Consider the following 179,108-nt stretch of genomic DNA (forward strand, 5'->3'; position numbering starts at 1 on the left):
GGCGCTGTACGAGACCACAATCTTGCGCCAGTTTGCCGGGCTGAACCTAGAGCGTATTCCCGACGAAACCACCATCCTCAATTTCCGTCGCCTGCTGGAGAAGCACGAGTTGGCGGCCGGGATTCTGGCGGTGATCAATGGTTACCTGGGCGATCGGGGCCTGTCGCTGCGCCAGGGCACCATCGTCGATGCCACGCTGATCCATGCGCCGAGTTCGACCAAGAACAAGGACGGTAAGCGTGACCCGGAAATGCACCAGACCAAGAAGGGCAATCAGTATTACTTCGGCATGAAGGCCCACATCGGCGCGGATGCCGAGTCTGGCCTGGTGCACAGCGTGGTGGGGACGGCAGCCAACGTTGCTGACGTTACCCAGGTCGACAAACTGCTGCATGGAAAGGAAAACATGGTCGCGCGCGACGCGGGTTACACCGGCGTAGAGAAACGCCCGGAACATGAAGGCCGGGAGGTGATCTGGCAGATTGCGGCCCGCCGCAGTACGTACAAGAAGCTGAGTAAGCGCAGTGCGCTGTACAAAGCCAAGCGCAAGATCGAGAAATCCAAGGCCCAGATGCGCGCCAAAGTCGAGCACCCGTTCCGGGTGATCAAGCGCCAATTCGGCTACGTGAAGACACGCTTCCGTGGCCTGGCGAAGAACACCGCGCAGTTGGTGACACTGTTCGCGCTGTCGAACCTGTGGATGGCGCGCCGACATTTGCTGACGAATGCAGGAGAGGTGCGTCTGTAATGCGGGAAATGGCCGGCGCGAGGTGCTCGCGCCGGCTATAAATCCGGAAAGAGGGGATGATTTGATCGTTTTTTAGCCGAATCACCGTTTTGAAATCGGCAAGGGCTGGAGTCAGCCAGAAATACCTGGCTACTTCAGACCATCCTTAGAAAGTTGGCAATGCAGGAACTTCCCTTCGCCCACATTTCCCTGGCTATTATCTTATGCGCTTCGGTATCAACGCTACGGAAAATAGTATCCACGGTGTACCCCGATTTCAGATATTTGCAGAGGCGGTCATTAGGGGTTGTATAAGCGCGAAAGGAGTAATGCTCGCTCACTTATTCTGGGTTTAATTATCCACTATATAGTTGCCAGGTGATGCAGGCCTGATTATTTGAAGAACCCTTTCGTTAGGCAATGCTACCGCCACTGGCCAGTCCTGGCGCCAACCCTGGCAACTTCGTGAAGAACTTGTTCCGGCTAAATCTCGAATGTTCATCGCCTTTAGGCAAAGCTACCGCACTCGGCTGTAATACGAGATAAGCATAAAAAGTTGGGATTGGCACTTAACTGCAATACAAACGTGCATCCCTGCTTACGGCTCGGCTGCAAAACCCGATGTCTATTGGCTGCGGCTCAGGAAACGTCCTGTCTGAATTTTCTGAGACGTAGTTATCATTCAGAACGTGATGCTCGTCAAGATGGAGGGACACATTTTTTTACGCGTTTTTTGTTTGCGTTCCGTAATCCGCTGATAGTCAACGGAAATGAAAGGTTAGTTCGGATCGCCCAGGCTGGTAATGCTTTTATAATCTATCCATCTCATGTACTAAGCCGTTAGATCTAGCAAAAGCCTATATGAAAGGGAACGTATATTTGCGACTGGCGCGAACCGTTAACTACTTTGAGCGATGGGGTGAAGAAGCGACGCAGAATGCTTTTGAGAGAGCACCTAGGGAAACGAAAAAAGGCCACTCCTGAGAGTGGCCTTTTCCGTATTTGGTTGCGGGAGCCGGATTTGAACCGACGACCTTCGGGTTATGAGCCCGACGAGCTACCAGACTGCTCCATCCCGCGTCTGTGAGGCGGCATTCTACAGCCTGAGCTGCGTCTGTCAACCGCAGGCTGCCAAGAAAGCTTTTTTATTCAGATGCTTAGCGGGGCGACTCATCAATGGTGTCGTGGCGTATCGCATTGCCAGGGGCGCTGAAACGAAAAAAGGCCACTCCTGAGAGTGGCCTTTTCCGTATTTGGTTGCGGGAGCCGGATTTGAACCGACGACCTTCGGGTTATGAGCCCGACGAGCTACCAGACTGCTCCATCCCGCGTCTGTGAGGCGGCATTCTACAGCTTTCGGCCGTCCTGTCACGGCTTAATTGCGCAAAGCTTCTTTTTCTTCAAGCGCTTAGCGAAACGCTGATGCCTGGGGTCGTCTTCGCGGTTGGCCGCTGCCGGCAGTGAGGGGCTTCCGGGGTGGGCTTGTGATGATAACGCGCGATCCGCAACATTCCCCACAACATCGCGAAGGCTGCGGCGCCCCAGCCGATAACGATCAAGAGAATTACCAGTGCCGGTGTGATCATTGTTGGATTCCTTTCTAACCTGACAATCAACTGCTCTCTGCCAAGATGGGACCCCGGCCTTTGGTCAAGGGTTCCGCTTGCCATTGGTCGGCGACCAGGATCGACAGTGCACGGCTGGAGCGTCCAGCTGCCTAAAGACTGTCGCGACCCTGTAAAGGAGGAGGTATGCGGACTTATCTACTGATCGCGCTTGGATCCGTGGCCGGGCTCTTCGCGGTGACAGGCGTAGCTGCCGAGCCCATTGATCCTGCAGTTTCCAATGGCACTCAGTTGGCGCAGAACACTGGCGCCGCCGATCGCACCCTGGGCAATAGCTCCATGGGCCTGGGTGAAGGGATCAAACGGCTGCCCGAACGGCCCGACACGGATCGCGAGGAAGGCGAGGACCGGCGAACGCATAAGACCTATGACGAATCGGGTCACGGCGACAACGACACGGATATGGAGCATCGCCCGCGTCGGACCCTGAATGATCGAAACGACGATTGATCGACTCGATAAGAGCGGAGGAACGTGATGAACAGAATCCTGTTGTTGGGTGCTGGGCTGGTGTTCGTATCTGGTATCGCTGTGGCGGACGCTGATGGTGACCTGACCAATCCATCTACCACCGGTACCGAGGCAATGGAACAGCCAGCACCGCCGATTGAGGATGCGGGGCTGGACGAGCGAGACGATATGAACGACCGACCCGGCGAGGCGGGTGATGAGTCCGGGCTCGGTACGATGGGCACCGGAGCCACCGGCACCACAGGCGGCATGGGCGCAACGACCGGAACCGACACCATCGGAGACCGCGACGCCGAGACGGACCAGTAGCCCGCCAGGTGGCATGAACCGGGGCGTTCCTAAGCGCCCCTCGGCTCCGTACAATGCGGTCCTTTTTCGCTTGGGCCGTTCATATGCAGATTGCTTTGGCGCCGATGGAAGGGCTTGTGGATGAGATCCTTCGCGACGTCCTGACCGGAGTCGGTGGAGTCGATTGGTGCGTGACCGAGTTCATTCGCGTCTCGGATCGATTGCTGCCAGCGTCCAGCTTCCATAAGCTCGCGCCGGAACTCGATAGCGGCGCCGTGACTCGTGCCGGCACGCCGTTGCGTGTGCAGTTGTTGGGTTCTGATCCGCTTTGCCTGGCCGATAATGCCGCTTTCGCCTGTACGCTCGGTGCGCCCGCCATTGACCTCAACTTCGGTTGTCCGGCGAAAACCGTCAACAAGTCGCGTGGTGGTGCTGTGCTGCTCCGGGAACCCGAGCTGCTGCATTCGATTCTGCGGGAAGTGCGCAAGGCGGTACCCGCGCATATTCCGGTTACGGCCAAAATGCGGTTGGGTTTTGACAGTCCAGATGGCGCGCTCGACTGTGCCCGCGCACTGGTCGACGGTGGTGCCGAGCAGCTGGTGGTGCACGCGCGGACCAAGGTGGATGGCTACAAGCCCCCCGCGCATTGGGAATGGATCGCCAAGGTCCAGGACGTGGTCACGGTACCCGTGTTTGCCAACGGCGATATCTGGTCGCTGGAAGACTGGCGTCGGTGCCGCGAAATCAGTGGTGTCGAGGACATCATGTTAGGTCGCGGATTGGTCTGCCGGCCGGATCTGGCCCGTCAGATCAGTGCAGCGAAAAGCGGTGCAGCCGTCGAGCCGATGAGCTGGGAAGAGTTGCAGCCGTTGCTGGCCGACTTCTGGCTACAGGCGCGCCGCAAGATTTCTCCGCGCTATGCTCCGGGCCGTCTCAAACAGTGGCTGTCCATGCTCACCCGCAGCTACCCGCAAGCGGTTTCGCTGTTCGCCCTGTTACGGCGGGAGAACAATTGCGAGCGACTCGACGCACTGTTGGGCATCGACAGCAAGACGCCGGGTTTCGACGCGGCCATCTAGCGCCCGCCACTGACATCCAACAGAGCGCCGCTGATGTAACTGGCCTTTTCGCTGGCGAGCCAGAGAATCGCTTCAGCCACTTCTTCGGCCTCACCACCACGGCCCATGGGGACGCTGGCCTTGACGCGTTCAACGCGCCCGGGCTCACCCCCGCTGGCATGGATCTCGGTGCGGATCACCCCAGGCCGCACGGCGTTGACCCGAATACTTTCGGCAGCCACCTCCTTGGCCAGGCCAAGGGTCATGCTGTCGATCGCGCCTTTGGCGGCTGCGTAATCGATGTATTCGTTGGGTGCGCCGAGTTTCGCTGCGATCGACGAGACGTTGATGATAGCCCCGCCGTCTCCGCCGTAGCGGGTCGACATGCGTTTCACTGCCTCACGCGCACAGAGAAAACTGCCGGTCACGTTGACTGCGAACACCCGCGCCAGCCGCGCCGCATCCATTTCGTCCAGACGCATCTGGCGCTCCAGCATGCCGGCATTGTTGACCAGCACGTCGAGCCTGCCGAACTCGCCATCGATCGCGGCGAATAGGCTCGCGACTTGCGCCTCGTCAGCAACGTCGGCGGCGATCGCGATGGCTCGGGTGCCGTTACGTTGAAGCTCTTCGAGCAGTTGCTGTGCGGCGTCCTGGCGGTGGTGGTAATTCAGACACAGCGCATAGCCTTCGCTCGCTGCAAGCCTGGCAGTGGCGGCGCCTATTCCTCGGCTGGCACCCGTGATCAGCATGACTCTGGACATAGAAAACTCCGACGAACGGTCTTGAAAATCAACGGGCGGTTCCTATTTAGGGCATCACAGGATGCCGAATTCGGGTCCTGGATGAACCACTCGCTGAATATCAGGAGATAGCAAGATGACTAGTTTTTCGATGGCTCCGCTGTTTCGCCAGTCCATTGGCTTCGATCGTTTCAATGATCTGTTCGAGTCGGCTCTGCGCAACGATGCGAGCAGCTCGTTTCCACCTTACAACGTGGAAAAGCACGGCGATGATCAGTACCGCATCATCGTAGCAGCCGCCGGCTTCCAGGAATCCGATCTGGACTTACAGGTTGAACGTGGCGTACTGACCATCAGTGGCGGCAAGCGCGAGAACGGTAGTGACAATGTCACCTACCTGCACCAGGGCATTGCCCAGCGTGCCTTCAAGCTGTCGTTCCGCCTCGCCGACCATATAGAGGTCAAAGGCGCGGCGCTCAACAACGGCCTGTTGAGTATCGCACTCGAACGCGTCGTGCCGGAGGAGGCCAAGCCCAAGCGCATCCCGATCAACGGTGAGCAGCTGGCGCTGGAAAAGGCCTGATCTGCCTAGTGGGGCGTCGTAAGGCGCCCTCCGCTGATGACGAACCCCGCTACCCGGCGGGGTTTCGTTTTTCAGGTTCAGTCATTGCTGAGCGGTCGTCTGTATGGCGTCTCAGGAGGTGAGTGAACTCGGTCAACGGCAGCGGACGGCTGAATAGATAGCCCTGATACAAATGGCATCCCTGCAGCTTCAGTAGTTCGAGCTGCGCCTGTTGCTCGACACCTTCGGCGATCACCTCCAGCCCGAGGCTCCGGGCCATCGCAACGATTGCACGAATGATCTCGACGTCATTGGGGTCATCCAGCGCGTCTCGAACGAAAGACTGGTCGATCTTCAGCAGATTGATCGGCAGGCGCTTCAGATAGGTGAGTGAGGAGTAGCCAGTGCCGAAATCGTCCATCGCAAAGCTCACCCCGTGTCGGCAGAGGCGGCGCATTTTGGCGATGGTGTCGTCCAGGTTCTGAATCACGATGCCTTCGGTGATTTCCAGCTTGATCATCTTGTATGGAAGCCCGGCGGACTTCAGCGCCTCCAGGATGCGTTCGACAAATTCGTTCTGACGGAACTGGCGCGGGCTGATGTTGACGCAGAGGCTGAAGGTGTCGGGATGTACAAGCCCGCCGGCTAATAGCGAAGCCCCGATTCGGCAGGCTTCCTTTATCACCCAGTCGCCGACTTCGACGATGAGGCCGCTTTCTTCCAGTACATCGATGAACTGGGCAGGCGAACGCATGCCATGTTCCGGGTGCTGCCAACGCAGGAGGGCCTCGGCCCCAATCACTGCACCCGAACGCGCGTCTACCTGGGGTTGAAGATGCAGTTCCAACTCGTTGCGCTGCAGCGCCAGGCGTAGTTCGCTCTCCAGCATCAGGCGCGCACTAGCGGCCTCCTGCATCGTCGTACGAAACAGCTGGATGGCGTTGCGTCCGGCATCCTTGGCCCGGTACAGCGCAATGTCGGCCCGCTTCAACAGGTCGGCCGGGGTGTCGCCGTGGTCCGGCATCAAGGCAATGCCGATGCTTGGGGTGACCTGCAGTCGGTTGCCCTCGAAGACCATGGGCTCGGCGAGCAGGGTACGCAACTTTTCAGCGACCTGACGAACATGGCGTGTCACCTCCGAGCGCTTGCCGGTCAGCCCGGTCAACAGCACGACGAACTCATCGCCACCGAGGCGGGCGACGGTGTCCTCTTGGCGGGTGCTGGCTTCGAGGCGGGCGGTGATCATCTTCAGCACGGCATCGCCGACAGGGTGTCCGAGCGAGTCGTTGATGTGCTTGAAGTGGTCAAGATCGAGAAACAGCAAGGCGCCACGCAAATCGTGACGTTTGTGTAGCGCAGTCTGCTGGGTCAAACGATCCATCAGCAGTGCACGGTTGGGTAGGTTGGTCAGTGGGTCGTGATAGGCCAAGTGTTGAATCTGCGCGTGAGCGGCCTTCAGCTGGCTGATATCTCGTGCTGACAACAGCAGGCAATCAACGTTGTTGAGCTCAATCGGCTCGACCGACACTTCTATGTGCTTGGGTCTGCCATATCGATCCTGGCCAACCATCTCCCAGTTGACTACGCGACCATCGCGCTCCAACAGTGCGAGCAGCTCCTCGCGTTGCGCGCCGGGCCAGACGCCCAGTTCGGCGGAAGTCCGACCGATGGCCTCCTCTGGACGGTAGCCGGAGAGGCGGTGGAAGCCCTCGTTGACCTCGATGAAACGCCCCGTGCTGCGCTCGCTGATGATGATGGCGTCGGGGCTGGAGTGAAATGCTGTCGCGAACTTGGCTTCGCTGACTCGCAGCGCCGCCTCGGCCTGCTGCCGCTGGGTGATGTCGCGAAAGGTCGTGACGATGCACAGTTGCCGATCGATTCGGATGAAACGGCTTGAGATCACGCAGCTGACGCACTGACCGCTCTTGGTGCGAAACTGCGCCTCAGCGTTTTCCAGGCGTTGATCGCGAGTCAGCTGCTGATAGAGCGCCTGTCGCTGTGCCTCGTCGCGCCAGATTCCCACTTCGGGGGCTGAGCGACCTGCAATTTCACTGCCCTGCCAGCCGAACACGGCGCTGAAGCTCGGGTTGATGTCGATGAAAACGCCATCGCGAATGCGCGACAGCGAGATGGGATCGGGGCTGCCCTGGAACAACGCCGAGAATTTGGCTTCGGATGCGGCAAGGTGTTGTTCGCGAACAACCCGCTCGGTGGCGTCGATGATGATGCCGGCCATCCGCAGCGGCTCGCCGTGTTCATCACGGTACAGTTTGGCGGTGCTTTCGAGATGCCGTGCCGTGCCGTTTGGATGCGCCGCCTGGTAAGTAGCCTGGTAGCTCTGGCGTCGCCCCGCGAGCAGGTCGCTGTAGGCGTCGCGCATGGTCTGCCGGTTGTCGGCCGCGACACTGCGGAAAAACTCGCGAAACGATCCGTCGAAAGGTCCGTCGACCATGCCATGCAGTTCAGAAGCCCGAGCCGAGGCATAGAGTCGATCGTCGGGGATATGCCACTCCCAGTGGCCCAGTTCGGCCGAAGCCAGCGCCAGTTCCAGACGCTCCTGGCTGTCCTCAAGGGCTTGGGCCTGGACGCATTGCTCGGTGATGTCGCGAACGATGCCTACCCATATCGAGGGTTCGATGTCGCTGTTCTGCTGCTGGCCTTCAACCTCTAGCCAGCGCTCGCTCGAGTCCGGCCAGCGTACGCGGTGGCGAAAGCGTAAACGAGGCTCGCCGCCCTTGGTCGTGGAGCGGACGATGGCCTCGATCAAGGGGCGGTCTTCCGCCGCGATGAGGCTCAGGTAAAAATCCTCGGTAACTTCGACGAGTGGCTCGGTGAGTCCGAAAAGCCGGCCGGTGCCGAGGGACCAATGCACGACGCCGCATTGAGGATTCCAGGACCAGACGCCGAGTCCGGCATCGTCGAGTACCGACAGCAGGCGGGCGGCATCCTGCCAGGGCGTCGCTGCTTCGTAGGCACTGGCGTCGTGTGGCGGCTCAGGAGGTAGCATGAGCGGCCTCGATCAGGTAGATCAACAAAGCGCGGATTGATCGCATGGGATTTTGGATGACCTTATTGTTATATCCCGAACTTATCCGTTGCTAATGGCGAAGTGCAAGTGCGGTTAGTCGGCGTCCAGCAGGGACATGAAAGCCTTGGCCGCATTCGATAGGGTGCGTTCGGTATGCGTGATGTAACCGAGCTCCCTTGACAGTTGGATTCCCGGCAGGGGTAGGCGCACCACCTGTTCGTCGAGCATGGTGCGGGGCAGCACGCTCCAGGCGATGCCGATGGATACCATCATTTTGATCGTCTCCATGTAATTGGTGCTCATCGTGATATTCGGCGTAAGGCCCTCGCGCTCGAACAGCCGATGAGCGATGTGGTGGGTGAAGGTGTTACCGCCGGGGAATACCGCAGGATAGCCGGCAATGTCCGCCAGACTGATACCGGCCTTTTGCGCCAATGGATGTTCAGGCGCCACGACGAAATCCAGCGGATCGTCCCATACCTTGCTGGCACGCACCGGCGCCGCCGTTTGCGGTGCCAAGGTGATCACTGCGAGTTCGGCGCGGCCATGCAGAATTTCTTCGTAGGCGATTTCCGAATCAAGAAAGCGGATATCTAGATTCACGCCCGGGTAGGCGCGGGTGAACGCTCTCAGTAATGGCGGCAGGCGATGCAAGCCGATGTGGTGGCTGGTCGCCAGGCACAACCGCCCGCTGACGTCACCGTTGAGGTTGGTCAGCGCGCGACGAGTGTCGTCCAGTACATTGAGTATCTGGTAAGCGCGGGGTAGCAGCGCTCTGCCAGCTTCCGTCAAGCTGATCTCGCGCCCCAGGCGGTCGAATAGCCGAACATTCAGCTGTGATTCCAGCGTCGCCAGCCGTTTGCTTACAGCAGGCTGAGTCAGGTGAAGCCGCTCGGCAGCGAGAGAGAAGCTGCCCATCTCGGCGATGGCGATAAAGGCGTTGAGGCTGGCGAGGTCCATCGGCTTGGCTCCGGGCGGGTCGGTTTGGCGCAGGTTTGCGATCAAGCCTGAACAGAATAAATCCATTCCATTATGGAATGCATCGAATGAAAAATATGAATTTGAGTAATTCGACGCGAGCCCATAGGATCAACCTCATAAGCAAAAGGGCTATTGCCCAACGTACTGATGAGGAAACGTCCGATGGCCGGCAAAACGCTCTACGACAAGCTTTGGGAAATGCATGAGGTCAAACGTCGCGATGATGGCTCATCGCTGATCTATATCGATCGTCATATTCTCCACGAAGTGACCTCACCCCAGGCGTTCGAGGGGCTGCGGCTGGCGGGTCGGAAGCCATGGCGCGTCGATGCAAACATCGCGACCCCGGATCACAACGTGCCGACTACCAAGGGCGAGCGTCAAGGTGGCCTGGAAGCCATCGCCGACGAGGTCTCGCGTATCCAGGTGCAGACACTGGACGAGAACTGCGATGACTTCGGCATTCTCGAATTCAAGATGAACGACGTTCGCCAAGGCATCGTTCATGTCATTGGGCCGGAGCAGGGCGCGACCTTGCCGGGAATGACGGTGGTCTGTGGTGACTCGCATACCTCGACCCACGGCGCATTCGCCGCGCTGGCCCACGGCATCGGTACCTCCGAAGTCGAGCATGTGCTCGCCACCCAGTGCCTGGTCGCCAAGAAAATGAAGAACATGCAGGTGCGCGTCGAGGGCAAGCTGCCGTTCGGCGTCACCGCCAAGGACATCGTGCTGGCTGTGATCGGCAAGATCGGCACCGCCGGTGGTAACGGCCATGCGCTGGAGTTCGCCGGCAGCGCTATTCGCGATCTGTCCATGGAAGGGCGCATGACCATCTGCAACATGTCCATCGAGGCCGGCGCACGCGTGGGTATGGTGGCGGCCGACGAGAAGACCATCGCCTATGTCGAGGGACGCCCCTATGCACCCAAGGGGGCCGACTGGGAGCATGCGGCGGCGGTCTGGAAGGACCTGGTTTCCGATGAGGATGCGGTATTCGATACCGTTGTCGAACTGAAGGCCGAAGAGATCAAGCCGCAAGTGAGCTGGGGCACCTCTCCAGAGATGGTCCTGGCAGTCGATCAGAGCGTGCCGGATCCGGCCGTCGAGGCTGACCCGGTCAAGCGCGACTCCATCACCCGTGCGCTGAAGTACATGGGCCTGAGCGCCAACCAGCCGATCACCGACATTCAGCTCGATCGCGTTTTCATCGGCTCCTGCACCAATTCGCGCATCGAAGATCTACGCGCTGCCGCCGAGGTGGCCAAGGGGCGCAAGGTCGCCGCTACAGTCAAACAGGCGATGGTCGTACCGGGCTCGGGGCTGGTAAAACAGCAGGCGGAGGCGGAAGGGCTGGACAAGATATTCCTCGAAGCCGGTTTCGAATGGCGCGAGCCGGGTTGCTCCATGTGTTTGGCGATGAATCCGGACAAGCTGGGCAGTGGCGAGCATTGCGCCTCCACCTCCAACCGCAACTTCGAAGGCCGCCAGGGAGCTGGTGGCAGAACGCATCTGGTGAGCCCTGCGATGGCTGCCGCCGCTGCCGTAACCGGCCGTTTCATCGACGTACGTGAACTGATCCAGGCCTGAGGAGACCGACATGAAAGCATTCACCCAGCACACCGGTCTCGTCGCGCCGCTCGATCGCGCCAACGTCGATACCGATCAAATCATTCCGAAGCAGTTTCTCAAGTCGATCAAGCGCACCGGCTTTGGTCAGAACCTGTTCGATGAATGGCGTTATCTGGACGTCGGGCAGCCCAATCAGGACTGCTCGAACCGTCCTCTGAACCAAGAGTTTGTGTTGAATTTCCCGCGCTACCAGGGCGCCAGCGTGCTGCTTGCCCGCGAAAACTTCGGTTGTGGTTCGTCCCGCGAACACGCGCCCTGGGCTCTCGAGGAGTACGGCTTTCGTACGATCATCGCGCCGAGTTTTGCCGATATCTTCTATAACAACAGCTTCAAGAATGGCTTGCTGCCGATCGTGCTGAAGGAGGACGAGGTCGACGAGCTGTTCGAGCAGGCCGAGGTGAGCGAGGGTTATCAGCTCACCGTGGATCTGGCAGCGCAGACCGTTACCCGTCCGGACGGCAAACGGTACGGCTTCGAGGTCGATGCGTTCCGCAAACACTGCTTGCTCAACGGCTTGGATGATATCGGCCTTACGCTGCAGGACGCCGACGCGATCAAAGCGTTCGAGACCCGTCACCAGCAGAGCCAGCCGTGGCTGTTCGGCGCGATCAAGTAGGCTGAAATTACCAAGTAGGGTGGGCTTCAGCCCACCGGCATGGCTCGGAGCTACTGGTGGGTTGAAGCCCATCCTACGAAACGCCCCGGCCGCGATGTGATTCCCCTATAAGGAATAAGAGATGTCCAAACAGATTCTAATTCTCCCCGGTGACGGTATCGGCCCGGAGATCATGGCCGAAGCGGTCAAGGTACTGCAGCTGGCCAATGACAAGTTCCAGCTGGACTTCGAACTAAGCTACGACGAGCTGGGCGGGGCGGCGATCGATAAGTACGGCGTGCCGCTGGCCGATGAAACGCTGGAGCGCGCCCGCGCCGCGGATGCCATCCTGTTAGGCGCGGTCGGCGGGCCGAAGTGGGACACCATAGACCCGGCCATCCGCCCAGAGCGCGGTCTGCTGAAGATCCGTTCGCAGCTGGGGTTGTTCGGCAACCTGCGCCCGGCGCTGCTGTATCCGCAGCTGGCTGACGCCTCCAGCCTGAAGCCGGAAATCGTGTCGGGTCTGGATATCCTTATTGTTCGTGAGCTGACCGGCGGCATCTATTTCGGCCAGCCGCGCGAAAGCAAGGTGCTGGAGAACGGCGAGCGGATGGCGTACGACACGCTGCCATACAGTGAAAGCGAGATCCGCCGGATTGCCAAAGTCGGTTTCGATATGGCCCGCGTCCGTAACAGGAAGCTTTGTTCGGTGGACAAGGCCAACGTACTGGCGTCCAGCCAATTGTGGCGCGCAGTGGTGGAGGAGGTCGGCAAGGACTATCCGGATGTCGAACTCAGCCACATGTACGTCGACAATGCGGCGATGCAGCTGGTGCGCGCACCGAAACAGTTCGACGTGATTGTTACCGACAACATGTTTGGCGACATCCTGTCGGATGAGGCTTCCATGTTGACCGGTTCCATCGGCATGCTGCCGTCCGCGTCCCTCGATTCCAACAGCAAGGGTATGTACGAGCCTTGCCATGGGTCGGCTCCGGACATCGCGGGCAAGGGCATCGCCAATCCACTGGCGACGATCCTCTCGGTTTCGATGATGCTTCGCTACAGCTTCAACCAGATCGCTGCCGCCAATGCGATCGAGCAGGCGGTCAGCAACGTGCTCGACCAAGGGCTGCGCACCGGTGATATCTGGTCCGAAGGCTGCCAGAAGGCCAATACCCAGGCGATGGGCGACGCAGTAGTCGCGGCGCTCTCGAAGTTGTAATCTCTCTGGCCCCGGTGCACCGGCCGTTGATAGAGCTTGCGGGGCGACGGCTAGGCGGAAACGTCGAGTGAGGCGAGGCGTAGCTGGCTAAGCAGCATGCTCTCGCTCTCGAACCCGAAAGCGTATCTTGTTATCGACGGCCTGCCAGGCGGGCCACATATATAGGTGTAGTTGCGATGAAACGTGTAGGTCTGATCGGATGGCGCGGCATGGTTGGTTCCGTGCTCATGCAGCGGATGCTGGAAGAGCGGGATTTCGACCTGATCGAGCCGGTATTCTTTACCACTTCCAACGTCGGCGGTCAGGGCCCTTCCATCGGCAAGGACATTGCTCCGCTGAAGGATGCTTACAGCGTCGATGAACTGAAAGCCCTGGACGTGATTCTCACCTGCCAGGGTGGCGATTACACCAGTGAGGTCTTCCCCAAGCTGCGTGAAGCGGGCTGGAAAGGCTACTGGATCGATGCGGCATCAACGCTACGCATGGCCGACGATGCCGTCATCGTGCTCGACCCGGTCAATCGCAAGGTCATCGACCATCAGCTGGACGCGGGTATCCGCAACTATATCGGCGGTAACTGCACTGTCAGCCTGATGCTTATGGGCTTGGGCGGTCTATTCGAGAACGGCTTGGTCGATTGGATGAGCGCCATGACCTACCAGGCTGCCTCCGGTGCCGGCGCGCAGAATATGCGCGAGCTGATCAAGCAGATGGGTAGCATTAATGCGTCGGTTGCCGATGAGCTTGCAGACCCGGCCAGCGCTATTCTGGAAATCGATCGCAAGGTCGCTGAATGCCAGCGCTCCGAAACCTTCCCGGCCGATAATTTCGGTGTTCCGCTGGCTGGCAGCCTGATCCCTTACATCGACAAGGAGCTGCCGAACGGGCAGAGCCGTGAAGAGTGGAAAGCTCAGGCGGAGACCAACAAGATTCTCGGCCGATTCAAGAGCCCAATTCCGGTCGATGGGATCTGCGTGCGCGTCGGCGCGATGCGCTGCCATAGCCAGGCACTAACCATCAAGCTGAACAAGGATGTGCCCATTTCGGATATCGAAGGCATGATCAGTCAGCACAACCCCTGGGTGAAACTCGTCCCGAATCATCGTGACGTGAGCATGCAGGAGCTGAGTCCGACCTCGGTAACAGGTACCTTGAGTGTTCCGGTGGGCCGACTGCGCAAGCTGAACATGGGCTCGCATTACCTCGGTGCGTTCACGGTGGGCGACCAGTTGCTCTGGGGTGCTGCCGAACCGTTGCGTCGTATGCTGCGCATCCTTCTGGAACGATAAATCCGCAGGACACTTGGAAAGCGCCCCGGCAACGCCGCGGCGCTTTTTTTACGGCCGTCGGAAAGCTCTCGGCTGGCAAAGTCACGATGCGGCGAAAGGAGGCTCTTGTGTCGCGCGCCTCGTCGGGTTAAGCCTTAATTGCTCTTCCGGGCGAACGGTTTCGGCTACAGTGTCAGCCTTTCGGTTGCCGGCGATCCATCCAGCGTTCGATTGTTTATAGGCTCGCGTTTGTTGTGCTGCTATGGCGTCGTCCAGTTGCTCGCGAGTGGCGGGATTTCGTTCGCTGCCGACAGCGCGCTGGCTTGGCGGAAGGGTTTCGACTTGGGTGCTGGCTTCGTCCAGCGAGCCTTTTTGACAACAATCTTGCATCAGGCTGCTCGACGACCGCGCTACGCCTTGCCCGGAGCGGGGCGAACGTAATTTGTGGATTGTGTCTGATAACTGCGAAAAGGCGCGGTGGGCAATGCCGCGCGGTCGGGTGAGTTGTTGATAAAACACTATCTGTAAAAGATACTTACTGGAAATTCGAAGAACTATTCTAGCTGACAACGCTGTTTAGGCTTATCGCTGACGGGGGACCGCCATCTGGCGGGCGCAGGCAGTGACTATAAGACCCTCTCGAAGATCCGAGAAAAGTTAAACAAGGGATTACATAATGGTTCGGGTTCGCAATCTGGTGCTGGCAATCGCGGCTGCTACCGCGCTGACTTCCGAAATGGCTTACGCGCTGGGGCTGGGAGAGGTCACGCTGAAATCCGCATTGAATCAACCATTGGTGGCGGAAATCGAATTGCTGGACGCGAAGACACTGGCGCCCGGTGAAGTGGTCCCGGTCCTGGCATCCGCGGAAGACTTCAATCGGGCGGGGGTAGATCGCCAGTACTTTCTGACGGATCTCACCTTTACCCCTGTTTTGCGACCTGACGGAAAAAGCGTCATTCGGGTGTCATCGACCAAGCCGGTTCGAGAGCCCTATCTGAATTTCCTCATCGAGGTGCTCTGGCCCAGCGGGCGCCTCCTGCGCGAATACACGTTGCTGCTCGATCCGCCGCTTTATTCTCCGCAGATCGCGGCATCTGTTGCGCCTCAACTTCCAGTCTCAGCCCCAGTTTCTCGTCCTGCCTCGGCGCCTCGTCAGGCGGCCCGGCCGGCATCGGTGTCGCCTGGCGCCTCTGCACAACAAGGCGAGCAATACAAAGTCACACCCAATGACACGCTCTGGGAGATTGCCGAGCGAGCGCGTCAGGGCGGAACCGTGCATCAGGCCATGCTGGCGATCCAGGACCTGAATCCGGACGCGTTCATCGGCGGCAATATCAACCGCATGATGAACGGCCAAGTGCTTCGCTTGCCGAACGCCGAACAGATTGGCCGTCGATCCCAGGCGGAAGCGATTCAGCAGGTCGCACAGCAGAACGCTAGTTGGCGCAAAGCTACTGGCTCTGCGGCGACAGGTGTCCGTCAGCTCGACGCCACCCAGCGTGGTTCGGCCGGGGCGGCACCTTCCCGTAGCGAATCGGGTGACAGTCTCCGCTTGGTTGCGCCCGAAACTGGAGAGTCCACCACTGGTAGCGACACCGGGACGGTGAATGACGCGAACGCGTTGCGTGACAAGCTAGCGGTTACGGAGGAAAGCCTCGACTCCAGCCGTCGTGAGAACCTCGATCTCAAGGATCGTCTAAATGACCTGCAGGGCCAGTTGGACAAGCTGCAGCGCATCATGCAACTCAAAGATGACCAGCTTGCCAAGTTGCAAGCTCAGCTTGCGGCAGGGGCAGAAGCGAGTGCAGACACTGGCGCGCCGGTAAGTCCCTCGGGCGAAGGGGTTGGCTCAAGCACATCGGCGGCACCGGAGGTCACCGAAACCGCACCGGAAACAAACGTTGATACGGAAGCAACTGCGGCAGAAACCGCGGCTGCGCCGGAGGAAGCGGTAGAAGCCCCCAAGCCAGCCGCCCAAGCGCCCGCAGCTCCCCCAGCCGTAGCGCCAGCCGCTGCTGCGCAAGAACCGGAGAGCGATAGCTACGTCGACGAAGTCCTGGCCAATCCCGTACTGCTTGGTGTCCTGGGTGGCAGTGCGCTGCTGCTGTTGTTGGTCGGGTTGATGGCGTTGTCTCGCCGCAATGCCATAAAAGAGGCCGAACTACAGGAAAGTCTGTTGGCTGACAGTACGCCGGACACCTTCTACGTGGCGCAACAGGACCTTGATCCATCCGTTGATCAAGGCGTTGGGCTGGGTGCCGATGAGCATTCCCCCGAGCTGCCTGCCGGGACTGGCAACGATCCGCTTGCCGAGGCGGACATTTATATCGCGTACGGTCGTTTCAATCAGGCCGCTGACTTGCTGCAGAACGCGTTGAATGATGAGCCGCAGCGCAGTGACTTGCGTCTGAAACTCATGGAGGTTTACGCCGAGCTCGGTGATCGTGATGGGTTCGCTCGGCAGGAAGCTGAGCTACGTGAAATTGGTGGTTCCTCGGCTGCCATCGAGCAGACGAAGGCTAGATATCCCGCGATGGCCATCGCGGCAGGTGCTGGTGCTGCCGCGGCAGCTTCGACAGGCGATGATGATTTCGAGAGCTTTAACCTGGACGATTTGAAGCTTGACGAGCCTGCCCCTGCTGCGGTGCAAGATAGCAACGATTCCTTTGATCTGAGTCTGGACGATCTGGATCTGGATGAGGCGCTGGCTGACAATGCCCAATCGCCGGCTGGCGAGGCCGAATCGAATGAGTTCAACTTCGATGAGTTCAATCTCGACGCCGCAGCCCAGGAGCAGGCCAGCGATGACTTCTCTTTCGATCTGGATGAGTCATCCAAGGCGAATGAAGTCTCTCTTGAGGACGAACTGGCTGGCTTCTCGCTAGACCTGGACGATCAGCCGGCTAGCTCTACCCCGGATGACGAATTGCTTCTGAGTCTTGAAGACGGGCCGGCGAGGCCTGCCGCCATTGAGCCGGCCGATGATTTCGATTTCGATCTCTCCGAGCCCGTGCAGCCGGCTAGCATGCCGGATGAATTCGACCTGTCGTTGGAAGGCGAAACGAGTGAGGTAGAGGCCCCGGCAAGCCTCGCCTCGGAACTGGATGAAGTCGAAGCTGAACTTGACGATTTGGTGCGAGACCTGGAAGAGCCTGCCAGTCAGCCGGAAGCGGCGCCAGTGGCTGCTATCGATCCTGTAGATTCCTCCTCCGAGGCGCTGGATGATGACTTCGATTTCTTCTCGGATACTGATGAAACCACTACCAAGCTGGATCTCGCTCGCGCCTATATCGATATGGGCGATGCGGAAGGTGCTCGCGATATCCTCGATGAAGTGATGAGCGAGGGTAGCGATACTCAACAGCAAGAGGCGCGCGAGATGATCGCCAAACTAGCCTAACCATGACTGATGCAATACCTGAAGCGGCAGCCCCATCGGCTGCCGCTGACGTTTTTAGAATCGCCCTCGGGGTTGAATACAAGGGCTCTCGCTATCGTGGGTTCCAGCGGCAGCGCGATGGAGTGCCGTCTATTCAGCTCTCACTGGAACGCGCATTAAGCACTGTGGCCGGTGGCCATCCAGTCGTGCTGAGTTGTGCAGGTCGCACCGATGCGCTCGTGCACGCGTGCGCTCAGGTCGTGCACTTCGATACGCCGGTAGCTCGTTCGATGCATGCGTGGGTCATGGGAGCGAATATGAATCTACCCGGTGATATCAGCGTGACTTGGGCGAAGGAGATGCCGAAGACCTTCGATGCCCGCTTCAGCGCTATGGCGCGTCGTTATCGCTACGTTATCTACAACGACCAGATTCGTCCCGCGCACCTCGCCGAGGAGGTGACTTGGAATCATCGCCCGCTGGATATCGCCCGCATGCGCGAAGCGGCCAGGGCCTTCGTTGGTACGCACGATTTCAGTGCTTTCCGGGCGCGCCAGTGCCAGGCGAAATCGCCGATCAAAACCATCCATCACCTTGAGCTGCTCGAGCATGGGCGGCTTATTGTGATCGATGTTCGAGCAAATGCCTTTCTGCATCATATGGTGCGTAACTTTGCCGGGGTGCTGATGACCATCGGCGCGGGAGAGCGTCCGGTGGAGTGGGCGCAGGAGGTGCTGGAGTCACGCATAAGGAGAACTGGCGGAGTAACGGCGCATCCTTACGGGCTGTATCTCGTCCAGGTGGACTACCCGGACCAGTTCGCGCTACCTGAACGCTATCTCGGGCCGCACTTTCTATCTGGCCTGCCGGATGTGCGAAACCCCTAGGGCCGACCCCGTGCTCATGGCATGTCAATGGGAGTGCAGCTGGCTCATTCGGCTTGCCAGCTGACAGAACGATGCTAGTTGCAGCCTGTGGCGCTTTTGTTACCATCCGGGATCTTTCATCGCAGGTACCTGCCGTTGCCTATCGTTCGTAGCAAGATATGTGGGATCACCCGCGTTGAGGACGCACTCGTTGCGGCTGAAGCCGGAGCGGACGCGATCGGCTTGGTCTTTTATGCCAAAAGCCCGCGCGCGGTAAATGTGCAACAGGCGCGCGCCATTATCGCTGCGCTCCCGCCTTTCGTGACTACCGTTGGCTTGTTCGTCAACGCTTCGCGTTGTGAAATCAATGAAACGCTCGATGCCGTGCCGCTGGATGTGCTGCAGTTTCATGGCGATGAAACACCTGCCGATTGCGAAGGTTTTCATCGCCCTTGGTACAAGGCACTCAGAGTCAAGGCTGATGAGGATATTCAGGTGCAGGCCGCCCGCTATGCTGGGGCCAGCGCGATTCTTCTCGATGCGTTCGTCGCCGGCGTTCCCGGTGGGACGGGCGAGGTATTCGACTGGTCGTTGATACCGGCGGATCTGCCCAAGCCGTTGATTTTGGCAGGCGGGCTTAACGCGCAGAACATCCAGCAGGCTCTGGCGGAAGTGCGACCCTTCGCCGTCGATGTAAGCGGTGGAGTTGAGGTGAGCAAGGGCATCAAGAATGCCGCAGACATTCGTGAGTTCGTTCGGTTGGTAAGAGCGGCGATGTGACGAACCGAGGGCAGTTGCCGTCCAGTTACCATTCGCTGGATTGGCGGGGCCCGCCATTGATGTCGTTCAAGACGGGGCGGTAGGTCTAGTTTCAGCGATGGCGCCCTTTGGGCTATCGCATGCGCGACGCAGTGAGCTCCGACTGGAGACCGGTCGCAACAATGATTTTTGCCGGTGCGTGCAGGTGTTACGCGCGGGACTGACAAGCTGTGGAGAATAAAAGCATGAGCAACTGGCTGGTAGACAAGCTGATCCCTTCGATCATGCGCTCGGAAACGCAGAAAAGCTCAGTGCCCGAAGGCCTGTGGCACAAGTGTCCGTCATGCGAGGCGGTGCTGTATCGTCCGGAGCTGGAGAAAACGCTGGATGTCTGCCCGAAATGCCAGCACCACATGCGTATCGATGCGCGCGCGCGTCTGGATATCTTTCTCGACAAGGAAGGGCGCGAAGAAATTGGCGCCGACCTCGAGCCTGTCGACCGTCTGAAGTTTCGTGATAGTAAAAAGTACAAGGATCGCCTCTCCGCGGCACAAAAGCAGACCGGTGAAAAGGATGCGCTGATCGCGATGCGCGGGACCCTGATGCACATGCCCGTCGTGGCCTGTGCGTTCGAGTTCTCCTTCATGGGCGGCTCCATGGGCGCGATCGTCGGCGAGCGCTTCGTTCGTGCTGCCAATGCTGCGCTTGAGCAGCGCTGCCCGCTGGTCTGTTTCGCCGCTTCCGGCGGTGCCCGGATGCAGGAAGCTTTGATCTCTCTCATGCAGATGGCGAAAACGTCCGCTGTGCTGGCGAGGATGCGTGAAGAAGGGTTGCCCTTCATCTCTGTGCTAACCGACCCGGTATACGGCGGCGTGTCGGCCAGTCTGGCCATGCTTGGCGATGTCATCGTCGCGGAGCCCAAGGCACTGATCGGCTTTGCTGGGCCTCGGGTAATCGAGCAGACCGTGCGTGAGAAGCTTCCGGAAGGGTTCCAGCGCAGTGAGTTCCTGCTTGATCATGGTGCTATCGATCTGATAATTCCGCGCGCCGAGCTGCGCGCTCGTCTATCTCGTCTTCTGGCGCAGATGCAGCAGCTGCCGACCCCTGCGGAACCTGCTCGGGTGACGGCTGACGCATGATCCGGCGGAGCCTGCAGGATTGGCTTGATTACCTCGAGCAGCTGCATCCTACCGCGATCGATATGGGCCTTGATCGCTGCCGTATGGTGGCGACGAGGCTCGGGCTTACCCGTCCGGCTCCTCAGGTCGTAACCGTCACTGGAACCAACGGCAAGGGCTCAACCTGCGCTTTTATCGCGCAGATGCTGGCCGGGCAGGGCAAAACCGTGGGCGTTTACAGCTCACCGCATCTGCTGCGCTACAACGAACGCGTGCGTCTCAACGGGACCGATGCCAGCGACGATGCGCTGTGCGAGGCGTTCGATGCGGTTGAACGCGCCCGCGGCTCCATTTCCCTGACCTATTTCGAAATGGGTACGCTGGCCGCCTTCTGGCTCTTCGAGCGTGAGGCGCTGGACGCCGTGGTGCTGGAGGTCGGCCTCGGCGGGCGTCTCGATGCGGTAAACCTGGTCGATGCGGATGTGGCGGTGGTCACCAATATCGGTCTGGATCACGCCGAATGGCTTGGCACCACGCGCGAGAGCGTGGCGTTCGAAAAAGCCGGAATATTTCGTTCAGCAAAGCCTGCCGTATGCGGTGACCCCGCCCCGCCGGCTACCATGTTGGACTATGCAACGCAGTCGGCTGCCCCCTTGCTCGTGCGTGGGCGCGATTTCGATCTTGAGAAAGACGCCGGCTGTTGGCACTGGCACGGAAAGAACGGGGCCGGTGATCCGTTGGCGCTCAGTAATCTGCCGATGCTCGCGTTGCCGCTGGAAAACGCGGCGCTGGCGTTGCAGGCATTTGCACTACTCGAATCATTCTGGCAGCCGGATCGATTAATCGATGCGTTGCAGAATACTCGGGTTACGGGGCGGCTGGACCGCCGAGCGATCCGTTGGAGGGGCCATGATCTGTCGATACTGCTCGACGTCGGGCACAATCCGCACGCCGCCGCCTATCTGGCCCGGCAACTCCAGTTGCAGGCGAAGCCTGGACGCAGGCTCGCGGTGTTCGGTCTACTGGCAGACAAGGATCTGACTGGCGTGCTCGATGAAATGCTGCCGGTTGTGGACGCCTGGGCGGTTGCCCCACTGCAAACGCCTCGCTCGCGCACTGCGGGTGAGCTGAGTTCGGTATTGATGGAGAGGGGCGCGGAGGTCACTATCTATCCGGGGATAGCTCGGGCGCTTGAGCAGCAGTGCGATCAGGCTGTTGAGGGCGACGAGATAGTTCTGTTCGGATCTTTTTATTGCGTGGCTGAAGCGCTGGCCTGGCTTGATCTGCACGCAGCGAATGGAGGGCATGGTCTTGGTGGATAAGGGATTGATGCAGCGTATCGTCGGCGCGCTTGTGCTTGTTGCGCTGGCCGTAATATTCGTTCCGATGCTTTTCAACCGTGAAGATGCTAGCCCGCGGGTTGCTGTGGATGCACCGGCCATGCCCGAAACGCCGGCTGCGCCGGCGATCGAGCTGCAGCCTGTCGAAGTGCCCGAGCCTGAGGTTGAGCCTGTCCCCGAAGAGTTCGAGATCGTGGAGGAGGGACCGGTAGCCGAGCCTGATGCGGCCCCTGCACCCATCGATCCTGCTCCGGTCCTCGTCGAGCCAGAGTCCGGTGCTAAACCGGCTACTGCCCAGGCGCAGCCGGTCACTCCGGAAGCGACGGAAGAAAAACGACTGGACACGGCGAACCTACCAGTCAGCTGGTCGGTTCAGCTGGCAAGTCTGTCCAATCGCGAGAACGCCGAAAAGCTGCAGAAGACGCTGCGCTCTCAGGGCTATAACGCTTATATCCGCACTGCAGACGGGATGAATCGTGTCTTCGTTGGGCCGTTGGTGGAGCGGGCGGAAGCCAATCGCCTTCGTGATCAGTTGCAGCGACAGCAGAAACTGGACGGCTTCGTCGTGCGCTTTAAACCTGAGTCGGGCTGAGTCTTTCCTAGCCGTCCAGGCTGGTTTCAGTCTCATCGCGCCCACCTGCCAGCAAGAGCAAGTTCGCGATGCTTACGCCCTGGCAGGTGCTCTGCTAAAATGCCCCGCCTTTCTCATGTGCAGGAAACCCTGTGACATTCACCTGGGTCGATTGGGCGTTTATCGCCGTTGTGGTCATTTCCAGCCTGATCAGTCTGAAGCGCGGTTTCGTCAAAGAGGCGCTTTCCCTGCTTACCTGGATCATTGCGGGCGTCGTCGCCTGGATGTTCGGTGGCGCGCTGTCTCACCATCTTGCCGAGTTCATCAGTACGCCTTCGTTTCAAGTCATCGCGGCATGCGCAATTCTTTTCATCGTGACGTTGCTGGTCGGCGCGCTGGTCAACTTTCTCATCGGAGAGCTGGTTCGGGTAACCGGTCTGTCTGGCACGGATCGCTTTCTCGGAATGGTGTTTGGTGCGGCTCGAGGTGGGTTGCTGATCGTGGTGTTGGTTGGTCTGCTTAGCCTCGCTCCTGTCCAGCAGGACCCCTGGTGGCGTGAATCGACACTGCTGCCGCATTTTTTGTTGGTTGCCGATTGGTCAAAGAACCTGATCCTCGGGTTTGGAAGCCAATGGGTCGCCGGCTCGCTCGACGCTTCCAGCTGAGACGAGCTTTCTTACAACGGACGTGCCGAGGGCCTTCCAGCCTGTCCCATGTCCGGATCAGCCTGTAACAACTGAGAGGTTCCTTGCATGTGTGGCATTGTCGGCATCGTCGGTAAGTCGAACGTCAATCAGGCGTTGTATGACGCGCTTACCGTACTGCAACACCGTGGGCAGGATGCAGCCGGAATCGTGACCAGCGACGGCGGCAAGCTGTTCCTGCGCAAGGATAACGGGCTGGTCCGCGACGTTTTTCAGCAGCGTCACATGCAGCGTCTGGTCGGCAACATGGGGATTGGTCATGTGCGCTATCCCACCGCGGGCAGCTCCAGCTCGGCGGAGGCGCAGCCGTTCTATGTGAACTCCCCGTATGGCATCACCCTGGCGCATAACGGCAACCTGACCAACGTTGATCAACTGACCAAAGAGATCTACGAATCCGACCTGCGCCATGTGAACACCAATTCCGATTCGGAGGTGCTGCTCAACGTATTCGCGCACGAGCTGGCGGTGCGCGGCAAGCTGCAGCCCACCGAGGAAGATGTATTCGCGGCGGTGGCAAAGGTGCATGAGCGGTGTGTGGGTGGCTACGCGGTTGTCGCCATGGTGACCGGTTATGGCATTGTTGGCTTCCGCGATCCGCATGCAATTCGCCCGATCGTGTTCGGCCAGCGCCATACTGAACAGGGCGTCGAATATATGATTGCGTCCGAGAGCGTTGCCCTGGACGTGCTGGGCTTCTCGCTGATCCGCGATCTGGCGCCGGGCGAAGCGGTCTACATCACTTCGGACGGCAAGTTGCACACCCGCCAGTGCGCATCCAGCCCTCATTACGCGCCCTGCATCTTCGAGCATGTCTATCTGGCGCGTTCCGACTCCCTGATGGACGGCGTTTCGGTGTACAAGGCGCGTCTGCGGATGGGCGAGAAGCTGGCGGACAAGATTCTCCGTGAGCGCCCTGATCACGATATCGATGTCGTCATCCCGATCCCCGACACAAGCCGCACGGCAGCGCTGGAACTGGCCAACCGCTTAGGCGTGAAGTTCCGTGAAGGCTTCGTCAAGAACCGCTATATCGGTCGGACCTTCATCATGCCGGGTCAGGCGGCACGCAAGAAATCGGTTCGGCAGAAGCTCAACGCCATCGATCTCGAATTCCGCGGCAAGAACGTCATGCTGGTGGACGACTCTATCGTGCGCGGTACCACCTGTAAGCAGATCATTCAGATGGCCCGCGAGGCGGGTGCGAAGAATGTCTATTTCTGTTCCGCTGCGCCGGCAGTCCGTTACCCGAACGTCTATGGTATCGACATGCCCAGCGCGCATGAGCTCATTGCCCATGACCGCAGCACTGAAGAAGTCGCCGAGTTGATCGGCGCCGACTGGCTGGTCTATCAGGATCTTCCAGACCTTATCGATGCGGTCGGTGGCGGTAAGGTGAAGATCGAGAACTTCGATTGCGCGGTATTCGATGGCAAATATGTGACCGGCGATATCGATGATGCCTACCTGCATAAAATCGAGCAGGCACGTAACGATCTGAGTAAGAACCAGGGCGTTGCGAGCAACGCCATTATCGACCTGTACAACAACTGATCGACAACCCGGCGGCGTTGCCGCCCTGGCTCAGGATGCGAACGACTATGACAACCGACTGGGACGCTGGCCGGCTGGACAGTGATTTGTCCGGCGTAGGCATGGATACATTGGCTGTGCGTGCGGGCCAGCATCGCTCACCCGAGGCTGAGCACGGCGAACCGCTTTTCTTCACGTCTAGCTATGTGTTTCGTAGCGCCGCCGATGCCGCAGCACGTTTTGCCGGCGAAGTGCCGGGAAATGTCTACTCGCGCTATACCAACCCCACCGTGCGCGCATTCGAAGAACGTATCGCTGCCATGGAGGGCGCCGAGCAGGCCGTGGCGACTGCCTCTGGCATGGCCGCGATCCTGGCAACGGTGATGAGTCTGTGCTCGGCCGGTGATCATGTGTTGGTTTCGCGGAGCGTCTTCGGTGCAACAGTTTCGCTGTTCGAAAAATACCTGAAGCGCTTCGGTCTGGAAGTCGACTACGTTCCGCTCACCGAGGTCGGCGTTTGGGAGCCCGCATTCAAGCCCAACACCCGCCTGGTCTTTGTCGAATCTCCGTCCAATCCGCTCGCTGAGTTGGTTGACATCGAGGCCTTGGCATCGCTCTGTCACGCCAAAGGCGCCATGCTGGCGGTGGACAACTGCTTTTGTACGCCGGTGTTGCAACAGCCGCTGGCGCTCGGGGCCGATATTGTCATCCACTCGGCGACCAAATACATCGACGGTCAGGGTCGTTGCCTGGGTGGCGTGGTTGCCGGCCGAGCCGAGCAGATGAAGGAGGTCGTGGGTTTCCTGCGCACAGCGGGTCCTACGCTGAGTCCGTTCAACGCCTGGGTATTTCTCAAAGGGCTGGAAACGCTGCGGCTGCGCATACAAGCCCATTGCGCCAGTGCGCAGGCATTGGCCGAGTGGCTTGAGCAGCAACCGGGTGTGGAGAAGGTCTACTACGCCGGGCTGCCCAGCCACCCGCAACATGAGCTGGCCAAGCGGCAACAGAAAGGCTTCGGTGCGGTGCTGAGCTTCGAAGTGGCGGGGGGCAAGGAGGGGGCCTGGCGTTTCATCGATGCGACTCGATTGATTTCCATCACCGCCAATCTGGGTGACAGCAAGTCCACTATCACCCATCCGGGCTCGACCACTCATGGACGGCTCTCGCCGGAAGACCGTGCGAACGCGGGTATTCGTGACAGCCTGATCCGCGTGGCGGTGGGCCTGGAGGACGTAGCCGATCTGAAGGCTGATCTTGCTCGAGGGCTGGCGGCGCTCTGATGCTGGTTCGAGTGGCCCGCGAAGGGCCACCGTGAATTAGCGGCACCCAGCTATCCCACGGGGTGGTGCTCTTACCCTCAGCTCAGGTTCTTGAGCTGCCTGCCTCGCAGAGCCATCAATTATCCGCGCCTTCGAAGTTCACTACGAAGCCGTCCAGGCGTTGTTCTTCGGAAAGCTGCTCGCGGAGTCGGTTGGCTTCCTGTCGCTGGTCAGTGGGCCCTACGAAAACGCGGTGAGTACGGCCCGTGGTTCTGATATAGGCATCGAAGCCTTCAGCGCCGAGTTTCTCCTGCAACGCCTCGGCGCTATTGCGGTCCTGCAGACTGGCGACCTGTACTGCCCAGCCCGAACGTAACGATGTCTGCTCGCGGGATTGTTGCGCCTGTGGCGCGTAAGTGTCCGGTGCGCGTCGAGTTGCCGGAGCGTCGGGGACGGCACGTCGCTGAGCCGGTTCGTTGGAGCGGAGATCAATGGCCGGCGCCGGTTGACCCTGACCGTCGAACAAACGTTCGGGCGTGGCGGGGAGGATACTCGGGCTATTCGACCCGGTTTCGATAACCCGGATGTCGCTGTATTTCTTGCCGGAAAGCGCCGCCAGGCCCGCCCGATCCCGGATGACGGTCGGGCGGAGGAACACCATGAGGTTGCGTTTGACATGGGTTTCCTGGGTGGAGCGGAACAGCGCGCCGAGCCAGGGTATGTCTCCCAGCAGCGGTACCTTCGAGTCGGTCCGGGTCACGTCATCCTGAATGAGGCCGCCCAGCACGATTACCTGGCCATCCTCCGCAAGAATGGTGCTCTTGATCGAACGCTTGTTGGTCACCAGGTCGACGGCCTGCGCCGACAGGCTTGCCGATGGAGCGATCGATGAGATTTCCTGCTCGATTTCCAGGCGCAGCGTTGCGCCATCGTTGATATGCGGCACCACTTTGAGCGTTACGCCGATATCCTCCCGCTCGATAGTCGTGAACGGGTTGTTGGCCCCGGACGAATCGGTCGTGTAGCTGCCAGTCTGAAACGGAACGTTCTGCCCGACGAGAATTTCTGCTTCTTGGTTGTCCAGTGTCAGCAGGCTTGGGGTCGATAGCAGGTTGCTCTTGCTGTTAGCGGAAAGGGCGGTGATCAACGCGCCGAAGCTACGTGTGCCCAGACCAATGATGGCGCCGTCGGGCAGTTCGTTGGGAATATCATCCTCTCTGATTGCATTGAGCACGCTACCGACGGAAATACCGGTATTGCCGAAGCTGACCCCGCCAGCACCACCGGTGCTGCCACGAGCGTCTACCGCCCATTGCACGCCGAGCGCGTCAGTGATATCGCCGGAGACTTCGACAATGGCAGCCTCCACCATCACCTGCGCGCGGGGAATATCGAGCTGGCGCACTATGGATTCAAGCGTGCCGATCAGCTCGGGTTCGGCGAGCATGACCAGCGCATTGAGGCTCTCGTCTGCGCGAATGAGTATGTCCTGCTGCCGCCCCCCCTGAGTTTCGCCATCGGCAGGTGCTGCGAGGCCCTCGGAAATGTCGCCAAGGGTCTCAGCCAGCGACTTGGCGTCGTTGTGGCGCAGGCGAATGACTCGCGTGTTGGCCGAGCGTGTGCTCGGCGTATCGAGTGTTTTTGCCAGGCTGGCGAGCTTCTGCCGCGCCTGTTCCGGACCAGTGAAAATAAGCCGGTTGGTGCGCGAATCGGCGATGATCTGTGCACCTGCCGTGTCTCGCGCTTCGCCACGAGCCAGGGTGTTGCGCAGCACCTCAGCAATGTCCACGGCCCAGCCATATTGCAGGTTGACCACGCTGTGGTCGTCGGTCTGGGCTTGGTCCAGCTGGCGAACCAGATCCTCGATGCGAGCGATGTTGGCGCTGCGGTCGCTGATGATCAATGCATTGGCTGAGCCGACGGCGGCGAGATGGCCATATTGCGGCACGAGTGGGCGAATCAGTGGAATCAGCTCGGTGGCCGAGGTGTGCTGAACCTGGATCACCCGGGTTTCCAGCAGGTCACCGCCCGTTGGCCCGCCACCGGCCTCCGATTTCGCTTCGGCGTTAGGCACGATTCGCGCAACTTCCCCTTGCGTCAGCACGCTGTAGCCGTGGGTCGCCATGACGGACAGGAACAGCTGATATACCTCGGATAGCGAAAGGGTCGTCGACGACACGACGCTGACCTGCCCTTTCACGCGCGGGTCGACGATGAAGGTCTGCCCGGTCAGCTGGCTGATCTGATCGACGAAGGCCCGAATATCGGCGTCCTTGAGATTGATCGTCCAACCGTCCTGTTGGGTTTCGCTCGGCTCAATTCCGGGATCCGCCGCCAACAGGGGCAGGGGAGCGGCAAGCAGACCGGCGGTGAGCAACGCAATGAGCGGGCGGGAGGAAAAAGGCAGCATCAGTCAGTTGTCTTCCGTGGGCTGTTCGTCGGTGGGCATGGATTCTGGCGGGCTGGCTGCCCCTTCCATCTGTTGGCGGAGGGCTTCCATCTGTTGTTGAAGCATCTCCGCTTGCGGATCGAGTGGCCCCGTTTCCGCTGGTTCACTGTAGTCCGGGAGGTTGTCGGGTACAGCCGTCGCGGAGCGAACACTCGGAAAATACAGGCTTTCGAGGCGACCGCCGCGCATTACTTCGACTCGGTCCGGATGGACACTGTGCAAGCTCACACCCGGTTCCAGTTCCTCTTCGACCCGATAGAGCTGTGGAGGTTGGCCGCTCAGCTGGATGATCGCCGTTGACCGAGATGGATCGGCATGAACGAAGCTGCCCAACAAGGTTAGATCAGAACTCGACGCATCGGGTGCATAGCTTTGGCCGGACGAGGCAGCTGTACCGAACAGACTCTCCATGCGCTGCAGATCAGGAGCGACGCCAGCGGGTTGGCCGCTGTCCGTGACGGCCGCAGGGGGTGTCCGGGTAAGCTGCAACCAATCGCTGATCTGGCCGGCAAGATAGAGCCCGAAGAGCACGACGATGGCGACGCTTGCAATCAATGGCGCATGCTGGCGAACTTTCTGCACTGCTGCGGGTGAAGCCAAGCGAGGCACTCCGTGAAACTGATGATGATGGCCGTGATCGCAAGCGCGGCATCAGCCGCCTGCGAACCATTGTGCGTCCCGGCAGTCTAGACCGGGTCCATGACAAAGAAGCACCTGAGTATGCCAGTGCAACTGACTGTTTTTCAGGCAAAAGGTGCCCGGCATGTCGTCATTTCCAAGCGTGATTGCAATTGGCCGTTTTTTTTTTGACAAAAAAAACGTAGCGTGCGGTTGACTTGATCCCTGGGGGTGCGTAAATTGCGCGCCTCGCAAGGTGATCAGCCAGCTGGCTTCTCGGTAGAGAGCTACGATGCAGGCTTTGCGAATCGGACGAAAGTCCGGCCGACGCGCAGCGGTAGTTCAGTCGGTTAGAATACCGGCCTGTCACGCCGGGGGTCGCGGGTTCGAGTCCCGTCCGCTGCGCCACATATTTCTTCCAGGCAACTGAACGCCAGGAAGTCTCGCTGAAAGCGGCCTTAGGGCCGCTTTTTTCGTTTCTATATCTCCGTTTGCCACCGCTCAATTTTCCAGGCTGTGCTGACGACCTTGCCTGATTTTCTTTTCCCGTCCGGAAGGTGGCTCAGCCGCCTGCATCGCTTCGAATCTCGAAAAATTTACCCGCGATCAATCGCCTCTTCGTTCTCGAATCGCTACGGCAGCACACCCGCCAACGCTGCCCCGCCTATGTTTCATGGGGGCTTCTTCGCATTCGCGAAAGCATGGCTGACTCTCTTCGTTTAGCAGGTTGCGGCGAGCGGTCACGGTGATCAGAGCGCACCCTTGTGCTTTCCTGCTGTCCTTAATGCGTGACGACATCAATACGCCAGGGGCACGCGGCTAACTGACGAGGGGTCTTTAATGTTCGGTTTGGAAGCTCTCGAGCTTGCGCGGATCCAATTCGCTTTCACTATTTCTTTCCACATCATCTTTCCGGCGATCACCATCGGACTGGCCAGTTTTCTAGCCGTACTGGAAGGGTTGTGGCTGAAGACCAAACGTCAGGTCTATCGCGACCTCTACCATTTCTGGATGAAGATCTTCGCCGTCAACTTCGGGATGGGCGTGGTTTCCGGCATCGTCATGGCCTACCAGTTTGGTACCAATTGGAGCGCTTTTTCGGAGTTTGCCGGCAGCGTCACTGGGCCTTTGCTGGCTTATGAGGTGCTCACCGCGTTTTTCCTTGAGGCTGGATTTCTCGGCGTCATGCTGTTTGGCTGGAACCGCGTCGGTCCTGGGCTGCACTTCTTTTCAACGCTTATGGTGGCCGTCGGCACGCTAATTTCCACATTCTGGATTCTCGCTTCGAACAGCTGGATGCACACCCCTCAGGGCCACGAGATTATCGATGGCATTGTGGTGCCGGTGGACTGGTTCGCTATCGTGTTCAACCCGTCGTTCCCTTATCGGTTGACGCATATGGCGATTGCGGCGTTCCTGGCTACGGCATTCATGGTTGGTGCTTCGGCGGCCTGGCATTTACTGCGTGGGCGAGACAATCCCGCGGTCCGCAAGATGTTTTCCATGGCGATGTGGATGGCACTGATAGTCGCGCCGATCCAGGCCGTGGTTGGCGATTTTCATGGTCTGAATACGCTTGAACACCAACCCGCAAAAATCGCCGCGATGGAAGGGCACTGGGACAATTCCTCCGGCGAGCCGACGCCGCTGTTGCTGTTTGGCTGGCCGGACATGGAGCGTGAGGAAACTCGCTTCAAGGTTGAAATTCCCTACCTGGGCAGCCTGATTCTCAAGCACAGCCTGACCGAGCCGATTCCGGCGCTAAAGGATTTCCCTCCGGAGGACCGGCCCAACTCGACAATCGTGTTCTGGACCTTCCGTGTGATGGTCGCGCTGGGCTTTTTGATGATTTTTACCGGGCTGTGGAGTCTGTGGCTTCGCCGCAGCGGCAGGCTTTACCTGTCTCGCCCATTCCTGCGTCTGACGCTGTGTATGGGACCCTCCGGGCTAATCGCCATTCTGGCGGGCTGGTTCACCACCGAGATTGGCCGTCAGCCCTGGGTGGTCTACGGCGTGATGCGCACCGCAGACGCGGTCTCCAACCATGGCGCTGAACAGCTCGGCCTGACCCTGGCGATGTTCGTGTTGATCTACTTTGCAGTGTTCGGCATCGGCTTCGTCTATGTGCTGCGGCTGATTGCGAAGGGACCGGTGATAAACGAGGGCAACGAGAAGGGCGCCGGCGGGCCCGGTGAAAAGCGCACGCCGATGCGGCCACTATCCGCCGCTGACGAGGCGATTCCCCACGAACATGGCGATCAACTGGGCGAGAGGAATTGAATATGGGTGTCGATCTTTCGCTGATCTGGGCCGTCATCATCATCTTCGGCATCATGATGTACGTGGTGATGGATGGCTTCGATCTGGGTATTGGAATTCTTTTCCCGTTTCTTGCCGACAGTTCCGAACGCGACGTGGCGATGAATACGGTGGCGCCGATCTGGGACGGCAACGAAACCTGGTTGGTGCTGGGTGGAGCCGGATTGTTCGCCGCCTTTCCGCTGGCCTACTCGGTGGTGCTTTCCGCGTTGTATCTACCGATCATCTTCATGTTGATGGGGCTGATTTTTCGTGGAGTCGCCTTCGAGTTCCGCTTCAAGGCCAGCGCCGCGCGCCAGCACATCTGGGACAAGGCGTTTATCGGTGGCTCACTGGCGGCGACCTTTTTTCAAGGTGTCGCGCTAGGCGCTTTCATCCACGGGTTCCCGGTGGTTGACCGCGCCTATGCTGGCGGCCCACTGGATTGGTTGACACCCTTTTCAGTGTTTTGCGGCGTAGCCCTGATCGCCGCCTACGCCCTGTTGGGCTGCACCTGGCTAATCATGAAAACGGGCGGTGCATTGCAGAGACGTATGCATGATATTGGCGTCCCGTTGGTCTGGGCGGTGCTGGCGGTGACCGGGATCGTAAGTATCTGGACCCCGTTGACGCATCCGGACATCGCCGAGCGCTGGTTCAGCACGCCGAATCTGTTCCTCTTCATGCCAGTACCAATTCTGGTGTTGCTGTGCACCTTCGGGCTGCTACGGTCGATCGCACGCTACGCTCACTATTCGCCGTTCCTGTTCACACTCGCCCTCATTTTCCTGGGCTACAGCGGCCTGGGTATCAGCCTCTGGCCAAACATCATTCCGCCATCGGTCAGCATTTGGGACGCCGCCTCGCCACCGCAGAGTCAGGGTTTCACCCTCGTCGGGGCACTGCTGATCATCCCGCTGATCCTCATGTACACCGCATGGAGCTACTACGTGTTCCGCGGCAAGGTCAGCGCTGAAGATGGCTACCACTGAGCCGGTCTCGTTATGGAGCGTTTTATGCGGAAGAAGCACGAAAGTGGTGCGTCAGCGCAAAAGCCACTATGGAAGCGCATGACCTGGCTCGTGCTGATCTGGTCCGCTAGCGTGCTGGCGCTTGGCATCGTAGCCTGGCTGCTGCGTCAGTTCATGACGGCTGCCGGTTTGGCGGCGCCGTGAGCCGGGCTGGAGGCCCTAGAACACAGGTTGCAGCACATGCGGCGATTGGGCGCGTTGAGGTGGTCAAGGGTTCGGGTTATTCAGTCCCCGACGCCAGCGTAACTCGGTTCATGGTTTCGTAATGAACCCGCGTTAGCTTGGCTGGCATGGACTTTGTTAGCCCCTGTAGACCCCAGCAAGAGGAGCCTTCCCTATGGATGACTACCAGGACGAGATACTTGAATGGCATGCCGCGGAGCAGGACGGTCCCGAGCCGGCCGAAGACGCCTTCGAGCTCTAGGCGATCATTCGGCGTGCCGCTGGGCGCGTCGGTATTCCCCTGGCGTTTGCCCGCTCCAGCGCTTGAAGGCGCGCTGAAACGCCTCCGCCGAAGAGAAACCCAGCAGCCAGGCGATCTCACCGAAAGCCGATTCGGTATCACGAATGTAGGCCATGGCCAGATCACGTCGTGTGTCGTTGAGGATGGCGCGGTAGCTGGTGCGCTCTTCTTCCAACTTGCGGCGCAATGTCCAGGGCGGCAGTTGCAGACGGCTGGCGATCTGCTGCAAGTCCGGCTCCTGCCCTTTGAGCATCGGCCCCAGCAGTTGTGTGACCCGCTCGCGAAGGCTTCGCGTGCGAGTGCGCTGTTCCAGTTCTGCCTCGCAGAGCTCCAACAGCTGGCGCCAGGTGCTGGGACAATGTTCTGGGTTGCGCAGTGCCAGTGCAGCCTTGTCCAGTCGCAACTGATTGTGTTCGGCTAAAAATTCAACTGGCTTCGCTAGCAACGTCTCGTAGCGCGCTGCGTACTCGGGTCGATCGAACTCGATGTGAACCGCGACGGGCACCAGTGGACATGCTGCAACCGCGCTCAGCTGCGTTATCCAGCTGGCCAGTACGGTATCCACGACGAACCGGTTGTAGCTGTTGTAGGGGCTGATCGAATAGAACCGCAACCAGGCGCCACCAGCATCCTCATGAAACGTTGATGCGCCACGGTAGTTGGACGCATACAGCGGCTCGTAGCGAATCAACGCACGTGCCGCTTCGCGTACCGTCGGTGCCTGAGCGGATGTCACACCCACTAGCCCAAGGTGGCCGGCCTTGCGCAGTCGTCCCATCTCCAAGCCTAGGCTTGGGTCACCGGTCAGCTGAATGGCTGCATGACCCAGGCGCATGTAACGTGGAATCGAAAGGCGCGCGCGTGGTTCGGACAGGCGTGCCAGGTCCAGCCCGTAGGCATCCAGCAGCGGCTGCGGATCGATCTGTTTTTCCTGCAAGGCACTGCTCAGGCTGTGCACGAAGCCGACCGAGAGATCACCGAGTCGCACCCGTTGACGGTTCATGGGCGCTCCGGCAGCCAGAGGTTATTCAGTTGTACCGGCTCGCTGTGATGTGGCGCAGGTCTGCGGGGTGATCCGACGAGATTCCAGGGCAACCCAAAGGTGCGTACCTCCATGCGCGGCAGTGCCGTTTCCGGCTGGGTATCAACCGCGCAGCTTGTGGGCGGATCGTGCCGTGCCCCCGGTATGGCGAGAAGTTCGGCATCGGCTGGTGGCGATTGGACATACGCATCGCAGCCGATCAGTACGGCGAGGCGTCCGGCGGGGGTCGGCAGCGTGGCTGCAGACGCGTCTGAGGCCTCGCTGTAGCGGCGCTCATAGCGGCTGAGCGTGTTCTTGTACTGTAAGGGGCCGATCGGCTGCCCGTTCGAGGCGAAGCTCAAACTGACCTGCCGGAGTGGGCCATTGCCGGTTAGCAGGCGACCGTTCTCGAGCCGCGGTTCGGGCAGCACGATAGACCCGGCCACCATGGTCACCCCATACGTCTTCGCCAGGCCACCGAAGATGAGCTGATAGTCATCGGCCATCTGCCTTCCCTTGATCCTTAGAACGGCCTCGGTACGACGGTCGTCGCTCTCATTGCTCAGCAGTGCCCGCAAGTAATCCCAGGGATTGCTCAGGGCCATCCACTGCATGGCGTCGCGCAGCGTGCGTGCCTGTTGAACCTCGGGTTTCTCGCCGAGAGCAAATAGTCCGGTGCCGACATGCTCTGGCAGCACCACAACCGTGCGTGAGCCCAACAGACCGGCAGTGCGCGCCTGGTTCAGGTAGGTGGTGAATTTCAACTGCAGCCGTTCCCGGCTCTGGTAGTCGGCCGGCATCAATCGGGCTTCCATGCCGAGCAGGTTGCCGGCTGTTCCCGGTTGCCCCTGGCTGTTGATTGGCAGCGTTCGTAGATCGGACAGAAGGGGACCGCTACGCCGGTCAACGGCCCAATTCAGGTAGATGATGAGTGCGGCGACGGCGAGCGCTGTCAGACTGAGCAATTTGCTGTAAGTACGCATGGATGAAGTTGCCGGCAAGTGTGCGAAGAGACTAGGCGCAGAGTCATTGGTTGCCAAGCTTTTTTGAGCGATAAGGTCAGGCAGTTGTAAGTTTCGATCATTGAGCGAGCCTCTGCGCCTGTTTATCTTCGCTGCATAGCGACCACGGCCCCATGAGCGCGTGGCGATCCTACCGCTGACTACAGGGCACCGCGTGCCATCTGATAGAGGAACGAAGATGACTGCTTTTCCGCACCTGCTGGCCCCGCTGGACCTAGGCTTCACCACGTTGCGTAACCGCACCCTGATGGGCTCGATGCACACCGGCCTTGAGGAAATGCCCAACGGTTTCGAGCGCATGGCCGCATTCTTCGCCGAGCGTGCGCGTGGCGGTGTCGGCCTGATCGTCACCGGTGGTGTGGGCCCCAACGAGGAAGGCTCGGTACGTGCGGGCGCTGCCAAACTGTCGACCGTCGAGGAAGCCGAGGAGCATAAGGTTGTTACCCAGGCCGTTCACGAGGCGGGCGGCAAGATCTGCATGCAGATCCTTCATGCTGGCCGTTATGCCTATAGTCCGCAGTTGGTGGCGCCGAGTGCCATCCAGGCGCCGATCAACCCCTTCACGCCGCGCGAGCTGGACGAAGCGGGCATCGAGAAGCAGATTCGCGACTTCGTCAATTGCGCCAGCCTGGCACAGAGGGCCGGCTACGACGGTGTCGAGATAATGGGATCGGAAGGCTACTTCATCAACCAGTTCCTGGTCGCCCACACCAATCATCGCAGCGATCGCTGGGGTGGCAGTTACGAAAACCGCATGCGTCTGCCGGTGGAAATCGTGCGCCGCGTGAGAGAGGCGGTGGGGCCGGAGTTCATCATCGTCTACCGCTTGTCCATGCTTGATCTTATGGAAGGCGGCAGCACCTGGGACGAAGTCGTGGTACTGGCCAAAGCCATCGAGAAAGCCGGCGCGACGCTGATTAATACCGGCATCGGCTGGCACGAGGCGCGTATTCCGACCATCGCGACCAAGGTGCCGCGTGCGGCTTTCACTAAGGTGACAGCCAAGCTGCGTGGCGAAGTCAGCATCCCGTTGGTGACCACCAACCGCATCAACACACCGGAAGTCGCCGAGCAGGTGCTGGCCGAAGGCGATGCCGACATGGTCTCGATGGCGCGCCCGTTCCTTGCTGACCCGGATTTCGTCAACAAGGCGGCCGCTGATCGCAGCGACACCATCAATACCTGTATCGGCTGCAACCAGGCCTGTCTCGACCATACGTTCAGCGGCAAGCTGACCACCTGTCTGGTCAATCCGCGTGCCTGCTACGAGACCGAGCTGAACTATATTCCTACCGCGGCGGTGAAGAAGATCGCTGTGGTAGGGGCCGGTCCTGCAGGATTATCCGCGGCAACGGTGGCTGCGGAACGTGGCCATCAGGTGACCCTGTTCGACTCGGCCAGCGAAATCGGCGGCCAGTTCAACGTCGCCAAACGCGTGCCGGGCAAGGAAGAGTTCTACGAGACTCTGCGCTACTTCGACAGCAAGCTCGAGAGCACCGGCGTCGACGTCCGCCTGAACACTCGCGTCAGTGCGTCTGATCTGTCGGCGGGCGGTTTCGACGAGATCATTCTCGCCACCGGTATTGCGCCGCGCACCCCGGAAATTCCGGGAATCGAGCATCCTATGGTGATTGGCTACCTCGATGCGATCCTGCAACGCAAACCCGTGGGGCAGCGCGTCGCGGTTATTGGTGCTGGTGGCATCGGCTTCGATGTTTCGGAGTTCATCGCCCATCAGGGTCAGTCGACCAGCCTGGACCGGGAGGCATTCTGGAAGGAGTGGGGAATCGACCTCGGGCTCGAAGCGCGCGGTGGCGTGGCTGGAATTCAGCCGGCACCCCATGCGCCGACACGTCAGGTCTACCTGCTGCAGCGCAAAAAATCCAAGGTCGGCAATGGTCTGGGCAAGACGACCGGCTGGATTCACCGTACCGGTCTGAAAAACAAGCAGGTGCAGATGATCAGCGCGGTGGATTATCTCAAGGTGAATGACCAGGGTTTGCATATCCGTGTCGGAGAAGGCGAGCCGCAAGTGCTTCCGGTGGATACCGTGATTGTCTGCGCCGGCCAGGATCCACTGCGTGAACTGCAGGCCGAGCTTGAAGCCGCAGGTGCGAACGTGCACCTGATCGGCGGAGCGGATGTCGCCGCCGAGCTGGATGCCAAGCGCGCGATCAACCAGGGCTCCCGCCTCGCTGCGGAACTCTGAGCACCCAAGCCCCGCTTCGAGCGGGGCTTTTTCCTGTTGCAATGGAGTTCCGCATGAATGTTTCTCTCTCGCTGCAGCCGGCGGCTGCCTCCACGCTGCAGCGTTGGCATCGAATGATTGAATCCGAGGATCTCAACCAGCTGCCGGAACTGCTGCACCCGCAGGCAGTATTTCGCTCGCCGATGGCCTTCAAGCCCTACGAGGGAGCGGCTGCCGTCAATCTGATCCTCAACACCGTGGTGACGGTGTTCGAAGACTTTGCTTACCACCGGGAATTGGCCAGCGCCGACGGCTCCAACGTCGTGCTGGAGTTCAGTGCACGCGTGGGGGATCGGCAGCTCAAAGGCATCGATTTGATTTGCTTCGACGAAGCTGGCCTGATCACCGATTTCGAAGTCATGGTGCGCCCGATGAGCGGACTGCAGGCACTCGGTGAGGAGATGGGTAAGCGCCTTGCACCTCAGCTTGCCGCGCTGAAGCCTTCATAGGTTTTCCAACTCCGTCACAGTTTTTCGGCTGTGCGTCTGTGCGGTAATCAATGCCGAACTCGCTGCCAACCCAGTCACATCGCCGGTTTCGGTTTTTCCCCTAAACTTGAGTCGACCAATGGGATAGCGGCCTCGGCGCGGTCGCTGTTCAGAAACATTCGCTGGCCGATCAAGCCGTTGAGGGTGCGAGCATGCAGATCAAACCGCAGACGGTCGAAGCCGTGCTGTTCTTCAATGATGGCGGCGTCTGCAAGGAAATGCTCTATCCGGAATTCGAGGCCGTGCTCGATGGCATGGTGAGCATGCCGGAGTTCGCCGACCAGCAGATGCGCGTTGCTTATGTATTGATCAATACCCGCCTGCAGATTCGTGCGGCGGTGTTCTTCTACCTCGATTTCAACGAAGACGGTTCAGCTGACAGTGGCTGGAACATTCCGCTCCGGAGCCTGGCCGAACGCACCGGACGCGGCCCGGATCTAGGCGCCGGACCGATTCGCCTGGCCTGTCGCAGCCAGTGCCCGGTGTCCTGGCATCAGATGCACCTCTGGGATCCGGAACTGACGCAGGGCACGAATCACCTGGTCATGTTGCGCGACCGGATCAAACGCAACCAGCTCGGCCTGCTGGTTGAAGAGGATGTTCCTCAGGCAGTACCGGCCGAGCGGCTGCAGATGGTGGCTGAGGACACCTGGTACGCGGCCGATCCTGCCAAGCAGATCGCTACCCGGCGCGCTGAGAAGCTTGAGCAAGAGCAGCGACTCAAAGCCGCGCAACTGATCAAACAGCAGCGTCTGCGCATCGCCAGTCTTGAGCAGCAGCGCGAAACCGATATCAACAGACTCCGCGAGTTGGCGGCGCAGCAGCAGTCGAAATTGCAGGACGAGATCGCTCAGCTGCGTCACGAACTGCTTCAAAAGGAGCAGCTCACTGCAGAGCTGCGCTCGCAGCTCAACGCTCAGGCCGAGGGATTCCAGAAAACGCGCGAGGAAATGAGCCGGCAGCTGAGGGCGCTGGAGCAGAACAGCCGCGCCGAAGCGCAAGCCTCGCGCGCGCAGTTCGATGAAGAACTGAAGATACAGATTGCAGCGGCGGTGGCGGAGTACAAGGAACAGGTATCCATCCGTGACGTAGAGCTGGCGTACCGCAACGAGCTGGATAGCCAGCTGCAGGAGGAAATCGAGCAGCTCCAGAAGCAGCGTGACACACTTGCCGAGCACAGTGGTGACCGCGTGCTTGAGCGTCTTTCAGCGCTTGGCGTTACATTCATGGCCTATCATCCTGGCGCAGGTCATCTGACCATCCCGCTATCGGACATGGCACGCTATCAACAAAACCCACTTGCCTATGCCGCAGCCAAATGCGCCGTCTCCGAAGAGCAGTACGGTCAATGGGTCCTGCATTACCAGCAGCCCACCTGCATCGCCACGCTGACCAGTGGAGAACGCTGCAATATGCCGCTGGACAAGGTGGACGCACCCGGACGCTTCCTTATCGGTGAATCCAATTGCTGCGCAAGGCATAGATCGCAGGAACGGCTGCGCACGGGTAGCTGACAACTTGCCTGGATTTCCACCCTTTCGGCTTGGGCTACAAGCAGCTCCGTTGCAGCTCCTCGACCTGGCCTGGCTGCAACAGGCGCGCGTGCAACTCGCGGTACTGCGTCTGGATCTGGTCGACCCCGAGTTATCCGGAAACAAATGGTTCAAGCTCACCCACCATCTGCAAGCCGCACAGAACGCCGGCGCGGCAGGCCTCATCAGTCTCGGTGGTCCGCATTCCAATCATCTTCACGCGCTGGCGGCTGCGGCCAAGCGGCTCGGCCTCGCTAGTGTCGGCTTGCTGCGAGGTCATCCACAGCAGACCGCGACTGTGGAGGATCTGCAGCGCTTCGGCATGCGCCTGCACTGGTTGGGTTACGGCGGTTACCGGGAGCGGCATCAGCCGGATTTTTTCGACGCTTGGCGCAAGCGCTATCCAGACCACTACTGCATACCTGAAGGCGGTGGCGGCCTTGCCGGTGCAATGGGTTGTGTACCTTTGGTCGCACAGGTACGGAAACAGCTTGGTGCGCTTGGTTGGGACGATCATGACGGTTGGTGGCTGGCGGCCGGTACCGGTACGACGCTCGCCGGGTTGGTGATCGGTGAAGCGGAGCAGGGCGGCCGACGGGTCTATGGGGCCTTGGCTGGGCCACCGTCCCATGGCGTAGCGCAACAAGTCGACAGATTGCTGGGCGAGTCCGGAATCGACAGTACTAACTACCAGCTGATCGATGCGAGTCGGGGCGGTTTCGGCCGGTTTGACGAGCGGCTTGCCCGTTTTATGTTCGAAACCGAGCGAGAGGCCGAACTACCGCTGGATCCGATCTATACAGCGAAAGCGATGATGGCCTTATGTCATCTGGTCGGCGGCGGTTATTTTAGTAAGGGCACGCGGCTCATATTCGTCCACACCGGTGGCCTGCAAGGTCGGCGGGATGCCCAGGCACAGCTGGACAAGCTGTTGCGCTGACCTACGTATTGGAATTCATGGATGAACAAGCCGTTGCTTCCCTACCAGCTAAGCAGTCTGATTCCGCTCAACGCGCTTTCGCCTCGTCGTCTCCAGATGCTCCGTGAGCAGCTGGTCCCTCGACACTTGCTCGCTGGTCAGCTTCTGTTCGAGGGCAGGGCCGGCGCCAGCTCGAGCTATTTTCTGCTCACCGGCACGTTGTCCATGCAAGGGGCGGATGGCGCGCAATGGCAAATGACCGGCGGTTCCTCTGAAAGCTGCTATGCATTCAGCGCCAGTGGCCGACTGGATCGGGTGTGGGCGCTGGAAGATTCCAGTGTGTTGGTGCTCGACAGCGTCTTGCTGGATGGATTGCTGTCCTGGCAACAGGCTCATGCTGATCTGCTATTGGAGCTGGTTACCGCTGGCGAACTGACCGATTGGCTTGAGGAACTGCTGGAAAACCCGTTGTTCGCCAAGGTGCCGCCGGAAAATGTGCGGAACATGTTGCGCAAGCTCGAACCGCTCGAGCTGCCCGCCGGGCACGTACTGCTGCGTGAAGGTGAAGCCGGTGACTGCTGCTATTTTCTCAAGAGCGGTCGCGCGGAGGTCATGATCGGCTTGGGTCGAGACGAGCAGGTGGTCGCCGAGTTGGGCGTCGGTAGCTGCTTTGGTGAAGAAGCCCTGCTGACCGAGCATGCGCGCAACGCCACCGTGACAACGCTCGAAGACGCCTGCGTATTGCGTCTGGCGCGGCAGGACTTCATCACCTTGCTGAGTGCGCCGGTGATCGACGAGCTAGACCTTGCGCAGGCGAATGGGTTGCTCGCCCAAGGCGCGCAATGGCTGGATGTCCGCTTGATCGACGAATACCAGCGTGGCCATGCGTTGCAGGCGCTGAACATGCCATTGCATTTGTTGCGGCTGAAGACGCGGCTGCTAAAACAGGATCGGGTCTATCTGTGTTACTGCGACAGCGGCAAGCGTAGCGCCAGCGCAGTCTTTCTGTTGACCCAGCTGGGCTTCACTGCCTACCCGCTACGCGGTGGCCTCGATGCCCTGTCGGCCGAGGAATACGCGACCCTGCTCTGTGAGCAGGGCAGCGGCTACCTTGCCCGCTCCGGTGGCCGTACCGAGCGTAGCGGCTGATCGTACCCTGGCACGACGCAGTCAATAGAGCGCAGCGAGTGCCCAGCCTGCAATGCCCCCTGCCAACACCACCAGCCAAGGCGACAGCTTCCAGACCAACAATGCGACCAGCGCGATCAGCGCCAGAGCAAAATCGCCGCTGCTGAAGATGGCGCTGGTCCAGACCGGATCGTAAAGCGCCGCCAGCAGCAGGCCGACCACCCCTGCATTCACGCCCGCCAGCGCCGCCTGTACATGACGGTTGGCACGTAGCCGATCCCAGAACGGCATGACGCCGAACACCAGCAGAAACGAAGGGGTGAATATCGCGACGAGACATACCGCTGCACTTATCAGACTGGTGATCCCGCTGTTCATCGATCCGCCGAGAAACGCGGAAAAGGTAAACAGTGGCCCCGGCACCGCTTGGGCGGCGCCGTAGCCAGCGAGAAAGGTGTCGTTGCTGACCCAGCCATTGGGTACGACCTCGGCTTGCAGCAATGGCAACACCACATGACCACCACCGAAGACCAGCGCGCCGGCTCGATAGAACGAATCGAGCAACGCCAGCAGCTGGTTCGTCGAGGTGGCGGCCAGTGCTGGCAACACCACCAGCAGAACGAAGAACAGCAGCAGAAACAGGCTGGCAGCCGATTGGCCTCCGGGCGGCTGACCGGGCGCGGTTGAAGTGTTAGTAGTCGGGCGAAACAACATCAGCCCGATCAAGCCTGCCAGTGCAATGATCCCAAGCTGTGCCCAGGCGCTGGGTAGAACCAGTACCCCACAAGCGGCAAGCAACGCGATGGTTGTGCGCATTCCGTCGGTACATAGGTTTCGCGCCATGCCCCATACGGCCTGGGCCACGACCGCCACCGCGACGATCTTCAGACCATGCAGGAACCCCTCCGGAACGGCGTCTCCCCAACTGGCGATGCCCAGGGCGAACAGTGTCAGCGCGATTGCTGAGGGCAAGGTAAAACCGGCCCAGGCGGCTAGCGAGCCGCGGTAACCGCCACGCAGCAATCCAACGGCGATTCCGACCTGGCTGCTGGCCGGCCCCGGCAGGAACTGGCAGAGCGCAACCAGATCGGCATAGCGCGTTTCATCCAACCAGCGGCGGCGGCTGACGAATTCTTCGCGAAAATAACCGAGATGGGCGACCGGGCCGCCAAAGGAGGTCAATCCCAGGCGCAGGAATACCAGGAAGATGGACCATGTGCTCGAACGCTGTGGGGGGGCAGAATCGGAGGGTGTAGAGGACATCTGTAGGCCGTTTCGGTTGCCGTAGGATCAGTTCAGCTGACACGATAGTGTGCATCAGGAAGATGACAGTTCAATGAGCCAAGGCGGCGCTGCTCACTTTGGCCAGCTGTCAGGTACCACGAATAAGCGTGCGCTCTCGACCCAGCGACCCTTGGTATCGGGTTCGAGGCGCGCCAAAAGCCTTGCCTGCTTGCCGTCGGCTCCGGCAACCCAACGCTCGACGTCCTCGGCTGGCCAGATCTGGCTATCGTTCAGGTGCGCCGGGGCCAGCCAGGCTTGGCGAGGTAGAGGCTGCCAGCGCACAGCGCCACCGGCGATAGCCGAGTGTGCCCAATCACGTTGCCGCAGCCAGCGCCCGCAAAGGTGCAGCGGATTGGCGCCGGCGGGAGGCTCGCAACCGGTCTGCTCGGGCTGAAACAGGTAGCCGCCGAGCCAGAGCGCGCTGTTTATTTCACCGCAGGTCAGCTCGGCAAGGAGCGCCTTCGCGTGTGCGCTTGATGAAAGCTGGAGCTGATGTTCACAGAGGCGTCGTAGTTTTATATCCAGCCGATCATGGCTGCCCGGTCCCAGCCAGTGATCGTGCCGGCTGCGATCGCCGGTCTCGAGGCCCAAGTAGAATTTCACTGCCAACTCAAGGTGATGCACGCCTTCGGCGTCGTGCAGAATCAGATCCAGCTCGCCGAGAGTATGACCCTCGTGACGGATCGGTAGATTGGACACCAGCAGCTCGACATCCGGAGCCTGGCCCAGCGCGAACTGCCACAGACGTTCGTAATACAGGCCTAACCGGCGAACGCTGTGTTGTGCCAGCCAGGCCTGGAGCACGGTCGGCTGGCCATCATGCGACAGCAGCCAGTCGGCCAGTTCGCCGGGTTGAGAAGCCCAGCGGCTGGCCGCGAGTGGGTGACGCTGGGGCGCGAGCGCATCGCTCAATAGCGGCGGCGACAGTAACGCCCAAGCGAGATCCCGCACCTGAGGGTGCACTAACCTGGGCATCAGTTCGGCAAGGCAGGGAAGGTTCATGCATCAAGCATAGACGGGTTGGTTTGCTGCCACTTCCCGGTTTCGCCCATAATCGCTGCGCCGCACGGCAACGGTACTCCGGGCCAAGCGCGGCGTTGAACTCAAACATGCCCGCGCGACACCAACCTAGTGCCTGTTACGCTCCGGCCGGCCCGCGACCCCTCGACGCTTGTCTGCCCGTTACCAGTCACGCCTATCAGGGAGCTTCAATGGATCAGTTCCGCAATATCGGCATCATCGGTCGCCTGGGCAGTTCCCAGGTGCTGGATACCATCCGCCGGTTGAAAAGATTCCTCGTAGCGCGTCATTTGCATGTCATTCTCGAAGAGAACATCGCCGAGGTGCTGCCGGGCCATGGCATGCAGACCTCGTCACGGCAAAGGCTGGGCGAGTCTTGCGATCTGGTGATCGTAGTGGGCGGTGATGGCAGTCTGCTCGGTGCTGCGCGGGCGATGGCCAGGCATCGTGTGCCGGTGCTGGGGATCAACCGTGGCAGCCTGGGCTTCCTCACCGACATCCGCCCGGATGAGCTGGAGGAGAAGGTCGCCGAGGTACTCAGTGGCCAGTACACGCTGGAGAATCGCTTCCTGCTCGAAGCGCAGGTACGGCGTTTCGAGGAGTCCATCGGGGAAGGCGATGCGCTCAACGACGTAGTGCTGCATCCGGGGAAGTCGACGCGGATGATCGAGTTCGAGCTGTATATCGACGGCCAGTTCGTCTGCAGTCAGAAAGCCGACGGGCTGATCGTGGCGACGCCGACAGGCTCCACGGCCTACTCGCTTTCCGCCGGCGGGCCGATCATGCATCCGCGTCTGGATGCCCTCGTCATCGTGCCAATGTATCCCCATACCTTGTCCAGCCGGCCGATCGTGGTGGATGGCAATAGCGAACTGAAAATCGTGGTCTCGCCGAACATGCAGATCTATCCGCAAGTCTCGTGTGACGGCCAGAATCATTTCACCTGTGCGCCGGGCGATACCGTCACGGTGCGCAAGAAGCCACAGAAGCTGCACCTGATCCACCCACTCGACCACAATTATTACGAGGTCTGCCGTACCAAGCTTGGCTGGGGTAGTCGCCTCGGTGGAGGGGAATAGTGATCGTTGATCCGGAGCGCAGCTACGATCTCATCGGAGACGTGCACGGTTGCGCCCTTACCCTGGTACGCCTGCTCGACCAGCTCGGCTATCGCCAGCGAAACGGCGTCTGGCAGCACGCTCGGCGGCAGGTGATCTTTCTCGGCGACATCATCGACCGCGGTCCGCGCATCCGCGAAGCGCTGCATCTGGTGCACGACATGGTCGAGGCGAACCAGGCCTACTGCATCATGGGCAATCATGAATTCAATGCGCTGGGCTGGTACACGCCAGCCCCACCAGAGAGCGGCAAGACCTTTGTCCGCGAACACACACCGCGCTATGAAATGCTGCTGCAGCAGACCTTCCAACAGTTCGAGCACTATCCGGCTGAATGGCAGGCGTTCCGCGAGTGGTTCATGGAGCTGCCGCTGTTTCTGCAGAATGAGCGTTTCCGCGTGGTGCATGCCTGTTGGGACAACGCCGTGATTGACCAGCTGCGCCAGCGCTTGAACCAGGGGCGGGTTGATCCGGAATTTCTTTGTGACGCGGCGTTTTCCGAAGGGTTTGCTGCCAAGGCGCTGGATCGTCTCCTGCGTGGCACAGACATGCCGCTGCCGGAGGGCCTGACACTGACGAGCGCCGAGGGATTTACCCGCAGCTTCTTCCGCACCAAGTTCTGGGAAGAGAACCCCAAGACTTACGGCGATATCGTGTTTCAGCCCGACGGTCTGCCAGAAAAAGCGGCGCGTCTGCCGCTCAGCGATAGTCAGAAGAGTCGCCTGTTCCTCTATGGCCCTGACGACCCGTTGTTGTTCGTCGGGCATTACTGGCGTAGCGGTGAACCCGCACCGATACGCCACAACCTGGCCTGCCTGGATTACAGTGCGGTGAAGTTCGGCAAGCTGGTTGCTTACCGGCTCGACCAGGAAACCCGACTCGACCCGGCGAAGTTCGTCTGGGTGAATGTGGAGCGTTAGATGGCCGTAGTAGAGGCGTTGCGCCTGCCATTGTCAGAGGATCTGAGCGGTTTCATCGCGTTGCTGCAGCGCCTGCGGGTGCCTTGTCGGGTATCCGAGGAGGCGGGTCAGCAGGTGCTGCGTGTGCCAGAGGAGACGGCCGAGCAGGTGCGCGAGCTCTATCAGCGCTACCCGCAAGGGGACGGGGCGGTGATAGCCGAGCAACCAGCACGTCGCGGCGCGGGGTTCGTAGCGAGCCTGCGCCGCAGTCCGCTGACCGCGGCGGTATTGCTGCTGACGCTGGTAGCCGCTGCGATCACCATGCTTGGCGAGAATTTCGACACCATCCGCTGGTTCAGCTTCAGCGACTTCCGCATCGACGGCGAGTATGCCTATTTCGCGACCCTCGAACAGACCCTGGCAGAAGGGCAGTGGTGGCGGTTGATCACACCGATCTTCGTCCACTTCGGTTTTCTTCATCTGGCAATGAATTCAATGTGGTACTGGGAGCTTGGTCGGCGCATCGAGTATCGCCAGGGCGCCTTGATGCTGCTCGGATTCACATTGCTTTTCGGCGCGGTCTCCAACCTGTCGCAATACATCTTCGGTGGGCCTGGCATCTTCGGTGGCCTGTCCGGCGTACTCTATGGGCTGCTGGGTCATTGCTGGTTGTTTCAGAAGCTGTCGCCGGACGAGGCTTACCGCCTCCCGCCCGGAGTGGTGGTGCTGATGCTGATCTGGTTGGTGGTGTGTCTGACTGGCGTGATCGAGGTGCTCAGTTTCGGCGCTCTTGCTATCGCCAACGCCGCCCATGTCGGTGGACTGATCGCTGGCTGCGTCACTGGCATCATCGGTGGGCTACTGGCGAGAAGGGGCTAGAGCCAGGCGTCGAACCGCAAGCGACAGCACGCCGCCTTTACGGAAGACCTCAGGGCTTTTCTTGCAATTGAAGCTTGCGGCTTATAGCGGCGTCTTCCGTTAGAATGCGCGCTTGTTCACCGGGAGCCGGCCATGTCGTCCTTTATCGAAGCCATCGAAAACATCACCCCCGAAATCTACGAAAACCTGAAAACCGCCGTCGAACTGGGCAAGTGGAGCGACGGTCGCAAGCTGACCCCCGAGCAGAAGGAAATCTGCCTCGGTGCGATGATCGCCTGGGAAATCCAGAACCTGCCGGAAGAGGAGCGCACCGGCTACATGGGCGGTCAGGAATGCGCCTCCAAAAGCAAAAACAAGGCGCCTATCGATACCAGCCTGTTCGCACCGGCTTCCGGAACGCGGCACTAAGGGTCTGCTCCCGTTTCGTTCGCGGCCGCGCCGGAGCCAGTTTTTGCGCGGGGCAAGGCATGAGGAGAGAAGTTTGGTTATTTCAAATAAACGACGAATAACGCAGCACCACGCAAAAACTGGCCCGGCCCTGCGGGTTGCGCGTCAAATCGCGCCATGCGGCGTTGCGGGACTTGGCAAGGGAGTGACCATTACCTGCGTCCCGCGCCTTGCCTGGCGCAATTTGACGCTGCAACGCGGCTCGCGACGAAGCGGGAGCAGACCCTAATGCTTGAACTAGGACGCGGCGCCCTGAGCAAAATGTCGATTCAGCTAGGCGAGCAGGCACAGTATTCATTCCGTCTGAATGACCAGCTGGTGCCGGTCAATCCACTGATCGGCAAGACGCTGCGGCTGGAATACCTTGGCGCCATCCATTGCAGCCACTGCGGTCGCAAGACCAACAAGAGCTTCAGTCAGGGCTATTGCTACCCCTGCTTCAAGAAGCTGCCGCAATGCGACATCTGCATCATGAGTCCCGAGAAGTGCCACCACGATTTCGGCACCTGTCGGGACCCGCAGTGGGGTATGGACTTCTGCATGACCGATCATGTGGTCTACCTGGCCAACTCGTCGGGCATCAAAGTGGGCATCACCCGCGCGACGCAATTGCCGACTCGCTGGCTCGATCAGGGCGCGAGCCAGGCGTTGCCTATCATGCGCGTCGCCACCCGCCAGCAGTCGGGTATGGTCGAAGACCTGTTGCGCAGCCAGGTGGCCGACCGGACCAATTGGCGCGCTTTGCTGAAGGGCGATGCCGAACCGCTTGATCTGATCGAGATACGCGAGAAAATCTTCGATGCCTGTGCCGATGGGCTGCATGCCTTGCAACACCGCTACGGGTTGCAAGCAATTCAGCCAGTGGCGGACACCGAAGTGCTGGAGATTCGTTATCCGGTCGATGCCTATCCAACCAAGATCGTCAGCCTCGATCTGGAAAAGACGCCGGTGGTCGAAGGCACCCTGCGCGGCATCAAGGGTCAATACCTGATCCTCGATACGGGCGTGATCAACATCCGCAAGTTCACGTCTTACCAAATTGCCGCAAGCAGCACGCCATAAGCTTCAGGCGTGTCGCCATTGGGGGTAGGGTGGATCACGCTTAATGATCATTCCCACGCTCCGCGCGGTAACGCAGCGCGAGACGCTCAGCGTCTCAAGGACGCAGAGTGTCCAGTAATGGGTTCCCACGCGGGAGCGTAGGAACCATCGGAATTCACCTGCAGCTTCAAGCTCGCTGCTTGAGCTGCCGCGAAGAGGCCTACCAGATGCGTACAGAACAACCGAAAGTCATTCATCTCAAGGACTACCAGGCGCCTGAGTACCTGATCGATGAAACCCATCTGACCTTCGAACTCTACGAGGACCGCACGCTGGTCCATGCGCAACTGGTGATGCGCCGCAACCCGGACGCTGGCGCCGGGCTGCCACCGCTCGAATTGCATGGTCAGGATCTGGAGCTGCTGTCGCTGTCGCTCAATGACCGGCAGCTCGGCCTTGGCGATTATGCCGTTGCGGAGGAAAGCCTGACGCTGCAGCCCGACAGCCCCAGCTTTACCCTTGACAGCACCGTGGTCATCCACCCCGAGAGCAATACCGCACTGGAGGGCCTGTACAAGTCCGGCAGTATGTTCTGTACCCAGTGCGAGGCCGAGGGCTTCCGCAAGATCACCTATTACCTCGACCGCCCGGACGTGATGAGCAAGTTCACCACCACGGTCAGCGCCGACAAGCAGGCCTATCCGATCCTGCTGTCCAACGGCAACCCGCTAGCCAGTGGCGAAGAAGACGACGGCCGTCACTGGGTGACCTGGGAAGATCCGTTCAAGAAGCCGGCCTATCTTTTCGCGCTGGTGGCGGGCGACCTCTGGTGCGTCGAGGACAGCTTCACCACCATGAGCGGTCGCGACGTGGCGCTGCGCATTTACGTCGAGCCGGAGAATATCGACAAATGCCAGCACGCCATGGACAGCTTGAAGAAGTCGATGAAGTGGGACGAGCAAGCCTATGGTCGCGAGTACGACCTGGACATCTTCATGATCGTTGCGGTGAACGACTTCAACATGGGCGCCATGGAGAACAAGGGCCTCAATATTTTCAACTCCAGCGCCGTGCTGGCGCGCGCCGAGACCGCAACTGATGCGGCTCATCAGCGCGTCGAGGCGATCGTCGCCCACGAGTATTTTCACAACTGGTCGGGCAATCGGGTTACCTGCCGCGACTGGTTTCAGCTGTCGTTGAAGGAAGGCTTCACCGTGTTCCGCGACTCGCAGTTCAGCGCCGATATGAACTCGCCGACGGTCAAACGCATCGAGGACGTATCCTATCTGCGCACCCACCAATTTGCCGAGGATGCCGGCCCGATGGCTCACTCGGTGCGCCCGGAATCCTTTATCGAAATCTCCAACTTTTACACCCTGACCGTGTATGAGAAGGGGGCCGAAGTGGTGCGCATGATCCAGACGCTGCTGGGTGAGGAGGGCTTCCGCAAGGGCAGCGACCTCTATTTCGAACGGCATGATGGGCAGGCGGTGACCGTCGACGATTTCGTCAAGGCCATGGAAGACGCCAACGGCGCTGACCTGACCCAGTTCAAACGCTGGTATAGCCAGGCGGGCACGCCGCGCTTGGCTGTCAGTGAGCAGTACGACGCCGCCGCAAAGACCTACAACCTGACATTCCGCCAGAGCTGCCCGCCAACGCCGGGGCAAAGCGAGAAGCTGGCGTTCGTCATCCCGGTTTCGCTAGGCCTGCTGGATGGGCAGGGCAACGAAATTGCACTACGCCTGCAGGGTGAGGACGCTGCGGTTGGCTCCACGCGCGTGCTGGCCGTTGACCAGCCTGAGCAGACCTTCACCTTTGTCGATGTGCCGGAGCAACCATTGCCTTCGCTGCTGCGTGGTTTCTCCGCGCCGGTGAAGCTGGACTTCCCCTACAGCCGTGATCAGCTGATGTTCCTGATGCAGCACGATTCCGACGGGTTCAACCGCTGGGAGGCGGGGCAGCAGCTGTCGGTCCAGGTGTTGCAGGAGATGATTGGCCAGCATCAGCGCGGCGAAGCATTGCAGTTGGATCAACGTCTGCTAGAGGCGCTGCGCAGCCTGTTGCAGGATGAGTCCCTTGATCCGGCCATGGTTTCGGAGATGCTCGCGCTGCCCAGTGAAGCCTACCTCACTGAAATCAGCAATGTGGCTGATGTCGATGCCATCCACGCGGCACGCGATTTTGCCCGAGAGCGCATCGCCACGGAGCTGTTCGATCTGCTCTGGAAGCGTTATCAGGCCAATCGCGACGTTTCCCGGCAGACGCCTTACGTCGCCGAGGCCGGGCACTTCGCCCGCCGTGCGCTGCAAAATATCGCGCTGTCCTACCTGATGCTCAGCGGCAAGCCGGACGTGGTCACCGCCTGCGTCGAACAGTTCGAGCAGGCTGACAACATGACCGAGCGTCTGACGGCGCTGGCCGTGCTGGTTAACTCCGGTTTCGAAGCCGAGCGCGACAAGGCACTCGAAGCCTTTGCCGAGCATTTCAAGGACAACCCACTGGTGATGGATCAGTGGTTCAGCGTGCAGGCTGGCAATACACAACCGGGCGGGCTGGAGCGTGTCCAGCACCTGATGCAGCATCCGGCATTCACGCTGAAGAACCCGAACAAGGTGCGCGCATTGATTGGCGCCTTTGCCAACCAGAACCTGATCAACTTCCATCGCGCGGACGGTGCTGGCTATCACTTCCTGGCTGATCAGGTGATCGTGCTGAATACCCTCAATCCGCAGATCGCCTCGCGCCTGCTGGCACCGCTGACCCGCTGGCGAAAGTACGATGCCAGCCGCCAAGGCCTGATGAAGGCTGAGCTGGAGCGGATTCTGGCCTCGGGTGAGCTGTCCAGCGATGTTTACGAAGTGGTTAGCAAAAGCCTGGCCTAACCTTCGATTCGCTTTTCAACCCGGCCAATCGGCCCCAAACAATTCCCGCGCCCAGCCGCGGGAACTGTTTTTTTGGCGTACTGGCCGATGACGGGCTTTTCAGGGCTACCAACGGTGCTCCGAAGTGCTATGCCATAAGGCCTGTTTATGGCCTGACATCAGTCGACGCGGCTTAACAAAACATAACGTCCCGCTAATTGCGGCCGCTTTCGAAAGCCCTATAGCATGGCCCAGCCTGGTACCAAACGCAGGCCTTACCTAATAAGAATAAAGGGGGTATGTATGAGTGAGCCCGTCATGTGGCGCACCCGATTCGGCTGTGCGGTCAAAACGCTCCGCAAGCCGAGATTCAGCCATTCGCCACTGGCCAGAACGCTCTCGCTCTGCAGTGTTCTCTCCATCCTGTTGCTCGCTGTTGCTCCCGCTCATGCCCAAAGCGCTGGCGAGCCAGCTATCCGCTATTCGATTGAATCGAACAAGGCCGCATCCACGCTCATGCTCGACGTCGCGCATGCTGGCAAGCGCCTGGTCGTGGTTGGGGATCGCGGACATATCCTTTACTCCGATGATGACGGCAATACCTGGGTTCAGGCCAAGGTACCGACTCGCCAGTTGCTTACTGCCGTGTATTTCGTCGATGACAAACATGGCTGGGCGGTTGGTCACGACGCACTGATCCTGGCCACGGACGACGGCGGCGAGACCTGGACACGGCAGTACGAAAATCGCGAAGGCGAAGTACCGTTGCTCGACGTCTGGTTCGAGAATCCGCAGCATGGCTTCGCCACCGGCGCCTACGGGGTGCTGTTGGAAACCACTGACGGGCAGAACTGGGAAGACGTTGCTGATCGACTCGACAACGAAGACGGCTCCCACCTGAACGCCATCGCCGAGATCAAAGGCTCCGGCCTGTTTGTCGTCGGCGAGATGGGCGGCATGTTCCGTTCCGCCGACATGGGCGAAACCTGGGAGCGAGTCGAATCGCCCTATCAAGGATCGTTCTTCGGCGTTGTGGGTGGCAGCGAACCCGGCGTCGTGGTGGCGTTCGGCCTGCGTGGCAACCTGTTCCGCTCCACCGATTTCGGCGACAGCTGGCAGCCGATCGAGCTGCTCGACGATGGCGACGCCCTCGAAACGGGTCTGGCTGATGGCAGCCTGCTACCGGATGGTCGCATCGTCGTGGTCGGCCATGGCGGTACCGTGCTCAGCAGCGACGACAAGGGGCGGAGTTTCAAACTGTTCAGCCGCCCGGATCGGCGCTCGCTTTCCGGCGTCGTCGCCAACCAGGACGGCAATCTGGTACTGGTCGGACAGAGCGGCGTCAGGGTCGTTTCGCCGAGCGGCGCGAACCTGCCTGTAAAACAACAATAAGCCGGAGCCAACATGAGCAAGCATCAACAGAAACCGGCGTCCTTCCTTGAGCGCCTGATATTCAATAATCGACCGGCAGTGATCCTCCTCTGCCTGTTGATCAGCGTATTTCTCTTCTACCAGGCTGCCCAGGTTCGTCCTTCGACCAGTTTCGAAAAGATGATCCCGCTGGGGCACCCTTACATTCAGAACATGCTCGAGCACCGTGACGACCTTGCCAACCTGGGCAACACGGTGCGGATCTCCGTGGCGGCGAAGGATGGCGACATCTTCTCCAAGGAGTACATGGAAACGCTGCGTCAGATCCATGACGAGGTGTTCTACATCCAGGGCGTCGACCGCTCCAACATGAAGTCGCTGTGGAGCCCAAGCGTCCGCTGGACCGAGGTGACGGAGCAGGGCTTCGCCGGCGGTGAGGTGATTCCGCAGACCTATGACGGGTCGCCAGAAAGCCTCGACGATCTGCGTAGCAATATCCTCAAGTCCGGCCAGATCGGGCGTCTGGTCGCGAACGATTTCAAGTCGAGCATCATCGATGTGCCGCTGATGGAGTCCTATTCGGACCCGGACGATCGCAGCAAGCAGGTCAAGCTCGACTACCAGCAGTTCTCCCACGAGCTGGAAGAAAAGATTCGCGACAAGTACGAGGCCCAGAACCCGAATGTGGAGATCCACATCATCGGCTTCGCCAAGAAAGTCGGTGACCTGATCGATGGCCTGGTCGGGGTTGCGCTGTTCTTCTTCGTCGCCATTGGCATCACCCTGGCGCTGCTGCTGTGGTTCACACGCTGCTTCAAAAGCACCATCGCGGTGGTGGTCACCACGCTAATCGCCGTTGCCTGGCAGCTCGGTCTGTTGCATACCCTGGGCTTCGGCCTCGACCCTTATTCGATGCTGGTGCCGTTCCTGGTGTTCGCCATCGGCATTTCCCACGGCGTGCAGAAGATCAATGGCATCGCCATGGCCTCGGGCGAAACCGATGATCCGCTGGCGGCGGCGCGCATGGCGTTCCGTCAGCTGTTCATCCCCGGCATGGTGGCGCTGGCCTCTGACGCGGTCGGTTTCGTGACCCTGCTGCTGATCGATATCGGGGTGATCCGTGAGCTGGCCATCGGCGCGTCGTTGGGCGTGGCGGTGATCATCCTGACCAACCTGATTCTGCTGCCGGTGGCGATTTCCTATATGGGTATCAGCCAGCGCGCGATCAAGCAGGCCCGCGAAGAAGCGGCTCGCAACCATCCGTTCTGGCGCCTGCTGTCTAACTTCGCCAATCCGGTGGTCGCACCGATCTCCATCGTCATCGCGTTGCTGGCGGTGGGTGGTGGCCTCTGGTACGGCCAGAATCTGAAGATCGGCGATCTCGATCAGGGCGCTCCAGAACTCCATCCGGACTCGCGCTACAACCTCGACAACGATTTCGTGATCCGCAACTACTCAACCAGCTCCGACGTGCTGGTGGTGATGGTCAAGACCGCGCCTGAAGGTTGTGCCCACTACGACACGCTCGCCGCCATGGACGAGCTGATGTGGAAGATGGAAAACACCGAGGGCGTGCAATCGGCGGTTTCGATGGTCACCGTCGCCCGCCAGAGCATCAAGGGCATGAACGAGGGCAGTCTGAAGTGGGAAACGCTGTCGCGTAACCAGTTCGTGCTCAACAGCTCCATTGCCCGTGCCGAAGGCATGTACAACAGTGATTGCTCGCTGGCACCTGTGCTCGTGTTCCTTAACGATCACAAGGCCGAGACGCTGGAGCATGTCGTTTCCGCGGCGCGTGAGTTCGCCGAGGAAAATAACCGCGAAGGGCTGGAATTCGTATTGGCCGCCGGTAATGCTGGTATCGAAGCGGCGACCAACGAAGTCATCGGTGCGTCCGAAACCACCATGCTGATTGCGGTCTATGCCGCGGTGAGTTTCATGTGCCTGCTGACCTTCCGCTCCGTCGCGGCGACGCTCTGCGTGATCCTGCCGCTGGTACTGACGTCCATCCTTGGCAACGCGTTGATGGCCTTCATGGGCATCGGCGTGAAAGTGGCGACGCTGCCGGTGATCGCATTGGGAGTGGGCATCGGTGTCGATTACGGCATCTACATCTATAGCCGTCTGGAATCCTTCCTGCGCCAGGGGCTGACGCTGCAGGAAGCCTATTACCAGACCCTGAAGACGACCGGCAAGGCCGTGATCTTCACCGGTGTCTGCCTGGCGATCGGCGTGTTCACCTGGGTGTTCTCGGCGATCAAGTTCCAAGCCGACATGGGCCTTATGCTGACCTTCATGTTCCTCTGGAACATGGTGGGCGCGATCTGGCTGCTGCCGGCTCTGGCTCGCTTCCTGATCAAGCCGGAGAAGCTGCGGCAGAAGGCGTGACACAGCCAAGCGCTAAACTAAAACCCTGCAAAGCGGGGTTTTAGTAGCTAGCGCTGGGGCGGAGTCTGCTATCACGTCGTCACCTCGGGCTGTCTGGTGGGCTGAAGCCCACCCTACCTTTGGGTCACGCCTGCTGGGCATTCGCGACTGGAACCTCAGAGTAGGGTGGGCTTCAGCCCACCGTTCCCCGGTAGGACTGTTCGGTGATATGAGCCCCTACGTGCTGAATGTCAGCGTCAGCTTCGACTATCTGGCTAACGTATCAGCTCCTACCTATCACGCAATCTGGCTCAGCACCTGCGTAACGGTTTGCGCCGCCACTTCACCAATCACCAGAATCGCCGGGCTCTTGAGCTTGAATGTAACGGCGGCTTCGCGCATGACGCCCAGGGCCGAGCGGCATTCGCGCTGTTGCGGCAGCGAGGCGTTCTCGATCATCGCCACCGGAGTGCTCGCCGACAGGCCACCCTCGATCAGCCCGGTCTGAACCTGCTGCAGGCTGCTAACCCCCATGTAAACGACCAGCGTGGTGCCGGTTTTAGCCAACGAGCGCCACTCGGGGCCGCTACCATCGAGCGTATGCGCGGTAACCAGGGTCACGCCGCGGGCGACGCCGCGCTGGGTCAGTGAAATACCGCACTGGGTGGCGCCGGCCAGGCCTGCGGTGATGCCGTTGACCATTTCCACCTCGATACCGCGATCGGTGAGCCATTCAGCCTCTTCGCCGCCGCGGCCGAAGATGCATGGGTCGCCTCCCTTCAGGCGTACCACGCACTTGCGCTGACGCGCGTAGCGCAGCATCAGGCGGTGGATGAAGGCTTGCGGGGTGGAACGGCAGCCGCCGCGCTTGCCCACCGGAATCACCCGCGCGTTTGGGCAGTGTTCGAGCACGGCGGGATTGACCAGATCGTCGATCAGCACCACCTGTGCCTCGCCCAGGGCGCGCACGGCCTTGAGCGTAAGCAACTCCGGGTCGCCAGGGCCCGCGCCTACCAGCCAGACTTTTGCGCTCATGTTTCTACCCCTCGTACTGCGATGATCAGGCGGCAATGCGTCGTGCATCGCCTGTCGAATAATTCTTCAAGCGACAGCAGGTTGCTTGACCAACAACCGCGTGATTTCCGGCACGCAGGATCCGCAACTGGTACCGCAGCTCAGCTCCCGCTTCAGTCCAGCCAGGTCGAGACCCCGCTCGATGCCAGCGCAGATCGCGTCCTGGCTAACGTTCATGCAGTTGCACAGGGTCTTGGCCGCACGCACCTCGCCACCGGGCGGTGTGCTCAGCGGTGCCAGCAACCAGGGGCGCAGTGCCTGATCGGCCTTGCCGTCCTGCCAGAGCTGCTTGAGCCAGTCACGTGCAGCGGTTTCGCCGGACAGGCTGAGGGCGACGATGCGGCCATCCTCGATCCGCACCCGCTTGCCAACCGCGCGGCGTGGATCGTCATAGACCAGAACCGGCCCCTCATCCAGGCCGAGCAGCGCTTCGAGCTGCGCCAGTTGCACCGCATTCGGCGCCTCGTGACAGGCGGCGCGGATAACCAGGGCAGGGCGATCGCGTCCGGTCAGGCTGAAGCTGGCGTAGGCGAAGCCTTCGAACAGCGGGCGCAGGGCCTCGAAGCGCTTCTGCACCGAGCCTTCGACGAGCGCGAAAAACTGCCAGGGCAGATCAACTTTTTCCACTTCGACGCCAGCATGCTTGAGCTCGGGTTGTTTGGAGATCGGGTCGACGGCGGGCAGCGTAAGGCTGTTCACACCGAGGCCCTTGAGGAACCGATCGCCCCAGTGCATCGGCAGGAAGGCCTGACCCGGCCGCAGGCTGTCATCCTTCTGCACCGGCAGCAGCAGCTCGCTGCGCCGGCTGCGGACCTTGACCAACTGCCCGTCGAGCAGCCGCCGACGGCGCATGTCGTCGGCGCTCATGCCGAGCAGCGCTTCCTCGACGTGGCCGAACAGGCGGGCGGCGGTACCGGTGCGGCTCATGCCGTGCCAGTGATCACGCAGGCGACCGGTGTTCAGCGTCAACGGGAAGCGCGCCTCGCGTTGCTCCTTTGGCGTCTGGTACTGCTCGGCGAGAAAGCGTGCGCGGCCATTGTCGGTGGGGAACACGCCATCGCCGTAGAGCCGCGGCGTGCCTTGCTGGCTGCCGGCCGGGAAGGGCCATTGCTGCGGGCCGAGGCGGTCGATCAGCGCATGGCTGAGTCCGGACAGGTCCAGGTCGCGCCCCTGGGTCAGCTGCTTGTATTCCTCGAACAAGTTGGCCGGCGCGTCGAAAGCGAACAGGCTGGGCTGACCCGGGCGCAGACGCTTTTCCAGCCGGCGCGCGAAATCGCAGGTAATCGACCAGTCGGCGCGCGCTTCGCCCGGCGCAGCAATGGCCGGGCGCACGTGACTGAGGCGGCGCTCGGAGTTGGTCACGGTACCTTCCTTCTCGCCCCAGCTGGCGGCTGGCAGCAGTAGGTCGGCGTAGCGACAGGTCTCGGTGGTCGAGAAGGCTTCCTGCACCACCACGAAAGGGCAGGCGGCTAGGGCTTCGTGAACCTTTTGCTGATCCGGCATGGACTGCGCAGGATTCGTGCAGGCGATCCACAGCGCCTTGACCTTGCCGTTGCGTACGGCATCGAACAGTTCGATGGCTGACAGCCCCGGTGCGTCCGGCAGGGCAGGCACGCCCCAGTAGTCGGCGACTTCGGCGCGGTGGGCTGGGTTGGCCGCCTCGCGGTGGCCAGGCAGCAGGTTGGACAGGCTGCCGGTTTCGCGCCCACCCATGGCGTTGGGCTGGCCGGTCAGCGAGAAGGGGCCGGCACCAGGCTTGCCGATCTGGCCGGTCGCTAGGTGCAGGTTGATCAGGGCACTGTTCTTGGCGCTGCCGGCGGTGGACTGGTTGACGCCCATGCACCAGAGCGAGAGGAAACTGTTCGACGTGCCGATGAGGCGGGCCGTGGTCTGCAATTCATCGACGCCGATGCCGCAGAGGCCCCCCACCATGGCCGGGTTGTAGTCGCGCACCAAGCGCTTGAGCTCGTCGAATCCATCGGTATGCGCGTCGATGAAGGCGCGGTCGATCCAGCCTTCCCACAGCAGGATGTGCAGGACGCCGTGGAACAGTGCAACGTCGGTCCCCGGCAGGATCGCCAGGTGCAGGTCCGCCAGGTCGCAGGTGTCGGTGCGCCGAGGGTCGACAACGATGACCTTCATTTCCGGGCGTTTCGCCTTGGCCTCTTCCAGGCGGCGGAACAGCACCGGATGGGCGTAGGCCATGTTGCTGCCGACGATCAGCAGGCAGTCGCTCTGCTCGATGTCCTCGTAGCTGCAGGGTGGGGCGTCGGCGCCGAGGCTGCGCTTGTAACCGACCACGGCGGACGACATGCACAGGCGCGAATTCGAATCGATGTTGTTGGTGCCGACTAGTGCGCGAGCCAGCTTGTTGAATGCGTAGTAGTCCTCTGTCAGCAACTGGCCGGAAATGTAGAAGGCGACGCTGTCCGGGCCGTGCTCGGCAATGGTGTCGGCGAACACATGGGCGGCATGATCCAGGGCGCTGTCCCAGTCTGCGCGTGTACGGGCCAACCTTTTGCCTAGGCGCAGCTCGGGATAGAGTGCGCGGGCGTCGAGGTCGCCGGTCAGGTGCAGCGTCGAGCCCTTGCTGCACAGCTTGCCGAAGTTGGCGGGGTGGTTCGGGTCGCCGGTGACATTGAAGATTCGCTCTCCGTTGTGTTCGATCAGCACGCCGCAGCCGACGCCGCAATAACAGCAGATCGAGGCGGTTGTCTGGGTCGCCTGGGTCATGCGGTCGCTCCAGGTTGTGACGTGAATGACGGCCTTCCCATCCAGCTCGCCGGAGTTGGCAAACGTTGCGCGCTCTTGCCTCGGTGCTGCGGGCCGGCATCGTCGATGGCTGGTTCGCCGTAACTTGCAGGGCCGAACATTAGGTAGTCGCGAATTCGCGCCACCTCGCGATGCGCGCAAATCTGACGGAAGTACCAGCCGGCGTCGGCCGTGTCGCCGTAGAGGCAGGCGCCGACGAGAATGTCGTCCTTGATCACCAGTTTCTTGTACACACTGCCGATGGGGTCGGAGAAGGTGATGGTTTCGGTGCCTTCGCCACCCATGAAATCGCCGGCGGAAAACAGATCGATACCCGTGACCTTGAGCTTGGTTGAAGTGACCGAACCGAGGTAACGCGAGAAACCGAGCATTGCCAGATGGTTGGCGCAAACCTCGGCCTGTTCGAACAGGGGGGGCACCAAGCCGTAGGCCGTTCCGCGATGGTTGGCGCACTCACCGACGGCGTAGATGCGCGGGTCGTAGGTCTGCAGCGTATCGTTGACCAGAATGCCGCGATCACAGGGAATTCCGGCGTTCGCCGCCAGCTCGCTTTTGGGACGAATACCGGCGGCCATAACTACCAGATCGGCGTCGATCGCCTCGTTATCGGCGAAGCGCACCGCCTGGACCCGGCCCTGATCGTTGCCGATTAGCTCGGCGGTCTGCTTCTGCATTCTGAAGGCGAGCCCGCGCGCTTCCAGCGCCTGCTGCAGCAAGGTGCCTGCGGTCTTGTCGAGTTGGCGCTCCATCGGCCAATCGCCGATATGCACCACGGTGACCTCCATGCCGCGCAGCTTCAAACCATTGGCCGCTTCCAGCCCCAACAAGCCGCCACCGATGACCACGGCGTGCTTGTGGGTTCTGGCCGCGTCCATCATCGCCGTGGTGTCGGCGATGTCACGGTAGCCGATCACGCCGTCGAGCTGATTGCCCGGTATCGGCAGGATGAACGGATTCGAACCGGTAGCGATGAGCAGGCGGTCGTACTCGGCCTCGCTGCCGTCGGCTGCGATCACGCGGCGCTTGGCGCGGTCGATCTCGACGACCTTGCGATTGAGCATCAGGCGGATGTTGTGTTCGGCGTACCAGTCGAGATCGTTCAGCACGATCTCTTCGAATGTCTGTTCGCCAGCCAACACGGGTGAGAGCAGGATGCGGTTGTAGTTCGGATGGGGTTCGGCGCCGAACACCGTGATGTCGTAAAGCTCGGGGGCGAGCTTGAGCAGCTCTTCCAGGGTGCGTACCCCGGCCATGCCGTTGCCAATCATCACCAGTTTGAGTTTCTTCATGCCGTTCTCCGCGCCGGGCCGGCTTGCTGAACGCTGCCTGGCCATGCCCTTGAAAGATCCAACAACGAAAAAGGCGTCCCACTGATCTCCCAGTGAGGACGCCTTTGTCCTTGCCTTCCGTATTCGGAGCCCGGCCCTCCACGTTGAAGGCCCGGCTTGATGTAAGCCTGACAATGCAGAGGCTGTGCCAAACACGAAGCCCTTTGTTTTCAGTCGTTTACAAGAGGCAGCAGCGTCTGATGAGACTGTTTATGCACCCATATGAAGCGCGCCGCGCTGCGCTGGTGCAATTGAGGGCATGAGTCGCTCGAATTGGGCGTTGACAGGTCCTGTGCCGCTTTTCTATTGTTTCGCCCATGCGCCGATTTAGTCAGCTACTTGCGGGGCGCCTGGAGCCGAAGGCTTCGAAATACCGCTAAAGCGCTGGTTCGGTGCCGCCTCCCACCGCTGCCCAGCGGAATCCTCGAGGCGGGACTTTTCCCAATGAATGCACTGCAACGCGCTCCTTTACGCCTGGCCCCGATCACCAGTGGCCTGGTTCGCAGCAATCCGAAAATCCTCCTTGGCGGCAGCCATCAACCGTCCCTGTTGCGCTATCTGGACGGTTGGCCGAAGCGCTGGGGCAAGCCGCGGGCGTTTCTCGTTCAGTTCACCGGTGCCGATGAATCGCTGGCGCATTTCGCAGCGGACAGTTTCGACCTGGCGGTGATCCAGGCGCCCAGCCGCGAACGCCTCGATGACTGCGTGCGCGAGCTGACACGGGTCGCGCGCCAGGGGCTGATCGTTCGGCCCTGATGGTTGCCATCCGCTAGCTGCCTCTGGCCAGCCAAACCAGCAGCACGAGATTCAGTAGCAGCGACAGCAGCGCGAGGCCGCGCCAGACCTTCAGCGGCTCGCGTTCAAGCAGCGGCAGCCGGGGCGCGCTGCTGGCCAGACGCTCGCCCTGTTCCAAGGTCAGCAGCCATTCTTCCGCAGTTTCGAAGCGCTGCGCCGGATCGCCCGCGACGACGCGCTTGAGCATTTCATCCAGCCACGGGGGCAGGTCTGGCCGATAACGGCTGGCCGGCACCGGTGTGCCGAAACGGGGCCGCTGAAAGGCCTCGACCTCGCCGTAGGGGTAGTGGCCAGTGAGCAGGTAGTACAGCGTGACGCCCGCTGCGTAGAGATCCTGCTCACGGCTCGGCGCTGCACCGCTAAAGGCTTCGGGTGCGATATAGCTGGGCGTACCTGGAAGATGGTGCGGCAGATCTCTGGACAAGCCCGGGCAGTAGGCGAGACCGAAATCCAGCAGGCGCAGCTCGCCGTCATCGCCCTGATGGAGATTCTCCGGCTTGATGTCGCGGTGCAGGATGTTGCGCCGATGCAGCATGCCCAGCGCCCGGATCAGGCATGGGGCCAGCTGCAGCCAGTCGGTCAGTGCCATCGGGCCCTGCTGGCTGTATTGCTGCGCAAGGGTTTGGCCGTGGTATTCCCGCTGGACGTAATACAGGTGCTGTCGCTGCGGCAGGCCATGGGTCTCGGGAAAATGGCGACCGGCGACGCGGCGCAGAAACCATTCTTCTTGCAACAAGGCCGGCCCGGCTTCAGGTTCATCGTCGCGGCTGGCGGACAATGTTTTGAGCAGCCAGGGCTGATCCGATTGGTCACGCACGCGGTAGACCAGTGATTGGCGCGACTCGGCCAGCAGCGCTTCAACGGTCCAGCCTTCGAATACCTGGCCGGGGCGCAACTTGGGTGGTAACGGCCAATCCGCCAGTTGCGCGAGGGAGTCGGCCAGCGCCGTTTCCGGTAGTTCCTCGACCCGCAGCAGGAGGGCGCTGGCATTGTCCTGGCTGCCGGTCTGATGCGCGAGGTGGACCAACGCACGGGCGGCGTTGGACAGATAGGGCTCGGCACGCAGGATGTTCTGAATGTCGCCTTCGGTAATGCTGGTCCAGACGCCGTCGCTGAGCAGCAGGAAGCTTTCGCCGAGGCGCAGCTCGCCGTCGAGGTAGTCCACCACCAGATGCTGGTCCAGGCCCATGGCACGTTTGAGCACGTGCTGCATGTTCGGTTGTTCCCAGACGTGGTCTTCGCTGAGCCGCTGCAGCTCGCCGTCGAACCAGCGGTAGGCACGACAGTCGCCGACATGGGCAAGCGTGAAGCGGCGGCCGCGCAGCACCAGCGCCGTAAGGGTGGTCAGCAGCGGCTGCCCGCCACCATTGGCCTGCAGCCAGCGATTGTGCGCCACCAGCAGCCGATCCAGTGATTGCGCGACGGTCCAGGTCTCAGGCGTGGCGTAGTAGTCGGTGGCCAAAGCCTGCAGGGTCGCCCGTGCCGCGAGGCCGCCATCGGCGCACTGGCTGACGCCGTCGGCAATGGCAAACAATGCGCCCTTGCTCGCCGCAAGCCCCGGTGTCGGGGTGACGATCCGCAGCGCGTCCTGATTTTCTTCCCGGGGGCCGGTTGCGGTGGCTTCGCCAAACGACAGCTGCAGAGGCATGAAGGCAACACTCCGGATAGCGCGATAGGGTGATTGAACGGCAAAGGCAGGCCTGATGGCCTGCTTTCCTGGCTAACGTATTCGAACTCAGACGCGTGCGGCGGTCATCGCCGCGGAGCCCCAGGTGGTTCTCCAGCGACGCTTGACACCATAGAGGCCGAACCAGGCCAGCGCACCCAGGCTGGCGAACAGCCAGAGGCCCATCTGGTAATCGCCGGTGGCTTGCTTGACGGCACCCAGGCCTGCGGTCAGCAGGAAACCGCCAATGCCGCCGGCCATGCCGACCAGCCCAGTCATCACGCCGATCTCCTTGCTGAAGCGTTGTGGCACCAGCTGGAAGACCGCGCCGTTGCCCGCACCCAGGCTGAGCATGGCGACGACGAACAGCGCCAGTGCGGCCGTCGAGCTCGACAGGTTGAAGCCAACCACGAACAGGCAGGCGGCCGCGACCGTATACATCACCAGCAGTGAACGGATTCCACCGATGCGGTCGGCCAGCGCGCCGCCGAGCGGCCGTAGCAGACTGCCGGCGAACACGCACGCGGCGGTGTAATAGCCGGCCTTGACCGGGTCGAAGGCGTACTGGTCGTGGAAGTAGCCGGGCAGGGTGCTGGCCAGCCCGAGGAAACCGCCGAAGGTCACGCTGTAGAAGAACATGAACCACCAGCTGTCACGATCACCTAGGGCTTTCATGTAGTCGGCGAAGGATTTCGGGGCAGGGCGGTTGGGGGCGTTCTTGGCGAAGGTGGCGAAGATGATCAGCGTCAGCATCAGCGGGATCAGCGCCAGGCCGAACACATTGCTCCAGCCGAACATGGTGGCCAGCACCGGTGCGAAGAGTGCCGCGAACACGGTGCCCGAGTTGCCCGCGCCGGCGATCCCCATGGCCTTGCCCTGATGCTGCGGCGGATACCACTGCGAAGCCAGCGGCAGCGCCACGGCGAAGGAGGCGCCGGCCATGCCGAGGAACAGGCCGAGCAGCAGCGCCTGCTCATAGCTGTGCACGCCGTGCAGCCAGGCGACGAACAACGCGGCGATCACCACGATCTGGCCGAGCAGCCCAGCCGTTTTCGGCGAGGTGCGATCGGCGAGCATGCCCAGCACCAGGCGCAGCACTGCGCCGGACAGAATGGGTGTGGCGACCATGAAGGCACGCTGTTGTGTGGTCAGACCCAGGTCTGCGGCGATCTGAACGCCCATGGGGCCGAGCACATACCAGACCATGAAACTCAGATCGAAATAGAGAAAGGCGGAGAACAGCGTCGGCGTATGGCCGGATTTCCAGAAACTCGTATGCATGGACACCTCACTGACAGCGCATCCGGCGCACGAGGTTGAGCGACGGAGCATGCGGTGACCGCCAACCGGTTCGGTGTGGCGGGGCAAAAAAAAAGCGCCGCGAAGCCACCGCCATTTCGAGCGGGGCAACGCGACGCCTTTGTCATGTCTATGAGTAACCGCCTTTGGCTACCTGTTGTGCACTAAGCAGAAGCTGTGCCAAGAGAAGCAACCACGCTGTTCTGCGGCCTTGGCTGATTACCTGACGTGTTCTGAAGGTAAAAAAGGTGCAGGTCTGGTGCACGGTGCGTCGAATCGGGGCGCCTTAAGCGATGCGGTTGACCTTAGGGAACTTCGCGTCGAATTCGCCGGGCATCGGCACGACGCGTTTGTCCAGATAGTTGTAGAAAACGAAGCCAGACTTGGCCATGGCTATGAGCGTGTCGTCGGCGGGACGGGTAATGCGGAACGTAATGTCGCCACCGTAGCGGTTGAAATCCATTACGCCGACTTCTAACAGCAGCACATCGCGCGCATGGGCTTCGGCTTTGTAGGTGGTCGCCAGATCAGTGACGATGATCCCCCTGCCGTCCTTACTGGTCTCGGCGATGCCGTAGGCAAACAGAAAGCGCGCGCGGGCTTCGGAAATCATCGAGATCATCGAGTCGTTGGCCAGATGATTGCCGGCGTTGATATCGGTAATGCGCACGGTGAGCTGGGTGGTGAAGCAGAACTGGTTTTCGGGAAACTGCAGGGTCAGGCGGGCCATGGTGCTCTCGTTACTGGGCGTGTACTGGGCGCTGGTTGCGGCGCGATGGGCGGGCGCGGATTCTACGTGCCCACCGGCCAGGCCCAAACAAGATTCAGCCCGCTGATGACTACCGCATGTCGCGTATCGCACCTGTGTCAGGCGATGCTATGGCGGATGCCCCGCAGGCGCTCGGCGATGATCGGCGTGATCAGTGCGTAGCATTCGGCTGGCGCCAGGCTGATACGCGGAGCATCGATCAGGTTGCGCTCCAAATGCTCGATGAGGTTGCCCAGTGTCTTTCCACCAATCGGGTCGGCCAGCCGCTCGCAGAGGTAGCGCATCTGGATCTGCATATCCAGCGGACAGCCCTCGTTCGGTGCGTAGTAGCCGGGATGAATGCGCGCCGGCGGCAAGCCAGTAGCGCAGCTCGTAGTTGTGCGTTGAAACCGGGAACACCATGCCCTGGTTGAACGACTTCCCGCTGGCATTGAGCCGCTCGATCACTGGTTTGAGCGCATCGGCCTTGACCGGATGCTGCGGTTTGCCATCGACCATCGTCACATGGGGCTTCATCTGTTTTCAGATCGCGTTGGACATCGTGATGGCATTGCTATTGAGTCCATGGTGAAGGCGGTGATGATCTCGCTCTTGGTACCAAAACCGATGGTTGCGCCGATCGGCTGGCCGGACAGCATGTGCGCGCCGTCCAGTTCGCCATCGATGAGCCGGTCCAGCAGAACCTTGGTTCGGTTGCGGGGCAGGGCAGTACCAGCGGGCGCTGTTTTGGTTCGCCAGGAGTACGGGTGGCGTGCCTACGGTGCCGTTGCGGCAACTTATGCGCAGGCGGAACCATCAAGCTCGTGGTTGCCTTGAACATGGCGAAGAGGGCTGATGAAGGGGCGATGCGCGCCGGGCCGCAATCGCCCCACCTCGATATGTGGGGCGGGGTTAGGCGCTGCGGATTACTGACCCAGCAAGTCGTTCATGGCGATGATCTGCTCGGCGACCTGGATCAGCTTCTGCTGGCGGCTCATGGCCTGGCGACGCATGAGGGTGTAGGCCTCTTCCTCATTGCAGCTGCGCATCTTCATCAACATGCCCTTGGCCAGTTCGATGCGCTTGCGTTCCGCCAGTTGTTGGTCGCGTGCGTGCAGTTGCGCACGAATCGCCTGGTCGCTTTCGAAGCGGGCCATGGCCACGTCGAGGATGGGCTTCAGGCGTTGGGCCTGGATACCTTCGACGATGTAGGCGCTGACACCGGCGCGGATCGCCTGACGCATGGCGCTGGGGTTGTTGTCGTCGGTAAACATGACGATGGGACGCGGCTGATCGCGGCTGACCATCACCACCTGTTCCATCACGTCTCGGCCGGGGGAGTCGGTGTCGATCAGCACCACATCGGGGCGTATGGACTCGACGCGCTCAGGCAGGTCGATAGTCAGGCCGGATTCTTCTATCACCTCGAAACCAACTTCGATCAGGGCAGCGCGCAGGCGGCCGACTTTGCGTGGGGTATCGTCGATCAGGAGAACGCGAAGCATGGCTGTCTCCCTTGTCAAAGAATGCCGAACGTGGCGGTATCAGTCAGAGCATGCAAGGCGAAGCTGCGTGCATATCCAGCCGGGTCGCTGCCGTCCCAATGGCTTCCATCCATCAACACGGTGCTGCGCATGGACGAGTCGGGCACGGGGATGTTCAAGGCCGTTGCCGCGTCGCGATAAAGGCTGCTCTGTTGCACGGTCTGCGCTACGGCGAGGTAATCCGGATCCTCACGCAGCATGCCCCAGCGGCGCAGCTGCGTCATGAACCAGACACCGTCGGAATGGTAGGGCACGTTGGCCTCGCCATTACCGAAAAAGCGTAGTGGGTGGTCGTCCTGCCAAGCATGGCCCAGTCCATCTTCATACTGGCCGAGGAAACGCGGCTCGATGGCCGCCATCGGCGCGTCGACATAGTCGCTGCCGGCGATCAGGCGCGCAGTGCTGCGGCGGTTTTCCTGGCTTTCATCGATGAAGCGGCTTGCCTCGAGGATGGCCATGACCAGCGCGCGGGCGGTGTTGGGATACTCCTCGACAAAGGCCCGAGTACAACCCAGCACCTTTTCCGGGTGGTCGGGCCAGATCGACTGGCTGGTGGCGAGTGTGAATGCCTTGTCCTCCTGGATCGCCTGGGCGCCCCAAGGTTCGCCGGCACAAAAGCCGTCGATGCGTCGTGCCCGCAGATGCCCGACCATTTGCGAGGGTGGCACTACAAGCGTACGCACGTCGCTCAGCGGGTGGATACCATGGGCCGCCAGCCAGTAGTAGAGCCAGAGCGCATGCGTACCTGTGGGAAACGTCTGCGCCAGAACCAACTTCGCACCGCTTTGGCGCACACAGCTGCTGAGTGCCTCCGGATCGGTCACCCCAGCAGCCTTGAGCGAGCAGGACAGGCTGATGCTCTGACCGTTCTGGGCCAGCCCCATAAGCACCGCCATGTCTACCGGTGCACCGCCGCCGATACCCAGATGCACCGCATAAACCAATCCGTACAACGCGTGGGCTGCATCCAGCTCACCTTCGATCAGCTTGTCACGCAGGCTGGACCAGGACGTCTGCCGCTGCAGATTGAGTGTCAGGCCATAGGGCTGAGCAAAGCCCTGGGTGGCGGCGACGATCAGTGAAGCGGCATCGGTCAGGGCCATGAAGCCAAGGTTGACCACGTGTTTTTCCGGTGCATCGCTGCCTGCGACCCAGGCCAGCGAGTCGGAACGTAGTAGGGTACTGGGATGAATCATGCGGACTAGAGCCTTTGGCGGGGGCGCTACCACTGCCGGGAGCGGCGGCGAGCGCACTGGGAAATCATATGGTCTGCAAAGCAAGCCATATGCCAAAGGCGAGCGTGCTAGCCCATCAGCATCCAGGTGCTGGCCGTGATTCACTCAAGTCGGCCGGCGAGGTTCTTGTCGCCTGCGAGATAGCCTGTGCGCTTCAGCGCGGGTACAGCGGCGGCAGGGCGCCTGTTTCCTGTTCGGTGGTTGCTGCGTGTGCGGTCGGCAGGTTCTGGATGGCCTGCCATAGCGCTTCGCCTTGCCAACGCTGGCCGGTCTCGCTGTAGAGCGCACCATTCAGGCCGTCGAGGGCGTCGGACAGCGGGATGAAGCGTGCGGCCATGTCCGCCAACGTTTCCGGTTGCTGACGTGCCCAGGCATCGAGCGCGTGGCGGGTCGCCTGGGTGTCGTTGGCCAGGCAGGCGCGTTTCAGGTCATCGAGCAGGCTGCGCGGGGTGGGGCCGCTCTGTACCGTGCGGATTACCGCCGGCTGGCTGCGTGCGCGTAGCCACAGGCCGAAGCCGAGCAGTGTGGTCAGAGCCAGTACAGCGCTGCTTAGCTGCCATGCCCACAACGTTTGTGCCTGGAGCTGCGGCTGAGCGGCAGCGGAATTTTCGATTGAGGGTTGCTGCAGTTCGGGGTTTTCCGCCACTTGAAGTGGTCGTTCGGGCAGCGTGGTGCGCTCCAGCCGGTCCTCGGTTGTGTTCCACCAGACCAGTTCCACGGCAGGAAGCACGAAGTCGCCGGCTCGCGTCGCCACCAGTGCCGCGCGTTGCTCACGGCTGCCGCTGACCCCGTCGTCGGTGACCGCATCGTTCAGACTCGGTTGATCAGGATAGCGACGCAGGCCGGGCACAGACGGCGTCTCGATCGGTGGCAATTGGGCGCTGGACAGACCGTCGGCCTTCACCAGCAGGCTGCGTGTCAGCGCCTCACCCAGCTGCGCCTCTTGCGGCTGCGGGCTCCAGGCTTCGACCAATGTCAGGCTGGTCGCCGGAAGCCAGGGGGCATCAGCGGGGTAATCGGCCGGCTTCGGTTTGACTTGCAGCGGGATCTCGGGAGATTTGACCTGGGTGGATTTACCGAAGCGAGAGCCATAGTAGTCACCGGTGGCGGCAACCGTGGTCGCGCTGAATAGCTGCGCGGGAATGGTCAGCGCTCCGCTCTGCTGGGGAAACAGCGCATAGCGGATCTCGATCACACCATGGCGAATGCCGTTGATGTCTTTTTCATAGGTGCGCGGTTCTCCGAGGCGTTCGACCAGCGCGTCGCTCATCTGTAACGGCGAGAGCGTGCTGTCATCGTAGAGCGAAACGGAATGGTAGATGCGCAGGGTCAGGACCACTTGTGCCTGAACATAGACGTTGTCCTGATCGAGGCTGGAGTCGATGAATATCGGGGCCAGCTTGTCGCCGTCCTCGGCGCTGGATTCACTGACGTTGAGGGTGATGGGTTCGCTACGCCAGTCGCCCAGCTGCAGCGGTGGGATGATCACGTAACCGGTCTGTCGAGGCTGAAGGGTGATCAGCCATTTGGTAATAGCCCGCGCCTCGCCATTGCTGCCCGAGAGCTGGCTGAGCTGGCGGGTGCCGAATACCTTGAAGAGGCTATCGAGCGGCTGCAGGTCCGGTTTGCCGAACACCGTGGTGCCACCGACCTCAAGCGTCAGCTCGACGGTTTCGTCCAGGCTCAGTTGGGTGCGGTCGACCCTGGCGATAAGTGGCGCGGCGCTCGTCTGGTAAGCGAGCATGAGCAGGAACACCAGTGTTGTTAGCCGCGTCATCGATTCATTCCTGGCGCTTGCGTTGTTCATAGAGAAACTTTCGGCGCAGCAGCTCGCCGGGATTGTCGGGAATCTTGCGTAGCCACTGATTCATTGCCTGGTCCTGCTCGGGATCGGACGCCGCTTCGCCCGCCTGGGCAAGGGTCTCGCCGGTCTCGTTCTGCTCACCCGAATCGGGCGGCGTTTCGGCCGTTGCCTTGCTGGTGCCTTCATTGCTCTGGCCGGGCTCATCGTGCTCGGATGGCTCGGCTGTTTGTGGCTGGGTAATCGCTGAGCCTCCGGTGGGGGGGCTCTGCCCGGTTCGCCCGGCATCGGGTGGCGAGTCCTGCGAGGGCTGGTTGTCCGTGCTCTGCTCATGCTGCGCCTTTTGCTGGCGCAGGATATCCTCGACGATGGCCTTGTTGCGACGGGCCGACTCCAGCTCCGGGTCTATCTCCAGGGCCTGATCATAGGCTTCGATGGCCGCTTCCAATTCCTGCTTGCGGGCCAGTGCGTTGCCGCGATTGTAATGGTCCGCCGCGGTATCACCTTTGGCGAACTCCTCAGCGGCGCCAGCATAATCACCGGCTTGGTAACGGGCGTAGCCTTGCCACTGCGGATTGTCGAAACGTGCCGCCGCTTCGGCCGGGCGCTGGGATTCCAGCAGGCGCATGCCCTGTTGATCCGGACGTAACCATAGATCCTGCATGCTCAGCGCGCTGGCTGGCTGCGGCATGAGGACAATGAGCGGCAGGCAGAATAGCCAGCCACGGCGCCCGGCGCACGCGGCGAGCACCAGCAGCGGTAACAACAGCCAGTGCCCCTGATCCAGCCAGGCGTTGAGTCGGGTAATGTCGTCCTTGGATACCAATTCGCCGTTGCGTGCCAACAGCCCCAGCGCATCGAAATCCGCGTCATCGAGTCGCGCCTGCTGATAGCGCCCGCCAACCTCGGTGGCAAAACGACGCAAAGCGCCGTCATCCAATCTCGGTATCAAGATGGCGCCCTTATCGTCCTTCAGAAAGCGGCCATCCTCCTGGGCGATTGGCGCGCCTTGTTCGGTGCCTATGCCGAGTATCAGTAATTGCATGGGGCTATCGTCGAAAAGCGTGCGAATCGCGGTGCGCTCCTGTTCGCTCAGGCTGCTGCCGATCAGGAGTAACCGGCCGCGTCCGTTCGCGCCTCGTTCAAGCAGCTCGATGCCGTGCGCCACAGCCAGGTCCGCTCGGTGTCCCGGTTCGGGCATCAGGTCAGGCTGAAGCACGTCCAGCAGGTTCTGCGTCGTGGCGATATCGTTTGATAGCGGCACCAGGGTATGAGCGCTACCGGCGAACGCCACGACTGCCGTTTGGGCGTCCTGACGGGCTTGCAGCAGATCGAGAACCTTGTGTTTGGCCTGCTCCAGGCGATTGGGGCGGACATCGGTGGCCAGCATGCTGGTCGTTGTGTCCAGCAGTACCACCAGCGGGTCGGCACGTGACAGGCTCGGTTGTTCGGCGTGCTGCCAGCTCGGTCCCAGCAGCGCCAGGCAGGCGAGCAGCCAGGCTGAGCCAAGTACCAGCCAGGGGCGTCTACTGTTGCGCAATTTGCCGCGGGTCAGCAATGCAGCATGGAAAGCCTCGGGTAACAGGCGCTGCCAGCGGCCGATCTGCCGCTGCCGCTGCCAGAGCCGCCACAACAGCCAGATCGGCAGCGGCATGATCAGCAGCCAGTACGGCCTGAGCAGGTGAGGCAGCAGCTCGATCATGGCTGTTTCCGGCGCCATACGAGGCGTTGCAGCGCGGAATGCCAGAGACTGTTTGCGACCAGCATCAGGCTGATCAGCAATGCGGCCGATAGCGGCCAGACATAAAGCGCATCGGCAACACGGGCCTGCGTCGGTTGCTGTGCAGCGGGCTCGAGTTGATCGAGCGTGGCGCCAATGGCCTTCAGCTCGTTGCTCGAGCGGGCTCTGAAATACTCACCGCCGGTTTGCTCGGCGATCGCTCGCAGGGTTGGCTCGTCCAGCTCCGCGGCGGCGTTAAAGCCAAAGCGCTGGAGAATGCCGCCCGCTTCGGCATCGGCGCCAATGCCGATCGTATGTATCTTTATGCGTTCTCTCGCCGCCAGGCGCGCGGCCAGCAGCGGATCGATCTCACCGCCATTGTTGGCGCCGTCAGTGATCAGCACCAGCACCCGGCTTTCTGCGGGTCTTTCGCGCAGACGCTTCACTGCCAATCCGATGGCGTCGCCGATAGCCGTATTGCCGCCAGCGATGCCGATGACAGCCTCGTCGAGCCAGGTGCGCACGGACTGCCGATCGAACGTCAGCGGTGCCTGCAGGTAGGCCTTGCTGCCAAACAGGATCAACCCGACGCGGTCGCCTCGGCGCTCCAGGATGAAGTCTCCAAGCAGATGCTTGACCAGCTCCAGGCGACTGACTTCGCTGCCCTGCCATTGCATGTCCGGGTAGTCCATCGATCCGGACACATCCACCGCCAACAGCAGGTCGCGACCACTGGTGGGCAGCGGCAGGGGCTCGCCGAGCCATTGTGGCCGGGCGGCAGCGAATAGCAGCAGAAGCCAGACCACCAGATACGGAAGCTGCTGGCGCCACGCGGGCAGGGCAACAGCGGCGCGGCGCCCGGCTAGTGACTCCAGTTCGGCAAGAAAGCTGATCTTCAAGGCCGCGTCACCGCTGTCCGCAGCCGGCAATAGCCAGCGCAATACCCAGGGCAGCGGCAACAGCAGGAAGATCCACGGCCAGGCCAGCTCAAACATGCTTGCGAATCCAGATCTGGACGGCTTGTTCGAGGCCCTGGATGGCCTTGTCATCCAGCCGGCATTCGGCGCGGTAGCCCCCTTCGACAAGCACCATCCAGCGCGTCAGGCCGGCTGCTGGACAGCGGTTGTCGAGAAACGCCAGCCAGGCACGGCCGCTGAGCGTGTGCGGATGATCGTCTGGATAGCGGGTGCGGCAGAGGCGCTTGAGCACCGCATTGAGTTGCTGCAGCCACTGGTTGGCCGGTTGCCCCCCGTAGGGTTTGTTCAGTTGAGCGAGTTCGTCCAGCGCGGTCTGTCGTTGAGGATCGACCGCCACTTCGGTTTCGATTCTGGGGCGCTGCCGCTGCCAGGGACGCAAGCGTAACAGTAGGAAAACGCTGAGAATCAACGCAGCCAGGAACCACCAGCCGGGCGCTGGCGGCCATCCGCTTATGGGGGCGGGAGCGATCAGGGGGTCGAGCTGATCGAGGGCGCTCAACGGTGTGCTCCGGGATGCTGCACGCTGAGGTGCTCACGAAGCTGATCGACCAGATCCCGCTGGGTGTCCAGTGGCATCAACGGCAATCGCAGGCGATCGGCCAACCGCCGCCACCGAGCGGTGCGGGCTTCTCCCTGGAGACGGTAGGCCTGGCGGATGACCGCATCGTGGCTGTCCAGCTCCAATCGCGCGCCGAACTGAGCAAAGCGCAGCAGACCGGCGGCAGGCAAGGCGTGATCGAGGGGGTCGAAAACCGGGACCAGTAACAGGTCGACATGACGGGCGAGCAGCGTCAGCTGCTGTTCGGCCGCGTCGCCCAGCGCGCGTTCGTCGCATACGACTATTGCCAGGCTGCCGGGACGCAGCACTTCGCGGGCGCGTCTCAATGCCAGGCCGAAGGTGTCCGGATCGTCGTTCTGATCGGCGTTCAGCCCGGCGTTGGCGCGCGCCAGGCGATCGAGCAGCTGCAGCAGGCTCTGCTTGCTGCGGCGGGGTTTGACCTCGTGATGTTCACCATGGCCGAAGACCAGGCCGCCGACCCGGTCGTTGTGACTCAGCGCGGCCCAACCGACCAGGCTGGCAGCCTGTGCGGCGAGTACTGATTTGAACGCCCGCCCGCTGCCGAAGAACAACCGCGGGCTCTGCTCCACGAGGATATAAATAGGCCGCTCACGCTCCTCGTGGAATAGCTTGGTATGGGGTTCCTGGGTACGCGCCGTCACCCGCCAGTCGATGGTACGGACGTCATCGCCCGCCTGATAGATACGCACCTGATCGAAGTCCACTCCGCGCCCGCGAAGTTTGGAGTGATGCAGGCCGACCAGCGGACTGCGACGGTGCGGAGTTGAAAACAAGGGCACCTCTCTGACTCGATGACGAATGTCGATCAGTTCGGCCAGACTGATGCGGACCCCCGTGCCCGGCAAGGGGGGGGCATGGCCGCCGGCCGTTGGGGAGGATTGCATCAGGCCACCGCCACCACGTCGAGAATGCGTTGCAGCACGCGGTCTTGGTCGATGCCAGCGGCTTCCGCTTCGAACGAAAGAATCAGGCGATGACGCAGCACGTCGAACAGCATGGCCTGAATGTCCTCCGGACTCACGAAATCTCGCCCCGCCAGCCAGGCGTGGGCGCGGGCGCAGCGGTCCAGCGAGATCGAACCACGAGGACTGGCGCCGTAGGCGATCCAGCCGGCCAGCTCGGCATCAAACTTGGCCGGTGCGCGGGTTGCCATGACCAGCTGCACCAGGTACTCCTCGACCGCATCGGCCATGTACAGACCGAGGATTTCCTTGCGCGCAGCGAAGATGGCTTGCTGTGATACGCGATGGTCGGGCGGGGTCTCGCCGTGGATGGCCTCGCCTCGAGCTTGCTGAAGGATGCGCCGCTCCACGGAGGCATCGGGGAATCCCAACTTCACGTGCAGCAGGAAGCGATCGAGCTGCGCTTCGGGCAGGGGATAGGTGCCTTCTTGCTCGATAGGGTTCTGGGTGGCCATCACCAGAAACAGCGGTGACAGCTCGTAGGTGCTACGGCCAACGCTGACTTGGCGCTCGGCCATGGCTTCGAGCAACGCCGACTGTACCTTCGCCGGCGCGCGGTTGATCTCGTCGGCTAACACCAGGTTATGAAAGATGGGGCCCTGTTGAAAGACGAAGCTGCCGGTTTCCGGGCGATAGATCTCCGTACCGGTAATGTCGGCCGGCAGCAGGTCCGGGGTGAACTGGATACGGTGGAACTCGGCCTCGAGGCCACCGGCCAGCTCCTTGATCGCTCGGGTCTTGGCCAGACCAGGGGCGCCCTCAACGAGCAAATGACCATCGGCCAGCAGCGCAATCAGCAGTCGCTCGATCAGCCGTTCCTGGCCAAGAATCTGGGTTGAAAGAAACTGTCGCAAGGCGACTATTGCTTCACGGTGGTCCATCGCTGAGCTCTTCTGAGGGGCGTGTCTGGGCGGGTGCTCGACGGTCACGACTTTAATTCATTTGCCGAGCGACAGGCTATGCGCGGCTCGGCAACTTCATCACGCCGAAGGGATGCTGACGACTCTTTTGAGAAGGTGAATTGCATTGTCGTCACCCTGCAAGAATTTAAATGTGACGGCTCAGTCGCTGGTGTCGCCAGACAAGGTAGGGGCGCGTTGATGCAATCCCTGCCTGCTGAACTAACGTTGAACTTAAACGTTGCGGGGCCGGTCAGGTCCCCCGACTGCCCTAGTCGAATCCCAAGCCAGAATGGAGCGAACAAATGGCGTTCTTTACAGCTGCCAGCAAAGCCGACTTTCAGCAACAACTGCAAGTGGCCCTGGCGCAGCATGTCGACGAAAAACTTCTGCCACAAGTGGGACTTTTCGCCGAGCAATTCTTCGGAATTGTCGCGCTACCCGAGCTTACCCAGCGACGCATGACCGACCTGGTCGGCTCGACATTGGCCAGTTGGCGCCTGCTGGAGCGTTTCGATCCGGGCAGTCCGGAAGTTCATGTGTTCAACCCTGACTATGAAAAGCATGGCTGGCAATCGACCCATAGCGTGGTCGAAGTGCTGCATCCGGATATGCCGTTCCTGGTCGATTCGGTACGTATGGAGCTGACCCGTCGCGGCTATGCGATTCACACCTTGCAGAACAGCGTGCTGCAGGTTCGCCGGGATGCTGATGGCAGCCTGATTGAGCTCCTGCCGAAAGGAAACGCTGCAGGGGGTAGCAGCGCCGAGTCCCTGATTTTCGTCGAGATAGACCGCTGCGCCAACGCCGCCGCCTTGCGCGAAGTGGAACAGTCGCTGCTGGGCGTGCTCGCCGATGTACGCATCACCGTGAACGATTTCGCCGCCATGAGAGCCAAGGCCGAGGAGCATCATGCCCGGCTGAGCGCTTCGCAGCCGCACGCCCAAGCCAGTGATGGACAGCTGGCTGAAATCATGGATTTCGTGCGCTGGCTTGCCGATGATCACTTCACGTTCCTTGGCTATGAGGAATTCACGGTGGTAGATCGGGGCGAGGGCGGCCGCATCGTCTATGACGAGTCGTCGCTGCTGGGATTGTCACGCACGCTGCGCACAGGTCTGGAGGACAGTGATCAGCTGATCATGCCCCCGGCCCTGGCTTATCTGCGCCAGCCACTGCTGCTGTCGTTCGCCAAGGCGGCGACACCCAGTAGGGTCCATCGGCCGGCCTATCCCGATTTCGTCTCTATCCGGGAGTTCGACGAACAGGGGCATGTGGTCAAGGAGTGCCGCTTCCTCGGTCTGTTCACATCCTCGGTCTACACCCAGAGCGTGCGTCGAATCCCGTACATCCGCAGCAAGGTAGCGGAGGTTGTGGAGCGCTCCCATTTCGAAGACTCGGCGCACCTGGCCAAGGAACTGATTCAAGTACTCGAAGTGCTGCCGCGCGACGAGCTGTTCCAGATGACAATCGATCAGCTTTTCGATACCGCGATCGCCATTGTGCAAATCCAGGAGCGCAACAAGCTGCGGCTGTTTCTGCGTATCGATCCTTATGGCCGCTTCTGCTATTGCCTGGCCTACGTCCCGCGCGACAGCTATTCGACCGAGACGCGGCTGCGCATCCAGCAGGTCCTGGTCGATCGCCTGGAAGCCAGCGATTGCGAGTTTTCCACTTACTTCTCTGAATCCGTGTTGATCCGCGTGCAATTCCTGCTGCGCCTGGATCCGAACAAGCAGGTGCAATTCGATCCCGTGCAGCTGGAGCGTGAAGTCGTACAGGCCTGCCGTACCTGGCAGGACGACTACTCCAGCGTTGTGATCGAACGTTTCGGTGAAGCCCAGGGCACCGGCATCCTTGCCGATTTCCCGCGCGGTTCCCGGCCGGCTACCGCGAGCGCTTCGCCCCGCATTCGGCGGCAGTGGACATGCAGCACGTGCTCAGCCTGAGCGAAGAGCGGCCGCTGGTGATGAGTTTCTATCAGCCGATCACCGCGGCGGAAAATCGCCTGCATTGCAAGCTGTATCACTTGAATACACCGCTGCCCTTGTCGGACATGCTGCCCATCCTGGAGAACCTGGGCCTGCGCGTGCTAGGGGAGTTCCCATTCCATCTGCGGCGCAAGGACGGGCGCGAATACTGGATTCACGATTTCGCCTTCACCTATGCAGAAGGCCTCGAAATCGATCTGATGGAAATCAACGAGCCGTTGCAGGATGCGTTTATTCACATCCATAACGGTCAGGCAGAAAACGACGGCTTCAACCGATTGGTACTGACCGCCGGCCTGACCTGGCGCGAAGTGGCACTGCTGCGGGCCTACGGCCGCTATCTCAAGCAGATTCGCGTGGGCTTCGATCTCGGCTACATCGCCAGCGCACTGCTCAACCACACCGATATCGCTCGCGAGCTGGTGCGTCTGTTCAAGACGCGCTTCTATCTGGCACGCAAGCTCGGCGAAGAGGATCTGGCGGACAAGCAGGCCCGGCTCGAACAGGCGATCATTGCGGCTCTGGATGATGTCGCGGTGCTCAACGAGGACCGCATCCTGCGGCGCTATCTGGCGCTGATCAAGGCGACCCTGCGGACCAACTTCTACCAGGCCGACGCCAGCGGCAAACCGAAGAGTTATTTCAGCTTCAAGCTCGACCCGCGCTCGATTCCGGAAATGCCGCGCCCGGCACCGAAGTTCGAGATTTTCGTCTACTCACCTCGGGTCGAAGGCGTGCATTTGCGTGGCGGGAAGGTGGCCCGCGGCGGGCTGCGCTGGTCTGATCGTGAAGAGGATTACCGCACCGAAGTGCTGGGCCTGGTAAAGGCTCAGCAAGTCAAAAACGCCATCATCGTACCCGGCGGTGCCAAGGGCGGCTTCGTACCGCGTCGGCTCCCGACCAGCGGTTCGCGTGATGAGGTATTGGCCGAGGGCATCGCCTGCTACCGGATCTTCATCAGCGGGTTGCTGGATATCACCGATAACCTGAAGGATGGCCAGGTGGTTCCACCGGTCAACGTGCTGCGCTACGACGAAGACGATCCCTACCTCGTGGTGGCGGCCGACAAGGGCACCGCGACCTTCTCCGACATCGCCAACGGCATCGCTGCCGAGTACGACTTCTGGTTGGGTGATGCGTTTGCCTCCGGTGGCTCTGCGGGTTACGACCATAAGAAGATGGGCATTACCGCCAAGGGTGCCTGGGTCTCGGTACAGCGCCACTTTCGCGAGCGCGGCATGAACGTTCAGCGTGATCCTGTCAGCGTGATCGGCATCGGTGACATGGCTGGTGATGTCTTCGGTAATGGCTTGCTGATGTCCGAAACCCTTCAGCTGGTGGCCGCGTTCAACCACCTGCACATTTTCATCGACCCTGATCCGGATGCTGCGCGCAGCTTCATCGAGCGCAAACGTTTATTCGATCTGCCGCGTTCGTCCTGGGCCGATTACGATGCCTCGTTGATTTCGGCCGGTGGCGGGGTCTTCTCGCGCTCGGCCAAGCGCATCGAAATCACGCCGCAGATGAAGGCCAGGTTCGATATCGAAGCGGATCAGCTGACCCCAGCCGAACTGATTCATGCGTTGCTCAAGGCCCCGGTAGATCTGCTCTGGAACGGCGGCATCGGTACCTACGTCAAGAGCAGCCTGGAGAGCCATGCGGACGTGGGGGACAAAGCCAACGACGTGTTGCGCGTCAATGGCAACGAAGTGCGGGCGAAGGTAATCGGCGAGGGCGGCAACCTCGGGATCACTCAGCTGGGCCGGGTCGAATACTGCCTGCATGGTGGCGCGGCAAACACCGACTTCATCGATAACGCCGGTGGGGTCAACTGCTCCGATCATGAAGTGAACATCAAGATCCTGCTCAACGAGATAGTGGCTGCCGGCGACATGACGAGCAAGCAGCGCAATCAGCTGCTGTTCGAGATGACCGACGCGGTCGCCGAGCTGGTGCTACATGACAACTACAAGCAGACCCAGGCGCTGTCGCAGGCGGAGCACCGAGCCCGCGAGGGCGGGGGTGAGTACAAGCGCCTGATCAATGCCCTTGAGTCCGATGGGCTGCTGGATCGTGCCCTGGAGTTCCTGCCCAGCGACGATGCCTTGGCCGAACGCGCGAATCTGGGCAAAGGCCTGACGCGCGCAGAGCTATCGGTTCTGATCTCGTACAGCAAGATCGAATTGAAGGAAGCGCTGTTGCAATCCCGTGTGCCGGATGATGCCTACCTTGCACGGGACATGGAGAGTGCCTTCCCACAATTGCTGGCCGAGCAATATCGCGAGGCAATGTTGCAGCATCGCCTTAAGCGCGAGATCGTCAGCACTCAGATCGCAAACGACCTGATCAACAATATGGGCCTGACCTTCGTTCAACGGCTCCGAGAAGCTACCGGCGTGAGCGCTGCGAACGTTGCCGGCGCCTATGTGATCGTTCGCGACGTGTTCCATCTGCCACATTGGTTCCGTCAGATTGAGGCGCTGGATTACAAGGTGCCAGCCGAACTTCAGCTCAGCCTCATGGAGGAACTCATGCGACTGGGTCGTCGCGCGACCCGCTGGTTCCTGCGCAACCGTCGCAACGAGCTGGACGCGGCGCGTGACGTCGGGCACTTCGGACCGCGTGTTGCGGCACTGGGTCTGAAGCTCGATGCATTGTTGCAAGGAGGTACGCGGGACCTCTGGCAGGCCCGTTACGAACGTTACACCGAAGCAGGCGTTCCGGAGCTGCTGGCGCGAATGGTGGCGGGCACCAATCACCTGTACACGCTGTTGCCGATTCTCGAAGCGGCCGATGAAACCGGCCAGCCACCGGCTGACGTGGCCGCGGCCTATTTCGCCGTCGGCGGGGCGCTGGAGTTGCCGTGGTATCTGCAACTGATCACTGGACTTCCGGTCGAGAATAACTGGCAGGCCCTGGCGCGGGAGAGTTTCCGTGACGACCTCGACAGTCAGCAACGTGCCATCACGGTGTCGGTGCTGCAGATGAGCGACGCACCTGAAGATCTGGATGCTCGAGTTCAGCTTTGGCTGGAACAACGGGAATATCAGGTCGAGCGGTGGCGTCGGATGCTGGTCGAGTTGCGCGGTGCCAGCAGCGTCGACTATGCGATGTATGCTGTTGCCGGGCGTGAACTCCAGGACCTGGCGCTGGATAGTGCACGACGTTAGTGCGGGATCGGCCGCCGGATTACTCCGGCGGCTGCGGAGTGAAAAACGCCGGTGCTTTTGCACCGGCGTTTTTTATTCAGCTGTCGGTTATGCCGTAGGCAAAGCACATGCATGCGTACCGTTGGCTGTTGGTATGCGAGCTGGCAGGTCAAATCAATCGGCGCAGGCCATCCGGTTGCCGAGGCGGAATCGGGTGATCTGTGGCAGGTCGTGCAGGTAGCGGACCATGTCCGGTGCACCGGCGAACTTGAGCCCTTCGCCGAGGGCGTTGGCAGCGGGCTGCCGCTTGTCCAGCAGGAGCAGTTCGGAGTTGTTGGTGTTGCGCAATAGCGTCAGACGCGCGTAAGGAATCTTCGCATCGAGCAATAAGCTCATAAATTCACGATCATCCCAGGCCTGCGCTGGCATGGTTACGGCGTGGTATTCATTATCGAGCGCATGCAACCCGCCTGCGTCGAGACGATAGTCGATTAGCTCGCAGGGCAGGTTGACTTCAAGCCCGCGCAGTCGGGCATAAGCGATGGCGCAGGCAAAGGCTTCCGCATGGTGCTCGCCCGACCAGTAAATGCGCTCGCCGAGCCAACTGGCTTGGCGAAGCTCGATGGGCGCCTGGCTCTGGAAATCAGGCAGGGCTGCAGTGATGGTCCGCACGAAGTCGTTGTAGCTGATCACGCGTAGCTGACGGCAGGCTTGGGTGGCGGCAAAGGCTTCGAATGTCGGATAGGTAGTACCATCGGTGCTCTGGCCTCCGAGGCCGTCGATTTGCCGCAGATCGATCGCTGAATGAATGCTCTGCTCCTGGCGCACCAGCCGGGTCAGGGCGACGCGAGCTCTGGCTTTGTCTTCCTGGATCGGACCGGAAAGTGCGCTTCTGGGCAGGTCGACGAATCGCTGCAGGCAGGGCCCGTCGTGCCAGAAGATGCTTGGCGTCGACTCGGAGAGCGGAGCGAAGGGCAATCGGATCTGACTGGCGCGCTCAAGAATCTGGCGCGGCGATCTGCCGCCCAATCCAAGGCGTTGGGCAAATCTGGCGATTCGGGAGGTCACGGGCGGCATCGGCTCGGGCAAGCTCATCATTGTGGATGAACGCGTAGGGCAACGATTGAAGTGTGGCAGAGCTGACGACGCTGTGCACCGTGTTTGCCGAGCTTTTGTTCATAGGTGACAGTTTTTGACACCTTCGGCGTGCCATAGGAAGGGTGTCGGTATGGCAAAATCGCTGTGCTGATCATTGAGGAGCCTCCATGCCAAGCCTCGTGCTGGATATCGTGCTGCCCGCCGAAAAACTACTGGCGGTTTATCAAGGGCGCGCCAATCGTATCCTGATCAAGAGCCGGGAAGGGACGAGCGTCAGCTTGCCGGCACATCATCTGCGACCGTTTCTGACAACGGCCGGCGTGTTTGGTTCATTCGAAATGGAATTTTCTCCAGAGGGCAAACTGATTCGCCTGCGCCGGCTCGATTAGGGTTTCGATCCGTAGTGATTCCACGACAAGGTGTGTGCTCCGCCCTCTGAGCATACCGCCTGCCTGCTATACTCTCGCGCCACACTTTCCAGGATTTAGGCTGCGTATGTATAACCTGGCCCGCCAGTTGCTGTTCAAGTTCACGCCCGAGACTTCCCATGAGCTGTCGCTCGATCTGATCGGCGCTGGTGGCCGTTTGGGGCTTAACGCCATGTTGAATAAGGCCCCAGCCAGTTTGCCGGTGCGGGTGATGGGGCTGGATTTTGCCAACCCGGTGGGCTTGGCGGCCGGACTGGATAAGAACGGCGAGGCGATCTGCGGCATGTCTCAGTTGGGTTTCGGCTTTGTCGAAGTGGGTACCGTGACCCCGAGGCCGCAGCCAGGGAATCCGAAACCGCGCATCTTCCGCCTTCCCGAAGCTCAAGCCATCATCAACCGCATGGGATTCAACAACCATGGCGTCGATGCGCTGCTGGAGCGGGTCGATGCGGCTCGTTTCAAAGGCATTCTGGGCATCAATATCGGTAAGAACTTCGATACGCCAGTCGAGCGTGCCCAAGACGATTATTTATTGTGCCTGGACAAGGTCTATCACCAAGCGAGCTATGTCACCGTGAACGTCAGCTCGCCAAATACCCCGGGGCTGCGCAGTCTGCAATTCGGCGACTCGCTCAAGCAGTTGCTCGATGCGCTCGGTCAGCGCCGTGAAGATCTGGAAGTGCTGCATGGCAAGCGGGTGCCGTTGGCAATCAAGATCGCGCCGGACATGACTGACGAGGAAATCGTATTAGTTGCTGAGGCGGTGTTCCAGGCCGGGATGGACGCCATCATTGCGACCAACACGACGCTTGGACGGGAAGGCGTAGCGGGGCTTGCTCACGCGGACGAAGCCGGAGGGCTTTCAGGTGCTCCGGTACGCGAGAAAAGTACCCATACCGTCAGGGTTCTGGCTGAAACGCTGTCCGGTCGCCTGCCGATTATCGCCGTTGGCGGCATCACGCAAGGACGACATGCGGCGGAAAAGATCGAGGCAGGGGCGAGTCTGGTGCAGCTGTATACCGGTTTCATTTACAAGGGGCCCGCATTGATCCGCGAGGCGGTGGATGCCATCGCTGCGTTGCAGTCTCGGAAGGATATGAATCGCTGATTTGTTTCCCGGTGGGGCTCCCTGAGGGAGCCCCGGGCTTCAAGCCCGCCGCCCGGGTGGGGCGTGCCAGTTGAAGTCGGTGTGATCGTGTCAGCCGACCGCGTGAAGTTCGTTCAGTCGATGAAGACCGGCCGCGCCGGTCAGACCGTCCCAGTTGTCGCCGCGACCCTCCCGCCAGCCGTTAATCCAGGCTTGGCGCACCTCCGGATGGGAAAAGGGACATAGATCGCGAGATTTACCGTGTATGCCATGCTGATAACCGCGTAGAAATGCTCGTTCCATCGGATCACGCTTGAGTCTTCTCATTGGGTATTGCCCTCAGTGGTTGACTGGTGTTCCTGTTGACCTCATGGCGAGATCGGCAGATAGACTGCCAGCGAAGCCCGCTGCCGGCGTGGCGGGGTTCTACCAGCATCGTTGCGATGCCGGACTGAGTCGAGTTCTAACCCAATGGCTCCGAGGCGGGAATGATCGTTTTGTCATAAGCAAGTAATCAAACCGTAGTGCTGCCCATAAGGCACGCGAGACGCGCGCTCGCGGTGTCTACCACCCGCTCTGTTGCGTCTGTTTCTCGATAAGAACAGTCGAGCCGCGCAAATATCGAAACGAGATCCGAAAGTGGCACGCCCAAACGGATCGAACAATATCTGGACATGCCATGACTGATCGCCACGAACTTATCCTCACCTGCCCCAAGGGGCTCGAAGGCCTGTTGCTAGAGGAAGCCGTCGGGCTTGGACTCGACGAGGCCCGCGAGCAAACCGCCGCCATCCGCGGGTTCGCCGGCATGGAGGTCGCCTATCGGCTGTGCCTGTGGTCGCGTCTGGCCAATCGGGTGCTTCTGGTGATCAATCGTTTCGCCACGGTAAATGCCGAAACGCTATATGAGGGGGTTCAGCAGGTCGATTGGTCGGAACACCTCGAGGCGACTGGCAGTCTGGCAGTCGAATTCAGCGGTCACGGATCGGGTATCGACAATACTCACTTCGGCGCGCTCAAGGTCAAGGATGCGATCGTCGATCGCCTCCGCACGGCCACAGGCGAGCGGCCCAGTGTCGACAAGCTTAATCCGGACCTTCGTGTTCACCTGCGTCTGGACCGCGGGCAGGCGGTCCTGTCCCTGGATCTCTCGGGTCACAGCCTGCACCAACGCGGCTACCGTCTTCAACAGGGCGCGGCGCCGTTGAAGGAGAACCTCGCAGCGGCCGTGCTGATTCGTGCTGGCTGGCCTCGCATCGCTGCTGCGGGTGGCGCGCTGACGGACCCTATGTGCGGCGTGGGCACCTTCCTCGTCGAAGGCGCCATGATCGCGGCCGACATCGCACCCAATTTGCGCCGTGAGCGCTGGGGCTTCAGCGCCTGGCTCGGACACGTTCCGGCATTGTGGAATCGACTACATGCTGAAGCGCAGGCGCGTGCCGAGGCGGGGCTAGCCCGGCAGCCCCTATGGATACGGGGTTACGAGGCGGACCCGCGATTGATCCAGCCGGCCAAGAACAATATCGAACGTGCCGGCTTGGCGAGCTGGATCCGTGTGTATCAGGGCGACGTTGCGACCTTCGAGCCGCGGCCCGACCAGAACCAGAAGGGACTGGTGATTTGCAACCCACCTTACGGCGAGCGTCTGGGCGATGAGGCGAGCCTGGTCTATCTATACCAGAACCTGGGTGAGCGCCTGCGGCAGGCCTGCCTCGGTTGGGAGGCGGCGGTTCTAACCTCCGCACCCGACCTCGGCAAGCGCATGGGCATCCGCAGCCACAAGCAATACGCCTTCTGGAACGGCGCGCTGCCGTGCAAGCTGCTGCTGATCAAGGTCGAGCTGGATCAGTTCGTCACAGGTCAGCGCACGGCGCCCGCTGAGCGCCAGTCCGAAGAGAAGCCCGCCGTAGAGCTGGCGCGCCTCAGTGAAGGCGGACAAATGTTTGCCAACCGGCTGCGGAAGAATCTGAAGCTGCTCGGCAAATGGGCTCGCAAGGAAGATATCCAGTGCTATCGGCTATACGACGCCGACATGCCTGAATATGCCTTGGCCATCGACCTGTATGGCGACTGGGTGCATGTTCAGGAGTACGCTCCGCCACGCTCAATCGATCCGGAAAAGGCCCAGGCGCGCCTGTACGATGCCTTGGGTGCGATTCCCCAGGCGTTGGGCATCTCGCGCGAGCGCGTGGTAGTCAAGCGGCGCGAGCGCCAGAGCGGAACGCGCCAGTATGAGCGCCAGGCCAGTCAGGGCGAGTTTCTTGAGGTCAGGGAGGGTGACGTCAAGCTTCTGGTAAACCTCACCGATTATCTCGACACCGGGCTGTTTCTCGACCATCGCGCGATGCGCCTGCGCATCGCGCGGGAAGCGGCCGGCAAGCGCTTTCTGAACCTGTACTGCTACACCGCGACCGCCACGGTGCATGCGGCCAAGGGCGGAGCGCGCAGCACAACCAGCGTTGACCTATCGAAAACCTATCTGGACTGGGCACGGCGAAATCTGGCGCTGAATGGCCTGTCCGATCGGCAACGTCTGGAGCAGGCCGATGTGATGACCTGGCTGGAAGAGGACCGGGACGAATACGACCTGATTTTCATCGACCCGCCGACGTTCTCGAACTCGAAGCGCATGGAGGGCGTTTTCGATGTCCAGCGTGATCATGTTGCCTTGCTCGACTTGGCAATGGCGCGATTGGCCGCGGGCGGTACGCTGTATTTTTCCAACAACTTCCGCAAGTTCGTGCTGGACGCTGGCATCGCCGAACGCTATGCCGTCGAGGAAATCACCGGTGCCACGCTGGACGAGGACTTCCGCCGCAACAGCAAGATTCATCGCGCCTGGAAGCTGCAGGCGCGATGATGGAGGCCCGGCGGAGGGTGCGGAGGGCGCGGTTGATACGTCGTGCTGTGGCGATAAGCAGCGGGGCGGCGCGCTCCCGGTAGAGGAGCGGCTGGCTAACCGGTGCCGACGCCTCCCAGTCATCGGCACCTTTAAAAGCTAGCGTTGTGCCGTGCTTTCGTTCCCTGGGCGGTTGTAGAGGCTGACCAACACCTGATCCAGCACCGAGGAAGCGCCCCACGGACGCGGATGGTTGAGAATTGCGACGACTGCCCAGGTATTGCCGTCGTTGTCGCGGCTATAGCCAGCAATTGCCCGCACCGTATTCAGGGTCCCGGTCTTGATGTGCGCCTTGCCGGCGACCCCGGTATTGCGCAGCCGTTTGCGCATGGTGCCATCCACCGCGGCGAGCGGCATCGATGAAATGAACTCCGCCGCGTAGGGGCTCTGCCAGGCCGCCTGCAGCAAGCTCGCCAGCTCACGCGCACTGACGCGTTCGGCGCGCGAAAGGCCCGAACCGTTCTCGATAACAAGATGCGGTGAAATCAATCCCTTCTTCGCCAGCCATTGGCGAATCACTCGCTGCGCGGCCATGGAGTCGTCGACATCCGCTTCGTTGCGAAATTCTGCCCCCAGACTCAGGAAGAGCTGCCGCGCCATGGTGTTGTTGCTGTACTTGTTAATATCGCGAATGATCTCGACCAGGTCAGGCGAATAGGCGCGAGCGATCATTCGCGCATCCTCGGGCACGGGGGCGACTCGATCATGGCCGAGAATACTGCCGCCCAGCTCTTTCCAGATCGCGCGGACGGCGCCAGCGGCGTAGCGCTGATGGTCGAGAAGGGACAGGTAAGTTTGGCCGCTGCATCCAGCCGCAAGCTTGCCGGTCACTACAACGGTGACGCCTTCGGCATCCTCGATCGGGTTGTAGCGTATGTCAGGCCAACCCGGACATTTGGCTTTTGGCAGGGCCTGGATGCGATTGTCGACGCGAACCGTGGCGATTGGTGGCTCGACCACTACGTTCACCTTGCCGTTATCGTTGCGAGCGACGAAGCGAAGCGCCTTGAGGTTGACCAACAGCGAATCCGGGCCGACCAGGAAGGGCTTGTTTTTATCATTGCCGTCATCATCGAATATTGGCAGCGACGGTTGCACGAAGTGGCTGCGGTCGAGAATCAGGTCACCGGTTACGGTCTGAACGCCATTGGCGCGCAGATCGCGCAGCAACAGCCAGAGCTTTTCCATGTTGAGCTTGGGATCACCGCCCCCTTTAAGGTAGAGGTTGCCATTCAGCGTGCCATTCTCGATGGGTCCGTCAGCATGGAATTCCGTTTTCCATTGATGATTAGGGCCAAGCAACTCCAGCGCCGCATAGGTGGTAACCAGCTTCATGGTCGAGGCAGGATTCACCGACACGTCGGCGTTCACGAAGGTCGGCGACGCGCTGCTGTTGAGTGGCAACATGACGACCGACAATGCGCTGCTCTCAATCTTGTTCGCCTTGAGCGCCTGCGCAACGCGGGGCGGCAGGGTCTGATTGACCGTTTCAGCAAAGGTCGAAAATGCCAGCGGCAATGTCAGCGTGGCGATGGCGACACGGCCAATGAATGTGCGGATGACTCTGCCCTGATCGGTTGCGGCAGACAGGTTGGAAATCAATGACATTAAAGTTCCCTACAGCGTTCAGGGAAGAAAGGCGGGCCATTATGCCCACGTCCGAGAAGTGACGTACTTCTCATCCGACAAGCGTAGTCGGCGAATCCTATGCCCTGCAAAAGAACCCGACAGTTGCCATTGTTTTCAACGGATAGGCCAACAGACCGATGCCTGTAATCGCACAAGCGCGGCGTTGCTGTTAGAGTGCGCGCCGTCATCATGTTAGAAAAAGGACCGATTCAATGGCTACCAATCGCTCGCGTCGCTTGCGCAAGAAACTCTGTGTCGACGAATTCCAGGAATTGGGTTTCGAAGTCAACCTGACCTACCGTGACGGTCTGGATGCCAAGGCAGTGGACGAGTTCCTCGAGGCCTTTCTGAACGAGGCCATCGAAGCCAACGGTTTGGGCTACATCGGTGGTGAGGATTACGGTTTCGTATGCCTGGCCAGCCGTGGTTCGGTCAACGAGGAGCAGCGCGGTCAGGTCGAGGCGTGGCTCAAGGGGCGCAACGAGCTTGCTGAGTTCAACGTAAGCCCGTTGATGGACGTCTGGTATCCGGAAAACGAGATCAACGCTAAGGCGTGATCGAGTCGTTCCTGTCCTGATCGGTTGCGGCTGTTTGTCCGGATTTGCGCGATGCAATCCGGGCGATCAGCCGACGTAGCAAATGCATGAGCAACGTGACGGTCAGTGCCACGCCTACGCCGATAGCCGCGTTGATCAGGCGTAATTGAGGCAGCTCCCAATCTTGCGCCAAGGTTTCGGCCAGCAGCACGAAGCTCAGCGTTGTCTGCAGGACGAAAAGCCCGTAGTGATGTGCCTGGAATGCCCGACTGAGCATCACTAGCGGCAGCATGATCATCACCATCACCGGCGGATCGGCCAGGCTATGGCCCATGTAGATCAACACCGCCGCTGCACAGAAAATACCGATGCCGGCTTGCAGGGCGCGGACGAGGCTAAGTTGTAGGTCCATCTGCAACGTGGTGAATACCGCTAATGTCAGCCAATAACCTCGTGGGAGCCCGGCCAGGTTTACGATCAGGCCGCCGGCCGCAGCGGCCAACATGTAAGCCAATGCGTGCAGACGCCATTGACGGATTGGCGTACGCCGCGCGCGACGACGCAATACTTTGACCAGGCTGAGCACTCGAGGCATGTATGGCCACATGCGCAAGCCATGCATGCCGCGTAACCCGAAGGCCAGCAAGGTGACCCACAGGCCCCCCAGCGCAAACAGCGCGGCAATCGCCTGCGGATTATTGAAGTCGCCTATACCATGCTGACCCTGGCCAAGGCACAAGCAAATGGCCAGGCCGATTCCGAGCTTGCCGGCCTCGCTGCCATAGCGTTGCAGCCACGCCAGTAACAGGCCATAGAAAGCGAATAGGCCTAGGCTGATCAAAGGGTGGGTCGCTGACCAGAAGCCGAGGCCGGCGCTACCGGCACCAAGACCTATCAGCAACAACATTCGCAGCATGCCGAGGCGGTGAAGCGGGTTGGCCTTGGCCGCCTGGAATGCGCCGACCGTCGCCCAGAGAAAGCCGGCATGGCCGCTGAAAAGCCCGAGCAGAAGCGGTAACGCACAGCCCAGGCCGGCGACGGTCGCCGCGCCCCAAGCCGGGCGGCCAGGTTGCCAACCGATGAGCTTCCACAACGGCTTCTTCATCTGGATCACGTCGGGCTCGAGCGTCCGGTCATTTCACCAGCCATCTCGGTCGCGTAGCTGTCGGTCATGCCGGCGATGAAGTCGATCATTCGCACAAAGGATTGATACAGTGGCCAGTCGGGATTCGGCGCATTGCTGCCGAGCAGGTCGAGTATGCGGCGGTTCTTGAATGACGGTGTACGTCCGCCGTGTTGCTCCAGCGCAGCACCACAGAAAGCGTTGAGCAATATCTCAAGTGTGGTGTAGGCGCCGATTTCGTGCAGCGTCTTGCGTTTGTCCTGAAAGATTTTCTCCCGCGCCATAGCCTTGGCTTGCACCACGCATTGTTTGGCTGGGCCATGCATATGCTCGACCAGATCTCCGGCCAAGTTGCCCGCCAATAATGCCTGCTGCTGCTCAACGAAGGCGCGCGCAGCGGCATTGGTGAGATGCTCGATGGCCTTTCCTCTGAGAATCGCCAGTTTGCGTCGGCGCGAATCCCGGGGGCCGAGCTGCCGATAGGTTTCTGGTAGGTCGTCGCCCACGAGGTTCAGCAGGAGGGCCTCGACTTCCGAATAATCGAGCAGATCCATCTCAAGACCGTCCTCAAGATCGATGAGGCCGTAGCAGATATCGTCAGCTGCTTCCATCAGATAGACCAAGGGATGGCGCGCCCAGCGTTGCTCGTCCAGCTTTGGCAGTCCGAGTTTGGAGGCGATCTGTTCAAGCAGCGATAGCTCGCTCTGGTAACAGCCGAACTTGTGCTTCTTGTAGCCGAGCGCCTCGGCATGACGGGACGTCCACGGATATTTCAGGTAGGTGCCAAGCGTTGCATAGGTAAGCCGGGTGCCGCCGTCGAACTGATGGTATTCGAGCTGTGTAAGCACCCTGAATCCTTGAGCGTTACCCTCGAAATTCAGAAAGTCGGCTCGCTCGGCATCGCTCATGTCATCTAGCCAGCCACGCCCGGCAGCCTGTTGAAACCAATGGCGAATGGCGTCCTCACCCGAATGCCCGAACGGCGGATTGCCGATGTCATGGGCGAGGCAGGCGGACTGAATGATCATTCCAAGGTCGGCCGGATTGCACCATTCCGGCATATCGTCGCGCAGCACTTCGCCCACGCGCATGCCGAGCGAGCGCCCGACGCAACTGACCTCTAATGAGTGGGTGAGACGCGTGTGAATGTGGTCGTTGCTGGAAACCGGATGTACCTGGGTCTTGCGTCCAAGTCGGCGAAAAGCACCGGAAAAGATGATTCTGTCGTGGTCCTTGTGGAAAGGACTTCGACCGAGTTCTTCATTGCTGTGAACAGATTTTCCGAGCCGTTCGCGGTTTAGCAGGGTATGCCAATCCAAGAGCAACCTCCTAATGTCGCCAGTATCGGCCGGTTTGTCGGTTCAGTAGCGTGGCCGACAGCGGACGCGGCGGCGAGTCCTTTTTTACGCATCGTGCGCATAATGTCAGCCTACAGCACCTGCTGATCATTAGGCATGCACAATGTCGCATGGACTGACCGTCAGCTGCGTCCGTTGCATGTCGGCTTATCGTAGGTTAGTGGCGAAGCCTGCGAACAACCGGGTACAGCAGGAGGCCTAGCCGGGCGAGTTTGCCTACCTTGCCGAGGCGACGACCGAAGAAGGTCAGTGCCAGGGTTGTCGCGATCATCACCGGTCCCTTCGGCACATGATGCTCGGAAGCCGCACTGCGGTTCGCGACCATCCCCTTGATCCGCTGGAATGGATGGGCGAGCGGCTGCGAATGATAGAGCAGTTGTTGGCGATTCATCTCCATGCGCAACCGGACCAGGTCCTTGCGCATGGCTAGATCGCTGGAGCTGCTGAGGGGAAGGCTCATGGCAATAAACGCTCCCTATTGCGGGCCAGTTCTTCTACTGTCGCCTGGAAAGGCGAAGCACTCTCCTTGGCGAGGCGGATTGCGCGGCTGATGCATACCGCAAGGACAGCGCCGTATAGCACACAGAGCACCAGGATTGCCGCGATAGGGTTGCTGTCCCAGAAGGCAATCACAATCGCAGCTGAGAGCCCTACCAGAATCAACAGCCCGAGTATCAGGCTAATACTCGCGAGCAGAAAGAGCTTGAACACTCGCGCTCGCTCTTCCTGAATTTCGATTCCGACCAACTCCAAATGCCCTTGTACGAGACCGGCAAGCGCACTACCCATCTTTTTGATGGAGGGCGCTGGGGCTTCGTCGGCGTGCTTGGTTTCCATTGGATCCATTCCCCACATCAGCGGCGGGTGATCAAGCCGAAGAGAAAGCCGACGCCTGCTGCGATACCGATCGATTGCCATGGATGGGTATGAACGTACTCTTCGGTGCATTGAATAGCCGCCTGGCTCTGCTCGCGCAAAGAGCCTTCCTGCTCCTTGAGCATTTGACGAGCGCGGCTCAGGTTGGCATTGATCTTGCCGCGCAGCTCTTCAGTCTGAGAGCCTGCGGTGTCCTGCGTATGTTTGAGCAGCGCTCGGTATCGCCGATCAGGGTATGGAACTCTTCGATGAGTGCATTCTGCGCGGCCTGAAGGTTGCGGCGATGTGCTGATTTATCGAACAGGGGTGCGGTGGTTCCCGTCGTTCCCGTGGTTGCGTCGGGAATCGGGGTGTTGTCGCTGGTGCCGAAAGTCGATTCGGTAGACATCTGCAGCTCCTCTTGAATCTCCAGGACGATAGGTCCCAGTGCCTAGAGTTTCGAGCATGCTGTTAGCACAAGGTTCCCGCTTCGTTTGAGTCGATTTGCTGACCCTGGCGTTTAGCTCGTGCCCCAGCCTTCGTATGGCTTCGCGAAATGGTAATGCGCAAAAAAGAAAACCCGCCGAAGCGGGTTTTCTATCTACTGCATTTGCATGCGGTAGCCGCTATTACATCAGCGGGATGGTGTAGCTAACGATCAAGCGATTCTCGTTGATGTCGGTAGCGTTGCTGCGGTAGGTGGCATTACGCCATTTAATGCCCAGGTTTTTAAGCGCCCCCCCTTGGAATACGTAAGCGATATCGGTATCGCGCTCCCATTCGTAGCCTTTGCCGTCCGCACCGAAATCATCGCCGGTGAGGTAACGGGCCATTAAGCTCAGTCCAGGAATGCCCATAGCCGCAAAGTTGTAATCGTAACGGGCCTGCCAGGACTTCTCGTTAGGCTCAGCAAAGTCAGCGGAAACCATTACGTAGTTCACGAGGTACGGGTCCGTAGCTCCGCCTACGTAGGCATAGCCGGTATCACCGTTCATTTCCTGGTAGCCCAGGCCGAAGCTATGACCGCTCACCGAGTAAGTCATCATTGCGCCGAAGGCTCTGTTGTCGACGGTGGATGCTCCGTCGTCTTTAGAGCGAGTATAACGAAGGTCGGTCTTGAGCGACTGATCTCCGCCGAGCGGCTGGATATGGACCAGGTTGAAAGTGTGCTGTTTGTAAGCTTCTTCCAGGTTGCTATAGAAATAACTGCCGGTCAGATTCTTCAGCAGTTTGTAGCTAGCGCCAGCGAACATGAAGTCACCGATTTCTTCGCCGCCAGTATTGGCGCCGTTGAGGATGGCGGTTAGATCTTCATAGTTAGAACTGTCGCGGTTGTTTTGTTCGGTCAAGTAGCCGGCGTCGATTGTAAGCCCGTCGATTTCATTCGAGACAACCTGGGCGCCTTTGAATGTCTGTGGAAGGAGGCGCGAATCGCTTCTTGAAATCGCTATGTTTTTAGGTTCGATCGCGCCCACTTTCAATACGGTTTTGGAGACTTTCGCTTTGGCAGCCAGGCCGAGCGACGAGTAATCGTCCGGTGCTCCGGACGCACCCTTTGGCAGGAGGCTGCTACCTGTACGTCCAGGGCCTGAGTCCAGCTTCACACCCAGCAGGCCTATTGCGTCGACGCCGAAGCCCACCGTACCCTCGGTATATCCGGACTCGGCTCTTAAAATAAAGCCCTGCGCCCATTCTTCAGCCTTGGACTGAGGTGCGTTTTCCTGGCGGAAGTCCCTGTTGAAATAGAAGTTACGAAGTTCCAGGCCTGCTTTGCTGTCCTCGATAAAGGCAGCTTGAGCCATGGTAGGAATGGCCAGTGTTGCTCCCAGAGTGGCTAGGGCCACGCCCCGGGCGATTGGGGTCTTGAGCATTTCTTATTTCTCCTCGTTGGATGATGCTCTGAAGTCGCTCTTACGGCGCCATGCAATTAAGCATTACATAAATATATAAGCCCTTAGACTTTAGTCTTTAAGGCTTACAGGGAAGCGTCAGCTGAATCACTCGGCAGTTGTATTTACTTCAATCCGATGCAGGCATCAAGTGTTGCTGCCGATGCGCGCGTACACATCCGGCCCGGCGGCTCTGTGACCGCTTGGGTTGCCGCATCCTAGCCGTTTGCCAGCGCCGCGTCGATTCCCTAAATCAAACTGTCGTTTGAGTGAGTTGAAGGTCACATTTTTTCTTTTTACTGCGCCGGAACGGAATGATCGGTGAGTGACAGCCGCATCATGACGAGCCTGCTAGAATTGTACGGCCAGTTTCGATGAGCCGTATTTATGCATCTTCCCGAATGCCAGCTGTTTGGAACGCTGGGCTGCCACCTATGTGAGCAGGCCGAGGCGGTGGTTCTGCCATTGGTGGAGCGTGGGTTGTTGGTAGAGCTGCTGGATATAGCTGATAGGCCAGAATGGGTCGATGATTATGGCTTGCGTATACCTGTACTGCGGCGAGCCGACACGGGCGCGGAGCTGGACTGGCCGTTTGAAATAGAACAGGTCGTATGGTTTTTGCGGCGCTAGGTGCGGTTGCCTGTTGCAGAATCGCCGCTGGCGATGGCTTAACCGACATCGCTAGCGCACGATAGAGATTGCGCGGTATTTGCGTATAGAAAGGTAGGCCTGGCTGTTCGGGCGCCGGATACTGTTGGGCCAGAAATAAAAAACCGGCCAGTGGCCGGTTTTTTTGCATCAGACTTCTAGTCCAATGTCGGGAGTTTGGTCGGAGCGACTGGATTCGAACCAGCGACCTTCTCGTCCCGAACGAGACGCGCTACCAAGCTGCGCTACGCTCCGAAGATGGCGCGCATTCTACATAAAAACTTTTGCTCCACAAGAGCTTAGAGAGCGCTTTTCACGGCGCCGGGCGAGGTGCCTGGAGCCGTTAGTGCGGGTTATCATAGTTCCTGAACGGTACGAACCTGATCCTTGTTGACCCTCCCTGGCTTGCCGTCGATGCCTTCGAACTCGTAGAAGCCGGCTTCATCGTCGTACTCGGGGTGGTCAAGCGTCTGAATTTCGCGACCATCGTTGAGCGTGATCACGCTGGGGTTCGAGCAGCCTGCAAGGAGGGCTAGGCCGGCCAGTAATGCAAGGGCGGGTCCGGTTGCTGCGCGCATGGTGATTCTCCTCTGATGGTTGCGTTTGTGACGGTGGCCAGCAGCCCTAAGTTCCCGAGGGTGGCGCTTGCTGAGCAAGCAGTTCAGGGGAGTTCAGATTGGCTAGGCGGGGATCATTCGTGGCGAGCTCGAGGGCGCGCGCTTGAAGCGTGAGCAGTACCTTGCGATTGCTTCGCTCCCCAGATTGCCAAGCATTCTCGATAGCGTCCGCGAGTTTCACTGGAATACTGCAGAAAAGCGGTTCCCATTGGGTGCCTCGTCGGGCCATTACCGGAATGTCCGGTTCCGCTCGAGCCTTCTCGTACAAGTCTGTTACCAATGCCTCGTCGATCAAAGGTGCGTCGCACGGCAATACTATGAGCCACCGATGACGCGCCACTGCCAGGCCGGCGCGTATACCGGCAAGTGGGCCCGGAAAGTCCGCTTCATCATCGGCAACCAACCGATCCGCGAAGGCTGCGTAAGACGACTGGTTGCGGTTGCAGGAAACGAGCAGATCATCCGTCAGTTGCCGTGCAATACGGTGTGGCCACGCCACGAGCGGCTTGCCGTGCCACTCGACCAAACCCTTGTCCTGTCCGCCCATCCGCTGCCCGCGCCCGCCGGCCAATAGCAAAATCGAGCAATCCTTAAGCCTGGCCTGCTGCATCAAGTGCCCCATCAAAAGCCTGTGATATAACATTCGTCAACCAAGTCCAACAACCGGGAAGCCCGAATGAGCCACCTCGCAGATCAATCCTTTGTTCCGTTGAATATCGCTGTTCTGACAGTCAGCGACACTCGCTCCGAGGAAACCGATACCTCGGGGCAACTGCTCGTCGATCGCGCGCTGGCGGCTGGACATCGGCTCGCGGCGAGGGTGCTGCTCAAGGATGATCTATATCGGATCCGCGCGCAGGTCGCGAGCTGGATCGCTGAGGACACGGTGCAGGTGGTGTTGATTACCGGGGGGACGGGGTTCACCGCGCGGGACAGCACACCGGAAGCGGTTGGTTGTCTGCTGGACAAGCAGGTCGACGGCTTCGGTGAGCTGTTTCGCCAGATCTCGGTAAGCGATATCGGCAGTTCCACCGTCCAGTCGCGAGCACTGGCCGGGTTATCGAACTCAACACTGGTGTTCTGCCTGCCTGGCTCGACCAATGCCTGTCGCACCGCATGGGATGGCATTCTTGCCGAGCAGCTCGACGCGCGCCATCGCCCCTGCAACTTCGTGCCTCATCTCAAGCAGGCCGCGCCCTGCGAGAGCCGTTCATGATGGCGGGGGAGTCGACGGTGCTGATGCCGATGGAGCAGGCGCTCGAGGCATTGCTCCGGCAAGCGGAAGCTGCACCGATCGAGGACGTCGAAAGCGTTTCGATAGACGATGCTGTTGGCCGAATACTGGCTGAGCCGTTGGTCGCGCCGCTGGACCTGCCGCCATGGCCGAACAGCGCCATGGATGGTTATGCCATCCGTGAAGCTGATCTGCATGCGCAACCGCTACGCGTCAGCCAGAAGATCTTCGCCGGGACACAGCCGGAGCCCCTGGAGCCTGGTAGCTGTGCACGCATATTCACCGGCGCGCCGATGCCGGAGGGTGCCGATAGCGTGGAGATGCAGGAAAACGCCGAGGTGCTCGACGATGGCCGAGTGCGCTTTGTCGAGTCGGTACGAAAGGGGCAGCATGTCAGACCTCAGGCTGGCGAGGCGCGGGCGGGGGAGCAGGTTTTAGCCGCCGGCGTGCGCCTGGGACCAATTGAATTAGGGCTCGCCGCTTCACTGGGAATGCCGCGATTGAAGGTGAGCCGCAAGCTCAGGGTCGCTCTGCTTTCGACCGGTGACGAGCTGGTCGAGCCGGGTGAAACGCTACAGCCAGGACAAATCTATAACAGCAATCGCGTGCTGTTGCGTCATTGGCTACAGCGCCTGGGGTGCGATGTGACGGACGTCGGAATCGTACCCGATGATCTTTCTCAGGTTCGCCAATGCCTGACGGACCTGCATCAGGTTGACCTGATTCTATCGACAGGGGGGGTGTCGGTTGGTGAGGCCGATTATCTCGGTCAGGTGCTTCGGGAAGAGGGCGAGTTGAGGCTGTGGAAGTTGGCGATAAAGCCGGGCAAGCCGCTAACCTGCGGCAATTATCGTGGTGTTGCGGTCATCGGATTGCCTGGAAATCCTGCGTCTACGCTGGTCACCTTTGGTCTGCTGGCACGGCCTTATCTGCTGCGGCGAATGGGTGCTTCAGAGATCGAACCGTTGAGCTTCCTGGTCCCGGCTGGCTTCAGCTGGGCTAAGCCAGGCAAGCGCCGCGAATATCTGAGGGCGCGTCTCGAAGCCGGCAGGGCTGTTCTGTATGCCAACCAAAGTTCTTCCATTCTTCGCAGTGCCGCCTGGGCGGATGGGGTGGTTGAAGTGCGCGAGCATAGCCAGCTCGAAGAAGGCGAATCCGTGCGCTTTATTTCATTTGCCGAATTGCTCGGCTGAGCGCTCGCATCGTTCGCGTTTGAATCAGGCGCCGATGCATTACGTCGGTCAATACCGGCGGCTCGGCGTCGACAATAAACTGATCGCATTTTCCATTGTCTACCTTTCCCATCTGCGCCAGCTCTGGCTGCGGTGTGTCTGGTATTGCCCATAACAAGGAGAATGTGATGCAGGAGAGAAACGCCTGGGTCGATTACGCCAAAGCCATTGGGATCATTCTGGTGGTCTACGGACATGTCGCGCGCGGGGTATTCAATGCCGGCTTACCGATGGATGAGGGTACCTACCTTCTCGTCGACAGCATCATTTACAGTTTTCATATGCCGCTGTTTTTCTTTCTGTCGGGGTTGTTTTTCTACGACTCTTTGATGAAACGAGGAAAAGCCGGGCTAATCGTCAACAAGGTAGACACAGTCGTTTACCCCTTTATCGTATGGTCTTTGCTGCAGGGCCTAATCGAAGTGGCGCTATCGAATTACACGAATGGAGAGGTCACGTTAGGACAGGTGTTCTCACTGCTCTGGTCACCGCGTGCGCAGTTCTGGTTTCTCTATGCGTTGTTTCTGGTCTTTGTCGTCTGTTCTTTTGTCTACGCCAAGGCCGACCGCCGCTACTTCTTGCCGATATTGTTAGCGTTCGGTGCGCTTTATGTGTTCAAGCAGGACCTGGCGATGGGCGATTTCGGCAGGTTCATTTTCGGTAACGCCGTGTTTTTTGCGCTCGGAATCTGGTTTAACGAGATCAGGACATTTTTTCTCGCCCGTTATGTTCCGCTCACCTTGCTGTTCGGCGCTTTGTTCGTGGCTGGCCAGTATCTGTTCCACATTACCTTTGGCTTGAACTGGGAAGTCGGAGGCTTGCCGGTGCTTGCGCTGGCGACCGCTTCGATCTTTTTCATGATCGCGCTATCAATGTGGCTGGGCAGGATCCGCATGCAATGGCTGCTATTCATCGGAGCCTCTTCGATGACTATTTACCTGATGCATATTCTCGCAGGGAGCGGAGTGCGGGTAATTCTCAGCAAATTCATGGGTATTGATTCGATTCCGGTCCATCTGCTGCTTGGGACGCTGATCGGGCTCGTTGCACCCCTGGTGGCCCAGGTCATCATCAAACGCTACGACCTGTACTTCTTGCTGTCCCCACCTAAGTGGTTCTCTGCGACGAGTCTGCGAACACGGAGGGCAGTGGCGCCCTGAGCCGTTTGTGGCCCATGCCAGCGAAGGAATGCTCCGCAGCTTCGACAGTCACAAGATGAGCTTGGCATCGGTGAAAACCGCCCGCCAGCAGATCAGGAGGTTTCTTCTTTGGGATGCTCGCTTTCGACACGGCGGCGCCGCCGCTTACTGGACGATTTACGGCGCCGCTTCGACGGCTCCGGCTTCTGCCGCCTTAACTGGGTGGCGCCGAGCCCAGTCAGGATCCCGACTATATTGACAGTCATGTCAGCCAGCGAGGGGGTGCGAGATGGGGCAAGCGCCTGCAGTAACTCTATCGATGTGGCGCCGACGAATATCCAAATGAATAAGGAGCCAAGCCGGGCGCGTGGGAACGCCAGGTGGGCGGCGTACGTCAGAACGCTAAAGCCAATCCAGTGATAGAGCTTATCCGCGCCCAGGTAGAGCTGTGAGGTTGGTGAGTCTTTCAAAGCCATGACGGCGAGAAACAGCAGGGCTAACCCAAATAGCGCCATGTTGCGTGCGTGTTGGTACTTCAATGCGGGCTCGCTCGTCATTCGGTCGTATGAGCTCGACACGACCTTCGCGAAAAGGGCTGCCATGGCTTCTGTCATGGCAATAGGCTTTCATTAGCCTACTAGCCGTTTCGCTTGAACTTCAACCTTAAACCGACTTTTCTGATTGTTTATGCGACCAATGGCTGAGTGAATTACCCACAGTTAACTCGTTGAATTTCCAATGCTTCATTCGTCGTCAGTGTTAATCGTTGAGCGTTGTACTCAAGCGTGACGATGTCTCCGGGGCGAAGAATGCGAGCGACGGCAGCCCCACTTTGGCGACGTGCCTGGTCGAGAAGCGCAGGGCTTGCCCGCTCCCCGATAAGCTTCTGCAGATCAGAGGCGCTGCATTGTCCTGCTGACTCTCCTGGTGTTTGCACCGGTTCCGATGGGGAAGATTGACAGCCGAACAGAATGGCGCTGTACAGCATCAACGCGGTTGAGCGAATGGCTTGCATATGGCTTTCCTTTGGCTAGGTGTATCGGGTACGAAATAGCTGTTGTCGGTAGGTGAACGGATTGATGACTTAAACCATAGCGCGCAAGGGAACTGGCGGAACAGCGGCACCGTCTTACTTCTGACGGCCCGTCGCAAATTGCGCTGGGCTACCGAACAAAAAGATAAGGAGTCCCGCCATGTTCAATTCGCCCATGATGAAGCGTGTGGCCAGCCTGTTGGCCGTGATGCATTTCATGCTGTTTGCACAGATCCCATTGGCCCAGGCGGCAATGATCGGCACCCCGGAAGTTATCGCCGAGCAACAGCAACAGGTAGATCGCCAGCAATTGCTGACAATGCTTGATGATGAAGATGTACAGAAGAAGCTGGTGGCGATGGGAGTCGAGCGTGATCAGGTCGAGCAGCGAATCAACAGCCTGACGCCGGCGGAGCTCGCTCAATTCAACCAGCAGTTGGATCAGGCGCCGGCTGGTGCGGGTGTGGTCGGTATCATCGTTCTGTTTTTGGTGATTTTCATCATCACCGACCTGCTTTGCGCCACTAACATCTTCAACTTCGTCAACTGTATCAACCGTTGATTCGGCGACTGGCCCTGCTGCTCGCGGTAATCCTCCTCGGGGCGTGCGCGCGGGCTCCGATCGTTCCGGTTGGGTCTGCGGGGCTCCCGGGGAGCGTTGAGCTGGATGCGGTTCCTTTCTTCCCTCAGGAAGACTATCAATGCGGGCCCGCTGCGCTTGCAACGATGCTGACCCAGCGGGGCGTCGACACCAGGCCGGAGCAGCTCGTCAAGCGCGTCTATCTTCCGCAGCGTAAGGGCAGTCTGCAGGTTGAGATGGTCGCGGCCGCCCGGGCCCACGATCTGCTGGTTTATCAATTGGAGCCGCGGCTAGGAGCTGTGCTGTCTGAAGTGGCGGCCGGGAACCCGGTGCTAGTACTGCAGAACCTTGCCTTCGATCGCTGGCCTCAGTGGCATTTCGCGGTTGTGGTGGGATACGACCTGACGGCTCAGACCCTGGTGTTGCGATCCGGAACCACAAGACGCTGGACCGGGAGTTTTCGTCAGTTCGAGCTAAGCTGGGCCAAGGGAAATCGCTGGGCTGTAGTAACGGTTGCGCCCGATCAACTGCCCCGTACCGCCAAGGAAACGGTGTGGCTGAAAGCTGCAAATGATCTTGAACAAACCGGCCACGACGATGCTGCTCTGAAGGCCTATGAAAAGGCTGCGGAACATTGGTCCAGCGGTTTGTCCTGGTTCGTGCTTGCCAATGCTCGGTACGCGCAAGGCGACAAGGAGGCAGCAGAGCGAGCATTGCGAACCAGCGTTCAGCATGACAGTTCCTTCGCGGCAGGCTGGTTCAATCTATCCCAGGTGTTGGCGGAACGGGGTTGCCAAGCCCAGTCAGCTACAGCGCTCGCGTGTGCAGCGCGACTCGCACCAGACGACAAGCGATTCAAGGCGGAACTGCCCTCGGGGCGTGACGGCGCCAGCACGTGTGAGGCGCTTCCGGCGTGCCCGGTTCAGTGAGGCATTAGAACCCGACTTTGTCCCGCAGGCTGTAGTAGAGCGCGCCGAGGGCGCTCAGCGGCGCGCTGAGCTTCTGCCCGCCGGGAAACGGGTAATGCGGCAAGCTGGCAAAGGCGTCGAAGCGCTCGGCCTGTCCCCGCAACGCCTCAGCGATAACCTTCCCGGCGATATGGGTATAGGTAACGCCGTGGCCGCTGCACCCTTGCGAGTAGTAGAGGTTGTCATCAAGCCGGCCGACCTGCGGTAAGCGAGACAGTGTCATCAGGAAATTACCGGTCCAGGCGAACTCTGTCTTGATGCCCTGCAACTGTGGAAATGTCTTGAGCATCTTCGGGCGGATGATCGACTCGATATCGGCCGGATCTCGCGCGCCGTAGACCACTCCGCCGCCATAGATCAAGCGCTTGTCTGCGGACAGGCGGAAGTAATCCAGCAAATAGTTGCAGTCCTCAACGCAGTAATCCTGCGGCAGCAACGTCGCCGCGAGCTCCGAGTCGAGGGGTTCCGTAGCGATCACCTGGGTGCCGCAGGGCATGGATTTGGCGGCCAGCTCCGGAACCAGGCCTCCGAGATAGGCATTTCCGGCAACAACCACAAACTTCGTGGTCACCTGGCCATGCTGGGTATGTACTCGCGGGATGTTTCCTCGGTCAATGCGGGTTGCCGCGCTTTGTTCGTAGATGACGCCGCCGAGCGATTCGACCGCGGCCGCTTCGCCTAGCGCAAGGTTGAGCGGGTGGATGTGACCGCCCCCGTGATCTAGCATTCCACCTATGTATCGCTCGCTCGCCACGACGTTTCGAATGCCGTCGTGATCGAGTATTTCCAACTGACCGTAGCCGTAACGCTCCCAAAGGGCCTTCTGCGCCTCAAGGTGGTGCATCTGCTTGGAATTGAAAGCGGCGAATACGCCTCCGTCTTTCAGGTCACAGTCGATGCCGTAACGCGCGACTCGCTCACGAATGATTTGCCCGCCCTCGAATGCCATCGCCCCAATCAGGCGTGCTTCATTGCTTCCGGTGCTGCGCTCGACCGTATCGATATCGCGGCTGTAGCTGTTGACGATTTGTCCGCCGTTGCGCCCGGAAGCGCCGAAGCCGACCTTGGCAGCTTCCAATATGACGACGCGAAAACCCTGTTCAAGAAGAAACAGTGCGGTGGATAGCCCGGTGTAGCCGGCGCCGATCACGCAGACGTCCGTCTCGACACTATCGCTCAGAGCGTCGCGAGTAGGTGCCGGGTTCGCTGACGCTGCGTAATAGGACGAGGGGTAGGGAGTGTGCGACATTCTGATTGCCCTGTTCCGAATATTTGACGAGATGCTATCTCGACAAGCCCCTACGATGCTATAGCGACGCCTAGGGCGTTCTCTCATCCAAAAATTACGAATATCAGTGGCTTAGCAAAAAAAGCGCTTGACTCTCTCAGGCGTATCTCTACAATGCGCGTCCATCGGAGGCACATAGCTCAGTTGGTTAGAGCACCACCTTGACATGGTGGGGGTCGTTGGTTCGAATCCAATTGTGCCTACCAATTCCGAAAAAGGGTCGCGCCAGCGACCCTTTTTTTATGCCTTGCTTGTCAGTGCGGCGGCTTTCTGAAAGCATCCGTGCTCCATATTTCCAGTGACTTCGGTCCATCTCGATAGCCTTTGGGCTCCTGCCACTGTGCGGCAGGTCATTCGATGGATCGCTTTCCTGGCTCATCCCAACCCATGTGGCCTTTGGTGCGGGTCACCACTAGGAGAGGAGGCGCCATGCCCATCATTACTCTTCCTGACGGCAGTCAGCGTTCATTCGATCATTCCGTTTCAGTCGCTGAGGTTGCTCAGTCAATCGGCGCAGGCCTGGCGAAGGCTACCCTTGCTGGTAAGGTCGATGGGCGACTGGTCGATGCCTGTGATCTGATCGAAAGCGACGCGAGCCTGCAGATCATCACGCCGAAGGATGAAGAGGGGCTGGAGATCATTCGTCACTCCTGTGCGCACCTGGTTGGGCATGCGGTCAAGCAGCTCTACCCGTCCGCGAAGATGGTCATCGGGCCGGTGATCGCCGAAGGTTTCTACTACGATATCGCCTTCGAGCGGCCGTTCACGCCGGACGATATGGCTGCAATCGAGCAGCGCATGAAGCAGCTGATCGACACCGAATACGACGTGATCAAGAAGGTGACACCGCGGGCTGAAGTCATTGAGCTGTTCCAGTCGCGTGGTGAGGATTACAAGCTGCGTCTGGTCGAGGATATGCCTGACGAGCAGGCGATGGGGCTGTATTATCACGAAGAATACGTCGACATGTGTCGTGGTCCACATGTGCCCAATACACGCTTTCTCAAATCGTTCAAGTTGACCAAGTTGTCCGGCGCTTACTGGCGCGGCGATGCGAAGAACGAGCAGCTACAGCGTGTGTATGGCACTGCTTGGGCGGACAAGAAGCAGCTCGCAGCCTACATTCAGCGCATCGAAGAAGCTGAAAAGCGTGATCACCGCAAGATCGGTAAGCGCTTGGATCTTTTTCATACGCAGGAAGAAGCACCTGGTATGGTGTTCTGGCACCCGAATGGCTGGACCCTGTATCAGGTGCTTGAGCAGTACATGCGCGTGATACAGCGTGAGAACGGCTACCAGGAAATTCGGACCCCGCAGGTCGTCGATCGCAGCCTGTGGGAGAAGTCCGGTCACTGGGCGAATTACGCTGAGAATATGTTCACTACGGAATCGGAAAGTCGCGATTATGCGATCAAGCCGATGAACTGCCCTTGCCACGTGCAAGTGTACAACCAGGGTTTGAAAAGCTATCGCGAGCTGCCGTTGCGTCTCGCCGAGTTCGGTGCCTGCCATCGCAACGAGCCGTCGGGTGCGCTGCACGGCATCATGCGAGTGCGCGGTTTCACGCAGGACGATGCGCATATCTTCTGTACCGAAGAGCAGATGCAGTCCGAGTCAGCGGCGTTCATCAAGCTGACCCAGGCGGTTTATGCAGATTTCGGCTTCGATAACATTGAGCTGAAGCTGTCGACTCGACCTGAGAAGCGAGTCGGTTCCGATGAGTTGTGGGGTCGTGCCGAGGCGGCCCTGGCCGCCGCGCTGGATAGTGCGGGACTACCTTACGATTTGCAGCCTGGTGAAGGCGCCTTCTACGGTCCGAAGATAGAATTCTCGCTGAAGGACTGCCTGGGTCGCGTATGGCAGTGCGGCACGCTTCAGCTTGACTTCAATCTTCCGATTCGCTTGGGAGCTGAATACGTCAGCGAGAACAACGATCGTCAGCATCCGGTTATGTTGCACCGCGCCATCCTTGGCTCGTTCGAGCGTTTCATCGGTATTCTTATCGAACACTACGAAGGTGCTTTCCCGGCTTGGTTGGCGCCGACTCAAGCGGTGGTGATGAATATCACCGATAAACAGGCTGATTTCGCCCAGGAAGTGGAGAAAACACTCAACCAAAGCGGCTTCCGTGCCAAGTCCGACTTGAGAAACGAAAAGATCGGCTTTAAAATCCGCGAGCATACCTTGCTCAAGGTTCCCTATCTCTTGGTTATCGGAGACAGGGAAGTAGAGACACGAGCCGTTGCTGTGCGCACCCGTGAAGGCGTCGATCTGGGCTCCATGCCCCTGGACGACTTCGCGCAGTTGCTGACACAAGCGGTTTCCCGGCGTGGTCGCCAAGAATTGGAGTAATGACTATTAAGCGTGAAATGAGACAGGATAAACGAGCTGCACCCAAGGCCCCGATCAACGAGAATATCTCGGCTCGTGAGGTCCGTTTGATTGGTGCTGATGGCGAGCAGGTTGGCATCGTCTCGATTGATGAAGCGCTTCGTATAGCTGAAGAAGCCAAGTTGGATCTGGTGGAAATTTCCGCCGATGCGGTTCCTCCTGTATGCCGGATCATGGATTACGGCAAGCACCTGTTCGAAAAGAAGAAGCAGGTCGCTGCAGCGAAGAAGAACCAGAAGCAGATCCAGGTTAAAGAAGTAAAGTTTCGTCCAGGGACGGAAGAGGGCGACTACCAGGTCAAGCTACGCAACCTGGTACGTTTCCTGAGTGACGGGGACAGGGCCAAGGTTTCGTTGAGATTCCGCGGTCGTGAGATGGCCCATCAGGAGCTGGGGATGGAGTTGTTGAAGCGGGTCGAAGGTGACCTGGCTGAATACGGTTCGGTCGAACAGCATCCAAAGATGGAAGGACGCCAGCTGATCATGGTCATCGCTCCCAAGAAGAAAAAGTAACCACCAGGGCACTGGCAGGCCTTGCGGTTATTTGAAATCACCCACACTGTGGAGTACCGAACATGCCAAAGATGAAGACTAAAAGTGGCGCTGCGAAGCGCTTCAAAAAGACGGCGAATGGCTACAAGCACAAGCACGCTTTCAAGAGCCACATCCTGACCAAAATGTCTACCAAGCGTAAGCGTCAGCTACGTGGTACATCTCTGATGCACCCGTCTGATAACGCAAAAGTAGAGCGCATGCTGCGCGTTCGTTAATTCGGTCAAGACTCAGAGGAATAACTCATGGCTCGTGTTAAGCGTGGCGTCGTCGCTCGTCGCCGTCACAAGAAAATTCTGAAACTCGCTAAAGGCTATTACGGCGCTCGTTCGCGCGTGTTCCGTGTTGCCAAGCAGGCGGTGATCAAGGCTGGCCAGTATGCCTACCGTGACCGTCGTCAGCGGAAGCGTCAGTTCCGCGCTCTTTGGATCGCTCGTATCAACGCCGGTGCTCGTGTAAATGGTCTGTCCTACAGCCGTTTCATCGCTGGCCTGAAAAAAGCAGCCATCGAGATCGACCGTAAGGTTCTGGCCGAGTTGGCAGTAAACGAAAAAGCAGCTTTCGCTGCGATTGTCGAAAAAGCCAAAGCTTCTCTGGCCTAAGCCCATCGACAATCGAATCTTCGGATTCGTAGCGTCACCGATAGGGGAAGAGCCTTGTGCTCTTCCCCTATTTCGTATCTGAAGGGGCATTTGCAAAAATGCACCTGGCCAAAGCCAATGCGCTGATCGCCTGGTGCGGTTCTGCAAGAACCTCTGGAGGTTGTACATGGAAAACCTGGATGCACTGGTCTCGCAAGCGCTTGAGGCGGTGCAACATAGTCAAGACATCACCGCCCTGGAGCAGATCCGGGTTCAGTACCTTGGTAAGAAAGGCGAGTTGACCCAGGTCATGCAGACCTTGGGCAAGCTATCCGCTGAGGAGCGTCCGAAGGCGGGTGCGCTGATCAATGCAGCGAAGAGTCGGGTTCAAGATGAACTGAATGCCCGAAAGGCCGATCTTGAGCAGGCTGCGCTTAGTGCCAGACTGGCTGCGGAGCGAATCGATGTAACCCTGCCAGGCAGAGGGGAGGCCTCCGGTGGTCTGCATCCGGTGACCCGTACGCTGGAGCGGATCGAGCAGTTCTTTAGCCACATTGGCTATCGTGTCGCCGAAGGGCCGGAAGTCGAAGATGACTACCACAACTTCGAAGCGCTCAATATTCCGGGGCATCATCCCGCTCGGGCGATGCACGACACATTCTATTTCAACGCCAACATGCTGTTGCGCACCCATACCTCGCCAGTTCAGGTGCGTACCATGGAGTCGCAGCAGCCGCCCATCCGCATCGTCTGCCCTGGCCGGGTCTACCGCTGTGATTCGGATATCACCCACTCGCCAATGTTTCATCAGGTCGAAGGTCTGCTGATCGACGAGGGCATCAGCTTCGCCGACCTGAAGGGAACGATCGAGCAGTTCTTGCGCGTGTTCTTCGAAAAACCGCTAGGTGTTCGATTCCGCCCGTCGTTCTTCCCATTCACCGAGCCATCGGCCGAAGTGGACATGCAATGTGTCATGTGCAGCGGGAAGGGCTGTCGCGTGTGCAAGCAGACCGGCTGGCTCGAGGTGATGGGCTGCGGCATGGTGCATCCGAACGTATTGCGCATGTCTGGTATCGATCCAGAAAAATATCAAGGCTTCGCTTTCGGTATGGGAGCTGAACGGCTCGCCATGCTGCGTTATGGCGTCAACGACTTACGCCTGTTCTTCGATAACGACCTGAGGTTCCTGGCGCAATTTCGCTAGGGCATGTCCAGTCAAAGAATTCTTAGGAGAGCAGGATGAAATTCAGCGAACAGTGGTTGCGCACCTGGGTCAATCCACAAGTTTCCCGCGAGGAGCTGGTGGCGCGTCTATCGATGGTGGGCCTCGAAGTGGACGCGGTGGCTCCGGTCGCCGGCGAGTTCAATGGTGTAGTTGTGGGCGAGGTGCTGAGCGCCGAACAGCATCCTGATGCAGACAAGTTGCGCGTCTGTCAGGTCAGCAACGGCAGCGAGACGTTTCAGGTGGTCTGTGGTGCGCCAAACGCACGGCAAGGCCTGAAGATTCCCTTCGCCATGATCGGCGCCAAGCTGCCGGGCGATTTCAAGATCAAGAAAGCGAAGCTTCGTGGCGTCGAATCCAACGGCATGCTCTGTTCTGAAACCGAGCTGCAGATTGGCACTGATGACAGCGGGCTGATGGAGTTGGCGAGCGATGCTCCGGTTGGCGGTGATTTGCGAGCCTATCTTGGGCTGGACGATGCGAGCATCGAGATCGGTCTGACGCCGAATCGCGGCGATTGCCTTTCTATTGCTGGTCTAGCACGTGAGGTAGGTGCGATCTATGGCGCGACGGTCGCTTCAGTCGATATCGCTTCGGTTGCCGCGAGTCATGATGAGGTGCGCCCCGTCGAGGTGTTTGCGCCGAAAGCCTGTCCACGCTACCTCGGGCGCGTGATCCGCAATGTTGATCTGTCGCGACCCACACCGCTGTGGATGATCGAGCGGCTACGTCGTTCCGATATCCGCAGCATCGATGCTGTGGTGGACGTAACCAACTATGTGATGCTCGAGCTGGGGCAGCCGCTGCACGCCTTCGATCTTGCCGAGATCAATGGCGGGATCAAGGTTCGGATGGCAGAGGAGCAGGAGAAGCTCGTCTTGCTCGACGGCCAGGAGGTGACCCTGCGTACCGATACGCTGGTGATTGCCGACCATCAGCGTGCCCTCGCTATCGCGGGTGTGATGGGCGGTGAGCACAGCGGTGTCAACGCTTCTACCCAGGATCTGTTCTTGGAAAGCGCCTTCTTCGACACCATCGCGCTCGCCGGCAAGGCGCGCTCCTATGGTTTGCACACCGATGCATCGCATCGTTATGAGCGTGGCGTGGATTTCCAGCTGACCCATCGAGCCATGGAGCGTGCCACTGCGCTGCTGCTGGATATTGTCGGAGGCAATGCAGGCCCTGTGATCGATGCTACCAGCAACGCCGATCTTCCAGCCGTTGCGCCGATCTCGCTACGTAAGGGGCGCATCGAGCAGATGCTCGGATTGAGCATGGCCGACGATCAGGTTGTCTCGCTGCTTTCTGCCCTGGGCCTGGGTGTAGTCGAGCAGGGCGCTGGAGTCTGGGAAGTCAGCGTTCCCAGTCATCGGTTCGATATCAGCCTCGAGGTTGATCTCATCGAAGAGTTGGGGCGTCTCTATGGTTACGATCGCTTGCCGGTGCGTTATCCGCAGGCGCGCTTGGCGCCGGAGGCTAAGCCCGAGTCTCGCGCCGAATTGCCGGCTTTGCGTCGGTTGCTGGTGGCTCGTGGTTACCAGGAGGCGATTACTTACAGCTTCATCGATCCTAAGTTATTCGAGCTGTTCAGCCCTGGCGTTGAACCGCTGCAGCTGGCCAATCCGATTTCCTCGGATATGGCGGCGATGCGCGCGACGCTCTGGCCAGGATTGGTCAAGGCGTTGCAGTACAACCTTAATCGTCAGCAAACACGCGTGCGTCTGTTCGAAAGCGGTCTGCGCTTCGTGGGCCAACTGGGTGAACTGAAGCAGGAGCCCATGTTGGCCGGCGTCATCACGGGAAGTCGCCTGCCAGAAGCCTGGAGCAACGAAAGAGCAGCGGCTGACTTCTATGACATCAAGGCCGACGTTGAAGCCTTGCTTGGATATGCCGGCGATGCCGTAGCGTATAGCTTTTTCGCCGGTGAGCATCCTGCTCTACATCCTGGGCAGACCGCGCGAATCGAGCGGGAAGGGCGCCTGGTCGGCTACATCGGGAGCCTTCATCCCGAACTGGCCGCCACGCTGGGCATCGATCAACCGATCTATCTTTTCGAGTTGCTGGTTGCCGAGATCAGCGAAGGGCGACTGCCACGCTTCAGCGAGCTGTCCCGCTTCCCTGAGGTGCGGCGCGACTTGGCTATCCTGGTGGCGCACGAGGTGTCGGCTGACGCTGTGCTGCGATGCATCCGAGATGCTGCCGGTGAGAACCTGAAAGACCTCAAGCTATTTGATGTCTATCAGGGTAAAGGTATTGATCCGCTTAGCAAAAGTATGGCAGTCGGCTTGACCTGGCAACACCCTTCGCGCACTCTAAACGACGACGAGGTAAGTGGTGCGATGCAGCAAATCCTTACCTCCCTGGAAGAAAGGTTCAACGCCACGTTAAGGAAATAGCGTATGGGGGCTCTGACGAAAGCTGAAATGGCCGAACGTCTATATGAAGAGCTAGGCTTGAATAAGCGCGAGGCCAAGGAGCTGGTCGAGCTGTTTTTCGAGGAGATTCGCCAAGCGCTCGAGCATAACGAACAGGTGAAGTTGTCCGGTTTCGGCAACTTCGACCTGCGCGACAAGCGACAGCGCCCGGGGCGCAACCCGAAGACCGGTGAGGAAATCCCGATTACGGCGCGTCGTGTCGTGACATTCCGGCCAGGCCAAAAACTAAAAGCCAGAGTCGAAGCGTATGCTGGAACCAAGTCATAACGACGAACTGCCAACGATACCCGGCAAACGCTATTTCACTATTGGTGAGGTGAGCGAGCTATGCGCGGTCAAGCCGCACGTGCTGCGATATTGGGAGCAGGAGTTTCCACAACTGAACCCTGTTAAGCGTCGCGGTAATCGGCGCTATTACCAGCGGCAAGACGTGCTGATGATCCGACAGATCAGGTCGCTGTTGTACGAGCAAGGCTTCACTATCGGCGGGGCTCGGCAGCGGATGTCCGGCGAAGAGGCCCGTGATGACACCACGCAATACAAGCAATTGATCAGACAGATGATTACCGAGCTTGAGGATGTCCTGCAGGTGTTGAAGAATTAGTCGCCGCTGTGCAAAAAACTTTCACATATTCAGTCGCTTAATGTATAGTTCGATCCGTTTTCAGCAGAGCTGAATACATCGTCGGGGCGTAGCGCAGCCTGGTAGCGCACTTGCATGGGGTGCAAGGGGTCGAGTGTTCGAATCACTCCGTCCCGACCAAAAAACCTAAAAAATCCAGTTGCTTAACGGTGACTGGATTTTTTTATGGGCGCTTCACACTCATGGACGGCGGTCGGGCGTTTTAGTGCACTTGCTGATCGCCGATGAACTTACTGAGGAACTGTCGTGTGCGTTCCTGCTGCGGCGCGCTAAGCAATTGCCTGGCGTCGCCTTGTTCGACAATCACCCCGTCATCAATGAATATCGCCCTGTCGGCGACGTCGCGGGCGAAGCCCATCTCGTGGGTGACAATGATCATGGTGCGCTTTTCCTCCGCCAGGCCGCGGATAGTGGCGAGCACTTCGCCGACCAATTCCGGATCGAGCGCCGAGGTCGGTTCGTCGAACAGGATCACATCCGGCTGCATGGCCAGCGCGCGGGCAATCGCCACGCGCTGTTGCTGGCCGCCGGAGAGACGCTTGGGATAAGCGTCTTCTTTGCCGCCCAGACCGACCTTGGCCAGCAATGCTCGGCCGCGTTCGAGGGCCTGGGTGCGAGACTCCTTCTTCACTTGCACCGGGCCTTCGATGACATTTTCAAGGGCGGTGCGATGGGGGAACAGGTTGAAGTTCTGGAACACGAACCCGACGTGCTGGCGCAGCTGACGGATAAGCCCTTGCTGCGCCTTGAGCGGTTTATCGGCGTCGATGCGGATCGCACCGACGCTTATCTGCCCGCCGTTGGGTTGCTCCAGCAGATTGAGGCAGCGCAGCAGGGTGGTCTTACCCGAACCGCTGGGGCCGATGATCGCCAGCACTTCGCCGGGAGCAATGTCGAGGTCGATGCCCTTGAGCACGTCCTGGCCGTTAAAAGACTTTTTCAGGTTGCGCACGGAAATCATCAGGCGTCCTGCTCGTGGCGGTTGACCCGGTCTTCCAGGCGACCCTGGAAGTACGCCAGCACGCTGGCCAGCAACCAGTAGATCAGCGCGGCGGCCAGGTACATGGTGAAAATCTCGAAAGTGCGAGCGGTGATCAGCTGCGCCTGGCGGAACAGTTCCGGCACCTGGATGGTGGCGGCCAGGGCGGTGTCTTTGACCAGCGAGATGAAGCTGTTGCCCAGAGGCGGCAGGGCGGTGCGTGCGGCCTGCGGCAGGATGGCCCGATACAGAGTCTGTGCGCGGCTCATGCCGATACTGGCGGCCGCTTCCCACTGGCCACGGTCGATGGAGGCGATGGCGGCGCGCAGAATCTCGGCAGTATAGGCCGCCATGTTCAGCGAGAATCCGATCAGCGCGGCTGGCAGTGGATCGAGCTGGATGCCCAGTTGCGGCATGCCGTAATAGATCATGAACAGCTGCACCAACAGCGGCGTGCCACGGAAGAACGACACGTAGATCCGAGCCAGCCACTGCAGCGGCCAGTAACCGTACAATCGCAGCAGGGCCAGGCCGAAGCCCAGCAGCAGGCCGAAGAACATTCCGCCCAGGCTCAGCACCACGGTCCACCACGCGCCCTTCAGTAGGAAGGGCAGCGAGTCCAGCACCAGCTGCAGGCTATCGTCGATCATTGCGTGACGTCAGTCTTGAACCACCTTTCGGATAGCTGTTGCAAGGTGCCGTCGGCGCGCAGCCTGGCGATGGCCGCGTTAATGGCGGCGAGCAGTTGCGGATTGCCCTTGCGCAGGGCAATGCCGGACTCCTGGCGGGAGAAGGCGTCACCGGCGACGGCCAGGCGATCGCCGGTTTTCTCTACCATCTCGAAGGCGGCCAGGCGGTCGACCAGGATCACGTCGATGCGGCCGACGTTGAGATCCTGGAACTTGGTCGGGTCATCGTCGTAGGTGCGGATGTCGGCTTGCGGCACGTTCTCTTTCAGCCACTGCTCGTAGTTGGTGCCCAGGCCAACACCGACCTTTCTATCAGCCAGGTCGGCCGGGGTCTTTATGCTGTCGGCATCGGCCTTGCGGGTCAGTGCCTGGATGCCCGAGACGGTGTAAGGCGTGGAGAAGTCGTACTTCTGTTTGCGTTCCTCCGAGATGGTCACCTGGTTGATCACCACATCCAGGCGGCCCGATTCCAAGGCGGCGAGGATACCGTCCCACTTGGTCGGCTGAAACTCGGCCTTGACCCCCAGCTGCTTGGCCAGGGCGTTGGCGAAGTCGACCTCGAAACCGGTCAGCTGCCCGGTTTCGTCCTGATAGTTGAAGGGAGGGTAGGTACCTTCGATACCGACCTTGAGGGTGACGTTGGCCTTGACCTCATCCAGCAGATCGGCGGCGAACACCGGAGTGAAAAGGCTGGAACCAAGTAGCAGGCTCAGGCTGCCCAGCAGGAAACGACGACGCAGAGTAGTGAATTTCATGGCAGGCCTCTAGATGGGCGGGGGAAAGTCGTACAACTCTAAGGGCGGAGATATTCCATGAATAACTAGAATCATCATCACCACCCAACTGTGTGGAGTTTCTGATACGCGCTCACAGTACCCATGGATGATAGGCGAATAGCGCCGGAGCACCGCCGGTATGCAGGAACAGCAGCGGACCCCGGCCGGGAAAGGCACCTCGGGCAATGCCGTCGAGCAGGCCGGCGAAAGCTTTGCCGGTGTACACCGGGTCGAGCAACAGGCCTTCCTGCTCGGCGAGCAGGCGGATTGCGGCTAGGGTACCGGCATTCGGCTCGCCATAGCGCGGGGCGAAGTACTGATCCCACAGTTCGACCTGCAACCCCTTCGGTACATCAACATCGAGCAGCTCGGCGGTGCGTTGCAGCAGGCCTTGGACCTTGGGACGCTGGGTCGCATCCGGGCGCGATACGGTGACACCGATCACCCGGCTGCCTGGTCGTGTGTATTCCAGCGCCAAGGCCAGGCCACTGTGGGTTCCGGCGCTGCCGGAGGCGAGCAGTACTGCGGCGAAATCCTCGCCAGTGCTGTGCATCTGTTCGGCCAGCTCCAGGCCAGCACGCACATAACCCATAGCGCCGAGCGCGTTGGAGCCGCCGATGGGCACCACGTAGGGTTTACGTCCGGCGGTGCGCAGGCGCTCGGCGGCGGTCTCTAGCAGCTCGTCGGCGGCGTCCAGATTGGCGACAGCTTCGATCTCGCAGCTGAACAGGTCGAGCAGCAGGCGGTTGCCGTTGCTCAGGTAATTGCCCTCGGCAGTACCCAGCGGATTCTCCAGCAGCGCCAGGCAGCCTAGGCCGAGCCTGGCCGCCAGCGCCGCGGTCTGGCGTACATGGTTGGATTGGATGGCGCCAGCAGTGACCAGAACCTCGGCGCCCTGGGCCAGGGCATCGGCGCCGAGGTATTCGAGCTTACGTGCCTTGTTGCCACCAAGGGCGAGAGGGGTGAGGTCGTCGCGCTTGATCCAGATATCCCGACCCAGGTGACGTGACAGACGCGATAGATGTTCGAGCGGTGTGGCGGCGGGAATCAATTCAAGGCGAGGGAAGCGGGAGAGGGCGTCGGTGAGCATGGGAGCAGGCTTCTGCGCAGAGATGAATAATCACTGTAGAAGGCGTTCCAGAACCGCGGCAAGCCGATGAGCCAGCGGAGTAAGGCGCTGCCGACGATCCTGTGTCGGCTACGGCGTCCTTAGCGAAGCGATTCGCTTACCTACGCATCGAGCTCCATCACGCTATTCATCGGCTAACGAACCGCCATTCCCGGCCAATGACCGCCTGTTCTAGACGGCTTGAAGGCGACCCAACGCTGCCAGTCCTCACAGGCAGAAACTGGCGCGAAGCAATCATTTGTGCTGCCGAATTTCACCCTTTGCCGCGAGGCTGAAGGCCCGGCGAAGTCATAGCCGTCTTTGGCGTCGCGCTGGGCTCAGCCAGATCAGACGTTGCTGATGGCTGCAAAGATACTCTGGAGCTACCCGCTGCGATTAGCATGGCGACGAGGTTCGCGCAGACACTCGCCAGGATCGGCGTCGTGTAGCTTTGGTTCAGATCGAAGACATATCCCGCCGCGCTGGGGCCTACCAACGTGCCGAACGCTACGCTGGTGTACAGAATACCGATGAGGCTGCCGACCTTGGCTTCGCCGAAATAGTCCATGACGAGCGCTGGGAGAACAGCAACCCAGCCACCATAGAAGACGCCATACGCCAGAGCGAAAATGAATAACGACCAGAACTCGGTCGCGATCAGCCAGATCATCATGGCGAATGCCATCCCGGCGAACATGACCAGAAGGGAAAAGCGCCGGCCGTATCGGTCGGCAAACCCGCCGAGCAAAAACCGTCCAGCAGTGCTTCCAAACCCTATCATGGCCAGAAGATAGACGGCCTGCGCGGGCGCGACGCCGAGATCCACCGCATAGGGTACGACGTGGGCGAACGGGACGAAGACGCCGAATGAACAAAGCAAGCACGCAACATAAAGCCCGATGAAACGTGGTGACTTGACGGCCGTGGCTACAGCGAAGCCTTTTGGTGTTTCGAATTGTGCGCCGGCCTGTATGGGGGCGCCGTCAGGGGCAACACCCCGATCCCTGGGGTTGTTGACGATCAGCAGCGCCATTCCGGCGCCAATGACCACCGCGAGCCCGCCGAGCACGAAGTAGGCGTCGCGCCACCCGATGGATTCGACCAGCAGGGCCGAAAATGGCGGCATCACCAGCGTGCCCACGCCAATCCCGCTGACCGCCACTCCCGATGCGAAGCCGCGGCGGCGAACGAACCACCGCTGTATGGTGCTCAGCACAGGCACGTAAGAGAGCCCTACACCGAGCCCCACCCCAAGCGCATAGGCGATATACACTTCAGTCAGGCTGCGGGCCATACCGGCCAAAGCCAGGCCGAGCCCCACCAGAGTCATTCCGGCGACCGTCAATGCGCGAGAACCCCAGCGATCCGAGAGCGGTCCGCTCAGAACGCCCAGGCCGAAATACAGAAAACCTGCGAGCGAGAACACCAAGGAAACCGAGCCCCGCGAGGCGGAGAATTCGGTCTGCAGAGAAGGGACGAAAGCGCCGAACGTATAAGCGCTTCCAAATCCTACGAACGTAACGGCGAACGCGGCCGCGACCACGAACCAGCCGTAGAAAATGCGAGCGTGCATTGAGTCGTTTGTCATCGGAACCCCCTTTAGGCCAGCGGGTGGCGGCAATGCCAGGATGTAGCGTTCTGAAAGGCGGCGCCGGCTCGCAGGAGCATTGCCTCACCGAGATGGGCAGAGACGAGTTGGAGCCCGATGGGTAAGCCCGAGTCGGTAAAGCCACCGGGTAGGGTGACGGTGGGGTTTCCGGTCAGGTTGAATGGGCAGGTATAGCGCTGCAGTCTGGCGATCAGTTCGGGTTGTTCGCCCAATGTCTGTATCGCATCGAGGCTCAGTGGTGCGAAGGGATGTACCGGCGTGAGCAGCAAATCAACGGCGCCGAAGAAGGTGGCGACGCTTCCACGGAAATTCAGCCGGCGCAGCAGTGCCTTTTGATAATCGATGCCGGACAGACCGCGGCCTGCTTCGATAACGGACGCTAGCACCGGGCCGTATTCGCTCTTGCGCGCAGGGTAAGTGGCCTGGTGCGCGACGGCCGTCTCCACCGAACAAATGGGATACCAGTCTGCAACCGCCTGCTCGACATCGGGAAAGGTGACTTCAACGATATGCGCGCCGAGCGCGCGGAATACCTCCAGCGCTTCCGATAGTGCCTGTTGAACAGTGGGGTGGACATCGCTGCTGTTCCACACGGTGTCCATGCCTATGCGTACGCCCCGGATGCCTTGGCCGACAGCAGCCATGTAATCGGGGACCGGTTCGGGTATGGCGGTAGGGTCCTGCGGATCGTGACCGGCGATGACGGCTAACAGCGCGGCGATGTCTTCGGCACTCCGTGCCATGGGGCCTACATGGTCGAGGCTTGCGGCAAGCTCGAACACGCCGTAACGGCTGACGCGCCCCCAGGTGGGTTTCAGCCCTGTCACACCATTAGCGGCCGAGGGCCAACGGATCGAGCCACCCGTATCGGAAGCAAGCGCTCCGTAGCACAGCCCCGCAGCCGTAGCCGAGCCTGGACCGCTGGACGAGATGCCAGGCCAGAAATCGGCATTCCATGGGTTCTTGGGCGATGCGATCAAAGGGTGGTGATCGGAGTAAGCACCTTCGGTTAGTTGAAGCTTGCCCAGCAAGACGGCGCCGGCCTCCTTGAGGCGTCGCACCACAGTTGCATCCTCGGTTGGCCGATTTTGTTGGTGTATCGGCATGCCTGCTGCCGTCGGGATGCCCTTGGTCCAGAACAAGTCTTTCACTGCGATCGGAATGCCATGTAGTGGCCCGCGGTATCGGCCCGCCGCGATCTCTGTTTCAGCTGCCTCAGCTTGGGACAGGGCTAGATCCGCCGTTACAAGTGCATAGCTGCAGAGATTCCCGTCCATGGTTGCAATTCGGTCCAGCTGCGCCTGCACGACCGTGACCGGCGATATCTGGCGCGATCTGATGCGAGCCGCCAGCTGGGTCAGTTCAAGGTAATGCAGCTCTGTCGATTGGATAGTCATGTATTCATCTCCACCAAAGGCAAAAATATGCTTGATCACGTGCTGTCTGGATCGCATCAGGATGACTAAGCTGAGAAAATAGTGACCTCGCGCGAAATCACGCGCAAACGAGTATTTCTGTCGATTTCGATTTAGGTGAGCTAAATGATCGAGCGTAAGATGCCACCACTGAACGCGCTCCGTGCGTTCGAAGCCACGGCACGGCACCTGTCCGTGAAGAACGCCGCCGAAGAACTCTGCGTGACACCAGGCGCCGTGAGCCAGTTGGTCAAGGCGCTCGAACTCAACCTGGGCGTCAAGTTGTTCAATCGAGTAAATCGGGGCATCTTCCTGACCGATATCGGGCAGGCTTACCTGCCGCCGGTACGCAACGCCTTCAGGCAAATAACCGAAGCCTCCAATCGCATCTCGAGCGCTGTGGAGACGGGAATACTGACGGTGAGCGTGACTTCATTTTTCGCGTCCGCCTGGCTCGTGCCGCGTCTGATGCAGTTTCAAGACGACAATCCGGAGATCGATCTGCGGGTGGTTACCAACAATCAGCTGGTCGATTTTTCCCGTGATAGCGTGGATGTCGCTATCCGTCACGGGCTTGGCGTCTATCCGGGCCTGGCGAGCCACCACGTGCTAGCAGTGGAGGTCGTTCCGGTGGCGGCCCCGCAACTCGTGGGCCGAATGGGTCAGCCGGCATCGCCAGCCGACCTGACACGTTGGCCACAGGTGCATGATGCGGAGCGCAGGGCCTGGCATCGCTGGTTCCAATCGCAAGGTGTAGAGGAGATCGGTGCGCTCCGAGGACCGTCCTTCGACGACTCAGGCTTGCTGGTCAAGGCCGTGCTGGCAGGTCAGGGAGTCGGGTTGTTGCCCGCAGCCATGGTGGCTTCTGAACTCGCGCAGGGGCAGCTCGTTAAGGTTGCGCAGGTCTCGTTGCTGGAGGATTTCGCCTACTACCTGGTCTACCCCGAAGCCCGACACGATCGGCCAAAGGTCGCCGCGTTCCGCCGCTGGATACTAGACGCGGCTGCCCGCCAGTGCACAGGTAGATCAGGCCAGTAATCCATTTGCCTGATACATACGGTGCACGCCGAACACACCGAGAAAGGTCAGCAGGAGCCGGTCGAGTCGTTCCATGATCGTGATGCGAACTGGAAGCCGATCGCCTGGCCAGCCTCAAGCTGCCGCTGCGGAAGCCGAGCATGCAGAGAGAGAGCTCGTCGCTCCCCCAGGGTGCCGGGGCGTTGGCTTTATGCTGATTGGCTGGAAGAAGAATGCGGCGATGGATACTGTCGAAAACTGCGGCAGAAGTAACACGTGCTGGCCATGAACAACCAAATCAATGCCGCACGCCATGTGATTCGTGAATGGTGCCGAATAGTGCAGTGCGCATAGTTGGGCCTGAATTGAAACGCCCTCGACACCAAAAGGCGCGAGGGCGTTCGATGCTAAGGCTAGGACCGGTGATTGTACTTGCCCAGATCCATGTGACGGTTCACGTCCTTATAGAGAAGATAACGGAACTTGCCGGGGCCGCCCGAGTAGCAAGCCTGCGGGCAGAAAGCGCGCAGCCACATGTAGTCGCCAGCTTCCACTTCAACCCAATCCTGGTTCAAGCGATAAACGGCTTTTCCTTCGAGTACATACAGGCCGTGTTCCATGACGTGAGTTTCAGCAAAGGGGATCACTGCACCGGGCTCGAAGGTCACGATGTTTACGTGCATGTCATGACGCATGTCGCTCATGTCGACGAATCGGGTGGTGACCCACTTGCCGTCGGTGCCCGGCATCGCTATCGGCTCGATATCCTGCTCGTTGGTCACAAAGGCTTCGGGGTGAGGTAGCCCTTTGACCGCCTGGTAGTACTTGCGGATCCAGTGGAAGCGCGCAGGGGAGGCGTTGTTGTTGCGCAGACTCCATTCGGAGGCTGGCGGGATGAAGGCATAGCTACCCGGACGCATGGTGTGCTTGGTGCCTTCGAGGGTCAGAGTGAATTCACCATCGACTACGAACAGCACGCCTTCGGCGTTAGGGTCTTGCTCGGGCTGGTCACTGCCGCCTCCTTCTGCCAGTTCCACGATGTACTGGGAGAAGGTCTCCGCGAAGCCGGACAGCGGGCGGGACAGAACCCACATGCGCATGTTGTCCCAGAAGGGCAGGTGGCTTGTGACGATGTCGCGCATCACACCTTTAGGGATGATGGCGTAGGCCTCGGTGAACATCGCACGGTCGGTCAGCAGCTCGGTCTGCGCTGGGTGGCCCCCGGTGGGTGCGTAGTACTTGGTGTTTGCCATATAACTCCCATCTTGGTTGTTGGTGCTCGCTGGCGTGCTGCCGCGAGCTGTAAGGGGCGTTTTCATATTGTATACATAAATTGGTAAAAATTATATCTGAATGTATACAACATCTACCGCGTTGCCGAAAGTCATTTCAGCATTATTGAGAGAACGGGCAGCTAAAAAGGAGGCTTGTCGGCAGCCTCTTGCCCTGAAGAACCGACTAACCAGCCTGTTCTTGGTGGTACCTCAGGGGAGCGTCGTAACGGAAACCGGCTGGTTACGTTCAGTCTGATCGGCATGACCTTGCGCGTGTTTGGGCTCGTTCTGGTATTCCAGCAAGCTTTGGGTCGTCGCCAGTCGTTTCGGGGACCGGCGTCGCCACCGTCGCGGTCGGCGCCTGCTTGAGCACAAGCCAGAGCGCAACGGCGATCAGTGCGCCGCCGTACACATAGGCCCAATCCAACGGCTCACCTAGAAACAGTGCGCCCCAAAGCACACCGAACGGTGGAATGATAAAGGTCACCGTCAGGGTACGAACCGGGCCGATATCAGCGAGCAGTCGAAAGTAAAGAATATAGGCGAACGCCGTACAGCCGATACCGAGCCCGAGCAGGCTAAGCCAGACCGTGCCATCGCCCCAGGAAACCGGTGGCGATGTCAGCAGCGATATGGCAAACAGAGGCAGCAGACACAGCACCGCTCCCGCCTGACTGCCGAAAGCCACCAATTCGCTGCTCAGTCCGCCGTGCTGGTTGATCCAGCGCCGGGTCAGGAACCCCCCGAACCCATAACATGCCGTTGCGCCGAGACACGCAAGTGCGCCAATCAGCAGCTGTGCATCGAACGCCACGGGGCCGGTACGGGTCAACAGCGCCACGCCGCCCAGCCCGAACAGCACGCCGATTATTTTCTCGACCGTTAGCGCTTCGGCAAAAAACAATGCACCGATGAGCACACCCATCATCGGTGTAGTCGCGTTGAAAATCGCGGAATAGCCGGTTGGCAGAAATTGCGCTGCCAGTGCGTAGAGCGCGAAAGGGACGCCGGAATTGATCATTCCCAGGACCAGACACAGCTTCAACCTGCCGCGAAAATCCCAGCGAATCCGCATCAGCATCAGGATCGCTAAAAGGCCAACGCACGCGAACAACACACGGAAAAATGCGGTGGGGAACGTTCCGAGTTCGGGAGCGATGATCCTCATGAATAGAAAGCTGGCGCCCCAAATGGCAGCGAGACCGAGAAGGCGCAGGAGGTCTGAAGGGCGCATGGGGAGAGCTCCGGATATTGACATCGGAGTGTTGGCGAGTGCTGCCTATCTGGCAAGTCGGACCACGCTCTTAAACAGCGTCCCATCGCCTTGTGACATCTTTCATTGCGATCAGCCACTGGCTAAGCTCGGGCTTCCGCCGTAGCGAGGCCAATCAAAATGGATGATATGTCAGAGGATATCGAGATTGCCCGGCAGATCCTTCAGGGTTTCGATGACTACCGTGAGCACTTTCGCTTGATTACCGAGGGGGCAAGGTCTCGCTTCGAGCAGGCACAGTGGCTGGAAGCCCAGCGGGCATCGGCGGCCCGCATCAATCTGTATGAGCAAAAGGTCGGTGAAACGGCGACTGCCCTGCGCTCGGCGTTTGACGAGGAAGTGCTGTTGGATGTGCAGCGCTGGCCTCGGGTGAAAAGTGCCTATATCGATCAGATCAATCCGCGCTTCGACGATGAGTTGTCCGAGACCTGGTACAACTCGATTTTCTGCACGCTGTTCAGCCATGACTGTATCAGCGACAGCACCATGTTCATCCATAGCACTCGGCCTGTGAACCGTGCCCATGAGCGGATGACGCAGACGCGCCGGTATCAGCCCGGCGGTGACTTGCACGGCATGCTCGCGCAGATCTTCGATGACTTTGCTTTCGCTGTGCCATACGCCGACCTGAGTGGGGATCTGCAAAGGCTCGAGGCGCAGCTGCAGACGTCCTTGCCGGACTGGGTATGCAAGGATCCAGAGCTCACGACGGAACTGTTCTGTTCGGTACTGTATCGCAACAAAGGTGCCTACCTGATCGGGCGTATCTTCACCTGCGATGAACAGTGGCCACTCGTTATACCGCTGCTGAACCATGACGGCGCGGGTATTGTGGCCGATGTGCTGATTACTGACGAGGCGGAAGTCTCGATCATCTTTTCCTTTACGCGCTCCTATTTCATGGTTGATGTGCCGATTCCGGCGGATTTCATCAGTTTCCTCAAGCGCATCATGCCGGGTAAGCACATCGCCGAGCTCTATACGTCCATCGGTTTCTACAAGCATGGCAAATCGGAGTTTTACCGCGCATTGATCAACCACCTGGCAACCACGGATGACCGCTTCATCATGGCGCCGGGAGTGCGCGGTATGGTGATGAGCGTATTCACGCTGCCGGGCTTCAATACGGTGTTCAAGATCATCAAGGATCGGTTTTCCCACGCCAAGAACGTCAGTCGCGCAACGGTGATCGAGAAGTACCGGCTGGTTAAGAGCGTCGATCGGGTAGGGCGCATGGCCGATACGCAGGAGTTTGCCGATTTCCGCTTTCCCAAATCGAAGTTCGAGCCCGACTGCCTGGCAGAACTGCTGGAGGTTGCGCCCTCAACGGTCGAGGTTCAAGGCGATACGGTGCTGGTACGGCACTGCTGGACCGAGCGGCGGATGACTCCCCTGAATATCTACGTGGAGAACGCCAGCGGGCAGCAAATCCACGAAGCGCTGGATGATTACGGCCTGGCGATCAAGCAGCTCGCTGCGGCCAATATCTTTCCCGGGGACATGCTGTTGAAGAACTTCGGCGTGACCCGTCATGGCCGCGTGGTGTTTTATGACTACGATGAGATCTGCTTTCTAACCGAGGTCAACTTTCGCTACATCCCCGAGGCGCGTTACCCCGAAGACGAAATGTCATCCGAGCCTTGGTATTCGGTCGGTCCGAACGACGTATTTCCAGAGGAATTTCCGCGCTTTCTGTTCGCCGATATCCATCAGCGCCGGCTATTCGCCAAGCTGCACGGCGAACTGTATGACGCCAATTACTGGAAAGGTTTGCAGCAAGCGATAAGCGACGGCAAGGTGATCGATGTCTTCCCGTACAGACGTAGGCTGAAAGCCACCCAGTGAGTCGCGCGGTGCGGTGAACGCCTGTAGATAGTCCGGGTCGCATTTTATAGAGCCGAAAGAAGGGCACGGCGGCCACAACCTGCAACATCTGCCGCAAGCGACAGTGCAACTCTTGGGGTATGCTGACTACGAAGCCCATGGCTCCACCAAGACCCGTTACAAGCAGGAGGGTTCATCATGAAAGCGTGGCTCAGCAGTGTGTACTGGAATCTGGCAGTGGCGCTTGGCTTCATCGATCCGCCTCGGCTGCAACCGATTCCGGTCCGCGCCCAGCGAAGCGATTCAGCGACGCCAAGACGCTGAATCGTTGAGACGCCGGGCCCTGATTGCTCAGTGCCCGGGCATTACCGGACCACCCCGTTCTACGGCTCGCTGATAAGCGGGGCGGTCACGTATCCGGTGTAAAAACGCGTTCAGCCTCGGGCGGCTGACATCAAGTCCGGCGCGGGCTTTGGCAGCTTCCAGCGGGAAGCTCATCTGAATATCCGCAACAGTGAATTCTTCCCCTGCGAACCATTGGCTTCTCTCCAGTTCGCCCTCCATATAATCCAGATGGAGCTTTAGCTGCGGGCCGATAAAGGCCTTGTCGGCGCCTTTGGCGATAGCTCGGGCCACCGGCCGTATGACAATTGGCATAGGCCCGTTGGCAATGCGATCGAATACCAGCTTGAGCAGTAGTGGAGGCATCGCCGAACCCTCGGCGTAGTGCATCCAGTAACGAAAGCGAAGATTTTCCGGCGAGTCTGCAGGTGGGGCCAATCGCCCCTGGCCATAGCGCTCGACGAGGTATTCGAGGATGACCGCCGACTCGGCTAGCGTCAGCTCGCCGTCCGTGATGACCGGCGACTTACCCAAGGGATGCACCTTCTTCAATTCGGCCGGAGCCAGCATGGTCTGCGGGTCCCTGGCGTAGCGCTTGATTTCATAAGGCAGCTGCAATTCTTCCAGCAGCCAGAGCACGCGCTGCGAGCGGGAATTATCCAGATGGTGCAGGGTAATCATCGGTGGAGCCTCTCGGTGTCGACAGTCGCGACTAGCTTAGTCGACCGTTGTACTCCTGCCGGATATGGCAGACTTCGCTCTCTGTCCAGGAGAAACCATGCCCCGTCCGCAATGCTCGCGTTGTCAGCGTCCTCTGAGTCACTGTCTCTGCGCCTCGATCCCATCGCTTGTCAGCAGAACCAACGTTCTGATTCTGCAACACCCGAGCGAAGCCGGACATGCGCTGAATACGGCGCGGCTCGCAGCGCTTGGTTTGGTCAATGCCGAACTGCGAATCGGAGAGATATTCGATGGGCTGCCGCTCAATGATGGCGTTGAAAACTATCTGCTGTTTCCAGACGAGCATGCCGTGCCACTTGCAGAATTGGCGCAAGAATCGAAGCCGTTACGGCTGATCGTTCCGGATGGAACCTGGCGCAAGGCCCGCAAGCTGCTGCATCTCAATCATCTGCTGGCCGACCTGCCTCGGGTGGCGCTTCCAGAGGGGCTGACATCGCGTTACCGGTTGCGCAAGGCTCCGATGCCTGGTGCGTTGTCCACGCTTGAAGCGATAGTGGCTGCGTTGAACACGCTGGAAGGCGCGGGGCGATACGACGCATTGCTAAGACCCTTCGAGGTCATGATCAACGCTCAGATCGAGGCCATGGGCGACGAGGTTTTTCAGCGCAATCACGGCGGTGGCCACGAATGCTGAGTGTACAAAGTAGTGAATTAGCGCGGCGGAAGGGTTTTTAGGCGAAGGATGTACAAGGTCACCAGAGTCGCGGTGAACAGCATGGCGATGCGGGCCCAGAGCAAGGGCACCAGCCAGCAGGACAGGCTGATGCTCAGCCACATCGTCACGATTGCATAGACCTTGCCCTTGAGCGGGACGCCATTGCCTTCCAGATAATCTCGGAACCACGGGCCAAGCCGTGGATGCGTCACCAGCCAGTCGTAGAAACGCTGTGAGCTGCGCACGAAGCAGGCGGCGGCGAGCAGAAGGAAGGGCGTGGTGGGCAGAATCGGCAGGAAGATGCCGATGACGCCGAGCGCGACGCTTAGCCAGCCGACCACCAGCAGCGCATAACGCACTACCGGATTGCGATACGTCGGGATATCGCGGTGGGCCAAGAGAGAATCCGTGTGTCAGTGCTTGCGCGGTTTGAGAAGCGCCGGCTTCTCTTCGGGTGCGTGACAGATCAGATACAGCGCAGTGAGGATTTCCGGAATCTGCGCAACCATTTCGTCAACCAGGTCGCGGTCTGCTGCGATGTCGCTGAACTCCGGTTGCTCATCGAACAACCCGGAACCGACCATAATCGGCAACAGAAGCTCGCTGACCTCTTCTTCGGAATCCTCGAACCACACCGATTCGCGCATGAACACGCCTTCCATGAATCCAATACACCAGCCGCGCATATCGGATTCATCCGGCTCGTCACCCAGGTCCAAGTCACATGGTAGCTCCATGTCTTCGTCGCTGGCCAACTGGCGGGCGATGTGCGCCTTGAGCTGGATCAGCGTGGCCTCGATCGCTTCGCGTTCGGTGTCGTCGGCGTATTTGGGCGGCTCGGCGAACAGCGCGTCGATCCACTCACGCTCGGGTACCTGCTCCGAACAAATGCACAACGCGGTCAGGTAGCCGTGCGCGGCGATGTAATCCAGCGCCTCTTCGTGCAGATCATCTGCATCCAGAAACACTTGCAGGCGGGCGAGTTGCTCGGCGAATGACATCGATGACTACCTTGGATAGAAGACAGCGGTGATTCTAGACGAGCTGGGAGTCCCCGGCTACCGCGCGCTCGAACGCTGCGGTGACTGTGTCAGTTTTTCAGCCCGTTCGTCTTCGACAGATAGAAAAATCCGTACGGAGTTCCGCGGTAATGACGCTGGCCGTCCGGCTATCGCGTCGTCGCAGTGTTCCGCCTGAACCCGGCGCTCGGGTCGCGTATACTCGCGCGTCTTGTTTCGGAGACCGGCATGCTCGATCAGGCACAGCGCATTCTAAAAGACGTTTTCGGCTATGACGCATTCCGCGGTAACCAAGGTGCGGTCATCCAGCGCGTAGCCGGCGGCGGCGACGCGCTGGTTCTGATGCCCACGGGTGGCGGCAAGTCGCTCTGCTATCAGGTACCAGCATTGCTGCGTGATGGGCTGGCTGTCGTGGTGTCGCCGCTGATTGCGCTGATGGATGATCAGGTGGCCACGCTCGAGGAGCTTGGCGTTGCGGCGGCTGCGCTCAATTCGACACTGACGGCCGAACAGCAGCGCGACATTGCCGATCGTCTGCGGCGCAACGAAATAAAGATGCTCTATCTCGCGCCTGAACGGCTGGTTCAGCCGCGCATGCTGGCTTTTCTGGAGCGCCTGCAGATCGGTCTGTTTGCCATCGATGAGGCCCATTGCGTCTCGCAGTGGGGGCATGATTTCCGTCCCGAGTATCTACAGCTCGGGCAGCTTGCCGAGTTTTTCCCCAGCGTCCCGCGCATCGCGCTTACCGCCACGGCTGACAAGCGGACGCGCGAAGAGATCGTCCAGCGGCTGCATCTGGAGAGCGCCGAACGTTTCCTTTCCAGTTTCGATCGTCCCAACATTTTCTATCGCATCGTGCCAAAGGAGCAGCCGCGTAAGCAGTTGATGGCGTTCCTGGCTGAGCGTCGCGGTGATGCCGGCATTATCTATTGCATGTCGCGCAAGAAGGTCGATGACATCGCTGCTTTCCTGACCGAGCAGGGTTTTCCGGCGCTGCCCTACCACGCGGGGCTGCCGAATGATCTGCGGGCTTTTCATCAAAAGCGCTTCTTGAACGAAGAAGGCCTGATCATGGTGGCGACCATCGCCTTCGGCATGGGCATCGACAAGCCCAACGTGCGTTTCGTCACCCACCTGGACTTGCCCAAGTCGCTGGAAGCCTATTACCAGGAAACCGGACGCGCGGGTCGCGATGGTCTGCCCGCCGATGCCTGGATGGCGTACGGCCTGCAGGACGTCATCTTCCTCAAACAGATGCTTAACAACTCTGAAGGTGACGAGCGGCACAAGCGGATCGAGCAGCATAAGCTCGACGCCATGCTCTCGCTGTGCGAGGAAACCCGCTGCCGTCGCCAGGTTCTGCTGGCCTATTTCGACGAGCAGATGCCGGAGCCTTGCGGCCATTGCGACAACTGTGTCGACGGGGTACAGACCTGGGATGCTACCGAACCGGCGCGCCAGGCGCTGTCGGCCATCTACCGCAGCGGACAGCGCTACGGCGTAGGTCATCTGGTCGATATTCTGCTGGGCCGCGACAACGAGAAAGTTCGCAGTCTCGGGCATCAGCATCTGTCGGTGTTCGGCGTTGGCAAAGCGTTATCGGAGGGGGAGTGGCGCTCGCTTTATCGCCAGTTGGTTGCCCGCGGTTTGGCGGATGTCGATCTGGAGGGTTTCGGAGGGCTGCGGCTCAGCGATAGCTGCCGAGCCTTACTGCGCGGCGAGGTGACCTTGGAGCTGCGCCGCGAGCTGGCTACCAAAGCGCCGAAATCAGCCGTCAGCGCCGCGAGTCAGCTGGTGCGTAGCGAGGAGCGTGAAACCTGGGAGGCGTTGCGCATGCTGCGCCGTAAACTGGCTGAAGAACATGGCGTACCGCCCTATGTGATTTTCCCGGACGCAACCCTGTTGGAAATGCTCCGCAGCCAGCCGGGTTCCCTTAGCGATATGGCGCGCATCAGCGGCGTCGGTGCGCGCAAGCTGGAACGCTACGGCCAGGCGTTCCTGGAAGTTCTGCAAGGCAGGGTGACTGTCGCCAGGTCGCCTGCCGATATTCGCCACGAGCTGATCACACTGGCTCGCGCCGGCATGACGCCGGCGCAGATCGCGCGTCAGCTCGATTGCAGCGAGAAGAATGTGTACGCCATGCTCGCCGAAGCGATTGGGCAGCAGCAGCTCAGCCTGGAACAGGCCCTGGATCTGCCAGAGCAACTGCTTGGAGAGATTCAGGAAGCCTTCCTCGATGGTGAAGGCGAGCTACCGCCCGTTGCGGCAATCTCCGAGCACTTTGCCGGACGTGTTCCCGAAGCCGTTCTGTTCTGTGTCCGGGCATCGCTGCAAGCCGAATTCGAGCTCTGAACCGCGCTTCACGTCTTGTCCCTCGGCGGGCGGCGTTTACTTACGCTCGCCCTTGCTATGCACCCGGAGCGGGGTGGTGCAATTCTCGGTTACGTTCTTGCGCCGATAGTAGCCTTGCCAGCATTCTGGAGCTGTGATTAGCTCGCTAATAATTAGTAATTGCGGGAAAACCTTTCCATGTACCCAGACCAACACCGCTTCGCCATGCAGTTGGCGCAACTTTCGCGTGGCTGGCGCGCCGAGCTGGATCGTCGGCTCGCAGATCTCGGCTTATCGCAGGCTCGGTGGTTGGTTCTGCTGCATCTGGCCCGATTCGACCATGACCCGACCCAGCGCGAGTTGGCACAAAGCGTAGCGGTCGAGGGGCCGACGCTCGCAAGGCTGCTGGATGGCCTCGAGGCCCAAGGCTTGGTGCACCGCAAGCCGGCTCCCGGAGATCGACGGGCCAAGCTCATCACCCTGGGCACACCGGCCCGCCCACTGATCCAGAAAATCGAGGCGATCTCCACCCAGGTTCGGGAGGAGCTGTTCGCCGGGATCGCTGAAGAGGATCTACGCAAGTGCCAACAGGTGCATGAGCGCATTCTTGCCAATCTGGTTAAACGATAGCCAGCGGCGCGCCTGCGCCATGAAGCCACGACAGCTGCTTAGAAGCTGCGCCCAAGGTTCATGTACAGCGCACGTTCGGATTCATCGTTCAGGCCATAACTGAAGTTCAGAGGGCCAAGCGGCGTTTCATAGCCGACGAAGATGCTGCCGGCATTGATGTAGCCACTGTCGAACTCGTTGTCGTTGTTCCAGGCACGACCGCGTTCCAGCGATGCCCCCAGGTACAGCGGAAAATCCAGCGGCAGAAACGAGCGCGGCGTCATCCGGCGGAAATAGATCATGCGCGCCAGGCTGACGTTTTGACCAGAAAGGGCGTCTTGGCGAAAGCCCGAAAGCTGCCGCGCGCCGCCAAGCAGAAAGCTTGAAGAGATGATTTCCGCATCATCCAGGGTGCGTCCGTAACGCCCCCCAACGACCAGTGTATTCAGGCCAAAGCTGAAGGCTTTGTCCAGATTGAATTCCCATTGCCGATAGCGTTGATCGGAACCAAGGCTGGGGTCGTATTGGCGCAGGTTAAGCCCGATATTCTCGCCTTCATGAGGGAAGTCGACATTGTCCACCGTGTCGAACGAGTACTGCAGCTGGTAGTACCCTTCTTCAAAGGTGAAATCTGGAAGTTGCTGGTCGCCGACGCGTACATCCGCTTCGCCCCACGCCTGGCCCACGCCGAAGCGAATTTCGCCGTTATTGGCAATCTGGCGGCCGATATTAAGCCCGTAGCCGTAGCGCTGAAGACGGTATTCGGCAATTGGGTCGTTATCCAGGATCGCCTCGACATTCTGCGTCTCGGCGAACAAATTAGGCGCGACGAACCAACGCGAGCCGGCATCCAGCGGTTGGTAGAACTCGCTGAACAGCTCCTGGCGATCGCCTACCTGCAGGCGCGTCAGCCACTCGGCGCCCAACGCGTTGATGCCGTTCTTGCGATAGCTGGCACCGATGTTGAATGCGCTGTCGCCGCGAAAATCATCCGAGAGGTTGATGCCCAGGCGCAGGTAGTCGGTGCCGGAGCGCTTTTCACGGGTCGTGATGACCAGCGTATTGCCTGAGTCGCCATGCACGACGCGGTATTCGACCTGTTCGAAGTAGTCCAGTCCGTACAGCGTACCCATGTCTTTCTGCAGGTCCTGAAGGTCCAGCCGCTTGCCTGGCTGCTGGCGGATATGCCGGCGAATCACGGCGTCACCGACTTTCGAGTCATTCTCGATCCGCACAGCGGTAATCAGCGGCGTGCGGGGCTCGGCCGAGCGGGCAAGGCTCAGCGCAAGGCTGCCGCCGCTCTCGCTGCGCATGGCGTTCAGCCGAGCGTCCAACGCGGTGGCCGCACGATATCCGGCGTCGATAAGCGCTTCCGTGCGACCGAAATCGGTCGAACCGAACCCCGCCAGCATCGGTTGCACCAGCAGGTCTTCCGGGCGGAGTGTCGCCAGCTGCGCTTCGGAGTTACGTCGGGTCATCATGGTGATCGATTGGTTGAGCACATCGACAACAGTGAGCAGTTGCTCACGAGGCTGCAGTGGCGTGCCGATGTCCACCACGATCAGCCGATCCACGCCCATGTCGCGGGCGACATCCATGGGAATGTTGTCGACCATGCCGCCGTCGACGAGCAGACGGCCTTCGATTTCGACCGGGGCGAACACCGCGGGGATCGACATGCTGGCGCGAATGGCCTGAGGCAGATGGCCGCTGCGGAAGATAACTTTCTTGTCGTTGGCGATATCGGTTGCCACAGCGCGAAAGGGTATCGGCAAGCGATCGAAATCACGGGTGTCGCTGGTGTGCACGAGCAGGCGTTCGAGCAGTAGGGCAAGGTTCTGCCCTTGGATGACACCCAAAGGCAGCCCTAGGCTGCCATCGTCGCGGAAGCTGAGCTTGCGCTTGACCAGGAAATCGCGGTCGTCCTGTTTTCGCCGAAAAGGCACATCCTGTCGTGGCGGATCGTCCGACAGGACTTGTTGCCAGTCGAGACCGAGTGCCAGCTTTTCCAGCTCCTCGACGCTATAGCCTGCCGCGTAGAGTCCGCCGATCACCGCACCCATGCTGGTGCCGGCAATCGCGTCGATTCGCACGCCGTGCTCCTCCAGTGCTTTCAAGACGCCAATATGCGCCAATCCTCTTGCAGCGCCTCCGGAAAGCACCAGACCGGTGCGGGGCTGAGAATCGGCGAATCCTGTCAGCGGCATCAGGAGGATCAGCAGAAAGAGTAGGCGGGACATGGCAACACCGGCGGAGGATCGCGAAATGGCGGCTATTATAGGCGTCCGTCAGCCCACGAGCGCCCTGTCATGGCCGATAGCAAACCGGAAATCGTCATTACCTACTGCACTCAGTGTCAGTGGCTGCTGCGTGCGGCCTGGCTGGCTCAGGAACTGTTGTCCACTTTCGCCGAGGACTTGGGCAAGGTCTCGTTGGTCCCGGCCAGTGGCGGTACATTCCATATTGCCTGTGACGGCGTGCAGATATGGGAGCGCAAGCGCGACGGTGGCTTTCCGGACGCCAAGGAGCTGAAACAGCGCGTGCGCGACCAGATCGATCCGCAACGGGATCTCGGGCATAACGACAGATAGATCAGACAATAGGGGTGTTCCGGCCGGCCGGCAGCTAGCGGTGCTGTGCTTTCACGGGCGAGAATCTTGTAGTCGACGATCGAAACTTCCCGCGGCTTCGGCATGCCCGCACGCTGCGCGGCCGCGCTGGCCAGCAGCATGTTTCCTTCCTGCGCCATCGGGCCCTTCATCCGGCTATTCGATGCAAGCTTCGCCATCGACGATGTGCGCCGCAGCGTGGTGGAGCTGCGGGTCGAGGGGGAGGACGGCTACGTACTCAACGGCAGCAGTTCGATGGACCAGATCAGTCGTGACCCGCTGGATCTGGTAGCCCAGGCGATCAATCGCAATCACCAGTATCCCGATGGGTTCCTTACTCTTTCTCGGCACCTTGTTCGCACCTACCGAGGACCGCGATACGGCGGGTTCCGGCTTCACCCACAAGCTAGGCGACCGGGTCAGCATACGCAGCGCTCAGCTGGGCGCTCTGCACAACCGGGTCAATCACAGCGACTCGGTGCCGCCGTAAGAATTCGGCATGCTGGCTCTGTTTAAACCTCGCAGTGCGCGGCCTGCTTTAGCCCGCGCACGGCTCGGCTGCCGCCGCCGAGCCGCTTTCATCCTGCAATTCCTCGAGCAATAGCCGCGCCGCAGGGGACAGGCTGCTCCCGTGCCGGGCAATGACGCCGTAGGGCTCGCTGCGTGAGTGCAGCGCCAGCGGCAATCGACGGATCATGCCAAAGCGTTCGCTGAAGCGGGCCACCGACAGCGGCATGACGGCGACCAGCTCGGGGTCTTCCTGCAGCAGACTGAGGGTAGTGAAGGTGGAAGCGGTTTCGACCGGGTAACGCGGAAATTCCAAGCCGGCTTCGCTGAACTCGCGTTCGAGCAACTGACGCATCGGCATGTTAGCCGGGTAGATGACCCAGCGATAACCGCTCAGATCAGCCAACTTCAGCGGCGCGGCGCCGGCCATTGGGTGGTCTGGATGGGCGGCCACGGCCAGCTGCTCCTCGTGCAGGGTCAGGCAGTCATAGGCGTCCGGACGCCGGCTGACGCTGCTCCGGCAGATCGCCAGATCCAGCCGGCCCTCATCGAGCAGGCCGAGCAGGCGCGCGCTGGTGTCCTCGACGATTTCAACCGATAGCTCCGGCTGCTTGCGCCGCAGTCGGCCCAGCGCACGCATCAAGAGGGGCACGGCACCCATGATTACGCCCACCGAGAGGCGCCCACCATGCCCTTGCAGGATGCCGACCATCTCTTCGCGCAGGTGCGCCAGATCGCTGTGGATCAGCCGCGCATAACGAATCACGCAGCGCCCCAGATCGTTGGGTTGCAACCCCTGGCTGCTGCGCGTGAACAGCTCGGCGGCAAAGGTCGATTCGATTTCATGCAGCGCCTTGGTGGCGCCGGGTTGGCTGATCGATACCTGCTCGGCGGCACGGTGCAGCGAGCCCTGTTCATCGAGCGCGATGAGAAGGCGCAGCTGTTTGAGGCGCAGGCGGGAAACGATGGAGGGCAGGGCAGCGATCATGGGGATGACTGGAAGTTATCACTCAATCAGAAGCTTTCATTAGGCACCACCCACGGTGGTTTTTAAAGTGATTGCAGCACATGCCCGCGATTGCGCGGCCCTTACAAGAAGAGGAAACCTCATGCGGTTGATTCAATTTGAAAACGAACAGGGCGAGCGTCAGGTCGGCGTGGTGGGCGGCGAGCGTATCGAGGTATTGCGCGGCGTGAGCAGTACCCGCGAGCTGGCACTGGCTGCAATTCGTAACGGTCATAGCCTGGCGGCACAGATCGACGCGCAAGGCTGGGACGCCGGTTCGTCGTATCGCCAACTGCTGGACGCCGGCCGTGTGCTGCCGCCGCTGGACCATGAGGACCCTGCTCATTGCCTGGTCAGCGGTACCGGCCTGACTCACCTGGGTAGCGCTTCGACCCGAGACAAGATGCATCAGCAGGTCGAGCAGGGCGAGGAAAAGCTCACCGACTCGATGCAGATGTTCCGTTGGGGCATGCAGGGTGGCAAGCCACAACCGGGAACCGTCGGCGCGCAGCCCGAGTGGTTCTACAAGGGCGATGGCAGCATCGTGGTTCGCCCCGGGGCGGATTTCGAGGCGCCTGATTTCGCCGAAGACTTCGGTGAAGAGCCTGAGCTGACCGGTCTCTACGTCGTGGGCGACGACGGCCAGCCATACCGGCTCGGTTTCGCCCTGGGCAACGAATTCTCCGATCATGTGACCGAACGCAAGAACTACCTGTATCTAGCCCACTCCAAACTCAGGTTCTGTTCATTCGGGCCGGAGCTGCTCATTGGCGAGTTGCCCGCAAACCTGGCAGGCGTTAGCCGAATCCGCAGGGCCGGACAGCTACTTTGGGAAAAGGAGTTTCTGTCCGGCGAAGAGAACATGTGCCATAGCTTGGAAAATCTTGAGTACCATCATTTCAAGTATTCGCAGTTCCTCCGTCCCGGCGACGTGCATGTGCATTTTTTCGGGACGGCGACGCTGTCGTTCGCTGACGGTATCAAGGCGCAGCCGGGCGACCAGTTCGAGATCAGTCTCGATGCGTTCGGTGAACCCTTGCGCAACGGCATCTCCATCCGGCAGCCCGGCATCGAGGCTGGAGGGGTAAAAGCGCTCTGATTCGCAACTCAAAGAGCGATACTGTCGTACGTGACGAGCCGCTGGCCTTGTCATCAAGGGCGGCGGTGCATTCGTTAACGGGCCGTCGGTCATCTCCGCTTGCCATGCGGAGCCCCCCGAACCTACAGGTAGAGGAGAGATTCCATGTCCGCCATTCTCGGCCACAACTACATAGCAGGTACGCGCAGCGCCGCCGGCACTCAAAAGCTGCAGAGCCATGACGCCAACAGCGGCCAGGCGCTGCCATTCGAATTCGTACAGGCTACCCAAGACGAAGTGAACGCCGCGGCCGAAGCTGCTGCCGCTGCCTACCCAACCTACCGTGTCCTTCCGGCCGAAAAGCGCGCCGAGTTCCTCGACGCCATTGCTGATGAGCTCGACGCGCTGGGTGATGACTTCGTCGCACTGGTCTGCCAGGAGACCGCACTACCGGCCGGGCGCATCCAGGGTGAGCGCGGACGTACCAGCGGTCAGATGCGGCTGTTCGCCAAAGTGCTGCGCCGCGGCGATTTCTACGGCGCGCGTATCGATCGCGCCTTGCCGGAGCGCAAGCCGTTGCCGCGGCCCGGTCTGCGCCAATGCCGGATGGGCCTGGGCCCGGTCGCGGTGTTCGGTGCCAGTAACTTTCCGCTGGCATTCTCCACTGCCGGCGGCGATACCGCCTCGGCGCTGGCCGCCGGCTGCCCAGTGGTGTTCAAAGCGCACAGCGGGCATATGGCAACGGCCGAGCAGGTCGCCGATGCGATCCTGCGTGCCGCTGAGAAAACCGGCATGCCCAAGGGCGTGTTCAACATGATCTACGGCGGCGGTGTCGGCGAGTGGCTGGTCAAGCATCCGGCGATCCAGGCGGTCGGCTTCACCGGCTCGCTACGCGGTGGACGTGCGCTATGCGATATGGCGGCGGCGCGCCCGCAGCCCATTCCGGTCTTCGCCGAGATGTCCAGCATCAATCCGGTATTGGTACTGCCCGAAGCACTGAAAGCGCGCGGTGACGCCATTGCCAATGAGCTGACGGCCTCTGTGGTGCTGGGCTGTGGCCAGTTCTGCACCAATCCGGGCATGGTCATCGGTATTCGTTCGCCAGAGTTTTCCGACTTCCTCGAGCGACTCACAGGTTTCATGTCCGAGCAGCCGGCGCAAACCATGCTCAACGCCGGAACACTGACGAGCTATGCCAAAGGCCTGGAGCATCTGCAGGCGCATCCGGGTATCACCCATCTGGCCGGTGCCGCGCAGGACGGCAATCAGGCGCGACCACAGCTGTTCAAGGCCGATGCGCAATTGCTCATCGACGGTGATGAGTTATTGCAGGAGGAGGTCTTCGGGCCCACCACGATCGTTGTCGAGGTCGCCGACAAAGCGGAATTGCTGCGCGCGCTACATGGCTTGCGTGGGCAGCTCACTGCTACCTTGATTGCCGATGAGGCGGACCTCAGCGCTTTCACCGATCTCACTCCGGTGCTGGAGCAGAAGGCCGGACGCTTGTTGCTCAACGGCTATCCGACCGGCGTTGAGGTTTGCGACTCGATGGTTCACGGCGGGCCGTACCCGGCGACCTCCGATCCGCGAGGCACTTCGGTGGGTACCTTGGCGATCGACCGCTTCGTGCGACCGGTTTGCTATCAGAACTTCCCCGAGGCACTGCTGCCGGAGGCGCTGAAGAACGCCAACCCGCTGGGCATCAACCGCCTCGTGGATGGCGAGATGACACGGAACGCGATCTAGCGCTACCTGACGGGCCGTTTTTCTGCCCGTCAGGTCAATCAATCAACACGCGGGGCGCGATACCCGTGGCGTCCTCTCTCCCCGCCGGGGCTTACCCGGCGGGGATTTTTTGCAATTGAACCGGTGACAATCTGCGATGAAGCGCGTGGTCTGCCTTAGCGGTGACCATTTCGCGGGGCCATCTCGCTTGATGGCGATCCACAACCAAGCCGATTACCAGCGGAGCTTATCAACGCTCGTTCAATCGATGCACTCGAAGCTACCGCTAACGAGCTCTGTGCGTTGAATGCTCAGGTAGAGATTCGCACCGTTCCGAGCGACATCACTTCAGCAGGAAGTGCGAACAGCAGGGCTGGCGGCACGCCCACAGGTGGATATCCTGATCAATAATGCGAGTGGTCCGCCGCCCGGCGATTTTCGCCAGTGGAGCCGCGAGACCTGGTTGGCGGTGGTGGATGCGAACATGCTGACTCCGATCGAACTCATCAAAAGCTGCGTCGATGAATGGCCGCGGGGTCTATTAAGGGCGGCGGGTAGGTCCGTCAGCCCAAGCCCAGTCGTAGCTGACGCGCCGTGTCACGGAGCAGTTCCAGCACGCTGTTGGCTGCAGGGGAGAGTAGTCGTTGGTCTTTGGTAATGATGCCGAAGGCCATCAGGCCCTGGTTCAGATCGCGGTCGATGTCGGCGTCGACCTCGATCTCGCCGAGCATGCCATAGCGTGCGTAATGCGCCAGGACGTCGCGCGGCAGCACAGTAAGCATGTCGTTCTTTTCCGCTAACGTCGTCACCATCAGCAGGTTCTCCGCATTTACGACCTTCCTCGGCGGGCGCATGCCGACGCGCTGAAACAGCGCATCGAACTCCTGACGCAACACGCTTCCGGCCGGCGGTAGCACCCAGTCCGCGGCGTTCAATTCGGCGCGCGACAGAAGGCCTTCGACCAGCCCGGCGCGCGCGCAGATCTTCAGCGGCTCTTTGGCCAGTGGCTCGAAATGCAGGTCCTCCTGCTGACTGCCGGCATAAAACCGCGCCACCAGAAAATCCAGCTCCCCATCGTCCAGGATCGCCAACAAGTCCCGGCTCGAGCCCGTACGAATGGTCACCTCCAGGCCCGGGAAGCGCTGCTTCGCGCGGCGGACGGTCTCCGGCAGGAGTTCCGCACAAGGCGTCAGGATGGTGCCGATGCGCACATGTCCCTGTTGCCCAAGACGCAATGCGTCGACCTCGCTGTATGCGCTGTCCAGCGTGTTCAGCAGGCGCCTGGCGTGACGAATCATCGCTTCGCCATACAGCGTCGGGACGACGCCGCGCGCGTGGCGTTCGAACAGTTCGACACCGAGTCCGTCTTCCAGCTCCTTGAGCAACTTCGAAATCGCCGGCTGGGAAATACCCAGTCCTATGGCGGCGCGATTGAGATTTCCGGTGTCGCCGAGCGCGGCCAACAGCGGGATGTGGCGGTTCTTCAGGCGCGCTCGGACAAACCAGTTGCTGTTGATCGGCTTCATTCAGCTATATCCATTCGAGTATCGGTGAGGCTGAAATATATATTTGTTGATGATGTCTTGTCTCTTTACGCTCTGGATTAACGAAGGGGTGTTGCCGGCGGCTGGTAGCCGCCGGCACCTCGATCGAGACCGTGCCTTATAACAATAATCGGAGAGGCAACTATGCAATCGAACATCAAACGTTTCGGGTTGGGCCTCGCGGCGACCCTGGTCCTCATGTCCGGCAGTGCGTTCGCCCAGCAGGAATGGAAGTTCCAGATCAACGTCAACGCTGGTGACGACGAATACCGCATCGCCCAGCAATGGGCGAAAAGCGTCGGCGAAAAAACCGACGGCGAGATCACCATCGAAGTCCTGCCGACCGGCACCATCGTCGGCAACAACGAGACATTGGATGCCGTCGGCGCGGGCATCATTCAGGGCCACATTACCGACCCCGGTTATTTCTCTGGCAAGAATCCAGCCTTCGCGGTTTACGGCAACATGGTCGGCGCTTGGGGCGGCCCGGCGCCGTTTCTCGACTACATGCGCAACGCCGGCGGGGAAGCCGGTTACAACCGCCTGGTCGAGCCGTACAACGTTCACCTCATCCGCGCCGGCGCCGTGGGTGCCGAATCCTTGATAAGCAAGCGCAAGATCGAGACGCTCGACGACCTGAAAGGCCTCAAGGTCCGGGCGCCGGAAGGCATGGTGTCGAACATCTTCAAGCTGGCCGGAGCCGCGCCGGTGAATCTGCCGACCTCGGAGGTGTATACGGGGCTTGAGAAAGGCGTAATCGACGCGGCCGATTACACGGTGTTCTCAACCAACTACCAGCAGGGCTATCACAAGTACGCGCCGTTCGCCGTCTATCCCGGCTTTCACTCAATGCCGATGAAAGACATTTCGGTCAACAAGGCGCTGTGGGACGAGCTATCTCCCGAGCAGCAGAAAATTCTCGAAGACTCGGTCGATGCGTTCACCGAACAGCTAGTCAGCGACCTGCAGAAAAAGGACGAAGAGCAAGTGGCGCTTGCCAAGCAGAAAGGCGACGTGACCCTGGCCTCGCTGCCCGAGGAAGAGCTGAAGAAATTCCGTCAGTCCGCTCGGGACGAGTGGTCGCACTGGCGTGATCGCAGCCCTCAGGCCAAGGAGGCGGTTGATTCGATCCAGGCCTATCTGCAGGACAAGGGCATGCTTTGAGCCGCGCCCCGCGGTTCCTCTCTTCGCTGACGGACGGCTCCCTGGCTTCGGCCGGGTAGTCCGAGGAGTTTCGCTGTGAAAAACCCTCAACCTTCATCTGACGATCACCTCGACGCCTGCGCGCCCGAGCCCGGCCACGGGCTGCTCGATCGTGGCATTCGGCGTGCTGGCCAGCTGATCGCCTGGCTGGTGTTCATCGCCATGCTGGTCAGCGTGTTCGAAGTCATCATGCGCTACGGATTCGGCGCACCCACCGACTGGGCGCATGAGACCACCACTTTTTTGGTCGCCAGCATCTTTGCCTTGGGTGGACCCTATGCGCTGGCAACCAACCGGCATATCCAGATTCGTATCCTGCTCGATCGCCTTTCGCCGCGTAAGAGGAGTTGGCTGGAATTGCTGAACCTGTTGCTGGGCATCCTGTTCTGCCTGGCCATCGGCTATGCCGCCTGGGTGCTGGCCTACAACGCGACGCATGCACCCGACGGCAGCTGGCGCCTTGAAACCTCCGGTTCGTCGTGGAACCAGCCGCTGCCGGCCTTCACCAAGATCGTCATTCTCGCGTCTATTGCGCTGATGTGCGTGCAGCAGGTGGTACGGATCGCGACTCATCGTCGTGCACGTCATGATTCGGATGCCGCGCAATGAGCATCGAGATCGCAACCTACCTGATGATCTTCGCGATCTTCGCTTTGTTGGTGTTGGGCCTACCACTGGCCTTCGTCACCGGCCTGGTGGCCGCCGGCTTCACCCTTGGCTGGTTTGGACCTGTGGCGGTGCCGTTGGTGGCGAGCCGGATGTTCGGCTTTATCACCGAATACTCGTTGGTGGCCGTACCGATGTTCGTCTTCATGGCGGGCTTGCTGGACCGATCGGGTCTGGCGCGGGATCTGTTCAATTCCATGCGCTTTTTCGCCGGTCGGCTGCCGGGCGGGGTCGCGGTACAGACCATCGTCGTGGCGTTCTTTCTCGCTGCGATTTCGGGAATCATCGGTGGCGAAATCGTCCTGCTCGGCGTGCTGGCCCTGCCGCAGATGCTTCGCCTGGGCTACGACAAGCGCATCGCCATAGGCGTGGTCTGCGCGGGTGGCTCGCTGGGCACCATGGTGCCGCCGTCGATCGTGCTGATCATCTACGGGCTGATCGCCAGCGTCTCCATTGCCGACCTGTTCAAGGCGGCGATTATGCCCGCGGCGCTGTTGATGGGCAGCTACATGCTCTACGTGGTGGTGATGTGCATGCGGTATCCGCATATGGGTGGTGCGCATCTGGAGAAGGACATCAATCAGCCACAACTTACGTTGGCCGAAGCCTTCAAGGGCATGTTCTTCCCGATCGCCATCGCCGGGTTGGTGCTCGGCAGCATCTACGGCGGTATCGCCTCGGTCACCGAGGCCGCGGCCATGGGCGCGCTGGGTGTGTTGCTGGCCGTGCTGGTGCGCGGCGAATTCAGCGTCAAGCTGCTTCAGGAAAGCCTGACCCAGACGCTGGAAACCTGCGGAATGATTGTCTGGATCGGTATCGGTGCGGCCTGTCTGGTCGGGGTCTACAACCTGATGGGCGGCAACCGCTTCGTCTCATCCGCGATTACCGGGCTGGAGGTGGCGCCCTTCGTCATCGTGCTGGTGATGATGCTGATCTTCCTGCTGCTGGGCATGTTTCTGGACTGGATCGGCATCGCCATGCTCTGCCTGCCGATCTTCGTGCCCATAGTCGTCGAGCTCGGCTACGACCCGGTGTGGTTCGGCATTTTGTTCGCGGTGAGCATGCAGGTGTCCTACATCTCGCCACCCTTCGGGCCGGCCGCCTTCTATCTCAAGAGCGTGGCACCGCCAGATATCACCCTGACCGACATCTATCGCTCGATGGTGCCCTTCATCGTTATTCAGATCGCTGTGCTCGGCCTACTCCTTTACGTCCCGGCAATCTCGACCTGGCTGCTCTAACCAACCCGAACGTTAAATCTGGCGGGCCCTGTGGCCCATCGACGAAAAACAGGTGCATGCAATGACTGAAAAACGCCCCCTGCGCTCCGCTCAATGGTTCGGTACGACCGACAAGAACGGCTTCATGTACCGCAGCTGGATGAAGAACCAGGGCATCCCCGACCATGAGTTTCAGGGCAAGCCAATCATTGGTATTTGCAACACCTGGTCAGAGCTGACGCCCTGCAATGCGCACTTTCGCAAGATAGCCGAGCACGTGAAGAAAGGCGTGCTGGAAGCAGGCGGCTTTCCCGTCGAATTCCCGGTGTTCTCCAATGGTGAGTCGAACCTCAGGCCAACCGCCATGCTCACGCGCAATCTCGCCAGCATGGATGTGGAGGAGTCGATTCGCGGTAACCCCATCGATGCGGTGGTACTGCTCACCGGCTGTGACAAAACCACGCCAGCGCTGCTCATGGGCGCCGCGAGCTGCGACGTGCCAACGATTGTGGTGACCGGCGGGCCGATGCTGAACGGCAAGCACAACGGCCGCGACATCGGCGCCGGGACCATCGTTTGGCAGATGCACGAGGCGTACAAGGGCGGGCTGATCAGCCTCGACGAGTTCCTTTCGGCCGAAGCTGGTATGTCGCGCTCGGCCGGCACCTGCAACACCATGGGCACGGCCTCGACCATGGCCTGCATGGCCGAAGCGCTGGGTACCTCGTTGCCGCACAACGCGGCGATTCCCGCGGTGGATTCGCGCCGCTACGTGCTGGCGCATCTGTCCGGCATGCGCATCGTCGATATGGTCGAGGAAGACCTGCGGCTGTCGAAGGTGCTGACCAAAGCGGCATTTGAAAACGCCATTCGCGTTAACGCCGCGATCGGTGGATCGACCAATGCGGTGATCCATCTCAAGGCGATCGCCGGGCGCATCGGCGTGGAGCTCGACCTGGACGACTGGACGCGCATCGGCCGGGGCATGCCCACCATCGTCGACCTGCAGCCCTCGGGACGCTTTCTGATGGAAGAGTTCTACTACGCCGGCGGCCTCCCGGCGGTGATTCGTCGGCTGGGGGAAAACCAGCTGTTGCCCAATCCCGATGCGCTGACCGTCAACGGCAAGTCGCTGTGGGACAACTGCGCCCAAGCGCCGATCTATGGGCAGGACGAAGTCATCCGTGCATTGGACAATCCACTGCGCGAGGACGGCGGTATCTGCGTGTTGCGCGGCAACCTGGCACCCAGCGGGGCAGTGCTTAAACCTTCCGCGGCGACACCTGAGCTGATGAAGCACCGGGGGCGCGCGGTGGTGTTCGAGGACTTCGACGACTACAAGGCGCGCATCGCCGATCCGGAGCTGGACGTCGATGAAACCTGCGTGTTGGTGATGAAGAATTGCGGGCCCAAGGGTTATCCCGGCATGGCCGAGGTCGGCAACATGGGGCTGCCGCCGAAGGTACTGGCGAAGGGGATCACCGACATGGTGCGAATCTCCGATGCGCGGATGAGCGGGACTGCCTACGGCACCGTGGTGTTGCACGTCGCCCCTGAAGCAGCCGCTGGTGGACCGCTGGCAGTGGTGCGTAACGGCGACTTCATCGAACTGGATTGCCTGGCGGGTCGCCTGCATCTGGACGTTCCCGATGCAGAGTTGAAAGAGCGGTTGGCTGCCTGGCAAGCGCCGCAGGGCTTGTTGTGGGACGGCGGTTATCGGCGCCTGTTCGTCGATCACGTTCTACAGGCCGATGAAGGCTGCGATTTCGACTTCCTCGTCGGTTGTCGGGGTGCGGACGTACCCCGTCATTCCCACTGAGACGCTACCACTGCTCGGAGACTGAGCGGAGGCGTCGCCGGTGGTGCCAACTAACGAGGCGCTTCGGGCACTTCCGCCAGCGGTGTAGCGGCGTTCGGCGTGGCCTGTGTCTTCAGGCGGCTGGCGATCACCGTGGCAAGGATGATCAGTGTGCCGCCCATCAGCATGCGCAGGGTGGGTTGCTCGTTGAACAGCCACCACGCGAAGGCGATGCCGTAGACCGGCTCGAGGGCGAAGATCACCGCGGTTGTTCGGGCCTTCAGTACCTTGAGGCTCGCTACGAACAGGCTGTGCGCCAGGCCCGTGCAGAACACGCCGAGCAATACCAGCCATAGCCAATCCAGCGCCGGTACTGCTGGCAACGAACGCCAAGTGAACGGCAGCAGGCAGAGCAGGATCGTGCCGTTCTGCCAGAGAGCGGCTTGTACCGGATCGACGCCGCGTGTAACGGCGCGGTTGAGCAGTGATAGCAGCGCAAACATCAGCCCCGACAGAACGCCATAGAGCAGACCCACCGTGCTTTGATTGGCGAGGTCGAAATGCGGCGTGACCAGTAGGAGGCCCGCGCACACCAACCCCACCATTGCGAACTCGACAGGGCGGGTTCGTTCGCGGAACAGCAGACCTTCAAACAGCACAGTGAAGGCCGGGAAACTGGCGAAGCCCAATGTGGCAATGCCGACGCCGGCGACTTTCACCGCCATGAAGAAGGTGAGCCAATGCCCGCCCAACAGCAGGCCGCCAAACAACAGGCCGCCGCGCTGACGCCAGCTGGGCCGGCTGCCGCCTGTACGCAGGAAATGCGCCGCGAGTACCAGCGCGGCGACGGCAAACAGTGCGCGGCCGAAGGTGATGAGTAGCGGCGGGCTTTCGGCCAACTTGCCGAACACGCCGGAGAGGCCAAACATCAGCGCGCCAAAGTGGATCGCCAGTAGCGCGTTGCGATGGGTCATGGGGCCTCACGATAGATGCGTTTGAGACTGTCAGCTGGCGTTCATGGTAGAGCGCCAGGGGCGCCCCGTCTGTCGCGTCAACGTTGTGATTTGTCGAGCGCCTCGCGCCGGATTGCGCGCGGCGTCGTGCCGTACTGACGGTTGAGGGCGGCGGTGAAAGCGCTTTGCGAGGCGTACCCGACGCGCGCGGCGATTTCGCCGACCGCTAGCGGGGTGCTGATCAGCAGCTGTCTGCCCTGTTGCAGACGGCGTAAGCGGATGAACTCCTGGGGAGTCAGGCCCGTTTCGCTGACGAAGCGCGCATGGAAGCGCGGCACGGAAAGGCCGGCCAGCCGTGCGAGGTCACTGACTTCAAGCGGATGCGCCAAATGCCGATCGACGTGGGCGTAGAGGCCGGCCAGCGGGAGCGGATGCTGCCGGCCGGCCGGCTCGCAGCCCGACGCAAGACTGGCCAATAGTAGCGTGGCGCCTTGCTCATTGATGATCGGGTCGTTAATCGGGCTGGCTGAAAGCCAGTTGACGAGCTGGCTCTGGGTGGGACTCAGGCGCAGCGCTGCGGGCCGCTCCAGCAAGCGCTGCGCAGGGTCGGCATGGTGTCCGAGACGCTGCTGCAGCCAACCGTGATCAGGTATATCCACGACCAGACACAAGCTGCCATCGACGCTACCGCAGGCATGGTGCGCATCGCTGGGGACTACCGCCAGGAGCTGTTGCTGGATGCGGCTGCCGTGGCCGTCGATCTCGAAGTCTAGCTGCCCGCGCAGGCCGAACACCAATTGCGTGTGTTGGTGACTATGGATGATCTGGTCGTGGCTGTAGTGGCGCAGCGACAGGATGGGCGACATGGGTGATTCTCGACTTTGAGCTAGTGCCGGTAGCCTAGGCTGTGATTGCTGTGGACCGTTGCCGGCATCCGGCGGTGCTACATGATGACCTTGTCACGAAGTTTGTCGGCAGCTTGGTTGAGGGCCTGGATAACTCGCTCCTTGTCGAAGTTCTGCACGCCGTTGGTGTCCAGGTACATCGAGAATCCCGGCAATTCATGTTCGACAAAGCTGCTGGTCGCACCCAGATCGCGGCGGAAATCCACTACCTGATAGATCTGCACCGGCCGCGAGAAGCCCTTGACGCTGATCTGGCCCTTGTCGCGGCACATGATCACGTCTTTGACCAGCGAGTAGGTCTCGTGGGAAATCAGGATCTCCCCGGCTTCGGCGGAACTCTCCAGTCGGCTGGCGAGGTTCACTTCGCGGCCGATGATGGTGTAATCCATGCGGGTATCGGCACCGAAGTTGCCGACTGTGCAGTAGCCGGTGTTGATCCCCATGCGGATTTCCATCGGCTTCGTGATGCCTTGCGCGCGCCATTGCTGGCGCAGCACCTTCATGTGTTTGCGCATGGCGATGGCCATCGATACCGCGGCCACCGCATCCTTTTTGGCACCTTGGCTGGCGGGGTCGCCGAAGAAAACCATTACGCAATCGCCAACAAACTTGTCGATGGTTCCGCCGTACTTGAGGGTGATCTTCGACATCTCGTTGAGGTAGGTGTTGAGCAGATCGGTCAGGGCTTCGGCTTCCAGCTCCTCTGAGAGTTCGGTGAAGCCCTTGATGTCGGAAAAGAACACCGTGAGTTTCTTGCGCTGGGTTTCCAAGCGTACGCTGCGTTTGCCGGAGAAGATCGACTCCCACACCTGGGGCGACAGGTATTTGGCCAGATTCCTTGCCAGCCGTGCCGCCTTGGCTTGTTGGGCCTCGACCTCGCTGCGAGCCTGCGCCAGCCGTATCCCTTGCTGATGGACGTAGTAGGCCGTGACGCACACATACAGCATGGTGAAGAGAATGCTGACGGCGGATACCAGGACCGGGGTAGAGTCGTCGAAGCGCAAAGGCACCAGCAAGCTGGTCAGCCCGACGCCGATCGTGACCATCAACACGGTCATCAGGAAATGGCGCAGGCTGCCGATGACCAGCGCACTGAAGCCGAGGGTCAGAAGGAACATCAGGCTTGGCACCAGGGCGCAGCCGAGCAGCACGATTCCCGCTCCCGCATTCAAGGCGTCGAGGCACAGCAGTGTTTGCGAAGTTTGCTCGGGGTATCGGCGCTTGAAGCGATAGCTCAGGTGATAGGCGAAATGTGGATAGAGGAGGGTGTAGGGCACCATCCACAACAGGTGGATTGCGAATTGTTGGGTATAGACACCAGCGGCGAGTGTGGCGGCGCAGGTCAGATAGGCGAAAACCCGGGCGTAATACTCGCGTAGGGGGCGCGTCGCGAGGCCGTTACGCCGTTCACCGGTCACGGTTGACATTATGATTGCTATCCCTGAAAGGTTCCGGCGCTCTGGCATGCGCCGTTGGAGGCAACAGCGCATCGACCGGCGCTGGCCCGGGGATCATAACCAAGTCGCCACCATTGCGCCAAACCGCCCGTCCAATCCGTGACGGGCCGCGGCTACCAACCGGGTATGGTCGGCCCTGGTGATTCAGAAGCGGATCTTTCCGGTAAGCATGTCCTTGAGCATCACCCAGTCGCCGAGAAAGCTGTAGAGCGGGTATTGGAACGTCGCCGGCCGATTCTTCTCGAAAATGAAATGCCCGATCCAGGCGAACCCGTAGCCAGCCAACGGCATCGCTAGCAGCCATAACCACTGCTGGCTGATCAGCGCGTAGGCGAGTATGGCCAATACGAGGAAGCTGCCTATGTAGTGCAGTCGACGGCAGGTGGGGTTGCTGTGCTCGGCCAGATAGAACGGGTAGAACTCGGCAAAGCGGGTAAAGCGTTCGGCGGTTTGCGTGCTCATGCCACACCTCCTGTCATTGTGGTCAGCGCAGTCTAGAGTCGCTGGTATTTTTTGGCCACTGGCCAGGATACCTGGCCTGGCCGCGTTGCAAGCTCACGGCTAGAACCCACAGGTGACATCATGCTGGCTTGCGAGGCGTGCCGGCCCCGGTGTTGCCGTGCCGGAACTTGTTTCGCAGCCGGAGGGCCTTAATTTCCATATCCTCTTTCTTGCGGCGTGCTGAAATGCCGTTCCCGTGAATACATCACCAAAGGACACCCAGCTTTGGCCAGTAGCCTGCTCGCCCTGATTGACGATATCGCGACGATTCTGGATGACGTTTCGGTCATGACCAAAATCGCCGCGAAGAAAACCGCCGGAGTGCTGGGTGACGATTTAGCGCTCAACGCCCAACAGGTCACCGGCGTCAAAGCCGACCGGGAGTTGCCCGTCGTCTGGGCCGTGGCTAAAGGGTCGATGCGCAACAAGTTGATCCTGGTACCGGCTGCGCTGTTGATCAGCGCATTCATCCCATGGGCGATAACGCCTTTGCTGATGCTCGGTGGGGCGTTCCTGTGTTTCGAAGGCTTCGAAAAGCTTGCGCACCGCTTCCTGCACCGGGACGACGACCATCACGCGCAGCAACTGAAGGCGCTGGCCGATCCCAGTGTCGACATGGTCGCCTTCGAGCGAGACAAAATCAGTGGCGCGGTGCGCACCGATTTCATCCTCTCGGCCGAAATCATCGCCATTACCCTTGGCACCGTGGCCGCTGCAACTTTCACCGAGCAAGTGGCGGTGCTCGCGGGCATTGCGATCATCATGACGGTAGGCGTGTACGGGCTGGTCGCTGGGATCGTGAAGCTGGACGATGCCGGTCTAGCACTGAGCAAAAGCAGCAGTGGTGCCGTGCAAGCGATCGGGCGGGGCATCCTTACGGTTGCGCCGTGGCTGATGAAATCGCTGTCGGTGATCGGTACTGCGGCCATGTTCATGGTCGGTGGGGGCATCCTCACCCACGGTATCCAGGCGATTCACCATTTCATCGAGAACAGCGCAGAGAATACGGTTGCGCTGCCTTATGTCGGCTCGGTATTGGCTGGGTTGCTGCCGACGATCCTGGACGCGGCATTCGGCATCCTGGTCGGTGGCCTGGTATTCGCTGCGGTGACACTGGGCGGGCGGCTGTTCAAGGGCAAGGCCGACGCGACCTGAAACCGAAGCTTTGGCTTGCACATGGTCGTGCGGGCCAAGCAAACCATCTTCTGAATATCACAGGAGCAAAGGGATGGATGCATTCATGCAAGCGGCAATCGCCGAAGCGAAGAAGGGCCTGGCGGAAGGTGGCATTCCGATCGGCTCGGTGATCGTCCATCGTGGACAGATCATCGGCCGCGGGCACAACCGGCGCGTGCAGCAGGGCAGTGCCGTGCTGCACGGGGAGATGGATGCCTTCGAAAATGCCGGCCGACAACCAGCCAATGTCTATGCCGAGTCGGTTCTTTACACCACGTTATCGCCCTGCTCGATGTGCAGCGGGGCCATCCTGCTCTACGGAATTCCCCGGGTGGTGATCGGCGAGAATCAGACCTTTATGGGCGAGGAGCTATTGTTGCGCGGTCGCGGCGTTGAGGTCGAAGTGCTACAGGACGCCAGCTGCGTAGAGATGATGCGCAGCTTCATCGCCAATAGTCCCGAACTATGGAACGAGGATATCGGGGAGACGAGTCAGTGACGCCAGAATGACGGTGTCAGCAACACCAGCACGGTGATGATCTCCAGGCGGCCAAGCAGCATGCCGACGGACAGCAGCCACTTTGCGGCATCCGGGAGGGTCGAGAAGTTGCCCGCCGGGCCGATAATCGGACCCAGGCCAGGACCCACGTTGCAGACCGCCGAAGCCGCTCCCGTGAGCGCGGTGATCGGGTCCAGCCCAAGCAGCGCCAAACAGAGCGCCAACACCCCGATGGTCATGGTGATGAAGAAAGAGAAAGTCAGAATCGAACGGACGATTTCTTCATCGAGGTTGTGCCCGTTGTACTGCTGACGGATTACCGCGCGCGGGTGAACAAGCTGCTTGAGGTTCGAGCGCAACAGGGCATAGGCGACCTGAAAGCGGAACATCTTCAAGCCGCCGGATGTCGAGCCGGAGCACCCGCCTAGGAACGTCAGATAGAAAAACACCATTACGGCAAATCCACCCCACTGGGTGTAATCGTTCACTGCAAAGCCCGTCGTGGTGATCACGGATACCACGCTGAACGTCACGATACGCAGCGAGTCGAGTAGGTTGTCGTCATGGTTGAGCCAGTACCAGCCGCTGAACAAAAGGCTGGTAATGGTCAGCATCAGCAGGAAGCCACGCACCTGCTGGTCGCCGAGCAATGCGTTGCGATTTCCGCGTGCCGTGGCGACATACAGTGTGAATGGCAAACTACCCAGGATCATGAAGAAGATCGCTACCCAATGCGATGCGGGGCTGAACTTGCCGAGCGAAGCATCCGATGTCGAATAGCCTCCCGTCGCCACGGTCGACATCGCATGGTTGATGGCGTCGAAGCCGCTCATCCCCGACAGCCAGAATGCGATGAAGGCTGCCAGCGTGAATGTCAGGTAGATCGCAATCAGATACTTGCCGGCCATGTGCGAGCGCGGCATGACTTTCTCTGACCAGTCCGATGACTCGGTCTGGAACAGCCGCATGCCGCCGACCCGCAGCAGCGGGAGAATCGCCACCGCCATGCCAATGAATCCAATACCGCCAAGCCAGTGCAGCAGCGACCGCCACATCAACAGGCCGGGCGACGCGCTATCCAGCCCTGAAAGCACCGTCGCGCCAGTCGTAGTGATACCGGACATGGTTTCGAAGAATGCGTCGGTATAGCTGATGTGCTGAATGAGCATCAGCGGCAAGGCAGCGAAGCAGCAGACAGTCACCCAGCTGACGGTGGTCAGAAAATACATGTCGCGCGGGCGCAGATGGGTGTTGGCCGGTCGCCCTGGCGCGACCAGGGCAAAGCCGCAGCCGAATGTAATAAGGCTCGCCCAAAGGAATGCCTGGAGATCGTCGGTGCGATCAAAGGCAAACAACGTGATCATCGGAATGACCATGCTGACTGCCAGGGTGATCAGGAAAATGCCGAGAATGAAACCGATAATACGCAGGGTCGGCAAGGCCATTGGTGATTGCTGCTCGGCTCGAAAATGAGCCCGCCATTCTACGCCAGTCGCAGCGGCAGTAAACCGGCGATCGGCCTGCTGAAAAATCTTTTGCAGCACCCTCTGCGGGCCTCTTCCCAAGTTCGTGGCGATGGATAGAATAGCCGCCCGGCGCCGGCCCTTTGCCGGTTTCTCGGTGTTCACCTTCCATGTCGATCGACAACCCATGCCTCACGTGCGGCGCCTGCTGCGCGTATTTTCGTGTGTCTTTCTTTTGGGGCGAATGCGCCTCATCCGGCGGTACTGTTCCCGATAGCGCCACCGTGCAGGTCAACCCATTCCACGTGGCGATGCTCGGGACGGAATCCAAACCTGCACGATGCGTCGGTTTGATGGGCGATGTGGGGTGCGGTGTGCGCTGCACGATGTATGAGCAGCGCTCAAGCACGTGCCGCGAATTCGAGGCGTCCTGGGCTGATGGTCAGCACAACGCTCACTGCGATGCGGCCCGGGCAGCCCATGGCCTGCCTCCGCTGACACCACCACTGGCGCCACAAGTGGCACCTGACCGGGTGGCCTGACCGTCTCCGCCGGCAGAGTCTTACCATTGCCACCGCGCAAAGAACGTATCGGGGCCCTAGAATGTCCGATTCGTTTTTGGAGGTGGTGATGGACGCTCTTGACCTGTTACTCAACCGCGTTTCTGTTGCGCGGCTCGCTGATCCGGCACCGAATGCCGCGCAGCTGGATCTGATCTTTCGCGCCGCACTGCGCGCTCCGGACCATGGCCAGCTTCGTCCGTGGCGTTTCCTGACGGTTCAGGGCGACGCCCGGGAGCGCCTGGGTGAGGTGTTCGCCGAGGCACTTGGCTTGCGCCAGCCGGACGCCGCTGAGGAAGCGCTACGCAAGGCGCAAAAGATGCCGCTGCGTGCGCCAATGGTGCTGGTGGTTATCGCCCGGGTCCTGCCACACCCCAAGATTCCTGATTCAGAGCAGGTGCTCGCGGTCGCCTGTGCGGCCCACGGTGTGTTGTTGGCAGCTCACGCGCAGGGCCTGGGCGCGGTCTGGCGTACCGGCGAGTTTGCCTATGATCGGCATGTGGCCGAGCGGTTGGGCCTGGCCGAGAACGAGCAGGTGCTCGGCTTCATCTACCTGGGAACGCCGGAAGGTAATCTGCGGACCCCTCCGGAGTTGGATCCTCGGTCCTTCGTTAATCAGTGGGACCGCGCACGATAGTGCTCAATGCGGATGCGGCAGGGTTGACCCTGTCACGCTCAGCGGAAGCTTCAAGCCGGCGATGAAACCGCCATCCGGGTGATTGCCCAGCAGCAGTTCACCGCCATGGCGTTCAGCCGCGCGGCGGGCTATCGCCAATCCCAATCCATGGCCGGCGGTGGTCTGTCCCGGTGCGCGGAAGAATGGCTCACTCAGTTGCGCGAGGTGGGCTTCATCCACACCGGGCCCGTGATCACGGATGCTCAACAGCAACCAGCCATTATCGATGCTGGCGTCTAACTCGATCGGCGCACCCTCGGGATTGAAGCGCAACGCATTGCGCAGCAGATTATCCAGCGCTCGCTCAAGCATGTCCGGCCAGCCGTTCAGCACGATATCGGGGGCTATCCGAGTTTCGACGCGTTGGGCGGGGGCGACGATGCGCGCATTCTCTTCCAGCTGCTGAAAGATCGACGCCAGATTGACGGGGGTCGTCGCGCCTGGCTCGGCGTCCAGTCGCGCCAATTCCAAAATCTCGCTGATCAACGCTTCGAGTCGGTCACATTCCTTGGCTAGCCGCGGCCAGATAACTTCTCGCTCCTCCGGGGTCGCCCGTTCGGCGAGCGCCAGGGCTATGCGCAAGCGTGCAAGCGGTGAACGTAGCTCGTGGGAGACGTCACGTAGCAGCTGGCGCTGGCTGCCGATCAGGCTTTGCAGCCGTGCGCCCATTCGGTTGAAGTCCTTGGCCAGCACGCCGAGTTCGTCGCGCCTGGTGGCCAGGCGGGCGAGCGAGTTCTGCTGATACGCCGTCTGTCCAAGGTCGTGCACGGCGCCCCGAAGGCGATCGAGAGGGCGGGTGATAGACAGGGTAAGCAGCAGGCTGAAGCCGGCCAGCACGACCAGCGCGATGGCAATCGCGCTTAGCGGCCAGAACAGGCTGTCGCGATGCCAGGCCTGCAGTTCTGAGTTTGGAATGCGATAGATGAATAGGTAGGTTTCGCCGCTGAGCGGGCTGGTGTAATCGGCGGTGAGTCGTCGCCAGGGTAAGCGCCCCGAGCGGTTTTCCTGACGCGCTTCAAACGCGGCGGCGCGTGCGGGAAACGTCCCGCGAATAACCGGTTGGCCGTTCTCAGCGAGCACCTGCACATCGACGTGGAAGCGATGCCGGTGTCGTTCGAGCAGAAACTGCGCAGGCAGAGGGCCTTGGCGCTCATAGACTCTGGTCCAGACCTCGGCCAGATCCTTCACCCCGGGATGCCGGTTGATGATCCAGGTGTCCTGGTTCAGTGCATGACCAAGCAGCATGGCGAGGCCTGCCACCAAAGCGATGGCGACCCAGAATGTCGCGAGGATGCGCCAGAACAGGGATCGCACCAGTCAGTTCTCCAAGGCAAAACCCGGCGCGGCGCCTCGATGACTAGGCGCGGGCCGGGCGGGTTGGTTTTGGCTAGCGGTCAGTTCTTCTGATCGCGCTCGGCTTTCCACTGTTCGAACTCGGCGCGCTCGGCTCGCTTGGCTTCCATTTTCTCGTGCATCGCGTCGAATTGCTTCTGCTGCTCAGGCTTAAGCAGATCGCGAATCTGCTTGTGGGTGTTTTCTTTGCTGCTCTTCAGCTCATCCTGCATCGCCTTGCGCTCGGCTTCTGGCAACTTGTCCAGATAACGCTGGGTGATTTCACGATGGTTCTTCATCTGTTTGCCCATCAATTCACGCATTTCCCGCTTCTGTTCCTTTGTCAGATCCAGCTGTTCGAACGGGGCGTGTTTGCCGTGATGGCCGTGGCCACCGTCGGGCATGGCCACGGCAATGGCCGGAAGAGTCGAAGCGAAAAGCACGGCGATTAGGGTCTTGCGCATCATGAGGTCTCTCCTGTGTATGAAACCGATCGCCAGCAGCGCTTGCGCACGTTCTGGCTTCGACCGGATGAGCTCAGTCTAGGGCGCGCAAGGTCAAGGCCCGTCAGCTCAGGGTAAAGGCTGGGTAAAGCCGATCAGGAGGCGTAAAGGTAACCGCGGCTGCGTAGCGCGACGATGCGCTGGCGTCCGTCGGGGTGCGGACCGAGCTTGCGGCGCAGGTTGCTGACATGCATGTCCAGACTGCGGTCATACAGGGTCAGCTTGCGCCCGAGTGCGAGCTGGGCCAGTGACTGCTTGTCCAGCGGGTCGCCTGGCTGACTGAGCAGCGCCTCGAGGATGCGACCTTCGGAAAGCGTCAGGGTTACCTCATGCTCGCCGACGCTGGCCACCCCACGGGCGGGGCTATAGCAAAGATCGCCCAGCTCAAGCTGGGTCGGCGTGCTTGCCGGCTGGCTGCGCCGTAGCACCGCGCGCAGCCGCGCGGTGAGCTCGCGGGGGTCGCAGGGCTTGGCCAGGTAATCATCGGCGCCCAGCTCCAGGCCGAGGATGCGGTCGAGCGGCTCGCCGCGCCCCGAGAGCATCAACACCGGTAGATCAGAATGTTCGCTGCGCAGCTGCTTGAGCAACTCCAGACCGCTGCCGTCAGGCAGCATCACATCGAGCACCACCGCCGCCGGCTGATGCTCAGCCAGCGCCGCCCGTGCGCTTTGCCCGTCATGGCAGGCGCGGGCGACAAATCCTTCTTGCGACAGCCAGCTCACCAGCAACTCGCAGAGTTCTTCGTCGTCATCTATCAGCAGCAGTTCGCTCATGCTTCGCTCGTATCCGCTTCAATTCAACCATTGCCGACGACGGCGTCCCCGCGTGGTCAGAACGCCCAGCAGGAAACCTAGTACACCGACGCCACCGCCCACAGCAAACCATTGTTGCTGGTCATTCAGCAGTTGAGGTTGCGCGTTCGGCTGCGCCTGTTGCAGCTGCATGCGCAGGCGATGGTTCTCCTGAGTTAGCTGCGCCAGCTGTGTTCGCTCGGCATCGGTAACTGTGCCGAGACTGCCGGACAGCTCTTCACGCCGCAGTTCGTTCTCGGATAGACGTTGCTCCAGCTCGGTCCGTCGTTCGGTGGTGGGATCGGTTGTACCTTCCTCGGCATGCACCAATGGCATGGCGAAACTCGCGATAAGCAGCAGAGACAGCGAACCTTGGCGCATCGGAACTCCTTTTTCCTCAACAGGCCGTGGAAACCCTACGGCTTGACAGATACCTGGCGGCGTTAGCCGATCCGCTCAGGGAAAGACTTGCTTGAAGGGCTTGACCACTACCTCGCCGTAGACGCCGGCAGCTTTGTACGGATCAGCCGCAGCCCAGTCTTCGGCGGCCTGTAGGGACGCGAACTCGGCGACCACCAGGCTTCCGGTGAAGCCGGCAGCGCCCGGATCGTTACTGTCGATTGCTGGATGCGGACCGGCCAGGACCATTCGACCCTCGTTTTTCAGCTGTTCGAGACGCGCCAGGTGAGCCGGGCGCGCAGCCAGGCGGTGTTCCAGCGAGTCGGGTACATCGGTGGCGATGATGGCGTAGAGCATGTTTACTCCTATGATTCTTCAGGTTCGGGTTGCATGTGGCGGACCAGATACACGGCCTGGCCCGCCATGAAAAGCAGCGTCAGCCCCAGGCTGCCGAAAACCTTGAAGTCGACCCAGATAGAGGGATAGACGAAGGCAACGAACAGATTGGTGAAGCCGCAGACGAGAAAGAACAGGATCCAGGCGACATTCAGTTGCGCCCATTGTGCTGATTGCAATTGGACAGCGTGACCCATCATGCGCTGGATTAGTGGCTTTTCGCCAATGAAATGGCTGCCGGCGAAAACCAGCGCGAACACCCAGTTCAGCACCGGCGCCTTCCATTTGAGGATGGTTTCGCTGTGCAGCGCCAGCGTCAGCCCGCCAAACAGCAGGCATGCTCCCAGCGTCAGCCATTGACCCTTCTCGAGCCGGCGCTGGTAAGCGAACAGCGCGGTATACAGGATCAGCGAGCTGGCAACGAGCACTGCTGTGGCACTGAAGATACCGCCGACCGTGAAGCTGAGATCCGCCAGTGCAAAGGTCCTCGGCTCGAGCTTATAGGCCACGAAGAACAGCAGCAGCGGAATGAAGTCGACGATTTGTTTCACGAAGAGAGCCAGAAGCGGTATGTGGCCGGCATAATAACAAACCGCGCTTTTGGCGGAACGCTGTCAGCCGGCCATTTCCTGAACATGGCGCAAGCTTTGGCGAAGTGGATGATGGCACGAGCGCCGGCACGGACGGTCAGTAACTGTATGTCGCCAGCCCCATGGAGAAGGTCCCGAATGATTGTTGATCTGCATTGCCACAGTACCGCGTCGGACGGCGTATTGGCGCCTGATGCGCTGGTTGAGCGGGCACATGCACGCGGTATCGGGTTGCTCGCCCTGACTGATCACGACACGTTGGAAGGCCTCGATGTTGCCCGCGCCGCGGCGGACTCGCTAGGGGTCCGGCTGGTCAACGGTATCGAACTTTCATGCGTGTGGGGCGGCGCGACCGTTCACATTCTCGGCTATGCCTTTCGCCGGGACGCAGCCGCCCTGCAGGAGGCCATCGCGCAACTGCACGAGGGTCGTTGGCGTCGGGCGGAATTGATCGCCCAACGCCTGGAGGCAAAGGGAATGCCGGGTGCGCTGGAAGGGGCACGGGCCGTCCAGCAGGAGCTGGGCGACAGCGGCAACGCCCCGGCGCGTCCGCACTTCGCCGATTTCCTGGTGCGTGCCGGTCATGTGCGTGACCGTGCCGAAGCGTTTCGCAAGTGGCTTGGCTCGGGCAAGCTTGGCGATGTCAAACAACACTGGCCGAGTCTCGAGCAAACCGTGACTACGCTGCGCGAGGCCGGCGCCTGGATCAGCCTGGCGCACCCTTGGCAGTATGAATTCACTCGTAGCAAGCGGCGGCGCCTGGTGGCAGAGTTTGCCCAGGCCGGTGGGCATGCGCTGGAAGTGGTCAACGGCATGCAGCCGCTGGAGCAGGTTGGCGGCCTGTCGATTCTGGCGCGTGAGTTTGGCCTGATGGCCAGTGTCGGCAGCGATTTCCATGCGCCAGGCGACTGGTCGGAGTTGGGGATGTATCGGTCCTTGCCGGAAGATCTGCAACCGCTGTGGAGGCATTTCGATCATGAACCATGCGAGTCTGTTGCCCGCTGAGCAGGGAGTTTCCATGAGCCAGTTTTTTCAGATACACCCGGAAAATCCGCAGGCCAGGCTGGTCAAGCAGGCCGTGGAAATCATTCGCAACGGCGGCGTGGTGGTCTATCCCACCGACTCGTCCTACGCCATCGGCTGCGCGATGGGTAACAAGGCAGGCATCGAACGTATCCGCCGCCTGCGCCAGCTGGACGACAAGCACAACTTCACCTTGGTCTGCCGCGACCTATCCCAGCTCGGCCTCTTCGCCAAGGTGGATACCGCGGCTTTTCGCCTGCTCAAGACGCACCTGCCAGGGCCATACACCATCATCCTCACCGCCACTCGCGAAGTCCCACGGATGCTTCTGCATCCCAAGCGCCGCACGATTGGCTTGCGGGTCCCTGGGCAGCCCATCGCTCAAGCGCTGCTCGCCGAGCTGGGCGAGCCGCTGATGAGCGTCAGCCTGATTCTGCCCGGTGAAGCCGAGCCGATGAGCGACCCCTACGAAATGCGTGATGCGCTGGAGCATCAGGTAGACCTGATCATCGACGGCGGTTACGGTGGCGTCGAAGCCTCCACCGTCATCAGCCTGGTGGACGGCGATCCGGAAGTGGTGCGTGTCGGCTGCGGGGATCCCGCGCCGTTCGCCGCCTGATCTGATTCGCCTTTTCAAAAAACTACGAAGGAAACCCTTTTGAGCTCCATGGATTCGCAGCGACGTGTGGTCTCCGGAATGCGGCCTAACGGCCGTCTTCACCTTGGCCATTACCACGGCGTACTGAAGAACTGGGTAAGGATGCAGCATGAATATCAGTGCTTCTTCTGCATCGTCGACTGGCACGCCCTGACCACCGATCATGCGGCCGGTGTCGATATCGCCCGCAATGTGCAGGACATGGCAATCGACTGGCTGGCGGCAGGCGTCAGCCCCAGCTCGGCTACTCTTTTCATTCAGTCTCAGGTGCCTGAGCACGCCGAACTGCACCTGCTGCTGTCGATGATCTGTCCATTGGCTTGGCTGGAACGAGTGCCGTCCTACAAAGAGCTGCAGCTCGATTCACAGCAGAAAGAGCTTGGCACCTATGGCTTCCTCGGTTACCCGTTGCTACAGGCTGCAGACATCCTGGCCTATCGCGCCGGGGTCGTGCCGGTGGGCGCCGATCAGCTGCCGCACATCGAGTTCGCCCGTGACGTGGCGCGGCGCTTCAACCACCTCTACGGCAGCGAAGAAGATTTCGAAGTGAAGGCCGAGGCGGCGGTCCGCAAGCTCGGTAAGAAAAGTTCCAAGCTTTACTCCAGCCTGCGCAAGAGCTACCAGGAGCAGGGCGATCTGGAAGCGCTAAATACGGCCCGCGCATTGCTCAAGGATCAGCAGACCATCACCATCGGTGACCAGGAACGCCTGTTTGGGTATCTGGAGGGCAGCGGCAGGTTGCTGCTCCCCGAACCGCAAGCCCTGTTAAGCGATTCGCCCAAGGTGTCTGGCCTGGATGGTGGCAAGATGGCCAAGTCGGCGAGCAACTCCATCTTCCTGCGCGATACGCCTGAGGAGATCGAAGAGAAGATCAAGCGCATGCCTACTGATCCGGCACGGGTGCACCGCCACGATCCGGGTGAGCCGACGCGTTGTCCGGCCTGGCAGATGCACCTCGCCCACTCGGGAGAGGATGTTTGCCAATGGGCCGAGCAGGGCTGTCGCAGTGCTGGAATCGGCTGTCTGGAATGCAAGGCGCCGCTGATCGAGTCAATCAAGCTCGAGCTGGCTCCGCTTCAGGAGAGGGCTCAGGACTACGAGCAGAATCCGGACCTGGTTCGCAGCATTCTGGCGGAGGGTGCCGAACAGGCCCGCGATGAAGTTCGCGAAACGCTGGTGGTTGTGCGTCAGGCAATGGGCCTGAATTACCGCTAGAGCCCATACGGCGGCAACATGAGTTGCCGCCGCTTCATCTGTTCGTTCCGTGGAGAGATCATGCAGGATTCACCGACCGAGGCGACGATCGATCCGCCTGGTGAGCAGCTGCGGCTGGCATTGGTCTATGGCGAGGCGTTCAACAATCTGCCGCAGGATCTCTATATTCCTCCAGATGCGCTGGAGGTGTTTCTCGAGGCGTTCGAAGGTCCGCTGGATCTGCTGCTCTATCTGATCCGCAAACAGAACATCGACATCCTCGATATTCCGGTTGCGGAGATTACCCGCCAGTACATGGGGTACGTCGAGCTGATGAAGGCGGTGCGGCTGGAGCTGGCCGCCGAATACCTGGTGATGGCCGCGATGCTGGCTGAGATCAAGTCGCGCATGCTGCTGCCGCGTTCGGCCGAGGTGGAGGAGGACGAACTCGACCCGCGAGCAGAGCTGATACGTCGACTGCAGGAATACGAGCGCTTCAAGGCGGCCTCTGAAGACCTCGATCAATTACCGCGCGTCGGCCGCGATCTGCATGTGCCGAGAATCGATGCGCCGGACGCTCGGGCGCGCAAGCTACTGCCCGAAGTGAGTCTCGAGGAATTGCTCATCTCCATGGCCGAGGTGCTGCGCCGTGCGGATATGTTCGAAAGCCATCAGGTCACGCGCGAAACCTTGTCGACCCGCGAGCGTATGAGCGATGTGCTGGAGCGCCTCAAAGGCGGGGCCTTCGTTCCTTTTGCCACGCTATTCACCGTCGAAGAAGGCCGGCTTGGCGTGGTGGTGACCTTCATGGCCGTGCTCGAGTTGATCAAGGAATCGCTGGTCGAGTTGGTGCAGAACGAACCCTTCGCGCCAATTCATGTTCGCGCTCGGGTCGAATAGTCTGTTCGCACGGTTTAGGTATGAGTCGAGGTAATCAAGGTTGAATCTCTCTGATCCCAAGGATCTCGCTTCGCTACTGGAGGCTTTCCTGCTCGCCTCGGGGAAACCGATGTCGATCGAGCGAATGGCCGAGCTGTTCGAGGATACCGAACGGCCCGCGCCGGCGCTGTTGCGTAAAGCGCTGGAAGTGCTCGACAAATCCTGCAAGGGGCGCGCGTTCGAGCTGAAGCAAGTTGCCAGCGGCTACCGCCTGCAGGTGCGTGAGCGCTTTTCGCCCTGGGTGGGCCGGCTCTGGGAGGAGCGGCCGCAGCGCTATTCACGCGCATTGCTGGAAACCCTGGTGCTGATCGCCTATCGTCAGCCGATCACGCGAGGAGAAATCGAGGACATTCGCGGCGTTGCGGTCAACAGTCAGATCGTCAAGACGCTGTTGGAGCGCGAATGGGTGCGGGTGGTTGGTCATCGCGACGTGCCGGGACGGCCGGCCATGTTCGCCACCACCAAGCAATTTCTCGATCACTTCAACCTGAAAAACCTCGACGAGCTGCCGCCGTTGGCGGTACTGCGCGAGATGGAGCCCGAGCCGTTGCCTGTCGATGTCGAAGAGGCGCCGGTGCCGGCGGCATTGCAGGCGCGCGTCGACGCCGAACTGGAATCGGAAACGCCGCGCGAGCAAACCAGCTTCCGCAGCCTGCTGGCGGAGTTGGACAGCATGGAAACCGGCCTCAAGACCGACTTCGATGATTTGCGCAACGAAGCGGAAGATGAAAGCCAAAGCGTTCCGGACGAGGAACGCCGCGACTAGTTTTCTGTTTTCCGGCCTGCCAGGTAGTTGTCGTAGTCCGGAATGCTCAGCGCGTGGGCTTCATCAAGTAATGGGCTAGAGAGTAAGTAATCGGCGCTGCTCTCGTTGGCGGCCAGCGGAATGTTCCAGACCGCAGCAACCCGCAGCAGCGCTTTCACATCAGGGTCATGCGGCTGCGGCTCGAAGGGATCCCAGAAGAACACCAGCATGTCGATGCGCCGTTCGGCGATGCGCGCACCGATTTGCTGATCCCCGCCTAGCGGACCGCTGATCATGCATTCCACCGGCAGCTCCAGGCGACGCCCAAGTAGCAGGCCGGTGGTGCCGGTGGCGAGCAATTCGTGGTTCGCCAGTTTCTCTTTCTGTCGGTCCGCCCAGTCCAGCAGGCGGTCCTTGCAGTGATCGTGCGCGACCAGCGCGATGCGTTTGCGGGCGGGCAGTGTCGCGGTAACGAAATCGATGCGGTTCATATTCTTCCCTGGCTTGCTGAATGGGCGGCTGAGCCGAATTGCCGGCTACGGTGCTTCGTGCAAGGCGCGGCAGGTGTCCAACATTCGATTGGAGAATCCCCACTCGTTGTCATACCAGGCCATCACTTTCAGCAGTCGTCCGCTAACCTTGGTGTGGTTGGTGTCGAAAATCGACGACATGGGGTTGTGATTGAAATCGCAGGAGACCAGCGGCAACGAGTTACAGGCCAGTATGGGCGAGCGCTGGCTGGCGTCTAGCATCAGCGCGTTGACCTCGTCTGCGGTGGTTTCACGGCTGAGTTCGAGGGTCAGATCTACCAGCGATACATTGATCACTGGCACCCGGACCGCCATGCCGGTCAGCTTGCCGGCCAGTTCCGGCAGAACCAGACCCACGGCTTCGGCTGCGCCGGTCTTGGTCGGAATCATCGATTGCGTGGCCGAGCGCGCGCGGTAGGGATCGCTGTGGTAGACGTCGGACAAATTCTGGTCGTTGGTATAAGCATGGATGGTGGTCATCAGGCCGTGCTCAATACCGTATTCGCGTGACAGGATCTGGGCGACCGGGGCCAGGCAGTTGGTGGTGCAGGACGCGTTGGAGATGATCTGATGCGACTGGCGCAGGATGCCGTGATTGACTCCGTAGACGATGGTGGCATCGGCGCCGGACGCCGGAGCGGAAATGATCACCTTGCCGGCACCTGCTTCCAGGTGAGCGCTGGCTTTCTCGCGGGAGGTAAAGAGACCGGTACACTCGAAGACCACATCGACCTCGTGCTGGCGCCAGGGCAGTTCAGCCGGGTTGCGGATCGCACTCACCGCGATCGAGTCTCCGTTGACCACCAGCCGATCATCATTCACTTCGATTTTGGCATCGAAATGGCCATGGACGCTGTCGTACTGCAAGAGATGAGCATTCATCGCCGAGCTGCCGAGGTCATTGATCGCCACGACCTGAAGATGCTCGCGGTAGCTTTGGCTGTACAGGGCGCGGAGGACATTGCGTCCGATACGGCCGAAGCCGTTGATGGCGATGCGAATAGTCATAAGAGGGTCCTGGGCGGAATTTGTTGTAGGAATCACAAGATTATTCCTGTCAAAATAGAAATCAAGCCCAGATACATGTTGTTTTGTTGGTAAAACTACAGATTCACGAGCAGGAGTGATGGCATGCACCCGCGGATTCAAGAAGTTACCGAACGTTTGATCGAGCGCAGCCGCCCGTCGCGGCAGCGCTACCTTGCCCAGATGGCCGGGGCGGCGAGTGATGGACCTCAGCGCGGCAAGCTGCAATGCGCCAACTTCGCTCACGGCGTGGCGGGCTGTGCGTCGTCCAGCGACAAGCAGAAGCTGCGCCTGATGAATGAGGCCAACGTCGCCATCGTCTCGGCGTACAACGACATGCTGTCGGCGCATCAGCCGTACGAGCACTTCCCGGACATCATCAAGCAGGCGCTGCGTGATGTCGGCTCGGTCGGGCAGTTCGCCGGCGGTGTGCCAGCCATGTGTGACGGCGTGACGCAAGGCGAGGCGGGGATGGAGATGAGCCTCGCCAGTCGTGAGGTCATTGCCATGGCGACTGCCATTGCGCTGTCGCACAACATGTTTGACGCAGCGCTGTATCTGGGTATCTGCGACAAGATCATCCCGGGTCTGATGATTGGTGCCTTGCGTTTCGGTCACCTGCCGGCGGTGTTCGTGCCCGGCGGGCCGATGCCTTCAGGCATTCCAAACAAGCAAAAAGCCGAGGTTCGTCAGCGCTATGCCGAAGGCAAGGCCAGCCGCGAGGAGCTGCTGGAATCTGAGATGTTGTCCTATCACAGTCCCGGCACGTGCACCTTCTACGGCACGGCGAATACCAATCAGGTGGTGATGGAGATCATGGGGCTGCACTTGCCTGGATCTTCGTTCGTTAACCCGTACACACCGCTGCGTGACGAGCTGACCCGTGAGGCGGCGCGCCAGGTGACTCGCCTGACACGTCAGTCCGGCAACTACCTGCCGCTGTGCAAGATCGTCGACGAGAAGGCGATCATCAACTCAGTGGTGGCGCTGAATGCCACAGGCGGTTCAACCAATCACACCTTGCATATCCCGGCCTTCGCCCAGGCAGCGGGTATTCAGCTGACCTGGCAGGATATGGCGGATATCTCCGCGGTAACGCCGACCTTGGCCAAGGTCTATCCCAACGGGCAGGCTGACGTAAACCATTTCCACGCCTGCGGCGGCGTGCCATTCATGGTGCGCACGCTGCTTGATGCCGGACTGTTGCACGAAGACGTCTACACCGTCATGGGGCATGGTCTCAGGCAGTACACCCAGGAGCCCTTTATTGAAGAGGGTCAATTGATCTGGCGGGAAGGTCCGGAAGGCAGTCTCGACGAGGCGATTCTGCGCCCGACCGAGCGACCGTTCTCGCCCGAAGGCGGCCTGCGTGTGCTGGAAGGTAACCTCGGCCGCGGTGTAACCAAAATCTCGGCGGTCGCGCCCGAACACCGTGTGGTCGAGGCACCGGCGCGGGTGTTCAGCGATCAGACCGAGCTGGCACAAGCGTTCAAGAAAGGCGAGCTGGAGAAGGACTTCATCGCCGTGGTGCGCTTCCAGGGGCCGAAGGCCAATGGGATGCCGGAGCTACACAAGCTGACGCCGTTCCTCGGTGTGCTGCAGGACCGTGGCTACAAGGTGGCGCTAGTCACCGACGGCCGTATGTCCGGCGCGTCGGGCAAGGTGCCGGCGGCGATCCACGTCAGCCCCGAGGCGCTCGATGGCGGCCCGCTGTGCCGAGTGCGCGATGGTGACATCATTCGTGTCGATGGCGAGACAGGTGAACTGCGCGTGCTGGTCGATCAGGCAGAGTTCGACAGTCGTGAGCGGGTGATGGCGCCGAGTGACCTAGGAATCGGTTGCGGCCGGGAGCTGTTCGGCTTTCTGCGTTCGGCGTTCAGTCCGGCGGAGAAGGGCGCCAGCGTGTTCACCGAGGAGCTGGAGGCGCTCAAGTGACAGCACTGGTAGGCGATATCGGTGGTACCAATGCTCGCTTTGCTTTGTGGCGCGATCAGCAGATCGAATCGGTGCGGGTGCTGCCGACCATGGAGTATCCACGTCCGGAAGACGCCATTCGCGCTTATCTGCAGGGCGTCGGGCAAAGCGTCGAGGCGCTACAAGCAGTTTGCCTGGCCTGTGCCGGACCGGTGTGCGGCGATGAGTTCGCCTTCACCAACAACCACTGGCGCCTCAGCCGCAACACCTTCTGCCAGGACCTTGGACTGAGCGATCTGCTGCTGATCAATGACTTCACCGCCATGGCGCTTGGCATGACCCGTCTGCGCGAGGGGGAGCTGATTGAGGTCTGTTCCGGAAAATCCGAAGCCGGGCGGGCACGCCTGGTGATCGGGCCTGGCACCGGACTGGGCGTCGCCACGTTGTTGCCTCTGGAAAACGGCGGATGGCGAGCATTGCCAGGTGAAGGCGGACATGTTTGCCTGCCGATTGGCACGGCCCGGGAAGCCGCCTTGTGGGCCCACTTGCATCAGAAACATGGTCATGTGAATGCCGAGGCGATCCTCAGCGGTGGTGGTCTTCTCGAGCTCTATCGAACCTGCTGCGCGCTCGATCAGCAGCCTCCACGATTTACGACGCCGGCCGAAGTGACCGCAGCCGCCCTGGCAGACGATGCCTACGCCGCGGCAGTGCTGGAGCAATTCTGCATCTGGCTGGGTCGGATCGCGGGTGACAACGTACTGACAACCGGTGCGCAGGGCGGTGTCTATATTGCTGGCGGGATAGTGCCGCGTTTCGTCGAGTTCTTCGTAAAAAGCGGTTTTCGCCAGAGTTTCCGCGACAAGGGCTGCATGAGTCGGTATTTTGACGACGTTCCGGTCTGGGTCGTGACGGCGGAGTACCCTGGGCTGGAAGGCGCAGGCGTCGCTTTGCAGCAACTGCTGGAGGGCGCGTCTGGCGGGCACTGACCTGTTTTGAAACAAGAACAAGAGAAGGGATGCCAGGTGAATCAGGCTGGAAGATCGATTCTGCTGGTCGACGACGACCAGGAAATTCGCGAGCTGCTCGACGCCTACCTCAGTCGGTCCGGTTTCCAGGTGCGAACCGTGGGCGACGGTGCGCAATTTCGCGAGGCCATGGGCAGTGATCCGGCGGATCTGGTGATCCTCGACGTGATGCTGCCCGACGAAGATGGCTTCAGTCTCTGCCGCTGGGTACGCGGCCATCAACGTCTGGCGCAGATGCCAATCATCATGCTGACTGCCAGCTCGGACGAGGCTGACCGGGTCATTGGCCTGGAGCTGGGCGCGGATGATTACCTGGGAAAACCCTTCAGCCCTCGTGAGTTGCTGGCCCGGATCAAGGCGCTGCTGCGCCGCGTCAACTTCGGTCAGGAACGCACCAGTGATGTGCTGGCGTTCGATGAGTGGCGGTTGGATATGGTCAGCCACCGGCTGTTTCATCAGGATGGCGAGGAGGTGCTGTTGTCCGGCGCCGATTTCGCGCTCCTCAAGCTGTTTCTCAATCATCCGCAGCAGATACTCGACCGCGACACCATCGCCAACGCGACCCGCGGTCGCGAAGTGATGCCGCTCGAGCGCATCGTCGATATGGCCGTCAGCCGTCTGCGTCAGCGACTACGTGATACCGGTAAGTGCCCTCGTTTAATCCGTACCGTGCGCGGCAGCGGTTACCTGCTGGCTGCCCAGGTTGCGCCACATCATGACGCGCTCGGCTAAGCGCCGTTGGTTGCCGGTGCCGCGCTCGCTGCTCGGCCGGATGCTCTTTCTGACCCTGCTGGTGGTGCTGCTGGCGCAGGCGCTGTCGAGCTTCATCTGGGTATCACAGCTGCGCGCGAGCCAGATGGAAGGGCTGCTGACCAGCGCTCGCAGCCTGGCGCATTCGATGGCTGCCAGTGTCAGTTATTTCCGTTCGCTGCCGCTGGGTTATCGCCCGCTGGTGCTCGATCAGCTGCGCAGCATGGGCGGTACGCGCTTTTTCGTATCGTTGAACGACAAACCCTTGGAGATGCAGATTCTGCCGCCGACCGAGCGCAAACAGGCAGTCCTGGCGGAAGTGGACGAGGTGCTGCGTGAGCGCCTCGGCAGCGACGCAGACATGTCGGTCAACTTCGTCAGCCCCGACGATCTGCGCATCTTCAATGGCGGGCTGAAGCTCGACGAACTGCCGCGATCCTGGGCCCACTACGCGCTGAGTCTGGAACCGCTGAATCCACCCGTGCTGGTGACGCAGATCCAGATTGCCCCGGGCGAGTGGCTCTATCTTGCATCGTTGATGCCGGCCCCCTACGTCAGCCTGGAAGACGACGGCATCCCGACCCAGCAGCTCTGGTTCATCTTTCTCACCACCAGCTTTCTGTTGTTGTTCATCGGCATCCTTGTGCACTGGCAGAGCCGTCCGCTCAAGCAGTTGGCGCAAGCGGCGCGCGAGATGTCGCTGGGCAGCGAAGTGGAGTTGCTGCCCGAAGAGGGCGGCAGTGAGGTGGTCGAGGTCAGCCGGGCGTTCAACAGCATGCGTGAGCGCATCGGTCGCTACCTGACCGAGCGCAGCCAGTTGTTCAGCGCGATCTCTCACGACTTGCGCACCCCGATCACCCGACTCCGCCTGCGCGTGGAGCTGCTTGAAGATGAGGCCCTGCAGAACAAGTTCAGCCGTGATCTCGATGAACTGGAGCTGCTGGTCAAAGGCGCGTTGCAATGCGTCAAGGACACCGACATCCACGAAAACATCGAGCCGCTGGATCTGAACCTGTTGCTCGACTGTGTCACCGAGCCATACTTGGCGCCTGCCGGCAATGGCCGTGTAACGGTTCAGGGTAAGCCCGCCGCGCCTTATGCCGGCAAGCCGCTCGCGCTCCGGCGCTGTATCGGCAACCTGCTGGATAACGCCCTGAAGTACGGCGAGCGAGCGCATCTGCATATTGTCGATGATGGCGAAACGTTCGTGCTTCACGTCGATGACGAAGGGCCGGGAGTGCCGCCAGCGTGGCTGCAGCAGGTCTTCGAGCCGAACTTTCGTCTGGCGGCGAAGCAGCCCGGTTACGGCCTCGGTCTCGGTATCGCCCGCAACATCGCGCATGCCCATGGCGGCGAGATCAGCCTGCGCAATCTGCCCGAAGGTGGTTTGCGGGTGACTTTAAGTCTGCCGCGCCATGCAGGGTGAGGCTATCTGTCGTCATCTGGCTCGTTACAGAGGCGCTCGCTTTGTAACGAGGCGGTGACTATTCGCTATCCCTTCGTTACCTGCTGCGCCGACTGGCGCGCCTAGAATCGGTGCAACGCAAGCAGAGACTTGCATCGATAACAAAAACAAAAGGAAGACCAATGAACACGATTCATCGTCTGGTTACCGCAGTTTCCCTTGTCTCCCTCGTTCCGTTCGCTCACGCCGGTGAGGTCGAAGTCCTGCATTGGTGGACGTCGGGCGGCGAAAAGCGTGCGGCCGATACGCTGCAGCGGCTCGTCGAAGAGCAGGGGCACACCTGGAAAGATTTCGCCGTAGCTGGCGGCGGTGGCGAGGCCGCGATGACGGTTCTGAAAACGCGCGCCGTGTCTGGCAACGCGCCTGCCGCGGCCCAAATCAAGGGGCCGGATATTCAGGAATGGGGCGAGCTGGGCCTGCTGACCGATCTCAATGACGTAGCCGAAGAAGCCAAGTGGGACGAGCTGTTGCCCAAACAGGTATCCGCCGCGATGAAGTACGACGGCGATTACGTCGCCGTGCCGGTCAATGTGCACCGGGTCAACTGGTTGTGGATCAACCCGGACGTCTTCGAGAAAGCCGGTGCGAAGCCGCCGCAAAGCCTCGACGAATTCTTCGCCGCCGCGGATAAGCTTAAGGCCGCTGGCTTCATGCCCCTGGCCCACGGCGGTCAGCCTTGGCAGGACGGCACCGTGTTCGAGGATTTGGCGTTAGCCATCCTCGGGCCGGAGGATTTTCGCAAGGCATTCGTCGACCTCGATCGTGATGTGCTGACCGGCGAAAAGATGGTCGAGGCGTTCGCTGCTCTGAAAAAGTTGCGTGGGTATGTCGACAACAACGCTGCGGGCCGCGACTGGAACAGCGCGACCGCTATGGTGATGAACGGCAAGGCCGGTATGCAGATCATGGGTGACTGGGCCAAGAGCGAATGGAGCGCGGCCAACAAGATTGCGGGTGACGACTACCAATGCCTTCCTTTTCCCGGAACCCAGGGCAGCTTTGCTTACAACATCGACTCGTTGGCCATGTTCAAACTCAGCAAGGACGAGGATCGCCAGGCTCAGAAGGATCTGGCGCGAACCGTGCTGGAGCCTGAATTTCAACAGTTCTTCAACCAGAATAAGGGCTCGATTCCGGTGCGGCTCGATCAGGATATGACGGAATTTGACGTCTGCGCCCAGCAATCGATGGAAGACTTCAAGTCCGCGGCGCAAGGCCCGGGACTGGTGCCAAGCCTGGCCCATGGCATGGCTGCATCGAGCTACGTTCAGGGCGCTGTTTTCGACGTGGTCACCAATTTCTTCAACGACCCTTCTGCCGATCCGAAAAAGGCGGCGCAGCAATTGGCTGCGGCGATCCAGGCGGTTCAGTAGCGCATTTGGGCCGCTGTCCTCGGCGGCCCTTTTTTATCTCGAACAGCCGATGCCGATACATCGGCTCCAGCGGCCAGTCCACGAACTGGCCGTGACGGGCGAGTCGCGCCTGCTAATAACGACTGGAGCTGCGTTATGGGTCTTGTATGTCCACGGAGCCAAGCATGAGCTCAACGGCCGTCTTCACTAAAACGTCACCGCTGGATGCGTTGCAGAACTGGCTGCCCAAGCTGGTGCTGGCGCCGAGCATGCTGATCGTCCTGGTCGGTTTCTACGGTTACATCTTCTGGACGTTCCTGCTTTCTTTTACCAACTCGCGCTTCATGCCCAGCTACAAATGGGTCGGGCTGCTGCAATACGAGCGCCTCTGGAACAACGATCGCTGGTGGGTCGCGAGCAAGAATCTGCTGGTGTTCGGCAGCTTGTTTATCGCCATCAGTCTTGCCATTGGCGTACTGCTGGCGGTGCTGCTGGATCAGCGTATCCGCCGCGAAGGCTTCATCCGCACCGTTTATCTGTACCCCATGGCGCTGTCGATGATTGTCACCGGTACGGCCTGGAAGTGGCTGCTGAATCCGGGCCTCGGTATCGACAAAATGCTCCGTGACTGGGGCTGGGAAGGGTTTCGCTTCGACTGGTTGGTTGATCCTGATCGCGTCGTTTATTGCTTGGTGATCGCCGCGGTATGGCAGGCCTCGGGATTCGTCATGGCGTTATTTCTGGCGGGATTGCGTGGTGTCGATCAGTCCATCGTGCGGGCTGCGCAGATCGACGGTGCAAGCCTGCCGAGCATCTACCTGCGGATCATCCTGCCGAGTCTACGCCCCGTGTTTTTCAGCGCGTTGATGATCCTCGCGCACATTGCGATCAAGGCCTTCGACCTGGTGGCTGCGATGACCGCCGGTGGGCCGGGGTACGCCTCGGATCTGCCAGCCATGTTCATGTACGCCCACACCTTTACCCGTGGCCAGATGGGGCTCGGCGCCGCCAGTGCGATTCTCATGCTCGGCGCGGTGATGGCGATCGTCGTGCCCTATCTCTACTCGGAATTGAGGAACAAGCGCCATGACTAGCCTTGTAGGACGCAAGCGCCTGACGTTCAGCCGGATTGCGATCTACGCGACGCTGCTGGCCGCGGTCGCGATGTATCTGGTACCGCTGGTGGTCATGCTGCTGACCAGCTTCAAGACGCCCGAAGACATCCGTACCGGCAACCTGCTGTCCTGGCCGGATGTGATGACGGTGATTGGCTGGATCAAGGCTTGGGACGCGGTGGGTGGTTACTTCTGGAACTCGGTAAAGATCACTGTGCCGGCTGTCATCATTTCCACGCTACTCGGTGCGCTAAACGGCTATGTATTGGCCATGTGGCGCTTTCCGGGTTCGCAGCTGTTCTTCGGGCTGCTGCTATTCGGCTGCTTCCTGCCGTTCCAGGTCATTCTGCTACCGGCATCCTTTACCCTTGGCCAGCTCGGCCTGGCCAACACTACGCCGGGGCTGGTGCTGGTACATCTGGTCTACGGCCTGGCCTTCACCACGCTGTTCTTTCGCAACTTCTACGTCAGCGTGCCGGACGCCTTGATTCGCGCCGCGCGGCTCGATGGGGCAGGGTTCTTCACGATCTTCGCGAAGATTCTGCTGCCCATGTCGATCCCGACCATCATGGTCTGCCTGATCTGGCAGTTCACTCAGATATGGAATGACTTTCTGTTCGGCGTGGTGTTCGCCAGCGGCGATACCCAGCCAATCACCGTGGCGCTGAACAACCTGGTCAACACCAGCACGGGCGCCAAGGAATACAACGTCGACATGGCTGCGGCGATGATCGCCGGGCTGCCAACGCTGGTGGTGTACATCCTCGCCGGTAAATATTTCCTGCGCGGGCTCACAGCCGGCGCGGTCAAGGGTTAGGAGAAGACTGTGGCTGCACTTGAACTCTGTAACGTTCGCAAGAGCTACCCGGGCAGCGCCCATGACACCCTGAAGGACATCGATCTGAAGATCGACGATGGGGAGTTCCTGATTCTCGTCGGGCCATCTGGATGCGGAAAATCAACGCTGATGAATTGCATCGCCGGGCTCGAGGAAATCACCGGCGGGGAGATTCGTGTCGATGGCGCTGATATCAGTGCCGCCAGTCCAAAGGATCGGGACATCGCCATGGTGTTTCAGTCCTACGCGCTGTACCCGACCATGACTGTGCAGGAAAACATCGCCTTTGGGCTGAAGATGCGCAAGGTGGCCGCCGCCAAGATCGAGGAAGAGGTGTCCCGAGTCGCCCAGTTGCTGCAGATCGAGCATCTGCTGGGGCGTAAGCCTTCGCAGCTATCGGGTGGCCAGCAGCAACGAGTCGCCATGGGGCGAGCGCTGGCGCGGCGGCCGAAGATTTATCTATTCGACGAGCCGTTGTCGAATCTCGACGCCAAGTTGCGGGTGGAGATGCGCACCGAAATCAAACTGATGCATCAACGGCTGAAAACTACGACGGTCTACGTTACTCACGATCAGATCGAGGCGATGACCCTGGGCGACAAGGTTGCGGTAATGAAGGACGGCATCGTCCAGCAATTCGGCACCCCGAAAGACATCTACAACAGTCCGGCCAACCTCTTCGTGGCGAGCTTTATCGGTTCGCCACCGATGAATTTCATACCGCTGCGCCTGACCAAACAGGTTGGCGGTTGGCATGCCTTGCTCGATAGCGGTCAAGACCGCTGCGAGCTGCCGCTTAATCTCGCGCACGGCGAGTCGCTGGAGGGGCGTGAGGTGATGCTAGGCATTCGTCCCGAGCAGATCGGCATCGGTACCGATGGCGATTTGCCGTCGCTGCGGGCCGAGGTGCAGGTCACCGAGCCGACCGGGCCAGATACCATGATTTTCGTCAGCCTCAACCAGACCAAGGTGTGCTGTCGCCTAGCGCCGGACGCCGCACCCAATCCCGGCCAGACGCTGACGCTGCAGTTCGAGCCGGACAAGGTCCTGCTGTTCGACGCTCAGACCGGCGAGCGGCTGGGTGTCCGGCCTGGTAATGGTTCGGCGGGGCGTAACGGCACTGTGACGCGGCTGGTTGCCCGTTGACTGCTGGGTGGGAAAAAGGCCCGGTGGCGGGGTGTCTGCGTACCGGCGTCGAGCTTGTTTGAGTGTTATTGATGGTCTGGTTACAGCGGTTGCGGCGAACGCCGCTGGCCGCGACAAGACGAACCGCAGCACGCATGGCGCTGCGTGCGGGTCGTAAAGGAGAGCCTATCGGCTCGATCCAACGGCAGTAACAACAATAAGAGCTAATTGGAGCGGATATGAAAAAAACCACACGCCTGGGCCTCGCGGTATCGCTGGCGAGTCTTGCCATGCCATTCACCGTTCAGGCATTGGATTTCAATGGTTACGTGCGCAGCGGCGTAGGCGAGTCGAGCGGAAGCGCTTCGCAAGCCTGTTTCCAGCTGCCGGGCGCGCCTTCCAAGTTTCGTCTCGGCAATGAGTGCGAGCAGTACGCGGAGCTGGGCTTGCGCCACGACTTGTTTACGCTGAGTGATGGTTCGGTTGTGAGCCTTGAGGGAATGGCGGCGCTTTACAACGAGTACGATCACACGCCGAAATTCACCGGTGACCACGGTTGGGCGCGCATGGTCCAGGCCTATGCCGAGTGGAGCAAGGTCCCGGCGCTTAACGGTGGTTCGTTGTGGGCAGGGCGGCGCTTCTACAAGCGGAACGATATCCATATCTCCGACTTCTACTACTGGAACCAGAGCGCCACCGGGGCCGGCATCGAGGACATGGAAATCGGTGGGCTGAAATACAGCTATGCATTCTCACGCAAGGACAACGTTTTCCAGGAAAACTACATCAATCGCCACGACTTCAACGTCGGGGGCTTTGATAGCAACCCCGGCGGCGAACTGGAATTCGGGGTTAGCTATATCGACGAGCCGGATCGCGACAACGCTAACAGTGGCTGGGCTGTTACAGCCCAGCACAAGCAGATCGGCTTCCTTGGCGGCAGCAATACCTTCGCTGTCCAGTATGGTGAGGGGCCGGGTACCGGCCTCGGCTATACCGGCGACGTGACCTTGGGCAGCAGCGATACGAGCTGGCGAGTTGTCGAGTACTTCGATTGGCAGGTCACGCCACGTTTCGGTGGCCAGATCCAGGCGGTGTATCAGAAAGACAAGCGCCAGGATGGCGGAGATCAGGATTGGATCTCGGTAGGGGTGCGTCCAGTCTATGCGCTGACCGAGCAGTTCAAGCTGGTCGCTGAGGTCGGACATGACCAGATCGATGCACCGGAAGGCACCCGCAAATTAACCAAGTTCACCGTGGCGCCGACCTGGTCGCCGGCAGGTCCCGAGTTCTGGTCGCGTCCGGAGGTGCGCCTGTACTACACCTACGCTCAGTGGAACGACGCGGCTCAGGATGCGGCAAACCTGATGGCAGCCGGCAGTGCGCTGTCCGATACCGGTGCTTTCGGTGGCGACCAGCATGGCTCGAACTTCGGCGTGCAGGTGGAATATTGGTGGGACTGATCGAGCCAATAGCCTAATTGCGCTAGAACCTCCGGGCGAAGAGGACCTCTACTTAGCCAGGGCGGTAGGGTCCTCAAGCTGAACCGGAGGTGGTTTTGGGCGACAAGGCAAAGAACCCGTGCATCAGCATCTGCAAGCTCAAGGACGACGTCTGTATCGGCTGCGGGCGTAGCCGGGATGAAATGAAGAGCTGGAAGGGCATGAAGAACAAGGAGCGCAAGGCGGTCAACGAACAGGCCGCCTTGCGACTCAAGGCTTTGGGCAAGGCAAGGAAGAAAAAGAAGTGATTAACTCTCTTCGTTCGGATAGCGGGTGGCCATCAGACTCTCCTTGATTTTGCGTAGATGCGGCTGGAAGTCGACACCGCGGCGCAGAGTGACGCCAGCGGCCAGCGCATCGAGCACTGTCAGCTGAATGATCCGCGAAGTCATCGGCATATAGATATCGGTGTCTTCGGGCAGGGGTATGTCCAGACTCAGCGTGCAGACCCTGGCCAGCGGAGAATCCGCGGCGGTCAGCCCCAACACCGAAGCCCCGTTGTCGCGTGCCATTGCCGCCGCCTCGACCAGTTCGCGGGTGCGCCCAGTGTAAGAGATGATCACGAACAGATCGCCGGTGTGGGCGACCGATGCGAGCATTCGCTGCATGAGCACGTCGCTGTGGGCGGTGACCGGCAGGTTGAAACGAAAAAATTTGTGTTGGGCATCCAGCGCGACCGACGCAGAAGCGCCAAGGCCGAAAAAATGAATCTGCCGTGCCTGAATCATCAGATCCACCGCATGACTGATCACTTGTGGATCGATGGCCTGACAGGCGCTATCGAGCGAGGCAATGGCGCTGCCGAAGATTTTGCGCGTATAGGCCTCGGGGCCGTCATCAGCTTCGACGGCGCGACTGACATAGGCCGCGCCACTGGCCAGACTCTGAGCCAGCTGTATTTTGAGAACGGGATAACCGGCCGCACCGAATGAGCGGCAGAAGCGGTTGACGGTCGGTTCGCTGACTTTGGCGGCCTGCGCCAACGCAGCGATGCTGTAGCGCGTCGCCTGCTGCGGATCGCTCAGTATCGCCTCCGCGACTTTCTTTTCCGCTTTATTCAGCTCGTCGAGCCGATTTTTTATCTGTTCCAAGAGATTTTTCATGCGATCCATGTCTCTTCTTTGCAAGGGCCTGCGTCTGCGGCGGTCGTTGACCGTCGGTTCGAGACGCAAAAAATCAGGATATGTTGTTTTAATAACAACATTATGTGCTTAAACTGCACAAACAAATCTGTCATGCAGCTTAATTTGGTTAGTAATTAAAATATGCCTGCTATCACCGTTGACGCGACTACCTTTGCTTTGTTCGGCGCCTTGGGCGATCTGGCGCTGCGCAAGCTATTCCCCGCACTTTACCAGCTGGATCGAGCGGGACTCCTCAATAGCGACACGCGCATATTGGCGCTTTCCCGCGATAAAGGAGAGCCTTCTGCTCACCTGGACCGGATCGACCAGGCGTTGCGCCGGTATATCCCCGCCGCTCAGTTGGATGAAGCGGCGCTTGCGCGGTTTCAGGCGCGGCTGGAATACCTGACCATGGACTTCCGCAACGCACAAGATTACGCGGCTCTGGCAGAGACGGTGTCGTCTGGGATGCCGCTGATTGCTTATTTCGCCACGCCTGCCTCTGTTTACGGATCGATCTGTGAGCACCTTGCGGCGGTGGAGCTGGCCGAGCAGACACGCGTCGTGTTGGAAAAGCCGATTGGCCACGATCTGGAGTCTTCACGGCTCGTCAATGACGCGGTCGCTCAGTATTTTCCTGAGACGCGGATTTACCGGATAGATCACTATCTCGGCAAGGAGACGGTACAGAACCTCATCGCGCTGCGCTTCGCCAACAGTCTGTTCGAGACACAGTGGAATCAGCACCACATTTCGCATGTTGAGATAACCGTTGCCGAGACCGTCGGCATCGAAGGGCGCTGGGGGTATTTCGATCAGGCGGGTCAGCTGCGCGACATGATCCAGAATCATCTGTTGCAGCTGTTGTGCCTGATCGCGATGGACCCACCGAGCGACCTCACCGCCGATAGCATTCGCGACGAGAAAGTCAAAGTGCTCAAGGCGCTGGCGCCGATCACGCCAGAGCGTCTCGGTCAGCAGGTGGTACGCGGCCAATACGTGGCCGGGTCGGTCGGTGGCAAGGCTGTTCCCGGGTATCTGGAGGAAGAGAACTCCAATGCCGAAAGCAGCACCGAGACGTTCGTCGCGCTGCGTGCCGACATCTGCAACTGGCGCTGGTCAGGTGTGCCGTTCTATTTGCGGACCGGCAAGCGCATGGCCGAGAAGGTCTCGCAGATCGTCATCCATTTCAAAGAGCCGCCGTTTTATATTTTCGCGCCTGAGCAGCGTTCGCTGATCAGTAACCGATTGATCATTCGCCTGCAGCCGGACGAGGGGATCTCATTGCAGGTGATGACCAAGGAACAGGGGCTCGACAAGGGCATGCACCTTCGCAGTGGGCCGTTGCAGCTGAACTTTTCCGAAACCTACAAAAGCTCGCGTATCCCTGATGCCTATGAACGTCTGTTGCTCGAGGTGATGCAGGGCAATCAGAACCTGTTCGTACGCAAGGATGAAATCGAATACGCCTGGAAATGGTGTGATCAGCTTATCGATGGCTGGTCACGCCTCGGTGATGCGCCGAAGCCCTATCCCGCCGGATCCTGGGGGCCGGTCGCGTCTATTGCCTTGATTACACGTGATGGGAGGTCCTGGTATGGCGATCTCTGAACTTGAATTACCGTCAGACGTGGTCGCGCACAGCCTGCCGGGGCCGGATCAGTTGGCCGGGGCGCTGGCTGATCGCGTCGCCGAGGCGCTGAACTATGCGATCGCCACCCATGGCCGAGCGAGTTTGGTGGTATCTGGCGGGCGCAGCCCGATTGCCTTTCTGGAGGCGTTATCAACGCGCCAACTGGACTGGGCGAGAGTGCAGGTGAGCCTTGCTGATGAGCGCTGGGTAGATGTGAATGACCCCGACAGCAATGAAGGCCTGGTGCGCCGGCATTTGTTACAGAACGCTGCGGTCGATGCGCAGCTGCTCGGCCTTTACCAGTCCGCCAAAACTCTGGCGCAGGCAGCCGAGTTGGCAAGCCAGCGGCTGGGAGGCCTCACTCAGCCGATCGACGTGTTGGTACTTGGCATGGGCAACGACGGGCACACGGCTTCGCTGTTCCCGAACAGTCCGCTGCTGGCACATGGGCTCGCCAATGATGGGACTGCTCGTTGCCTTCCAATGCTGGCGCCCACGCCTCCCGAACAGCGCATCAGCTTGACCTATCCATTGCTGGCGTCCGCCCGGGTCCAGTGCCTGGCGATTCAGGGCTCGGCCAAGCTGGAAACGCTGCGTCAGGCAATGCAGCTCGACCCGTTGCAGATGCCCATTCGCGCATTCTTACATTCCCCGTTAGAGATCTATTGGTGCCCGTGAGGCCCGAGGACTTTTCCATGACCATGGACCAGAAAAACGCACTGATCGAAAAGATCTGTACCGAAGCTCGTATCCTTCCCGTCATCACCATAGGCAGCGAGGATCAGATCCTGCCGTTAGCTGATGCGCTTGCCGCTGGTGGGCTGACGGCCCTGGAAATCACGTTGCGCTCAGCACACGGTCTCACCGCGATCCGTCGCTTGCGCAAAGAGCGGCCTGAGCTCTGTGTCGGCGCCGGTACGGTGCTCGACAAGCGCATGATGGACGAGGTCGAAGCGGCGGGCGCGCAGTTCATTGTCTCGCCGGGCTGCACGGACGAGCTGTTGCGAGCCGGCGTGAACAGTTCGGTGCCGTTGTTGGCCGGCATCAGTAACGCATCCGACATCATGCGCGGCTACGCACTCGGCTACCGGCGCTTCAAGCTGTTTCCTGCCGAGGTGTGTGGGGGTGTTGCGGCTATCAAGGCCCTCGGCGGCCCGTTTGCCGATGTGCGTTTCTGCCCGACCGGTGGGGTCAACGCCGGCAATGCGGCGCAGTATTTGGCGCTCCCTAACGTGATGTGTGTTGGCGGCACCTGGATGATCGACGGCGCGGCACTCAAGAACGGCGACTGGGCCAGCATTCAGCAAGCCACGGCTGATGCGTTGGCGGCGCTGGACCAGCGTCGAGCATAAACAAACTGGTGCGCCGCGCTCGCGCGGTTCAGGCTGCTAACCTGCCTAGGGCCTATTCCGGTTTTTATCGCAAGCTGTGAACAAAACCGGAACAGGCCTTAGTGCTTTGGCGGACCGGTCCGCGTATAGTGCGCGGCCTTTCTATCGGAACTGCCACACCGGGAGGTGCCCAGATGACCGAACACGAAGATACAACCCCTCATATTGCCCACGGCGAAAAGCTACAGAAGGTTTTGGCCCGTATTGGCCTAGCCTCGCGCCGCGACGTGGAAAACTGGATAGCCGCTGGTCGGGTCAAGGTCAACGGCGCCCTCGCAACCCTCGGCCAACGTGTCGATCTGCATGATGCGATCGCTGTCGACGGCCGGCTTCTCAAGCGCGAAGAAGCCGCTGAAGTGGTCCGCCGCGTGTTGATCTACAACAAGCCGGATGGCGAGATTTGCACCCGTGACGATCCTGAGGGCCGCCCGACGGTATTCGATCGTTTGCCTCGCCCGAAAGAGGGGCGGTGGATCAACATCGGCCGGCTCGATATCAACACCACCGGTCTGCTGCTGTTCACCACCGATGGTGAGCTGGCCAACCGCCTGATGCATCCTTCTTACGAGATGGATCGTGAATACGCAGTACGGGTACGTGGCGAGGTCGACGATGAAATGATCGAGCGGCTGAAAACAGGCGTCATGCTCGAAGACGGACCGGCACGTTTCACCGATATCCAGCAAGCGCCCGGCGGTGAGGGCTTCAACCATTGGTACCACTGCGTGGTGATGGAAGGCCGTAACCGTGAGGTGCGCCGTCTTTGGGAATCGCAGGGGCTCGTCGTCAGTCGACTGAAGCGTGTACGGTTCGGGCCGGTATTCATGACTTCGGACTTGCCGATGGGGCGCTGGCGCGAGATGTCCCAGAGCGAAGTCGACATCCTCAGCGAGGAGGTCGGGCTCAAGCCGGTGGCATTGCCTGGCATGAAGGCGAAGACCAAGGACAAGCTCGACCGTATGCAGCGCAAGGTGGCCAAGCCTATCGGACGCGGCGAGCGTCGCCCGCGGGTGCTTCGTTCGGCTCATGAAGCGGACGCGCCAAATGGTGGCAACAAAGGCCGCCGTTCGCACGACGATCAGCCCGCGCGCACGCCGCGTGATGCCGATGAGCGCAGCAAGCCTGGTCGCGGCACACCAGTGGCAGAGCGGCCGAGCACTGTCGGTCGTAACCGTGGCAAGCCATCGCCGGCCAAGCGCAGCGGTCCGCCAGCGTCCGACGGGCAGCGTCCCGGTTTCGGGCGCGGTGACCGCTCCAAGCGCCCCTGAAGGCAGAGCGTGAAAGGATAAAAGAGGGCGAGGCCGTAATGGCTTCGCCCTTTTTACTTGGTTATCTCGTGGGGCTGAACGTGATACCCAGACGGCACCAGTTTGGCGTGCTTGCCGTCGCGATGGTGCAGGTAAATCAGGCTTTACGGCAGGCAGATTACTGGGCGTCCAGCGCTTGTCCGTTAATGCCGGCACTGTCCGGCCCCATCAGGTAGAGATAGACCGGCATGATGTCTGCCGGTAGCGGGTTGTTCGCTGGGTTCTCGCCGGGGTAGGCTTTCGCGCGCATATCCGTACGTGTAGCCCCAGGGTTGATGCTGTTGCTACGTACCGGGGCGCTACCGTCAAGCTCGTCTGCCAATACCTGCATCAGGCCTTCGGCTGCGAACTTCGATACAGCGTAGGCACCCCAGTAGGCTCGGCCTCTCCGTCCCACGCTGCTCGATGTGAAAATCACCGAGGCGTCATCGGATAGCTTGAGTAGCGGTAGCAGCGTACTGGTGAGCATAAAAGCCGCGTTGACGTTCACTTGCATGACGCGCATGAAGTTATCGCCAGACAATTGTTCGATAGGCGTGCGTGGACCAACGATACCTGCATTGTGTAACACCCCGTCCAGTCGTCCGAATTCACGCTCGACAGTTGCTGCAAGCTCGTCGTATTGATGCGGCAGTGCTGTTTCCAGATTGAACGGAATCACCGCTGGTTGAGGCCAGCCGGCAGCTTCAATCTCGTCATATACCCTATTGAGGTTGTCCTCGCTTTTGCCCAGCAGCAGCACAGTTGCACCGTGTGCTGCGTAGGCTTTGGCTGCGGCCTCGCCAATTCCGCGGCCTGCACCGGTGACCATGATGATCCGATTATTAAGCAGATCGGGGCGGGCTGAGTACTCGAACATCTGACGCCTCATATTCAAAGCGTGGGCATAACCCACCAATGGTTATCGTAAAAGAGTGGCAAGTGGCGGGCTATCTCAAGCTGCTCGATTCCAGCAAGGCTCGCAATTCAAGGGGATGATCGATGACGAGATCTGCTCCCCACGTATCTGGATTGTCATCGGGGTGGATGTATCCATAGCGCACTGCCGCCGTTCGGCTGCCAGCTGCACGTCCCGATTCGATATCGCGCAGGTCATCGCCCACGAACAACACAGTCGACGGGTCGAGGTCTAGCTGGCTGCAAGCCAAGAGCATCGGTTCCGGATCGGGTTTGCTCTTGCTGACGTGATCGGGGCAGACCAGCACCGCAGAGCGCGATGCGAGACCCAGCTGATGCATGATCGGCTCGGCGAAACGCAACGGTTTGTTAGTGACCACGCCCCAGATCAGGTTCGCCTTCTCGATTTCGGCCAGCAGTTCCGCCATTCCGCCATACAGCTGGCTTTCAACCGCACAATGGCGCTGATAGCGGTCCAGGAATTCCAGGCGCAGCGTTTCGAATTCTTCTGACAGAGGGTCGACATCGAACGCGCTGAGCACCATCGCCCGAGCTCCGCCGGAAACCACGTCGCGTACTTGCTGGTCCAGAACGCGATCAAGGCCGCGGGCCAGACGCATGGCCTGGGCCACGGCGATGAAATCTGGAGCGGTATCGAGAAGCGTACCGTCCATATCGAACAACACAGCTCGCAGACGCATTAGGCCTCCCGACGCGTCTGGATCATGTAGTTGACATCCACATCCGGTGACAGCTTGTAGTGTTTCGTCAGTGGGTTATATGTCAGGCCGACAATGTCGTTGACCGCAAGCCCGACCTCTCGGCTCCAGCTGCCGAGTTCCGACGGGCGAATGAACTTTCGATAGTCGTGGGTACCGCGGGGCAATAGCTGCAGGAGATACTCTGCACCAACGATGGCGAATGCGTAAGCCTTCGGGTTGCGGTTGATGGTGGAGAAAAACACCTGCCCGCCAGGCTTCACCATCTTGTAGCAAGCGCGGATAACCGACGCGGGGTCGGGCACATGTTCAAGCATTTCCAGGCAGGTCACGACATCGAATTGCTCCGGGGCCTCGTCGGCCAACGCCTCGGCAGTGATCTGGCGATAGTCGATTTCCAGCCCAGACTCGAGCAAATGCAGCCGAGCAACGGATAAAGGGGCTTCGCCCATGTCGATGCCGGTCACCGTAGCGCCACGCTGGGCCATGGCCTCACTGAGAATTCCGCCGCCGCAACCCACGTCCAAAACTTTCTTGCCGGCCAGCGAAACGTGTTCGTCGATCCAGTTGACCCGTAGCGGATTGATCTCATGCAGGGGCTTGAATTCGCTTTCGCGGTCCCACCAGCGATGGGCAAGGGCTTCGAATTTGGCTATTTCGGCGTGGTCGACGTTGCTCATGATCTGTTCCGTTTGAAAGCTTGAGGGAGAAGCTTGAGCTGCAAATGCTCATGTTGCCAGCTTCTGTCAGACGAAGAGGCTTTGGTGAAGCGCTTCGTGTACGTCAGTTTGTTGCAGCACCGCATGAGCGGTGCTCGTTTAATGTTTAGCGCCGATCTTCTCCCCCCAAGCCTTGGCTGTGGCAATGAGGTGCTCTTCATCCATACGGATCAGTTGACGATCATCGACCAGTTGCTTGCCGCCCACCCATACATGGCGTACACAATCTCGACCGCTGGAGTAGATCAGTTGGGAGACAGGATCGTAGACGGGCTGTTGCCCAAGGCGTGATAAATCGAATGCCACCATGTCTGCGAATTTTCCGATCTCCAATGATCCGGTGTGATCGTCCAGTCCGAGGGCGCGAGCGCCATTGAGCGTTGCCATGCGTAACGCGCGATGGGCATCGAGAGCCGTCGCCGATCCTGCGACGGCTTTGGCAAGCAGGGCGGCGGTTCGGGTTTCGCCCAGTAAGTCGAGGTCGTTATTGCTGGCTGCGCCGTCGGTTCCTATGGCGACATTGACGCCGGCTTCCCACAAGCGCTGGACGGGACAGAATCCGCTCGCCAGCTTCAAATTGGATTCGGGGCAATGAATGACGCTGCAGTTGTGCTCGACCAGAAGGGCGATGTCTTCGTCACATACCTGCGTCATATGAACGGCCTGGAATCGGGGGCCTAGGAGCTGCAGACGAGCCAAACGGGCCAGCGGGCGCTCGCCATGCTTGCTCAGCGCTTCCTCAACTTCGTGCGCCGTTTCGTGAACATGCATATGAATGCCGATATCCATCTCCGCGACGAGTGTGCGAATGCTCTCCAGCTTATCGTCGGCTACGGAATATGGGGCATGCGGCCCGAAGGCAATGCTCAGCCGCGGATGATGTTTGAGGTCGTCGAATAATGCGACACCTTTGCGAAGCGCTTCATCGGCGTCGCGAGCGCCTGGAATAGGGAAGTCTAGAATCGGAATCGTTATCTGTGCCCTTATTCCATGCTTATGCACAAGCTGACTGACTACCTCTGGGAAGAAGTACATATCCGAGAAGCAGGTGATGCCACTCTGCAGCTGCTCTGCGATTGCCAGTTCGCTCCCGACTTTTACGAACGCTTCGTCGACCCACCTGCCTTCCGCTGGCCAAATATGCTCACGGAGCCAGGTCATCAGTGGCAGGTCGTCGGCCAGTCCGCGAAACAAGGTCATGGCGGCGTGCCCATGAGCATTGACAAGCCCTGGGGCCAGGAGCATTCCGGTGAGGTCCCTTGTTTCGCGGGCAATGTATTGAGCTGCCTCCTCGCGAGGAGCTATTAGCACGATGCGCCCGTCACGGATGCCCAATGCATGGTTCTTCAGGACAACACCGGCTGGCTCGACTGGGACGAGCCAAGTAGGAAGCAGTAAGAGGTCGAGCGGATCGGCAGGTTTATGCGGCATTTGGGTCATCGGGCGATCTAAAGTAGGGCCCAGTGTAAAGCCTGTCGAACGCACTTTGAAGAAAGCCGGAGGAAACTCTACCACCAGCAAACTGGGTAGGCCTATATATGTGAACCTCTATATGCACGTACGTAGCCATTTGCGTCTGTGGAGAAAACTGAAAACAACCGTTGACGTGGTTTTCTGAGCACCTATAATGCGCACCTTCTCCGGCGCAGGCCTTTGGCGAAACCTCTTGTAAATCAAGAAGTTAGCGAAATAAAAGGCTTGCGCGGAGGGCGGATTCGAGTAGAATGCGCCGGGCTGACAGGGTGGTGGTTTTGCGCTGTTGGTGGCTCTGGTCAGGTTGATTGGAAGCGGTTGAAAGAGGTGGTTGACAGCGGTTTTGGACGCTGTATGATTCGCCTCCCGCTGACGAGAGACGCTAGGTTGATCGGAAGCGCAAGCGGTTGAGAAGAAAGAAAAACTTCTTCAAAAACAGCTTGACGAGACACAAGGCTGCTGTAGAATGCGCGGCCTCGGTTGAGACGAAAGACTTGATCGAAACGCTCTTTAACAACTGAATCAAGCAATTCGTGTGGGTGCTTGTGAGGTAAGACTGGTGGTCAGCAAGATTATCAGCATCACAATGTACTTAACGAGAAATCATTGAGTGCTCTTCTTTTAGGAGAAGAGATTTGCGATTGCTGAGCCAAGTTTAGGGTTTTCTCAAAACCCAAGCAGTATTGAACTGAAGAGTTTGATCATGGCTCAGATTGAACGCTGGCGGCAGGCCTAACACATGCAAGTCGAGCGGATGAAGAGAGCTTGCTCTCTGATTCAGCGGCGGACGGGTGAGTAATGCCTAGGAATCTGCCTGGTAGTGGGGGACAACGTTTCGAAAGGAACGCTAATACCGCATACGTCCTACGGGAGAAAGCAGGGGACCTTCGGGCCTTGCGCTATCAGATGAGCCTAGGTCGGATTAGCTAGTTGGTGAGGTAATGGCTCACCAAGGCGACGATCCGTAACTGGTCTGAGAGGATGATCAGTCACACTGGAACTGAGACACGGTCCAGACTCCTACGGGAGGCAGCAGTGGGGAATATTGGACAATGGGCGAAAGCCTGATCCAGCCATGCCGCGTGTGTGAAGAAGGTCTTCGGATTGTAAAGCACTTTAAGTTGGGAGGAAGGGCAGTAAGCTAATACCTTGCTGTTTTGACGTTACCGACAGAATA

Annotated in this window: 161 protein-coding genes, 6 tRNA genes, 1 rRNA gene and 6 pseudogenes; 97 read left to right on the plus strand and 77 right to left on the minus strand. The window is 60.2% G+C overall.

Annotated features, from left to right (window positions below; all coding sequences use genetic code 11):
• On the plus strand, positions 1–748 hold a 748-nt coding region (locus DQ405_RS13740; RefSeq protein WP_168424744.1), incomplete at its 5' end, for an IS5-like element ISPst5 family transposase.
• Positions 749–1,730: 982 nt separating this feature from the next.
• Here the strand turns inward: DQ405_RS13740 and DQ405_RS13745 are convergent.
• The 3 genes from DQ405_RS13745 to DQ405_RS13755 form a co-directional block, all read right to left on the minus strand.
• Positions 1,731–1,807: transfer RNA gene (locus tag DQ405_RS13745), tRNA-Met, on the minus strand.
• A 174-nt stretch (positions 1,808–1,981) separates the two neighbouring features.
• Positions 1,982–2,058, minus strand: a tRNA-Met gene (locus DQ405_RS13750).
• A gap of 69 nt (positions 2,059–2,127) precedes the next feature.
• Positions 2,128–2,313 carry a hypothetical protein gene (locus DQ405_RS13755; protein ID WP_168424743.1) on the minus strand — a complete coding sequence of 62 codons (186 nt, stop codon included), beginning with the start codon at positions 2,311–2,313 and terminating at the stop codon, positions 2,128–2,130.
• A 165-nt stretch (positions 2,314–2,478) separates the two neighbouring features.
• On the opposite strand from DQ405_RS13755, the gene DQ405_RS13760 reads away from it, so the two are divergent.
• The 3 genes from DQ405_RS13760 (at position 2,479) to DQ405_RS13770 (ending at position 4,190) form a co-directional block, all read left to right on the plus strand.
• On the plus strand, positions 2,479–2,802 hold the full coding sequence (locus DQ405_RS13760; RefSeq protein ID WP_168424745.1) for a hypothetical protein: 324 nt from the start codon (positions 2,479–2,481) through the stop codon (positions 2,800–2,802).
• Positions 2,803–2,829: 27 nt separating this feature from the next.
• On the plus strand, positions 2,830–3,132 hold the full coding sequence (locus tag DQ405_RS27500) for a hypothetical protein (protein WP_241729997.1): 303 nt from the start codon (positions 2,830–2,832) through the stop codon (positions 3,130–3,132).
• An 83-nt stretch (positions 3,133–3,215) separates the two neighbouring features.
• On the plus strand, positions 3,216–4,190 hold the full coding sequence (locus DQ405_RS13770) for a tRNA dihydrouridine synthase (RefSeq protein WP_168424746.1): 975 nt from the start codon (positions 3,216–3,218) through the stop codon (positions 4,188–4,190).
• Here DQ405_RS13770 and DQ405_RS13775 read toward each other — a convergent pair.
• A complete protein-coding gene (locus DQ405_RS13775; protein ID WP_168424747.1) occupies positions 4,187–4,933 on the minus strand; it encodes an SDR family oxidoreductase in 747 nt (248 codons plus the stop codon). The genes DQ405_RS13770 and DQ405_RS13775 overlap by 4 nt on opposite strands.
• Before the next feature lie 115 nt (positions 4,934–5,048).
• Between DQ405_RS13775 and DQ405_RS13780 the strand changes: the two genes are divergently transcribed.
• Positions 5,049–5,495, plus strand: coding sequence for an Hsp20 family protein (locus DQ405_RS13780; RefSeq protein ID WP_168424748.1), 447 nt, complete (start codon positions 5,049–5,051; stop codon positions 5,493–5,495).
• 49 nt (positions 5,496–5,544) lie between these two features.
• Here the strand turns inward: DQ405_RS13780 and DQ405_RS13785 are convergent, their stop codons facing one another.
• Positions 5,545–8,481, minus strand: coding sequence for an EAL domain-containing protein (locus tag DQ405_RS13785; protein ID WP_168424749.1), 2,937 nt, complete (start codon positions 8,479–8,481; stop codon positions 5,545–5,547).
• 114 nt (positions 8,482–8,595) lie between these two features.
• Positions 8,596–9,462: a LysR family transcriptional regulator gene (locus tag DQ405_RS13790; RefSeq protein WP_168424750.1), complete on the minus strand. Its 867-nt coding sequence runs from the start codon at positions 9,460–9,462 to the stop codon at positions 8,596–8,598.
• Positions 9,463–9,645: 183 nt separating this feature from the next.
• On the opposite strand from DQ405_RS13790, the gene leuC reads away from it, so the two are divergent.
• The 14 genes and pseudogenes from leuC to DQ405_RS13855 all read left to right on the plus strand — a co-directional run bounded on the left by leuC (position 9,646) and on the right by DQ405_RS13855 (position 25,756).
• Positions 9,646–11,073, plus strand: a complete 1,428-nt coding sequence (gene leuC / locus DQ405_RS13795; RefSeq protein ID WP_168424751.1) for a 3-isopropylmalate dehydratase large subunit — start codon at positions 9,646–9,648, stop codon at positions 11,071–11,073.
• A 10-nt stretch (positions 11,074–11,083) separates the two neighbouring features.
• Positions 11,084–11,731, plus strand: a complete 648-nt coding sequence (gene leuD / locus DQ405_RS13800; protein WP_168424752.1) for a 3-isopropylmalate dehydratase small subunit — start codon at positions 11,084–11,086, stop codon at positions 11,729–11,731.
• A gap of 121 nt (positions 11,732–11,852) precedes the next feature.
• Positions 11,853–12,935 carry a 3-isopropylmalate dehydrogenase gene (gene leuB, locus DQ405_RS13805; protein WP_168424753.1) on the plus strand — a complete coding sequence of 361 codons (1,083 nt, stop codon included), beginning with the start codon at positions 11,853–11,855 and terminating at the stop codon, positions 12,933–12,935.
• 176 nt (positions 12,936–13,111) lie between these two features.
• Positions 13,112–14,224 (plus strand): aspartate-semialdehyde dehydrogenase, encoded by a 1,113-nt coding sequence (asd, locus tag DQ405_RS13810; protein ID WP_168424754.1) that lies wholly within the window; start codon positions 13,112–13,114, stop codon positions 14,222–14,224.
• 415 nt (positions 14,225–14,639) lie between these two features.
• A pseudogene (locus DQ405_RS28570) lies at positions 14,640–14,731 on the plus strand (aspartate-semialdehyde dehydrogenase); the annotation flags it as partial.
• A gap of 148 nt (positions 14,732–14,879) precedes the next feature.
• A complete protein-coding gene (locus DQ405_RS13815) occupies positions 14,880–17,606 on the plus strand; it encodes a FimV family protein (RefSeq protein ID WP_168424755.1) in 2,727 nt (908 codons plus the stop codon).
• 2 nt (positions 17,607–17,608) lie between these two features.
• Entirely contained in the window at positions 17,609–18,472 is an 864-nt protein-coding gene (gene truA / locus DQ405_RS13820) for a tRNA pseudouridine(38-40) synthase TruA (RefSeq protein WP_168424756.1), read from the plus strand.
• A 135-nt stretch (positions 18,473–18,607) separates the two neighbouring features.
• Positions 18,608–19,231: a phosphoribosylanthranilate isomerase gene (locus tag DQ405_RS13825; protein WP_168424757.1), complete on the plus strand. Its 624-nt coding sequence runs from the start codon at positions 18,608–18,610 to the stop codon at positions 19,229–19,231.
• A 224-nt stretch (positions 19,232–19,455) separates the two neighbouring features.
• Positions 19,456–20,349 carry an acetyl-CoA carboxylase, carboxyltransferase subunit beta gene (gene accD, locus DQ405_RS13830; protein WP_168424758.1) on the plus strand — a complete coding sequence of 298 codons (894 nt, stop codon included), beginning with the start codon at positions 19,456–19,458 and terminating at the stop codon, positions 20,347–20,349.
• Positions 20,346–21,650, plus strand: a complete 1,305-nt coding sequence (gene folC, locus DQ405_RS13835; RefSeq protein WP_168424759.1) for a bifunctional tetrahydrofolate synthase/dihydrofolate synthase — start codon at positions 20,346–20,348, stop codon at positions 21,648–21,650. Before accD ends, folC begins: the two co-directional genes overlap by 4 nt.
• Positions 21,634–22,260 carry an SPOR domain-containing protein gene (locus tag DQ405_RS13840; protein ID WP_446730881.1) on the plus strand — a complete coding sequence of 209 codons (627 nt, stop codon included), beginning with the start codon at positions 21,634–21,636 and terminating at the stop codon, positions 22,258–22,260. The genes folC and DQ405_RS13840 overlap by 17 nt, the downstream gene beginning before the upstream one ends.
• A gap of 131 nt (positions 22,261–22,391) precedes the next feature.
• On the plus strand, positions 22,392–22,904 hold the full coding sequence (locus DQ405_RS13845) for a CvpA family protein (RefSeq protein WP_168424761.1): 513 nt from the start codon (positions 22,392–22,394) through the stop codon (positions 22,902–22,904).
• 87 nt (positions 22,905–22,991) lie between these two features.
• Positions 22,992–24,497: an amidophosphoribosyltransferase gene (gene purF / locus DQ405_RS13850; RefSeq protein ID WP_168424762.1), complete on the plus strand. Its 1,506-nt coding sequence runs from the start codon at positions 22,992–22,994 to the stop codon at positions 24,495–24,497.
• Positions 24,498–24,544: 47 nt separating this feature from the next.
• Positions 24,545–25,756: an O-succinylhomoserine sulfhydrylase gene (locus DQ405_RS13855; protein ID WP_168424763.1), complete on the plus strand. Its 1,212-nt coding sequence runs from the start codon at positions 24,545–24,547 to the stop codon at positions 25,754–25,756.
• Positions 25,757–25,871: 115 nt separating this feature from the next.
• Here DQ405_RS13855 and gspD read toward each other — a convergent pair whose 3' ends face one another.
• Both gspD and DQ405_RS13865 read right to left on the minus strand, forming a co-directional pair.
• Positions 25,872–28,145, minus strand: coding sequence for a type II secretion system secretin GspD (gene gspD, locus DQ405_RS13860; RefSeq protein ID WP_168424764.1), 2,274 nt, complete (start codon positions 28,143–28,145; stop codon positions 25,872–25,874).
• 3 nt (positions 28,146–28,148) lie between these two features.
• Positions 28,149–28,784, minus strand: coding sequence for a type II secretion system protein N (locus DQ405_RS13865; RefSeq protein WP_241729998.1), 636 nt, complete (start codon positions 28,782–28,784; stop codon positions 28,149–28,151).
• Between the two features lie 349 nt (positions 28,785–29,133).
• Between DQ405_RS13865 and DQ405_RS13870 the strand changes: the two genes are divergently transcribed.
• From DQ405_RS13870 to DQ405_RS13885, 4 genes are all read left to right on the plus strand, one after another.
• Positions 29,134–29,210, plus strand: a tRNA-Asp gene (locus DQ405_RS13870).
• 432 nt (positions 29,211–29,642) lie between these two features.
• Complete coding sequence (locus DQ405_RS13875) at positions 29,643–31,082, plus strand: cytochrome ubiquinol oxidase subunit I (protein ID WP_168424765.1); 1,440 nt, start codon at positions 29,643–29,645, stop codon at positions 31,080–31,082.
• A 2-nt stretch (positions 31,083–31,084) separates the two neighbouring features.
• The gene (gene cydB, locus DQ405_RS13880) at positions 31,085–32,092 is read left to right on the plus strand and encodes a cytochrome d ubiquinol oxidase subunit II (protein ID WP_168424766.1); all 1,008 of its coding nucleotides are present in this window, start codon (positions 31,085–31,087) and stop codon (positions 32,090–32,092) included.
• 24 nt (positions 32,093–32,116) lie between these two features.
• Positions 32,117–32,275, plus strand: a complete 159-nt coding sequence (locus DQ405_RS13885; RefSeq protein ID WP_168424767.1) for a DUF2474 domain-containing protein — start codon at positions 32,117–32,119, stop codon at positions 32,273–32,275.
• Between the two features lie 284 nt (positions 32,276–32,559).
• On the opposite strand, the gene DQ405_RS13890 is transcribed toward DQ405_RS13885, so the two are convergent.
• The gene (locus DQ405_RS13890) at positions 32,560–33,597 is read right to left on the minus strand and encodes an AraC family transcriptional regulator (RefSeq protein WP_168424768.1); all 1,038 of its coding nucleotides are present in this window, start codon (positions 33,595–33,597) and stop codon (positions 32,560–32,562) included.
• Positions 33,594–34,598: a carbon-nitrogen hydrolase gene (locus DQ405_RS13895; RefSeq protein ID WP_168424769.1), complete on the minus strand. Its 1,005-nt coding sequence runs from the start codon at positions 34,596–34,598 to the stop codon at positions 33,594–33,596. Before DQ405_RS13895 ends, DQ405_RS13890 begins: the two co-directional genes overlap by 4 nt.
• Positions 34,599–34,815: 217 nt before the next feature.
• On the opposite strand from DQ405_RS13895, the gene DQ405_RS13900 reads away from it, so the two are divergent.
• The 5 genes from DQ405_RS13900 (at position 34,816) to DQ405_RS13920 (ending at position 40,973) form a co-directional block, all read left to right on the plus strand.
• Positions 34,816–36,846 (plus strand): NADPH-dependent 2,4-dienoyl-CoA reductase, encoded by a 2,031-nt coding sequence (locus DQ405_RS13900; protein ID WP_168424770.1) that lies wholly within the window; start codon positions 34,816–34,818, stop codon positions 36,844–36,846.
• A 53-nt stretch (positions 36,847–36,899) separates the two neighbouring features.
• Positions 36,900–37,334 carry a nuclear transport factor 2 family protein gene (locus DQ405_RS13905; RefSeq protein WP_168424881.1) on the plus strand — a complete coding sequence of 145 codons (435 nt, stop codon included), beginning with the start codon at positions 36,900–36,902 and terminating at the stop codon, positions 37,332–37,334.
• 191 nt (positions 37,335–37,525) lie between these two features.
• Positions 37,526–38,887: a chromosome partitioning protein ParA gene (locus tag DQ405_RS13910; RefSeq protein WP_168424771.1), complete on the plus strand. Its 1,362-nt coding sequence runs from the start codon at positions 37,526–37,528 to the stop codon at positions 38,885–38,887.
• Positions 38,888–38,936: 49 nt separating this feature from the next.
• Positions 38,937–39,845, plus strand: coding sequence for a 1-aminocyclopropane-1-carboxylate deaminase/D-cysteine desulfhydrase (locus DQ405_RS13915; protein WP_241729999.1), 909 nt, complete (start codon positions 38,937–38,939; stop codon positions 39,843–39,845).
• 21 nt (positions 39,846–39,866) lie between these two features.
• On the plus strand, positions 39,867–40,973 hold the full coding sequence (locus DQ405_RS13920) for a cyclic nucleotide-binding domain-containing protein (protein ID WP_168424773.1): 1,107 nt from the start codon (positions 39,867–39,869) through the stop codon (positions 40,971–40,973).
• 21 nt (positions 40,974–40,994) lie between these two features.
• Here the strand turns inward: DQ405_RS13920 and chrA are convergent, their stop codons facing one another.
• Both chrA and DQ405_RS13930 read right to left on the minus strand, forming a co-directional pair.
• Entirely contained in the window at positions 40,995–42,215 is a 1,221-nt protein-coding gene (chrA, locus tag DQ405_RS13925) for a chromate efflux transporter (RefSeq protein WP_168424774.1), read from the minus strand.
• Positions 42,216–42,308: 93 nt separating this feature from the next.
• A complete protein-coding gene (locus tag DQ405_RS13930; RefSeq protein ID WP_168424775.1) occupies positions 42,309–43,238 on the minus strand; it encodes a DUF1853 family protein in 930 nt (309 codons plus the stop codon).
• A gap of 209 nt (positions 43,239–43,447) precedes the next feature.
• Between DQ405_RS13930 and DQ405_RS13935 the strand changes: the two genes are divergently transcribed.
• The 4 genes from DQ405_RS13935 (at position 43,448) to DQ405_RS13950 (ending at position 46,560) form a co-directional block, all read left to right on the plus strand.
• On the plus strand, positions 43,448–44,335 hold the full coding sequence (locus DQ405_RS13935) for an NAD(+) kinase (RefSeq protein ID WP_168424776.1): 888 nt from the start codon (positions 43,448–43,450) through the stop codon (positions 44,333–44,335).
• Complete coding sequence (locus DQ405_RS13940; RefSeq protein WP_168424777.1) at positions 44,335–45,294, plus strand: metallophosphoesterase; 960 nt, start codon at positions 44,335–44,337, stop codon at positions 45,292–45,294. The genes DQ405_RS13935 and DQ405_RS13940 overlap by 1 nt, the downstream gene beginning before the upstream one ends.
• Positions 45,295–46,152, plus strand: a complete 858-nt coding sequence (locus tag DQ405_RS13945; protein ID WP_168424778.1) for a rhomboid family intramembrane serine protease — start codon at positions 45,295–45,297, stop codon at positions 46,150–46,152.
• Positions 46,153–46,284: 132 nt separating this feature from the next.
• Positions 46,285–46,560 carry a YeaC family protein gene (locus DQ405_RS13950; protein WP_168424779.1) on the plus strand — a complete coding sequence of 92 codons (276 nt, stop codon included), beginning with the start codon at positions 46,285–46,287 and terminating at the stop codon, positions 46,558–46,560.
• Positions 46,561–46,642: 82 nt separating this feature from the next.
• Here DQ405_RS13950 and DQ405_RS13955 read toward each other — a convergent pair whose 3' ends face one another.
• A complete protein-coding gene (locus DQ405_RS13955) occupies positions 46,643–46,795 on the minus strand; it encodes a hypothetical protein (protein WP_168424780.1) in 153 nt (50 codons plus the stop codon).
• 32 nt (positions 46,796–46,827) lie between these two features.
• On the opposite strand from DQ405_RS13955, the gene DQ405_RS13960 reads away from it, so the two are divergent.
• The 4 genes from DQ405_RS13960 to DQ405_RS13975 all read left to right on the plus strand — a co-directional run bounded on the left by DQ405_RS13960 (position 46,828) and on the right by DQ405_RS13975 (position 54,263).
• Positions 46,828–47,661 (plus strand): DUF2797 domain-containing protein, encoded by an 834-nt coding sequence (locus DQ405_RS13960; RefSeq protein WP_168424781.1) that lies wholly within the window; start codon positions 46,828–46,830, stop codon positions 47,659–47,661.
• A 206-nt stretch (positions 47,662–47,867) separates the two neighbouring features.
• A complete protein-coding gene (gene pepN, locus DQ405_RS13965; protein WP_168424782.1) occupies positions 47,868–50,525 on the plus strand; it encodes an aminopeptidase N in 2,658 nt (885 codons plus the stop codon).
• Positions 50,526–50,807: 282 nt separating this feature from the next.
• Entirely contained in the window at positions 50,808–51,896 is a 1,089-nt protein-coding gene (locus tag DQ405_RS13970; protein WP_168424783.1) for a YCF48-related protein, read from the plus strand.
• 12 nt (positions 51,897–51,908) lie between these two features.
• Positions 51,909–54,263 carry an efflux RND transporter permease subunit gene (locus tag DQ405_RS13975; protein ID WP_168424784.1) on the plus strand — a complete coding sequence of 785 codons (2,355 nt, stop codon included), beginning with the start codon at positions 51,909–51,911 and terminating at the stop codon, positions 54,261–54,263.
• Positions 54,264–54,539: 276 nt separating this feature from the next.
• On the opposite strand, the gene cobA is transcribed toward DQ405_RS13975, so the two are convergent.
• The 3 genes and pseudogenes from cobA to DQ405_RS13990 all read right to left on the minus strand — a co-directional run.
• Entirely contained in the window at positions 54,540–55,277 is a 738-nt protein-coding gene (cobA, locus tag DQ405_RS13980) for a uroporphyrinogen-III C-methyltransferase (protein ID WP_168424785.1), read from the minus strand.
• Positions 55,278–55,343: 66 nt separating this feature from the next.
• Complete coding sequence (locus tag DQ405_RS13985; RefSeq protein ID WP_168424786.1) at positions 55,344–58,049, minus strand: nitrate reductase; 2,706 nt, start codon at positions 58,047–58,049, stop codon at positions 55,344–55,346.
• Positions 58,050–58,084: 35 nt separating this feature from the next.
• Positions 58,085–59,377: pseudogene (locus DQ405_RS13990) on the minus strand (NAD(P)/FAD-dependent oxidoreductase); the annotation flags it as partial.
• 483 nt (positions 59,378–59,860) lie between these two features.
• Between DQ405_RS13990 and DQ405_RS13995 the strand changes: the two are divergent.
• Positions 59,861–60,172, plus strand: a complete 312-nt coding sequence (locus DQ405_RS13995) for a class I SAM-dependent methyltransferase (RefSeq protein WP_168424788.1) — start codon at positions 59,861–59,863, stop codon at positions 60,170–60,172.
• 13 nt (positions 60,173–60,185) lie between these two features.
• Here DQ405_RS13995 and DQ405_RS14000 read toward each other — a convergent pair whose 3' ends face one another.
• The 4 genes from DQ405_RS14000 to DQ405_RS28285 all read right to left on the minus strand — a co-directional run bounded on the left by DQ405_RS14000 (position 60,186) and on the right by DQ405_RS28285 (position 64,392).
• Complete coding sequence (locus DQ405_RS14000) at positions 60,186–61,859, minus strand: bifunctional protein-serine/threonine kinase/phosphatase (protein ID WP_168424789.1); 1,674 nt, start codon at positions 61,857–61,859, stop codon at positions 60,186–60,188.
• Between the two features lie 87 nt (positions 61,860–61,946).
• A complete protein-coding gene (locus tag DQ405_RS14005; protein WP_168424790.1) occupies positions 61,947–63,158 on the minus strand; it encodes a nitrate/nitrite transporter in 1,212 nt (403 codons plus the stop codon).
• A 304-nt stretch (positions 63,159–63,462) separates the two neighbouring features.
• Positions 63,463–63,906, minus strand: coding sequence for a thioesterase family protein (locus tag DQ405_RS14010; protein ID WP_168424791.1), 444 nt, complete (start codon positions 63,904–63,906; stop codon positions 63,463–63,465).
• A gap of 147 nt (positions 63,907–64,053) precedes the next feature.
• Entirely contained in the window at positions 64,054–64,392 is a 339-nt protein-coding gene (locus DQ405_RS28285; RefSeq protein WP_342030421.1) for an ABC transporter substrate-binding protein, read from the minus strand.
• Here DQ405_RS28285 and DQ405_RS28290 point away from each other — a divergent pair.
• Positions 64,346–64,516 carry a hypothetical protein gene (locus DQ405_RS28290; protein WP_342030422.1) on the plus strand — a complete coding sequence of 57 codons (171 nt, stop codon included), beginning with the start codon at positions 64,346–64,348 and terminating at the stop codon, positions 64,514–64,516. The two genes, DQ405_RS28285 and DQ405_RS28290, sit on opposite strands and share 47 nt — an antisense overlap.
• Here DQ405_RS28290 and DQ405_RS28295 read toward each other — a convergent pair.
• The 9 genes from DQ405_RS28295 to DQ405_RS14055 all read right to left on the minus strand — a co-directional run bounded on the left by DQ405_RS28295 (position 64,458) and on the right by DQ405_RS14055 (position 73,624).
• Positions 64,458–64,583: a hypothetical protein gene (locus DQ405_RS28295; RefSeq protein WP_342030419.1), complete on the minus strand. Its 126-nt coding sequence runs from the start codon at positions 64,581–64,583 to the stop codon at positions 64,458–64,460. The genes DQ405_RS28290 and DQ405_RS28295 overlap by 59 nt on opposite strands.
• A 267-nt stretch (positions 64,584–64,850) precedes the next feature.
• On the minus strand, positions 64,851–65,429 hold the full coding sequence (locus DQ405_RS14020) for an ANTAR domain-containing response regulator (RefSeq protein WP_168424792.1): 579 nt from the start codon (positions 65,427–65,429) through the stop codon (positions 64,851–64,853).
• Between the two features lie 14 nt (positions 65,430–65,443).
• Positions 65,444–66,664: a CmpA/NrtA family ABC transporter substrate-binding protein gene (locus DQ405_RS14025; protein WP_168424793.1), complete on the minus strand. Its 1,221-nt coding sequence runs from the start codon at positions 66,662–66,664 to the stop codon at positions 65,444–65,446.
• A 193-nt stretch (positions 66,665–66,857) separates the two neighbouring features.
• Positions 66,858–68,480: a BatD family protein gene (locus DQ405_RS14030; protein WP_168424794.1), complete on the minus strand. Its 1,623-nt coding sequence runs from the start codon at positions 68,478–68,480 to the stop codon at positions 66,858–66,860.
• A 4-nt stretch (positions 68,481–68,484) separates the two neighbouring features.
• Positions 68,485–70,206 (minus strand): VWA domain-containing protein, encoded by a 1,722-nt coding sequence (locus DQ405_RS14035; protein ID WP_168424795.1) that lies wholly within the window; start codon positions 70,204–70,206, stop codon positions 68,485–68,487.
• A complete protein-coding gene (locus tag DQ405_RS14040; RefSeq protein WP_168424796.1) occupies positions 70,203–71,219 on the minus strand; it encodes a vWA domain-containing protein in 1,017 nt (338 codons plus the stop codon). The genes DQ405_RS14035 and DQ405_RS14040 overlap by 4 nt, the downstream gene beginning before the upstream one ends.
• The gene (locus DQ405_RS14045) at positions 71,212–71,700 is read right to left on the minus strand and encodes a DUF4381 domain-containing protein (RefSeq protein ID WP_168424797.1); all 489 of its coding nucleotides are present in this window, start codon (positions 71,698–71,700) and stop codon (positions 71,212–71,214) included. Before DQ405_RS14045 ends, DQ405_RS14040 begins: the two co-directional genes overlap by 8 nt.
• Positions 71,697–72,665, minus strand: coding sequence for a DUF58 domain-containing protein (locus DQ405_RS14050; protein WP_168424798.1), 969 nt, complete (start codon positions 72,663–72,665; stop codon positions 71,697–71,699). Before DQ405_RS14050 ends, DQ405_RS14045 begins: the two co-directional genes overlap by 4 nt.
• Positions 72,665–73,624: an AAA family ATPase gene (locus DQ405_RS14055; protein WP_168424799.1), complete on the minus strand. Its 960-nt coding sequence runs from the start codon at positions 73,622–73,624 to the stop codon at positions 72,665–72,667. The genes DQ405_RS14050 and DQ405_RS14055 overlap by 1 nt, the downstream gene beginning before the upstream one ends.
• 323 nt (positions 73,625–73,947) lie before the next feature.
• Between DQ405_RS14055 and DQ405_RS14060 the strand changes: the two are divergent.
• Positions 73,948–78,803 (plus strand): annotated as a pseudogene (locus DQ405_RS14060) (NAD-glutamate dehydrogenase).
• Positions 78,804–78,956: 153 nt separating this feature from the next.
• Here DQ405_RS14060 and DQ405_RS14065 read toward each other — a convergent pair.
• Positions 78,957–79,880 carry a DUF6685 family protein gene (locus DQ405_RS14065; RefSeq protein ID WP_168424800.1) on the minus strand — a complete coding sequence of 308 codons (924 nt, stop codon included), beginning with the start codon at positions 79,878–79,880 and terminating at the stop codon, positions 78,957–78,959.
• A gap of 167 nt (positions 79,881–80,047) precedes the next feature.
• On the opposite strand from DQ405_RS14065, the gene DQ405_RS14070 reads away from it, so the two are divergent.
• Positions 80,048–80,269, plus strand: a complete 222-nt coding sequence (locus tag DQ405_RS14070; protein WP_168424801.1) for a DUF2835 domain-containing protein — start codon at positions 80,048–80,050, stop codon at positions 80,267–80,269.
• A gap of 106 nt (positions 80,270–80,375) precedes the next feature.
• Entirely contained in the window at positions 80,376–81,416 is a 1,041-nt protein-coding gene (locus DQ405_RS14075; RefSeq protein WP_168424802.1) for a quinone-dependent dihydroorotate dehydrogenase, read from the plus strand.
• A 90-nt stretch (positions 81,417–81,506) separates the two neighbouring features.
• Here DQ405_RS14075 and rmf read toward each other — a convergent pair whose 3' ends face one another.
• Positions 81,507–81,722: a ribosome modulation factor gene (rmf, locus tag DQ405_RS14080; protein WP_021207445.1), complete on the minus strand. Its 216-nt coding sequence runs from the start codon at positions 81,720–81,722 to the stop codon at positions 81,507–81,509.
• Positions 81,723–82,074: 352 nt separating this feature from the next.
• Between rmf and rlmKL the strand changes: the two genes are divergently transcribed.
• Entirely contained in the window at positions 82,075–84,255 is a 2,181-nt protein-coding gene (gene rlmKL, locus DQ405_RS14085; protein ID WP_168424803.1) for a bifunctional 23S rRNA (guanine(2069)-N(7))-methyltransferase RlmK/23S rRNA (guanine(2445)-N(2))-methyltransferase RlmL, read from the plus strand.
• 138 nt (positions 84,256–84,393) lie between these two features.
• Here rlmKL and dacB read toward each other — a convergent pair whose 3' ends face one another.
• Positions 84,394–85,902 (minus strand): D-alanyl-D-alanine carboxypeptidase/D-alanyl-D-alanine endopeptidase, encoded by a 1,509-nt coding sequence (dacB, locus tag DQ405_RS14090; protein ID WP_168424804.1) that lies wholly within the window; start codon positions 85,900–85,902, stop codon positions 84,394–84,396.
• A 233-nt stretch (positions 85,903–86,135) separates the two neighbouring features.
• On the opposite strand from dacB, the gene DQ405_RS14095 reads away from it, so the two are divergent.
• Entirely contained in the window at positions 86,136–86,480 is a 345-nt protein-coding gene (locus DQ405_RS14095) for a YggL 50S ribosome-binding family protein (protein WP_168424805.1), read from the plus strand.
• Here DQ405_RS14095 and DQ405_RS14100 read toward each other — a convergent pair.
• The 6 genes and pseudogenes from DQ405_RS14100 to DQ405_RS14125 form a co-directional block, all read right to left on the minus strand.
• Positions 86,470–87,564, minus strand: a complete 1,095-nt coding sequence (locus DQ405_RS14100) for an FUSC family protein (RefSeq protein ID WP_168424882.1) — start codon at positions 87,562–87,564, stop codon at positions 86,470–86,472. The two genes, DQ405_RS14095 and DQ405_RS14100, sit on opposite strands and share 11 nt — an antisense overlap.
• Positions 87,565–87,569: 5 nt before the next feature.
• Positions 87,570–88,901 (minus strand): deoxyguanosinetriphosphate triphosphohydrolase, encoded by a 1,332-nt coding sequence (locus DQ405_RS14105; RefSeq protein WP_168424806.1) that lies wholly within the window; start codon positions 88,899–88,901, stop codon positions 87,570–87,572.
• Positions 88,902–89,097: 196 nt separating this feature from the next.
• Positions 89,098–89,400 carry a hypothetical protein gene (locus DQ405_RS14110; RefSeq protein WP_168424807.1) on the minus strand — a complete coding sequence of 101 codons (303 nt, stop codon included), beginning with the start codon at positions 89,398–89,400 and terminating at the stop codon, positions 89,098–89,100.
• Positions 89,397–89,777 (minus strand): phage holin family protein, encoded by a 381-nt coding sequence (locus tag DQ405_RS14115; protein WP_168424808.1) that lies wholly within the window; start codon positions 89,775–89,777, stop codon positions 89,397–89,399. The genes DQ405_RS14110 and DQ405_RS14115 overlap by 4 nt, the downstream gene beginning before the upstream one ends.
• A 17-nt stretch (positions 89,778–89,794) precedes the next feature.
• A pseudogene (locus DQ405_RS28300) lies at positions 89,795–90,204 on the minus strand (DUF883 family protein).
• A 220-nt stretch (positions 90,205–90,424) separates the two neighbouring features.
• Complete coding sequence (locus tag DQ405_RS14125) at positions 90,425–91,666, minus strand: OprD family porin (RefSeq protein WP_168424809.1); 1,242 nt, start codon at positions 91,664–91,666, stop codon at positions 90,425–90,427.
• A gap of 405 nt (positions 91,667–92,071) precedes the next feature.
• Here DQ405_RS14125 and DQ405_RS14130 point away from each other — a divergent pair, with 405 nt between their 5' ends.
• Positions 92,072–92,314 carry a glutaredoxin family protein gene (locus tag DQ405_RS14130; RefSeq protein ID WP_168424810.1) on the plus strand — a complete coding sequence of 81 codons (243 nt, stop codon included), beginning with the start codon at positions 92,072–92,074 and terminating at the stop codon, positions 92,312–92,314.
• Positions 92,315–92,510: 196 nt separating this feature from the next.
• Here DQ405_RS14130 and DQ405_RS14135 read toward each other — a convergent pair.
• The 3 genes from DQ405_RS14135 to mobA form a co-directional block, all read right to left on the minus strand.
• Positions 92,511–92,587, minus strand: a tRNA-Pro gene (locus DQ405_RS14135).
• A 101-nt stretch (positions 92,588–92,688) separates the two neighbouring features.
• Positions 92,689–92,910: a YgdI/YgdR family lipoprotein gene (locus DQ405_RS14140; protein WP_168424811.1), complete on the minus strand. Its 222-nt coding sequence runs from the start codon at positions 92,908–92,910 to the stop codon at positions 92,689–92,691.
• 46 nt (positions 92,911–92,956) lie between these two features.
• Entirely contained in the window at positions 92,957–93,559 is a 603-nt protein-coding gene (gene mobA / locus DQ405_RS14145) for a molybdenum cofactor guanylyltransferase MobA (RefSeq protein ID WP_168424812.1), read from the minus strand.
• A gap of 66 nt (positions 93,560–93,625) precedes the next feature.
• On the opposite strand from mobA, the gene moaB reads away from it, so the two are divergent.
• The 3 genes from moaB (at position 93,626) to DQ405_RS14160 (ending at position 96,575) form a co-directional block, all read left to right on the plus strand.
• Positions 93,626–94,165, plus strand: coding sequence for a molybdenum cofactor biosynthesis protein B (gene moaB / locus DQ405_RS14150; protein WP_168424813.1), 540 nt, complete (start codon positions 93,626–93,628; stop codon positions 94,163–94,165).
• On the plus strand, positions 94,165–95,376 hold the full coding sequence (locus DQ405_RS14155) for a molybdopterin molybdotransferase MoeA (protein WP_168424883.1): 1,212 nt from the start codon (positions 94,165–94,167) through the stop codon (positions 95,374–95,376). The genes moaB and DQ405_RS14155 overlap by 1 nt, the downstream gene beginning before the upstream one ends.
• Before the next feature lie 167 nt (positions 95,377–95,543).
• Positions 95,544–96,575 (plus strand): acyltransferase family protein, encoded by a 1,032-nt coding sequence (locus tag DQ405_RS14160; protein ID WP_168424884.1) that lies wholly within the window; start codon positions 95,544–95,546, stop codon positions 96,573–96,575.
• A 92-nt stretch (positions 96,576–96,667) separates the two neighbouring features.
• Here the strand turns inward: DQ405_RS14160 and DQ405_RS14165 are convergent, their stop codons facing one another.
• Together DQ405_RS14165 and DQ405_RS14170 are read right to left on the minus strand one after the other, a co-directional pair.
• A complete protein-coding gene (locus DQ405_RS14165) occupies positions 96,668–97,168 on the minus strand; it encodes a VanZ family protein (RefSeq protein ID WP_168424814.1) in 501 nt (166 codons plus the stop codon).
• Positions 97,169–97,263: 95 nt separating this feature from the next.
• Positions 97,264–97,569 carry an I78 family peptidase inhibitor gene (locus DQ405_RS14170; protein WP_168424815.1) on the minus strand — a complete coding sequence of 102 codons (306 nt, stop codon included), beginning with the start codon at positions 97,567–97,569 and terminating at the stop codon, positions 97,264–97,266.
• Between the two features lie 178 nt (positions 97,570–97,747).
• On the opposite strand from DQ405_RS14170, the gene DQ405_RS14175 reads away from it, so the two are divergent.
• Both DQ405_RS14175 and DQ405_RS14180 read left to right on the plus strand, forming a co-directional pair.
• Positions 97,748–98,149 (plus strand): PA2779 family protein, encoded by a 402-nt coding sequence (locus tag DQ405_RS14175; RefSeq protein WP_168424816.1) that lies wholly within the window; start codon positions 97,748–97,750, stop codon positions 98,147–98,149.
• Entirely contained in the window at positions 98,146–99,096 is a 951-nt protein-coding gene (locus DQ405_RS14180) for a PA2778 family cysteine peptidase (protein WP_168424817.1), read from the plus strand. The genes DQ405_RS14175 and DQ405_RS14180 overlap by 4 nt, the downstream gene beginning before the upstream one ends.
• Positions 99,097–99,100: 4 nt before the next feature.
• Here the strand turns inward: DQ405_RS14180 and DQ405_RS14185 are convergent, their stop codons facing one another.
• Entirely contained in the window at positions 99,101–100,384 is a 1,284-nt protein-coding gene (locus tag DQ405_RS14185; protein ID WP_168424818.1) for an NAD(P)/FAD-dependent oxidoreductase, read from the minus strand.
• A 168-nt stretch (positions 100,385–100,552) separates the two neighbouring features.
• On the opposite strand from DQ405_RS14185, the gene DQ405_RS14190 reads away from it, so the two are divergent.
• The 10 genes from DQ405_RS14190 to DQ405_RS14235 all read left to right on the plus strand — a co-directional run bounded on the left by DQ405_RS14190 (position 100,553) and on the right by DQ405_RS14235 (position 108,366).
• Positions 100,553–100,629, plus strand: a tRNA-Val gene (locus DQ405_RS14190).
• Positions 100,630–100,852: 223 nt separating this feature from the next.
• Positions 100,853–102,775 carry a threonine--tRNA ligase gene (thrS, locus tag DQ405_RS14195; protein ID WP_168424819.1) on the plus strand — a complete coding sequence of 641 codons (1,923 nt, stop codon included), beginning with the start codon at positions 100,853–100,855 and terminating at the stop codon, positions 102,773–102,775.
• Positions 102,775–103,326 carry a translation initiation factor IF-3 gene (infC, locus tag DQ405_RS14200; protein WP_019339385.1) on the plus strand — a complete coding sequence of 184 codons (552 nt, stop codon included), beginning with the start codon at positions 102,775–102,777 and terminating at the stop codon, positions 103,324–103,326. Before thrS ends, infC begins: the two co-directional genes overlap by 1 nt.
• Positions 103,327–103,388: 62 nt before the next feature.
• Complete coding sequence (gene rpmI / locus DQ405_RS14205; protein WP_019339386.1) at positions 103,389–103,583, plus strand: 50S ribosomal protein L35; 195 nt, start codon at positions 103,389–103,391, stop codon at positions 103,581–103,583.
• A 27-nt stretch (positions 103,584–103,610) separates the two neighbouring features.
• The gene (gene rplT / locus DQ405_RS14210; protein ID WP_019339387.1) at positions 103,611–103,967 is read left to right on the plus strand and encodes a 50S ribosomal protein L20; all 357 of its coding nucleotides are present in this window, start codon (positions 103,611–103,613) and stop codon (positions 103,965–103,967) included.
• A 166-nt stretch (positions 103,968–104,133) separates the two neighbouring features.
• On the plus strand, positions 104,134–105,150 hold the full coding sequence (pheS, locus tag DQ405_RS14215; protein WP_168424820.1) for a phenylalanine--tRNA ligase subunit alpha: 1,017 nt from the start codon (positions 104,134–104,136) through the stop codon (positions 105,148–105,150).
• A 35-nt stretch (positions 105,151–105,185) separates the two neighbouring features.
• Positions 105,186–107,564, plus strand: a complete 2,379-nt coding sequence (gene pheT / locus DQ405_RS14220; protein WP_168424821.1) for a phenylalanine--tRNA ligase subunit beta — start codon at positions 105,186–105,188, stop codon at positions 107,562–107,564.
• A gap of 3 nt (positions 107,565–107,567) precedes the next feature.
• The gene (gene ihfA, locus DQ405_RS14225) at positions 107,568–107,870 is read left to right on the plus strand and encodes an integration host factor subunit alpha (protein ID WP_003282572.1); all 303 of its coding nucleotides are present in this window, start codon (positions 107,568–107,570) and stop codon (positions 107,868–107,870) included.
• Complete coding sequence (locus DQ405_RS14230) at positions 107,851–108,207, plus strand: MerR family transcriptional regulator (RefSeq protein ID WP_019339390.1); 357 nt, start codon at positions 107,851–107,853, stop codon at positions 108,205–108,207. The genes ihfA and DQ405_RS14230 overlap by 20 nt, the downstream gene beginning before the upstream one ends.
• An 82-nt stretch (positions 108,208–108,289) precedes the next feature.
• Positions 108,290–108,366, plus strand: a tRNA-Pro gene (locus tag DQ405_RS14235).
• 82 nt (positions 108,367–108,448) lie between these two features.
• Here DQ405_RS14235 and tcyN read toward each other — a convergent pair.
• The 6 genes from tcyN to DQ405_RS14265 form a co-directional block, all read right to left on the minus strand.
• The gene (gene tcyN / locus DQ405_RS14240) at positions 108,449–109,207 is read right to left on the minus strand and encodes an L-cystine ABC transporter ATP-binding protein TcyN (protein WP_168424822.1); all 759 of its coding nucleotides are present in this window, start codon (positions 109,205–109,207) and stop codon (positions 108,449–108,451) included.
• Positions 109,207–109,875, minus strand: a complete 669-nt coding sequence (gene tcyL / locus DQ405_RS14245) for a cystine ABC transporter permease (RefSeq protein ID WP_045161837.1) — start codon at positions 109,873–109,875, stop codon at positions 109,207–109,209. The genes tcyN and tcyL overlap by 1 nt, the downstream gene beginning before the upstream one ends.
• Entirely contained in the window at positions 109,872–110,669 is a 798-nt protein-coding gene (tcyJ, locus tag DQ405_RS14250; protein WP_168424823.1) for a cystine ABC transporter substrate-binding protein, read from the minus strand. Before tcyJ ends, tcyL begins: the two co-directional genes overlap by 4 nt.
• Before the next feature lie 112 nt (positions 110,670–110,781).
• Positions 110,782–111,780 (minus strand): D-cysteine desulfhydrase, encoded by a 999-nt coding sequence (locus DQ405_RS14255; RefSeq protein ID WP_168424824.1) that lies wholly within the window; start codon positions 111,778–111,780, stop codon positions 110,782–110,784.
• Between the two features lie 292 nt (positions 111,781–112,072).
• Complete coding sequence (locus DQ405_RS14260; RefSeq protein WP_168424825.1) at positions 112,073–113,386, minus strand: MFS transporter; 1,314 nt, start codon at positions 113,384–113,386, stop codon at positions 112,073–112,075.
• Between the two features lie 11 nt (positions 113,387–113,397).
• Entirely contained in the window at positions 113,398–114,804 is a 1,407-nt protein-coding gene (locus DQ405_RS14265; protein WP_168424826.1) for an amidase, read from the minus strand.
• 159 nt (positions 114,805–114,963) lie between these two features.
• On the opposite strand from DQ405_RS14265, the gene gcvA reads away from it, so the two are divergent.
• A complete protein-coding gene (gcvA, locus tag DQ405_RS14270) occupies positions 114,964–115,860 on the plus strand; it encodes a transcriptional regulator GcvA (protein WP_241730003.1) in 897 nt (298 codons plus the stop codon).
• Here gcvA and DQ405_RS14275 read toward each other — a convergent pair.
• The 3 genes and pseudogenes from DQ405_RS14275 to DQ405_RS14285 all read right to left on the minus strand — a co-directional run.
• Positions 115,829–115,917: pseudogene (locus DQ405_RS14275) on the minus strand (NINE protein); the annotation flags it as partial. The gene gcvA and the pseudogene DQ405_RS14275 sit on opposite strands and share 32 nt — an antisense overlap.
• 335 nt (positions 115,918–116,252) lie before the next feature.
• Positions 116,253–117,092 (minus strand): bifunctional allantoicase/(S)-ureidoglycine aminohydrolase, encoded by an 840-nt coding sequence (locus DQ405_RS14280; RefSeq protein ID WP_168424827.1) that lies wholly within the window; start codon positions 117,090–117,092, stop codon positions 116,253–116,255.
• A 268-nt stretch (positions 117,093–117,360) separates the two neighbouring features.
• Positions 117,361–118,347, minus strand: coding sequence for a DMT family transporter (locus tag DQ405_RS14285; protein ID WP_241730002.1), 987 nt, complete (start codon positions 118,345–118,347; stop codon positions 117,361–117,363).
• A 159-nt stretch (positions 118,348–118,506) separates the two neighbouring features.
• Here DQ405_RS14285 and aceK point away from each other — a divergent pair, with 159 nt between their 5' ends.
• Both aceK and DQ405_RS28100 read left to right on the plus strand, forming a co-directional pair.
• On the plus strand, positions 118,507–120,231 hold the full coding sequence (gene aceK, locus DQ405_RS14290; RefSeq protein WP_168424828.1) for a bifunctional isocitrate dehydrogenase kinase/phosphatase: 1,725 nt from the start codon (positions 118,507–118,509) through the stop codon (positions 120,229–120,231).
• Between the two features lie 177 nt (positions 120,232–120,408).
• Complete coding sequence (locus tag DQ405_RS28100; protein ID WP_274597418.1) at positions 120,409–120,534, plus strand: PA1414 family protein; 126 nt, start codon at positions 120,409–120,411, stop codon at positions 120,532–120,534.
• A gap of 27 nt (positions 120,535–120,561) precedes the next feature.
• On the opposite strand, the gene DQ405_RS14295 is transcribed toward DQ405_RS28100, so the two are convergent.
• A complete protein-coding gene (locus tag DQ405_RS14295; RefSeq protein ID WP_168424829.1) occupies positions 120,562–121,233 on the minus strand; it encodes a glutathione S-transferase family protein in 672 nt (223 codons plus the stop codon).
• A gap of 97 nt (positions 121,234–121,330) precedes the next feature.
• On the opposite strand from DQ405_RS14295, the gene DQ405_RS14300 reads away from it, so the two are divergent.
• Positions 121,331–121,927 carry a tRNA-uridine aminocarboxypropyltransferase gene (locus tag DQ405_RS14300; protein WP_168424830.1) on the plus strand — a complete coding sequence of 199 codons (597 nt, stop codon included), beginning with the start codon at positions 121,331–121,333 and terminating at the stop codon, positions 121,925–121,927.
• A 17-nt stretch (positions 121,928–121,944) separates the two neighbouring features.
• On the opposite strand, the gene DQ405_RS14305 is transcribed toward DQ405_RS14300, so the two are convergent.
• Both DQ405_RS14305 and DQ405_RS14310 read right to left on the minus strand, forming a co-directional pair.
• The gene (locus DQ405_RS14305) at positions 121,945–122,346 is read right to left on the minus strand and encodes a YbaN family protein (protein WP_168424831.1); all 402 of its coding nucleotides are present in this window, start codon (positions 122,344–122,346) and stop codon (positions 121,945–121,947) included.
• 15 nt (positions 122,347–122,361) lie between these two features.
• On the minus strand, positions 122,362–122,949 hold the full coding sequence (locus DQ405_RS14310) for a UPF0149 family protein (RefSeq protein WP_168424832.1): 588 nt from the start codon (positions 122,947–122,949) through the stop codon (positions 122,362–122,364).
• Between the two features lie 246 nt (positions 122,950–123,195).
• Here DQ405_RS14310 and recQ point away from each other — a divergent pair, with 246 nt between their 5' ends.
• Together recQ and DQ405_RS14320 are read left to right on the plus strand one after the other, a co-directional pair.
• Positions 123,196–125,319: a DNA helicase RecQ gene (gene recQ / locus DQ405_RS14315; protein WP_168424833.1), complete on the plus strand. Its 2,124-nt coding sequence runs from the start codon at positions 123,196–123,198 to the stop codon at positions 125,317–125,319.
• A 177-nt stretch (positions 125,320–125,496) separates the two neighbouring features.
• Entirely contained in the window at positions 125,497–125,928 is a 432-nt protein-coding gene (locus tag DQ405_RS14320; RefSeq protein ID WP_168424834.1) for a MarR family transcriptional regulator, read from the plus strand.
• Positions 125,929–125,966: 38 nt separating this feature from the next.
• On the opposite strand, the gene DQ405_RS14325 is transcribed toward DQ405_RS14320, so the two are convergent.
• A complete protein-coding gene (locus tag DQ405_RS14325) occupies positions 125,967–128,147 on the minus strand; it encodes a patatin-like phospholipase family protein (protein WP_168424835.1) in 2,181 nt (726 codons plus the stop codon).
• 69 nt (positions 128,148–128,216) lie between these two features.
• Here DQ405_RS14325 and DQ405_RS14330 point away from each other — a divergent pair, with 69 nt between their 5' ends.
• Together DQ405_RS14330 and DQ405_RS14335 are read left to right on the plus strand one after the other, a co-directional pair.
• Positions 128,217–128,498: a SelT/SelW/SelH family protein gene (locus DQ405_RS14330; protein WP_168424836.1), complete on the plus strand. Its 282-nt coding sequence runs from the start codon at positions 128,217–128,219 to the stop codon at positions 128,496–128,498.
• A 147-nt stretch (positions 128,499–128,645) separates the two neighbouring features.
• Positions 128,646–129,006, plus strand: a pseudogene (locus tag DQ405_RS14335) (fumarylacetoacetate hydrolase); the annotation flags it as partial.
• A 48-nt stretch (positions 129,007–129,054) separates the two neighbouring features.
• Here DQ405_RS14335 and DQ405_RS14340 read toward each other — a convergent pair.
• On the minus strand, positions 129,055–130,011 hold the full coding sequence (locus DQ405_RS14340; protein ID WP_168424837.1) for a LysR family transcriptional regulator: 957 nt from the start codon (positions 130,009–130,011) through the stop codon (positions 129,055–129,057).
• 121 nt (positions 130,012–130,132) lie between these two features.
• Between DQ405_RS14340 and araD1 the strand changes: the two genes are divergently transcribed.
• Both araD1 and DQ405_RS14350 read left to right on the plus strand, forming a co-directional pair.
• Positions 130,133–131,128, plus strand: a complete 996-nt coding sequence (gene araD1, locus DQ405_RS14345) for an AraD1 family protein (RefSeq protein WP_168424838.1) — start codon at positions 130,133–130,135, stop codon at positions 131,126–131,128.
• Positions 131,129–131,272: 144 nt separating this feature from the next.
• Positions 131,273–132,853 carry an aldehyde dehydrogenase (NADP(+)) gene (locus DQ405_RS14350; protein ID WP_168424839.1) on the plus strand — a complete coding sequence of 527 codons (1,581 nt, stop codon included), beginning with the start codon at positions 131,273–131,275 and terminating at the stop codon, positions 132,851–132,853.
• Between the two features lie 542 nt (positions 132,854–133,395).
• Here DQ405_RS14350 and DQ405_RS14355 read toward each other — a convergent pair.
• Complete coding sequence (locus DQ405_RS14355) at positions 133,396–134,358, minus strand: LysR substrate-binding domain-containing protein (protein ID WP_174824676.1); 963 nt, start codon at positions 134,356–134,358, stop codon at positions 133,396–133,398.
• 162 nt (positions 134,359–134,520) lie between these two features.
• On the opposite strand from DQ405_RS14355, the gene DQ405_RS14360 reads away from it, so the two are divergent.
• From DQ405_RS14360 to DQ405_RS14375, 4 genes are all read left to right on the plus strand, one after another.
• The gene (locus DQ405_RS14360) at positions 134,521–135,540 is read left to right on the plus strand and encodes a TRAP transporter substrate-binding protein (RefSeq protein WP_168424840.1); all 1,020 of its coding nucleotides are present in this window, start codon (positions 134,521–134,523) and stop codon (positions 135,538–135,540) included.
• 75 nt (positions 135,541–135,615) lie between these two features.
• Positions 135,616–136,188, plus strand: a complete 573-nt coding sequence (locus DQ405_RS14365; RefSeq protein ID WP_342030420.1) for a TRAP transporter small permease subunit — start codon at positions 135,616–135,618, stop codon at positions 136,186–136,188.
• Entirely contained in the window at positions 136,185–137,486 is a 1,302-nt protein-coding gene (locus DQ405_RS14370) for a TRAP transporter large permease (RefSeq protein WP_168424841.1), read from the plus strand. The genes DQ405_RS14365 and DQ405_RS14370 overlap by 4 nt, the downstream gene beginning before the upstream one ends.
• Positions 137,487–137,547: 61 nt before the next feature.
• Positions 137,548–139,284, plus strand: coding sequence for an IlvD/Edd family dehydratase (locus DQ405_RS14375; RefSeq protein WP_168424842.1), 1,737 nt, complete (start codon positions 137,548–137,550; stop codon positions 139,282–139,284).
• Between the two features lie 50 nt (positions 139,285–139,334).
• On the opposite strand, the gene DQ405_RS14380 is transcribed toward DQ405_RS14375, so the two are convergent.
• The 4 genes from DQ405_RS14380 to DQ405_RS14395 all read right to left on the minus strand — a co-directional run bounded on the left by DQ405_RS14380 (position 139,335) and on the right by DQ405_RS14395 (position 143,040).
• Positions 139,335–140,237 carry a DMT family transporter gene (locus tag DQ405_RS14380; protein ID WP_168424843.1) on the minus strand — a complete coding sequence of 301 codons (903 nt, stop codon included), beginning with the start codon at positions 140,235–140,237 and terminating at the stop codon, positions 139,335–139,337.
• A 77-nt stretch (positions 140,238–140,314) separates the two neighbouring features.
• The gene (locus tag DQ405_RS14385; RefSeq protein WP_168424844.1) at positions 140,315–141,082 is read right to left on the minus strand and encodes a helix-turn-helix transcriptional regulator; all 768 of its coding nucleotides are present in this window, start codon (positions 141,080–141,082) and stop codon (positions 140,315–140,317) included.
• A 77-nt stretch (positions 141,083–141,159) separates the two neighbouring features.
• The gene (locus DQ405_RS14390; protein WP_168424845.1) at positions 141,160–142,548 is read right to left on the minus strand and encodes an adenylate/guanylate cyclase domain-containing protein; all 1,389 of its coding nucleotides are present in this window, start codon (positions 142,546–142,548) and stop codon (positions 141,160–141,162) included.
• A gap of 174 nt (positions 142,549–142,722) precedes the next feature.
• A complete protein-coding gene (locus DQ405_RS14395; RefSeq protein ID WP_168424846.1) occupies positions 142,723–143,040 on the minus strand; it encodes an Mpo1-like protein in 318 nt (105 codons plus the stop codon).
• A 264-nt stretch (positions 143,041–143,304) separates the two neighbouring features.
• Between DQ405_RS14395 and DQ405_RS14400 the strand changes: the two genes are divergently transcribed.
• Positions 143,305–144,234: a DUF808 domain-containing protein gene (locus DQ405_RS14400; RefSeq protein ID WP_168424847.1), complete on the plus strand. Its 930-nt coding sequence runs from the start codon at positions 143,305–143,307 to the stop codon at positions 144,232–144,234.
• 73 nt (positions 144,235–144,307) lie between these two features.
• Positions 144,308–144,754: a nucleoside deaminase gene (locus tag DQ405_RS14405; protein ID WP_168424848.1), complete on the plus strand. Its 447-nt coding sequence runs from the start codon at positions 144,308–144,310 to the stop codon at positions 144,752–144,754.
• Here the strand turns inward: DQ405_RS14405 and DQ405_RS14410 are convergent.
• Positions 144,748–146,199 carry a TrkH family potassium uptake protein gene (locus tag DQ405_RS14410; RefSeq protein ID WP_168424849.1) on the minus strand — a complete coding sequence of 484 codons (1,452 nt, stop codon included), beginning with the start codon at positions 146,197–146,199 and terminating at the stop codon, positions 144,748–144,750. The two genes, DQ405_RS14405 and DQ405_RS14410, sit on opposite strands and share 7 nt — an antisense overlap.
• A gap of 188 nt (positions 146,200–146,387) precedes the next feature.
• On the opposite strand from DQ405_RS14410, the gene DQ405_RS14415 reads away from it, so the two are divergent.
• Positions 146,388–146,759 (plus strand): YkgJ family cysteine cluster protein, encoded by a 372-nt coding sequence (locus DQ405_RS14415; RefSeq protein ID WP_168424850.1) that lies wholly within the window; start codon positions 146,388–146,390, stop codon positions 146,757–146,759.
• An 88-nt stretch (positions 146,760–146,847) separates the two neighbouring features.
• Positions 146,848–147,414, plus strand: coding sequence for a nitroreductase family protein (locus DQ405_RS14420; RefSeq protein WP_168424888.1), 567 nt, complete (start codon positions 146,848–146,850; stop codon positions 147,412–147,414).
• Positions 147,415–147,417: 3 nt separating this feature from the next.
• Here the strand turns inward: DQ405_RS14420 and DQ405_RS14425 are convergent, their stop codons facing one another.
• The 6 genes from DQ405_RS14425 to DQ405_RS14450 all read right to left on the minus strand — a co-directional run bounded on the left by DQ405_RS14425 (position 147,418) and on the right by DQ405_RS14450 (position 151,425).
• Positions 147,418–148,767, minus strand: coding sequence for an ATP-binding protein (locus DQ405_RS14425; RefSeq protein ID WP_168424851.1), 1,350 nt, complete (start codon positions 148,765–148,767; stop codon positions 147,418–147,420).
• An 80-nt stretch (positions 148,768–148,847) separates the two neighbouring features.
• Positions 148,848–149,249, minus strand: a complete 402-nt coding sequence (locus DQ405_RS14430) for a Spy/CpxP family protein refolding chaperone (protein WP_168424889.1) — start codon at positions 149,247–149,249, stop codon at positions 148,848–148,850.
• Between the two features lie 134 nt (positions 149,250–149,383).
• Complete coding sequence (locus DQ405_RS14435) at positions 149,384–150,061, minus strand: response regulator transcription factor (RefSeq protein WP_168424852.1); 678 nt, start codon at positions 150,059–150,061, stop codon at positions 149,384–149,386.
• An 18-nt stretch (positions 150,062–150,079) separates the two neighbouring features.
• Positions 150,080–150,460 (minus strand): hypothetical protein, encoded by a 381-nt coding sequence (locus DQ405_RS14440; RefSeq protein ID WP_168424853.1) that lies wholly within the window; start codon positions 150,458–150,460, stop codon positions 150,080–150,082.
• A gap of 75 nt (positions 150,461–150,535) precedes the next feature.
• Entirely contained in the window at positions 150,536–150,835 is a 300-nt protein-coding gene (locus tag DQ405_RS14445) for a YciI family protein (RefSeq protein WP_168424854.1), read from the minus strand.
• Positions 150,836–150,843: 8 nt separating this feature from the next.
• Positions 150,844–151,425, minus strand: coding sequence for a septation protein IspZ (locus tag DQ405_RS14450; RefSeq protein WP_168424855.1), 582 nt, complete (start codon positions 151,423–151,425; stop codon positions 150,844–150,846).
• Positions 151,426–151,602: 177 nt separating this feature from the next.
• On the opposite strand from DQ405_RS14450, the gene DQ405_RS14455 reads away from it, so the two are divergent.
• From DQ405_RS14455 to scpB, 5 genes are all read left to right on the plus strand, one after another.
• Positions 151,603–152,469 carry a PHP domain-containing protein gene (locus DQ405_RS14455; RefSeq protein ID WP_168424856.1) on the plus strand — a complete coding sequence of 289 codons (867 nt, stop codon included), beginning with the start codon at positions 151,603–151,605 and terminating at the stop codon, positions 152,467–152,469.
• 13 nt (positions 152,470–152,482) lie between these two features.
• Positions 152,483–153,106 (plus strand): L-threonylcarbamoyladenylate synthase, encoded by a 624-nt coding sequence (locus DQ405_RS14460; RefSeq protein WP_168424857.1) that lies wholly within the window; start codon positions 152,483–152,485, stop codon positions 153,104–153,106.
• 78 nt (positions 153,107–153,184) lie between these two features.
• Positions 153,185–154,360 (plus strand): tryptophan--tRNA ligase, encoded by a 1,176-nt coding sequence (locus DQ405_RS14465; RefSeq protein WP_241730007.1) that lies wholly within the window; start codon positions 153,185–153,187, stop codon positions 154,358–154,360.
• Positions 154,361–154,540: 180 nt separating this feature from the next.
• Positions 154,541–155,239, plus strand: coding sequence for a segregation and condensation protein A (locus tag DQ405_RS14470; RefSeq protein ID WP_168424890.1), 699 nt, complete (start codon positions 154,541–154,543; stop codon positions 155,237–155,239).
• Between the two features lie 40 nt (positions 155,240–155,279).
• A complete protein-coding gene (gene scpB / locus DQ405_RS14475) occupies positions 155,280–156,044 on the plus strand; it encodes an SMC-Scp complex subunit ScpB (protein WP_168424859.1) in 765 nt (254 codons plus the stop codon).
• Here scpB and DQ405_RS14480 read toward each other — a convergent pair.
• Positions 156,041–156,514, minus strand: coding sequence for a methylglyoxal synthase (locus tag DQ405_RS14480; RefSeq protein WP_168424860.1), 474 nt, complete (start codon positions 156,512–156,514; stop codon positions 156,041–156,043). The two genes, scpB and DQ405_RS14480, sit on opposite strands and share 4 nt — an antisense overlap.
• Before the next feature lie 45 nt (positions 156,515–156,559).
• The gene (gap, locus tag DQ405_RS14485) at positions 156,560–157,561 is read right to left on the minus strand and encodes a type I glyceraldehyde-3-phosphate dehydrogenase (protein WP_168424861.1); all 1,002 of its coding nucleotides are present in this window, start codon (positions 157,559–157,561) and stop codon (positions 156,560–156,562) included.
• Between the two features lie 123 nt (positions 157,562–157,684).
• Between gap and edd the strand changes: the two genes are divergently transcribed.
• The 10 genes from edd (at position 157,685) to DQ405_RS14535 (ending at position 168,916) form a co-directional block, all read left to right on the plus strand.
• Positions 157,685–159,514, plus strand: coding sequence for a phosphogluconate dehydratase (gene edd, locus DQ405_RS14490; RefSeq protein WP_168424862.1), 1,830 nt, complete (start codon positions 157,685–157,687; stop codon positions 159,512–159,514).
• Positions 159,511–160,482 carry a glucokinase gene (locus DQ405_RS14495; protein ID WP_168424863.1) on the plus strand — a complete coding sequence of 324 codons (972 nt, stop codon included), beginning with the start codon at positions 159,511–159,513 and terminating at the stop codon, positions 160,480–160,482. Before edd ends, DQ405_RS14495 begins: the two co-directional genes overlap by 4 nt.
• Positions 160,483–160,518: 36 nt before the next feature.
• The gene (locus tag DQ405_RS14500; protein ID WP_168424891.1) at positions 160,519–161,253 is read left to right on the plus strand and encodes a response regulator; all 735 of its coding nucleotides are present in this window, start codon (positions 160,519–160,521) and stop codon (positions 161,251–161,253) included.
• Positions 161,237–162,697: an ATP-binding protein gene (locus DQ405_RS14505; RefSeq protein WP_168424864.1), complete on the plus strand. Its 1,461-nt coding sequence runs from the start codon at positions 161,237–161,239 to the stop codon at positions 162,695–162,697. The genes DQ405_RS14500 and DQ405_RS14505 overlap by 17 nt, the downstream gene beginning before the upstream one ends.
• A gap of 161 nt (positions 162,698–162,858) precedes the next feature.
• The gene (locus DQ405_RS14510; protein WP_168424865.1) at positions 162,859–164,109 is read left to right on the plus strand and encodes an ABC transporter substrate-binding protein; all 1,251 of its coding nucleotides are present in this window, start codon (positions 162,859–162,861) and stop codon (positions 164,107–164,109) included.
• A gap of 164 nt (positions 164,110–164,273) precedes the next feature.
• The gene (locus DQ405_RS14515; protein WP_168424866.1) at positions 164,274–165,182 is read left to right on the plus strand and encodes a carbohydrate ABC transporter permease; all 909 of its coding nucleotides are present in this window, start codon (positions 164,274–164,276) and stop codon (positions 165,180–165,182) included.
• Positions 165,175–166,020: a carbohydrate ABC transporter permease gene (locus DQ405_RS14520; protein WP_168424867.1), complete on the plus strand. Its 846-nt coding sequence runs from the start codon at positions 165,175–165,177 to the stop codon at positions 166,018–166,020. Before DQ405_RS14515 ends, DQ405_RS14520 begins: the two co-directional genes overlap by 8 nt.
• Positions 166,021–166,029: 9 nt before the next feature.
• Complete coding sequence (locus tag DQ405_RS14525) at positions 166,030–167,187, plus strand: sn-glycerol-3-phosphate ABC transporter ATP-binding protein UgpC (protein WP_168424868.1); 1,158 nt, start codon at positions 166,030–166,032, stop codon at positions 167,185–167,187.
• Positions 167,188–167,405: 218 nt separating this feature from the next.
• On the plus strand, positions 167,406–168,629 hold the full coding sequence (locus DQ405_RS14530; RefSeq protein WP_168424869.1) for a maltoporin: 1,224 nt from the start codon (positions 167,406–167,408) through the stop codon (positions 168,627–168,629).
• Between the two features lie 95 nt (positions 168,630–168,724).
• Positions 168,725–168,916, plus strand: coding sequence for a DUF1289 domain-containing protein (locus DQ405_RS14535; RefSeq protein ID WP_168424870.1), 192 nt, complete (start codon positions 168,725–168,727; stop codon positions 168,914–168,916).
• Here the strand turns inward: DQ405_RS14535 and DQ405_RS14540 are convergent, their stop codons facing one another.
• On the minus strand, positions 168,917–169,771 hold the full coding sequence (locus tag DQ405_RS14540; protein ID WP_174824679.1) for a MurR/RpiR family transcriptional regulator: 855 nt from the start codon (positions 169,769–169,771) through the stop codon (positions 168,917–168,919).
• A gap of 162 nt (positions 169,772–169,933) precedes the next feature.
• Between DQ405_RS14540 and zwf the strand changes: the two genes are divergently transcribed.
• The 4 genes from zwf (at position 169,934) to rluB (ending at position 174,084) form a co-directional block, all read left to right on the plus strand.
• Complete coding sequence (gene zwf, locus DQ405_RS14545; RefSeq protein ID WP_168424872.1) at positions 169,934–171,403, plus strand: glucose-6-phosphate dehydrogenase; 1,470 nt, start codon at positions 169,934–169,936, stop codon at positions 171,401–171,403.
• Positions 171,390–172,103 (plus strand): 6-phosphogluconolactonase, encoded by a 714-nt coding sequence (gene pgl, locus DQ405_RS14550; RefSeq protein WP_168424873.1) that lies wholly within the window; start codon positions 171,390–171,392, stop codon positions 172,101–172,103. Before zwf ends, pgl begins: the two co-directional genes overlap by 14 nt.
• A 17-nt stretch (positions 172,104–172,120) precedes the next feature.
• Positions 172,121–172,777 carry a bifunctional 4-hydroxy-2-oxoglutarate aldolase/2-dehydro-3-deoxy-phosphogluconate aldolase gene (locus DQ405_RS14555; RefSeq protein WP_168424874.1) on the plus strand — a complete coding sequence of 219 codons (657 nt, stop codon included), beginning with the start codon at positions 172,121–172,123 and terminating at the stop codon, positions 172,775–172,777.
• Between the two features lie 173 nt (positions 172,778–172,950).
• The gene (rluB, locus tag DQ405_RS14560) at positions 172,951–174,084 is read left to right on the plus strand and encodes a 23S rRNA pseudouridine(2605) synthase RluB (protein ID WP_168424875.1); all 1,134 of its coding nucleotides are present in this window, start codon (positions 172,951–172,953) and stop codon (positions 174,082–174,084) included.
• 157 nt (positions 174,085–174,241) lie between these two features.
• Here rluB and DQ405_RS14565 read toward each other — a convergent pair whose 3' ends face one another.
• The 4 genes from DQ405_RS14565 to DQ405_RS14580 form a co-directional block, all read right to left on the minus strand.
• A complete protein-coding gene (locus DQ405_RS14565) occupies positions 174,242–174,982 on the minus strand; it encodes a YciK family oxidoreductase (protein ID WP_168424876.1) in 741 nt (246 codons plus the stop codon).
• Between the two features lie 70 nt (positions 174,983–175,052).
• Entirely contained in the window at positions 175,053–175,721 is a 669-nt protein-coding gene (gene mupP / locus DQ405_RS14570; protein ID WP_168424877.1) for an N-acetylmuramic acid 6-phosphate phosphatase MupP, read from the minus strand.
• The gene (gene ubiG / locus DQ405_RS14575; protein WP_168424878.1) at positions 175,721–176,419 is read right to left on the minus strand and encodes a bifunctional 2-polyprenyl-6-hydroxyphenol methylase/3-demethylubiquinol 3-O-methyltransferase UbiG; all 699 of its coding nucleotides are present in this window, start codon (positions 176,417–176,419) and stop codon (positions 175,721–175,723) included. Before ubiG ends, mupP begins: the two co-directional genes overlap by 1 nt.
• 138 nt (positions 176,420–176,557) lie before the next feature.
• The gene (locus tag DQ405_RS14580; protein ID WP_168424892.1) at positions 176,558–177,889 is read right to left on the minus strand and encodes a TRZ/ATZ family hydrolase; all 1,332 of its coding nucleotides are present in this window, start codon (positions 177,887–177,889) and stop codon (positions 176,558–176,560) included.
• Between the two features lie 727 nt (positions 177,890–178,616).
• Here DQ405_RS14580 and DQ405_RS14590 point away from each other — a divergent pair.
• A 16S ribosomal RNA gene (locus DQ405_RS14590) occupies positions 178,617–179,108 on the plus strand; the annotation flags it as partial.

It is taken from the genome of Pseudomonas sp. SST3 (genome assembly GCF_003325755.1).

Excerpts from the sequence above, each read along its gene's own strand:
- DQ405_RS13755 (WP_168424743.1), bottom strand. The coding sequence starts at position 2,313 with ATGATCACACCGGCACTGGTAATTCTCTTGATCGTTATCGGCTGGGGC.
- DQ405_RS13760 (WP_168424745.1), top strand. The coding sequence starts at position 2,479 with ATGCGGACTTATCTACTGATCGCGCTTGGATCCGTGGCCGGGCTCTTC.
- DQ405_RS27500 (WP_241729997.1), top strand. The coding sequence starts at position 2,830 with ATGAACAGAATCCTGTTGTTGGGTGCTGGGCTGGTGTTCGTATCTGGT.
- DQ405_RS13770 (WP_168424746.1), top strand. The coding sequence starts at position 3,216 with ATGCAGATTGCTTTGGCGCCGATGGAAGGGCTTGTGGATGAGATCCTT.
- DQ405_RS13775 (WP_168424747.1), bottom strand. The coding sequence starts at position 4,933 with ATGTCCAGAGTCATGCTGATCACGGGTGCCAGCCGAGGAATAGGCGCC.
- DQ405_RS13780 (WP_168424748.1), top strand. The coding sequence starts at position 5,049 with ATGACTAGTTTTTCGATGGCTCCGCTGTTTCGCCAGTCCATTGGCTTC.
- DQ405_RS13785 (WP_168424749.1), bottom strand. The coding sequence starts at position 8,481 with ATGCTACCTCCTGAGCCGCCACACGACGCCAGTGCCTACGAAGCAGCG.
- DQ405_RS13790 (WP_168424750.1), bottom strand. The coding sequence starts at position 9,462 with ATGGACCTCGCCAGCCTCAACGCCTTTATCGCCATCGCCGAGATGGGC.
- leuC (WP_168424751.1), top strand. The coding sequence starts at position 9,646 with ATGGCCGGCAAAACGCTCTACGACAAGCTTTGGGAAATGCATGAGGTC.
- leuD (WP_168424752.1), top strand. The coding sequence starts at position 11,084 with ATGAAAGCATTCACCCAGCACACCGGTCTCGTCGCGCCGCTCGATCGC.
- leuB (WP_168424753.1), top strand. The coding sequence starts at position 11,853 with ATGTCCAAACAGATTCTAATTCTCCCCGGTGACGGTATCGGCCCGGAG.
- asd (WP_168424754.1), top strand. The coding sequence starts at position 13,112 with ATGAAACGTGTAGGTCTGATCGGATGGCGCGGCATGGTTGGTTCCGTG.
- DQ405_RS13815 (WP_168424755.1), top strand. The coding sequence starts at position 14,880 with ATGGTTCGGGTTCGCAATCTGGTGCTGGCAATCGCGGCTGCTACCGCG.
- truA (WP_168424756.1), top strand. The coding sequence starts at position 17,609 with ATGACTGATGCAATACCTGAAGCGGCAGCCCCATCGGCTGCCGCTGAC.
- accD (WP_168424758.1), top strand. The coding sequence starts at position 19,456 with ATGAGCAACTGGCTGGTAGACAAGCTGATCCCTTCGATCATGCGCTCG.
- folC (WP_168424759.1), top strand. The coding sequence starts at position 20,346 with ATGATCCGGCGGAGCCTGCAGGATTGGCTTGATTACCTCGAGCAGCTG.
- DQ405_RS13840 (WP_446730881.1), top strand. The coding sequence starts at position 21,634 with ATGGTCTTGGTGGATAAGGGATTGATGCAGCGTATCGTCGGCGCGCTT.
- purF (WP_168424762.1), top strand. The coding sequence starts at position 22,992 with ATGTGTGGCATTGTCGGCATCGTCGGTAAGTCGAACGTCAATCAGGCG.
- DQ405_RS13855 (WP_168424763.1), top strand. The coding sequence starts at position 24,545 with ATGACAACCGACTGGGACGCTGGCCGGCTGGACAGTGATTTGTCCGGC.
- gspD (WP_168424764.1), bottom strand. The coding sequence starts at position 28,145 with ATGCTGCCTTTTTCCTCCCGCCCGCTCATTGCGTTGCTCACCGCCGGT.
- DQ405_RS13875 (WP_168424765.1), top strand. The coding sequence starts at position 29,643 with ATGTTCGGTTTGGAAGCTCTCGAGCTTGCGCGGATCCAATTCGCTTTC.
- cydB (WP_168424766.1), top strand. The coding sequence starts at position 31,085 with ATGGGTGTCGATCTTTCGCTGATCTGGGCCGTCATCATCATCTTCGGC.
- DQ405_RS13885 (WP_168424767.1), top strand. The coding sequence starts at position 32,117 with ATGCGGAAGAAGCACGAAAGTGGTGCGTCAGCGCAAAAGCCACTATGG.
- DQ405_RS13890 (WP_168424768.1), bottom strand. The coding sequence starts at position 33,597 with ATGAACCGTCAACGGGTGCGACTCGGTGATCTCTCGGTCGGCTTCGTG.
- DQ405_RS13895 (WP_168424769.1), bottom strand. The coding sequence starts at position 34,598 with ATGCGTACTTACAGCAAATTGCTCAGTCTGACAGCGCTCGCCGTCGCC.
- DQ405_RS13900 (WP_168424770.1), top strand. The coding sequence starts at position 34,816 with ATGACTGCTTTTCCGCACCTGCTGGCCCCGCTGGACCTAGGCTTCACC.
- DQ405_RS13905 (WP_168424881.1), top strand. The coding sequence starts at position 36,900 with ATGAATGTTTCTCTCTCGCTGCAGCCGGCGGCTGCCTCCACGCTGCAG.
- DQ405_RS13910 (WP_168424771.1), top strand. The coding sequence starts at position 37,526 with ATGCAGATCAAACCGCAGACGGTCGAAGCCGTGCTGTTCTTCAATGAT.
- DQ405_RS13920 (WP_168424773.1), top strand. The coding sequence starts at position 39,867 with ATGAACAAGCCGTTGCTTCCCTACCAGCTAAGCAGTCTGATTCCGCTC.
- chrA (WP_168424774.1), bottom strand. The coding sequence starts at position 42,215 with ATGTCCTCTACACCCTCCGATTCTGCCCCCCCACAGCGTTCGAGCACA.
- DQ405_RS13930 (WP_168424775.1), bottom strand. The coding sequence starts at position 43,238 with ATGAACCTTCCCTGCCTTGCCGAACTGATGCCCAGGTTAGTGCACCCT.
- DQ405_RS13935 (WP_168424776.1), top strand. The coding sequence starts at position 43,448 with ATGGATCAGTTCCGCAATATCGGCATCATCGGTCGCCTGGGCAGTTCC.
- DQ405_RS13945 (WP_168424778.1), top strand. The coding sequence starts at position 45,295 with ATGGCCGTAGTAGAGGCGTTGCGCCTGCCATTGTCAGAGGATCTGAGC.
- DQ405_RS13950 (WP_168424779.1), top strand. The coding sequence starts at position 46,285 with ATGTCGTCCTTTATCGAAGCCATCGAAAACATCACCCCCGAAATCTAC.
- DQ405_RS13960 (WP_168424781.1), top strand. The coding sequence starts at position 46,828 with ATGCTTGAACTAGGACGCGGCGCCCTGAGCAAAATGTCGATTCAGCTA.
- pepN (WP_168424782.1), top strand. The coding sequence starts at position 47,868 with ATGCGTACAGAACAACCGAAAGTCATTCATCTCAAGGACTACCAGGCG.
- DQ405_RS13970 (WP_168424783.1), top strand. The coding sequence starts at position 50,808 with ATGAGTGAGCCCGTCATGTGGCGCACCCGATTCGGCTGTGCGGTCAAA.
- DQ405_RS13975 (WP_168424784.1), top strand. The coding sequence starts at position 51,909 with ATGAGCAAGCATCAACAGAAACCGGCGTCCTTCCTTGAGCGCCTGATA.
- cobA (WP_168424785.1), bottom strand. The coding sequence starts at position 55,277 with ATGAGCGCAAAAGTCTGGCTGGTAGGCGCGGGCCCTGGCGACCCGGAG.
- DQ405_RS13985 (WP_168424786.1), bottom strand. The coding sequence starts at position 58,049 with ATGACCCAGGCGACCCAGACAACCGCCTCGATCTGCTGTTATTGCGGC.
- DQ405_RS13995 (WP_168424788.1), top strand. The coding sequence starts at position 59,861 with ATGAATGCACTGCAACGCGCTCCTTTACGCCTGGCCCCGATCACCAGT.
- DQ405_RS14000 (WP_168424789.1), bottom strand. The coding sequence starts at position 61,859 with ATGCCTCTGCAGCTGTCGTTTGGCGAAGCCACCGCAACCGGCCCCCGG.
- DQ405_RS14005 (WP_168424790.1), bottom strand. The coding sequence starts at position 63,158 with ATGCATACGAGTTTCTGGAAATCCGGCCATACGCCGACGCTGTTCTCC.
- DQ405_RS14010 (WP_168424791.1), bottom strand. The coding sequence starts at position 63,906 with ATGGCCCGCCTGACCCTGCAGTTTCCCGAAAACCAGTTCTGCTTCACC.
- DQ405_RS28290 (WP_342030422.1), top strand. The coding sequence starts at position 64,346 with ATGCCCTGGTTGAACGACTTCCCGCTGGCATTGAGCCGCTCGATCACT.
- DQ405_RS28295 (WP_342030419.1), bottom strand. The coding sequence starts at position 64,583 with ATGCTGTCCGGCCAGCCGATCGGCGCAACCATCGGTTTTGGTACCAAG.
- DQ405_RS14020 (WP_168424792.1), bottom strand. The coding sequence starts at position 65,429 with ATGCTTCGCGTTCTCCTGATCGACGATACCCCACGCAAAGTCGGCCGC.
- DQ405_RS14025 (WP_168424793.1), bottom strand. The coding sequence starts at position 66,664 with ATGATTCATCCCAGTACCCTACTACGTTCCGACTCGCTGGCCTGGGTC.
- DQ405_RS14030 (WP_168424794.1), bottom strand. The coding sequence starts at position 68,480 with ATGACGCGGCTAACAACACTGGTGTTCCTGCTCATGCTCGCTTACCAG.
- DQ405_RS14035 (WP_168424795.1), bottom strand. The coding sequence starts at position 70,206 with ATGATCGAGCTGCTGCCTCACCTGCTCAGGCCGTACTGGCTGCTGATC.
- DQ405_RS14040 (WP_168424796.1), bottom strand. The coding sequence starts at position 71,219 with ATGTTTGAGCTGGCCTGGCCGTGGATCTTCCTGCTGTTGCCGCTGCCC.
- DQ405_RS14050 (WP_168424798.1), bottom strand. The coding sequence starts at position 72,665 with ATGCAATCCTCCCCAACGGCCGGCGGCCATGCCCCCCCCTTGCCGGGC.
- DQ405_RS14055 (WP_168424799.1), bottom strand. The coding sequence starts at position 73,624 with ATGGACCACCGTGAAGCAATAGTCGCCTTGCGACAGTTTCTTTCAACC.
- DQ405_RS14065 (WP_168424800.1), bottom strand. The coding sequence starts at position 79,880 with ATGATGAGCTTGCCCGAGCCGATGCCGCCCGTGACCTCCCGAATCGCC.
- DQ405_RS14070 (WP_168424801.1), top strand. The coding sequence starts at position 80,048 with ATGCCAAGCCTCGTGCTGGATATCGTGCTGCCCGCCGAAAAACTACTG.
- DQ405_RS14075 (WP_168424802.1), top strand. The coding sequence starts at position 80,376 with ATGTATAACCTGGCCCGCCAGTTGCTGTTCAAGTTCACGCCCGAGACT.
- rmf (WP_021207445.1), bottom strand. The coding sequence starts at position 81,722 with ATGAGAAGACTCAAGCGTGATCCGATGGAACGAGCATTTCTACGCGGT.
- rlmKL (WP_168424803.1), top strand. The coding sequence starts at position 82,075 with ATGACTGATCGCCACGAACTTATCCTCACCTGCCCCAAGGGGCTCGAA.
- dacB (WP_168424804.1), bottom strand. The coding sequence starts at position 85,902 with ATGTCATTGATTTCCAACCTGTCTGCCGCAACCGATCAGGGCAGAGTC.
- DQ405_RS14095 (WP_168424805.1), top strand. The coding sequence starts at position 86,136 with ATGGCTACCAATCGCTCGCGTCGCTTGCGCAAGAAACTCTGTGTCGAC.
- DQ405_RS14100 (WP_168424882.1), bottom strand. The coding sequence starts at position 87,564 with ATGAAGAAGCCGTTGTGGAAGCTCATCGGTTGGCAACCTGGCCGCCCG.
- DQ405_RS14110 (WP_168424807.1), bottom strand. The coding sequence starts at position 89,400 with ATGAGCCTTCCCCTCAGCAGCTCCAGCGATCTAGCCATGCGCAAGGAC.
- DQ405_RS14115 (WP_168424808.1), bottom strand. The coding sequence starts at position 89,777 with ATGGAAACCAAGCACGCCGACGAAGCCCCAGCGCCCTCCATCAAAAAG.
- DQ405_RS14125 (WP_168424809.1), bottom strand. The coding sequence starts at position 91,666 with ATGCTCAAGACCCCAATCGCCCGGGGCGTGGCCCTAGCCACTCTGGGA.
- DQ405_RS14130 (WP_168424810.1), top strand. The coding sequence starts at position 92,072 with ATGCATCTTCCCGAATGCCAGCTGTTTGGAACGCTGGGCTGCCACCTA.
- DQ405_RS14140 (WP_168424811.1), bottom strand. The coding sequence starts at position 92,910 with ATGCGCGCAGCAACCGGACCCGCCCTTGCATTACTGGCCGGCCTAGCC.
- mobA (WP_168424812.1), bottom strand. The coding sequence starts at position 93,559 with ATGCAGCAGGCCAGGCTTAAGGATTGCTCGATTTTGCTATTGGCCGGC.
- moaB (WP_168424813.1), top strand. The coding sequence starts at position 93,626 with ATGAGCCACCTCGCAGATCAATCCTTTGTTCCGTTGAATATCGCTGTT.
- DQ405_RS14155 (WP_168424883.1), top strand. The coding sequence starts at position 94,165 with ATGGCGGGGGAGTCGACGGTGCTGATGCCGATGGAGCAGGCGCTCGAG.
- DQ405_RS14160 (WP_168424884.1), top strand. The coding sequence starts at position 95,544 with ATGCAGGAGAGAAACGCCTGGGTCGATTACGCCAAAGCCATTGGGATC.
- DQ405_RS14165 (WP_168424814.1), bottom strand. The coding sequence starts at position 97,168 with ATGACAGAAGCCATGGCAGCCCTTTTCGCGAAGGTCGTGTCGAGCTCA.
- DQ405_RS14170 (WP_168424815.1), bottom strand. The coding sequence starts at position 97,569 with ATGCAAGCCATTCGCTCAACCGCGTTGATGCTGTACAGCGCCATTCTG.
- DQ405_RS14175 (WP_168424816.1), top strand. The coding sequence starts at position 97,748 with ATGTTCAATTCGCCCATGATGAAGCGTGTGGCCAGCCTGTTGGCCGTG.
- DQ405_RS14185 (WP_168424818.1), bottom strand. The coding sequence starts at position 100,384 with ATGTCGCACACTCCCTACCCCTCGTCCTATTACGCAGCGTCAGCGAAC.
- thrS (WP_168424819.1), top strand. The coding sequence starts at position 100,853 with ATGCCCATCATTACTCTTCCTGACGGCAGTCAGCGTTCATTCGATCAT.
- infC (WP_019339385.1), top strand. The coding sequence starts at position 102,775 with ATGACTATTAAGCGTGAAATGAGACAGGATAAACGAGCTGCACCCAAG.
- rpmI (WP_019339386.1), top strand. The coding sequence starts at position 103,389 with ATGCCAAAGATGAAGACTAAAAGTGGCGCTGCGAAGCGCTTCAAAAAG.
- rplT (WP_019339387.1), top strand. The coding sequence starts at position 103,611 with ATGGCTCGTGTTAAGCGTGGCGTCGTCGCTCGTCGCCGTCACAAGAAA.
- pheS (WP_168424820.1), top strand. The coding sequence starts at position 104,134 with ATGGAAAACCTGGATGCACTGGTCTCGCAAGCGCTTGAGGCGGTGCAA.
- pheT (WP_168424821.1), top strand. The coding sequence starts at position 105,186 with ATGAAATTCAGCGAACAGTGGTTGCGCACCTGGGTCAATCCACAAGTT.
- ihfA (WP_003282572.1), top strand. The coding sequence starts at position 107,568 with ATGGGGGCTCTGACGAAAGCTGAAATGGCCGAACGTCTATATGAAGAG.
- DQ405_RS14230 (WP_019339390.1), top strand. The coding sequence starts at position 107,851 with ATGCTGGAACCAAGTCATAACGACGAACTGCCAACGATACCCGGCAAA.
- tcyN (WP_168424822.1), bottom strand. The coding sequence starts at position 109,207 with ATGATTTCCGTGCGCAACCTGAAAAAGTCTTTTAACGGCCAGGACGTG.
- tcyL (WP_045161837.1), bottom strand. The coding sequence starts at position 109,875 with ATGATCGACGATAGCCTGCAGCTGGTGCTGGACTCGCTGCCCTTCCTA.
- tcyJ (WP_168424823.1), bottom strand. The coding sequence starts at position 110,669 with ATGAAATTCACTACTCTGCGTCGTCGTTTCCTGCTGGGCAGCCTGAGC.
- DQ405_RS14255 (WP_168424824.1), bottom strand. The coding sequence starts at position 111,780 with ATGCTCACCGACGCCCTCTCCCGCTTCCCTCGCCTTGAATTGATTCCC.
- DQ405_RS14260 (WP_168424825.1), bottom strand. The coding sequence starts at position 113,386 with ATGACAAACGACTCAATGCACGCTCGCATTTTCTACGGCTGGTTCGTG.
- DQ405_RS14265 (WP_168424826.1), bottom strand. The coding sequence starts at position 114,804 with ATGACTATCCAATCGACAGAGCTGCATTACCTTGAACTGACCCAGCTG.
- gcvA (WP_241730003.1), top strand. The coding sequence starts at position 114,964 with ATGCCACCACTGAACGCGCTCCGTGCGTTCGAAGCCACGGCACGGCAC.
- DQ405_RS14280 (WP_168424827.1), bottom strand. The coding sequence starts at position 117,092 with ATGGCAAACACCAAGTACTACGCACCCACCGGGGGCCACCCAGCGCAG.
- DQ405_RS14285 (WP_241730002.1), bottom strand. The coding sequence starts at position 118,347 with ATGCGCCCTTCAGACCTCCTGCGCCTTCTCGGTCTCGCTGCCATTTGG.
- aceK (WP_168424828.1), top strand. The coding sequence starts at position 118,507 with ATGGATGATATGTCAGAGGATATCGAGATTGCCCGGCAGATCCTTCAG.
- DQ405_RS28100 (WP_274597418.1), top strand. The coding sequence starts at position 120,409 with ATGAAAGCGTGGCTCAGCAGTGTGTACTGGAATCTGGCAGTGGCGCTT.
- DQ405_RS14295 (WP_168424829.1), bottom strand. The coding sequence starts at position 121,233 with ATGATTACCCTGCACCATCTGGATAATTCCCGCTCGCAGCGCGTGCTC.
- DQ405_RS14300 (WP_168424830.1), top strand. The coding sequence starts at position 121,331 with ATGCCCCGTCCGCAATGCTCGCGTTGTCAGCGTCCTCTGAGTCACTGT.
- DQ405_RS14310 (WP_168424832.1), bottom strand. The coding sequence starts at position 122,949 with ATGTCATTCGCCGAGCAACTCGCCCGCCTGCAAGTGTTTCTGGATGCA.
- recQ (WP_168424833.1), top strand. The coding sequence starts at position 123,196 with ATGCTCGATCAGGCACAGCGCATTCTAAAAGACGTTTTCGGCTATGAC.
- DQ405_RS14320 (WP_168424834.1), top strand. The coding sequence starts at position 125,497 with ATGTACCCAGACCAACACCGCTTCGCCATGCAGTTGGCGCAACTTTCG.
- DQ405_RS14325 (WP_168424835.1), bottom strand. The coding sequence starts at position 128,147 with ATGTCCCGCCTACTCTTTCTGCTGATCCTCCTGATGCCGCTGACAGGA.
- DQ405_RS14330 (WP_168424836.1), top strand. The coding sequence starts at position 128,217 with ATGGCCGATAGCAAACCGGAAATCGTCATTACCTACTGCACTCAGTGT.
- DQ405_RS14340 (WP_168424837.1), bottom strand. The coding sequence starts at position 130,011 with ATGATCGCTGCCCTGCCCTCCATCGTTTCCCGCCTGCGCCTCAAACAG.
- araD1 (WP_168424838.1), top strand. The coding sequence starts at position 130,133 with ATGCGGTTGATTCAATTTGAAAACGAACAGGGCGAGCGTCAGGTCGGC.
- DQ405_RS14350 (WP_168424839.1), top strand. The coding sequence starts at position 131,273 with ATGTCCGCCATTCTCGGCCACAACTACATAGCAGGTACGCGCAGCGCC.
- DQ405_RS14355 (WP_174824676.1), bottom strand. The coding sequence starts at position 134,358 with ATGAAGCCGATCAACAGCAACTGGTTTGTCCGAGCGCGCCTGAAGAAC.
- DQ405_RS14360 (WP_168424840.1), top strand. The coding sequence starts at position 134,521 with ATGCAATCGAACATCAAACGTTTCGGGTTGGGCCTCGCGGCGACCCTG.
- DQ405_RS14370 (WP_168424841.1), top strand. The coding sequence starts at position 136,185 with ATGAGCATCGAGATCGCAACCTACCTGATGATCTTCGCGATCTTCGCT.
- DQ405_RS14375 (WP_168424842.1), top strand. The coding sequence starts at position 137,548 with ATGACTGAAAAACGCCCCCTGCGCTCCGCTCAATGGTTCGGTACGACC.
- DQ405_RS14380 (WP_168424843.1), bottom strand. The coding sequence starts at position 140,237 with ATGACCCATCGCAACGCGCTACTGGCGATCCACTTTGGCGCGCTGATG.
- DQ405_RS14385 (WP_168424844.1), bottom strand. The coding sequence starts at position 141,082 with ATGTCGCCCATCCTGTCGCTGCGCCACTACAGCCACGACCAGATCATC.
- DQ405_RS14390 (WP_168424845.1), bottom strand. The coding sequence starts at position 142,548 with ATGTCAACCGTGACCGGTGAACGGCGTAACGGCCTCGCGACGCGCCCC.
- DQ405_RS14395 (WP_168424846.1), bottom strand. The coding sequence starts at position 143,040 with ATGAGCACGCAAACCGCCGAACGCTTTACCCGCTTTGCCGAGTTCTAC.
- DQ405_RS14405 (WP_168424848.1), top strand. The coding sequence starts at position 144,308 with ATGGATGCATTCATGCAAGCGGCAATCGCCGAAGCGAAGAAGGGCCTG.
- DQ405_RS14410 (WP_168424849.1), bottom strand. The coding sequence starts at position 146,199 with ATGGCCTTGCCGACCCTGCGTATTATCGGTTTCATTCTCGGCATTTTC.
- DQ405_RS14415 (WP_168424850.1), top strand. The coding sequence starts at position 146,388 with ATGTCGATCGACAACCCATGCCTCACGTGCGGCGCCTGCTGCGCGTAT.
- DQ405_RS14420 (WP_168424888.1), top strand. The coding sequence starts at position 146,848 with ATGGACGCTCTTGACCTGTTACTCAACCGCGTTTCTGTTGCGCGGCTC.
- DQ405_RS14430 (WP_168424889.1), bottom strand. The coding sequence starts at position 149,249 with ATGCGCAAGACCCTAATCGCCGTGCTTTTCGCTTCGACTCTTCCGGCC.
- DQ405_RS14435 (WP_168424852.1), bottom strand. The coding sequence starts at position 150,061 with ATGAGCGAACTGCTGCTGATAGATGACGACGAAGAACTCTGCGAGTTG.
- DQ405_RS14440 (WP_168424853.1), bottom strand. The coding sequence starts at position 150,460 with ATGCGCCAAGGTTCGCTGTCTCTGCTGCTTATCGCGAGTTTCGCCATG.
- DQ405_RS14445 (WP_168424854.1), bottom strand. The coding sequence starts at position 150,835 with ATGCTCTACGCCATCATCGCCACCGATGTACCCGACTCGCTGGAACAC.
- DQ405_RS14455 (WP_168424856.1), top strand. The coding sequence starts at position 151,603 with ATGATTGTTGATCTGCATTGCCACAGTACCGCGTCGGACGGCGTATTG.
- DQ405_RS14460 (WP_168424857.1), top strand. The coding sequence starts at position 152,483 with ATGAGCCAGTTTTTTCAGATACACCCGGAAAATCCGCAGGCCAGGCTG.
- DQ405_RS14465 (WP_241730007.1), top strand. The coding sequence starts at position 153,185 with ATGCGGCCTAACGGCCGTCTTCACCTTGGCCATTACCACGGCGTACTG.
- DQ405_RS14480 (WP_168424860.1), bottom strand. The coding sequence starts at position 156,514 with ATGAACCGCATCGATTTCGTTACCGCGACACTGCCCGCCCGCAAACGC.
- gap (WP_168424861.1), bottom strand. The coding sequence starts at position 157,561 with ATGACTATTCGCATCGCCATCAACGGCTTCGGCCGTATCGGACGCAAT.
- edd (WP_168424862.1), top strand. The coding sequence starts at position 157,685 with ATGCACCCGCGGATTCAAGAAGTTACCGAACGTTTGATCGAGCGCAGC.
- DQ405_RS14505 (WP_168424864.1), top strand. The coding sequence starts at position 161,237 with ATGACGCGCTCGGCTAAGCGCCGTTGGTTGCCGGTGCCGCGCTCGCTG.
- DQ405_RS14510 (WP_168424865.1), top strand. The coding sequence starts at position 162,859 with ATGAACACGATTCATCGTCTGGTTACCGCAGTTTCCCTTGTCTCCCTC.
- DQ405_RS14515 (WP_168424866.1), top strand. The coding sequence starts at position 164,274 with ATGAGCTCAACGGCCGTCTTCACTAAAACGTCACCGCTGGATGCGTTG.
- DQ405_RS14520 (WP_168424867.1), top strand. The coding sequence starts at position 165,175 with ATGACTAGCCTTGTAGGACGCAAGCGCCTGACGTTCAGCCGGATTGCG.
- DQ405_RS14530 (WP_168424869.1), top strand. The coding sequence starts at position 167,406 with ATGAAAAAAACCACACGCCTGGGCCTCGCGGTATCGCTGGCGAGTCTT.
- DQ405_RS14540 (WP_174824679.1), bottom strand. The coding sequence starts at position 169,771 with ATGAAAAATCTCTTGGAACAGATAAAAAATCGGCTCGACGAGCTGAAT.
- zwf (WP_168424872.1), top strand. The coding sequence starts at position 169,934 with ATGCCTGCTATCACCGTTGACGCGACTACCTTTGCTTTGTTCGGCGCC.
- pgl (WP_168424873.1), top strand. The coding sequence starts at position 171,390 with ATGGCGATCTCTGAACTTGAATTACCGTCAGACGTGGTCGCGCACAGC.
- DQ405_RS14555 (WP_168424874.1), top strand. The coding sequence starts at position 172,121 with ATGACCATGGACCAGAAAAACGCACTGATCGAAAAGATCTGTACCGAA.
- rluB (WP_168424875.1), top strand. The coding sequence starts at position 172,951 with ATGACCGAACACGAAGATACAACCCCTCATATTGCCCACGGCGAAAAG.
- DQ405_RS14565 (WP_168424876.1), bottom strand. The coding sequence starts at position 174,982 with ATGTTCGAGTACTCAGCCCGCCCCGATCTGCTTAATAATCGGATCATC.
- mupP (WP_168424877.1), bottom strand. The coding sequence starts at position 175,721 with ATGCGTCTGCGAGCTGTGTTGTTCGATATGGACGGTACGCTTCTCGAT.
- ubiG (WP_168424878.1), bottom strand. The coding sequence starts at position 176,419 with ATGAGCAACGTCGACCACGCCGAAATAGCCAAATTCGAAGCCCTTGCC.
- DQ405_RS14580 (WP_168424892.1), bottom strand. The coding sequence starts at position 177,889 with ATGCCGCATAAACCTGCCGATCCGCTCGACCTCTTACTGCTTCCTACT.